The sequence below is a fragment of the Paenibacillus sp. sgz302115 genome (assembly GCF_056120445.1).
Genome location: NZ_JBVYOK010000006.1, coordinates 115343 through 339532, shown reverse-complemented (window position 1 = coordinate 339532; position 224190 = coordinate 115343). Strand labels below are relative to the sequence as shown.

At 50.7% G+C, this 224190-nt stretch carries 207 protein-coding genes, 1 pseudogene and 2 riboswitches (1 of these 210 running past the window's edge); of the genes and pseudogenes, 62 read left to right on the top strand and 146 right to left on the bottom strand.

Annotated elements, in window-relative coordinates; translation table 11 throughout:
• On the bottom strand, positions 1-4982 hold a 4982-nt coding region (locus AC0LWN_RS15110; protein ID WP_474666617.1), incomplete at its 3' end, for a hypothetical protein.
• Positions 4983-5328: 346 nt separating this feature from the next.
• Between AC0LWN_RS15110 and AC0LWN_RS15105 the strand changes: the two genes are divergently transcribed.
• Both AC0LWN_RS15105 and asd read left to right on the top strand, forming a co-directional pair.
• Positions 5329-6423 (top strand): YheC/YheD family endospore coat-associated protein, encoded by a 1095-nt coding sequence (locus AC0LWN_RS15105; RefSeq protein ID WP_474666615.1) that lies wholly within the window; start codon positions 5329-5331, stop codon positions 6421-6423.
• Between the two features lie 90 nt (positions 6424-6513).
• Positions 6514-7305 carry an archaetidylserine decarboxylase gene (gene asd, locus AC0LWN_RS15100; RefSeq protein WP_458967879.1) on the top strand — a complete coding sequence of 264 codons (792 nt, stop codon included), beginning with the start codon at positions 6514-6516 and terminating at the stop codon, positions 7303-7305.
• Between the two features lie 100 nt (positions 7306-7405).
• Here the strand turns inward: asd and AC0LWN_RS15095 are convergent, their stop codons facing one another.
• The 4 genes from AC0LWN_RS15095 to pdxR form a co-directional block, all read right to left on the bottom strand.
• Positions 7406-7912, bottom strand: coding sequence for a DUF2569 domain-containing protein (locus AC0LWN_RS15095; protein ID WP_474666613.1), 507 nt, complete (start codon positions 7910-7912; stop codon positions 7406-7408).
• A 114-nt stretch (positions 7913-8026) separates the two neighbouring features.
• Positions 8027-8776, bottom strand: coding sequence for a 2,3-diphosphoglycerate-dependent phosphoglycerate mutase (gene gpmA / locus AC0LWN_RS15090; RefSeq protein ID WP_474666611.1), 750 nt, complete (start codon positions 8774-8776; stop codon positions 8027-8029).
• 67 nt (positions 8777-8843) lie between these two features.
• Positions 8844-9629, bottom strand: a complete 786-nt coding sequence (locus tag AC0LWN_RS15085; RefSeq protein WP_474666609.1) for a helix-turn-helix domain-containing protein — start codon at positions 9627-9629, stop codon at positions 8844-8846.
• Between the two features lie 512 nt (positions 9630-10141).
• On the bottom strand, positions 10142-11695 hold the full coding sequence (gene pdxR / locus AC0LWN_RS15080) for a MocR-like pyridoxine biosynthesis transcription factor PdxR (RefSeq protein ID WP_474666607.1): 1554 nt from the start codon (positions 11693-11695) through the stop codon (positions 10142-10144).
• Positions 11696-11841: 146 nt separating this feature from the next.
• On the opposite strand from pdxR, the gene AC0LWN_RS15075 reads away from it, so the two are divergent.
• The 4 genes from AC0LWN_RS15075 to AC0LWN_RS15060 all read left to right on the top strand — a co-directional run bounded on the left by AC0LWN_RS15075 (position 11842) and on the right by AC0LWN_RS15060 (position 14739).
• Positions 11842-12465, top strand: a complete 624-nt coding sequence (locus AC0LWN_RS15075; RefSeq protein ID WP_474666604.1) for a pyridoxamine 5'-phosphate oxidase family protein — start codon at positions 11842-11844, stop codon at positions 12463-12465.
• A 74-nt stretch (positions 12466-12539) separates the two neighbouring features.
• Positions 12540-13064, top strand: a complete 525-nt coding sequence (locus tag AC0LWN_RS15070) for a hypothetical protein (RefSeq protein WP_474666602.1) — start codon at positions 12540-12542, stop codon at positions 13062-13064.
• Between the two features lie 108 nt (positions 13065-13172).
• The gene (locus tag AC0LWN_RS15065) at positions 13173-14474 is read left to right on the top strand and encodes an aminotransferase class I/II-fold pyridoxal phosphate-dependent enzyme (protein ID WP_474666600.1); all 1302 of its coding nucleotides are present in this window, start codon (positions 13173-13175) and stop codon (positions 14472-14474) included.
• 154 nt (positions 14475-14628) lie between these two features.
• Positions 14629-14739, top strand: coding sequence for a YjcZ family sporulation protein (locus AC0LWN_RS15060; protein ID WP_474666598.1), 111 nt, complete (start codon positions 14629-14631; stop codon positions 14737-14739).
• Positions 14740-14906: 167 nt separating this feature from the next.
• Here AC0LWN_RS15060 and AC0LWN_RS15055 read toward each other — a convergent pair whose 3' ends face one another.
• From AC0LWN_RS15055 to AC0LWN_RS15035, 5 genes are all read right to left on the bottom strand, one after another.
• Complete coding sequence (locus AC0LWN_RS15055; protein WP_474666596.1) at positions 14907-16124, bottom strand: ABC transporter permease; 1218 nt, start codon at positions 16122-16124, stop codon at positions 14907-14909.
• A 1-nt stretch (position 16125) separates the two neighbouring features.
• A complete protein-coding gene (locus AC0LWN_RS15050; protein WP_474666594.1) occupies positions 16126-16872 on the bottom strand; it encodes an ABC transporter ATP-binding protein in 747 nt (248 codons plus the stop codon).
• Positions 16869-18335: a DEAD/DEAH box helicase gene (locus AC0LWN_RS15045; RefSeq protein WP_474666592.1), complete on the bottom strand. Its 1467-nt coding sequence runs from the start codon at positions 18333-18335 to the stop codon at positions 16869-16871. Before AC0LWN_RS15045 ends, AC0LWN_RS15050 begins: the two co-directional genes overlap by 4 nt.
• Positions 18336-18433: 98 nt before the next feature.
• Positions 18434-19210 (bottom strand): SDR family NAD(P)-dependent oxidoreductase, encoded by a 777-nt coding sequence (locus tag AC0LWN_RS15040; protein WP_474666590.1) that lies wholly within the window; start codon positions 19208-19210, stop codon positions 18434-18436.
• Positions 19211-19238: 28 nt separating this feature from the next.
• The gene (locus AC0LWN_RS15035; RefSeq protein WP_019908737.1) at positions 19239-19694 is read right to left on the bottom strand and encodes a chemotaxis protein CheX; all 456 of its coding nucleotides are present in this window, start codon (positions 19692-19694) and stop codon (positions 19239-19241) included.
• A 404-nt stretch (positions 19695-20098) separates the two neighbouring features.
• Here AC0LWN_RS15035 and AC0LWN_RS15030 point away from each other — a divergent pair, with 404 nt between their 5' ends.
• From AC0LWN_RS15030 to AC0LWN_RS15020, 3 genes are all read left to right on the top strand, one after another.
• Entirely contained in the window at positions 20099-21001 is a 903-nt protein-coding gene (locus AC0LWN_RS15030; protein ID WP_458967890.1) for a LysR family transcriptional regulator, read from the top strand.
• Positions 21002-21065: 64 nt separating this feature from the next.
• Complete coding sequence (locus AC0LWN_RS15025) at positions 21066-21875, top strand: histidinol-phosphatase (protein WP_474666588.1); 810 nt, start codon at positions 21066-21068, stop codon at positions 21873-21875.
• A gap of 68 nt (positions 21876-21943) precedes the next feature.
• Positions 21944-22204 (top strand): DUF2651 family protein, encoded by a 261-nt coding sequence (locus AC0LWN_RS15020; RefSeq protein WP_474666586.1) that lies wholly within the window; start codon positions 21944-21946, stop codon positions 22202-22204.
• Positions 22205-22284: 80 nt separating this feature from the next.
• On the opposite strand, the gene AC0LWN_RS15015 is transcribed toward AC0LWN_RS15020, so the two are convergent.
• From AC0LWN_RS15015 to AC0LWN_RS14985, 7 genes are all read right to left on the bottom strand, one after another.
• Complete coding sequence (locus tag AC0LWN_RS15015; protein ID WP_474666584.1) at positions 22285-23031, bottom strand: NADPH-dependent oxidoreductase; 747 nt, start codon at positions 23029-23031, stop codon at positions 22285-22287.
• Between the two features lie 266 nt (positions 23032-23297).
• The gene (locus tag AC0LWN_RS15010; protein WP_474666582.1) at positions 23298-23840 is read right to left on the bottom strand and encodes a GNAT family N-acetyltransferase; all 543 of its coding nucleotides are present in this window, start codon (positions 23838-23840) and stop codon (positions 23298-23300) included.
• A 91-nt stretch (positions 23841-23931) separates the two neighbouring features.
• Complete coding sequence (locus AC0LWN_RS15005) at positions 23932-24867, bottom strand: metallophosphoesterase (RefSeq protein ID WP_474666580.1); 936 nt, start codon at positions 24865-24867, stop codon at positions 23932-23934.
• Positions 24868-25159: 292 nt separating this feature from the next.
• Positions 25160-25945 (bottom strand): DUF3891 family protein, encoded by a 786-nt coding sequence (locus tag AC0LWN_RS15000; RefSeq protein ID WP_474666578.1) that lies wholly within the window; start codon positions 25943-25945, stop codon positions 25160-25162.
• Positions 25946-26493: 548 nt separating this feature from the next.
• Complete coding sequence (gene sdhB, locus AC0LWN_RS14995) at positions 26494-27258, bottom strand: succinate dehydrogenase iron-sulfur subunit (RefSeq protein WP_458967896.1); 765 nt, start codon at positions 27256-27258, stop codon at positions 26494-26496.
• Positions 27259-27914: 656 nt separating this feature from the next.
• Entirely contained in the window at positions 27915-29657 is a 1743-nt protein-coding gene (gene sdhA, locus AC0LWN_RS14990) for a succinate dehydrogenase flavoprotein subunit (RefSeq protein ID WP_474666576.1), read from the bottom strand.
• Positions 29658-29722: 65 nt separating this feature from the next.
• Positions 29723-30388 (bottom strand): succinate dehydrogenase cytochrome b558 subunit, encoded by a 666-nt coding sequence (locus tag AC0LWN_RS14985; RefSeq protein WP_474666574.1) that lies wholly within the window; start codon positions 30386-30388, stop codon positions 29723-29725.
• A gap of 432 nt (positions 30389-30820) precedes the next feature.
• Between AC0LWN_RS14985 and AC0LWN_RS14980 the strand changes: the two genes are divergently transcribed.
• Positions 30821-31720, top strand: a complete 900-nt coding sequence (locus tag AC0LWN_RS14980; protein ID WP_474666572.1) for a LysR family transcriptional regulator — start codon at positions 30821-30823, stop codon at positions 31718-31720.
• A gap of 48 nt (positions 31721-31768) precedes the next feature.
• Entirely contained in the window at positions 31769-32296 is a 528-nt protein-coding gene (locus AC0LWN_RS14975) for a hypothetical protein (RefSeq protein WP_474666570.1), read from the top strand.
• A 72-nt stretch (positions 32297-32368) separates the two neighbouring features.
• On the opposite strand, the gene AC0LWN_RS14970 is transcribed toward AC0LWN_RS14975, so the two are convergent.
• Entirely contained in the window at positions 32369-33037 is a 669-nt protein-coding gene (locus AC0LWN_RS14970) for a potassium channel family protein (protein WP_458967900.1), read from the bottom strand.
• A gap of 15 nt (positions 33038-33052) precedes the next feature.
• Positions 33053-34420, bottom strand: a complete 1368-nt coding sequence (locus AC0LWN_RS14965; RefSeq protein ID WP_474666568.1) for a TrkH family potassium uptake protein — start codon at positions 34418-34420, stop codon at positions 33053-33055.
• 177 nt (positions 34421-34597) lie between these two features.
• Between AC0LWN_RS14965 and AC0LWN_RS14960 the strand changes: the two genes are divergently transcribed.
• Entirely contained in the window at positions 34598-36289 is a 1692-nt protein-coding gene (locus AC0LWN_RS14960; protein ID WP_474666566.1) for a CPBP family intramembrane glutamic endopeptidase, read from the top strand.
• A 445-nt stretch (positions 36290-36734) separates the two neighbouring features.
• On the opposite strand, the gene uvrC is transcribed toward AC0LWN_RS14960, so the two are convergent.
• Both uvrC and trxA read right to left on the bottom strand, forming a co-directional pair.
• Positions 36735-38732, bottom strand: a complete 1998-nt coding sequence (gene uvrC, locus AC0LWN_RS14955) for an excinuclease ABC subunit UvrC (RefSeq protein WP_474666564.1) — start codon at positions 38730-38732, stop codon at positions 36735-36737.
• 171 nt (positions 38733-38903) lie between these two features.
• Positions 38904-39221: a thioredoxin gene (gene trxA / locus AC0LWN_RS14950; RefSeq protein ID WP_458966628.1), complete on the bottom strand. Its 318-nt coding sequence runs from the start codon at positions 39219-39221 to the stop codon at positions 38904-38906.
• 351 nt (positions 39222-39572) lie between these two features.
• Between trxA and AC0LWN_RS14945 the strand changes: the two genes are divergently transcribed.
• On the top strand, positions 39573-39728 hold the full coding sequence (locus AC0LWN_RS14945; protein ID WP_474666562.1) for a YqzM family protein: 156 nt from the start codon (positions 39573-39575) through the stop codon (positions 39726-39728).
• A 75-nt stretch (positions 39729-39803) separates the two neighbouring features.
• Here AC0LWN_RS14945 and dnaI read toward each other — a convergent pair whose 3' ends face one another.
• The 3 genes from dnaI to AC0LWN_RS14930 all read right to left on the bottom strand — a co-directional run bounded on the left by dnaI (position 39804) and on the right by AC0LWN_RS14930 (position 42800).
• Complete coding sequence (gene dnaI, locus AC0LWN_RS14940) at positions 39804-40760, bottom strand: primosomal protein DnaI (RefSeq protein WP_458966626.1); 957 nt, start codon at positions 40758-40760, stop codon at positions 39804-39806.
• Positions 40761-40778: 18 nt separating this feature from the next.
• The gene (locus AC0LWN_RS14935) at positions 40779-42323 is read right to left on the bottom strand and encodes a replication initiation and membrane attachment family protein (protein WP_474666560.1); all 1545 of its coding nucleotides are present in this window, start codon (positions 42321-42323) and stop codon (positions 40779-40781) included.
• A gap of 180 nt (positions 42324-42503) precedes the next feature.
• Positions 42504-42800, bottom strand: a complete 297-nt coding sequence (locus AC0LWN_RS14930) for a YuiB family protein (RefSeq protein ID WP_458966624.1) — start codon at positions 42798-42800, stop codon at positions 42504-42506.
• Between the two features lie 206 nt (positions 42801-43006).
• Here AC0LWN_RS14930 and hemQ point away from each other — a divergent pair, with 206 nt between their 5' ends.
• A complete protein-coding gene (hemQ, locus tag AC0LWN_RS14925) occupies positions 43007-43762 on the top strand; it encodes a hydrogen peroxide-dependent heme synthase (protein WP_474666558.1) in 756 nt (251 codons plus the stop codon).
• 111 nt (positions 43763-43873) lie between these two features.
• Here the strand turns inward: hemQ and AC0LWN_RS14920 are convergent, their stop codons facing one another.
• Together AC0LWN_RS14920 and AC0LWN_RS14915 are read right to left on the bottom strand one after the other, a co-directional pair.
• Entirely contained in the window at positions 43874-44137 is a 264-nt protein-coding gene (locus tag AC0LWN_RS14920) for a hypothetical protein (RefSeq protein ID WP_474666556.1), read from the bottom strand.
• Position 44138: 1 nt separating this feature from the next.
• Positions 44139-45332 carry an NAD(P)/FAD-dependent oxidoreductase gene (locus AC0LWN_RS14915; protein WP_458966621.1) on the bottom strand — a complete coding sequence of 398 codons (1194 nt, stop codon included), beginning with the start codon at positions 45330-45332 and terminating at the stop codon, positions 44139-44141.
• Positions 45333-45656: 324 nt separating this feature from the next.
• Here AC0LWN_RS14915 and AC0LWN_RS14910 point away from each other — a divergent pair, with 324 nt between their 5' ends.
• On the top strand, positions 45657-46631 hold the full coding sequence (locus AC0LWN_RS14910) for an NAD(P)/FAD-dependent oxidoreductase (RefSeq protein WP_474666633.1): 975 nt from the start codon (positions 45657-45659) through the stop codon (positions 46629-46631).
• A gap of 134 nt (positions 46632-46765) precedes the next feature.
• Here the strand turns inward: AC0LWN_RS14910 and sda are convergent, their stop codons facing one another.
• From sda to AC0LWN_RS14865, 9 genes are all read right to left on the bottom strand, one after another.
• Positions 46766-46909 (bottom strand): sporulation histidine kinase inhibitor Sda, encoded by a 144-nt coding sequence (gene sda, locus AC0LWN_RS14905; RefSeq protein ID WP_042217282.1) that lies wholly within the window; start codon positions 46907-46909, stop codon positions 46766-46768.
• Positions 46910-47236: 327 nt separating this feature from the next.
• Positions 47237-47899: a YheC/YheD family protein gene (locus AC0LWN_RS14900; RefSeq protein WP_474666554.1), complete on the bottom strand. Its 663-nt coding sequence runs from the start codon at positions 47897-47899 to the stop codon at positions 47237-47239.
• 384 nt (positions 47900-48283) lie between these two features.
• Positions 48284-48820, bottom strand: a complete 537-nt coding sequence (locus AC0LWN_RS14895; RefSeq protein WP_474666552.1) for a GNAT family N-acetyltransferase — start codon at positions 48818-48820, stop codon at positions 48284-48286.
• A 16-nt stretch (positions 48821-48836) separates the two neighbouring features.
• The gene (locus tag AC0LWN_RS14890) at positions 48837-49625 is read right to left on the bottom strand and encodes a Cof-type HAD-IIB family hydrolase (RefSeq protein WP_474666550.1); all 789 of its coding nucleotides are present in this window, start codon (positions 49623-49625) and stop codon (positions 48837-48839) included.
• Positions 49626-49709: 84 nt separating this feature from the next.
• Entirely contained in the window at positions 49710-50003 is a 294-nt protein-coding gene (locus tag AC0LWN_RS14885) for a macro domain-containing protein (protein WP_474666548.1), read from the bottom strand.
• Between the two features lie 33 nt (positions 50004-50036).
• Complete coding sequence (locus tag AC0LWN_RS14880; RefSeq protein ID WP_474666546.1) at positions 50037-50579, bottom strand: DMP19 family protein; 543 nt, start codon at positions 50577-50579, stop codon at positions 50037-50039.
• An 83-nt stretch (positions 50580-50662) separates the two neighbouring features.
• Positions 50663-51286 (bottom strand): hypothetical protein, encoded by a 624-nt coding sequence (locus AC0LWN_RS14875; RefSeq protein ID WP_474666544.1) that lies wholly within the window; start codon positions 51284-51286, stop codon positions 50663-50665.
• 69 nt (positions 51287-51355) lie between these two features.
• Positions 51356-51811, bottom strand: coding sequence for a GNAT family N-acetyltransferase (locus AC0LWN_RS14870; protein ID WP_474666542.1), 456 nt, complete (start codon positions 51809-51811; stop codon positions 51356-51358).
• A gap of 483 nt (positions 51812-52294) precedes the next feature.
• Positions 52295-52654, bottom strand: coding sequence for a HesB/IscA family protein (locus AC0LWN_RS14865; RefSeq protein ID WP_474666540.1), 360 nt, complete (start codon positions 52652-52654; stop codon positions 52295-52297).
• Between the two features lie 406 nt (positions 52655-53060).
• Between AC0LWN_RS14865 and mqnE the strand changes: the two genes are divergently transcribed.
• Positions 53061-54167, top strand: a complete 1107-nt coding sequence (mqnE, locus tag AC0LWN_RS14860; protein WP_474666538.1) for an aminofutalosine synthase MqnE — start codon at positions 53061-53063, stop codon at positions 54165-54167.
• Between the two features lie 67 nt (positions 54168-54234).
• Positions 54235-55296 carry an NAD(P)/FAD-dependent oxidoreductase gene (locus AC0LWN_RS14855; RefSeq protein ID WP_474666536.1) on the top strand — a complete coding sequence of 354 codons (1062 nt, stop codon included), beginning with the start codon at positions 54235-54237 and terminating at the stop codon, positions 55294-55296.
• A gap of 15 nt (positions 55297-55311) precedes the next feature.
• Here the strand turns inward: AC0LWN_RS14855 and AC0LWN_RS14850 are convergent, their stop codons facing one another.
• Positions 55312-55566, bottom strand: coding sequence for a YuzB family protein (locus tag AC0LWN_RS14850; RefSeq protein ID WP_474666534.1), 255 nt, complete (start codon positions 55564-55566; stop codon positions 55312-55314).
• Positions 55567-55648: 82 nt separating this feature from the next.
• On the opposite strand from AC0LWN_RS14850, the gene AC0LWN_RS14845 reads away from it, so the two are divergent.
• Positions 55649-55897: a NifU family protein gene (locus AC0LWN_RS14845; RefSeq protein ID WP_458966609.1), complete on the top strand. Its 249-nt coding sequence runs from the start codon at positions 55649-55651 to the stop codon at positions 55895-55897.
• Positions 55898-56096: 199 nt separating this feature from the next.
• On the opposite strand, the gene AC0LWN_RS14840 is transcribed toward AC0LWN_RS14845, so the two are convergent.
• From AC0LWN_RS14840 to AC0LWN_RS14775, 14 genes are all read right to left on the bottom strand, one after another.
• Positions 56097-56972, bottom strand: a complete 876-nt coding sequence (locus tag AC0LWN_RS14840; RefSeq protein WP_474666532.1) for a MetQ/NlpA family ABC transporter substrate-binding protein — start codon at positions 56970-56972, stop codon at positions 56097-56099.
• Positions 56973-57029: 57 nt separating this feature from the next.
• Complete coding sequence (locus AC0LWN_RS14835; protein ID WP_474666530.1) at positions 57030-57698, bottom strand: methionine ABC transporter permease; 669 nt, start codon at positions 57696-57698, stop codon at positions 57030-57032.
• Entirely contained in the window at positions 57698-58714 is a 1017-nt protein-coding gene (locus AC0LWN_RS14830) for a methionine ABC transporter ATP-binding protein (RefSeq protein ID WP_474666528.1), read from the bottom strand. The genes AC0LWN_RS14835 and AC0LWN_RS14830 overlap by 1 nt, the downstream gene beginning before the upstream one ends.
• A gap of 99 nt (positions 58715-58813) precedes the next feature.
• A riboswitch (SAM riboswitch) is annotated at positions 58814-58955 on the bottom strand.
• A 111-nt stretch (positions 58956-59066) separates the two neighbouring features.
• Entirely contained in the window at positions 59067-59786 is a 720-nt protein-coding gene (locus AC0LWN_RS14825) for a Cthe_2314 family HEPN domain-containing protein (RefSeq protein WP_474666526.1), read from the bottom strand.
• Between the two features lie 12 nt (positions 59787-59798).
• Positions 59799-61520, bottom strand: a complete 1722-nt coding sequence (locus AC0LWN_RS14820; RefSeq protein ID WP_474666524.1) for a UbiD family decarboxylase — start codon at positions 61518-61520, stop codon at positions 59799-59801.
• A 60-nt stretch (positions 61521-61580) separates the two neighbouring features.
• Positions 61581-62504: a COX15/CtaA family protein gene (locus AC0LWN_RS14815; RefSeq protein WP_474666522.1), complete on the bottom strand. Its 924-nt coding sequence runs from the start codon at positions 62502-62504 to the stop codon at positions 61581-61583.
• Positions 62505-62600: 96 nt separating this feature from the next.
• Positions 62601-62945, bottom strand: coding sequence for a thioredoxin family protein (locus AC0LWN_RS14810; RefSeq protein ID WP_474666520.1), 345 nt, complete (start codon positions 62943-62945; stop codon positions 62601-62603).
• 117 nt (positions 62946-63062) lie between these two features.
• On the bottom strand, positions 63063-64691 hold the full coding sequence (locus AC0LWN_RS14805; RefSeq protein WP_474666518.1) for a putative polysaccharide biosynthesis protein: 1629 nt from the start codon (positions 64689-64691) through the stop codon (positions 63063-63065).
• Positions 64692-64717: 26 nt separating this feature from the next.
• Positions 64718-65203, bottom strand: a complete 486-nt coding sequence (locus AC0LWN_RS14800) for a DUF456 domain-containing protein (RefSeq protein WP_474666516.1) — start codon at positions 65201-65203, stop codon at positions 64718-64720.
• A 12-nt stretch (positions 65204-65215) separates the two neighbouring features.
• Positions 65216-65995 carry a Cof-type HAD-IIB family hydrolase gene (locus AC0LWN_RS14795; RefSeq protein ID WP_474666514.1) on the bottom strand — a complete coding sequence of 260 codons (780 nt, stop codon included), beginning with the start codon at positions 65993-65995 and terminating at the stop codon, positions 65216-65218.
• 30 nt (positions 65996-66025) lie between these two features.
• On the bottom strand, positions 66026-68140 hold the full coding sequence (locus AC0LWN_RS14790) for a peptidoglycan D,D-transpeptidase FtsI family protein (protein ID WP_474666512.1): 2115 nt from the start codon (positions 68138-68140) through the stop codon (positions 66026-66028).
• Between the two features lie 38 nt (positions 68141-68178).
• Positions 68179-70248, bottom strand: a complete 2070-nt coding sequence (locus tag AC0LWN_RS14785; RefSeq protein WP_474666510.1) for a peptidoglycan D,D-transpeptidase FtsI family protein — start codon at positions 70246-70248, stop codon at positions 68179-68181.
• Between the two features lie 129 nt (positions 70249-70377).
• A complete protein-coding gene (locus AC0LWN_RS14780; protein WP_474666508.1) occupies positions 70378-71523 on the bottom strand; it encodes a transglutaminase domain-containing protein in 1146 nt (381 codons plus the stop codon).
• 33 nt (positions 71524-71556) lie between these two features.
• Positions 71557-71994 carry a hypothetical protein gene (locus AC0LWN_RS14775; protein ID WP_474666631.1) on the bottom strand — a complete coding sequence of 146 codons (438 nt, stop codon included), beginning with the start codon at positions 71992-71994 and terminating at the stop codon, positions 71557-71559.
• Between the two features lie 277 nt (positions 71995-72271).
• Here AC0LWN_RS14775 and AC0LWN_RS14770 point away from each other — a divergent pair, with 277 nt between their 5' ends.
• Complete coding sequence (locus AC0LWN_RS14770) at positions 72272-73444, top strand: MFS transporter (protein WP_474666506.1); 1173 nt, start codon at positions 72272-72274, stop codon at positions 73442-73444.
• Positions 73445-73884: 440 nt separating this feature from the next.
• Positions 73885-74241, top strand: coding sequence for a DNA primase (locus AC0LWN_RS14765; protein WP_458966595.1), 357 nt, complete (start codon positions 73885-73887; stop codon positions 74239-74241).
• A gap of 93 nt (positions 74242-74334) precedes the next feature.
• Here the strand turns inward: AC0LWN_RS14765 and AC0LWN_RS14760 are convergent, their stop codons facing one another.
• On the bottom strand, positions 74335-74952 hold the full coding sequence (locus AC0LWN_RS14760) for an SCO family protein (protein ID WP_474666504.1): 618 nt from the start codon (positions 74950-74952) through the stop codon (positions 74335-74337).
• Between the two features lie 16 nt (positions 74953-74968).
• Complete coding sequence (gene cyoE, locus AC0LWN_RS14755) at positions 74969-75901, bottom strand: heme o synthase (RefSeq protein ID WP_474666502.1); 933 nt, start codon at positions 75899-75901, stop codon at positions 74969-74971.
• 229 nt (positions 75902-76130) lie between these two features.
• On the opposite strand from cyoE, the gene AC0LWN_RS14750 reads away from it, so the two are divergent.
• Together AC0LWN_RS14750 and AC0LWN_RS14745 are read left to right on the top strand one after the other, a co-directional pair.
• The gene (locus AC0LWN_RS14750; protein WP_474666500.1) at positions 76131-77135 is read left to right on the top strand and encodes a metal-dependent hydrolase; all 1005 of its coding nucleotides are present in this window, start codon (positions 76131-76133) and stop codon (positions 77133-77135) included.
• A gap of 176 nt (positions 77136-77311) precedes the next feature.
• Positions 77312-77506, top strand: coding sequence for a hypothetical protein (locus AC0LWN_RS14745; RefSeq protein ID WP_474666498.1), 195 nt, complete (start codon positions 77312-77314; stop codon positions 77504-77506).
• On the opposite strand, the gene trpS is transcribed toward AC0LWN_RS14745, so the two are convergent.
• Entirely contained in the window at positions 77503-78492 is a 990-nt protein-coding gene (gene trpS, locus AC0LWN_RS14740) for a tryptophan--tRNA ligase (protein WP_474666497.1), read from the bottom strand. The genes AC0LWN_RS14745 and trpS overlap by 4 nt on opposite strands.
• A 440-nt stretch (positions 78493-78932) precedes the next feature.
• On the opposite strand from trpS, the gene AC0LWN_RS14735 reads away from it, so the two are divergent.
• Positions 78933-79907 (top strand): aldose 1-epimerase, encoded by a 975-nt coding sequence (locus AC0LWN_RS14735; RefSeq protein WP_474666495.1) that lies wholly within the window; start codon positions 78933-78935, stop codon positions 79905-79907.
• 101 nt (positions 79908-80008) lie between these two features.
• A complete protein-coding gene (locus AC0LWN_RS14730; protein ID WP_458966588.1) occupies positions 80009-80242 on the top strand; it encodes an alpha/beta-type small acid-soluble spore protein in 234 nt (77 codons plus the stop codon).
• A gap of 122 nt (positions 80243-80364) precedes the next feature.
• Here AC0LWN_RS14730 and AC0LWN_RS14725 read toward each other — a convergent pair whose 3' ends face one another.
• The gene (locus AC0LWN_RS14725; protein WP_474666493.1) at positions 80365-80775 is read right to left on the bottom strand and encodes an O-methyltransferase; all 411 of its coding nucleotides are present in this window, start codon (positions 80773-80775) and stop codon (positions 80365-80367) included.
• Positions 80776-81155: 380 nt separating this feature from the next.
• Complete coding sequence (locus tag AC0LWN_RS14720; protein WP_474666491.1) at positions 81156-82955, bottom strand: M3 family oligoendopeptidase; 1800 nt, start codon at positions 82953-82955, stop codon at positions 81156-81158.
• Positions 82956-83107: 152 nt separating this feature from the next.
• Between AC0LWN_RS14720 and AC0LWN_RS14715 the strand changes: the two genes are divergently transcribed.
• Positions 83108-83299 (top strand): YycC family protein, encoded by a 192-nt coding sequence (locus AC0LWN_RS14715; RefSeq protein WP_474666489.1) that lies wholly within the window; start codon positions 83108-83110, stop codon positions 83297-83299.
• A complete protein-coding gene (locus AC0LWN_RS14710; RefSeq protein WP_458966584.1) occupies positions 83296-83526 on the top strand; it encodes a hypothetical protein in 231 nt (76 codons plus the stop codon). The genes AC0LWN_RS14715 and AC0LWN_RS14710 overlap by 4 nt, the downstream gene beginning before the upstream one ends.
• A 130-nt stretch (positions 83527-83656) precedes the next feature.
• Here AC0LWN_RS14710 and AC0LWN_RS14705 read toward each other — a convergent pair whose 3' ends face one another.
• Positions 83657-84361 carry a DUF2225 domain-containing protein gene (locus AC0LWN_RS14705; protein ID WP_474666487.1) on the bottom strand — a complete coding sequence of 235 codons (705 nt, stop codon included), beginning with the start codon at positions 84359-84361 and terminating at the stop codon, positions 83657-83659.
• A 32-nt stretch (positions 84362-84393) separates the two neighbouring features.
• Positions 84394-84777: a globin domain-containing protein gene (locus AC0LWN_RS14700; RefSeq protein WP_458966582.1), complete on the bottom strand. Its 384-nt coding sequence runs from the start codon at positions 84775-84777 to the stop codon at positions 84394-84396.
• A gap of 406 nt (positions 84778-85183) precedes the next feature.
• Between AC0LWN_RS14700 and ylbJ the strand changes: the two genes are divergently transcribed.
• From ylbJ to AC0LWN_RS14680, 4 genes are all read left to right on the top strand, one after another.
• Positions 85184-86434: a sporulation integral membrane protein YlbJ gene (ylbJ, locus tag AC0LWN_RS14695; protein WP_474666484.1), complete on the top strand. Its 1251-nt coding sequence runs from the start codon at positions 85184-85186 to the stop codon at positions 86432-86434.
• Positions 86435-86520: 86 nt separating this feature from the next.
• Positions 86521-87324, top strand: a complete 804-nt coding sequence (locus AC0LWN_RS14690) for an NAD kinase (RefSeq protein ID WP_474666482.1) — start codon at positions 86521-86523, stop codon at positions 87322-87324.
• Between the two features lie 174 nt (positions 87325-87498).
• Positions 87499-88671 carry a stalk domain-containing protein gene (locus AC0LWN_RS14685; protein ID WP_474666480.1) on the top strand — a complete coding sequence of 391 codons (1173 nt, stop codon included), beginning with the start codon at positions 87499-87501 and terminating at the stop codon, positions 88669-88671.
• A gap of 53 nt (positions 88672-88724) precedes the next feature.
• A complete protein-coding gene (locus AC0LWN_RS14680; RefSeq protein WP_474666478.1) occupies positions 88725-90188 on the top strand; it encodes a S41 family peptidase in 1464 nt (487 codons plus the stop codon).
• Between the two features lie 138 nt (positions 90189-90326).
• On the opposite strand, the gene AC0LWN_RS14675 is transcribed toward AC0LWN_RS14680, so the two are convergent.
• Positions 90327-90938, bottom strand: a complete 612-nt coding sequence (locus AC0LWN_RS14675) for a YutD family protein (protein ID WP_474666476.1) — start codon at positions 90936-90938, stop codon at positions 90327-90329.
• 614 nt (positions 90939-91552) lie between these two features.
• Entirely contained in the window at positions 91553-92455 is a 903-nt protein-coding gene (gene lipA / locus AC0LWN_RS14670; RefSeq protein ID WP_458966576.1) for a lipoyl synthase, read from the bottom strand.
• A gap of 306 nt (positions 92456-92761) precedes the next feature.
• On the opposite strand from lipA, the gene AC0LWN_RS14665 reads away from it, so the two are divergent.
• Positions 92762-93847, top strand: a complete 1086-nt coding sequence (locus tag AC0LWN_RS14665) for a M23 family metallopeptidase (protein ID WP_474666474.1) — start codon at positions 92762-92764, stop codon at positions 93845-93847.
• 12 nt (positions 93848-93859) lie between these two features.
• On the opposite strand, the gene AC0LWN_RS14660 is transcribed toward AC0LWN_RS14665, so the two are convergent.
• The 5 genes from AC0LWN_RS14660 to AC0LWN_RS14640 form a co-directional block, all read right to left on the bottom strand.
• On the bottom strand, positions 93860-95560 hold the full coding sequence (locus tag AC0LWN_RS14660) for an alpha amylase N-terminal ig-like domain-containing protein (RefSeq protein WP_474666472.1): 1701 nt from the start codon (positions 95558-95560) through the stop codon (positions 93860-93862).
• A 210-nt stretch (positions 95561-95770) separates the two neighbouring features.
• On the bottom strand, positions 95771-96442 hold the full coding sequence (locus tag AC0LWN_RS14655; protein ID WP_474666470.1) for an alpha/beta hydrolase: 672 nt from the start codon (positions 96440-96442) through the stop codon (positions 95771-95773).
• A 116-nt stretch (positions 96443-96558) separates the two neighbouring features.
• Positions 96559-97704: a sporulation protein YunB gene (gene yunB, locus AC0LWN_RS14650; protein ID WP_474666468.1), complete on the bottom strand. Its 1146-nt coding sequence runs from the start codon at positions 97702-97704 to the stop codon at positions 96559-96561.
• Positions 97705-98112: 408 nt separating this feature from the next.
• A complete protein-coding gene (locus tag AC0LWN_RS14645) occupies positions 98113-98733 on the bottom strand; it encodes a TVP38/TMEM64 family protein (RefSeq protein ID WP_458966571.1) in 621 nt (206 codons plus the stop codon).
• Between the two features lie 1049 nt (positions 98734-99782).
• Positions 99783-100793, bottom strand: coding sequence for a ketoacyl-ACP synthase III (locus AC0LWN_RS14640; RefSeq protein ID WP_474666466.1), 1011 nt, complete (start codon positions 100791-100793; stop codon positions 99783-99785).
• A 259-nt stretch (positions 100794-101052) separates the two neighbouring features.
• Between AC0LWN_RS14640 and AC0LWN_RS14635 the strand changes: the two genes are divergently transcribed.
• From AC0LWN_RS14635 to AC0LWN_RS14620, 4 genes are all read left to right on the top strand, one after another.
• Complete coding sequence (locus tag AC0LWN_RS14635; RefSeq protein WP_474666464.1) at positions 101053-102702, top strand: helix-turn-helix domain-containing protein; 1650 nt, start codon at positions 101053-101055, stop codon at positions 102700-102702.
• A gap of 163 nt (positions 102703-102865) precedes the next feature.
• On the top strand, positions 102866-103810 hold the full coding sequence (locus tag AC0LWN_RS14630) for an iron-hydroxamate ABC transporter substrate-binding protein (RefSeq protein ID WP_474666462.1): 945 nt from the start codon (positions 102866-102868) through the stop codon (positions 103808-103810).
• 5 nt (positions 103811-103815) lie between these two features.
• On the top strand, positions 103816-104826 hold the full coding sequence (locus tag AC0LWN_RS14625) for a FecCD family ABC transporter permease (RefSeq protein WP_474666460.1): 1011 nt from the start codon (positions 103816-103818) through the stop codon (positions 104824-104826).
• Entirely contained in the window at positions 104823-105830 is a 1008-nt protein-coding gene (locus tag AC0LWN_RS14620; protein WP_474666458.1) for a FecCD family ABC transporter permease, read from the top strand. Before AC0LWN_RS14625 ends, AC0LWN_RS14620 begins: the two co-directional genes overlap by 4 nt.
• A 112-nt stretch (positions 105831-105942) precedes the next feature.
• Here AC0LWN_RS14620 and AC0LWN_RS14615 read toward each other — a convergent pair whose 3' ends face one another.
• From AC0LWN_RS14615 to AC0LWN_RS14590, 6 genes are all read right to left on the bottom strand, one after another.
• A complete protein-coding gene (locus AC0LWN_RS14615; protein WP_474666456.1) occupies positions 105943-107283 on the bottom strand; it encodes a glycoside hydrolase family 28 protein in 1341 nt (446 codons plus the stop codon).
• Positions 107240-107533 (bottom strand): hypothetical protein, encoded by a 294-nt coding sequence (locus AC0LWN_RS14610; RefSeq protein ID WP_474666454.1) that lies wholly within the window; start codon positions 107531-107533, stop codon positions 107240-107242. The genes AC0LWN_RS14615 and AC0LWN_RS14610 overlap by 44 nt, the downstream gene beginning before the upstream one ends.
• Before the next feature lie 147 nt (positions 107534-107680).
• Positions 107681-108793, bottom strand: coding sequence for a glycoside hydrolase family 88/105 protein (locus tag AC0LWN_RS14605; protein ID WP_474666629.1), 1113 nt, complete (start codon positions 108791-108793; stop codon positions 107681-107683).
• A gap of 36 nt (positions 108794-108829) precedes the next feature.
• A complete protein-coding gene (locus AC0LWN_RS14600) occupies positions 108830-109705 on the bottom strand; it encodes a carbohydrate ABC transporter permease (RefSeq protein WP_474666452.1) in 876 nt (291 codons plus the stop codon).
• 21 nt (positions 109706-109726) lie between these two features.
• Positions 109727-110695 (bottom strand): ABC transporter permease, encoded by a 969-nt coding sequence (locus tag AC0LWN_RS14595; protein ID WP_474666451.1) that lies wholly within the window; start codon positions 110693-110695, stop codon positions 109727-109729.
• 135 nt (positions 110696-110830) lie between these two features.
• Complete coding sequence (locus AC0LWN_RS14590; protein WP_474666449.1) at positions 110831-112384, bottom strand: extracellular solute-binding protein; 1554 nt, start codon at positions 112382-112384, stop codon at positions 110831-110833.
• A 1252-nt stretch (positions 112385-113636) separates the two neighbouring features.
• Here AC0LWN_RS14590 and AC0LWN_RS14585 point away from each other — a divergent pair.
• From AC0LWN_RS14585 to AC0LWN_RS14575, 3 genes are all read left to right on the top strand, one after another.
• Positions 113637-113885, top strand: a complete 249-nt coding sequence (locus tag AC0LWN_RS14585) for a hypothetical protein (protein WP_474666447.1) — start codon at positions 113637-113639, stop codon at positions 113883-113885.
• 168 nt (positions 113886-114053) lie between these two features.
• The gene (locus AC0LWN_RS14580; RefSeq protein ID WP_474666445.1) at positions 114054-114233 is read left to right on the top strand and encodes a ribbon-helix-helix protein, CopG family; all 180 of its coding nucleotides are present in this window, start codon (positions 114054-114056) and stop codon (positions 114231-114233) included.
• 138 nt (positions 114234-114371) lie between these two features.
• A complete protein-coding gene (locus AC0LWN_RS14575) occupies positions 114372-114638 on the top strand; it encodes a DUF6809 family protein (RefSeq protein ID WP_474666443.1) in 267 nt (88 codons plus the stop codon).
• A gap of 355 nt (positions 114639-114993) precedes the next feature.
• Here AC0LWN_RS14575 and AC0LWN_RS14570 read toward each other — a convergent pair whose 3' ends face one another.
• Entirely contained in the window at positions 114994-116505 is a 1512-nt protein-coding gene (locus AC0LWN_RS14570; RefSeq protein ID WP_474666441.1) for an extracellular solute-binding protein, read from the bottom strand.
• A gap of 183 nt (positions 116506-116688) precedes the next feature.
• Between AC0LWN_RS14570 and AC0LWN_RS14565 the strand changes: the two genes are divergently transcribed.
• Complete coding sequence (locus AC0LWN_RS14565) at positions 116689-119028, top strand: helix-turn-helix domain-containing protein (protein ID WP_474666439.1); 2340 nt, start codon at positions 116689-116691, stop codon at positions 119026-119028.
• A 325-nt stretch (positions 119029-119353) separates the two neighbouring features.
• Here AC0LWN_RS14565 and AC0LWN_RS14560 read toward each other — a convergent pair whose 3' ends face one another.
• Positions 119354-120061, bottom strand: coding sequence for a hypothetical protein (locus tag AC0LWN_RS14560; RefSeq protein WP_474666437.1), 708 nt, complete (start codon positions 120059-120061; stop codon positions 119354-119356).
• An 80-nt stretch (positions 120062-120141) separates the two neighbouring features.
• Here AC0LWN_RS14560 and AC0LWN_RS14555 point away from each other — a divergent pair, with 80 nt between their 5' ends.
• Positions 120142-120441, top strand: a complete 300-nt coding sequence (locus tag AC0LWN_RS14555) for a hypothetical protein (RefSeq protein WP_474666435.1) — start codon at positions 120142-120144, stop codon at positions 120439-120441.
• Between the two features lie 302 nt (positions 120442-120743).
• Here AC0LWN_RS14555 and AC0LWN_RS14550 read toward each other — a convergent pair whose 3' ends face one another.
• The 4 genes from AC0LWN_RS14550 to AC0LWN_RS14535 form a co-directional block, all read right to left on the bottom strand.
• A complete protein-coding gene (locus AC0LWN_RS14550) occupies positions 120744-122000 on the bottom strand; it encodes an aminotransferase class III-fold pyridoxal phosphate-dependent enzyme (RefSeq protein ID WP_474666433.1) in 1257 nt (418 codons plus the stop codon).
• Positions 122001-122032: 32 nt separating this feature from the next.
• Positions 122033-122812 carry a hypothetical protein gene (locus AC0LWN_RS14545; protein ID WP_474666431.1) on the bottom strand — a complete coding sequence of 260 codons (780 nt, stop codon included), beginning with the start codon at positions 122810-122812 and terminating at the stop codon, positions 122033-122035.
• A gap of 24 nt (positions 122813-122836) precedes the next feature.
• On the bottom strand, positions 122837-124189 hold the full coding sequence (locus AC0LWN_RS14540; protein ID WP_474666429.1) for an APC family permease: 1353 nt from the start codon (positions 124187-124189) through the stop codon (positions 122837-122839).
• A 222-nt stretch (positions 124190-124411) separates the two neighbouring features.
• Positions 124412-126241, bottom strand: a complete 1830-nt coding sequence (locus tag AC0LWN_RS14535) for an APC family permease (RefSeq protein WP_474666427.1) — start codon at positions 126239-126241, stop codon at positions 124412-124414.
• Positions 126242-126492: 251 nt separating this feature from the next.
• Between AC0LWN_RS14535 and AC0LWN_RS14530 the strand changes: the two genes are divergently transcribed.
• The 3 genes from AC0LWN_RS14530 to AC0LWN_RS14520 are packed head-to-tail and all read left to right on the top strand — an operon-like array spanning position 126493 to position 130072.
• Positions 126493-127962 carry an FG-GAP repeat domain-containing protein gene (locus tag AC0LWN_RS14530; RefSeq protein WP_474666425.1) on the top strand — a complete coding sequence of 490 codons (1470 nt, stop codon included), beginning with the start codon at positions 126493-126495 and terminating at the stop codon, positions 127960-127962.
• Positions 127963-127976: 14 nt separating this feature from the next.
• Entirely contained in the window at positions 127977-128672 is a 696-nt protein-coding gene (locus AC0LWN_RS14525) for a response regulator transcription factor (protein ID WP_474666423.1), read from the top strand.
• On the top strand, positions 128666-130072 hold the full coding sequence (locus AC0LWN_RS14520; protein ID WP_474666421.1) for a sensor histidine kinase: 1407 nt from the start codon (positions 128666-128668) through the stop codon (positions 130070-130072). The genes AC0LWN_RS14525 and AC0LWN_RS14520 overlap by 7 nt, the downstream gene beginning before the upstream one ends.
• Before the next feature lie 16 nt (positions 130073-130088).
• On the opposite strand, the gene AC0LWN_RS14515 is transcribed toward AC0LWN_RS14520, so the two are convergent.
• Together AC0LWN_RS14515 and AC0LWN_RS14510 are read right to left on the bottom strand one after the other, a co-directional pair.
• Positions 130089-131213 (bottom strand): NADase-type glycan-binding domain-containing protein, encoded by a 1125-nt coding sequence (locus tag AC0LWN_RS14515; RefSeq protein WP_474666418.1) that lies wholly within the window; start codon positions 131211-131213, stop codon positions 130089-130091.
• A 20-nt stretch (positions 131214-131233) separates the two neighbouring features.
• Complete coding sequence (locus AC0LWN_RS14510) at positions 131234-132157, bottom strand: helix-turn-helix transcriptional regulator (RefSeq protein WP_474666416.1); 924 nt, start codon at positions 132155-132157, stop codon at positions 131234-131236.
• Between the two features lie 120 nt (positions 132158-132277).
• Here AC0LWN_RS14510 and AC0LWN_RS14505 point away from each other — a divergent pair, with 120 nt between their 5' ends.
• Complete coding sequence (locus tag AC0LWN_RS14505; RefSeq protein WP_474666414.1) at positions 132278-132697, top strand: pyridoxamine 5'-phosphate oxidase family protein; 420 nt, start codon at positions 132278-132280, stop codon at positions 132695-132697.
• 58 nt (positions 132698-132755) lie between these two features.
• Here AC0LWN_RS14505 and AC0LWN_RS14500 read toward each other — a convergent pair whose 3' ends face one another.
• The 8 genes from AC0LWN_RS14500 to AC0LWN_RS14465 form a co-directional block, all read right to left on the bottom strand.
• Positions 132756-134813, bottom strand: coding sequence for an iron ABC transporter permease (locus AC0LWN_RS14500; protein ID WP_474666412.1), 2058 nt, complete (start codon positions 134811-134813; stop codon positions 132756-132758).
• Positions 134814-134821: 8 nt separating this feature from the next.
• The gene (locus tag AC0LWN_RS14495; protein ID WP_474666410.1) at positions 134822-135859 is read right to left on the bottom strand and encodes an ABC transporter substrate-binding protein; all 1038 of its coding nucleotides are present in this window, start codon (positions 135857-135859) and stop codon (positions 134822-134824) included.
• A gap of 229 nt (positions 135860-136088) precedes the next feature.
• Entirely contained in the window at positions 136089-136850 is a 762-nt protein-coding gene (locus tag AC0LWN_RS14490) for an SDR family oxidoreductase (protein ID WP_474666408.1), read from the bottom strand.
• A 142-nt stretch (positions 136851-136992) separates the two neighbouring features.
• Entirely contained in the window at positions 136993-137892 is a 900-nt protein-coding gene (locus tag AC0LWN_RS14485) for an ROK family protein (protein ID WP_474666406.1), read from the bottom strand.
• Between the two features lie 14 nt (positions 137893-137906).
• Positions 137907-139385 (bottom strand): glycoside hydrolase family 32 protein, encoded by a 1479-nt coding sequence (locus AC0LWN_RS14480; protein WP_474666404.1) that lies wholly within the window; start codon positions 139383-139385, stop codon positions 137907-137909.
• 52 nt (positions 139386-139437) lie between these two features.
• A complete protein-coding gene (locus tag AC0LWN_RS14475) occupies positions 139438-141054 on the bottom strand; it encodes an ABC transporter substrate-binding protein (protein ID WP_474666402.1) in 1617 nt (538 codons plus the stop codon).
• Between the two features lie 77 nt (positions 141055-141131).
• The gene (locus AC0LWN_RS14470; protein WP_474666400.1) at positions 141132-142013 is read right to left on the bottom strand and encodes a carbohydrate ABC transporter permease; all 882 of its coding nucleotides are present in this window, start codon (positions 142011-142013) and stop codon (positions 141132-141134) included.
• Positions 142014-142030: 17 nt separating this feature from the next.
• Complete coding sequence (locus AC0LWN_RS14465) at positions 142031-142948, bottom strand: ABC transporter permease (protein ID WP_474666627.1); 918 nt, start codon at positions 142946-142948, stop codon at positions 142031-142033.
• Between the two features lie 509 nt (positions 142949-143457).
• On the opposite strand from AC0LWN_RS14465, the gene AC0LWN_RS14460 reads away from it, so the two are divergent.
• From AC0LWN_RS14460 to AC0LWN_RS14450, 3 genes are all read left to right on the top strand, one after another.
• Positions 143458-144498: a LacI family DNA-binding transcriptional regulator gene (locus AC0LWN_RS14460; protein ID WP_474666398.1), complete on the top strand. Its 1041-nt coding sequence runs from the start codon at positions 143458-143460 to the stop codon at positions 144496-144498.
• A 330-nt stretch (positions 144499-144828) separates the two neighbouring features.
• Positions 144829-146352 (top strand): multicopper oxidase family protein, encoded by a 1524-nt coding sequence (locus AC0LWN_RS14455; protein ID WP_474666625.1) that lies wholly within the window; start codon positions 144829-144831, stop codon positions 146350-146352.
• An 80-nt stretch (positions 146353-146432) separates the two neighbouring features.
• On the top strand, positions 146433-146804 hold the full coding sequence (locus AC0LWN_RS14450) for a hypothetical protein (protein WP_474666396.1): 372 nt from the start codon (positions 146433-146435) through the stop codon (positions 146802-146804).
• Between the two features lie 65 nt (positions 146805-146869).
• On the opposite strand, the gene AC0LWN_RS14445 is transcribed toward AC0LWN_RS14450, so the two are convergent.
• From AC0LWN_RS14445 to AC0LWN_RS14415, 7 genes are all read right to left on the bottom strand, one after another.
• Positions 146870-147130: a DUF2933 domain-containing protein gene (locus AC0LWN_RS14445; protein ID WP_474666394.1), complete on the bottom strand. Its 261-nt coding sequence runs from the start codon at positions 147128-147130 to the stop codon at positions 146870-146872.
• A gap of 19 nt (positions 147131-147149) precedes the next feature.
• Positions 147150-147353, bottom strand: coding sequence for a hypothetical protein (locus tag AC0LWN_RS14440; RefSeq protein ID WP_474666392.1), 204 nt, complete (start codon positions 147351-147353; stop codon positions 147150-147152).
• A 107-nt stretch (positions 147354-147460) separates the two neighbouring features.
• Entirely contained in the window at positions 147461-147658 is a 198-nt protein-coding gene (locus tag AC0LWN_RS14435) for a hypothetical protein (protein ID WP_474666390.1), read from the bottom strand.
• Positions 147659-147903: 245 nt separating this feature from the next.
• Positions 147904-148374 (bottom strand): C40 family peptidase, encoded by a 471-nt coding sequence (locus AC0LWN_RS14430; RefSeq protein ID WP_474666623.1) that lies wholly within the window; start codon positions 148372-148374, stop codon positions 147904-147906.
• 4 nt (positions 148375-148378) lie between these two features.
• Positions 148379-148512, bottom strand: a riboswitch (cyclic di-AMP (ydaO/yuaA leader).
• Between the two features lie 100 nt (positions 148513-148612).
• Positions 148613-149131, bottom strand: a complete 519-nt coding sequence (paiA, locus tag AC0LWN_RS14425) for a spermidine/spermine N(1)-acetyltransferase (RefSeq protein WP_474666388.1) — start codon at positions 149129-149131, stop codon at positions 148613-148615.
• Positions 149132-149154: 23 nt separating this feature from the next.
• A complete protein-coding gene (locus AC0LWN_RS14420) occupies positions 149155-149607 on the bottom strand; it encodes a MarR family winged helix-turn-helix transcriptional regulator (RefSeq protein WP_474666386.1) in 453 nt (150 codons plus the stop codon).
• 168 nt (positions 149608-149775) lie between these two features.
• Positions 149776-151284 (bottom strand): MFS transporter, encoded by a 1509-nt coding sequence (locus AC0LWN_RS14415; RefSeq protein ID WP_474666384.1) that lies wholly within the window; start codon positions 151282-151284, stop codon positions 149776-149778.
• Between the two features lie 138 nt (positions 151285-151422).
• Between AC0LWN_RS14415 and AC0LWN_RS14410 the strand changes: the two genes are divergently transcribed.
• Complete coding sequence (locus AC0LWN_RS14410) at positions 151423-152241, top strand: MerR family transcriptional regulator (protein ID WP_474666382.1); 819 nt, start codon at positions 151423-151425, stop codon at positions 152239-152241.
• Positions 152242-152249: 8 nt separating this feature from the next.
• Here the strand turns inward: AC0LWN_RS14410 and AC0LWN_RS14405 are convergent, their stop codons facing one another.
• Together AC0LWN_RS14405 and AC0LWN_RS14400 are read right to left on the bottom strand one after the other, a co-directional pair.
• On the bottom strand, positions 152250-153194 hold the full coding sequence (locus AC0LWN_RS14405) for a DUF4432 family protein (RefSeq protein WP_474666380.1): 945 nt from the start codon (positions 153192-153194) through the stop codon (positions 152250-152252).
• 57 nt (positions 153195-153251) lie between these two features.
• On the bottom strand, positions 153252-156581 hold the full coding sequence (locus AC0LWN_RS14400; protein ID WP_474666378.1) for a DUF5107 domain-containing protein: 3330 nt from the start codon (positions 156579-156581) through the stop codon (positions 153252-153254).
• Positions 156582-156841: 260 nt separating this feature from the next.
• Here AC0LWN_RS14400 and AC0LWN_RS14395 point away from each other — a divergent pair.
• Positions 156842-156928: pseudogene (locus AC0LWN_RS14395) on the top strand (AraC family transcriptional regulator); the annotation flags it as partial.
• Here the strand turns inward: AC0LWN_RS14395 and AC0LWN_RS14390 are convergent.
• Together AC0LWN_RS14390 and AC0LWN_RS14385 are read right to left on the bottom strand one after the other, a co-directional pair.
• Positions 156907-157290, bottom strand: a complete 384-nt coding sequence (locus AC0LWN_RS14390; protein ID WP_474666376.1) for a hypothetical protein — start codon at positions 157288-157290, stop codon at positions 156907-156909. The pseudogene AC0LWN_RS14395 and the gene AC0LWN_RS14390 sit on opposite strands and share 22 nt — an antisense overlap.
• 18 nt (positions 157291-157308) lie before the next feature.
• Positions 157309-158181: a helix-turn-helix domain-containing protein gene (locus tag AC0LWN_RS14385; protein ID WP_474666374.1), complete on the bottom strand. Its 873-nt coding sequence runs from the start codon at positions 158179-158181 to the stop codon at positions 157309-157311.
• Between the two features lie 185 nt (positions 158182-158366).
• Here AC0LWN_RS14385 and AC0LWN_RS14380 point away from each other — a divergent pair, with 185 nt between their 5' ends.
• A complete protein-coding gene (locus AC0LWN_RS14380; RefSeq protein ID WP_474666372.1) occupies positions 158367-160685 on the top strand; it encodes a beta-galactosidase in 2319 nt (772 codons plus the stop codon).
• Between the two features lie 107 nt (positions 160686-160792).
• Here the strand turns inward: AC0LWN_RS14380 and AC0LWN_RS14375 are convergent, their stop codons facing one another.
• The 4 genes from AC0LWN_RS14375 to AC0LWN_RS14360 all read right to left on the bottom strand — a co-directional run bounded on the left by AC0LWN_RS14375 (position 160793) and on the right by AC0LWN_RS14360 (position 163634).
• Complete coding sequence (locus tag AC0LWN_RS14375; protein ID WP_474666370.1) at positions 160793-161566, bottom strand: alpha/beta fold hydrolase; 774 nt, start codon at positions 161564-161566, stop codon at positions 160793-160795.
• A 29-nt stretch (positions 161567-161595) separates the two neighbouring features.
• On the bottom strand, positions 161596-162258 hold the full coding sequence (locus AC0LWN_RS14370; protein ID WP_474666368.1) for a TetR/AcrR family transcriptional regulator: 663 nt from the start codon (positions 162256-162258) through the stop codon (positions 161596-161598).
• Positions 162259-162414: 156 nt separating this feature from the next.
• Positions 162415-162855, bottom strand: coding sequence for a nuclear transport factor 2 family protein (locus AC0LWN_RS14365; protein WP_474666366.1), 441 nt, complete (start codon positions 162853-162855; stop codon positions 162415-162417).
• Between the two features lie 89 nt (positions 162856-162944).
• Positions 162945-163634 (bottom strand): SDR family NAD(P)-dependent oxidoreductase, encoded by a 690-nt coding sequence (locus tag AC0LWN_RS14360; protein ID WP_474666364.1) that lies wholly within the window; start codon positions 163632-163634, stop codon positions 162945-162947.
• Between the two features lie 155 nt (positions 163635-163789).
• Between AC0LWN_RS14360 and AC0LWN_RS14355 the strand changes: the two genes are divergently transcribed.
• Complete coding sequence (locus tag AC0LWN_RS14355; protein ID WP_474666362.1) at positions 163790-164371, top strand: TetR/AcrR family transcriptional regulator; 582 nt, start codon at positions 163790-163792, stop codon at positions 164369-164371.
• Positions 164372-164444: 73 nt separating this feature from the next.
• On the opposite strand, the gene AC0LWN_RS14350 is transcribed toward AC0LWN_RS14355, so the two are convergent.
• Genes AC0LWN_RS14350 through AC0LWN_RS14340 form a run of 3 tightly spaced genes read right to left on the bottom strand, consistent with a single transcriptional unit; the run spans position 164445 to position 167970 of the window.
• Positions 164445-166073 (bottom strand): extracellular solute-binding protein, encoded by a 1629-nt coding sequence (locus tag AC0LWN_RS14350; protein ID WP_474666360.1) that lies wholly within the window; start codon positions 166071-166073, stop codon positions 164445-164447.
• A 32-nt stretch (positions 166074-166105) separates the two neighbouring features.
• Entirely contained in the window at positions 166106-166987 is an 882-nt protein-coding gene (locus AC0LWN_RS14345; protein WP_474666358.1) for a carbohydrate ABC transporter permease, read from the bottom strand.
• Positions 166988-167013: 26 nt separating this feature from the next.
• Complete coding sequence (locus AC0LWN_RS14340) at positions 167014-167970, bottom strand: ABC transporter permease (protein ID WP_474666356.1); 957 nt, start codon at positions 167968-167970, stop codon at positions 167014-167016.
• 252 nt (positions 167971-168222) lie between these two features.
• On the opposite strand from AC0LWN_RS14340, the gene AC0LWN_RS14335 reads away from it, so the two are divergent.
• The gene (locus AC0LWN_RS14335) at positions 168223-169791 is read left to right on the top strand and encodes a response regulator transcription factor (RefSeq protein ID WP_474666353.1); all 1569 of its coding nucleotides are present in this window, start codon (positions 168223-168225) and stop codon (positions 169789-169791) included.
• Positions 169792-169805: 14 nt separating this feature from the next.
• Entirely contained in the window at positions 169806-171590 is a 1785-nt protein-coding gene (locus AC0LWN_RS14330; protein ID WP_474666351.1) for a cache domain-containing sensor histidine kinase, read from the top strand.
• A gap of 10 nt (positions 171591-171600) precedes the next feature.
• Here the strand turns inward: AC0LWN_RS14330 and AC0LWN_RS14325 are convergent, their stop codons facing one another.
• The 15 genes from AC0LWN_RS14325 to AC0LWN_RS14255 form a co-directional block, all read right to left on the bottom strand.
• A complete protein-coding gene (locus AC0LWN_RS14325) occupies positions 171601-172239 on the bottom strand; it encodes a sugar O-acetyltransferase (RefSeq protein WP_474666349.1) in 639 nt (212 codons plus the stop codon).
• Between the two features lie 110 nt (positions 172240-172349).
• Positions 172350-172961, bottom strand: a complete 612-nt coding sequence (locus tag AC0LWN_RS14320) for a sugar O-acetyltransferase (RefSeq protein WP_474666347.1) — start codon at positions 172959-172961, stop codon at positions 172350-172352.
• 104 nt (positions 172962-173065) lie between these two features.
• Positions 173066-173350: a hypothetical protein gene (locus AC0LWN_RS14315; RefSeq protein ID WP_474666621.1), complete on the bottom strand. Its 285-nt coding sequence runs from the start codon at positions 173348-173350 to the stop codon at positions 173066-173068.
• Positions 173351-173430: 80 nt separating this feature from the next.
• A complete protein-coding gene (locus AC0LWN_RS14310; protein ID WP_474666345.1) occupies positions 173431-174462 on the bottom strand; it encodes an ROK family protein in 1032 nt (343 codons plus the stop codon).
• Positions 174463-174633: 171 nt separating this feature from the next.
• Complete coding sequence (locus AC0LWN_RS14305) at positions 174634-177417, bottom strand: alpha-mannosidase (protein WP_474666343.1); 2784 nt, start codon at positions 177415-177417, stop codon at positions 174634-174636.
• 16 nt (positions 177418-177433) lie between these two features.
• On the bottom strand, positions 177434-178255 hold the full coding sequence (locus AC0LWN_RS14300) for a carbohydrate ABC transporter permease (protein WP_458966525.1): 822 nt from the start codon (positions 178253-178255) through the stop codon (positions 177434-177436).
• A gap of 21 nt (positions 178256-178276) precedes the next feature.
• Positions 178277-179143, bottom strand: coding sequence for a carbohydrate ABC transporter permease (locus AC0LWN_RS14295; RefSeq protein ID WP_458966524.1), 867 nt, complete (start codon positions 179141-179143; stop codon positions 178277-178279).
• A gap of 67 nt (positions 179144-179210) precedes the next feature.
• Positions 179211-180590, bottom strand: a complete 1380-nt coding sequence (locus AC0LWN_RS14290) for an extracellular solute-binding protein (protein ID WP_474666341.1) — start codon at positions 180588-180590, stop codon at positions 179211-179213.
• 98 nt (positions 180591-180688) lie between these two features.
• The gene (locus AC0LWN_RS14285; RefSeq protein ID WP_474666339.1) at positions 180689-181981 is read right to left on the bottom strand and encodes a glycoside hydrolase family 125 protein; all 1293 of its coding nucleotides are present in this window, start codon (positions 181979-181981) and stop codon (positions 180689-180691) included.
• A gap of 229 nt (positions 181982-182210) precedes the next feature.
• The gene (locus tag AC0LWN_RS14280; protein WP_474666337.1) at positions 182211-183359 is read right to left on the bottom strand and encodes a GntR family transcriptional regulator; all 1149 of its coding nucleotides are present in this window, start codon (positions 183357-183359) and stop codon (positions 182211-182213) included.
• Between the two features lie 61 nt (positions 183360-183420).
• Positions 183421-183558, bottom strand: a complete 138-nt coding sequence (locus tag AC0LWN_RS14275) for a helix-turn-helix domain-containing protein (protein WP_474666335.1) — start codon at positions 183556-183558, stop codon at positions 183421-183423.
• 66 nt (positions 183559-183624) lie between these two features.
• Entirely contained in the window at positions 183625-184221 is a 597-nt protein-coding gene (locus AC0LWN_RS14270; RefSeq protein WP_474666333.1) for a hypothetical protein, read from the bottom strand.
• A gap of 609 nt (positions 184222-184830) precedes the next feature.
• On the bottom strand, positions 184831-185211 hold the full coding sequence (locus AC0LWN_RS14265) for a hypothetical protein (protein WP_474666331.1): 381 nt from the start codon (positions 185209-185211) through the stop codon (positions 184831-184833).
• A gap of 534 nt (positions 185212-185745) precedes the next feature.
• Positions 185746-186540 carry a TrmH family RNA methyltransferase gene (locus AC0LWN_RS14260; RefSeq protein WP_474666329.1) on the bottom strand — a complete coding sequence of 265 codons (795 nt, stop codon included), beginning with the start codon at positions 186538-186540 and terminating at the stop codon, positions 185746-185748.
• A gap of 26 nt (positions 186541-186566) precedes the next feature.
• On the bottom strand, positions 186567-187229 hold the full coding sequence (locus AC0LWN_RS14255; protein WP_474666327.1) for a potassium channel family protein: 663 nt from the start codon (positions 187227-187229) through the stop codon (positions 186567-186569).
• 137 nt (positions 187230-187366) lie between these two features.
• On the opposite strand from AC0LWN_RS14255, the gene AC0LWN_RS14250 reads away from it, so the two are divergent.
• Positions 187367-187603: a small acid-soluble spore protein SspI gene (locus AC0LWN_RS14250; protein ID WP_458966518.1), complete on the top strand. Its 237-nt coding sequence runs from the start codon at positions 187367-187369 to the stop codon at positions 187601-187603.
• A gap of 167 nt (positions 187604-187770) precedes the next feature.
• Here AC0LWN_RS14250 and AC0LWN_RS14245 read toward each other — a convergent pair whose 3' ends face one another.
• The 16 genes from AC0LWN_RS14245 to AC0LWN_RS14170 all read right to left on the bottom strand — a co-directional run bounded on the left by AC0LWN_RS14245 (position 187771) and on the right by AC0LWN_RS14170 (position 204176).
• Entirely contained in the window at positions 187771-189357 is a 1587-nt protein-coding gene (locus tag AC0LWN_RS14245) for a peptide chain release factor 3 (RefSeq protein WP_474666325.1), read from the bottom strand.
• 532 nt (positions 189358-189889) lie between these two features.
• Positions 189890-190183 carry a DUF6809 family protein gene (locus AC0LWN_RS14240; protein WP_474666323.1) on the bottom strand — a complete coding sequence of 98 codons (294 nt, stop codon included), beginning with the start codon at positions 190181-190183 and terminating at the stop codon, positions 189890-189892.
• A gap of 145 nt (positions 190184-190328) precedes the next feature.
• On the bottom strand, positions 190329-190511 hold the full coding sequence (locus AC0LWN_RS14235) for a CopG family transcriptional regulator (protein ID WP_474666321.1): 183 nt from the start codon (positions 190509-190511) through the stop codon (positions 190329-190331).
• 864 nt (positions 190512-191375) lie between these two features.
• Positions 191376-192926 carry a glucose-6-phosphate dehydrogenase gene (zwf, locus tag AC0LWN_RS14230; RefSeq protein WP_474666319.1) on the bottom strand — a complete coding sequence of 517 codons (1551 nt, stop codon included), beginning with the start codon at positions 192924-192926 and terminating at the stop codon, positions 191376-191378.
• A gap of 299 nt (positions 192927-193225) precedes the next feature.
• The gene (locus AC0LWN_RS14225) at positions 193226-194104 is read right to left on the bottom strand and encodes a YwmB family TATA-box binding protein (protein ID WP_474666317.1); all 879 of its coding nucleotides are present in this window, start codon (positions 194102-194104) and stop codon (positions 193226-193228) included.
• Between the two features lie 75 nt (positions 194105-194179).
• Positions 194180-194833, bottom strand: coding sequence for a response regulator (locus tag AC0LWN_RS14220; RefSeq protein ID WP_458966513.1), 654 nt, complete (start codon positions 194831-194833; stop codon positions 194180-194182).
• A gap of 15 nt (positions 194834-194848) precedes the next feature.
• The gene (locus AC0LWN_RS14215) at positions 194849-195883 is read right to left on the bottom strand and encodes a sensor histidine kinase (RefSeq protein WP_458966512.1); all 1035 of its coding nucleotides are present in this window, start codon (positions 195881-195883) and stop codon (positions 194849-194851) included.
• A gap of 36 nt (positions 195884-195919) precedes the next feature.
• On the bottom strand, positions 195920-196567 hold the full coding sequence (liaF, locus tag AC0LWN_RS14210; protein ID WP_458966511.1) for a cell wall-active antibiotics response protein LiaF: 648 nt from the start codon (positions 196565-196567) through the stop codon (positions 195920-195922).
• A 206-nt stretch (positions 196568-196773) separates the two neighbouring features.
• Entirely contained in the window at positions 196774-197472 is a 699-nt protein-coding gene (locus tag AC0LWN_RS14205; RefSeq protein ID WP_458966510.1) for a PspA/IM30 family protein, read from the bottom strand.
• Positions 197473-197475: 3 nt separating this feature from the next.
• Positions 197476-197961, bottom strand: a complete 486-nt coding sequence (locus AC0LWN_RS14200) for a PspC domain-containing protein (RefSeq protein WP_474666315.1) — start codon at positions 197959-197961, stop codon at positions 197476-197478.
• A gap of 4 nt (positions 197962-197965) precedes the next feature.
• The gene (locus AC0LWN_RS14195) at positions 197966-198643 is read right to left on the bottom strand and encodes a PspA/IM30 family protein (protein ID WP_019908538.1); all 678 of its coding nucleotides are present in this window, start codon (positions 198641-198643) and stop codon (positions 197966-197968) included.
• A 45-nt stretch (positions 198644-198688) separates the two neighbouring features.
• A complete protein-coding gene (locus AC0LWN_RS14190; RefSeq protein ID WP_458966507.1) occupies positions 198689-198991 on the bottom strand; it encodes a hypothetical protein in 303 nt (100 codons plus the stop codon).
• Between the two features lie 178 nt (positions 198992-199169).
• Complete coding sequence (locus AC0LWN_RS14185; protein ID WP_474666312.1) at positions 199170-200231, bottom strand: sensor histidine kinase; 1062 nt, start codon at positions 200229-200231, stop codon at positions 199170-199172.
• A 2-nt stretch (positions 200232-200233) separates the two neighbouring features.
• Positions 200234-200911: a response regulator transcription factor gene (locus AC0LWN_RS14180; RefSeq protein ID WP_474666310.1), complete on the bottom strand. Its 678-nt coding sequence runs from the start codon at positions 200909-200911 to the stop codon at positions 200234-200236.
• Positions 200912-200997: 86 nt separating this feature from the next.
• A complete protein-coding gene (locus AC0LWN_RS14175; protein ID WP_474666308.1) occupies positions 200998-203502 on the bottom strand; it encodes an ABC transporter permease in 2505 nt (834 codons plus the stop codon).
• Positions 203499-204176: an ABC transporter ATP-binding protein gene (locus AC0LWN_RS14170; protein ID WP_474666306.1), complete on the bottom strand. Its 678-nt coding sequence runs from the start codon at positions 204174-204176 to the stop codon at positions 203499-203501. Before AC0LWN_RS14170 ends, AC0LWN_RS14175 begins: the two co-directional genes overlap by 4 nt.
• Before the next feature lie 217 nt (positions 204177-204393).
• Here AC0LWN_RS14170 and AC0LWN_RS14165 point away from each other — a divergent pair, with 217 nt between their 5' ends.
• Positions 204394-206586, top strand: a complete 2193-nt coding sequence (locus tag AC0LWN_RS14165) for an alpha-galactosidase (RefSeq protein ID WP_474666304.1) — start codon at positions 204394-204396, stop codon at positions 206584-206586.
• A 624-nt stretch (positions 206587-207210) separates the two neighbouring features.
• Here AC0LWN_RS14165 and AC0LWN_RS14160 read toward each other — a convergent pair.
• From AC0LWN_RS14160 to AC0LWN_RS14145, 4 genes are all read right to left on the bottom strand, one after another.
• A complete protein-coding gene (locus tag AC0LWN_RS14160; RefSeq protein ID WP_474666302.1) occupies positions 207211-208074 on the bottom strand; it encodes a helix-turn-helix domain-containing protein in 864 nt (287 codons plus the stop codon).
• Between the two features lie 28 nt (positions 208075-208102).
• Complete coding sequence (locus tag AC0LWN_RS14155; protein ID WP_474666300.1) at positions 208103-209071, bottom strand: EamA family transporter; 969 nt, start codon at positions 209069-209071, stop codon at positions 208103-208105.
• Between the two features lie 53 nt (positions 209072-209124).
• Positions 209125-209577: an Lrp/AsnC family transcriptional regulator gene (locus AC0LWN_RS14150; protein ID WP_458966499.1), complete on the bottom strand. Its 453-nt coding sequence runs from the start codon at positions 209575-209577 to the stop codon at positions 209125-209127.
• A 465-nt stretch (positions 209578-210042) separates the two neighbouring features.
• On the bottom strand, positions 210043-210603 hold the full coding sequence (locus AC0LWN_RS14145) for a GbsR/MarR family transcriptional regulator (RefSeq protein WP_474666298.1): 561 nt from the start codon (positions 210601-210603) through the stop codon (positions 210043-210045).
• 220 nt (positions 210604-210823) lie between these two features.
• Here AC0LWN_RS14145 and AC0LWN_RS14140 point away from each other — a divergent pair, with 220 nt between their 5' ends.
• The 7 genes from AC0LWN_RS14140 (at position 210824) to AC0LWN_RS14110 (ending at position 217260) form a co-directional block, all read left to right on the top strand.
• On the top strand, positions 210824-211705 hold the full coding sequence (locus AC0LWN_RS14140; protein ID WP_474666296.1) for a carbohydrate ABC transporter permease: 882 nt from the start codon (positions 210824-210826) through the stop codon (positions 211703-211705).
• A 33-nt stretch (positions 211706-211738) separates the two neighbouring features.
• Positions 211739-212581: a carbohydrate ABC transporter permease gene (locus AC0LWN_RS14135; protein WP_474666294.1), complete on the top strand. Its 843-nt coding sequence runs from the start codon at positions 211739-211741 to the stop codon at positions 212579-212581.
• Between the two features lie 33 nt (positions 212582-212614).
• Entirely contained in the window at positions 212615-213961 is a 1347-nt protein-coding gene (locus tag AC0LWN_RS14130; RefSeq protein WP_474666292.1) for an ABC transporter substrate-binding protein, read from the top strand.
• A gap of 107 nt (positions 213962-214068) precedes the next feature.
• The gene (locus tag AC0LWN_RS14125) at positions 214069-215049 is read left to right on the top strand and encodes an HAD family hydrolase (RefSeq protein WP_474666290.1); all 981 of its coding nucleotides are present in this window, start codon (positions 214069-214071) and stop codon (positions 215047-215049) included.
• Positions 215046-215387: a DMT family transporter gene (locus AC0LWN_RS14120; RefSeq protein WP_474666288.1), complete on the top strand. Its 342-nt coding sequence runs from the start codon at positions 215046-215048 to the stop codon at positions 215385-215387. The genes AC0LWN_RS14125 and AC0LWN_RS14120 overlap by 4 nt, the downstream gene beginning before the upstream one ends.
• A 434-nt stretch (positions 215388-215821) precedes the next feature.
• Complete coding sequence (locus AC0LWN_RS14115; protein WP_474666286.1) at positions 215822-216721, top strand: metallophosphoesterase family protein; 900 nt, start codon at positions 215822-215824, stop codon at positions 216719-216721.
• Positions 216722-216798: 77 nt separating this feature from the next.
• Complete coding sequence (locus tag AC0LWN_RS14110; RefSeq protein ID WP_474666284.1) at positions 216799-217260, top strand: hypothetical protein; 462 nt, start codon at positions 216799-216801, stop codon at positions 217258-217260.
• Here AC0LWN_RS14110 and AC0LWN_RS14105 read toward each other — a convergent pair.
• The 7 genes from AC0LWN_RS14105 to AC0LWN_RS14075 all read right to left on the bottom strand — a co-directional run.
• The gene (locus AC0LWN_RS14105) at positions 217257-218087 is read right to left on the bottom strand and encodes a MetQ/NlpA family ABC transporter substrate-binding protein (protein WP_474666282.1); all 831 of its coding nucleotides are present in this window, start codon (positions 218085-218087) and stop codon (positions 217257-217259) included. The two genes, AC0LWN_RS14110 and AC0LWN_RS14105, sit on opposite strands and share 4 nt — an antisense overlap.
• A 56-nt stretch (positions 218088-218143) precedes the next feature.
• The gene (locus tag AC0LWN_RS14100) at positions 218144-218806 is read right to left on the bottom strand and encodes a methionine ABC transporter permease (RefSeq protein WP_474666280.1); all 663 of its coding nucleotides are present in this window, start codon (positions 218804-218806) and stop codon (positions 218144-218146) included.
• Entirely contained in the window at positions 218799-219560 is a 762-nt protein-coding gene (locus AC0LWN_RS14095) for a methionine ABC transporter ATP-binding protein (protein ID WP_474666619.1), read from the bottom strand. Before AC0LWN_RS14095 ends, AC0LWN_RS14100 begins: the two co-directional genes overlap by 8 nt.
• Before the next feature lie 216 nt (positions 219561-219776).
• Positions 219777-220790 (bottom strand): endo-1,4-beta-xylanase, encoded by a 1014-nt coding sequence (locus AC0LWN_RS14090; protein WP_474666278.1) that lies wholly within the window; start codon positions 220788-220790, stop codon positions 219777-219779.
• A gap of 25 nt (positions 220791-220815) precedes the next feature.
• A complete protein-coding gene (locus AC0LWN_RS14085; RefSeq protein WP_474666276.1) occupies positions 220816-222393 on the bottom strand; it encodes a glycoside hydrolase family 43 protein in 1578 nt (525 codons plus the stop codon).
• 40 nt (positions 222394-222433) lie between these two features.
• On the bottom strand, positions 222434-223393 hold the full coding sequence (locus tag AC0LWN_RS14080) for a carbohydrate ABC transporter permease (protein ID WP_474666274.1): 960 nt from the start codon (positions 223391-223393) through the stop codon (positions 222434-222436).
• Position 223394: 1 nt separating this feature from the next.
• Positions 223395-224190: the 3' portion of an ABC transporter permease gene (locus AC0LWN_RS14075; RefSeq protein WP_458967293.1), read on the bottom strand. Its footprint extends 173 nt past the window's final position; the window shows 796 of its 969 coding nt (coding positions 174-969); its start codon lies off the right edge, out of view; its stop codon occupies positions 223395-223397.

Sequence of the window (224190 nt, the reverse complement as noted above, 5' to 3'; positions counted from 1 at the left end):
GGGCTCAAATGACGCTCCGTAAGCACTCCGTCCGCGAGATGTTCGCCGAAGATGCTCATCTGCTGCAGATGCACCGAACTTACTGAACCTCCCGCCAGCTTATCGCTGCCGATACTGCCATCCGGCAGTAAATCCGCAGTGCAAGTCTCATCCGCCAAATGTTCCAGCTTGATTATGCCGGGGCTCAAATGACGCTCCGTAAGGACACCGTCCACGAGATGTTCGCCGTAGATGCTCATCTGCTGCAGATGCACCGAACTTACTGAGCCTTCCGCCAGTTTATCGCTGCCGATACTGCCATCCGGCAGCAGCTCCCCGCTGCGGACCTCATCCGCCAGATGCTCCAGCTTGATTATACCAGGGCTCAAATGACGCTCCGTAAGCACACCGTCCGCGAGATGTTCGCCGTAGATGCTCATCTGCTGCAAGTGCACCGAACTTACTGAGCCTTCCGCCAGCTTCTCGCTGCCGATACTGCCATCCGGCAGAAGTTCAGAAGTCAACGTATCCTCGGCCAGATGCTCCAGATGGATGCTGCCCGGGCGAATATGGCGACTGTCCACCGCTGCCGGAGTCAAATGGCCTCCATATATGCTGCCCGTAGCCAGATGATAGGAGCCCACTGAGCCCGATGCCAGCTTAATGCCGCCAATACTGCCGTTCGGCAGCAGCTCCGCGCTGCGGACCTCATCCGAGAGATGCTCAAGCTTGATCATACTGGAGCTCAGATGCCGCTCTTTAAGCGCTCCATCCGCAAGATGCTCGCCTTGTATGCTCATCTGCTGCAAGTGCGCCGAACTTACCGAGCCTTCCGCCAGCTTTTCACTGCCAATACTGCCGTCCGGCAGCAGTTCCCCGCTGCGGACCTCATCCGCCAGATGTGCGAGCTTGATCACACCGGGGTTCAAATGCCGCTCCTCTAGCACACTATCCGCCAGATGCTCGCCTTGTATGCTCATCTGCTGCAAGTGCGCCGAACTTACCGAGCCTTCTGCCAGCTTATCGCTGCCAATGCTGCCGTTCGGCAGCAGCTCCGCGCTATGAACCTCATCCGCCAGATGTTCAAGCTTGATCACACCGGGGTTCAAATGCCGCTCCTCTAGCACACTATCCGTCAGATGGTCACCGTATATGCTCTGCCATTGCAAATGTGCCGAGCTCACCGAGCCTACACCAAGTTTGCCGCTGCCAATGCTACCGTCCGGCAACAGTTCCGCGCTGCGGACCTCATTTGCCAGATGCTCAAGTTTGATCACACCGGGGTTCAAATGCCGCTCCTCCAGCACACCATCCGTCAGATGCTCGCTCTGTATGCTCTGCCATTGCAAATGTACCGAGTTCACAGAGCCTACACCAAGTTTGCCGCTGCCAATACTGCCGTCCGGCAACAGCTCCGCGCTGCGGACCTCATTCGCCAGATGTTCAAGCTTGATCATGCCGGGGTTCAAATGCCGCTCCTCTAGCGCTCCATCCGCCAGATGCTCACCTTGGATGCTATGCTGCTGCAGATGGGCCGAGCTTACTGAGCCTTCCGCCAGCTTATCGCTGCCAATACTGCCGTCCGGCAACAGCTCCGCGCTGCGGACCTCATCCGCCAGATGTTCAAGCTTGATCATGCCGGGGTTCAAATGCCGCTCCTCTAGCGCTCCATCCGCAAGATGCTCACCTTGGATGCTCTGTAGCTGCAGATGGGCCGAGCTTACCGAGCCTTCCGCCAGCTTATCACTGCCGATACTACCATCAGGCAACAGCTCCGCGCTGCGGACCTCATCCGCCAGATGTTCAAGCTTGATCATGCCGGAGTTCAAATGCCGCTCCTCTAGCGCTCCATCTGCAAGATGCTCGCCTTGTATACTCTGCCACTGCAAGTGTGCCGAGCTCACCGAGCCTACCGCCAGCTTATCGCTGCCAATGCTGCCATCCGGCAGCAGCTCCGCGCTGCGGACCTCATCCGCCAGATGTGCGAGCTTGATCAAGCCGGAATTCAAATGCCGCTCCTCAAGCACACCATCTGCAAGATGCTCGCCTTGGATGCTCTGCTGCTGCAGATGGGTCGAGTTCACCGAGCCTACCGCAAGTTTGCCGCTGCCAATGCTGCCATCCGGCAGCAGCTCCGCGCTGCGGACCTCATCTGCCAGATGTGCGAGCTTGATCAAGCCTGGCCGCAAGTGCCGCTCCTGCAGTATTCCGTCTATAAGATGCTCCCCGTAAATGCTCTCCTGCTGCACATGCAGCGAATTTATCGCCCCTGCTGCCAGCTTCCCGCTGTCGATGCTGCCATCCGGCAGCAGCTCAGAGGTCAGCGTCTCCTTAGCCAGATGCGCAAGCGTGATGCTGCCGGAAATGATATGGCGGCTCTCTACTGCACCCTCAGCCAAGTGGTTTCCATTTACGCTGCCCTGTATCAGGTGGGATGTGCCCACCGCTCCTTCCGCCAGCTTGCTTCCACCGATGCTGCCATCCGGCAGCAGCTCTGCACTGCGGACCTCATCCGCCAAATGCTCAAGCTTGATTTCGCCTGTACGGATATGATGGCCCAGGACCGCTTCCTCCGCCAAGTGTTCTGTGTGTATACTTCCTTGAGCGATATGGAAGGATTGAATCGACCCATCCAGCAGCTTTTCCCCACCGATACTGCTGTCCGGCAATATTTCACTACTGCGTACCTCTTCGGCCAGATGGGCCAGCGTCACTTCGCCTTGCCCGATATGCCGGCTTTCAACCGAAGCCTCCGCTAAATGCTTGCTCTCAACGCTTCCAGGCGAGAGATGGCGGGAAGCGACAGCCCCCTCTGTCAGCTTCGAGCCAGTGATACTGGCATCCTGTATTTGTATCGACGAGATAGAGCTCGGATTAATGTGTCCATTTCCGATAGACATTGGCCGAATATGCGTCCCGCTGACACTTCCCGGGGCGAGATGTCTGCCCTGCACCGCTGAGTCGCTGATCGAGCCCGGGCCGACCGCACCTGCTGACAAGTGCTCTGCCTGAACCGCCGCCCCCGCGAGCTTAGCGGCTTCTACGCTGTTGTCAGCCAGCTTGACAGCTGTAACCGATAAATCCCCCAGCTTATCGGTCGAAACACTTTCCGGCGACAGCTTCAGCGCAGTAACCGCATAATCAGCCAGATGATGCGGCTGCACCACACCGGCAGAGAGATGGATTTCCTTAACAGCACCGGTGGCCAGCTTCTCTCCAGATACCGCCCCATGCTGGAGCGCAGAAGAAGTTACACTGTTCTCGCTAAGATGTCTGCGCTCTACCGCCCCCGGTGCCAAATGCTCGGCATCCACCACTGCGCCCTGCAGCACCCGCCCGCTGACACTGGCATCGGCCAGATGCTTCTCCTCGACCGCACAATAAGCAACATGCTCTCCGCTAACCGCTTCCCTGGCCAGAGCAGCTCCATTAACCGAGCCCTGAGCCAGCTTGGCGGCGGTGATACTGCCATCTGCCAGCTTGGCGGAGGTCACGCTTTGCGGACGGAGATGCTCTGCCGCCACGGACTCAGACGCCAGTTGTTCTCCCGTAACCGCGCCGCTCGCCATATGGCTGGTAAGCACAGCCTCCTCCTGAAGCTGCACGGACCCAACCGATTCCGCCGCCAGATGGGAATGCTCCACAGACTCACGCTGCAAGTGGGCTGAGGCAATCGCCTGCATGGCGATCTGCGGGCCGCGCACAGCTGACTTGGCGATATGCCGTGTTGCCACCGATTCATCCGCCAGCTTATGTCCCAGAATACTCTGATCGGCGATTTTGGAGGAGGTGACCGCTTGCTCCACAAGCTGCGCCGTACCTACAGCGCCTTCCGCCAGCTTCACAAAAGAAATGCTCCGGTCCGCCAAATGACGGCTGCTGATTTCACCGTCGCCAATATGACTGCCGTTCACGCTTTCCGGACTCAGATGCTGTCCCCGAATGGCTTCCTTGCCGATCTGGCGCGAGCCCACAGCTCCTTCAGCGATATGGCCGCTTTCAATGACGCCGCTCTGAAGCTGTTCCTTGCCAATGAGCCGGCTGGCTAACTGCTCCGGACCTATCGCCCCCTGGGCCAGATGCTTCGCTGTGATTGCGCCGTCACTTACATGGCGGCTCTCGATAACTGCATCGCCCAGCTTGGCACTGCTAATTTCACCGTCGGCAATTTTGTCACCGGACACTGCACCATCAGCCAGCTTGGAATGGTCAATGCTTCCGTTTGCGAGATGGCGGCTGACTATGCTGCTGCTCATGATTTTCTCGCCGGTTACCGCCCCGTCCTCCAGCAGCTCCGAGGTGATGATACAATCGCTAAGATGGCGGCTGGTAATCGCCTGGTCGGCTATTTGCCCCCCTCCAATGATCCGGTCAGCCAGCTTTTCAGGGCCAATGCTGCCATTCTTCAGCTTCTCGCCGCCAATCGAATGATCCAGCAGCTTGCCGCCGCTGACGCTTCCCTCCGCCAAATGCTCACCCGAAACCGACTCAGGGGCCAGCTTAGAAGACGTTATTGCCTTGTCCGCGATGTTGATGCTTTGTACCGCATAATCCTGCAGCCAAGGTGTGCCGATAATGCCAAATTTCAGCTTAGATCCGTCAATAGTCCGTGGAGCAATCTTCCGGCCCGTAACCGCAGCGTCGGATAAATCATCGGTATACACCGGATGCAGGCGTTCTTTTTCCAGTAAGGCTGGAGCTTCCTCCACGAGCAAAGGTGCTGCAGCCACCTCATGCTGGCCCGATATTTCTACTGCCGGTTCCTGAGGCACCTCCTGATCAGGCAAATCTGGCTGAGCCAAATCCTCGGCTTCGAGCATATCTACCCCGCTTACCTGCAATAAATCAATGTCTGTATCCAGTACTTCAGAGTCGGCAATGTCCGAAAACTCCTGCACCCTGGGACTGCTATTCAGCATACTGAGTTCTCTCTTATTGGGATTATCCACAAAATATAGCCGTTTCTTCGAACTGCGGTGCTGATTTCTTCTGGAGCCCTTCACAAGCAGTCTCCTCCTTCCATCTGTCTTTTCTCCTAGGCATAATATGCAGCATGATGGGCGAATGACACCCATTGCCTGCAAGTCTGACAAATGTGCCTTAGCTTTGCTGGACCCCCGGACAACAGATTCATCAAGTGGAAACGGCTACGCCGTCCTTAAAAGGACGGTATCCGTTTCAGCGAGAAATAGAAGGATAAGTTATAGCGTAAAACATATAAATTTTTATATTTTGAAAAAAGGGCTTCCGCCGCCGCGCATTCGTCCATCCTAAAGGGCGGGTAACCACATACAATGACAGGAGGAAAGGGGATAGCCGAAAACACAGAAGATAACGGGAGGAACAAACATGGGGCAAAAGCTCGTTGGAATACTGCTAAATGCCGCTATGCACCGGGGCGTTCCCCGGTTAAAAACGGGACAGGAGTCGCTGGAGAGCTACGAGGAAGCCGCCGCCGCATACGGATTGATCCCTTGCTTTCTGAAGTTGTCGGACATTGATACGGAATCCGGCTATAGCATCGCCTATATTAAGGGTCCTCAGGGCTACCGGAGAACTGTCATTCCAACGCCGGGCGTGATTCACAACCGGGCCATCTACGACCCGGGCTACCGGGGAGTTGACAGGCTGCTTCGCAGCGGTGTCCTGGTGTACAATACATGCAACCGCTACGGCAAAGATCAAATTCATGGACTGCTTCAGCAAAATGCCGGGCTGAGCGGGCTGCTGCCGGATACTTCAGCCGGATTTTCCGGACTGAAGGAGATGATGGGCAGCTATCCGGATCTCATCCTCAAGCCATGCCGCGGGAGTATCGGCAAAGGCATCATGCGCCTGTCCCGGAGCAGCGCAAGCCGCTGGATCTTGAGTTATCTTCCGGACGGTGCAAGCCGCTGGGCCAGCGCAGAGGTGAATCCGGAGGCTCTGCCAAGAGCGCTTCGGGCGCGTTTTGCCGCGATACCGTATCTTGTGCAGGAGCGCATCCCGCTGGTCGAGATTGACCGGCGGCCGTTTGATCTGCGGGTTACCGTCCAGCGCGGCTGGGGCGGAGATTGGCAGGTAACCGGACTGTTCGCCAAACGGGCCGGCCCCGGCGGCTTCGTGTCCAACATCGCCCGGGGAGGCGAAGCGATGAATGCTTCGTATGCGCTGGAGCAGGTATTCTCCAGCGAGATGGCGGCAGGAATCCGCATGTCCGTCCTGACGATCAGCCTCAGCATCGCCCGTGAGCTGGAGCGAAGCCTGCCCGGACTTGCCGACATCGGCCTGGATATCGGCATCACCGCAAATGGCCGGATCTATTTCATTGAATGCAACGGTCGCGACCAGCGCTACGGCTTCCGCAGAGCCGGGCTGACTGAAACCTGGAAGGACAGCTACCGGAAGCCAATGGAGTATGCGCGTTTCCTGCTTGACAATCCTTCGCGATATAACAGTTATTGATTTGTCTCCTATTCTATGTCAATATAATGCAGAGCGGAAACGGTCCCGGTCCCCGGGTCCGTACCGCTGCATGATGGAAGGGAGATGGGCATGGTAAAACAATTGCTGCGGCTGATGACCGAGCTGTCCTCACACAGATGGCTTTCCCGGTTAATGGGGACCTTTTCCCATAGCAGACTCAGCCGTTTTTTGATCCCGGCATTTATTCGGACTTATCATATTCCCGCAGCCGAAGCGGAGAAGCATTCCGGCGAGTACCGGACGCTGAATGAATTTTTCAGCCGCCGCCTGAAATCCGGCATGCGGCCTGTCACCGGCAGTGAGAACGCTGTAGCCAGCCCGGTGGATGCCCTGATTACAGCCATGGGCGAGATTCATTCCGGAACGATTATGAATGTTAAAGGACAGGATTATGAGCTGGAAGAGCTGCTGAACCACTCTCCGCATCTGGAGCTGTACAAAAAAGGATTTTTCTTCGTATTGTATCTGAGCCCTACCGATTACCACCGGATTCACTCGCCGATTACCGGACGCAAGGTGGAGAGCGAGCATATCCGCGGACGGGCCTACCCTGTCAATGAGTTTGGCATGAGACATATGAAGGGTGTGCTGAGCCGCAACGAAAGGCTCATTACTTATATCGCCGGAGCAAGCGGTGAAGCCGCTGTGGTGAAGGTTGGTGCGATGAACGTCAGCAGCATCCGTTATTCCAATGAAGAGGCTGACCATTGGCAGATTGGCGACGATCTGGCCTATTTCGAATTCGGCTCAACTGTAGTGCTGCTCCTGGAGAACGGCAGCTTTACGCCGCGCCCCGGACTCGTAAGCGAGACCAAGGTGAAGATGGGCGAGCTGCTGGGCACATTGCACCGTCCTACTTAAAAGCTTGACCCTGATAGACAAAGAAGAGATGCCTCAACAATCAAAGCCCCGTCCAAAGGCACGTAAGCGATGCCTTGACGGGGCTTTGATTTTTTTACGTTTACCGCACAAAGGTATTGCTTACCCGCTCCGATTTCAGAAAATAAGTGACCCATATAGCGCAGGTAAAGACCGATCTTATAAGATTACGGATGCCGCTTCCTTCGTTAGTCTCTCTTGAAAGCGGTATATTCAACAATAAAATATAATCAATAAGACTTATAAGCAGGTTGCTGCAAAAGAGCAGAATGATCACTCGGGGTAATAAAGCCTTTTTTTGATAGAACAACACCAAAGAAAAGATACAGAGCAGCAGCAACAGCACATTCGCAGCGGCCTCAAATACAATCAGCGGAGCCCAAAGCGGATGGTATAGCTCTCCCTGTACGGATGTAAGCATATCCCAGTACTCCGGGCTGAAGCTTGGAAGGTTGTAGTTCAATAGCTGTAACGCCACCATAAACAACGTTGCAATCAACCCAATCTGTACAAGCACCAGCCAGCCCCCGAGACCTGAAGGACCAAATGGAGTATATTTTTTGGATTCCTGCTGAGCTTCGATTTTCAATTATTTCTTCCTCCTTGAGCCTTTTCAACATATTCAATTGAAGCCAGTCACACTAACGTCAAAAAGCTCTGCAGAGCTGATATCATTGCAGCTTCGGTTACTATAACAGCCGGACTATTCCGTCACCTTGCTCTGATTCGCCACCTCACGGGCTTTGGCCTGAACCTCTTCCGGCTCTCCGAGATAGAAGCGGTTAATTGGCTTCACATCATCGTCCAGCTTGTAGACCAGAGGAACCCCGGTCGGGATATTCAGATCCAGTAGCGTCGGCTCATCGAGATCCTCCATGAATTTGATCAGCGCCCGCAGCGTATTGCCATGCGCCGAGATCAGCACCCGCTCCTTCTTGCGGATCAGCGGCACAATGCGGTTGCCCCAGAAATCGCCGACACGGTGCACCGTATCCTCCAGGCTCTCGCCGCGCGGAATATCACCGGAGCGGACCTCCTTGTAGCGGATGTCGTTTCGCGCATAACGCGGATCATCCGGGTCCAGCAAAGGCGGACGGACAGACAGGCTGCGCCGCCAGATATGGAGCTGCTCTTCGCCGTATTTTACCGCGGTTTCACTCTTGCTCAGCCCCTGCAGCGCACCGTAATGCCGCTCGTTCAGCTTCCAGGATTTCTGTACGGGAATCCACAGCAGATCCATCTCATCCAGCACATAGTTCAGCGTCTTAATCGAACGCTTCAGCACAGAAGCAAAGGCAAGATCGAACGTATAGCCCGCCTCCTTCAGCAGCTTGCCCGCCGCTTTGGCCTCCTCCACACCTTTTTCGGTCAAATCGGGGTCGCTCCAGCCTGTGAACAGATTCTGGCGGTTATACTCGCTTTCTCCATGACGTATCAATACGACTTCATACATAATTTCTCCTCCTGCCTATAGTTGGATCGTGACTGCCGCTTACGGCTTATATGATTTCCAGCTGAGTTCAGCGGATTTCCGACGGGCTTTTTCCGGTGTGCTGCTTGAATTGCCGGCTGAAAAAGAAAATGTCGCGGTAACCCAGCGCATCCGCCACCTCAGTTACATTCATTCCGGCATATAGCAGCAAATGCTGGGCCCGCTCGATTCGGGCGCGGATGACGTAAGACTGGACGGAAGAGCCGGTAATCTCCTTGAACTTGATCGAAAAATAACGCGGCGACAGCCCCGCCCGGGCTGCCAGATCCTCTACCCGGTGTGAGGCCCCGGGATGCTGGCTTACATAGTTGGCTACCTCGTGGATGACCTCTGCCAGCTGGTTGCTGATATGCCGCTCCACAGGCATCACCTGATCTTCACGCAGCAGATGGATCATCAGTTGCTTCAAGATAAGCTGCCCCTCCTCCTCGGCGGCGAAGGTTTTCACCAGGAACAGGCGGACATACCTGGCAAGCAGATGCTCAAATTCCACCGTTTCCGTCATCTCGCGATAAGAGTCTGGAATCTCTTTTACCGCTTCGGTGATATCAAAGTGAATGTATGTAAGCACAAGCGGTTTTTGCGGATTATGGGTAGCGCTTGTATGATCTCCCGGACGGAACAGAAAGCAGCTTCCTTTGCCCACCTGAAACGGCACACCATTCTGCACAACTGTGCCTTCTCCGCTCCAGACATAAAATAAATCGTAATTTTGCAGCGGCTTCTCTCTTTTTTGCCACTTCCAGCCCGGCTCGCAGACGATTTTCGCCAAGGCCGGCAGGATGACAAAAGAGGTCGGCGATGCATGCAGCATAATGTTCCCTCCTAAAAGTTTGTGAGCGTTACTTCCTGTGCATACTTCGTACAAACTCGCTTCGGAAGCATCATCTTAAGTTTTGCGGAAATTTTGCTTCTTCGATATTACTTTGCAGCAAAACTCTTTGCTCATCTATTTGCAGACTATCCTTGCGCAAGCTTCTACTGCACTTTGTACAATAGACAGCCATGCCGCTCTTTCGCGGCACTTCAGACGATGAAATTTCATAGAAGGCCCTCAATTTGGCTTCGCCAAATTCGAGGCTTCCATAACAATGTCCTCTGTTCGGACATCGTTATTTCAGGATAGAATAGCGGAATGAGCGCAGAGTTTTCAATTCTGCTGCACTTTGTACAACCAAAAAGCTCAAATCCGCCGATTCTCTGCAGGCAAGCGCAAATCTGTTGCACAGAATGCAGCAGAATTCATTTTCGGAGCACGATCAGGCAATTTGGCTGTATCAAATACAACAGAAATTGTTTTAACATTCATTCAGCATACGTCCCTAATCATCCCTTACTTCTCATAATACCTTGTCCCGCTCCATTTTGCACATCGCTCCAGGCCAGCAGCAGGCGGTTGACCCCTTCCTCCAGCCCGGCAGCATCTAAATGGGAAAAAGAAAAGCAGGCCGCCGGCTCGCCAGGCACGACCCTGTACAACGCCGCGTCCCGGAAGTCCGTGCCGCGCCGGACCGCCGCCGCACGGAAGGCGGCAAATTCCGCTGCGCCGCGCAGCCAGCGCGCATAAATATGCAAGCCCGCATCGCCGGGCAGCGGCTCAAAAAGCATCCCAAGCCGCTCCGCCAGCAGCGAGCGGAACAAGCGGGCACGTTCGCCATAGATGCGCGTCATCCGCCGCAGATGCCGGCTGTAGGCGCCGGTCTGCATGAAGCGGGCCAACGCCCGCTGCTCCAGCCGGCCTCCCGGAAGCGGCTCATACAGCGCTTTGGCGGCGGTCACCGGCTGTACCAGCGAGGGAGGAAGCACCGCATAGCCCAGCCGCAGCCCGGAGAACATGCTGTTCGTGAAGGAGCCGACATACACGACCCGCTCCTCACGGTCGAGCGCTTTCAGCGGCTCTATGGGCCGGCCGGCCCAGCGGAACTCGCTGTCGTAATCATCCTCCACAATGACCGCCGCCTGCCGCCGCGCCCATTCCAGCAAATGCCGCCTCCGGTCAAGCGGCAGTACCGCACCGGTCGGAAATTGGCGGCTTGGCGTAACGAACAGTAGCCGGGCCGCCCACTCCTGCGGCACAAGTCCGCTTCCATCCACCTTGCCAGGCAGCAGCCGTCCGCCGCAAATTTCCACGGCCCTACGGACACCGTGAAATCCGGGGTCCTCCACAACGGCGGGGCTGCCGGGCGTAAGCAGCAGCTGTGTCAGAATGACAATGCCCTGCATGGAGCCGCTGAACAGCACGATATGCTCCGCTTCCGCCCGGATTCCACGGGTCACCCGCAGATGAGAAGCGATGGCCCGGCGCAGGCTTTCTTCCCCTTGGGGCGGGCAGTAGCCTTCCAGCCGCCCGCCGCTTTTGCCTCCGGCATAATTCAGCGCACTCCTCCATTCGGCGTAAGGGAAATGCTCCATCAGCATCCCCTGGCTGCGGAAGCTGATGACCCCCTCCCTCACCTGCTCATAGATGGATACGTGATGCTCCATGAGCCGCTCCCCCCAACTGGAGAGCGGGATCGCAGCGGACGCGCCGGATATTGCTTCGGCTGATGCAGCCCCCGCCTGTACATCGGCTGCTGGGCTTGCAGCGGCAGCATCACCTTCAGCCCTCCCCGCGGGAAGGCCAGCGAAGCTCCCATCCGCAACAAAAGTGCCCCGGCCCGTCTCAGCCTTAATATAACCGTCGGCCAGCAGCATGTCATAGACCTGCGCCGCCGAGCCGCGCGACACCTGGTACAGCTCCGCCAGCTTCCGGGTTGACGGCAGCCTCGTCCCTCCCGGCAGCGTACCATCGAGAATGGCTGCGCGGAGCGCGTGGTACAGGGCCAAATATTTATAGCGATGAATAGCCAAATACTGGTCATAAGGCAATGTGAAATTCATCTTTCCATCCTCCCTGCTCCAAAGTGGACTATTAAAATTAATGTAAATCGGTCCTTTTTTATTGTCAATTCTTCCTCTATGCTAATTAAACCGATTGACCCTGGAGCGTGAGGCTCCGCCACTAATTCAGAAGAGGAAGTGCAACAATGCGCAGAAAAGAATTTCAAGTAGAGCAGGAAGAGGAACTAACCGAATTTCTGAACGGGATGAGCTTTGGTTTTCTCGGCACCAGTGATGGGGAGGGGCAACCGAGAGTAACGCCGGTGAATTTTGTGTACAGCGAAGGCAACATCTATTTCCACGGCAGCCATGCCGGAGGCAAAATGAAAAGCATCCTCCAGAATCCGCAGGTCTGCTTCACCGTTGCCGACGAATATGCGCTGATTCCTTCGTATTTCAGTGATTCCGAGCTTGCATGCCCCGCCACCGCTTTTTTTAAAAGCGTAACCGCCTATGGACAGGCCGAGCTGGTAGAGAGCATTGCTGAAAAAGCAGCCGTACTCACCCTTTTTATGCAAAAGCTCCAGCCGGAGGGCGGCTATGCTCCAATAGATGCTGAAGACCCCAGATACCGTCCAGCACTCAAAGGTGTCGCAGTCGTGCGTATCGTTCCCCGGGAGCTGACTGCCAAGTTCAAATTCGGCCAAAATCTGAAGGAGGAGGCGCGGGCTTCAGTCACCGGGGGCCTTACGGACAGAAACGGGCCGCGCGATGCCGAAACCATAGCGATGATGGAAAAATACTGCCCTTATCACAACAACAACAATTGAAGCTGAACAGGACACAATTCTCATAGAAGTGCTACAATATAGCCTATAAAAGCTATAGATCGGCGGGACGTGCGATGGAATATTTATACCACTACTATGATGAATCCACCGGGCCTTTTCAGAATTTATCCGATTTGCCGCCCGAGGAAGCGGAGAGTGTTCTTGAGGGCATACGCCAGCAGAGCAAGGGATTTGCCAGCAAGCGTTCAGCGGATTATCTTGGCATTCGCCGCGGACTGGAGCAGAAAGCCCGGAATGCTTTTATCTCCAAAGGAGGCCGTCCGGTCCGCCAGCACCCCCATTATATGACCTTCGGAAGCTGTCCTTGGCTGCTGGAATGGTATCCGCGCGGCGCTGAACTGCGGATTCCGGTTGCAGACTTTTCCCCCAAATGCATCAGCTTTACGTATGGCGATTTGTTCCCGGCGATGAGGGTTATGGACGGCAAGATTTACCGGGGGCAGGTGTATACACTGGAGGAGATTCGGGAGGTCATTTCGCAATTCGGCTGGCCGCAAGAATGGAACCCGAGGGGCGATCAAGGCCCGGAGCGCTACATTGAAGTGCAGGTCTGGGAGAACCCTCCGCTAATAATCTAAAAGTATTTTAAAAATACGTCTTTCGCCAGTGACGGCTGGGAATCGCGGTGATATAATGTTAGGCAATGTTAACGTATATCCCAGATGAATACCGGAAGGATGAAACTGATGAATCCACTGGCTGGACAATTGAATGACAGCATCAAATCAGGCAATGAACATGTGTACGAGATGCTCTCCGATCTTGGCAAGGCGATCTATTTTCCAAAAGAGGGTATTCTGAGCCAATCCGCTGAAGCAACCGCTCACGCTAAAAAATACAATGCGACCATCGGGATTGCCACTGAAAAAGGCATGCCTATGCACCTTGGCGTTATTCAGGATAAGCTCTCCGCCTACAGTCCCAAGGATTTGTACGGCTATGCTCCGCCAGCAGGCAAACCGGAGCTGCGCACCGTATGGCGGGAAAAGATGCTGCGCGAGAATCCGTCGCTTGAAGGCAAGTCCTTCGGCAACCCTATCGCTACAAATGCCCTGACTCATGGGATCAGCATCGTTGCCGACCTGTTCGCAGATCCAGGCGACGCCATCATCTATCCGGACAAAAACTGGGAGAATTACGAGCTGACCTTCGGCATCCGCCGTCTCAGCAACATCGTTAACTTTCCGCTGTTTACTGAAGACATGGGCTTTAACAGCGAAGGACTGCTGGCCGCTCTGCTAGCCCAGAAAGAACGCGGCAAAGCGATTGTGCTGCTCAACTTCCCAAACAACCCTACGGGCTACACGCCGGGTCTTAAGGAAGGTGAAGCCATCGTAGCCGCTATTCTGCGTGCCGCAGAGGAAGGCATCAATGTCGTAGTGGTCAGCGACGACGCTTATTTCGGGCTCTTTTTCGAGGATTCGCTTAAGGAATCACTGTTCGGCCGTCTGGCCAATCTGCATCCGCGTGTACTCGCCGTGAAGGTGGACGGAGCGACCAAAGAGGAGTTCGTCTGGGGCTTCCGTGTCGGCTTCATCACCTACGCTTCCGAGAGTAAGGAACTGCTGAATGCTCTGGAGCAAAAGACAATGGGCATTATCCGGGCCACCATCTCCAGCGGATCGCATCCGTCGCAGACCTTTGTGCTGGACGCGCTCAAGTCGCCGGAATTCCCCGCCCAGAAGGAAGAGAAGTTCCAGATCATGAAGGGCCGTGCCAACAAAGTGAAGACACTACTGGACAGCGGCAAATACGGCAATGACGTATGGACCTATTACCCGTTCAATTCCGGTTACTTCATGTGCCTGAAGCTGCACACCGTTTCGGCTGAAGAGCTGCGGGTTCATCTGATCCATAACTACGGCCTGGGCACGATTGCCCTGGGCGAGACCGATCTGCGCATTGCTTTCTCATGTATTGAGGAAGAGCAGCTTGAGGATCTGTTCGACCTGGTCTACGCGGGGATCCGCGATTTGGAAAAAGCCTGATTTTCTCGGACTCTCAATAGATGTGTCAGCCCCGGCCCAGCCGGGGCTGTTTTTTTGCCGCCTATTATGGCATTGGCCTATACAAGTTCTTCCCTCCGCACATACAATACGATGTACTCAAGTACAATATTTCAGACGCGAAAGGGGAATGAACATGAGCGAAGAAGTTAGAGGCGGATATGGACACCCTATGTTTACAAGCACCGGTGCAATTCTGGTTCTCTTTATCCTGCTGGTTATCATCAGCCGTTCACTCTTTATCTAACCGGGAATGATCATCCCGGGAGGGGGCCCCGGCTCTCTCCCACCTTGCCCGCGTTTTTTATCATTCCTCGTTCCAAGCTGAAGCTATGACGGACCTAACATATCCAGCCGCATATATCTAAAAAAAACGCCTTGATCGGAGCGCAGCTCCATCAAGGCGTTTAATTGTTAGATATCCTCTTCCCGGCGCGCTTCCTTGCGGATGGAAGAGCGCTGGAACAGATAGGCCACGAGGCCTCCGGCCAGGAAGGTGCCGATTACAGGCAAAGGCCGGTCAGGGACCGTCGCCAGGAAAGGCAGGCCGGTCAGCACAGCCAGCAGCAGATGCGTGCGGAAGATGAACTGGATAGTGCTGCTTCCCTTGCTGCCCTCAGGCAACGGGTAGACTGTCAGCCAGAATGACTCGCTGTGCAGCTTACGCAGCGCAGACAACTGCACGCCCATAATCAGAAGGAAGAACAGATAAATACCGCTGCCGATGTAACTGCCCCGGTTCCACCAGACCAGGAACAGCGCCAGAATCGCTATCCTGCTAACAATCCCGAAGATATCTCCCCGGGCGAAGCTTTTGGTTAGCAGAAAGCGGTAAGCAGTATTCCGCCGCCAGGCGAGGCCGCTCCCCCACTTGGACAAGTAGCGCCGGACATAGACACGCTGTTCCCGTCCCGGCACATCCACGAACCAGCCGAGAATCATCAGCGCTATCGCTCCCTGATTCTTCTCGATGGCTATAAGCCTTTCCCAGGGAACAGAATGGCGTCCGGGAACGCTCAGCGCTGCCACATAGGCTGCCGCCAGAATTACCATGAAGAGAAGTGCCCGGAGAGAAGGCTGCCAGAGCCATGCGGCAATCATCAAGCCGCCCGCTGACCAGCGCAGCAGAGCGTAGCTAAACGCAGCCGGACGCGACAGCATGGCGATCTCCCGCCATAGGCCAAAGCTTGCCAGCAGCTTCACCAGAATCAGCACGATAAGTGTTGCAAACAGCATTTTATGTGAATCATCCGTCCGTATGTACAGAGGCCAGAGAGTTATCAATACGAAAGCCAGACGGACAATCTTCCACACATTCCCGGACACCCAGGCCGGGGCAAAATATTCCTTCATCCGGTGGCCCTGTGGCAGCAGAAAAATCGTATCCGGGCTCTGCAGATACGTCCGGAAGCTGCTGTGCACCGCTGCTGGAAGCAGCACTGCAAGCATAATCCAGCGGATCGGAATGCCTTCCGGGATATTGCGGAGCAGCGAAGTGTACCAGGCCGAGAAGAGGATCAGCACCAGTAGTAACAGCATAGCCACACCGCTCTGAATGATATAACCCACATATGGAATCATGCTTCGCGCGAACCGGCTGCGCCGCTGCCGGCGCAGCTCCTTCAAATCCATATCATTTCCCTCCCTGAACCAGCTCGTAGAACAGCTGCTCCAAATTCAGGCCCTGCAACCCGGCGGCTGCGGTCATTTCAGCAAGCGTGCCTTCCGCAATGACCTTGCCGCGATGCAGCACAATGAACCGGTCGCAGTAATTCTCAATAGTCGAGAGAATGTGGGAGCTTAACAGAATCGAAGCTCCGGTTTTCTTCAAATCGAGCATAAAATCGAGTAAAGAGCGAATACCCAGCGGGTCAAGCCCCAAAAAAGGCTCGTCGATAACATACAGAGCCGGACGCGCCACAAAAGCGCACATGATCATGACCTTCTGCTTCATGCCCTTGGATAAATGCGAGGACAGAGTATCCATCTTGTCCTCCATATTAAAAAGTGCGGCCAGCTCGCGGCTGCGGGCTTCATAATCACTGCGCTCCACACCGTAAGCTCTGGCGGTAAATTCCACATGCTCGCGTACCGTCATTTCCTCATAGAGCAGCGGGGATTCCGGCACAAATGACAATGCGCTGTGATATGCTTCCGGGTCGCTGCTCCGCGTCTTGCCCTGGACGGCAATCTCGCCTTTATGCGGTGACATCAGGCCCAGAATATGCTTCATTGTCGTGCTTTTGCCTGCTCCGTTTAGTCCGATCAGCCCAACCATTTCTCCGGGCTTCACCTGAAGGCCTATATCGTGAAGCACCGGCTTGTTCAGGCTGTAACCTCCGCTTAAGCCCGTAATTTGCAATACGGGGGCAGTATTCATTGACCGTCACCTCTCGTGGTTTTGTCTTTCAACCATCTTGGCGCTCCCTTGTTCTTGCGGTTCTTCTCGCGTTCCGCACTGCTGCGCCCCTTGCCCGCGGGAGCCGCTCCGCCGCGTGTCCCTGCGGCGGGACCCGGACTGCGGCGCTGCTGCCCGCGCCGCTCTTCTGCAGCCGCTCCCGGCGGGTGCGGCGCAAAAGTATCAGCGGCGCCTGAGCCTGCCGCCGCCGAAGTCCGCACCTGCGGCTTGCCGCTGCGTGGCGCAGAGCCGCCCGCGCGTGGGCCGCTGCTTTCGCGGCGGCCCGAACCGGAACTGCTGCGGGCTTCACCCTCAGCCAGTACCTTGCCGCCCGCCATTTCCCGCTCTGTCAGCTGGATATCCAGCTCCTTGGCAAATTTGCGCATGATGAACGTCTGCTGCTCCGTAACGATGGTCACGGACAAGCCGCGCCGTCCCATGCGGCCCGTGCGTCCGGCCCGGTGGACGTAGTGCTCGGAATCGAATGCGGGATCGTAGCTTACGACCAGCGTCAGATTCTCAATGTCAAGGCCCCGGGCCGCCACATCGCTGGCTACCAGCACACGGAACTTGCCATCGCGGAAGCGGGCAAGCACATTGCTGCGCGTGACCTTGTCGGCGTCGCCGTACAGTGCCGCTGCCGTGAGCCCCAGATAGTTCAGCTTGGCCGTTACTTCGGCGATATCCTCAGTCGCATTAACAAATACGATGGCCCGCTCCGGGTTGTAATGGCGGATGACCCGGCGGAGCATATCCATCTTGTTCCGCTCCTCTGACACCACATAATAGTGTTCCAAGGTCTGGGCCGTCATTACACCCGGCTCGATGCCAACTTCAGCCGGGTTCTTCATCTCCCGTGCGGCAAGCGCCTTCGTCTCCGGTCCGATGGTCGCCGACAGCATGACCAATTGCCGTGTACGCAGGGCGCTGCTGACGACCTTGGTTACCTCGCCTGCGCCGCTGAGCTGGAACATCTGGTCAGCCTCGTCAATGACTATCGTGCTGACCTCATGCATCTTCAGCTTGCGCAGCCCGATCAGCTCCCGGATGCGTCCGGGAGTACCAACAACAAGCTGCGGATGCTCGCGCAGCTTATCAATCTGGCGCTTAATGGCCGCGCCGCCGATCAGTCCCATCACCTTGATGCCGCGGTGAGCTCCGTAACGCTCTGCCTCGCGGAGAATCTGCATCGCCAGCTCCTGGGTAGGTGCCAGCACGAGCTTCTGCACCACCCGCTGCTCCGGGTTGATTCCTTGAAGCAGCGGCAGCAGGTATGCCAGCGTTTTGCCGGTGCCTGTCTGGGATGCGGCAAGCACGTCCCTTCCCGCAAGCAGCAGCGGAATCGTCTGCTCCTGTACGGGAGACGGGGCCTGAATGCCGAATTCCGACAATCGGGTAACGAGGTCCTCCTGGATGCCGATGGCCGCAAAAGAAGCTTTATTCATAGTAGGTATTCATCCTTTTCGCTTGAGATAATATGTTCATTATATGCCAAAAAGGCCTCTCCACCAAATGGGAGGCCGCTTAATCCATTCGAAAAAGTCTATTTCCGGTTCAGCATGTTATAGGTGATCCTGTCTGCAAGCCGGGGGAACAGACCATAGAACCGCATGCCAACCGCCGCGAAGCCGGGAAGATCAATTTCCTCCTTGCCCTTCTCTATCAGCTTAACGATCTTCATGGACACATGCTCCGGCGTCATCATAATCCGGGCGACGCTTTTCTCATAGTTGCCTGAAGGATCGGCTGTTTGGAAGAACTCAGTGGCAATCGGCCCCGGATTCACCGCCGAGACGATAATCCCGCTCTTGCGCAGCTCCTGGCGGAGCGCATTCGTGAAGCCCAGAACAGCATGTTTGGTTGCCGTATAGGCAACGGACCGTGCCGTGCCGATTTTGCCAGCGATGGAGGCCACATTGACAATCTGCCCGCTGCCCCGTTCCAGCATATGTGGAACTACTATCTTCGTGCACCGGACAATCCCCATATAGTTTACATTCATCATATCATCGAATTCCTGGGGCTCCATCTCGGTAAAAGCAGCAAATTTGCCGTATCCTGCGTTATTAAGCAATACATCAATTTTTCCATATGTAGCGAGTATTTCTGCAAAGGTCCGCTCGACTTCCGCCTCATTTGTAACGTCACAGGTGTACAATCCAAAAACGCCCGGTATACCGGCCGCCGTTTCCTTGAGCTTGCTTTCCGAACGGGCCAACAGAATGGGAATCGCCCCACGCTTGCTGAGCATCTGCGCCGTAATTTTTCCGATCCCGCTCGAAGCTCCGGTTATTACAACCACTTTATCCTGTAGTCTCATGGAATAAGTATCAGCTCCCGATTATCGACTAAGAGATCATTACCTGTATATCAAGCTCTCCGATCCCATCCATCAAAAGCGGAATACTCAGCGCTTTGCGCGGCAATACCGACATGGTCTCCGTCTTCATAAGCTTCGGCGGGGTGATATCCACGGTTACTCCCTGATTGGAGAGAATGGTGCTTGCGTTGCCGCTGATCATATTGCCCAGCTCCGAAATCGCGCTCTGACCCATCTCGTCCATCTCCGTAATTGCATAGCCGCCCATCATGGCCGACACAATCTTCAGCGCTACCTGCTCCGCGATTCCAAAAATAATATCTCCGCTCAATTGACCAGTCATCCCCACTTGAATCCATATATGATTATCAATCAGCTCAATATCCTTTACCCCGAGATTACCGGTGGATGGCGAGACTTGTACCACCTGCTCAATTACAATTCGTGCAGACTCTAAGAATGGATTGATTACTTCCGCTTTCATAAAAGTGCTGTCCCCCCTCTACCAGGCTTTAGTCATATACCAAAAGTCCCAAGCAATGATGATTTATTATACTTCATATATCGGTATTATTCACCAAAAATTAATGGTCTCTTCGAAGGAATTCTTAAGATAGTTTTGGCACAACATTGCCCTGCCGGGTGTTATCTCCTATAATCTAATCAAATGCCAACATCCGGCGTAAGATATATACATCAGAAACGGCTTTGCCATCCATAACCAAAGACAGTATCGTCCCGGCGGGAAAATAAAGCTGTCAGCCCACAAAGTTCGCCTTACCTCCGATGCCCATTCCAGATACTTTGCGGAACCAGAGACACACATACAACCTTGATTATCAGACATAAATGGCGGCGGCATTCAGCAAGCTAAAAGGGGGTACGTCCATGAACATCAGCCAGCTTGAGACGCTGATTACAATCTCCAAAACCATGAGCTTTCGCAAGGCGGGCGAGCTGCTCAACCTGACTCAGCCGGCTGTGTCGGCACAGATCAAAAGTCTGGAGGAAGAGTTCAAAACCCAGCTCGTTGACCGGAACCAGCCGGTTACACTAACGGACAGAGGTAAAGTATTTCTGACGCATGCTGAGCAAATTGTGGGTATCGTCGATGAGCTTAAGCAGCGTCTTGCGGATCTCGAGGAGAATCCGCAGGGGCATATTATACTTGGCACGACCACCTCCATTGCGATTCAGATTTTGCCGCGTGTCCTTTCGTATTTCCAGAACCAGTTCCCGCATATCAAAACTTCGATTTCCTCGATGTCCTCGTCACAGATTTATCAGCATGTCGAAAACGGTCTGGTCGATGTCGGCATCGGCTATTTAATCGGGCGCAGCCCGGGCATGACGACCTCCGTGCTGTATTATGACACCTTCGAGCTGGTGGTTTCGCCCCGCCATCCCCTCGCGCAGGTCAAAGCCGCAGGAATCGAAGCGCTCGCCACAATCCCGCTCATCCTGCTCTCGCCGGATACCGTCGGCCGCAGATTCGCCGATGAGGTATTCGCCAAGCATGGCATACAGCCGCAGGTGATTATGGAGCTGACCAGCAGCGAGGAGGTCAAGCGGATGGTGGAGCTGGATCTCGGCGCAGCGGTGATCTCCAAGCAGTCGGTGGCCTCCGAAGTGAGGAGCGGAACGCTCCGAATCGTCCCGATTATCGAGCTTGAGGTCACCCATCCTGTAGGCGTCATCACCAAGTCAGGCAAATATGTCAACTCGGCCATGCGGCAGTTTCTGAGCGATCTCAAGGGCATGCCCGAGACCCAATTCATCGGCTCCGAGTAACATGAATACTTTGCGGATACCCCGGGAACATTGTGAAAAACTGGCCTAAGGAGATGTTCTACCCATGAAATTCGACCTGCACACCCACCATTTCCGCTGCGGCCACGCTGACGGAACGATCAGGGATTATATCGAAGCCGGCATCGCCGCCGGCCTGGATGCGATCGGTATCTCCGATCATTCGCCTTACTTCGGAAGTCCTTCCGAGCAGGCTTTTCCCCATATTGCCATGGCCAAATCCGAGCTTGCCCGCTATGTCGATGAAGTGCTCTCCCTGCAAAAAGAATACGCCGGTAAAATTGACGTCCTGCTCGGCATCGAATCAGACTACTTCCCCGAGCATGCGGAGCTGTACCGCAAAACGTTGTCGGCCTATCCTTTTGACTACATCATCGGCTCAGTGCATAGCGTGGGTGGTGTCAGCATCTTCAATAAAAGACGCTGGAAGGGGCTTGGTCCCCAAGAGAAGCTCGCCAGCAAAGTCGAATACTACCGGCTGATCACCGAATCTGCCCGCAGCGGCATGTTTCAGTTCCTCGGCCACATTGATGCCATGAAGGGGAATTACCCGCAGTTCTCGGAAATTTCTGCCCCGGCGGAAATTGATGAGTGTCTGCGCGTCATCGCCGAATGCGGCGTAGCCATCGAGATTAACACCTCCGGCAGCACCAAGCTGAGCGGCGGCTGGTATCCTTCAGATGATATTTTGGAGCGGGCGCTGCATTACGGCGTAGAGGTCACCTTCGGCTCCGATGCCCATCTCACTTCACGGGTCGCCGATCAGCATGAGGCTGTGGTAGCCAGGCTTAAGGAAATCGGGTTCACGCAGTGGGTGTATTTCAAGCAAAAAGAGAAAAAAACAGTAAAGCTATAGTTCAACATTACAAAAAACCTCAATCTGCAGTTTAGGGACTGTGGATTGAGGTTTCTGCTGCTTTCGGGATGCTGTTTTCGGAATATAGATCTGGAAAGACGGTGATGAAAATTCTTTTAGTATTTGTTATCTGTCCTCTTATCGTCATTGCAGCTTCAATTATCGGAATCTTGTTGTTTAAGAAGTGGTTTGTAGTTCCACTATTAACATTTGTTACATTCACTATTTTAACTTTTACTGTTTTCAATGAATCTTTCTTTATTTGGGTAGTGGTCTACACAGTATTATCAATAATTATCGGTTTGTTTACGAAAACAAGCCGTCAATAGACGGTAGACTTTCAAAAAGGACCTTATGGTAACGGTCTGCTCCCTGAAAATGTTCCCGTTAACCACTTCGGTGCTTTTTGCTATTTCGGCAGATTATCGCAAGTGAAGCCCTGCTGCTTCAAGGTAATCTGCGCATCTCCATATTGCGGGTTGATCGAATAGAAGTGGGCTATCGTGCTGCTCCAATCTCTTTCCGTCAGGCCTTGAGCCTTCAGATATTCACGAAAGGCCGCATTGTATTCTTTAATCCAGCCCTCCACCTCGGGATTGTACTGCTCCTCATGAAGAACCGCCTGCACCGGAAGCCTTGGCTTCTTCGGCAGCTCCTCGGCAGGATATCCGACGCACAGCCCCACAACCGGGAAAACATATTCCGGCAATTGCAGCAGCTCGATGACCTTTGCCGTATTGCGGCGTACTCCCCCTATCGGAATGATACCCAGCCCCAGCGACTCAGCGGCAGCTACGGCATTCGACAAGGCGATTCCCACATCTGTAGCACCAACCAGCAGCGCGTCCACATCCTTCGCCGCCTCGAAAGGCTGATCTTCCAGTTCACTTGCGGCTTTGGCACGGTAAAAATCCATACAAAATACCAAAAACACAGGTGCGGCAGCCACATGCTTCTGGTTCCCGCAGAGGACCGAAAGCTGCTGTCTGCGTTCTTCACTCCGTACGGCGATGATGGACACCTGCTGTCCGTTTACCCATGACGGCGCTGCCTGGGCGGCTTCGATTATCGTCCGCAGCTTCTCCGGCTCCACGGGCTGCTCCAGATACTGCCGGTAGGAGCGGTGATTGGTTAATGTTCTGACTACTTCATTCAAAGGGTGATGACCTCCTCGCTTTTTGCGGCTATGTATTGTTCTGTATTACAACCATCATATCCCACTCACCAGGGAAACCGCCAGTCTTGGAAAGTACTTGGTCTTCTCGCCCGGAAGCATAAGCTCAGTCAGGTGCTTTAGATATCCCCCGCAGCAGCAAAAAAAATGGACCCGAAGCATCGGGTCCCAGCAGCAGTTATATTTTCAAAAGGGGGTCATGTACTTAGTTTAACCGGACACTGTTAGAGTTTCATAACGGGTTTATTTCATTTGTGTAACAATGTGAAGACTTTCATTACATCGCCCGAGCTGCCCGGCATAGGCTGGATGCGCTCCAGGGTCAGCCCGTTCTTCAGCATAACGCGCTCGGACCTGAGATTGTCGCCGCGGCAGCGGCCCTCAACCTTCCTAAGTCCCAGCTCCAAAAGTCCGTAATCCAGCAGCAGTCCTACGGCTTCGGTTGCCAACCCCTGCCCCCACCATAACGGATTCAGCAAATATCCAAGCACAGCTTTTCCCTCATGGCGGTTCCAGTTCTGCAGCGAGGCGGTCCCAATCAGTTCATGCTGCCCTCTAAGATAAATTCCCGCATGCAATGCGCAAGGATCGGAGGTGTGCAGCATCCGGGGCACCATTTTATCCAAATAGCCATGCAGTGATCCGGTTCCCTGACGCAGCAGTATATGCGGCTGCACTTCCGGATGGGAGAGCAGCGCTTTCAGCGCCATGGACTCCCCGGAATGCATCGTCCTCAGCTCAACCGCCGCTCCTTGCCGCTTCATGCATAATACCGTATCGTACGTGCGCATACGCTTCTCCTTTTCCCTTGCGACCTGGTTTGGAAACTGTAGACGCTATCCGTTAGCTGTTCAGCTACTTGCTGTAGATTAACGCCGTTCGTTATGCCCGGCGCAGGGTCATGATCGTAAGCTCCGGTCTGCATAAGAAGCGGAAAGGCATAACGGTCTCGCCAAATCCTCTGTTGACGTACACCGGCATCGCCTTTTTCGCTGTGTAGTACAAGCCGCTTATGTACTTTTCCGAACCGTATGGGGTGTACGCCGCACCTACAAAAGGCAGACGGATTTGTCCGCCGTGGCTGTGGCCAGACAATTGAAGATGGAAGGGATAGGCTTCCGCGATGTCGGCATAATCCGGCTCATGCATCATGAGCAGCGTGAATGTACCCTCAGGGACGCCTTGGAGCGCCGCCTGCGGATCAGGCTTCCCGTGCAGCAGGTCGTCAAGTCCAGCTACCGCGAGGGTTGCGCCCCCTTGCTTGATTAAATAAGACTGATTGCGCAGCACGCGAAAGCCGGCGGAAGTCAGCAGGCGGGTGAGCAGCTCCGTGTTCTTGTAATCGTGGTTGCCAAGTATCGCATATTTGCCAAGCGGCGCACTCAGCTCCGCTAATATGGCTACGGAGTCCTCCAGATCCTCGGCATAGCTGTCCACAATATCTCCGGTGAAGCAGATGATGTCCGGCTTGGCCTCCTTGATATGGGCCACCAGACGCGAGAGATCCTTGGCATCCTTGTTAAAGCCGAGATGCACATCGCTGAAGTGGACCAACCGGCTGCCGGCAAATGCAGAGGGCAGTTCCTTAAGCGCGAGCTCCATCCGGGTAATATCCAGCCAGTTCGGCTCTCCCTGCCAGGCGTAGCCGCTTGTAAGCAGACCTGCGCTAAATACGGCAGCAGCTCCCCGGGTCAGGAATTGGCGGCGGGTGAGCTTGCGGCCGCCGCCATTAGTCTCAGGCGGGACGCTGGGTCCGCCGCCGTTCTCTGCCCTAGCTAACGCGGTTTCGGGAGAAGCCCCGGAGGATTTTTTATTCATAGGGAGATTCTCCTTCCTTGCTTAGCTATATAAGCTGAATTTTGATTTACCGAATCAGCTTTGGTCGTAACTCCGGGGAATGTTTGGACTTCCGGCCGCTGTTGTTCACAGATTTCTTGATTTGAGACCGCTGATCGCGGTTGAAATCTGTGAACAAAGGCGGACGCTATCGCTCCGTAAGTATCCAAACTTCCCCTCCGCCACTTCTGCCTTTCGTAATTCTTTATTTCAGCTTGTATAGATTGCTTATTATTTTACTTTATTCATAGATCGCCTTTATGTACACAGCTTATTACGGCCGGCTGGACAAGGTAATCCGGCATTCTTCCTCAGGGGTCTCGCGGTATGCGCGGACGATGCCTTTGCGTTCTGCTTCGGCTTTTGGGAACCGGCGTTGCTTGAATGCCACCTCGACGTTCCGGGTGAACGGAAAAGGGTCGAGCAGCAAGATAGATTTATCCTGCCATTCCGCCGTAATCACGCGCCCGGAGGTGAAGCTGAAATCCCCGCTTCCCGAGAACCCTTGGCGAAACCAGGGATGCTCTTCCGATTTGGGGGTTCCCGGCTCACTTAGCGCAAGATACAGCGAGAGATCATCGCAGAATTGCAGCAGTCGGGCATCATGATGCAGCTCGCCCTCAGCGAGCGGCTGGCTTGCCTCCAGTTGGCGAAGTATACGGAACCGGCGCTCCTCTTCAGCCTTCAGATAGGCAGTCAGCTCCGCACACGCCTCTCCCGATATCTTGATCAGCCGTTCAAAATGCAAACTGCACAGCAGCGCACCATACGGAGTTTCCGCTTCAATCTCATCCAATCCGCGTCTATAGAACGTAAGCTTCGGCACTAGCGGAAAATCAATAAAGGTGTATGGCGAACCCGCCGCATCATTCCAGAAAGGCGTCTCGTCAAGATCAATCCAGCCCCGATCATGATTGCTAACCGCCCACAGCACCCCCGTCCGGCGTCCTTCCCCCGGCATATGCTCATCCTTAAAATGCTCAGCAAAGCTGCCGGCCAGCAGCCCGTGCTCATGCTGCTTAACCATTACCAAATCCCCGTCCTGTTCACGACAAATCAATGTCATTCCTCCCCTGACTATCCCCTGTCTGAATGTTGCATCGACTATGGAGATTATAACATAACCACCTATATTTGTTTGAGTTCAGACGGCTATGACCCTTTCAAGCTATCTGACCATTATATACTAGATCAGCATCAGTTCTAAATCTGCGGTTTAGGACGGAGCCTTTGTGGTTCGGGGAGAGAGGGATTCGTATATCAATACTCCTGATCCTTACGGACCGTGAAGCCCTTATTTTCCCGAAAAGGATACATTTAGCCGGGCTATCGGACCGTAGAGCGCTTATTGCCTCTTCGGCAGGTATATTTGGGGCGAATGTCGGCCCATAAAGGCCCTGGAGTCCGTTCACTTGCGGAAAAATGACTTCCAGTAGAAATAAGAGCTGCGCAGTCAGTTACAAACGGGCAGACTCTTCCGATCAGGAAATGCGTGGCCCTGGAACTGGGCAAAAAGCTGATAGACAAGCCTGAAAAAAAGGGAGTGTCCAGACAGCCTTTCGGCTTCCGTGACACTCCCTTCTGATGATGTGAGATAAAGGCAGCCGGCTACACGCCCAGCCAGCGCTTGAACATATGCTTGGTGGTCTGCTTGTTAATCTCAGCGATGGAGGTGGTGAGCGGAATGCCTTTCGGGCAGGCGCGCACACAGTTCTGTGAGTTGCCGCAGCCCTCGATACCCCCATCCTGCATCAGCGCCTCCAGGCGCTCATCAGCGTTCATCTCGCCTGTAGGATGCGCATTGAACAGACGCACCTGCGAAATCGCTGCAGGACCGATGAAGTCGGTCTTCTCATTGACATTCGGGCAGGCCTCCAGACAAACGCCACAGGTCATGCACTTGGAGAGCTCATACGCCCATTGGCGTTTCTTCTCCGCCATCCGCGGTCCCGGACCTAGATCATAGGTGCCGTCAATTGGAATCCACGCTTTGACGCGCTTGAGGGCATTGAACATCCGGCTGCGGTCGATCACCAGGTCGCGCACCACAGGGAACGTCTTCATCGGCTCAATGCGCACCGGCTGCTCCAGGTTATCAATCAACGCTGCACAGGCCTGGCGCGGCTTCCCGTTGATCACCATCGAGCAGGCGCCGCACACTTCCTCCAGACAGTTGGATTCCCAGCAGACCGGGACCGTACTGTCGCCCTTGGCGTTGACCGGGTTGCGCTGAATTTCCATCAAAGCGCTGATCACGTTCATCCCCGGACGGTACGCAAGCTCGAACTCCTCCGTATAAGGAGCCGTTTCCGGCTCGTCCTGGCGGGTAATGATAAACTTTACGTTTTTGGGAGCTGCAGCAGTTTCCGCCATATCAGTTACCTCCTATAAGTTTTGTGAGCATCGCTTCCTGAATCCGCTTCGTACCAAACCCGCTTCGGAAGCATCTGCTTAAGTTTGTGGAAAATGTTAATCCGCCTTGTACGTTCGCATGGTGGCGACGTTTTCTATATAAGTTGAACTATAGATTTTCATATTGGGTCTGGTCGTAACTGCGGAGAATGTTTGGACTTCCGGCCGCTGTTGTCTACAGATTTCTTAATTTATACCGCTTGGGCGGATGAAATCCGTAGACAAAGGCGGACGCTACCGCTCCTCCAGTTCCAAACTTCTCCTCCGTCACTTCTGCCCTTTTTATGTTTCTTTAGTTCAACTTATATAGCATATTTATCAGCTTTCTTATCAGCTTATCAGGCAGTTAGTTGCACTTTGTACAGCTAAAATAGCCGATTTCAACTCATTTCAGCATATAATTGCAGTTTCTGCAGTTATACTTCAGGGAAAGCCCGCCAAGCGGGCTATTCCTCAAAAAATAATTGCACAAAATACAGCTAAACCGCCTTAAGCGCGTTTAGAGACCCGTTTAATTGTATGAAATACAATTAACACCAAACATCGGCAGCCCGCTTAATGAGCCAAGTATCAAGGGTGGCTCATCAGTGGCTTATCTAACGCTACGCCCCATGCAATCAATCCTTCGAGTAATCCCGTACCCGTGGAGGAATCAGCGAAACATCCACCGCTTCGTAGGAGATTTGCGGGCCGTCCGGTGTCCAGCTTGCCTTGGTAGTCTTCAGGAACTCCTCGTCGTTGCGGTGCGGGAATTCCGGCTTATAGTGCGCGCCCCGGCTCTCATTGCGCAGCAGCGCTCCAAGGGTCATCGCCTCGGACAGCTCCAGCATGTTCCAAAGCTGGCGGGTAAAGGCCACACCCTGGTTGTTCCAGCGTGAAGTATCGTTCATGTTGATGCTGCGGTAACGCTCCTTGAGCTCTTTGATTTTGCCGATGGTGGCTGTAAGCTTGCCGTTGTCGCGCACCACCGTCATATTAGCGGTCATCCATTCGCCCAGCTCCTTATGGATGGCATAGGCGTTCTCCGTACCGGACATAGCCAGCAAAGACTCATATTTATCCGTCTGTGTCTTGTGGAAGCTGTCAAACACGGTGGAGGAAATGTCCTGTACCGATTTCTTCAGCCCTTTAATATATTCAACAGCCTTCGGTCCCGAGACCATGCCGCCGTAGATCGCCGAGACAAGTGAGTTCGCGCCGAGCCGGTTCGCCCCGTGATATTGGTATTCACACTCCCCTGCTGCGAACAGCCCGGGAATATTGGTCATTTGGTTATAATCGACCCACATGCCGCCCATAGAGTAATGCACCGCCGGGAAGATTTTCATCGGGATTTTGCGGGGATCATCGCCCATGAACTTTTCATAGATTTCGATGATGCCGCCCAGCTTGACGTCCAGCTCCTTCGGGTCCTTATGGGACAGATCCAGGTACACCATGTTCTCGCCATTAATGCCCAGCCCCTGATCCACACACACACTAAAAATCTCCCGGGTAGCAATATCGCGCGGCACCAGGTTTCCGTAAGAAGGATATTTCTCCTCCAGGAAGTACCAAGGCTTGCCGTCCTTGTAGGTCCAGATGCGCCCGCCTTCGCCGCGCGCCGATTCCGACATCAGCCGCAGCTTGTCGTCGCCGGGAATGGCAGTCGGATGAATCTGAATAAATTCCCCGTTGGCATAATGCACACCCTGCTGGTATACGGCGCTTGCGGCCGTTCCGGTGTTGATGACCGAGTTCGTTGTTTTGCCGAAAATAATCCCCGGACCGCCGCTCGCCAGAATCACCGCGTCCGCCGGAAAGGTCTGAATCTCCATCGTCTTGAGATTCTGGGCGCTGATGCCGCGGCATACACGCTCGTCGTCAAGGATCACCGAGAGGAACTCCCAGTTCTCGCTTTTGGTGACCATGCCTTCGGACTCCCAGCGGCGGACCTGCTCATCCAGCGCATACAGCAGCTGCTGGCCGGTTGTCGCCCCGGCAAAAGCCGTCCGGTGGCGCTTCGTCCCGCCGAACCGGCGGAAATCAAGCAGCCCCTCCGGGGTGCGGTTGAACATCACGCCCATCCGGTCCATCAGATGGATGATACCCGGCGCAGCTTCGCACATCGCCTTGACCGGAGGCTGGTTGGCGAGGAAGTCGCCCCCGTATACCGTGTCGTCAAAATGCTCCCAGGGCGAGTCGCCCTCGCCTTTGGTGTTCACTGCGCCGTTAATGCCGCCTTGCGCGCAGACCGAATGCGATCTTTTGACAGGAACAAGGGAGAATAAATGCACATGCGCGCCGGATTCCGCCGCCTTGATGGTAGCCATCAGGCCGGCCAGCCCCCCGCCCACGATAATGATATCGGCTGCTGCCATGATTGTTCCCTCCTAGACTTTTTTAATATAGATTAGCCCGAACTTGGACACGCTTTCTCAAATTCTTAGATGAAGCTCCGCAAGGACTGCACAGCCGCAGATGTTGCCTGGAATTCATTGTCGCGGAAGGTGACCAGTGAGAGCAGGAACATGAAGCTGACAATAACAAAAAGACCCAGACAGAGCACGGAGGACACTCTTTGCGAACGCGGGCCTACAGTTACGCCCCAACTGATCAGGAACGACCAGAGACCGTTCGAGAAGTGGAAGCAGGCCGCCAGAATGCCGATTACATATACTGTCAGCAAAAGCGGCTGAGTCACGATGTTATGCATAACACCGCCCAGCTCTTCATGCTTCACATTACCGACCGCCACCTGGAACCGGGTTTCGTACAGATGCCAGATGATGAAGATAAAGGTGATAATTCCGCTGATCCGCTGCAGCGTATACCGCCAGTTTCTTTCCACATTGAAGCGGTTCAGGTTTGGCTTAGACTGATAGGCGATGTATAGCCCATAGACCCCGTGATACAGCAGCGGTAGCCATATGCCGAACAATTCCAGGAAGAAGACGAGCGGCAGGCTGTTCAGCCACAGCACACTGTCATTGAAACCGGAAGCGCCACCCTCCACTGCCGAGAAATTCGTCAGCATATGCTCCAGGAAGAAGAACCCGAGCGGGATAACGCCGAGCAAGGAATGAATCTTTCTGGAATAAAATCCTCTCATGCAAAGTGTCCCCTTTCCGATTAAAACAGCGTTTTCATTAATGAGTGCCACTGCCGGGAATACTGCTAAAACAGAAGAGCGGGAGCTCCTTCAGACCGCTAAAGGTCTACTTTGACCGCTATTCATTGTTTGCCCGGACTATGCTCTAATATTCACAATATGTGAATATCTTGTGTCACTTTTCATGTTACTCTTTTTTCTCTTATAAGGGAATTGCAATCTAATTATTAATAGTTATACAATAAACGCATAAGAATATTTTCAATGTGATAATCATTCTCATTTAGAAGGCAATAATTATATATGTTGTACTGAATCCCTTATTAACAAAGGGTATATCATATTAGCCGCTATGCCATTTGTCACTTTCATTATGACCTACTCGAAATGGGAATACTGTGAACATAGATTGAATAAAAGGAGAATGGCCCTATGTTTGATGACTTGGACATTTTTGCCGCCGTTGTGGAGCACTCCAGCCTGAACCGGGCCTCGCGCCAGCTCAACCTCTCCCAGCCCGCCCTCTCCCGCAAAATCTCCAAGCTGGAGGAACGGCTTGGCGTTCCCCTGTTCAACCGCTTCGGCAAGCGGCTGGAGCTGACGGAGGTCGGACGCCTGACCTACACCTATGCGCTGGAGCAGCGGCAGCAGCGTTCTAAATTCCTGGAAGCGTTGTCCAAGTTCAAGGAAGGCGAGCCGCAGCTTGTCACCCTGGGAGCCAGCCTCACCACACTGCAGACAACCCTGCCGCCGCTCGTTAACGCCTACATGGAGAAGTATCCGGCTGCCGAGCTGAAGCTGACCACCGGGAAGACGCATGAGATTGTCTCCTCGGTCAGCGAAGGCAAATCCGATGTCGGCATCATCGCCTCCGCCACCCAGGAGCCGGGCCTGCGCTGCATTCCGCTGTTCGAGGATCAGCTCCGGCTGGTCGTCTCCGAGCAGCATCCGCTGGCCCTGTCAGCGAAGCTGAGCATGAGCGATCTCTCCCGGCTGCCCATGATCCTCTTCTCCAAGGGCACCTGGTACCGCCGCATGACCGACGAGCTGTTCCAGCGCAGCGGCATTGATCCCGATGTGCGGATGGAGATCGACTCCTTCGAGGCCATCGTCCGGCTGCTGCCGACCATCAAAGCCGCCGCGCTGCTGCCGAAGTCCTACCTGCGCCCCGAACTGCTGAACGGCGGCGGGCTGGTCTCGCTGCATATCAAGGAGCTGGAGCAGACCCAGCGGACCACCTGCCTGATCTATCAGAGCAGCGGCGGGCTAAGCACAGCGGCACGCTGCCTGGTGCAGGTGACGGAGGAGGTGTTCCTGCCGGGGAGGGAATAGACCCCTTCCACAAGAACTGCAGGTATTAAGGTAAAAGGAGCTGCTGCAATGGCAAGGAACAACTTTTTATTAATGCTGCTTATTCTTGTGTCCACAACCCTGGCAGGCTGCGCTCCGCAAACGGTGGACACACCTCTTTACGAAGGGAGGCGCCTTGACATAGGGATCATAGGCGATGTTCCGAAAATACGGGAGAAGAATATCAGGTTTACGGAAATGACTTTGGACAACTTAAAAATAGGCAACAGCCTTTCCGCTGCTGTGGATGCCGTTTTTATTCAGAAGGAATATTTGTCCGAAGCGGCAGACAGTGAATATGCTGAGGTGTATCAAAAAGCAGGCATTCCCTTTTTCTTCATCGAGTCAAAGAAATCATATGTACCTTTTGTTCATGAGGACCTTTCCTATGAGGAAGTGCCTGATATGTCTGCAGACACGTATGCCACAGGCTATTATCAGTCTGGCGGTAAAGGGCAGTATTGGGGGTACGGACTGTACAATGACCAAGTAAATCCATCCAACATTAAAGATGCCTATTCACGGATATTTAAAACTATTGCCTCGCTTCCAAAATAGCAGCAACGCCCGGATAATCATCCGGGCGTTGTTCAATCCGTTTATTTTTTAAGCCGATGGGCCTAATAGCACCTACTCCACATTCAACGCCTTACTCTCAAACTCCACAATGCTCTCATTTGAGCCGATGACAACCATAATGTCCCCCTGACGCACATAGTCATGCGCCGTTGGGGCAACAATAATACCCTCTTCACGGTTCAGGGCAATAATGCTGCAGCCGTATTTGGCCCGCGTGTTCAGCTCGGAGAGGCTTTTGCCGTCCATGCAGGAGGGCACGGTCAGCTCAACCACCATGTAATCCTTGGAGAGCTCGATATAATCCAGCAGGTTAGGTGTGGTCAGCTGATGAGCTACACGAATGCCCATATCCCGTTCCGGAAAAATCACCCGGTCCACCCCCAGCTTAGAGAGCGCCCGCCCGTGAAGGATCGAAAGCGCCTTGGCTACCACCTGCTTAACTCCCAGCTCCTTCAGGAGAATGGCTGCCAGAATGCTTCGCTCCATGTTATCGCCAATCGCCACAATGCCGCAATCGAAATTGCGTACGCCCAGCGAACGCATAATGCTCTCATCCGTAGCATCCGCCATCACCGCATGTGTAAGCTGGCTGCTCATTTCTTCTACCCGTTCCTCAATGTGGTCAATGCCAAGCACCTCATAGCCCATAGCCATCAGTTCCAGCGCAAGGCTTGACCCGAAGCGGCCGAGACCGATTACGACAAATTGCTGATCTTTCATATAATTCGCAGCTCCTTACCCTATTATCATTTTGCCCTCAGGGAACCTGTACAATTGCTTGCCCTTCTTCGGACCAATCGCATACGCCAGCGTCAGCAGTCCAAGCCTGCCTGCGAACATCGTCAGACAGATCAGGATTTTGCCGACCGGGGTCAGCTCCGGTGTCAGCCCCATGCTTAAGCCAACGGTGGCAAAGGCGGAGGTAGTCTCGAACAGAATCATCAGAAAAGGACGGTCTTCTGTCGTGGACAGAATCATCGACACCGAAACAACGAGCAGCAGCGCCAGCAGAGTAATCGTCAGTGCCTTGAACACGCGCTCCTGTGCCAGCCGATAGCGGAACAGCACAATATCCTCGCGGCCGCGCAGCATGGAAATCACCGCACCGACCATCAGGGTGAAGGTGGTTGTCTTGATCCCTCCGCCGGTAGACCCGGGAGAAGCACCGATAAACATTAGAATGACAATAAAAAATTGCGTGGCCTGCCGAAGCCCGGCAATATCCACTGTATTCGCCCCGGCGGTACGCGGCGAGACCGATTGAAAGAATGCAGCCCATGCTTTTCCGCCAAAGCTGAGCGGACTCAGCGTCCGGGAATTGCTGAATTCAAAGATAAAAATGACCAAGGCTCCAAGTAAAATAAGCACAGCAGTCATCGACAGGACCACCTTGCTGTGCAGCGACAGCCTGCGTGTGCGGCGGTATTCCACAAGGTCCGACATAACAACGAACCCGATGCCGCCGGAAACGATGAGGAACATAACCACGATATTTACCACGGGATCACTGGCATAACCGGTCAGGCTGCGGTATTCGCCAAAGATATCAAACCCGGCATTGTTGAACATAGACACCGCATGGAAAATTCCGAAGTAGAGCGCACGGCTAAAGGGCATATCAAACGCCCAGCGAATCGCAAGCACCGCAGCCGAGGCCGCTTCTATGACGAGCGAATAAATCAGGACCTTGCGGATCAGGCGCACAATCCCTTCCATCGAGCCTTGATTCATCGCTTCCTGAAGGATCAGCCGGTCGCGGAGCGAAATTTTGCGTTTGAAGACAAGTGCGAATAAGGTAGCCATCGTCATAAAGCCCAGGCCGCCAACTTGAATAAGCAGGATAATAACAACTTGTCCGAACGTGCTGAAATACGTTCCTGTGTCCACCACAACAAGGCCGGTTACACAGGTCGCTGAGGTTGCCGTGAACAGCGCATCAATAAATCTTAGCGAATGTCCCGATGCACTCGATACGGGAAGCATCAGCAGAAGGGTTCCGGTCAGAATGACGGCGGCAAAGCCGAGAACCAGAATCTGCGGTGGAGCCAGCTTCAGAAATTGAAATCTAGTACTCTTGGGAATTGGTGAAGCCAAACCTCTCATCCTCTCGCATGCTGCAATATAAACATACAGATTATAATCGTTATTACCCGAACAAAACAAGCATAAGCCCGGCCCGATTGACGTAAAAGGATAATACGGAAATTTTTTGTATCTGCAAGGCCAGTAATACTATAATGGAAAATAACAGGTTTATTTCATCACACAAGGAGGCGTTTCATGAATTCCGTCGGCCAGCCCCTACAGCAGCGGCCCCTTTCCACCAGGCTCATTCTTGCAGGCATTATCGGCCTTATTGTGTTCATCATGTTCCAAATCGCTCCCCAGCTTCTCTCAGATGGAGACACTGCAGCCATCAGCAAGAGCGAGGCCCGTGAGAAAGCCGCCGCATTCGCAGATCAGCAGCTTGGCCATCAAGAGACCTCTCAGGAGGAGTGGTCCGTTAGTTACCGGTCGGATTCCTCTTTCTATGGCTATATGTCCCGAGAGAAGCTTCTGGATCAATACTCCAAGAAAAAGCTGGATCAGCGTTATCCGTTCGATGTCTTTCATGCCGTGCTTTATACTTCCGGAGAAGCGATCCCTATCCTGTCGGTTGATCTAAATATGTACACCGGCAAGGTCGTGGGCTTTGGACGCGGAGTAGACTCAAGCTTCAGTGCAGAAGCTAAGAAGAACACTGCCAGTCTTTCCCCTGTATCCGGTACCGCCAGCACAGCGAGCGAGCCCGGGCTGTCGCTGGAGCAGAAGGAGAACCTCGCCCGTCCGTGGCTGCAATTATGGGGAGCGAATCCTGCCAAGCTGCAAATCCAGGCGGACACCGGGGATTACGGACTGGTCTATACCGATAGTTCGGTCAAGGTTGGAGAATCGCTGCTGCAATATCATTTCAAATTTCAACAGGATGATGTCTCGTATTTCCGGGCGGGCTTCACCGCCCCGGCCTGGCATGTCAGCTATGTTGAAGATCAGACCTCGCTGGCCACATGGCTGACCGGACTCGGCTATGGTCTGCCAACGCTGGCGCTTGGTATCTTGGCGCTGATCTATAGTATTTTGCGCAGAGGACATACCTCCTTTAAGCGGGGGATCTTTCTCAGCTCAGTACACTTTGTAATCATGATGGTCAGCTCCTACAATGTGATTTCGGAAACCGGCGGAGACAGCCTGGAGAGCCGCATAACCAGCATGGTAATGCTCATCTTCTACTTCATCTATAGTCTGCTGATGTCTTCAATGCTCTACTTCTCGCTGGTTGGAGGCAACGGCCTCTGGCGCAAGGAGGAAGGGCTTAACCCTTGGCCGCGTGCCAAGGAACCGGGATACGGCAAATATGTTATGGACAGCATGCGTGCCGGCTATATCTGGGCCTTTATTCTGCTTGGCGTGCAGACGCTCATGTTCATCATTCTGTCCTATACGCTGCACAACTGGTCTACCACGGACGCAAGCCAATCTCCCTATAACATGAGATATGCCTGGCTGCTGCCTATTGTCGCCTGGCTTGCCGGCTTGTCCGAGGAGGCCATTTACCGCCTGTTCGGTATCCGTATGGTCAAAAAAATGGTGCGCAGCACCTTCCTGGCTTCCTTGATCACCACACTGATCTGGGCCTTCGGCCATACACTGTATCCGATCTACCCGATCAGTTCGCGTCCGATTGAACTGACAGTGATCGGCCTCTTGTTCAGTTATATTTTCCTGCGCTACGGCTTTATTGCCGCCATGTTCAGCCACGTCGTATTTGACAGCATCCTGATGGGCGCTACGCTGATCTTCATGAAGGAGCCAATCAATATCGGTGCTGGTATCGTGACCATCGTCCTGCCGTTTGTGGTTGGCTATATCGTGTACCTGTTCAATCCTCCGCGCAAGCCGGAGCCAGCAGAACCAGTCAGTCCCATAATCTAATCTGCAATGTAAAAAACGGCTGAGCCTCCCTACTCAGGGAAAGCTCAGCCGTTTCTGTGTTGGGTATATCCGTCTATTCACTTCAGCTACTTCCTGCACAGGGAAAATGAATATCAACGCTTAATAACCGGAATTTCTCCACCTGATTGTCGGCATATCGCCCTTGTTCAAAATTCAAGTGGAATGTATGCGCTTAATTTATTCAATTATCCCGAAACAGGCCCAAATCCAGACCCTTCACAATTATTAGGTTGACTTTTTCCACTTATTCCTTGTTTTATTGCTCAAAAAGCTAAATTAGCGGGATAAATTCCAGTTAGCCGACTCAGCCGCTCTAATTCTTAATATGAACTCAGGCTATGCGAATGATCGTCACTCTCCAAACAGCATTTAGTACAGAAAAAAGCCGGCCGTAGGCCAGCTTTTACTTCCGGTAATCATTCGCTTATGATGACGGTTCTTCGTCCTTCAGAGCCTCAAGAATCTGACCCGCCAGCTTCTCGCCAATTGACAGCGTACGGAAATCCTCGATGGAGGCTTCTTTGATTTTCTTCAGCGATCCAAAATGCTTCAGCAGCAGCTTCCGGCGCTTCTCCCCAATGCCCGGAATGGAGTCCAGCTTCGAGGTCACCATAGATTTGCCGCGCTGCTCGCGGTGGAACGTAATCGCAAAACGGTGAACCTCATCCTGAATGCGCTGCAGCAGATAGAATTCCTGGCTGTCCCGCGCAAGCGACACCGGTTCGGCTGAATCACCGACCAGGAGCTGGGCGGTTCTGTGCTTGTCATCCTTGACCAGACCGCAAACCGGAATGTACAGTCCCAGCTCATTCTGCAAAATATCAATGGCCGAGGAGATTTGTCCCTTCCCGCCATCGACTACAATCAGATCGGGCTGCGGCAGATTTTCCTTCAGCACCCGTTCATAACGCCGCCGGATAACCTCGCGCATCGTCTCATAATCATCCGGCCCCTGCACAGTGCGGACCTTGTATTTGCGGTATTCCTTGCGTGCGGGTTTGCCGTCTATGAAGACAACCATCGCGGATACCGGGTTGGCCCCCTGAATGTTCGAGTTGTCAAAAGCCTCGATCCGGCTGAGCGAAGGGAGCCCCAGGCTCTGGCCGAGGCTGCTTGCTGCGCCGGAGGTGCGTTCCTCATCGCGTTCGATGAGCCGGAACTTCTCATCCAGCGCAACCCGGCCGTTCTGGCAGGCCATACCGACCATCTGCTTCTTCAGCCCGCGCTGCGGCACAAGCACCTTGATGCCCAGCCATTCCTGCAGGGCAGCCGCGCCTCCGGCCGCATCAACAGTTCCTTCTGCGGCTGGCTCAGCCACCGAAGCTTCGCCTGCCTCTCCTGCCAGCTCGGCAGCATCCCCTGCCACCGCAGCCAGATCCACAGCTTCACCCGCCTCCCCAGCTAGTTCCGCCGCAGTGCCGTCCGCCTCTTCAGCGCCGCCCACTGCCATTTGCGGCTTGCCTGATTTATCGGTTCCTTCAAGCACCGTATCCGGCAGCAGAATCTCCTGCGGCAGTGCCGGATTGTCGCTATAGTACTGCGTCACGTAAGAGATGAAGTCGCTGTAGGCCTCTCCGTAGAAAGGGAACACAGAGGAGTGCCGCTGGATCATTTTCCCCTGCCGCATGTACAAAATCTGCACACACATCCAGCCCTTGTCCACGGCATAGCCGAACACGTCGCGGTCTCTGGTGTCGGTAGTATTGATCTTCTGCTTCTCCATCAGGGCGTCAATATGCATAATCTGGTCGCGCAGCTCCTTGGCCCGCTCGAAATACAGCTCCTCTGCCGCCTCCTGCATCTTTTGCTGGAGGTCCTTTTTAACCGCCTCATGGCCGCCGCTCAGGAAGGAGGTGATATTGCCGATAATCTCGTCATAGGCAGATTGCGGCACTTCCTTTTCACAGGGCGCAAGACACTGGCCGATATGGTAATAGAGGCAGACCTCCTTCGGCATCACGCCGCATTTGCGCAGCGGATACATCCGGTCCAGCAGCTTTTTGGTCTGCTGGGCCGAATAGCCGCTCGGGTATGGCCCGAAATATTTCGCTTTATCTTTAAGCACCCGGCGGGTAATTTCAAGCCGCGGGTGCGCTTCGTTCGTGATTTTAATATATGGAAACGTCTTGTCGTCCTTCAAAAGCACGTTGTAGCGCGGCATATGCTTCTTGATCAGGTTGCACTCCAGAATGAGCGCTTCCATGTTGCTGGACGTAACGATATATTCAAAATCGGCAATGCTCGCGACAAGCCGCTGGGTTTTACCATTATGACTGCCTGTAAAATAAGAGCGGACCCGGTTCTTCAGCACCTTGGCCTTGCCCACGTAAATAATGGTGCCCTCTTCGTTCTTCATCAGATAACACCCGGGCAGGTCGGGCAGCAGCGCCAGCTTGTTGCGGATATTCTCCATATGATCCATGATTTCTCCCCCACCTACTACACCTTGATAAGCTAAGTTTATAAGAAAAGGTTCAACAGGTTCAACTCCTAAATCCTCCTGCGATCCTCCTGTCCGACGCACAAAGCGCCTCCGGCTAATCCGAAGGCGCTTTGGCGGCGGGGCTGATGCCCCGGGTACGACAACAGCATTTTATTGGTGTTTTGCTACGATATTCTTCAAGGAATCCTTGGAATTCAGTCCCACAACTTTATCAACCGGCTGTCCGTCTTTGAAGAAGATCAGCGTAGGAATGCTCATTACGCCAAAACGGGAAGCTGTTTCCGGATTCTCATCCACATTCAATTTAGCAATTTTCACGCCGTCACCCAGCTCGGTGGACAATTCCTCCAGAATAGGGGCAAGCATTTTGCAAGGGCCGCACCAAGGTGCCCAGAAGTCTACTACTACAGTCCCTTGACCTTCCACTTCGCTGCCGAAGGATTGGTCAGACACGTTCACGATAGCCATGATATTGTTCCTCCTTTAGGTTGTACGAAGCCATATCCGCTTCTATAACAATTAAGCTTAGTGTGGCGAATTCGCTCCGAAATTATATTGGAATAAATTGTTTCATGTAATATGATAACCAGATTATCATTTACCGACACATCCACAGTATAACATATTAATCTTGATAATGGGTGAAGTTTCATAAAATTTAATTGTATAAAATCTAATATTTCGGCAGTACTCTCTTCTTTACAACGTTTCATGGACTTCGTATACTTAAAGAAAGCGCATTAATTGTCAATGACTTCTCTCACACATCTAACTGTAACCCACTATTTGCAGTCATGCAACTGCAAGGAGGAAAAAAAGATGGATGCCAACGCGCAAGCACGGGACCCCAGAGAGCATGTCAATGAGGAGCCCCGCAATGATCTGGGCGATTTATTGACCGGTTTTTTCGGAATGATGGGATTTATGACAGTGGTTTTTTTCGGGATGGTTATTATTAAATTTCTAATGGAGTAAAAATATCTTCCAACACAAAATCCGGCGTTTCCGAAAGGAAGACGCCGGATTTTGCTGTTTCTCAGTCCCGCTAAGCTATCTGCCCGTTCCCCGCTGATTCTCCCCATGCAGAGGAATGACATCCACAAACGGAGCTATCCGGTCCATCAGCCGCTTCCCCTTGTAGACCTCTTCGCCGTCCTTGCTGGTGAAGCTGAGATGCTTCTCCAGACCGTCCAGCGGATAGTTGGAGGTGTAGAAGGTTGGCTTGCGGTTCATGCGGTAGTTGAGGATCGCTCCCAGCACGTGGTCGCGGGCCCACGGATTCAGATTCTCCGCACCGATATCGTCAAAAATCAGCAAATCACAGTTTTTCAGCGTATCGACGGTTTCCTTCAGCTTCTGGGCGTCCATCATGATCGACTTAAGATCCTCAATGAAGTCCGGCATGTACACAATTACGCCGCTGTGTCCGGCTACCGCTAGCTCGTGGAGCAGATAGCACATCAGGAAGGTCTTTCCTGTTCCAAAGCTGCCATGAAGATAGATCCCCCGTGCAGTCAGACCCTCTTCCTTGGCTTCGGCAATATAATCAAATATTTGGTTCACGGCAGACACCCGTCGCGGGTCCTTGCCCATAATATCTATCTCGTCATAACCGCCGTTCAGCACGCGTTCATCCACATAGAAGCTGCGGATGCGCTTGCGGATGCTGTCCTGATTATCTTGAGCAACCTTAAGCTTGCAGGCGGTCTTGCGTTCATACAGATCCACCGTACCGTTCACCGTCTCTACAGTAAGCTTGCTGTAATGCCCCGGGAAGTCATTCGGGCAATTCTCAAGACCCGGACAGCTCGCGCAGTGGCGGCTCTCTTCCACATATTGATACAGACGGCTTAAGTGCAGCTTCAGCCGCGACTCGTCCAGCTCGGGATGCTCCGCCTGAAGCTGCTTCACCAAAGGATGGTTCAGCAGGTTCTGCTCAAGATCGCGGGAACGCTGGCGCAGCGCGGAATTGTTCATCGAACGCAGCACTTCACCCATAGACTCCATAGCCGCACCTCGCTTTCTTTACGGCGTCTTGGATACGCCCTTTTTCTTGCTGGCCTTGATTTCAGCCGCTTTCTTCATTGCCGCCGCGAACTCCTCATCCGATACGGTTCCGGCGCTGCCGTCATCCAGCACAATCGGAATCTCCGGCTTGACGGACCGGCCTCCGCCCTTGGTGTAGGTACGCTGACGGGTCCCGGTCGAACCGGCAGCCCCCGCTGCTGTCCCCTTTCCCTTGACCTTGGTCTGGTCACGGATATAACGCACAGCTTTCTCGTAAGTATTCACCTGCTTCACCAGCATATTGCTGGCGATAGCCTCAACGAAATTACGGTTCATCCGTTGATCTCCGCCCGAAGCCACCATAGTCATCACATAATGGATCAGCACGTTGATAACCTCTCCACTCAGCTTGTAATTGAGGTCAATCTTCTCGAAGGTATCCATCAATTGGGTTGGTACTGAACCAGGAAAGAATGTCTGCAGCAGCCGTGTATAAGGCTCGTTGCGCAGCATCATATTATATTGGTGTATGTCACATTTGGATAAAAATTGCGGAGGAACCTCCACATAATACTCCATCTCGACCGATTGCTCCGGCGGAGCAATCGAATCATCGCCTTCCTCAGCGGATGCCGAGCGCAGGGAGATTACCTTGGCTGCAGCGATTTCCCGCTTCTCCTGTCGCTTCAGATCCTGGCGGAAATGCTGGCTCGCCTTGTACTGCAACGCATCCAGGATCACCTCCCCGTCCGGCGTGAACACCCCGTCCTCATCCAGCAGGCGGGACAGATCCTGGGGACTAAGCTCGTATTTGTGGGCCACGTAATTGATCAGCCCCATCTGGGTATGGTCAAAGCGCAGCTTCTCGACATGAACCCGGTTAACGGACTCGCGCGGGAAACGCAAAATGATGTCGCTATAGCCGATGGCTGGTTCACCGGTTTCACGCATGCCGGGCTGCCGGACCGAAGCAACCTCGGCCAGCGCCTGCTCCAGCTCATAATCTATCACATGCGTATTGAGTTGAAAAATATCGTAAAAGGGCAGGGAAATATTCTCTTTGCCGATGGACCGGCGGCTCCATTCCTCCGGTTCCCGGTTCCAGAACTGCTCGCGCAGCGACAACACGGCGAATTTGCCGATCTTGTCCCGCAGCAGCAGCGTCAAATGCTGGGTTGCAAAAAAATCAGCCGGCGACAGCGGCGGCAGCAGCTCATATTCGTACATATAATCATCGGTTTCCGCGACATAGATACGGCAGGTCTGCAGAAGCCCCACCGCTTCCAGCCGGGAAGCCTGGTCCACCAAATATTTGCGGCCTTTCTCATTCGGCTCTACGCCCAGTGTCATGAACAGCCGGCGCTGCTGCTCCACCGGGGAGTAGCCGATAGCTTCAGCCGGAATATGCTCGAACAGGAGCCGGTACAGGCTGACGGCAAAAGCGCCGACCATCGGCTGATACACCGAGCTCAGCATACGTCCATCCACACTGCTTAGACCGAATTCGCGGGAAACGCAGTACCGATGATGTTCGGTGAAATGATGCAGGTGACTCATGCGCATCTGCGGATTACCTCCCTCTTTTTCTACACGAATCCGTATAGATTTCTATTCTATCACAAAACACCCGGCCGGAAATGTAAAAAAAAGTCCAAATATATCCTATCAAAATGTAGAAAAACGGCCTCGCCAGCCTGTAACAAGGGCAGCAGCCGTTTGTGGGTGTGTATTGCAACGCTTCATTTAGAACATTTTGTAGCCGCCCAGCCGCAGCTTCTGAATCGTCCAGCCGCTGAGCACCGCGCCGGCAAGTCCGGCAATTCCGGTGAGATAGTCCACCACATGAAATGTTGACAGATGCTGCCAGAGAGTCATTGTGCTCTGATCCCAGATGGAATATACGACCACAGGCAGAATCACGATCACGAACAGATAGGCGGGGAACCAGGTGGTCTTCATTAACATGTTAAGAATAAAGCCAATGCCAAACATCATAACAAAGAACAAAACGGCCAGTACAAACACAGGAATAAATCCCATCTTACCGCCATCCCCTCTCTCTATAAAGAACCGCACAGCGAACCTTATGTAATTGTAAGTTTACTAGAAAAAATGTAACGAAGCAATGAACATTATCGTCCTGCAAAAGCCAACTGCTGCAAAATAAAGCGTCAGAGTTTGCTCTTGGCCTCCCGCATGCGCTACAATGCAAATAGATCATTTGGAACTTTACGAGGAGTGAGAACATGAACGAAGCCGCGTTGACGCTGGAAGGCTGGTATGCCCTGCATGACTTCCGCTCTCTGAACTGGACGGCCTGGACGGCCGCCGATGATGAAGAACGCGCCGTTGCCCTGGAAGAGCTGCATGCCTTTATGGAGGAATGGGGACCGGTGGAGGAGGCCAAGGAAGGAAGCTCCACAGTGTATTCCATTGTCGGCCAGAAGGCTGATTTCGTGATGATGTTTCTGCGGGAAAGCCTCGAAGCGCTGAATGCGCTTGAGACTGCCTTCAACAAAATCGCCTTTGCCCAATATACCACCAAGTCCTTCTCTTACGTCAGTATTGTTGAGCTCAGCAACTATGCCGCAGGAGGAAATACCGATGGCAGCGATCCTATGCTGAATCCGCATGTCGCCGCCCGGCTCAAGCCAGTTCTGCCGCAAGCGAAGCATATTTGCTTCTACCCGATGAACAAGAAACGCGAGCTTGCCGACAACTGGTACATGCTGGATATGGAGAAACGCCGCGAGCTGATGCATTCGCACGGGTTAATCGGACGCGGGTATGCCGGAAAAGTGAAACAAATCATCACCGGCTCCGTCGGCTTCGATGATTGGGAATGGGGCGTAACCCTGTTCGCCGAAGATGCGCTGCAGTTCAAGAAGCTCGTATACGAAATGCGTTTTGACGAAGTAAGCGCCCGCTACGGCGAATTTGGCCCATTCTATGTCGGCAATTTGCTGACTCCCGAAACGTTTGAGGAAATGCTGAAGCTGTAAGATTGCCTCAAATAATTGCATAATGTCCAGCTTGCAAAAAGGGTGTGTCTCCTCCACAGAGACACACCCTTTGATTATGAAAAGCCGAAATGACGGAGTAAGTCCACCGTCTTATTCGTCGTCCTCTTCGCTGTCTGCATCCTCATCCCGCAAACTCTCCAGATATTCCGCCGTCGCCCGGTCACGGGCCCGGCTCTTATCCTTCAGGCGTTCAATCGCCGGGAGAATGAGAATGTCGATTTCCTTCTGCACATTGTAAGCGAGGTCGTAGCGGCTCTGATCCTCCAGATAAGACCCCACCTCAATCAAGCCATTATACCTATCCAGCTCTTCACGCGTCAGCAGTCCGCGTACTTGCACGCTGCAGTGGCGCATCTTAGAGGAATCTTCCTTTTTTGAGCACCAGCGGAATGCCGCCGATAATGAACAAATAACGCATGTCCACGACCTTCTTCAGTTGCGCCGCTGTCCAGCCCTTGTATTTCTTATCGCCGACCACGGCGATGCCCTGACCTTTGCCAAGCGAAGCCACAGTCCCCTTGTTGCTGAAGGCGAACTTCTTCGGCTGCTGGCTGCGGATGGCTGCCACAAGATTATGCGCACAGCACTCGCCCTGCTGCATGGCAATTTGCGCTGTCGGCGGATAAGGGCGGCCTTCGGGATTAATCATCAGGGAGCCGTCGCCGATAATAAAGATATTCTCATGTCCCGGCGCACGCAGGTACTCGTCCACCTTCACGCGTCCGCGCATCGCTTCAAAACCAGCGGCTTCGATCAGACGGTTACCGCGGATTCCGCCAGTCCAGACGATGGTCGAGGCTTTAATCTCTTCGCCAGTTGCGAGGATAACACCGCCAGGCAGACATTCCTTGATCGCTACGCCGATCTTGAAGGTTACACCCTTCTTCGTGAGCACAGTCATCGCATGCTCCACCAGCTCCGGGGCAAATCCCGGCAGCGCTGTAGGTGCGGCCTCCACATTGTAGACATTAACCATGCTTGGATCAACATCATATTCTTTGCACAGAGCCGGGATGCGGTCGGCCAGCTCGGCCACAAATTCAATGCCGCTGAAGCCTGCGCCACCCACAACGAAATTGATATGCTCTTGTGCATTATTCTCATTCTTGTATTTGGCAAATTGATATTCAATATGCTCACGGATCAGGCGCACAGAATTTATGCTGCGGATCGTCAGCGCATATTTGTCGAGTCCCGGAATTCCAAACGTTTCCGGCTCGCCGCCAAGGGCGATTACGAGATAGTCATAGGAAAGCGTGCCATCTTCCAGAATGACTTTTTTCTGCTGGGTGCGAATTTCCTGTACGGAAGATTTTACGAGATCAATTTTGAATTCATCAATTAATTTAGAAATAGATACGCGCGAATGCTCAATGCTGTCCGTTCCCGCAGCAGGCATATGAAGATGGGTTGTAAAATAGTGATACTCATGGCGGTTTACGAGTGTCACATCCGCTTCATTATAGTTCAAAGCTTTCTGCAGCCGCTGCGCGGTCAAAATACCTCCATATCCCGCGCCTAGAATAACGATTTTGGGAATACTGCTCATGTTCCGGCTCCTTCCAACAGGTGAATCTGTCTATGTGTTATTTTTTGTCAAAAATTTCAGGTTCTTTTGTGAATTTATACACTTAAATTCAGAAGAATTTCCAATAAAACTTAAAGGATTTCTAAAATAACCATATCCATTGTAAACCTTAGTATCGTTTTAATCAAATATAATCATACAACAAAAAGTCATAACTTTCGGGGCAAATCAAGCCTTTGCAGGTCGGTCCCACAATGTTTATAATGAGGAAGTAAACTAGTATGGCAATTTGAAACTATCAACTCGGAGGTGTAATATTACGTGACACTAGAGCAATCCGTTCCTATGAGCGATCTTCTAATCATAGGCGGGGGCCCAGCCGGTATGTTTGCCGCTTTTTACGGCGGGATGCGCCAGGCATCGGTAACCCTTATTGAAAGTATGCCCCAATTGGGAGGGCAGCTTGCTGCTCTTTATCCTGAAAAATATATTTACGACGTGGCCGGTTTTCCAAAAGTGACCGCTCAAGAGCTGGTAAATAACCTTTCCCGGCAGATGGAAATGTTTCAGTCCGACATCCGGCTGGAAGAGAAGGTCGTCTCGCTTACCAAGCGGGACGAACGCCATTTCATCGTCACCACCGATAAGGCGGAATATCACAGCAGAGCGGTGATCATTACCGCAGGCGTAGGCGCCTTTGAACCGCGCCGTCTGGAGCTTCCGGAAGCAGCGCGTTTTGAGAAAGCGAACCTGCATTATTTTGTAAGTGATTTGAACGCATTCAAAGGCAAAAAGGTGCTGATCAGCGGCGGCGGCGACTCCGCAGTTGACTGGGCGCTAATGCTGGAGCCAATCGCCGAGCAGGTAACTCTGATTCACCGCCGCGATAAATTCCGGGCACATGAGCACAGCGTAGAGAATCTGATGGCCTCCAAGGTAAATGTAATTACCCCTTCGGAGATCACCGAGCTGCATGGCGAAGAGTTCATCACCAAGGTCACCCTATCCAATATCAAAACCAAAGAGACGCAAGAGATTGAAGTAGACAGCGTAATTGTCAATTTTGGTTTCGTGTCCTCCCTTGGGCCGATTGCCGAATGGGGTATTGATATCGAGAGCAACTCGATCGTGGTTGACTCCCGTATGGAGACAAGCATTCCAGGAATCTTCGCTGCCGGGGATATTACAACCTATCCGGGCAAGCTGAAGCTAATCGCCGTTGGATTCGGAGAAGCTCCTACCGCTGTGAATAATGCCAAGGTATACATTGATCCTGAGGCAAAGCTGTCCCCGGGACATAGCAGCAACCTCAAGCTCTAGGCTTTTTTTCACCCATACTTGTGTACAATAAAAGGGTATCCTTTCAGGCTGATTGCACTCAACTTGAAAAGATACCCTATTTTGTGCCGCGTGCGGTTTGAATGATTGTGCTGCTGAAAGGTATGCTCTGAGCTTTAATGAAGAACCGCATGTACTGGAGAGTGTAAGTTCCGTTTGCGAATTTCAGCGAGCAGCAGAGCGATGAAATCATGCTCTAATTGCAGCTCTATTGCTCTATGGTAAGAGTCCAAGAGCATCTCATCCGACAATTCAACCATAACGTTCACCTACCTTTCCTTTATTTGGATCTGAATCTATCATAGCAAACTATCATTTTTCGAACAAGCGTTCTCATTATCCACAGCCAACTGTGGAGATCCTGTGCATAATATGTTAGTAAAGCCTCTGGGGTCATTAACTGCACAGTGGAATATGGGGATAACAGTTATGCACAGGAGCCAGGCCCTATCATTTGCGGCGATATTTTTTTAAAAATGTTCATAATTACGTGGAATTCCTTCCATACATTCCCTTACAATTCACACACACTAATCGCAATTCTATCTCATTACTATATTTATCGTCAATTCTTAAAAATTATTTAATTACTTTGGTCTCGTATTCACTTCTAAAATCCATATTTTTCCCCTATGATCTACAGCGTAATCAAAGCCAAGCTCTCCAACTCCCGGAAAATGCCGCTCCATCACTCCTATGCAGATCAAGGTCAGCCGCCGCATCTCTGCCTTTTTAGCTGACGTACTCACCTTCGGCAATGATTTTCTCAGCCCTTCCCGGCAGCTCAGCATCGTCCCTCCCTTGCACAGGTTGGTGACGAACAGCCCCGGTCTTGCCAGCCTTCCCACCATCGCACGGAATACCCAGTGATCCCCGTTCTTCGCCACTTTGACCCGGTAATCCAGCGGGCGCCCGGAAATCCGGGCCAGAGAAATACCCTGTTGGATTAAATATTTCCGTTTGACCTTGAATCTGTCCAAAGCATGTCTCATGGATGAGAAATCACGAAAAACCCGTGTGCTGTGCATATACGTGAAGCCATACCCGCGCTTATCCCGGAATACTTTGATTACCCCGTAGCCGCCGCCGCCCACAACAGGCTTGATTACTACATTACTGTATCTCCCCAGCATCGTTAATAATCCAGCAGCACTATATTCCATCGTTCTTGGAATGTAACCGGCAACCCGTGGATCACTAAGCAGCGCCTGAGTTTTCAGCCACTTGCTGGCCAGTTGTCTTCCTGCCATCTTTCTCCCTCTCCTTTCTCATTCCCAGCCTACCCTATACATTACTCAGAAAAGGTCACGCCCTCCTGTATGATTGTCCGTGTAAGCGGGAGCGAACGGCAAAAAAGGGCATATGGCAGCAGAGCCTTATGTCCTGGTACATCGTATATGGGAGACACGGGGTTGCCGCAGAATCTGACAAGCCCACTTTACGGCAATCGACAGCAACCGCCAGGGCAAGGACAAGTGCGGATGATGTCGGATTCTCTGAACAGTACTAATATAATCTATGAAAAATCGCGCCGATGGCTTGTGCAGATGGACAGCTTGATCCGCTGATATTCTTTCATATATATATATCAGTAAAATATGGCATCCGGTCAGAGTGTTCCAGTATATAGCTCTTCATGTCTCCCTTTTATATTCCTGCTTCAAAATCGAATACTGGTAGGAGTCATGCCACTTCCCCTTATGCCACATATGCTCCCGCAAATGTCCCTCGTAAGCCATACCAAGCTTCTGCATGACTTTAGCGGAGCCAATATTCTCCGGCCGGCAGGTCGCATATATCCGATGAAGATCCAACTCTTGAAATCCGAAATCAAGCACAGCGGCAGCGGCCTCAGAAGTATATCCCTGTCTCCAAAACAGCGGGTTGAAGCAATAGCCGATCTCCCCTTGCCTCGGTTCGCTAACGTGAATGCCGCATCCGCCAATTAGCTGATGGGTCTGTTTCAAAACGACGGCAAATTCGAAATCCCGCCGGGGACTTTGCCGTTGCATTTGTAAGGTCAGGTTGATATAGCCCCTCGTGTCCTCTACCGAGTTCGGTCCCCAAATCATATATTTCGCCACCAGGGGGTCCGAGGCATATACATGCACAGCTTCCATATCCTCAACGGTAAATTCACGGATGATTAGCCGTTCTGTTGCTATTTGCAAGGTTCTCCCCTCTTTCTTACCCATTCTGCCTTATTATCCTTTCCAATCCTACAGTCACACCGTCATTATCGTTCGTTTCCGTCACCTCGCTGGCGATGGTCTTTAATTCCTGTATAGCGTTCCCCATAGCAAAAGACCAGCCGCAAACGTTGAACAGCCCGATATCATTATGATCATCTCCAAAAACCACTGTTTCCTCTTTGGAAATTCCCAACTTAGCAAGCAGACTCAATACTGCCAATTCTTTGGAAGCCTTGCTCGACATGATCTGTATGAGCTGCCCGTTGTCCGTAACCAGGATATTGAGCTCAGAAGAGAATTTTTTGCGAAGCGCTTCTACATCCATGCTTCCAGTGATCAGAATTTTTGTGGCATCATATGCCTTAAGCTCTTCCAGAGATTTCACAACCGGTGTCCCTTTCACATTCATAACAGTGGTATAATCAACTTCCTTCAGACTGAACCATTCGTCCTGAACTTCAATCCCAAGCTCAAGATCCGGATGATCGCTGATGCAATGCTCAAGTACTGCTGCCGCAATGCTTCTATGGATAGGCTCATGAACGTTAATCCCCAGATGATTGCATACGATCATAGCCCCGTTGTAATACACAAAGGAACCTAACGTTAATAATTCCTTAGACAGAAAAGCGTTCACGGCTCTGGGCGGACGTGCAGTGGCAAAGATAATATGGATTCCTTCTTCATGACAGGCGATAACGCTTTTGTAATTCCGTTCTGAAATCTTTTTATCTGAGTTAAGCAGCGTTCCATCCAAATCCAGCACAACTGCAGCGAACCTCATTGCGAATCCCTCCCCCAGGATAGCTATAGTCTGCAGACAACAATGCTCACATCGGTATCGTTAAACTCTGCGGTAATGATCTCTCTAACCTTTCCCCACTGCAGTTTGTCTAAGCCGCAACCACGTCAACGTCTCGTAAGTAGGCTTTTGCCAATATTTCGGTTTGGTAATCAAGTTGAGCACACGGCCGACCTTATAACATTTTCCTACAACCAGCTCATTCCTGCTTGCTGCATCCTGAAGTGAGGACAGCTTGAATTTTTTCCGGAACTGCACGGCAATCCCCGCCCCCATTTTGGCATCGGCCGAAATACAGTGAGCCAGCATGTACTCTTCCGGCATTGAGAACAAGTCTTTTTTTATTTCTTGCATTTCCATAGATGCTCACTCCATCTTCTGCATTTTTGCTGATTATTTGCTATATTGCCCAAGCTCTTCATCCAGTAGATGCCTATTCTGCGAAAGATAATGGACCAGATTATCAAAAATATTGCGGTCAGGTGTGTTCAAATACAGCCCATCCGCCTCTCTCAGTATCCCATCCAGCACTTCTGCATTCAGTATGTAACGGTCTTGAAAACTACTGATTTCATGAAGGGCAGGGGTCTTTTGCCGCTGAGGACGGTTTGCTTCAAGCTGCTGCTTGATATGCTCCAGTATTCCGGCATCTTCGGCTGCGCCTATATGCTTCAAGGCCTCTATCGTTTCCGCCAAATATCTCCCGGATGAATTCTCAAGAAAACCCAGAATGCCATTCATCGTTAATTCGGTGTCCAAATCTATCAGCAGCAAAATATCCCGCAGAAATCCCGGCGATTCCAGCACAGCCTCTCTAGCAGCCACATTATCTGGCTCATAAATATTACTGCATATCGAATCAACGATCTCTTCAGCAGAGAGGTCTTTGTAGTCACTTGGTAGACATTTTAACAAATTTGCTTTTTGGTTATTCATCGTGTTCCTCCTGATAGAATTCTCCCGCAGCCTTTCTGATCAAAGGTGCGATATTCCTGATATAATCCTCTTCCTCTTCCTCATCAATGTCCAAACAAAGTAATCTCGGGAAAATGCTCATTCCAATATTCTTTAATCGTTATAAGCACCCCGTTTTTCTCCGCCTCAGTCAATCCTGCCAAGCTGAAATCCGCCCCGCACCAGCAGGGATAATTCACGTAAATATGCTGCCAGTGCTCCTTAATCTCAGCATAGAAGTCCATAGCATTGAATTCAAGGATGTTTTTCCAAATTAAGAATTGTTCCATTATATCAAGGCCTTCAAAAACAGGCGCCTCCGGGGTTAGCCCTACATAACCGGTACCATAGTAAACATCAACAACTCGTATGGGGCCGACCAGATGATGATTGAATTCATCCATTTCCTCTGCGGGTATCCACAATTCCCTGTGATGGCTGGCGCCTACTACTTGTTCAGCAAATTGATCTATGTAAGGACTAGAAACATCAAATTCCGTCACAAATCCAACATAACCGGAAAATGGATCCTTGGTGTTCCACTCTCTCGCGATTTGATCCGCATACGGTTTATTCAGCACCGGGTAAAAGATGGGCTGCTCCGGTAATCTTGGCGGAAAGCCGCCGAGCTTCAGATCAAGCATCAGCTTCATTTCCGCAAGACCGACAGGCCGGTATAGAGTTTTCATGGGTTCCTCCTTTTAGCTTCTGATCAAATCCTTCATTATGAGTCCACGGCTACTTTATTCGGGTTAGTTCTACTCACTTGGATTTTCGGAATGTTTGTCCAGTTTTTTCGACAACACCATTTCCTCATCTCTGCTATAGCCATTCTTCTCATAGGTTTGGATAGCAGGATCATTCCTTGATCCGGTCAGTATTTTAACGTTCAGAACACCCCTGGCCCGCAGCTCCGCCTCCAGAAAAGCTACTAATAAAGTTGCGCCCCCGCGTCTTCGCGCTTTCTCTCGCACATACATTTCAGTAATTTCGCCATACCCGTCGCCATAACAAAATGATTTGAAATACTGTGCGCAAGCAAAACCTACCGGGAACCCTCCCCTTACTCCTAATGCAACAAGCTCTGTAGATGAAGCCAAGCTTTCTTTTACCTCATCGGTTCTCATCAGAACTCCGTTGAACTCATAATTCAGATTGGCCAGAGCTTCGGCATCCGCTTCAGTCGCCAATCTTACTTGAATTTCATCATTCACTTTATTCACCTCTTAGGGACTTCAATTCAACCTTGCCCACTTCATATCAGTATATCAGCCTCACTAAATACTGGAAACCAGCAGAAGAAAAAAGGATCCTTCAGGGTATACCTGAAAGATCCTTATCTATCGCCCTATATAATAGGAAAGAATTAGATGCTATTAATAGATGGAATTTCTCCACTTAATAAGCCAAAATCTACTGCCGGAGCAGGAATTAGTGGGATTTTCTCCACTTATCCTGTGAAGCTTTGCTGCATATCGGCTATTCGGGCCAGATTAGATGGACTTTTTCCACCTAACAATAAGCCAACAGTCGATAACCTTAGATTAGTGGGAGAAATTCCACTTAACTCCAGCATCCAAAGTCCCCTCATCAGCCGAAGCTCCTCCAAATACCAGTGTGTGCGGGATAGCGCATCAGCATCTATCGACGTTGCTCCCCCTCACATCAGCAGTGTATAAACATTGATACAATCGTAATTAGCAAGGCTCAGCCGCAGGTTTGCCGGCATCGTCCTTCGTACGGAATGACGATCCACAACCACACGTAGCAGTGGCGTTCGGATTGTTGATGGTGAAGCCGCCGGTCATACCGGACTCCTCGAAGTCGATTTCGAGGCCGCCCAGGTAACGGATATCGTCTTTGCTAACGACTACCTTCATGCCCTGAACTTCCATGTATACGTCCTGATCGCTTTCGTTGTCGTCGAAGCCCATAGCGTAGGAGAAGCCGCTGCAGCCGCCCTCCGTTACTCCAAGGCGAAGGAACATGTTCGGTACCTCCTGCTCAGCCAGCATAGCCTTGAGTTGATCTGCCGCTGTTTCACTGATTGATATCATGGTCTTTTGCCTCCTAAAAAAGAATATTCTGTATCATATGACCATCCGGCCAAAAAGTAATTTTTTTAAAATATAAGAATTATATGTTTCACCCTATAAATTATCCTTATATTTCTCGCTGAAACGGATACTGTCCTTATCAAGGACGGCGTAGCCGTTTCCACTTGTATAAAATTAAGTATACTCCACTATTCACCTGCTCTCAAGTCCAAACTATGCTGGTGCAAAGCATGAATCTCCTGCTTATTCCATCTCTTTTCAGCGGTTGCTCCCCCCTTGTGAGAGGTTTATAATAGGAACAGCGATAAGCGCAAAATTCGGAAAATTGTCACGCGGGTAGCTGTCATCGCAGCATTTTGTAATGGACGGCGGCTCTTTGAGTTTATTCCAGAAATGAGGAAATCATATGTCTACCCTTATAACACCCCACACAGACGCCAGAATGGCGAACATTATTGAGAAGGTTCGCGGCGGCGAACGATTGAATTTGGAAGATGGCGTTTATTTATATGAAAGCAACGATTTGCTGACAATCGGCCAGCTCGCGAACGAGGTCAATCAGCGTAAGAACGGGAATAAGGTATATTTTATCGAAAATATGAGCCTATATTTCACCAATGTTTGCGAATCCCGCTGCGCATTCTGCAATTTCCGCAAGGATGACGGAGAAGAGGGCGCATATACACTTTCCGGTCAGGAAATGGTGCAATATGTCGAGCAGCATATCCATCCCGGGGTACGTGAATTCCATATCGTCGGCGGCCATAATGATAAGGTTCCCTTCCAATACTACGTTGATTCACTAAAAGCCTTGAACGAAGCGTTCCCGCAGGTTACCTTGAAGGCTTACACTGCGGCTGAAATCGACTTTTTCACCCGCATCAGCGGACTAAGCATCCGTGAAGTGCTGGAGGAGCTGCGGGCAGCAGGCCTGCAGACACTTACCGGCGGCGGAGCAGAGATTCTATCTGATCAATACCGCAAAAAAATGCGCGTGGACAAAGCCAATGTCGAAGAGTATCTGGAGGTCCACCGGACAGCGCACAAGCTAGGAATGAAAACACATACCACTATGCTGTACGGCTCTATCGAGTCCCGTGAGGACCGTGTGCGCCATATGCTGCAAATCCGCGATCTGCAGGATGAAACGAACGGCTTCATGGTATTTATCCCGCTGTCGATGCAGCCGAAGAATAAAAATGCCGGAATCATGCGCCGCAACTCTGCATATGAGGATCTCAAGACGATTGCGGTAAGCCGGCTAATGCTGGACAACTTCGACCATATTAAGGCTTACTTCATTAATATTGGCGCACAATTGACCCAGGTTGCCCTCAGCTTCGGAGCCTCCGATGTGCATGGAACGATTCTGAAGGAACGCATCAGCCATGCTGCCGGAGCGTTAACTCCAGAAGGATTGACACGCGAGGAGCTGATCTGGCTCGTGAAGGGCGCAGGACGGATTCCGGTTGAACGGGATACTTTTTATAACGAAATCAAAGTATACGAATAACTGTAAGCCGGAGTCCATCCGGTAACTGCTGCAATGCCATTACCCGTATATTCGAAAGGAAAATGACATGCGAACATTACTCGTTCTGGGCGGCGGCTACGGCGGACTTGCCCTCATTCAGGAATTGCTGGGCAGTCATCTCCCCCATGATGTAGAGATTGTTTTAATTGACCGTATGCCTTACCAGGGGATAAAGACGGAATATTATGCGCTTGCGGCAGGTACGGTTACCGATTATCATCTGCGCATCCAGTTCCCGGTTCATCCCCGGTTAACGGTGCGTTACGGTGAAGTAGGCTCCATTGATTTGGAGAGCCGGCTGGTATTCCTGGAGACCGGGGAGCTGGTATCCTATGATATCCTGGCGATTGCCCTGGGCTGCACGGATAACTATCACAATATTCCGGGCGCAGAGGAGTATACCTGCAGCATCCAGAGCTTCTCGGGAACACGTGAAACGTACCGCCGGCTGAACGATGTGAAGCCTTACGGAAGTGTCAATATTGTAGGCGGCGGATTAAGCGGAGTAGAAATTGCCGCAGAGCTGCGGGAAAGCCGGCCGGATCTGAATATCTCCATTCTGGACCGGGGGGAGCGTGTGCTGTCCTCTTTTCCGGCGAAGCTGTCTCAATATGTGGAAGACTGGTTCAAAATGCACCATGTTGAGACTCTGGGACAAATCTCCGTATCCCACGTCGAAAAGGATGCCATCTTCAATGGCACCCAGGCTATCCCTGCGGATGTAACGGTATGGACCGGAGGCATTCAGCCGGTAAAGGTGGTGCAGCAGCTTGAGCTGCCGAAGGACCGGGGCGGACGAATTATTGTAGGCTCCTATTACAATGTGGCGGACTATCCGGAGGTTTATGTCATTGGCGACTGCGCCAGCCTGCCTTTTGCGCCAAGCGCACAGGCTGCAGGGGCGCAGGGTGAACAGGTGGCGAATATTATTCAAGCGTTGTGGCGCAACGAGACACCCAGGCTGCACAAAATCAAGCTGAAAGGAACTCTCGGCTCCCTCGGCAAACATGCCGGCTTTGGCCTGATGGGCCGCCGGTCTGTTATGGGGCGGGTTCCCCGGCTGCTGAAGAGCGGCGTGCTCTGGATGTCGAAGCGCCATTTCGGCTAGGGTTAGCGCGGGAGGCTAGTCAATCTCCAGATTGTCCCAGGCCTCCTGCTCCTTAATTGCAGCCTCAATGGCCGCTTCAAGCTCTTCAGGAGTTTCGGCCTCAATGATCTCGCCGTCAAGCATAGCGAACGGCTGCAGGTAGCATTGGCCGCAATTATTCAGACATCCGTATTCGATCACGTCGTATTCGGGATTTTGTTCAAGTTTGATTTTGAGTTGCTCTGTGCCAGACCCAAGATTGCTGGCACAAAATTCAATAAGTGGTCTCATGTTGTTCTCCTTATTCTGTACGAACCATTTTATTTTTTAAATTTTTGTACTATAATAAGCATACGAAAGGAGTGATTGAGAAATGAGTGAGAATGCACAAAGCACCGTCATGTATGATGAAGTACTGGAAGTGCTTGATAAGCTTCGTCCGTTCCTGCAACGCGATGGCGGCGACGTGGAACTGGTCGATGTGGAAGACGGCATTGTTAAGTTGAAGCTTATGGGTGCCTGCGGCAGTTGCCCAAGCTCCACGATCACGCTTAAAGCCGGGATCGAACGCGCCCTCTTTGAAGAAGTTGAAGGCGTAGAAGAAGTTGTTCAAGTATTCTAATCCCGTTTTATAACGATCCTGTTCTCTTCTTCTGAAGAGAGCGGGATTTTTTTAAATTATATACATATATGAACTTCACGCAATAATTATAGCGAACTTCACAACTAGGGACAACCCGGCTCCACATACAAAACCCCGCAAGCCTAAGGCTATGCGGGGTTTGCTGTGTCGCTATCATGAATCAGGCTGGATCAGCAGTTTAGAATGCCGGGATGATCGAGCCTTGGTATTCTTTTTCAATGAAGGCTTTGGCTTCCGGGGAAGTCAGGGCAGCAGCCAGCTTCTTGATGGCGTCGGAGTCCTTGTTATCAGGACGCGCCACCAGCAGGTTGGCATACGGAGAATCTCCACCTTCGATGAACAAAGCATCCTTGGTTGGAACAAGTCCAGCTTCCAGCGCATAGTTGGTGTTGATCAGCGCAAGATCCACTTCATCCAATTGGCGCGGCAGCATAGCGGCTTCCAGCTCAATAATTTTCAAATTCTTTTTGTTTTCGGTAATATCAGCGGTAGTCGAAGTGATATTGGTATCATCCTTCAGCTTGATCAGGCCGTTCTTGGCCAGCAGGATCAGTGCACGTCCACCGTTGGTAGGATCGTTCGGAATGGCTACCTTTGCACCGTCAGCCAGCTCGTCGATGGATTTGATTTTTTTGGAATAAGCTCCGAATGGTTCTACGTGAACTGCAGCTACGGATACCAGGTCTGTACCGTTCTTTTGATTCTGGTCATCCAGGTAAGGCTTGTGCTGGAAGAAGTTAGCGTCAAGCGACTTCTCGGCAAGCTGGGTGTTCGGCAGGATGTAATCTGTGAATTCCTTGATTTCCAGCTTAATGCCTTGCTTTTCCAGCAGCGGAGCAATGGCCTTCAGAATTTCGGCATGCGGCTTAGGAGATGCGCCAACTACCAGGGTTACCGGCTCAGCAGACGGTTCGGTTGTCGGCTCTGCAGAAGCATCTGCAGCCGGGGCATTCGTGGCAGCGGAGTTAGCCGCATTCTTGGTATTGTTATTACCGCAAGCAGCCAGCACCAATATCAAGGTCAAGCTGAACAATGTAAGCAGTACTTTTTTCATCTGTAAATCTCCCCCTCTAATCATTGTTTTGTATGAATAAGGCTATATGGTTGTACCTTATTTCCGGGTAAAATGCTGAACCAGCCTGTCGCCGGCCATTTGCAGAAGCTGCACCAGGATGACCATCAGCACCACAGAGATAATCATGACTTCCTTCTCGTAGCGGTAATAACCGTAGCGGATCGCCAGGTCTCCCAGACCTCCACCACCAATCATTCCCGACATTGCTGTGTAAGAAACCAGTGTAACAATAGTAATGGTCACTCCGGCAAGCAAACCCGGACGGGCTTCAGGCAGAAGCACACGCCACACGATCTGGTTCGTGGAAGCTCCCATCCCTTGCGCCGCTTCGATTACCCCCCGGTCAACCTCGCGCAGCGCCGTCTCTATCAATCTGGCTAATAACGGAGCCGCGCCGATCACCAGCGCCGGAATAGTTCCCAGTACGCCAATCGAGGTCCCCATAATTGATTTGCTTAAAGGAATTAAGGCGACCATCAGGATGATGAAAGGCACAGAACGCAGGATGTTCACGATGAATGATAATACCGAGTAAACTACCCTGATAAAGCTGCTATTTGATCTTCCCCATAAATATAACACAATTCCGAGTGGTAAACCAAGAATAATTGTGAAAATTCCGGAATATGCTATCATTCGAAGAGTGGCGATAGTTTCGTCCAGCATTTCTTGCCAGTTGATACTGCTAAAATTCAAGCTCCCCATTATACAAGCACCTCCACATCAAGTCCTTGCGCCGCAAGCTCGGTAAGTGTCGCTTCTACGGCTTGTGAGGAACCCTCAAAGCGGACAATGAGCTGGCCGTAAGGCACATCCTTAAGCGTCGAGATGGTTCCATGCAGGATGGCGAAGTTAACTCCAGTGCCGCGGGCCACTTGGGATAAGGTGGACCCGTAGGTTTTTTGGCCGAGAAAAGTGATTTTAACCGCCTGAGTGTATTCTCCCTGCACCGCGTTAAGCGCGGCCCGAAGCGGACCGTCCTGCTGGGTTTCGCTGCCGATGAACTCCTTCGTCACTTCATGCTGCGGCTTCAGGAATACCTGTGCCACATTTCCCTGTTCCACAATCCCTCCGCCGTGAATAACGGCAACCCGGTCACAAATAGTCTGAATGACATGCATTTCATGAGTGATCAGCACGATGGTCAGATGAAACTTCCGGTTAATGTCGAGCAGCAGGCGCAGAATGGAATCCGTCGTCTGCGGATCAAGCGCTGAAGTCGCTTCATCGCAGAGCAGCACATCGGGGTCAGAAGCCAAGGCCCGGGCTACGCCTACCCGCTGCTTTTGACCGCCGGATAGCTGGGCAGGATATTTGTTGCGGTGCTCTTCGAGTCCCACCAAGGTCAACAGATCCTTAACTTTGTTCTCAATCTCTGCTTTGGGAGTACCGGTCAGCCGCAGCGGAAAAGCTATGTTGTCGTACACTGTCGCGGAAGACAGCAGATTAAAATGCTGGAATATCATTCCGATCTTGCGCCGCTGCTCCTGTAGCTGTCTCTGGGAAAGTGCCGTTAACTCCACTCCGTCCACCCAAACCTCGCCTTGCGTCGGACGTTCAAGCAGGTTGATGCAGCGGATCAGCGTGCTTTTGCCAGCCCCGGAGTGGCCGATCACGCCAAAAATCTCACCTTTTTTAATCGACAGGTTGAGCCCGGAGAGCGCCGTCACTGCTTTACTGCCTTTGCCGTACATTTTGGTCAAACCTTTCAGCTCTATCAAGCTTATTGCCCTCCTTCATTGTCTTGCTCGCAGATGCTAAAAAACCTCTTAACGATCATTGCAGATCGCAAGAGGCCTTGAGTTTATATTAACCATGCCTTCTCATCTGCCAACGACCGCAAACCACGCGGCATTGTAGGAATTAGCACCATGACATTTGAATAGAATTCAATTTCCGCATTCCATGCAAATCGGTTGCCGGGCTTCATCGGGCCTATCCCTCCGCCGCTCTCGATAAGATTATGATATGAAATTAGTTGCCGCAGCATGTAATATGCTAATGCTTGCCTAAGTATAGTAAGTTTCAGGTTTTTTGTCAAAGGGAACTTTTAACTGCTTAAGAGGCTCTGACTTATGATTTATAGGTGAGCTTATGCCACTGCTTAATGCTGTACCTGAAGGATGCCCCCAAGGTGATACAGACCATTTCCAGGCACTGCTTCAGATCCTCCAGATGGCTGTCCAGATCCTCCAGATGAATTTTGTCGTGCAAGCCCTGATGGCGCTGCCACAGATCATCCTGCATTTCAGCATTCATATAGTGGATTTCGGCATTGCGGCGCTTGCGCAGATTCTCCAGCGGCTCCCGGTAAGAGTTCTTGATCCTCTCCAGTTCGTCAGCGAGCGCCGCATGCTCCTCGTGCAGCCGAAACTGGCGCAGTACGGTGAAGTAAGAGAAATGAACCTTTACTTTGCTGGTATCCAGATCATACAGACTGTTCAGCACTGTGCCCAGCTTGTCCAGAAGCGAGAAGACACGGATGAAGCCATTTTTATAAAAATAGACGTAACGCGAATATTCGCCCTGCTCCTTGGGCGACATATCATCCATATAACCGGCTACAACCGATTTCCGGAAAAAAGCGGCCGCGAACCAGCTCTGCTCCAGCTCATCAAGCGATGAGATCAGCCCTCGCGTCCATATCTCCAGCTTGCGGTATTCATGGTCGCGGTCCTCATGCGAATTCATTTCCTTGCGCAGCATGGACGCGAACTTCGCCATATGATCTATGGCCTCGGCCAGCACCCCGCTATTCTCGCGGGGCGGTTCTCCCAGTAAAATCCGCAGCATACTGCATCCTCCTCATTGTGGGAAATACATCTTCCAGTTGCGGTCAACTTGCTTGACAATATCCTCGCAAGGAACCAGCTCATGCGGATACCCCGGCTTCATCCGGGCATCTATAACGATAGGCAGCTTGTAGCTGATCTGATGCTGTCTGACCTCAGACTCGGCATAAATATCGCTGGCCGGATCAAGCCTTGTGAACACCGTCCACAGGAAGGAAGTCTGTGTGAGCACCGCAGCCTTGGCGTTATCCGTCAAAATGACAAGCGGCCAGGCTGTTTCCCGCTCCCGCAGTGCAGCAACCAGACGGGAAGGCAGCTCCGGATCTTCTTCATAGGATGCACCGGAAACGGCCAGGCATCCTCCGCAGTAAGGAATTGCCTCACTGATTCCGGGAATCAGCCCTTCTGTGTAGGAATACGGGAGGTCACGCAGCGGGTGGCCAATCCCAAGCATAACGCCTCTGCTGCCGCCGAACACATGCAGATCAACCGCAGGATTGAAACGTTCCAGCACGGTTTCCAGCAGCTTCGGGAAATCCGTAAGCTCAACCGGCTCATCCGTCAGCAGCAAAAATTTACTCAAGGAGAGCTGGCCTTCCCCAAGAATACGGAAAGCTGAAACCATCCCTTCCCTTGGGTAGCTTTCACGCACAACAGCAGCTGCCAATGAATGCGGGCCGCATTCCGAATACTCCCACAGCGCTTTGACCGAAGGCATCAGCAGCGGGTAGACGGGAGACAGCAGCCTCTGTATGTATTCCCTGAGATAATAATCCTCCTGGCGCAGCTTCCCGGTAACGGTTGCCGGATAGATCGCATCCTTACGGTGCCAAATGCGCTGCACATGCATGACCGGAAAATCACTCTGCCTGGAATAATAGCCATAGTGTTCGCCAAATGGGCCTTCCGGACGCCGTTCCTGCGGGGCAACCCGTCCGCGGATGGCAAATTCGGCTTCGGCAGGAATACGATGCCCGCCCATCGGGTCTTTGACCATCGGCAGCCGCCCGCCCAAGATGAGCGAGGCCAGCAGCAGCTCCGGCATACGCTCCGGCATCGGAGCTGCTGCCGCAGCAATCAAGGCGGGAGGACCGCCGAGAAACACCGAAACCGGCAGCGTCTCGCCGAGAAGCTCCGCCTCCCGGTAATGAAAGCTGCCGCCCTTATGATTTTGCCAATGTATCCCTGTCGTGCTGTCATCATAAACCTGGATACGGTACATTCCGAGGTTATGGTCTTTGGGATGAGTGATACTCTCCGTATAGACAAGCGGCAGGGTGATGTATGGACCTCCGTCCTCCTGCCAGCTAGTAATGCGCGGTAATTCTTTAAGAGAATCAGTACTGCGGCAGACTCCGAGCACAGGCGCTTCGCCCTGCGGTACATTCCGGGTTCCGACCTTCAGCAGATCAAAAATCAGCCCTTTTTCCTTCCATATTCCGGAGGTTGTAGGCGGCAGCAGCGATTCTGCTGCATCCAACATCGTTTTCATTAGCTGCTCCGGACGGGTCCCGAACGCCTCATTGGCTCTGCGGACCGTACCGAACAGATTTGTGGCCACCGGAAAGGGGGTTCCTTTTACATTTGTGAAGAGCAGGGCCGGCCCTTCCTCCTGTACAATGCGCCGATGAATCTCTGCCAGCTCCAGATAAGGGTCCACCGGTGTTTCAATAACAGCCAGGTCCTTGTCCTTGCGAAGCTGCTCAATCCACCCGCGCAAATTTGCGTATCCCACTTTATCGTTCCTCCTCAAACAAGGCTCTATCCCTCATGGTCTGCTGAGCGTTTATTATTATTATTTCTCTCTTCGAAGCTGCCATACGAGCACACTCATGTAGCATAACACGCCGAACAATCCCGCAATCAGCAGAATATGAGCAATGGCCGCAAATATGTACAGCCGTTCATTACCCAGCGTATAGACTACAGCCGCACCGCTGACCACCTGAAGCAGACACAGTGTAACTGCGGCAACGCCCAGAGCTCTCAGCTCCGGCAGGTCCTTATACTTCCAGAACGCCAGGTGCCCCAGCCATGCCGTCAGGAGCAACAGAAGCGCCGCCGCAACCCTGTGCATGAAAATAATCCATACGCCGCTAGACAGCTCCGGAATCCACTGGCCGTTACAGAGAGGCCATCCTGAACAGCCGCCCTGAGAGCCTGTATGACTGACATAAGCTCCAAGATAAACCACCATATAAGAATATAACGCCGTAAACCATGTTAAGTTGCGGAACCCCCGTCCAACTCGCTGCTTCTCCGGCAGAAGTTCATACCCGTATGTATGCTGCCGTTTCGCTCCGAGTGCGAGCATCAGTGAGCTGGCAAAGGCAATTAAAGAAAAGCCCATATGCAGGGCCATCACCGCTGCAGACTGCGGTTTGATCACCGCAAGCGCTCCCATTCCTCCTTGTACAATAACAAATAAAAGCGTCAGCAGGGCATACGCAAGCAAATCCCGATACATCCGCGCATAACGCCAAAAAGCAATCATTGAGGCGAGCGACAACAGACCCGCAAGGCCGCTGAACAGACGATGGGTGTATTCAATCATTGAACCTATCGTATAGGCCGGGATCAGCTTTCCGTGGCAGAGCGGCCAGTCATTTCCACACTCCAGTCCCGAGCCGGTTTTGGTAACCACTGTGCCGCCGAACAGGGCAAGAAACATGATAAGGCAAGTAATGTAGCTGAGCCATTTCAATTGATTCATCGTCAATGGAATCACCCGCATTTTTTAGGATAAGTACGTACCCAATCATACTTAGAAAAAACACCGCTTCTGCTCTGGTAGGGCGAAAGCGGTGTTGTCTTATTACTTGTGTATGCTCTGGTAAACTTCAAGCGCCGTGTTCAGAAAGTTCTCAATTTCCTCACGGGATTTGCGCAGCTTGTTAACGAACCTCACCAGCTCGCGGCCATCTGCGTAAGCTACAAAGCTGGGAATGCCAAGGATATTCTGCTCCTGGCTGACATCGCCCACATCATCCACATCCACTTCCACCAGCGTGAGGCGGTCCGTATATTTCTGTTCTACATCCGGCATGAACGGATCAATAAATTTGCAGTCGGAGCACCAATCGGCTTTGAATACTGCCACTGTCAGACGGGGCGATTGAATCGCTGCCTGAAACTCCTCAGGAGAATTGATTTTATTCATAAACTGACCAGTCCCTTCTTATTCGTTGAGAGTGAGCGTTGTTGATTTTCTTCTAGTGAAGCAAATTGTACTGAATAAGTCAAATTAAAAATCCAGAATAAGACAATTGTCATAGCACTATTCGTTCCCGCGTACACGTGCAGGCTGAAGCTTCATCAGCGGGTTCAGCAGCTTCTGCAGGACGCGTGGATAACCGGCAATTTCCTGGCGGCTCAGCACACCCAGAACAATCAGCAGCACCAGATACACAATGACTACTGCAGCACCTACAACGAGACAGGTAATCAGAAAAGCCAACCGTGCAGGCATCATATCTGTAAGCAGTATTCCCGCTTCATTTAGACCGTAGCCGATCCCGCCGGAAGCCAGTACCGCAATAGCGAAGCCGCCCCAGCGTTTGCCGAGAATCTCGAACGGAATGATGGTCTTGAGTGTTCTCAGGTTAAGCAGTGTAATGACAATGAAGCACAGCGCTGTGGCTGCAATAATGCCGTATATCCCGAACAAACGGCTGAGCAGGAAGTTGGAGCCAAACTTAACGAGCAGTCCCGCGAGCACAAAATACATCGAAATCCGCGCTTTGCCCATCCCAAGCAGAATGGAGTTCGTCGTCATCATCGTAATCTGGAAAATCGTCCCCAGTGTCAGCATAGCCACGATACCGCTGCCGTCCAGGCTGCTGAACAGCAGTCCATTCACGGAATACGCCGCTACCACCAGCGAGAGCACAATCGGTGTTCCTGTCAAAATCGAAATCCGCAGCGCCAGCGTCATCTGGCGCTTCAAATGCACCTCATCGCGTCTTGCATAGGCTGCCGAAATAATCGGAATCAGCGAAGTGCTGAGCGCAATGGACAGCACCGGCGGAATACCGGCCACACTCTGCGCCCGGCTGCCAAAGATCCCCAAGGCCTGGGTCGCTGCGTCCATTCCAATTTGCCCGCTGAGCAGGGGAACAATGAACGATGTATCAATAAAATTCACTACCGGAACGGTAACGGATGAGAGCACAATCGGGATAGACAGCTTAAAGATATCCCCGTAGATTTTCAGCAGCGGGATACGGGCGGCACTTGAATCATACAGAGATTTCTGTTCCTCGCTGCGGCGCATTTTCCTCGCATAATACAGCATTACGGCGAAAGCGCCGATGCTGCCGAGCACGCTGCCGAAGGAAGCACCCGCCGCCATCCAGGTATTGCTGTAGCCCTGGCGCAGCAGAATAAAGGCCAGCAGAATTGCGGTGGACACCCGGGCAATCTGCTCAATAATCTGCGAGATCCCCCCGGCCATCATATTGTTACGTCCCTGGAAATAACCGCGCATCATCGCGATGGAGGGGAAGAGCAGCAGTGCCGGGGCAATTGCCCGGATCGCCAGTGTACTCTCGGGAACCTTGGTATACTCCGCATAGTATGGAGCGGCTATATACAATATTACACTCATCAGCACACCGACAACCGCGGCAAAAATAAGCGCCGCACGGTACACCTGCTGCGCCTCATCCGGGCGGTTCAATGCATAACGCTCGGAGACCATTTTGCTGAGAGTGCTTGGAATGCCGGCCGTCGCCAGCGGAAGCAGCATCAGGTACACGTTGTTCGCCTGTGTAAATGACGCATTACCCACATCATTGAATAAATGCTCCAGCGGCACCCGCTGGGCCAGACCAAGCACGCGGGCCACGAGCGCCGCCGCGGCCAGAATAAGCGTGCCTTTGACAAAAGACTCTTTCTTGGTGGACAAACCGTTTCGCCTTCTTCGCTGTTAAATTAATACCGGCCAATCCAGATAAAGAAGAGGACGACCATGGCAATTTGCAGCACAATTTTGACGACCGTGCTGCTAAGCAAGCCAAGCAATGAACCGAAGCTGACCTTCAGGGCCTTGTCAGGCTTCGAGCCGGCGATCAATTCACCGGCAAATGCACCGACAAATGGCCCGATAATGAGGCCAAACGCCGGAATGAGGAACGGGCCAACGATAATGCCGATTGTGCTGCCGATGACCGAGGCGCGGGAGCCGCCGAATTTTTTGACGCCCCAGGCCCCGACCACATAATCAGCGACAAACAGCACCACAACGATCAATGTCTGGGTAATCCAGAACCACGCGCCGAACGGATCGAAGGAGAAGAACCAGCCGTATACGAAAAAGGCCAGATAAATCGCCAGCGCCCCCGGCAGGATCGGATATACCGCCCCGGCCAGACCCACGGCGAACAAAGCAATAATCAAAACCCACCCCAGAATCGCCAAATCCTTCAACTCCTAAAGTTTTGATGATGATCTTGTGGCTGAAGCCTCGACCTCTGTCAAAATATACTTTTGAATCACTTCCGCGATACCGTCATTATTATTCGTGGCTACCACAGCATCCGCTTCCTGCTTCACAACCTCCTGCGCGTTGCCCATAGCTACACCGAAACCGGCCTGCTGTATAGCAGCCAGATCGTTCAGACTGTCACCGACAGCGACAACCTGCGACATCTCAAGGCCCAGCAGCTTGCAAACCTCGCGGATGCCGGAAGCCTTGTTCACACCCAGCGGGTTAATTTCCAGATTGTACGGTGTGGAGTTGGTAATTTCGAGACCACCCAGATCCTGAAGCTGCATCAGCACCTTGTGGCGGATTTCGTCATCCTCTGTGGAATATCCGAATTTGAGCCACTCTCTGCCCTCGATATCGCCATCCCAGGTATCCTTGTTGTAGACCTCATCCACCGAATAAGCCCAGAACCAAATGCCATGCTCCTCGGCAATCTTATGCATCTTCTTGACCAGCATCATGTCCATCAGCGAACGGCGGTATAGTTCATACGGCGCACGCCACACTTCACTGCCGTTGACCATGATCATCGGAGTCTTAAGCCCAAGCTGCTCTGCGTAAGGCATAGCACTGCGGGAAGAGCGTCCTGTGGACAGGCAGACATGAACGCTCGCATCCATCGCTTTTCGAATCCATTCCACTGTCTTCGGGGTAATTTGTTGCTCATCATTCAGCAGGGTTCCATCCATATCCAATGCCAGCAGGCGGTATTTGGCAGTCATTTGCCACCCCTCCATTCTTGTATGTGTGTATCAGTTGCCCGTTGTATTTCCGGCAGGTGTGTTGGTTGCACCACCGTTTGCGGGATCAGCCGTTTTCAAGCTTTTCTTAGGAACGCCATCAAGCCCATATTCCCAATCATAAGCGTCAAAAATTTTGCGGGCCACCGGCGCGGCGCTGTTTGAGCCAAATCCGCCCTCAGGAATAACTACCGCTACAGCCAGCTTGGGATTCTCGCGCGGAGCAAAGGCAATGAAGACCCCATTATCGCGCAATTCACCTTTGGCCTGCTGCTGTGAGGTTCCTGTCTTGCGGGCAAAATCATACGGGAAATCAGAAAATGCGGACACATCACTGTTCATCCCTTTTTTGATTTCCCTCCAGAAGGACTTGTCGAACGTGGTAACCTTATCCAGCTCTTCACGGCCGAAGGTCTTAACCACTTTGCCATTTGGATCGGTAATTTTGCTGACCAGCTGCGGCTTGATTCGAATGCCTTCATTGGCAAGGGTAGACGCATACTGTGCGAGCTGCAGCGCTGTATAGCTTCCTTGTTGACCGAAAGAAGCATAGACCAATGCCGCCTGGGCACTGCCTGCCGCCTTCGTATTGGTATAGTTGATCTGTCCAAGGAATTCGTTCGGCAGGCCGCTCTGTGTGGATACGCCAAGGCCAAACTCCTTCATATACTTATCCCAGATCTCAACACCCTTGTTGCCATATTTGTCATACAGCTTCTTGCCCACCATATCAACCATAAATACGTTGGACGATTTCTCAATCGCTCTCGACGGGTCCATAGATCCGTATACGTGGCCGGAAGCATTTCTGACCTTGGTTTCATGTCCTGCCTTACCGAAAGAAGTGCTTCCTGTGTCGTTGTAAACAGTGGAGGTGCTAAAGAATCCCTCATTCAGACCTATCAGCACGCTTAACGGCTTAATCGTTGAACCCATGAGAAGTACCGAGCGGAGGCCATTGCCCGAGATCCCCGATGAGATCGGGTTGATGGTTCCGTTCTGATAATTATTGATAATTTTGTTCCATACATCAGTCGGCAGTGAGCCTGATGTCCACACATTGGTATCATAGTCCGGCATGCTGGCCATGGCAACGACATTTCCTGTATCCACTTCCATCGCTACGGCATAGCCGGTCAGGGCATTAGGATGAGTTTTGCCTTGCACGGCATGCGAGTGCAGCCAACTGATCTGATCGGTGATAGCCTGCTCGGTCTTCATCTGGATGTTCTTATTGATCGTCATCCAAAGATCATTCCCTTTAACGGGAGGCACGACCTTCTCAACCTTCTCGGCCATATTCTGCGGATTGACCGAAATCACCTGATAGCCGTTTTTGCCGCGCAGCTCCCGCTGGTATTGCAGCTCCAGGCCGTCGAATCCGACAAATTCATCATCCTTATAAGCCAGTCCCGGGTCTGCGTCGATTTTCTTCATCGCATTCTGGACATTCTTATAAATGTTCAAGCTGCTGGAGGATTTAAAAGGCTTAATATAACCAACCGTCTGTACAGCGACCGAGTCCTTATCATAATGGCGGTTGCTTTCCTCCACCACCTCAAGCCCTGGAAATTCATCTTTGTGCTCCATGAAATAGGCGACCTCCTTCGAGGTAAGCCCCGCCTTGATCCGCCGCGCCATATAGCCGGAATATTTCTTGAAATTCAAATCCATTGAACTGATTACATTGTTAACCGTTAGCTTCTCTCCGTTAGGATCGCCCAATTTGTTAAATTGTTCCACAAGCTTAGTAGCAAGCGAGAACGCATTGGCTCTGGCCTCCGGAGTAAGCGAGGTTACATGTGTAGCCTTATCCGTGACTTTAGCCGTATATTCTTTGGTGAGCGTAATGTAAAGGGACTGAACCGAAGTCGAATAAGCGATCTCTTCACCGGCAGCGGCATGGATAACCCCCCGTAGTGCTGCGAGCGGAACATTTTTAGTATCACGGCTGGTCTCTACCTCTGTTAAAGTGGGGCCTTCCACAAACTGAACAACGGCAAGACGGACGATGATAACGCAAAAGATAATGAACGTGCTAAAGAAAAACACGTTGAGCCGCAGGCCAAGCGAGCTCTTGCTGTCTGACTCATCCTGAGGTGAGGCCTGCTTTCGGAAAACACTCACAGTTTTTCACTCCTCTACATCTTAAAATAAACCATTAATTATTGCGTTGACTCCTGAACCGGGGCAAGGCTCTTCTTTGGCGTACCGCTCAGCCCGTATTCCCAGTCGTAGGCGTCGAATATTTTACGTGCTACCGGGGCGGCGCTGTTCGAGCCAAAACCGCCTTCAGGGATAACTACAGCAACAGCCAGCTTGGGATTCTCACGGGGCGCGTATGCAATAAACACGCCGTTGTCACGAACCTGTCTGTAGGCTTCCATTTCTGAGGTGCCTGTCTTGCGGGCAAAATCATACGGAAATCCGTCAAACGCCTTGACGGTCGTATTCATTCCCCGTTTGATTTCTTTCCAATAAGAAGGATCAAATGAAATCTTGTTCAGCACTTCACGGTGAAACTCCCTGACGGTTTTACCATCGGCATCGGTAATCTTGCTGACGAGCTGCGGTTTGATCCGCTCTCCCTCATTGGCAAGGGTTGCCGTATACTGGGCCAACTGTAGCGCCGTATATTTCCCCTTCTGCCCGAAGGACGCATGGACCAGGGCAGCCTGGACGCTGCCGGCCTGCTCGGTATTCTTATATTCAGCGACTCCAGCTTTTTCTCCCGGCAGGCCGCTTTCTGTAGAAACACCAAGTCCGAAGGCCTTCATATATTTGTCCCAGACCTCAATTCCCTTGCCCGGGTATTTCTTGTACAGCGGATCGCCAACCATATCGACCATAAAGGCATTTGACGATTCTTGAATCGCCTTCGCCGGGTCCAGTGGTCCCAATACATGGCCTGAGGAATTCTTTACTGAAGAATTGTCATCTTTACCGAAATAAGCAATTCCTGTGTCGTTGTAAGTGTCCGTGGTGGAGAAAAGCCCTTCATTCAAACCAATTAACACACTTAACGGTTTAATGGTCGAGCCCAGATAAATTATTGACTTCAGGCCATTGCCGGAAATTCCGGAAGTGGTATCGGTAATTGTGCCGTTCAGGTAGTTATTCTTAATTTTGTCATACACCGCAGGGGCCAGTTTATCGGCTGTCCATACATTGGTGTCATAATCGGGCATGCTGGCCATCGCCACTATATTGCCGGTGTCCACTTCCATCGCGACAGCGTAGCCGGTCAGGGCATCGGGGTGGAGTTTCCCCTGTACCGGATTGGTGTGCAGCCAGCGGATCTGATCCATAATCGCCTGTTCTGTCTTTTGCTGTATATTCTTGTTGATCGTCATCCAGATGTTGTTCCCCTTGACTGGCGGCACGGATGCGATGACTTCCTCCGCCATATTCTGCGGGTTTACGGATATAGTCTGATAGCCATTTTTCCCTCTGAGCTCACGCTGGTACTGTTGTTCCAATCCATAGAAGCCAACAAATTCATCCTCTTTATAGGCTAAGCCGGGATCGGCTTTATTTTCCTTCATCGCATTGCGGATGTTCTCGTACATTGGCAGAATGTTTGAGGATTTAAAAGGCTTGATATAGCCAACCGTCTGCACAGCGACCAGATCCTTGTCATAATGGCGGGAGGCTTCCTCCACAATCGACAGTCCAGGGTACTGATCCTTGTGCTCCAGGAAATGGGCGACTTCCTTCGTTGTCAGACCTGACTTGATTTTACGCGGATAATAGCCCAGTGCTTTTTTGAAATCGAGATCAAGCAGTGTAGTAATATCATCCTGCGTTAGTTTTTTACCGGCCAGATCGCCATATTGCTTGAAGACTGCCTCTAATCTCGCTGCCAGAGAAGCCGTGTTCGCTTTGGCTTTTTCCGAAAATTCAAATTCCTTGGTATCTTTATTCTTGATTTTTTCCGTATAGTCTTTGGTTAATGTGATATAGAGCGACTGGGTAGAAGTATTATACGCGATGTTCTCCCCGCCGGCGGCAAAAATATTCCCCCGAATCGCAGAGAGCGGAACATTCTTCGTTTCCTGGTTCGTTTCCACTTCGGTCAATGCTTCGGCTTCGACGAACTGCAGTGTGGCAAGACGGACAATAACTACACAAAAAATGAAAAAAGTGCCGAAGAAAAATAGATTTATGCGCAGTCCAGGTGTGCTTCGGCCATGATCTCCATCCGGGTGTTTACCCGGCAGGCGAAACCATTTCACGGCGAATTCTCTCCTTATCTTAGTGAACTTTAAGCGCTGACCGCGTGCACCCCAGATATTACCTGATCGACACGGCTATCTGGCATGCCCTGTTATTGTACCATAGATCCCAAGCCTTCCGCTTCCTTCTCACAGCACGTTTTCTTTGATATGGGTTTTGTCAAAATCCCTGGGATTGAACCAGTCTCCGCTGCGCGCCCAGGTGGAATCCAGCGGAATCCAAGCCTTTCGGTCAGCGAGATAGACCTCATTCCAGGCATGCGACCCGTATCCGCCCTGGCCATCGTACCCCTGACCCGTGACAACACGAACCTGAAGCCCCTGCGAGCGGGCCATCACAGCATAAAGGCGGGCATAATCAATACATACCCCAAGCCGGGTATCAAAAGTATCCTGCGGCGTCTGCTCATGCCAGATGCGGTTCTGCTCGTAGTTCTCCGCCTTCCCGTAATCATAGGCAATCCGCGAGCCTACCCAGTCATACAGCAGCTTGGCCTTGGCCTCTTCTCCCTTGGCTTGTCCTGCGATATCTGCGGCAGCCCCTTCGATGTCAGGCGAAATTTCATGGTCAATCACTTCATATTTCCGCCGCAGAATATCGTTCATCTCTGCCGTAACCGCCTTAGTAAGCACCGGCAGCTTGCTCCGCACATCCTCCCCGGCAAGCGGCTCGAACACCGCAGCCGCACTCTGGCTGTAGATAGGTGAGGATTCCACATACCGGCTGAAGCCGCTGTCCGGGTTCAGACCCACGGCAATGTAAAGAATGAGAACAAGGATGAGGCCGCGCGCTAGCCCGATCACACCGCCGATGAGTGCACCGCTGAGACGGCTGGCTCCCGTAATCCTCCGGTCTGTCCCCCTTGAATGCAGGCGGGGCAGCCGGAAAGGCAGCAGCATGAACAGCAGTCCGAGCATCAGCCGAATCAGGCTGTAGGATACTAACAGAAGCAATAGAAAGCGCACAAGCGGTGATCCTGCCAGGACAGAGACGGCTGTGTAATACAATTGCTGCCATCCGCTAAGCTTAGTGTCCGGCAGCACGATATCCGCAGCCCAGGCTCCTGCCAGGGGCGACAGATACATCACCGCAGGGATGGCCATTGCCAGTGCAAGAGCAGCAAGCAGCCCATTCCCGAGCAGGCCGAATAATCCTCCGGCCGCTCTTGCGAAGCCCCGGCTCCAGCCCTGCAGCAGCGAAAAAAGGACAACCAGCAGAAGGAGGATCGAAATCATGTTGGCATCGCTAAGGCTGTTTATCCATCCGTTAAGCATGTTTGTCCCACCTTTCCATTCGCTCAAGATTCATTACTGATTTTTCTTGGCTTCATCAATAAATGACTTCGTAGTATCCGTAATACTCCACTTGCCCAGGCTGACGCCGCGGAATACAACTTCCACTTTGTCTTCGCCAGCCGCACCCTTCACCTCAAGATTTGGCGTTGTAATCGTAAAAGTGCCGTCACCGCCAGAGGTATATTTGGCTTCTTTCGCTTCCTTCAGCATAACATCCTGCGCTTCGCTCTTCAGCGTGCTTATCGTCTCGTCGGCCACCTTATTCACAGCGTTTCCAATTTGATCCATCGTAACCCCGCTGTAAATGAATAGACCTGCGACGATAGCAATAACAATCCCCCACTTCAGAACTGTTTTAATCAGATTAATTACCGCGAATAGCAGAACAAGCGCAATAACGATAACAAGCCAATTCTCTCTGATGAACTGTGACCACACTGCCGGATCCATCAATTTCACAACACCCCTATCGCCAAAATTCGTCACTGCAGGGAGCCTGTCCCCGGGACATTTCAATAATAATGATTATTATACATGAATGCTTCTTATAATTCATTGTAGTACGGCCTAGGATAAGCAACGCTTCAATAAAATGGTATAAGCCCCCCTGGACTCACGTAGAGTACAAGTAGGTCATTCTTAGCAAATACGTGCCTGCCTTATTTTCGAAAAAGCGCCTGCCTGCGCCCCTCCGGTGCAGAGACTGGCCCTGTGGAGGTGTTTTCCCGTGAAAACCGCGCTGTGGCTGTACTTGTTCCTCTTTCTGGCCTTCTTCGACCTGCATGCCCAGTACCCTATTCTGACGCCCTTTGCCCTATCGCTGGGCGCAGGACCGGCCTTTATCGGCTGGATGATGGGCATGTATTCGCTGACTCATCTTCCCGGCAACCTGCTGGCCGGTGTGCTGGTCGACCGCAACGGCAGCCGCCGCTATATTGTCTTTGCGCTCACGGCAGCCGGAGCCCTTCTGCTGATGCAGGCCCATGTGCAGCTTCCCTGGCATCTGCTGCTGCTGCGCGCAGCCAGCGGCTTCGTTCTGGCCTTCCTGTCTCCGGCCTGTATGACACTGCTGGCCTCGCTCTCCTCCGATCCCGCGACCCAAGGTAAATACATGTCCGGCCACGGAATCGTCCATACGCTTGCTTCGGTCGTTTCTCCGGCCGCCGGCGCGTATATTGTGGCGAAGGCCGGATACTCCGGCACCTTCAGCACGCTCGGCTGGCTGCTGATCGCCACCGGCGTCATGGCCTACTTCAGCGTGCCGAAGCATTCGCGGATCATGCCCGCTGCCAAGCCGGCCATGCCATTAGAAGCGCCTTCCCTCAAAGATGAGCTGCAGCCCGTCCCGGTTACAAAGCGTTACTACCTGCTGCCCTTTTTCGTCTCCTGCTCGCAAGGCGTGCTGTTCTTCGAGCTTCCTTTGTCGCAGGGAAGCAAGGGATTGCTGTCGACCGGAATCCTGCTGTCCCTCCTTAGCTTGGGAGCGCTTGTGACGCTTAGCCTCTTATTCCTCAACCGGCTTGCACCGGGGAAAAGAATCACCGCTGCTCTGCTGGGAATGGCGCTATGCTTCTTTTCGCTGGCTGCATTCCGCAGCATCCCTGCGGGTGTAATTCTCTTCCTGCTTGGAGCAGCCAAAGGCGTGCTCTTTCCGGCTATGGCCTCGCTCTTCATTAGCCTGAGCGGCGAGGGGCGGATGGGCCGCACCTTCTCATTCCAGTCGATTGCCATGTCACTCGGCGCTTTTGCCGGTCCGGTTGCTGCTGGACAACTTCGGGGCTTCGTCTCTCCTTACTTCATTGCCTTTGTGCTGCTGATGACTGCCATTCTGCTGCTCCCGCCCAGAGGCTCCGGCAAGCTTCAGGAATACCGCGCGGAATGGAATAATCCCGCGGCTTGATGCCACACGAAGCCGCGTGTGGCGGAGGTCTGCATCACGCCAATACGCCAGTAGGCGGTCGTACAAACATCTCAAATACATTGACATATTATACAATGTAAGCAAACAGCCACATCCGAAAGCGTGGTGAATATCCGATGAGTGATTATTGCGCTCCGAACCCGGAACCTGTAGCTCCCGTATCCTGGACTTCTACAACTACTATTCTGGTTCTGTTTATCCTGCTGGTAATCATCCTGAGTGCCGGAATATTCTAGTTTGTCTGTATTTGCCGAATCACTAAGCGCAATCACCCGGCCAGCAGCCTCCGCCGGGTGATTGTTTCTTTTTACGACATTTCCCGGGGAATGAATCCATAATGCTCTTCTACTGTTAAAAAGTACGGCTCTTAGGTAAAATATCATCATAGACACATCACCACCGGGGGAGGCTGACAGAAGATGCCCATCACCATCATTGTCGAAGGTAAAAATGACCGCAGCAGATTACGGCGGCTGCTGGCACCGGAAGTCGACATTCAGTGCACCTACGGCACACTGAATACACTTAAGCTTGAAACACTGCGTCGCAATATAGGAGACAGGGAAGTATACCTGTATATGGACAATGACAGCTCGGGCAAAAAAATACGCGGCGTCTTGGGCGATGCCTTCCCCGATGCCGTTCACATTTATACCAGAAGAGGTTATGCCGGAGTGGAGGGCACCCCCGATGAATACAGCATTACCCAGCTTGAAAAAGCCGGGCTTGAAGAGTTCATCATCTATCCCCCGCCTTCGCCTTACCTGGAGCCATAGCCTCATATGAATGAGGGCAAAAAAAACGCCTTGTTCCGCTTCTTGCGCAGGACGCAGGAAACCGGACAAGGCGTTTTTCTGTCTCATATTGTATTATTCACGTACTAATTTTTTCAAGGCATCAGCCAAAAATTGCGGTGTCACTTGCTCCGTATCCCCGGCATCATATAACCCCCGCAGCCTATTGTCCCGATCCACAAGACCAATCAGGTTGGCGTGGGCAAAATTATCCTTGTTGTCGCCATAAATCAAGATTTTGAAGGAGTCGGCAGCCAGGCTGCGCACCTCCTCCTGATCGCCGCGCAGAAAATACCAGCCGTTATAATCGGCGTGGAACCGGTCGGCGAACGCTCTGATCGCCTCCCGCGTGTCCTTTTTCGGATCAAAGGAAATAGAGACAAACTCCACATCCTTGCCGAAGCTGCCGTCCTTGACCAGCAAATCCTGGGTCTGCGATAGCATGTAAGTGGTAACAGGACACACATCGGGGCATTCAGTAAAGAAGAAATAGACCAGTCTTGGTTTGCCCTGCGTATCGGCCAAAGTGACCTGCTTCCCATCTACATTCTCAAGTGAGAAGTCCTGTACTTTCCCAATGATCGGCAGCTTCCCTGGACCATTGCTCAAAGAATTAACTGCCAGATAAACGGCCATGCCTACTGCCAGCAGCAGAAGAAGCCAAGTCCATTTGTAACGTTTCAAGGTCTGCACAGGACACTCTCCTCTCTTAACCGTGAATCGTGTTCAGCACAAGCGCAATCAGACTGACCGTCAGGTAATTGATGGAGAAGAGGAAATTTTGTTTGGCCCAGGCTTCATCATCCTTTGCCGTTAAACCCTTCAGGGTTAAGTACAGCCAGCCGAGTGATAAGCCCGCAGAGATAACAAGGTAAAAGATGCCCGCATAATCATATGCATACATCAGCACCGGTACCGGCAGCAGGAGCGCCACATAAGGGATCATCTGCAGCTTGGTGCGCCGTGTTCCCTTAACGACGGGGAGGAGCGGGAATCCCGCCGCTCTGTATTCCTCCTTGCGGCGGATGCCGAGCGCCCAGAAATGAGGCGGCTGCCAGAGAAACAGCATAGCGAACAGCAGCCATGCACCCAAATCAACATTTCCGGTAACTGCCACATATCCTATAACTGGTGGCATAGCGCCGGAGATAGCCCCTACCGATGTGCTCCATGTAGATGTTCTTTTCAGCCAAAGGGTGTACACTACTACGTAAACGAACATACCGACAATGCCGAACAATCCGGCCAATACGCCCGAGAAGGCAAACAGTACTGCCAGTCCGGCTATCCCAAGCCCGATGGCGTAGAGCAGCACGGTATTCGGCTTGAGTCTTCCCGTTGGAAGACCGCGCTCACGCGTTCTTTCCATCTTCATATCCAGATCACGGTCGAAATAGTTATTAAATACACAGGCCGAAGCCATAACCAGCATTGTGCCGAGCAGAGTCAGAATTAACCGGCCATATTGCACATCCCAGCCAGAAGCTACCCAGTAGCCTGCAAAAGCAGCGATCAAATTGGAACGGATAATGCCGGGTTTCGTCACTGTAATGAAATCGCGCCAGCTTGCGCCTTCCTTGGGCGATTTGGCGGACAGAGCCGCGGAATCGGACGAAGCCTGATATCTCAAATGATTGTCCACGTTTGGTGTTCCTCCTTCTTTGGGACTTCTAACGTTCTGTGTTGAGAATGTTATTCGTTTCGCTGTTAACTTTATCATAACAAACCGTAAAATACTTTGACAATCATTGACTTTAATGTTCATCAATTTGACAATTACGTGACAAAATTTATTTAACCCCCTTTAAATAACTGGACATGAAATTGGGTAGTAATTAATAGAGAACCTACGTACAAAGGAGATCTGACCAATGGATACCGCTACACACTTTGTTATGGGCCTCGGACTCGCCGGACTTTCCTTCGTCGATCCCGTTGTCGCCTCCCACCCGACGCTGGCCGGAGCCGTCATGGTCGCTACTGTACTTGCTTCTCAGGCACCCGATGCCGATACTGCGCTTCGCCTGAAGGGTAATGCGATGTATATCCGCAACCACCGGGGAATCACGCATTCCTTGCCATTTTTACTGCTGTGGCCCGCTTTGATCACGTTGGTCATCGGACCGGTATTCGGATTCACCAATTTTCATTTTCTAAGCCATATCGCGCTGTGGAGCTTCATCGGTGTGGCCGTTCACGTATTCTCTGATCTGTTCAACACCTACGGCACCCAGGCTGCGCGTCCCTTCACTGAGAAATGGATTGCCTGGAATATTATCCACATCTTCGATCCGTTTATTTTCGGCAGCCACTCGGCGGCAATTATTCTCTGGATCAGCGGGATCATTCCTCCGGCCCCCTTATTCATCACCTTGTACAGCTGCACTGCGCTTTATTATATTTGGCGGACTCTGGTCCATTCGCGGCTAACAAGGAATATCCAGAATAAAGATACACATCACCACGCCGGTGACCGCTATATTGTGATTCCCACCGTATCCCCGACGCGCTGGAATGTAGTGAAGGCTAAGCCGGACGGGAGCTACAATGTCGGCCAGCTAAACGGAAGAAAGCTCGAATGGTTCAAGCATGCGGTATGCTCCACTCATCCGGCAGTTGAGTATTCCAAAGCCCATCCCGACATTCAGTCCTTTCTGTACTTTACCTCCTATGCGGTAGCCGAGGTCGAAGTGCTGCCCTCAGGTTATATTGTACGCTGGGGGGATGTGCGTTATTTACACCGCAAGCAATTTCCGTTCGTCGCAGTGCTTGTGATGGATAAGCGATATCATCCGCTCAACACCTATGTGGGCTGGCTCAGCAGTGAAAAACTGGATGAACGGTTCGCCATTGATCCGGGGTCGATGAAGCTATAGCTTTGCTGAAAGGCGTCCGTGCTGCGGGCGCTTTTTTTCAGCTTGACGCCTGCTGCCGTATAGGGCACAATCACCATAAAGCGTTTTCACTTATGCAAAAATCAAAATCCCGCAGCGCATACAACGCTCCGGGATTCGCTTACTTACTATTCTGATAAAGAAAGAAGGCTGCGTTTATGGGTAAAGGCCTGTCGCTCTGGTTCGCATGCTCCTCCATTCTTATTCTTACCGCAGCTTCCATCTCCATCAGCTATAATATCTGGCTGGCTCTGCTGCTTGGCGTCTTATGCATATTCAACATTGGCTGGGGATTTATCGTTAAGGCGAGACTGAGACGCAAGGCTGAAGCCACAGCACAGCGGTCCTCTTAACGCAGCGGCAGGAATCCCATCCGCTCTTTAACACCTGCAAGTGTCTGGGCGGCAACTCCGCGCGCCCGCTCCGCGCCTTCGGCGAGAATATCGCTCAGGGCGCCGGAGCTGCGGATTTCCTTATATTTCTGCTGGAGGGGCTCAAGTGTCGCCACGAGAACTTCTCCCAGATCCTTTTTGAAGCCCCCGTACATTTGCCCTTCATACCGGTCGGCAATCTGCTGCAGAGTCATTCCCGAGCATTCGGCGTAAATGCTCATCAGGTTGCTGATCTCCGGCTTGTTCGCCGGATCAAATATAACTTCACGCCCCGAGTCGGTTGTCGCCCGGCTGATTTTTTTGCGGATAACATCCGGCGGGTCCAGCAGTGCAATATAGCTGCCTGGATTCGGGTTGCTCTTACTCATTTTTTTGGTGCCGTCATCCAGTGACATAATGCGCGCGCCCACTTCCGGAATATACGGATCAGGCACAGTGAAAAATTCGCCGAACCGGTGATTGAAGCGTCCCGCCAAATCGCGTGTCAGCTCCAGATGCTGCTTCTGGTCTTCTCCTACAGGAACCAAGTCTGCATTATAGATCAGAATGTCCGCAGCCATCAGCGATGGATACACGAACAACCCCGCACCTACAGAGTCTTTACCGGAGGATTTGTCCTTGAATTGTGTCATCCGTTCCAGCTCGCCCATTGCAGTGAGCGTCGTCACAATCCAGCCCAGCTCCGCATGCTGCGGTACATGGGACTGCATATAGACATTCGAAATTTTCGGATCAATACCTGCGGCAAGATAAAGCGCAGCCACAGATTCCGAATTTTCACGCAGTGCGGCCGGGTCCTGGGAGACCGTAATCGCATGCAAATCCACTACCATGAAGTAGCATTCATGCTCCTCCTGCAGCTTGACGAAGTTCTTGATCGCTCCGATGTAGTTGCCCAAGGTGAGTGAACCGCTGGGCTGAATGCCGGACAATACTTTTTTAGCCATAAAATTCCCTCCGTTTGATGTTATCTGATTCAGGAAGCACGCAAAAAAGCCCCACATCCGCAAGGGACGTGAGACCGTGGTGCCACCCTTATTCGCCGCTTGCACACCCCTTAGAGAGGCATAAGCAAGCTGCCTTGGCTTCCTTTAACGGGGAAGATCCGGCCGGTCTACTAAGGCTTCTGAAGGCCTGTTCAATCGCGGCGCTCATGGGTCCATTCGGACGGCAGCATCCCGCCGGTTCGCATCAACCACCGGCTTTCTGAAGGTACACTTGCCGCTTACTTGTCCCTGTCATCACATTGTCATTTTCATGAATGCATTCATCATAGTGCGATACAGAGAAGTTGTCAAATGACTTAACCACGGGAACATAAATCTGGTATGATAAGGTTATTCGTGTTTGAATCAGATCACAGTTATTTCAAAGGAGCATATATCTCATGAAACAGGTGACCAAAGGGCAGTGGGGCGGTTATGATACGTATATTCTGCATAGCCGCGAGCTGGAAGTCACGCTTTTGCCGCGACTGGGCAACAACGTTATTTCGTTGTGGGACCGTAAGGAGAACCGGGAAATTCTGCGCCGGCCCGATGAAAGCGACCTGGAATATTATATGCAGAAGCCATATCATTTCGGTATTCCGCTCCTGGTTCCCCCCGGACGAATCCGTCAGGGAAGATTTCAGTTTGAAGGCACAAACTATCAGTTCGAACAGAATACGGCGGAAGGCAACCATATTCATGGGCTTCACCGGATACAGTCGTGGTGCGTCAGCGATATTGAAGAGGATGAAGACGGCTGCGCGGTAACCACGGAGTTCACTACCACTGATGATGCACATTGGATGGAGCAATTCCCCGCTCCGCTCAAATTCGAAATGACGTTCCACCTTCAGGATAACCGGCTCCGGCAGACTCTGAAGGTCACGCATTTAGGAGACAAACGTATTCCTTTTGGCATCGGATATCACACCTGGTTCATGCTTGATGGCGAGCCTGGCCGCTGGAAGCTGGAGCTTCCGGCTGAAGCTGTCTATGAGCTGAACGATGAGCTGCTGACGAGCGGCAATCTGCTGCCTCTAGGCGATTTGGAGGCACTACAACAAGGCATGAACCTGAAGAACACTGACCTTGACACCGTACTGCGGATGGGAGAGCAACAGCCTGCAGAGGCTGTGCTGATGCGTGATGACGGCTATGGACTCCGCTATACCGCAGACAAAGACTTCTTCCGTCACTGGGTGATATATACGAAAGGGCAAGCCGAACAATTTCTGTGCATAGAGCCTTATACCTGGCTCCCGGATGCACCGAATTTGCCCAAGGATGCTTCTTTTACAGGCATGATCATCCTGGAGCCGGGCCAGACCCTGGCTCTGACAAGTGCTCTTGAAATGATCTATCCCGGGCTCTAAATTTCATATAATTACCACCCTTCAAACCTTTCGAACCCGTGCATGAATTCTTCTCCTAGCGCTCATACTATCTTCACAACGGGCGAAGGAGGTGAACAAACATGGGTCAAGCAGGTCAACAAGGTCGCGGTAGCCGTTCCAACAACCTGGTCGTTCCACAAGCAACTGCAGCTCTTCAACAATTGAAATATGAAGCAGCACAGGAGCTTGGTGTAACAATCCCAGCTGACGGTTATTACGGGAACTACACTTCCCGCGAAACCGGTTCTTTGGGAGGTTACATCACCAAACGTCTGGTGCAGCTGGCAGAACAACAACTGTCCGGTCGTGCATAGTAACTAGCCTTATCATAAGTATCCCGCCAGGCCAAATGCCTGAAGCGGACTAGCTTCTCAGCCCTCCCGCGCTTCTCGCCGAAACGCAGGAGGGCTTTTGCTTGTACATATCTATGTATAACTTAACCGAAGGATTGATCAGCATTGCCCGTTTGGGCATTGCGGGGGTAACGGATCATCAGGTTCGCCATATTGTAATTGGACTCCAGCGTGGCATCGACTACCACCATTCCCTTGCGGACCGCGAATTCGTAGCTGATTTCTCCATGTGTCCAGCGCCGCTTGAATTTCAGGCTCTCCAAGGCCATAAGCCGGAAGGAGGATTGCTGGCTTGCGCTTAATCCCTCCTGCTCTTCCTCAAACGTGCCGCTTCGTCCGTTAAGCGGATTGTGGCGGATGCCGAATTTACCAATGGCGTTATTCCTGATTTGCACGAAAACCGTACCGGAAGACAATCCTGACAATTCCTCCTGCAGCTCCTTAAATACCAAATCAATCTGTCGTGCCAGTGATAGTTGTTCCGTTCTTAACATGTGTATCCCCCTAAAAGTTTTGTGAGCATAACTACCTGGCTGTTCTTCGTACAAAACTTGTTTCGCAAGCATTTTCTTAAGTTTTGTGCGCTTAACTTACCTGTTAGCACGCCTTATATAAGGCTTTAGGCTCATTATAGGCCACTACCAAGGGGGGTTCAACATTATTCAACATAATTGGGCATTAATCCCTATAAATGCGCAAATTACATTATTTTATTATACATATCCTTCTACCAATCGTCTTAATTCGACAAATTTTCGAGCAATAAAATCAACAAAAAAGACCCCAAAAAGGGGTCTTTGCGTGTTCATACAGGGCTCATAAGCATTGATTTCAGACTGCAAAAATATGAAATGCCTTAGTTCAGACAAATTTCTTAGGCCAAATGCTCCGTCATTCTCAAAAATTCGTTAATATCCGCCGTGATCAACTCCACCGCTCCCTGCCAGAAATCCGGCTGGGTCAAGTCAACACCAAGGTGCTTAGATACCAGATCTTCCAGCGTCATGATCCCCGTATCCCGCAGCAAGCTGTCGTATTTGTCGGCAAAAGAAGCCCCTTCCTGCAGCGCAAGCCGGTATAACCCCGTACTAAACATATACCCAACGGTATACGGGAAATTATAGAAAGGAACGTCGGTAGCATAGAAATGCAGCTTAGCAGCCCAGAAATGCGGATGATATTCAGACAGCACACCACAGTAAGCTTCCTTCTGGGCTTCTACCATGAGCGCCGATAATTCTTCGGCATTCACAAGGCCCTCCTTGCGTTTCTCATAAAAACGGGTCTCGAACAGGAATCGGGCATGAATATTCATGAAAAAGGCCACACTGTTCTGGATCTTCGTTTCCAGCAGGGCCAGCTTCTCTTCATCACTGGCCGCCGCCTTCACCTGCGCATCAGCCACAATGACCTCGGCGAAGGTTGAAGCCGTCTCCGCTACGTTCATGGCATAATTCTGGTTGAAGTAAGGGAGATCATCCAGCAGGAAGGAATGATAGGCATGTCCAAGCTCATGCGCCAATGTCGAAACACTGGACGGCGTGCCGCCATATGTCATAAAGATGCGGGATTCCTTGCTTTCCGGGAAAGAAACGCAGAAGCCCCCGGGACGTTTGCCTGGACGGTCCTCAGCCTCAATCCAGTTGCTGTCGAAAGCGCGCTCGGCAAAATCCGCCATCTTCGGACTGAATTTGCGGAATTGTGCAACAATGTCTTTTGCTGCCTCATCATAAGGAATTTTGCCGGAAGATTTGCCTACAGGCGCATCCACATCCACCCAAGCCAGGGATTCCAGCCCCAGAACCTTGGCTTTGCGTTTGAGGTAAGAGACGAGTGCCGGCTTGCTCTCCGTGATGACATCCCACATCATATCCAGTGATTCACGCGACATGCGGTTGATGCCAAGCGGTTCCTTGAGCACATCCTCCCAGCCCCGGCCATTATAAAGATTCAGGCGGAATCCGGCCAAATGATTGAGCGTATCAGCGCAGTAATCCGCAGCGCCTCCCCAAGCCTCTTCCCATTTGCGGAACATCGTCTTGCGCACATTCGGATCGGCATCATCCAGCTTGTTGAATGCCTGTCCAACTGACAGCAGCTTGGTTCCTTCTTCATCTTCATAGGGGATCTGTATTGCACCGACAATCGTTTCATAATGCTCGCCCCAGCCATGATAGCCGTCGACAGCCAAGGAAAGCGCAAGGCCTTCCAGCTCCGGACTCATCTTCTCACGGGCCAGATTACGGCTTTCGCTAAGCACAAATTCCAGCGGGGCAACCTCTGGACGGGCCATCCATTGGCTCCATACTTCATCCGATGTTTGACGCAGCACATTGTCAAATTGTGAGCTGAATCCTTCAAATCCGGCCCGCATTCCTGTTACTTTAGAGGAGAGCCGCACAGCTCCTTTGTCCTGTTGATCCTGGGCGCCAAGACAGCCGGTGAATTCCGCAGCCTGAAGCAGACGGCCGGAGCAGCTCTGCAGAAGCGCTATCACACTATCCAGCTTCTTCGTTGATTCAGCATCGGTTGGAGGCACAGAAGCCGCTACCTGCTGCCCCAATGCTTCAATATCAGTCTCCAGCTTCTTCAAGTAGCTCTCAAATTGCGGTGAAGCCGACCCTCCGGGAAAAAGGGAATCGAGCTCCCAAGTCAATGACAGAGGATGTTTCATGTAGTCTCACCATTCCTTCTATTCGCATTTGGTTTTCTTTGTGTTTGGCCTTAAGCCATGGTAAAGTGAAGTACGATACAGCACATGCCGTCAAGATCAACTACCGCTTGCGGCAAAGTATCGCTAACAATAATATTTAGGAGGGCATTCACATGGCGCCACTGAAAATCTCACCTGAGACGGCCATTACGTTATCCAAACAACTTGGCGTTCCGCTGGAACACTTGATGCATATGCCTCAACATATTTTGCTGCAAAGGATCGCGGAATTATCCAAGAAGCAAGACAGCGGCGAACCGCAAGACAAAACGGAAACCCTGCCCCCTGAGAAGGAAAAGCAATGATTCCATTCAGCCACACCTGGCCTTATGACATTCTATTGGGCGACCTGTACGTGCAGTACTGCCCGTTCTGCAGTAAGGAGAACGTCCTGCTGCCCATGAAGCCGAAGGAACTGCAGACGGTCCGCGACGGCAAAAAAAAGCTGCTGGTCTTTCCCTGCTGCAACACCAGCCTGACGGTCATCGACAATGATAGCGACTACCTGCTGTTTGATCAGGCTGTACGCTGATCCTGTGTGTACAGATTAGCCCTGGCACACCCATAAGACGCACTAGGACAAGCATCCTTGTGCGTTTTTTGGACTGATGTTTCAGAAGACACCCTTCAGCAAGCGCTGATGGGTATCTTCCTGAAGCGCTCTATGTAGCTGAAGGCAGTCCATCCGGACTTACCCCGTCCCCGTGCATTTGTTCGCGAAGAATGGCCCACTGCTCACGGGCTGCCCGGATCATCGCGGCATCCGTAATTTTCTGATCATTGATCAAGCGGGAAAACCACTTCACGGCATTTCCGAATTCGCCGATGCGGCGGTACAGCTCACCGATCAGGTACATCAGGCGGGCATCATTCCCGACAATGCCGTCATTTTCAAACACCTTAACATACATATCAAGCGAATACCGCAAGAAACGCTGCTCCTGCGCTGTATCGCCCTTGTAGCGGTACATCCAGGCGATATGATGCAGCAGGCTGGCGATAATCCGGTCCTTGTCCTTGATGCTCTGGGCACAGATAAGCGCAAGCTTGTACGTCTCAAGCGCAGCTTCCCAGTCGCGCTTCTCTCCGAAATCCCGGCTAATCCAGCGTTTGCCCACTTGATCACTGAATGACTTGCGCTGCCAGTCAGCCAGCTTGTCCGCCGAATTCTCCGTAGAAGCAAAGCCGCAGCTTGGACAGACACGCACGACATAATAATCAGGATTCTCATTCTTGTAATAGGAGCAGAAATCCGCGTCCCGTCGAATAGCCTTTTTGAGGCTTGGACGCACTCTTGAGGTCGAAAACTCATGTTCACAGTTGCAGCAGATAACTTTAATAGAATAAAGAGGTATTAATTCTGGCAAATGCCCTCATCCTTTCACGATCATCTACGCGTTTACTCCTGGGGCATGTTGACAAAATGATGCGCAGGTCCCGCGAGCCGGCTCATTACAAACGAACGCAGGGGTTCCGCCACCCCCGTCTCCTCCAGCGCCTCTTTCATGCATTCCAGCCAATCCTCCGCGCGCGCCGGCGTAATAGGAATATGCATATGCCTTGCTCTCATCATCGGATGGCCATGCTGATCTGAATACAGCGTTGGACCGCCGAAAAACTGACTCAGGAATTGATACTGCTTCTCCATAACCGGAGTGATGTCTGCAGGGAATAATGGTCCCAGTTGCGGATGAAGCTGTACCTTGGCATAGAATACCTCCACCAGACGGTGAAGACCTTCAGCGCCCCCCAGGCTGTCGTAAATGCTGTCATTTGGATTCATCGGAGGTTACCAGCTTTCTTCCATATTATTATAACGCCATTAGTATTATACCAAAATTTACGCCGCACGGTTATCCGCCTTTAAGTATACTTATTTGTTCCTTACAATCAGAAAAAAAGCGCCAAACAATTTGTTCAGCGCCTTGAGTATTTTAATAGGTCCGAAATTCCTCATCACCAGGAGGGACGAGAGAGACCCGGATGACATATACAAAAGCACAAACAAGAACTCCGGCAACTACACTCATCACCATCACTCCATCCCTTATAAGGTGTGCATTAATTAATTTTATAATACCATAATTTCAGCGAAAAAGCACAATATACTGTAACCGCTTACCTATATTTTTTGTGCTGTTTGTCCTAATTTTCGCATACATCTAACCATATACCGGGAGGCGTTGATAATGATTCTGAAAAAAACCTACGGCCCCCTGATGGGCGGTATTCTGGCTGGGTGTATGCTGCTGATGCTGATCCATCCGGCAAGCTCTCTGGAGGCTGCGCTGCGCGGACTGGCTGTCTGGTGGGATGTGCTGTTCCCCTCGCTGTTTCCATTCTTCGTGATATCCGAGATCATGCTGGGCTTCGGCGTTGTTCATCTTTTTGGCGCGCTGCTTGACCCGCTTATGCGTCCGCTCTTCAACATACCTGGCAGCGGCGGCTTTGTGGCGGCTATGGGATATGTATCAGGATACCCTGTTGGCGCCAGATTAACCGCCAAGCTGCGCGAGCAGGAGCTGATTAGCCGCGTGGAGGGCGAGCGGCTGGTGGCCTTCACCACCTCCTCCGACCCGATCTTCCTGCTGGGCGCTGTCTCCGTCGGGTTCTTCCACGATGCTTCATTAGGGCTGATCCTGGCTCTCGCTCATTACGGGGGCGGCTTAATTGTCGGACTGCTCATGTCGTTTCACGGACGGCGGGAACCTCTATCCAGCGGGCCGGTTGTGCCGGATGGGTACAAAGGCACTCCAGCTGCTTCCAGCTCCGGAAGAGTTGCCTTGGCGTTACGATCCATGGCCGAAGCCCGGCGGAAGGACGGCCGGAGCCTGGGCGAACTCCTGAAGGGTGCGATTGGGTCCTCATTACAGCTTATTATTGTCGTAGGGGGGCTGGTTGTATTCTTTAATGTGCTGATGGAGCTGCTGGCCCGCGCAGGAATCATGTCCGTACTCTTTGCCGGTACAGCAAATCTGCTGAATCTGGCGGGTTTTCCTTTGGAGCTGTCCAAAGCTCTGGTCAGCGGCCTCTTCGAGGTGACACTGGGCGCCCGTTCAGCCGGAGCGGCAGCATCGGCAGTCCCGCTCCAATTCAAAGCCGCCGCAGCCGCCTTTATCCTCTCCTGGGGCGGGCTGTCTGTGCATGCTCAGGTAGCCAGTATCCTGAACGGCACCGGGCTGCGTTACCTGCCCTTTATGGCTGCCCGGCTGATACATGCTTTCCTGTCAGCGGGACTGCTCCTGCTGCTCTGGAAGCCCGTAGTAGGCTCGGGGCTCTCCAGGGATTTTGGCTCGACGCCAGCCGCCGCAGGCTTTGTCTCTCCGGGTTCCGGCCTTGCCGGAAGTCTAAGCCTGCTGGGCATTCTGCTCGGCTCGCTGCTGCTATTCTCGCTGCTGGCTTGGCTGCTCCGCAGGATACCGCGCTTGCGCCGCCGCTGACTTTTCGCTGCAACAAATATTGTGTTCCGGGTCAAGATTGATTATGATCGGTGTATGACTGAATCAGACAAAGGAGCCTATACACCTTGAGATATTATGTTCTGGACCGCGGAGATGAACTGTCCATCGAACTTGCAGAGCAATTTCACAAGCTGGCAGCAGAGCGGAACCTGGAGCTGGATGCCAAATCTCCTGAAATTGTTGTTTCGATTGGCGGGGACGGCACCATGCTGCATGCTTTTCATACCTTTATCAATCAGATTCCTAATCTGGCCTTTGTAGGTGTTCACACCGGACACTTAGGCTTCTATGCAGACTGGAAGGCGGATGAGCTGCCTACCCTGGTTGATTATATGTGTGGAATTGGCGATTCCGGGCCCCATAAGCCCCGGATCGTCCAGTATCCGCTGCTCGAACTCGAGATCCACCAGAAATCCGGCACTACCTCGCATATTGCCCTTAACGAGTTCACGCTGAAAGGGGTGGACGGCACTGTTGTTATCCAGGTTGACATTAATGATGTTACCTTTGAAATGTTCCGGGGCGATGGCCTGTGCATCTCCACCCCGTCAGGCAGTACTGCCTATAACAAAAGCCTCGGCGGCGCCATGGTGCATCCGACCATTGATGCGCTGCAGATTGCCGAGATTGCGTCGATCAACAACCGGGTCTTCCGGACAATGGGCTCGCCTCTGCTGCTGCCCAAGCATCATCACTGCGATATTTTTTCGCGCAAGGACCAGCGCCTGCTGCTGACGGTTGACCACAACAACATTCCGGTGGATGATCTGATCTCCGTCCGTTGCCAGGTGTCCAGCCAGAAAATCAGCTTTGCCAGGTACCGGCCGTTTCCGTTCTGGGAACGGGTCCGCGAAGCGTTCCTGATTTAATTTAGCAAACAGAAAGCCGGAGATGCGGGAGCATTTCCGGTTTTCTTATGGGCTTTAACCCGTTTACATTCCTCTTAAAATAAGCTTACATGTTTGGATAGACAGCAGGAAAAAACGGATGGTATAATGAACCTATTTTACAAAGAGCTGTTATTTTAAAGGAGAGAGAGATTATTGAAGAGATTATTATCCCTGCTTGGCATGAGCTTGCTGGCCCTGGTGCTAGCGGTTCCCGCTTTTGCCGCAGAAAAACCGATTAAGGTCTATATTAACGGAAGCAATGTTGCTTTTACCGCCGGCTCTCCTTATCTGCACAACAATACGGTGCTGGTCCCTTTCCGTGTAGTATTTGAGAAGCTGGGGCTCAAGGTGCTCTGGGATGCCAAGACGGGAACAGTCACCGGAACCGGCCCGAATCTGGCAATCCGGCTTAAAGTCGGCAGCAACCGGGCAACCGTCAACGGGCTTGTCAAGAAATTGACTACAGCACCTGTCGCAACTAGCGGCACGACATACATACCCTTGCGTTTCATCGCTGAGGCTACCGGCGGCGCAGCCGTCTGGGATTCAGCCAGCAGAACGGTTAAGATCACCACCGCTGTATCCGCTGCAGCAGACGAGCAGGCGATTACGTCACTTATCCAATCATCTGCCAAATACTATAATGAAAAGGATGCAAAAGGCTTCTATTCCCTTTTCATTTCAGAGCCGGGCCAGACGGAAGCTATTGACAGCATGAACGATTATTTCAAGAGCTATGATGTGAAAAACACCATTGATAGCCTTAAAATCCTGAGCCTCCAGAGCAATGAAGCCACTGTATATACCGAGGAAAGCTCCGCTCGGACAGGCGGCCGCTATCTTCCTGACGAGAAGCTTGAATATTTGTACAGTCTGGTCCGCAAAAACGGGGTGTGGAAGATCTCCGGCACGGAGGTACAGAATCGTTCAATTCTGCTGACGCGGGAGCAAGGAATGGCCGCTGCGGCGGTTCCGCAGACCGACGCTTCTGTTATTAAAGACAATCTGAACAAATATTTACAAGCCATGAGCGCTAAGAATGTGGACGGCGTCCATGCGCTAATGACCTCATACGGAGCAGAATATGATGCCGCGAGCAAGGAGGATACAGCAGACTTCTTCAAAAAGTACAACATCAGCTACACATTGAATGATGCGAATATCTTCTATTATGGCGGGGATGAAGCTGCCGTGTATGCGGAAACCTCGGTTAAAGACGCCGATTCGGAAGAGAGCTACAAGCAGTCCTTAATTTTTATATTCTCCAAGTCAGACAGCGGCGCATGGACCATTGACGACAACTACCATGTTGCCTACTCTGAATAACAAGCTTAAGGACCATGTCATTATAAATCATATAAAAAAGGGTGTATCCAATCATGAAATCAGGAAAGTTAATGACCACAGTTCTTAGCGGCTGTCTGGCTGTATCCCTTGTTCTTGCGCCGGCTGCACTGGCAGCGGACAGCACTCAGACTACTGACGCTGCTGACAGCACCAAGGCGGCTTCGAGCACCGATCTTATTAATGAAATTATGGAGTATTTGGAGAAATACAACGTTGAAGGAGTGGACAAGGATACGCTCGTCCGCGGAGCCATTGACGGTATGGTGGACACGCTTGATGATCCTTACAGCCAGTACTTTGACGCTGATGAGGCGGCTGAATTTAGCCATCAGGTCGATCTCGAATATGTGGGTATCGGTGTCAGAATGATGTACAGCTCGAATGATCTGTACATTGAAGAGGTAATGCCTGGTTCTCCTGCAGAAAAAGCCGGCCTGAAGCGCGGAGATACCATTCTGAAAATCAATGGTGTGAAAATCGAAGATACGCAAGGCGACGAGCTTGGCGGCAAAGCCGGCACGAAAGTCACACTGCTCGTAAAACGAAACGGTGCTCTTAAAACTTACAGTGTCGTGCGCAGCGATATTGAATCGGTATCTGTGACCAGCAAAATTCTCGGACAGAAGGTTGCCTACATTTCCATCAGCGGCTTCACTCAAAACGCTGACGAGGAATTCTCCGCCGCACTGGACAAGATGCGTGCCGCCGGGATGAAATCCCTTGTGCTTGATCTGCGTGACAACACAGGCGGATACATGGATTCCGCCTATAATATCGCCACAAAATTCATGGACAAAGGGATTATGATGTACACCTCCGATGTAAGCGGAGCCTTGACCCCTGTTGCCATTACCGACGGCAGTAAAATCGGGGTGCCGGTTGTGGTGCTGACCAATGAATACACCGCCAGTGCTTCCGAAGCGCTGACCGGCGCTTTGCGCGACAACAAGCTAGCCACGGTTGTCGGCACACGTTCCTTCGGTAAAGCCCGGATTCAGAGCCTCATTCCTGTCTCCGGCGGAGCACAGCTCAAGCTGACGACACAGAAATATTTGACACCTAACAAAGAGGATTTCAACCACATCGGGCTGTCGCCTGACATTGAAGTCAAGGGCAAAACCGCCCAATTGATTACCGCCCTGCAGCTTGCCGGAATGACCAGCATCACTGCCTCCGGTGACAATCATATTCTCGATGTTAACGGAATTCCTTTTGTAGGAAATGTTGGACTTTTGAAGCAGGGAGACAAGATTTACGCTTCAGCCAAGGTGCTTGCTGCCCTTACTGAAAGTGAACTCGCTTGGGACTCCAAGAACAAGAAGGTAGTTATCACTACCGGTGCCGGCACCGTTTACGGATTCGCCCAGGCTACCAAAGAGGGAATCATCAATAACAACGAGACCTATATTGAATTAAACGCCTTTACAAAGAAATTCCCGGCACTAACGTGGAGCTATAACAGCTCCCAGAACCAATTAAAGCTATCTGTAAAATAACAAGCGTTGATCTCCATATCAAGGGTGTCTTGAAGCCACGAATAACCGGCTGCCAAGGCATCCTTCTTTTATTTCAAAAAAAAGAGTGCCTCATGCTGCCGTTATCGTATCGGCAACAAAGACACTCTTGCTGTTTGATTAGTTCGAAGGATTCTGCGGCTGACCCGAAGACTGGCTTTGCGGCGGTCTGCCTTGGGTATCCTTATAATTTTTCTTGTTCTGGGCGTCCTTATTCCGGTGATTCCGGCTCTGATGCTCCCGCACGGGTCTGTCCTTGGCCGCATTCTCCTTAACCTGGGCGGTCAAGCCCTTGTCGCGGGCTGCAGGAGCCTGATTTGAAGACGGCCTGGATGGCCTTCCTTGCTCTTCTTTTTCCAATGCAGCCGATTCAAGGGAATCCTGCTCCCTCTCTTCGTCTGCGCCGGCTACCGAAGGCTCTTTGATCAGAATATCCTTGAACACGCCGTCTTTAGGCAGCTCCTTCAGCTTGTGCAGCACAAAATAGGCGCAGCCAAAATTGCAGTATTCATTAATGTAATCTACCATGCCCGAAATCGCCGTGTCCCGGGTAACCTTGGGATGGTTGTCCCGGTAAAAGCCCTTCAACCGCAATTGGCTGTAGCCCCAGTCACCGATAATGTAATCGTAACGGTCCAGCACCTCGCTGTATCTTCCACGAAATGCCTCGGGATTCCAGCCGTCCTTATGATCCAACATGAGCTCGTAGCCTTTTCCACCAATAACGATCAAGCGTTTGTCGCCTGCCTTTCAGATGTAAGTAGGGAGGCGTTGATGAAGCCGTCATTCCGCGGGATTTTGGATTTCCGGTCGCTGTTGTTGTCTGATTTCCTCAATTGAACCGGCTAGGCGGTTGAAATCAGACAACAAAGGCGAACGCTGCCGCTCCTCCAATTCCAAAATCCCTCTCCATGACTCCCTCAACGCGGGAGGGGAGAGCAAACAACCAAAAGCAGGTTGATTGCTCGCGCTCCAACCTAAAACCTTAAACCTTAAAACCTTAAACCATAAACCTATAAACATAACAAACAATACAAAGCGGCCAAAGGCCGGAGGTTAAGTGGAATTAGTATCACTAATTTGCTCAAATCGGTGGTGTCGCGGCATTTAGTTGGATTTTGTCCACCTAATCGGAGGATAAACAGGCTATATCGCTCTATTCGTTCAGATTAGTTGTACTTTTTCCCACTAATGTTAGTTTGGGCTCATGATGATTCTAATTAGTTGTACCTTTTCCACTTAACTATTTAATTCAATGGGTGCAGAGAGCAGAGTCCTTCTACAGAACTTCCACAGACAGGAACTTGTTCCCTTTCCGACAGCAAGGCGGGCAAGCCAATCACAGCTTACAAAGAAACAGAACGCTCCTCACGAGCAGCGGTAGCGGACTTAACCTGCTCATGTGCATGGTAGGAGCTGCGGACCAGCGGGCCGGACTCCACATGGCTGAAGCCGCGCTTCATTCCTTCGTCCTTGAGCTTTAGGAATTCTTCCGGTGTGTAGTATTTCTCCACATTCAGATGCTTAGGGGTAGGCTGCAGGTATTGGCCTATTGTCAATATATCACAATCCACCGCCCGCAGATCATCCATCGCCTGCAGAATTTCATCCCATTCCTCGCCGACGCCAAGCATAATACTTGATTTGGTAGGGATATCCGGTTTGATCTCCTTCGCTCTGCGCAGCAGCTCCAGGGACCGGCGGTATTTGGCTCTGGCCCGCACGCGGTCGCTCATCCGCTCCACTGTCTCGATATTGTGATTCAGAATATCCGGGCGGCTGTTCATTACAATCTCAAGGCTGTCCCGGTCTCCGAGAAAATCCGGAATCAGCACTTCCACACTGCACAGCGGAAGACGCTTGCGGATCGCGGCTACTGTCTCGGCAAAAATCGCCGCACCGCCATCCTTCAGATCATCGCGGGCTACACTCGTAACCACACAATGCTTCAGCATCATGTTCTCTGCCGCCTCGGCAACACGCTCCGGCTCCAGCAGATCAAGCTCGGTCGGCATGCCTGTGTTCACGGCGCAGAACCGGCAGGCCCGGGTACAGATGTCCCCCAGAATCATAAATGTAGCTGTACGGTTCGCCCAGCATTCATAAATATTCGGGCAGCGCGCTTCCTCACATACGGTATGTAAGGTTTTGGAGCGCATCATGCCTTTGATTTCCTGATAGTTATCACCAGTAGTTAACTTGATCTTGATCCAGTCTGGCTTGGGTTGTTTGGCTGTTCGATTAGACAAGTGGTTGAACCCCGCTTTCGCCTGAATATTTGCTTCATCATGGTTAAAAGTTGCTGCCTCATATTATAGCATGTGCAAGGGGCAAATGCCTGTTTTTGTGAACACTTTTAGGCAAGAACGGATAAAAATTACCTTTTTGCTTCAATCTAAAAGAAAAGCACCCTATCCGGGTGCCGTTCGATGACAAGTAGAAACGGCTACGCCGTCCTCTGGCAGAGGCGGCATCCGTTTCAGCGAGAAATAGAAGGATGATTTATAGCGTGAAACATATAAATCCTTATATTTGGACAAATGGAGGTTGTTATCATGCTTACCCTGTTCAAGAACTGCACCAAGCGGAGAACGCTGCTCTGTCTGTCTGCCGCTTCCCTGCTGCTCAGCGGAAATCAATTTGCCGCGGCAAGTGCCGCTAGGCATGACTACCAGCTGCCCACAGCCGCATCCAGCGAAGGTGCAGTCCACAGCAAGGAGAACAGCGCCGCCGCCCGCAAGGAGCTCTACGAGCAAATGAGCGCGGCCACAGGGATTTCCTGGTTCAGATTCGCCGCCATCGACCAATACGAGCGGACGATGATCAAGAAGAAAAGCAGTGACGAGGTTCAAGATCACCCGCGCCTTACCGGAATCAATATACCGGCACCGGTATGGTCCGGTCCGCTTAATCCGGATCAGGAGGACCGGTCGCCGAAATCAATCAGTTTTTTTGGAGGTTTTGGCCGTGACGGCTCAGGAGATGGGATAGCCGATCCTGAAAATGACGCCGACGTGCTCTATAGCATGGCGAACCATCTGCTGAAGTACGGGGATTCCCCCAGCGACTTCAGCATCGGTGTCTGGGAATATTACCATAACGGCCGCGCCGCACAGCGGGTTGCGCAATTCTCCAAGCTGTATGAGCATTTCGGGCGGCTTGACTTGTCGGGCAGCGCTTTTCCCCTGCCGGTCGGAACAACCTATTCCTACAACAGCACCTGGGGGACCGGCAGAAGCTGGGGCGGAGCACGCATCCATGAAGGGACAGATCTGTTCACCCCGCATGGCATGACCGTGCGCAGCACCTGCTTCGGCATAGTCGAGACCAAGGGCTGGAACCGTTTTGGCGGCTGGAGAATCGGCATCCGCGATATCGAGAACCGCTACCACTATTACGCGCATTTGGCCGGATATGAAAAATCCATCTCCCGGGGAGATATTGTAGTGCCGGGACAGACAATAGGCTGGGTAGGCAGCTCGGGCTACGGCAAACCCGGGACACAGGGCAAATTCCCTCCGCATCTGCATTATGGAATCTACCGCGACCGGGGAATCACAGAATGGGCCTTTGATCCTTATCCGCTGCTGAAGCAATGGGAGAACCAGGAGTTCAGAGCATTGAAAAAACACAAAAAATAACGGTGCCAGTTACTATTGCAGCATTAGACAGCCAAAGGGCGCTACTTCCACCAGGACACGGTTCCCGCTGCGGATGGACACTCCGGTCAACAGGTCGGTCAGCTCATCTGTGTCTGAGCGGAAGGGACTTAACTCCAGTTGATAGCTGTTCGGAGAATTATTGATGATCAGTCCCATTTTGTTCTGCCCGCTGCTGCGCACATATCCCAGGACATTGCGGGCTTCATCCGTAAACCAAGGACGGAAAGAGCCTTGCCGCAGCACCTCATGTTCCTTTCTCAGCGCTATCAGCTTGGTGTACCAGCTATACAGTGCGGTATTCTGTTCTTCCTCCTGCCACAGCATCGGCTTACGGCAATGCGGGTCGGTCGCCCCCTCCATGCCAACTTCATCCCCATAGTAAATCATAGGCATACCGATATAGGTCATCTGGAAAAATACAGCCAGCTGCATCCGCTGCAGCGCCGTGTTCTCCCGGTCCCAGCCGCGTCCCCCCAGCTTGCAGGCCGTTAGAAAACGCAGTGTGTCATGGCTGCCGAGCAACTGGAACATGGCGCTATTGGCCTGATCGTTGCAGAGTGCTTCCAGATGAAGCAGCTGTTCACTAAAACGCACCGGCCCGATGGATTGCTCCGCAAAAAATTCGAGCACCGCATCGCGCAGGACATAATTCATCCCGCCGTCGAACTGGTCGCCCCGAAGCCACGGTCCTGAGTCATGCATTACCTCGCCGATCAGCAGCAGCTCAGGGAATTCTGCCTTCAGTTCCCGGCGGAACCGCGTCCAGAATAACGGAGACACCTCGTTGGCCACATCCAGACGCCAGCCGTCGATTCCCGCCTCACGAACCCAATGCTTGGCTACACCCATCATATAATCGGCCACCTCGGGGTGCTCCATATTCAGCTTGGGCATATGCGCCTCTGCTTTGGCAAAGGTCTCATAATTCGGCGAGGGAGATTGCGTTACCGGGAATGAGCGGATAAAAAACCAATCCTTATATTTCGAGGCCTCCCCTTTCTCCAAGACATCCTTGAAGGCAAAAAAGGTATCGCCAGCATGGTTGAACACGGCATCCAGCAGCACCCTGATCCCATGGCGGTGCGCCTGGTCCACCAGAGCCTTAAGACCCTCAGTATCGCCAAAGGCGGGATCAACCCTATAGTAATCCGAGGTGTTGTATTTATGCTCGGAAGGGGACTCGAAGATAGGTGTCATATACATAACGGTAACACCCAACTGCTGCAGATAGGGAATTTTGTCGAAAATTCCTTTCAGAGTTCCCCCGTTATAGCTGCTGGGATAAATCTGATAGACAACCGCATCCGACGTCCAGGAAGGCAGCTTAAGCGCCTCCGGGCGATGCATATAAGCATATTGAAAAGAGCCTGCACGCTCCCGGCTCTCCGCCGTTCCCCGCTCCCCGTACCACAAATACTCACCGGCGGAATTCTGCACATGGAACATATATCTGCATTTGCCCGTTACCGTATAGAGGATTGCCTCATAAATCTCATAGGCGCCGGCAGAGCCTACCCGCTCCATCAGCAGCGGAATTTCACAGCCTGGTGAATCGTAACGGTCAGAATGAATCACAGTACAGGTCAGCTGCTGGCCATTTTGCACAAATAGCCGCAGCTTCAGCGCACCGGGACCCACCGGAAAAGCAAAGGGATCTTCGGCGGTATGATACAAAAACCAGCGGGTTGGCATATTTTACATATCTCCTTTTATTGTAGGATGATGCTGTTTTCACAAAATAAAATCGTTTATCACATCTAGGGAAACCGGTTTCCTAACTAGAAAGTATCATACCCGATTGTGCGTTGTCAATGAACAAGAACGCTTCTTTGGCATGCTAAAAAGCCTCCTCCGCGCTTTCGTGAAGGGGGCTTGGCTATAACTGATATGTAGCGGTGCGCATCAATCGTCGGAGCTTTGAATGAACCTCAATATCTCATTCATCACATATTCGCTGTCATCGCAATAGCAGAGCATGTGTCCACTGTTCTCCACGAGCAGCAATTGCTTGCGGCTGGAGGGTATAGTCTGCTGCAGGTAAGCAGCGCTTTTGGGCTTCACCAGGTGATCTCTTTTGCCTTGTACTATCATCGTCGGCGTCTCAATCTGCGGATAAATCTCAAAGCTCTCGCGGACCAAACGCAGAAATTCTCTGGTAGCCTTCCCGGGAGTGGAGCCGAATTTACTCAGATAATTTCTGATCATCACCGGGCTAACGAGCGTCCTTAGAATCTCTACCGGGTTGAGTGGAAATACCGGAGCAGACAGCAGCGTAAGCGACTTGATCCGGTCCCGGTACTGTACCGAAAGCCCGGAAGCAATAAGTGCTCCGGTGGAAAAGCCGATCAGATGCACCTTCCCGCCCCCATCATGGCGTAGCAGCTCCTGCAGCTCGTCCTCAGCGCTTTGCCGCCAATCATTTCTATCCGATTGAAGCAGATCATACCGGCTGCCTCCGTGTCCTTTTAGCGTAAATGTTCTCACATGGTAATTATGCCCTTCCATAAATTGTGACAATGGTGAGATTTCAAATTCACCCCCGGTAAAACCATGTATGAATAAACAACTGTCCATATACACCCTCTTCTCGCCGTAAATGATCGTACGCCCAGGCGATATGGTTACCCGCCCTCATTTCATCCATATTATGAAAAATAAACCTTGACAGTCAAGCCGCCAAGGTTTGTATCTTATTCTCCTTGCTGTCCGGGGTCCGCCCCGGCATTGCCGGCGTTTGAGGACGGTTCATTAGCCGTTCCACTGCCCGGTGTGCTGTTATTGCCGCCTCCTTCGTCAACCGTGGCATCTTTTTCCGTCTCCCCACTCTTCTCCTCGCTTGCAGGCGGGGCCGGAATGGCAATTCCCGGAGCGCTGCTGCCGTTGGTGCCCACAGGCTGGCCCTGATTGTCGTAGTAATACATCGGCACATCACCGACAACCATCAGATAGGAGACGGGAATTTCCGTATCAACCACCTGAGGTTTCATATCGAACGGAATAACAACCGCCACCTCAGTGACGATGTGAATGTAGACCTCGACGAGAATCATGTTAATTCCCGCATCCTTCTGGCGGGTGTTCAGCTCCACCTTGACCGCGCCCTGCGGCTCAACCTTGATCGGCACATCCGGGCCATAGGAAGCAATGAGGGAACTGCCGAGCGCTTGACCGAGCGGGATATGCTCCGTCTGATTGCGGAGCTGCTGCAGCGTGGACTGGATAACCTCCGCCGCCTGCGAGGTAATGCGCATATGCTCCTTATAGTTGAGCATGAAGCCTGATATTTTGCCGTTTTTATCCGTCTTCCAGTCAATCAGCGCCTCGGCGTTTCCACTGTCGGCTACTTGTGAATTGATCGCCTTGTTGATCGCTTCCGTAGCGATTTGCTTCACACGGATTTGCGCCAGATGAAGTATCGGCGGCTTCAAATGCTGCTCCACGTAACGCAGCCCCTGCAATACGGCCAGAATGAACAGAAGGCTGAAGATGATCCAGAATCTGCCTCGTCGCCGCGGCTTCTGCCCCCGTACTACAGGAATGTTGGCCGCTTCTTTCCGCTCGCTTCTTCCGAACGGCCTGAATGGCATTCTGCTTCTTGGGACCCTATACTGTGCTCCCTGGCCGGACGGGAGAATGCCCGTTTTTGTCGGTTTCGCCTTGAATGCCGGACTGCGCCCCGCCAGCCTGGGAATGCTGTCTCTTGACGGCCGCGCCTTGAACGCCGGACTGCGTCCCGCTGCTCTTGGAATGCCGTCCCAGCTCAGCTTTGGCAGCCGCAGGCGGCCCAGGTTCGGCACCCTTGCTCTTCGGCTCCCCCATTTTCTGATTCTGCCCATGCCCTTCGCCCCTCCCGAGATTCCCGGAGGTCAAGCCGCCTCCACTTACTATAGGCTATTCGGGCAAAACAAAAAATAACCCCAAAAATGGGTCATATCTATATAAGTTGAACTAAAGAAAATATAAAAAGGGCAGAAGTGACGGAGGGGAAGTTTGGATACTTACGGAGTGATAGCGACCGCCTGAGAGCTTTCCGTAGGAAAGCTGGCATCGTAAGCATAAGCTGTCTGCGGATTTCCACCGCAAAAGCGGTATAAATCAAGAAATCTGTAGACAACAGCGGCCGGAAGTCCAAACATTCCCCGCAGTTACGACCAGACCCCAATATGAAATCTATAGTTCAATTTATATAGCAGTAAAAAAGAAGAACACTCCCTGGGTGAGCCCTTGGAAACGTTCTTCTCAACTTATCCTTTTGATTCCAGCCTGCTCCGCTTATCCTCCTGCAGATGCCCCCAGTGGCGGCGAATGAAGATTCCGATCAGAATCACAATAAAAACTCCATACCACGTTAAGTAGCCGTCCCATTCCTCCCGCGGGACGATAAGGGTCGAGCTGATCGTTCCGAACAGCCAGATGTACGAAAGATTGCCAAGCACCGTTCCCCAGATAAAAGCCGAAGCCTTGATCGGTGAAACGGCCGACATGAAATTAATAATATTGCTGGGAATGATCGGCACCGTGCGCAGCAGCACCAGCGTCCAGATCCCGTATCGGTCCAGGTAACGCTGCCACTTGTCATAGCGCTTCAGCTTGGAGCGCCATTTGCGGTCGAACCAGTCAAAGAGGTAGCGCCGGAAGAGGAAGTACATCAGCACCGCACCCAGATTGCTGGCCAGCCAGCTGATCAGCATACCGCCAATTACATCAAATACGGACACATGCAGAACAATCAATGCCGCTAAAGGGAAAAATCCGAACAGGCTTTGCAGCAGCGCCAAAGGAACGGTGACGAACAAAATATACGGCCCGCTGAGCCCAAGCGTCTGCAGCAGCCAATCAATCCAGGTGTTTATAGTCTCTGTCATGGAGCAGCCTCCTTTCTGGATTCCTTGAAGCAGAGCTGAATTTCTTTCTCTTCAAGAAAAACACCCCTTACGGGGTGTTTATTGAACGAGTCTGCTGTATATAACCATGCGTATGAAAAGAACATTTCATTTAGAGTACAAAATGTACAAGTTACAGAATTGTAGCCTTTGGTTTTCTACATCATAGCACACAACATCAGCCGCTGCAAAAACTCAACGTTCATACAGAACTCTTATTTTTGCTGGAAATGCTCCTCTTATTCATCTTAATGCCTCATTATCTCGCAAGGTCTCATTTTTCCTTAGGCTCTAGCATATCCCCCAATATTATTCTCTCTGCTCTACTGCACCAACAGTTGGCTAATTGCACTTTGTACAATAAAAATCGCCAATAATCGACCATTCAGACATTCTACTGCACTTCGTACAATTAAAATACGCCCCGCGCCCTAAAACAGAGGAATTATCGAAATTCTACTGTACAAAAAGCAGCTAAAACGAATTTCATCCGAAAAATGAGCGATTCTACTGCACAAAGTACAATTAAACGAATTAGCGCGCGTCAAGCTTTACTCTGAGTGCTAAACTGTCGCTTCCAACACTAAGTTTTACTCAGGGTGCTCAACTGTCACTCCTGACACTAGCATTACTCAGAGTGCTCAACTGTTGCTTCCAACACTAAGCTCTATTCCGGGTGCTCAACTGTTGCTTCCAACACTAAGCTCTGTTCCGAGTGCTCAACTGTTGCTTCCAACACCTAAGCTCTATTCCGGGTGCTCAACTGTCACTCCCAACACTTAGCTCTATTCCGGGTGCTCAACTGTCACTCCCAACACTTAGCTCTATTCCGGGTGCCAACTGTCACTCCTAACACTTAGCTCTATTTTTGCTACTCAACTGTTGCTCCTAACATCCGCCAAATAAGAGTAACCATCTAAGCACCAATTCCCTCTCAGTTCTCTTCATCGGCTGAGCTACAGCAAACCAACTCTCTCTTACAATACTTACAATACACGTTGCCCGATTCACCTTCATTACTATCCATCCCCTCATAAAGAAGCAGGAGGCGACACCACGGGATCCAGCGCCAGCTTCACCAGCAGACCGGCATGCGTGAGTCCGGCGCCGAAGCCGTACAGCAGAACCTGCTGACCGTTCACCACTTTGCCTTCACGGATACCCAGGTCCAGGGCAAGCGGAATGCTTGCGGCCGAGGTGTTGCCGAAGTACTCAAGGCTGTACAAAGCCTGCTCAAACGGATAATTCATCCGTTCACAGATAGGCTCGATCATCCGCAGATTGGCGCTGTGCGGAATGAACCAATCTACCTGCTCCATGCTGGCGCCCGCGTTATTCAGCACCTGCTGCACACCCTGAGGCACGGTGCGTACCGCCCAGCGGAAAACCTCGCGGCCATTTTGCACCAGCTTACCGGTATCTATAAGATCAACCTCATTTACCTTGTGCGACAGGTTTGTGCGGTACACATGATGCGCCCCGCTGCCATCGCTGCCCATATGGAACCCGGTGAAGCTGTCCTGCTGCGCGTCACTCTCCACCAGCGCCGCCCCCGCTCCGTCGCCAAAAAGGATGCAGGTGCTCCGGTCGGTATAGTCCGTGATTTTGGACAGGGCATCCGCGCCAAGCACCAGCACTTTGCGGTGCAGCCCGGAAGCGACATAGGCATGTGCCGTATGCAGTGCATAGACGAATCCGGCGCAGGCAGCGCTCATATCTATGGCTCCGGCCGTGGACGGAATGCCCAGACGGTTCTGCAGGATAGCCGCAACTGAAGGAAAAGAAAAATCAGGCGTGCTTGTAGCGACGAGAATCATATCGACATCCTGTACGCTTTTGCCATAACGTTTCATCAGATCCAGCACAGCGGCTGCACATAAATCACTGGTATATTCGTCCTCACGGCTGATTCTGCGTTCACGGATTCCGGTCCGCTGGACAATCCACTCATTATCGGTATCCACCATCTGCTCCAGGTCGTGGTTCGTAAGTCTCCGGGCCGGAACATAAGCCCCGATTGCTGTTATTTTGGCACCTTTCAAGAGTATCACCCCATAATTTAGTATCTGATATTAGTACTTGGTACTAAGTATAACCTCCGGCCCTCTATTTTGCAAAAGAAATCAAGAACCAGCTTGGCCGCCTTTTATAACACATATACTCCATATCCCCAAAAAAAGAAGCTCTATATCATGCATTCCCCAGTCCGGGTAAATATATTACGCAGAAGGGCGGCAAACGTTATAATTAGAACACTGAACATGAAGAAGTACGTATCTTTACAGGATTGGAGGTTTTGTCTTGAATAACTTGATCCCGGAATGGGCTGAATCCCATTTTCCCTTATATACCGCTGACAGTATTCAGTCGATCTATGGAACCTCAAATCTCCCGAGAGTTCAAATATACGAGAATAGAGCCGTACTGCTTGCCCTTGCCGCCGGCAGCGGCAGCCTGGAAATCAATAATCAGACTTATGAGCTTACGGAAGGAAGCGTGGTCCTTCTTCCCGCGAATACTCCCGCTTTTGTAACTACAGTTCTCCAGCAGCCGTTCCATGCCTATAAGCTCGCTATTGGCGTTCAAGAACAGACACAGACGCTGCCTGCCCATGCGATGCTGCGGGAAAGCGAATTTGCCTCAGCTAAGCTGCTGCTGCTCCCTTACGAGCCTGCTATTTTATCCCATATGAAGGAGCTGTATCTCCATCGCCTGCCGGATCACGAAAAACGCCATGTGCAGAATCAGATCCTGTTCCATCAGATTATTCTGCTATTGCTGGAGCAGCAGGAAGCCAGACACGCCGTCATTGAGCAGCCATCCATGGAGCGCAGCATCACCTACCTGGAGAATCACTTCAGCGAAAAAATAACACGCGAGCACCTGGCTGCGATGGCGGGGGTAAGCCTCTCCCATTATTCGACGCTTTTCAAGCAGCTTACGGGCTTCTCTCCCAATGAATATTTGTCCCGGCTGCGAATCCATCATGCTATGGGACTGTTGCTTAACGGCTCAGGCACGCTAAGAGATATTGCTCTCAAGGTAGGCTATAAGGATGAATTCTATCTCAGCCGGCGCTTCAAGCAGCAGACGGGCGCATCCCCGTCGGGCTACAGCCGTACAGTCTTCCAGCGGGTAGCGGTCATGCTCACTCCGTATGCCAGCCATTTACTGTTGCTTGGACTGGAACCAGCGGTCACGATTTCGGAGAGCAGTGAATATTTGAACCTTGCTGACCAGGAGCCTCCGCAGTCAATGAAGTTCATTAGTACAAGCAGCTCCGTTGAACAGATGAAATCGGTATTGCTTGAAGCGAACGTTGAATTGATTATTGCAGCCAAGCAGCATATGGAGGAATTCGGATTAAACTCCGCGCAACTGTGGGGTGTAGCGCCTATTGTGGAAATTCCGTGGATGGAGCTGGGCTGGAAGGACCACCTGCGGCTAATCGCCAAGGCGGTTCAGCGGAATGAACGGGCGGAGCAGTGGCTGGCTGAGTTTGAGCAAGAAGAGCTGGAAGCCCGCGCATTGGTGCAGCAAAGTGAAGTGACTAAGGATATCGTGACCATTCTCGTCATCAAACCGGACGGGCTGCTCATTTACGGAGCCAGAAACGCCGGCTATGTGATCTACCAATCGCTTGGGCTGAGAGCGCCAGCCGTGATTGAGGCGGAGATACAGAAGCTGGGCGATCAGTTCCATTCTGTTCCCATTGACGTATCTGAGCTTGCAGAGTATGCGGGCGACCGGTTCCTGATCATTGTATTTCCCGATGCCAAAGGCTCTACTGCGCACTCGGAAGCGGTCTTTAACTCCCCCTATTGGAGCCAGCTTCCAGCCGTACAGCAGAAGAAAATCCATATGCTTGATCTGGATGAGTGGGTTCCTTATAATCCGGCTTCGATTCGTTTGCAGCTCGCACGCGCTGTTGCTTTATTTGGAGCCCAATAATAATCCAAGTCTTTTCCCTAACAAAAAGGCATGGTTAGCCGCAGGAGTGATCCCTATAATGATTACAAATGCGAATGATTCTCATAATCAATCACGAGATGAGCTGATGATTTGAATTGTTCACTGGAACACTGCCATTCGAAAAAGGGGAGAGAGTCATTTTATGAAAAAGATATTTATTCCGCTGGTACTTATTATGGGAATCGCACTCAGCGCCTGCGGTGGAAATGGAGCCAAAGATGCAAGTACTGCAAGCAGCTCGCCTGCGGCAGCATCCTCTGAGCCGGAGAGCGGCACCTTCACTTATGAATCCGAAAACGGACCGGTCGAGGTTCCGAAGAACCCGCAGCGTGTCGTTGTACTTACAAGATTTTTAACTGGTAATGTTATGGCGCTAGGTGTGCCTCTAGTGGGTGTAGACGAAATGTCCAAAACCAATCCGCACTTTGAAGAGAAGCTCAAAGATGTTGAAGCCGTCAGTGATGAAAGCGTGGAGAAGATCATTGAGCTGCAGCCGGATCTGATTATCGGGCTGTCCGACATCAAGAACATTGATAAATTCAAGCAAATCGCACCAACCGTTACTTATACCTATAATAAAGTTGATTATTTGACCCAGCAGCTTGAAGTCGGGAAATTGCTGAATAAAGAGAAGGAAGCCCAGGCTTGGGTCGATGAGTTCAAGGTCCGCACCCAAAAAGCCGGAGAAGAAATCAGAGCAAAAATAGGCGAAAATGCCACCGTCTCGGTCATTGAAACTTTCAATAAGCAACTGTATGTATACGGTTATAACTTTGGCCGCGGTACAGAGCTTCTCTATGGAGATTTCAAGCTCGGCATGCCCGAAAAAGTGAAGGAAGGCACAAAAAAGGACGGTTATGTTGCCCTCTCGACGGAAGTTCTCAAGGATTACATGGGCGATTATATTATTTTCAGCAAAAATGCGGATGAGGATAATTCCTTCCAGAATACAGAAATCTACAAAAGCATTCCTGCCGTCAAAAACAATCGCGTCTTCGAGGCCGATGCCAAGGCATTTTACTTCAACGATCCGCTCAGTCTGGAGTACCAGCTTGAATTCTTCGAGAAAAGCTTCCTTGGCAAGTAATACGTATGATGAACACGAAAAAAGCTTCCTTCTCCTTCTTGTACAAGCTGCTCGGCAGCATGCTGGCGATGGTCCTGTTCTTCCTGGCCGCGATGATTTTCGGTGCCAAGGAAACCACGCTGCATGACCTGTGGCTGGCCATAAGTTCAGGCTCTTCGGCAGACAACGTGCTCATTCTGCGTGAGATCCGTCTGCCGCGCGAGCTGGCCGCAGCTCTGATCGGCGCAGCCTTTGCCGTGTCCGGTGCCATTATGCAGGGGGTTACGCGCAATCCCCTGGCCGATCCGGGACTGCTGGGCTTGACCTCCGGCGCCAATATGGCGCTGGCGCTTACGTTTGTATTTCTGCCGGGGCTGAACTATTTTGGAATCATGATCGCGTGCTTCTTCGGTGCTGCCCTGGGGGCGGCTCTGGTTCTCGCTCTTGGTTCCATGCGCCAAGGCCGGCTGTCCCCCATCCGCATCGTCCTTTCCGGCGCAGCCGTGTCTGCATTCCTGTATGCCATCTCAAGCAGCGTCTCTATTGCCTTCAAAATTTCCAAGGACGTGTCCATGTGGACAGCCGGCGGATTGATCGGCACGACCTGGGGGCAGCTTCAAGCCATCGCGCCGGTCATTCTTCTCGGAATCGTGGCGGCGCTGGCTTTTTCGGGCCAATTGACCATTCTGAGCCTGAGCGATGAGGTAGCTATCAGCCTGGGTCAAAGGCTGGTATTCGTCAAAGCAACGCTGTTCATTCTCATCATCCTTTTGACTGGAGCATCGGTTGCCCTGATTGGGGACATGGCCTTTGTGGGGCTGATGATTCCCCATATTGTCCGCAGAATCGTCGGCACCGACTACCGGTATATCCTGCCGGTCTCGATATTCACCGGTGCGGCCTTCATGCTGCTTGCAGATACAATCGGACGTACGATCAACGCACCATATGAGACACCAACAGCCGCCGTCGTGGCGATGCTGGGGCTGCCTTTCTTCCTGTTCGTTGTGCGTAAAGGAGGCAAAACCCTCTCATGATGTCTTCGTCCTCCGTTCGTAAACAACGTCTGATCCTGCTGATCTGTACCGGACTCATTGTACTGACGGCTATTGGCGGCATGGGGCTTGGGTACTCTTCCTTATCCTTTGACCGGCTGCTTCCCGTATTGTTCGGCCACGGAACCTTCAAGGAGGATTTTGTGCTGTTCTCTGTGCGATTGCCGCGAATTCTGATTACCTTGCTCTCGGGCATGGCCCTGGCATTATCCGGTTCGATTCTGCAAAGCGTTACCCGCAACGACCTGGCGGACCCGGGCATCATCGGCATTAATTCCGGTGCAGGCGTGGCTGTCGCTGTTTTTTTCCTGTACTTCCCGGCCAGCGCCGGAGCATTTATTTATGCGCTGCCGCTGGCCGCTTTTGCAGGTGCGCTGCTTACGGCAGCATGCATCTACCTGTTCTCTTACAGCCGGACCAGAGGGCTTGATCCCATTCGGCTGGTGCTGGTCGGGGTCGGCTTCTCCCTGGCGTTGTCGGGCATTATGATCGTGATTATTTCTTCCGCTGAGCGAGCCAAGGTTGATTTTATCGCAAAATGGATTGCCGGCAATATTTGGGGAACGGATTGGCCTTTCATCTGGGCGCTGCTGCCCTGGCTGCTCCTGCTCATTCCCTTCACGCTGTTCAAAACAAGACAGCTCAATCTGCTCAGTCTGAGCGAAGAATCAGCCATTGGCGTCGGTCTGAATCTGGAGCGTGAACGTATCCTGCTGATCCTGGCCGCTGTCGCCTCTGCCGCAGCCGCAGTATCCGTCACAGGAGGAATCGCCTTCATCGGGCTGATGGCCCCGCATATTGCCAAAAGGCTGGTAGGGCCCCGCAATCAGATGTTCATTCCCGTTGCTGTATTGCTCGGCGGCTGGCTGCTGCTGATCGCGGATACCGCCGGCCGCAACCTCTCTGACCCTGACGGTATCCCAGCAGGCATTATGGTATCGCTTATCGGCGTGCCTTATTTCGCCTATTTACTGCTTAAGAAGTAACTTGGGACGTGAAAATAAAGGGATGACCGAGGGCATTGTAATAGCTGCCTTTTGGTCATCCCTTTGTTATGCGCAGAAGTTTTGTTCTGGTAGTTCCATTACCTTTGACTGTTCACAGGCTCACCGTAACCTGCTCGACCAGCTTTTCCGGCTTGGCGGTGTTTTTGGAGCGGCAGTTGATGAACTCCACCTCCTCCCCATTTTCAATGTAAAAGGCCGGCCCTTCATGGTTCTCAATCGTTACCTGATTGAACTGTACATCTCTTACATTCCCCAGGTAAAAGCCCCGGCTCTTCATCGGCTCCAGGCCTGTCATCATATCAGGAGCCCCTGGCACCGCATGCTTCGCCATCGAAATATCAATATTCGTGAATGTAATCTCCGAGACATGCTGTTCCGCAAGCCCATACAGGAAACCCGCTGAAGCGTGGACATTCCGGGCTGTAATATTGGCATAATGAATCCTTCTAAAACAAGGCGTGTCTGCGGTGACCGGATACGGGTTCTTGTCCCAGACATATTTCTCCTTGCCGCGCGGTCCACAGAAGTAGTACAGGTTCAACGTAAAGGGGCAGATGACATCCTCCATCACTATGTTGCTGATGCGGATATCTTCAATTATTCCGCCGCGCCCGCGTCTCGACTTCATGCGGATGCCACGATCCGTCTGCTTGAATACACAATTGCTGATCGTCACATTGCGGATATCGCCGCTCATCTCGCTGCCGAGCACAACCGCTCCATGCCCGTGAAGCATGGTGCAGTTGGTGATAGTTATATTCTCGCAGGGAATGCGCTCCTGTGTGTCTTCGGTCCCCGCCTTGATGGCGATGCAGTCATCGCCCACGTCGATATTGCAATTACTGATGCGCACCCCCGAGCAGGATTCGGGATTGATGCCGTCCGTATTCGGCGAATCCGCCGGATTCAGAATCGACAGATTGTGAATCGTCACATTGCTGCAGCCGATAGGATTCACCGTCCAGCTAGGCGAATTGATCAGCGTCACATCCTGAATCGTTACCCGCCGGCAATTGCTGAAGCCAATCAGGGTCGGACGCGGATACTCCAGCTGCTCCGGATGCTTCCGGTGCTTATCCCACCACGGTGCACCGTTGCCGTCGATGGTCCCGCTTCCGGTAATGGAGATGTTGACCAGACCGGCACCGTAAATACACGGGCTGTGAACCTGCCGCTTCACGCCCTCCCATCTCGATTCCACCGCCGGATAATCCTGCGGATTGGTGCTGAAGCTCAGGACCGCTCCCGGACTCAGCCGCAATTCAATATTGCTGCGGAGCTGAATGGCTCCGGTAAGAAAAGTGCCCGCCGGAACGTACACGGTTCCTCCACCAGCCTCACTTGCCGCTGCAATGGCCGCAGCAATCGCGTCCGTGGCCGCCGCTGGACTATCCCGCAGTGCTCCATAATCGACTATGTTGTACACGCGCATACTCTCCTTTCTTGGGGATAACGGCATTTCTGCCGTTGTTCCACCCGTTTCCTGCCGGGGGCGCTCCAATAACGGCATTTTTGCCGTTGTTCCACCCGGTTCCCTCCGGGGGCGCTCCAACAACGGCATTTCTGCCGTTGTTCAACCCGATTCCCGCCGGGGCCGCTCCAACAACGGCATTTCTGCCGTTGTTCAACCCGATTCCCGCCGGGGCCGCTCCAACAACGGCATTTTTGCCGTTGTTCCACACGTTTCCCTCCGGGGGCGCTCCAACAACGGCATTTCTGCCGTTGTTTCCAGCCTTCCCGGCCATAAAAGCCGGAGCGGCCAGCAGCTTCGGCTTTTATCGGCTTCAGCCCTCAAGCTTACCCCCCTCACCTCTCAAGCCGCCTCCGTCTCAGTCCGCAGACTCCGCCCCTTCATACAACGCCTGCATCTCCACGCAGGCCATAACCAGTGCGCCGACCCCGTGCAGGTCATTGCTAACCTTCGGGCGGGTGACATAACTCTCGTAGTCACCCGCCGGGGTGCCGATGCAGATGTCGGGCAGAACGAGATTGCCCTGTTCATCCTGCTTCAGCACCCGGATCAAGCCCTCGTAGCCTTTGCGGGCGGCAGCGGCCGCTCCGGGCGGGGCGATGCCCAGCTTCACAGCTTTGGCAATCGCATAGACGAACAGGCAGGAGCCGGAGGTCTCCAGCCAGTTATCCGGCCGGTCGCCTTTATCGACCACCTGATACCACAGCCCGCTCTCTTCGTCCTGATAGCGGATCAGCGCCTCCACGAAGCTGCCCAGCTCGGCGGCAAGCTCTGCCCTGCCCGGATCTTCCGCAGGGAGCAGGTCCAGAAATTGCGAGAGGGCCAGGCCGTACCAGCCCAGCGACCGGCTCCAGAACTCCGGCGAGCAGCCGGTCTGAGGGTCGGCCCAGGGCATCCGCTTGCTCTCATCCCAGGCGTGATACAAAAGGCCGGTTGCTTCGTCCTTCATGTGCTTACGCATCAGGCGCTCCTGATGCAGCACGGTTTCCCGCAGACCCGGCTCGCTGTAGGCATTGGCATATTTCAGCGAAAATACACCGGCCATATACAGCCCATCCAGCCACATTTGATTCGCGTATTTATCCTTATGCCAGTATCCGCCTTCCGAGGTCCGGTTCAACGTCAGCAGAAGATGGCGCAGCTTCTCCGCAGCCGTCCGGTATTTCATCTCGCCGGTCCGCTTATGCAGCGTGAACAGCAGCAGTCCGGCCTGAACGGCATCCAGCTCATCCCGGGCAAAATACAAATTGCCCTGCTCATCCACCAGATCATCAACATACTGCTGGATATATTCAATATACCGGTCCTCCTGGACCGCTTCCCACAATAGCTCCATCCCGCACAGAAACACGCCTTGATGATAATGCCAGCGATGAGCCGGAGGCAACTCGCCCGCTGCATAAGTATCCATTAATGAATCACAGGCTTTTTTGGCCCATTCCACAGGTGTTGCCGACAGACTGCCTATCATCTCCATACCCCTTTTCCTATCATTATTTCTTTACCGTTAACCCTTCATCGACCCCAGCATCGCACCCTTGGCAAAATGCTTCTGCAGGAACGGATAGACCATCAGAATCGGCAAGGTAGCCACTACGATAACCGCCATCTTGATCGTCTGGTCCGGCGGAGGATTGGTCGCATCCAGCGAGGAGCTGTAATCCATGCCGCTGGCGAGCACGACAATTTGCCGCAGCAGCACTTGGATCGGCCATTTGGCGCTGTCATCCAGATACAGAATCGCACTCATGTATGTGTTCCAGTAGGTTACCGCGTAGAACAGCGAGATGGTCGCAATCGCCGGCAAGGACAAGGGCAGCACGATACGGAACAGGATGCCGAAGTCGTTGCAGCCGTCGATTTTAGCCGATTCCTCCAGACCTTCAGGGATATTCTGAAAAAAGTTTTTGAGAATAATCATATTGAACGCACTTATTGCCGACGGCAGAATCAGTGCCGAATACGTGTCGATCAGCCCCAGCTCCTTCACCACGAGAAATGTCGGAATCATCCCGCCGTGGAACAGCATGGTGAATACTACGAGAAAGTTGACCACGTTGCGCCCGTCCAGGTCCCTTCTGGAAAGGCCGTAGGCCATCAGAGCGGTAATTAACATACTGAACAATGTGCCAATGAGCGTAACGCCAATGGATACACCCATAGCTTTAAATATCGTATTGGTCGAGAAAATAAACTTGTACGCCTCAAAGCTCCATACCTTGGGAATTAACACAAATTTGTTGGCCGCAATCTCTGCACTGGTGGTGAACGAGCCGGCAACCACGTGGACAAACGGCAGCACAGTAATAAGTGTAATCAGGGCAAGCAGTATAAAATTCACAGCGGAAAAGATTCTCCCGCCAATTGTGCGATCTTCTACCATTTCAATTCCTCCCGCAGGTTCTCAATAAACGCCTTCTTCGCCCATTTTCTTGGACAATCTGTTGACCGCCATAACCATAATCAGCCCAATCACCGATTTAAAGAATCCGATAGCCGTACTATAGCTGAACTGACCCTGTCTTAAACCAGCCGTGTATACATACGTATCAATAATTTCCGCAACCTCGCGATTCATGGAGTTAAGCATCAGATACACATGTTCAAATCCAAGATCCAGCACGGAACCAATTTTCAAAATAAGCAGGGTAATAATGACGCTGCGAATCGCCGGGAGCGTAATATGCCAGATCTGTCTGAGCCGTCCGGCGCCATCCATGCGTGCTGCTTCATAAAGTCCGGGGTCGATGGCCGCAATTGAAGCGAGATAAATAATCGTCCCCCAGCCCGCTTCCCGCCAAATGACCTGAAGGATATACATCGGCCTGAACCAGCTTGGATTCAGCAGGAAATTGATCTTTTCAAAACCGAAATAGGCCAGCAGCTCGTTAATAATCCCGCCGTCCATCGTAACCATGACAAAGGAAATCGAAACCACAATAACCCAGGACATGAAATGGGGCAAATAGATAAGCGTTTGAAAGGTTCTTTTGAAAAAAGTGCCTCTCAGCTCATTCAGCATCAAAGCCAGAATAATCGGAATCGGAAAATAAAACAGAATGTTCATTCCGAACAATATCAAGGTGTTCCCCAGAATATTGAGGAAATCCGGCTCGGTGAACAGCCGCTGGAAATGCTTCATTCCCACCCAATCACTGCCCGTTATCCCCTGATAAGGCTTGTAATCCTGAAAAGAGATGATTAAACCATACATGGGCAAATATTTGAAAATCACAAAATACAGCACACCCGGTAACAGCATGACGTAGAGCAATTTGTTTCTCCACAGTCGTTTTTTAAGCTCACTGCTGCTCTTATATCTCCCCGGCTTCGGCTCGGGAGCGACACCTGGCTGAGCGGCGACTTCCTGCATAATTCTCTTCCTTTCTCCTTCAAAGTGGATACCTGACTGCCGGCGCGCCGCAAGAATCTGAAAAGACTGCCGGATATACGTTGTTAGCAGTCTTTTCAGCTCTTGGTTGTACTCAGTCACTTCAATGCTGGCTGTCTATTTCTTATACACGGCGTTGTATTCTTCAATGATTTTGGCGCCGCCGCGGTCTTTCCAGGCCTGCACTTCTTTTTCGAATCCGGCTTTGTCGATCTGCCCGTAAATATATTTATAAGTGGCATCCGAAATGATCTGCTGAAGCTCTACGCCCTTGGAAGTATACGTAGCGGAATCCAGCGCCGCCGTAGGATCGGCTACCCCTACCTTAACATTCTCCAGCAGCAATTCTTCGGCATGGATTCTGCCCGGCAGCACATTCAAGCTTTGGTACATGCCATTGGTTTCCGCTTCACCGATCACACTGTCCTTGAAGCCCTTAACCTCGCGCTCAATCAGCTCCTTGTCATCCGAAGGTTTGGCTCTGCCGTCTACAACCGTGTAGTGCTTGCCTTCAATACCCCAATACATCAGATTGGCCACCTCGGGAGTCATCATTTTATCGAAGAAAGCAAGAATCTTCTTCAGCTCGGCTTCATCCTTGACGGCCGATTTCGGGAACAAGACGACATTGTTATAGCCCGGAATCATCCACTGCGCGATTTTTCCGTCCGGCCCGGCAACCATACTGTGCGTATCCAGCACGGCATTCGGGAAGTTTTTGATCAAATCCTTGTTGAGCGTATCAATATCCTGCATGGAGCCCCCGATGTACATCCCTGCTTTGCCGCTGACGAACATGTTGACGGCATCCGTTTTACTGGTCGCTGCGAAGTCCTGGTTCATGTAGCCGGCATCGCGGGCTTTTTTGAAGAAATCCATCGTGTCAAAATACTGCTGGAACGTGAACTCCGGCTCGAGCTTACCATCCTTCTCTCCCCAGCTATTCGGTGTGCCGAACCAGGAGGAGACGGTTTTGAATGCGCCATACACCAGCTCGTTGCGGTCCACAATACCTGTGGTATCTTTTTTACCGTTGCCGTCCGGGTCCTGCTCTGTGAACGCTTTTGCCATAGCGAACAGCTCATCCACAGTTGCCGGCGGCTTGAGGCCCAGCTTATCTGCCCAGTCCTTGCGGTAAATCATACCCTGGCGCGCCAGCGGCCGGCCGATGTACAGGGTGTAGAGCTTGCCGTCCACCTTGGTGTTGTTCAGAATTTCCGGCTTCAGCTTGTTGAGATTCGGGAACTCGCTTAAGAGCGGCCCGATCTCCCAGAACTGCCCGTCCTTGATCGACTCCTTCATCTGCAGGAAGGTCGTCTGATTCTTCAAATAAGTAACCTGCGGCAGGGAGCCGGTGGCGAAGGAGGAGTTCAGCTTTTCTTCATACGTATCTGCCGGGTAGAACTGATAGGTGAGCTTCGTATTAGTTAACTTTTCCACTTCTGTCTTAATCGTATCCGGCGGAGTCTCTGTCGTGTTCAGCGGGAGCATAATCTTGATCTCTGTCGGTTTGTCCTGCTCAGGCGCAGTAGTCGCCGTATCCGCTCCGCCTGTTGTTCCCGCATTGCTCGGGGAAGCTTCGTTATTCTTGCTGTTGCCGCCTGAACACGCTGTCAACATACTGAATGTCAGCAATGCGGACAGGAGCAGGGTGAAGGATTTTTTGTTCATGCCAATTTGACCTCCGTTTAACTTGTAATTGGTTACAAGCCCCACATTACAGCGTCCGGGAGGTTACGAATACAATCATTTCCTCATACAGCGGGCTCGGGAGGGGGTTCTGGGGAAATGATTATCGTGATAACGGGGGGCATTGAACGGAAATCTGGCGCGCGTTTGGGAGGTGGCGGGCGTGGCTGCGGGGAATGTTTGGACTTTCGGCCGCTGTTATGTTTGGATTTCTCTGATTATAGACCGCTGCTAGCGGTAGAAATCCAAACATAGCCTACTAGAGTAAAGGACTGGTTTGTAGCCAGCCCCTCCTCATCAAACCGTACGTGAGGTTTTCCCTCATACGGCTTTCCGATGTTCGTCACTCTTGGGCATGCAGTCTCCTTGACCTTGGCTCCACGAGCTAGTTTCCTCCAACGAGTTGTTGAGTGTTTTCTTGCGTGTCGTTAGCCCCTTGGGCATTCACGGACTCTTACCTCTTGGATAAACTTGAACAAAGCAGAGCCCCTTCCCTCCCGCAAGTTGTGTTGTCTTGCGGTTCTTCAGTACTATGGGCCCCTCGGACTCCCTTCCTGCGGACATCTCACTTCGCCTTCCGGGCTTATAGAGTGCCCTTTTACCTTTTCCTTTCGGTGCAGGGGAGGGTCTCCCCAGTTCACTGCTCCCTCTTTCCAACCATGCCATTCCCCTTACGCCAGAGGGTTCTTCGTTGCCGCTCCAAGTTCTCTGCAACTTCCTTGGCCTTCGTCCATAAGCACGGGACTCGGCTTCCTCTTCTTCCTCTTGCGAGGCGCATTGATGACGCGGCAGGATTCACTTGATGTTACGGCCTGGTCGGTTGCTCGCCCGGTCTCTGACCGGTACTTTTGTCGATACGCTTCTACGCACAGATTTCGCCATACGCAGGTATCCTAGCTACGCGGGGGCTTGGCCCCTCCCGCCACCGGACTTTCACCGGCTAGAGGTTGCGTGCTTATCTGGGCGCGCTGCTTACGATGCCAGCTTTCCTTCGGAAAGCTCTTAGGCGGACGCTATCGCTCCTACAGTTCCAAACTTCCCCTCCGCCACTCCCACCTCCCTTACGGGTGGATTTAAGTTCAAAGGAAAGGGAAAAAGGCAAAAAAAGATCGGGTAGGTCGATAATATGGTTGGCTTATCGTAATATGGGGGAGAGAATTCAGTACCCGGGGCTTGGTACTAAACTGAGACTGCTGTATAATCAGTCAAACCGATAAATGAGGGAGGGTAATTGATGGACTTCAATTTATCTGATTTAGAAAAACACCTTTCGTCGGGAAGAGAGATTGAGTTTACTTACATGGACGAAAAATATTCTATTACTAGAATTGATTGCGGATTTTCTTTTACAAGATTTTATGACCCATCTAGCACCCAAAACTATGTTAGTCACGTAGAATTGTTGGAAAATGCAACAATCGGTGATGAATTGCTGGCCAATGCTTTTAAGGAGAAAAGAGTTAAAGTGGATGTATTATTTTAGTTGCCTAATGGTTAGTAGGCGCATTCCTTGATTGTAATACATTAGTGAATTATAAAATCCAACTAAAAAGTCCCTACATATATGATGTAGGGATCATTAACATACTTAGATTGACTTTTTGTCCTGACAATAATATATTATTGTCAGGACAAGAATCGAGGTGAAGCGATGTCCTCTAAAAAGGTGGGGCGTCCTCCATCTGACAAACCCAAAAGCAGAACGATTGAGATACGTGTCGATGAGGAAATTATGAGCAAGCTTGATGCTTCTGCCGAGAAACTGAATACGACTCGTTCGGATATCGTCCGCAAAGGGATTGAGAAGGTGTATGACGAGCTCCAAAAATAAATAAGGAAGCGGCGCGTCCGGCAAAGAACAGAGCCACTTCCTATCGCGCAACCGCTTAAATAAGCAGACTGCATAAATATCCTACCATGTGCAGGAATCTCATTCAAGCGATGCGATGATCATGATGGGAGGATAAAGATGATAACAATTCTGGAAGCCCTGTACCACGGGCAGCTTCATCCCGATGAGATGATTATGCCGACTCAGCCTGAATATCGTTCTCTATGCCGACAAATGGCAGCACAGACAGAGCAATGGCGGGAGAGATTAGGCGAGGAATCATTTCGTGAACTTGAGGCCTATTTTGATCTGTATGACAGCGTGGATAGTATGCATATGGAAGCAGCCTTTCTGCATGGGTTCAGACTAGGAGCGAACCTGATCATAGAGATCATGAGCAAATAGGAGTAGTCTGTGCCAAATACAGACTTGGGCCTCCACTAAGATGATGATAGCAACATATTTACAGTTGTTGATTCGCATGGGGGAACCTATCGCTATAACTCAGATCATTGCCATTAAAATGATAATGTACTACTATTAAGCATTGTTTTTACGGAGAAGCGAATGGGTCGGAGATAGCTTTCAGTTCATCTAACAGCAAGATGGATAACACTGAAGGCAAAACTGCCATTCGCTTCCCTTTTCTTTTTCCCGGCCGCCAGTTGATGCAGATCGGTCTGCACCTGAAGGAATGCCAGGCCGTCAGAAAATTTGAGTTATCATCATGGAACTTTCATACATTTTAATCAAATCTATCTTATCTCCTTCCCTCAGCCTCCCCATACTCCTGAATAATCAGATCGCCGCCGCTGGCTCTCCACTTCTCTACCTCTGCGCGGAAGCCTTCGGCGGTGAGATTGCCGAGAATATAATTGTAGGTGGCATCCATGATGATGGCGGACAGCTCGGTGTTTTTCTCGTCAAAGGTAGTGGAGCTCAAGCTGACGGTTGGATCGTCTACCAGAAACTGTTCATTGTCTTCGCTAAGCTGGTCGGCTAGGGCAGTTAGCTGCTCTTTTTGCGCAACCTCCATAATATTCTTGTTGCCGATATCGGCAATCATGAGGGAGTAGAGCGGATTCACTTCGTACACACGCAGCTGCGAGGTTTCTTCGGGAAGGATCACTTTTCCCCCTTCAAGCTTATAATGCCGCCCTTCGATTCCGTACATCATCAGATTCGCTACATCTTTATCCATCGTCCGGTCAAAAAAGGCAAGCACCTGCTTCAGCTCCCGCTCCGTCGCAATCGCCTTCTTCGAGAAAAGATACTGCCCGTTGTAGTTGGGGATCGACCATACTTTATAGCCTTGCGGCCCTTTGATGCGGTTGATTAGGGTAAGCTCGACTGCCGGATTGATCGCCTGGGCCTCAATGGAGAGACGCTGCGCATCAGTCATGCTGCCGATGAACATGCCTGCGGTTCCCCGGATAAATTTATCCCGCTGCACCTCCTTGCTGGTTAAGGCAAAATCCTGATTGATAATCTTCTCCTTATATAACTTCCGCATGAAATTCATTGTGTCCATATATTCGGGTGTCTGGAATTCAGGGATGAACTGTCCGTTCTCAAGCTTCCAGTTATTCGGCGTGCCGAAATAGGAGCTAAGTGTTTTGAATACTCCATAGACCAGATCATTGCGGTCAACAAGTCCGAGAGTATCCGCCTTGCCGTTCCCGTCAGGGTCATTGTACGTGAACTGCTTCATAACCTCATACAGCTCATCCAGTGTCTGCGGCTTATTCAGATGAAGGCGGTCCAGCCAATCCTTGCGGATGATGATCCCCTGTCTGGAAGAAGGACGTTCGGTGTAGAGGCCATAGACTTTGCCATCCACAGCAGATTGCTTCAGAATCGAAGCGTCAAGCTGTTTCAAATTCGGGAAATCCTGAAGATAAGGCCCAATCTCCCAAAAAGCCCCGGAGCGGATCGCATTCTTCACCAGATTAGAATCTGTAAATTTAACGAAGGTGACTTTGTCCAAGGAATTAGTGGTCAGCGCCGTGTTCATTTTGTCCGTGTAGACGCCCTCTGGAACCCAGGTGATATCCAGCTTGACCCCGGTTAGCTTTTCAATCTCGGCAACAATGTCCTTGGAGGGGGTCTGCGGGAAATGCAACGGTGCCAGAATCGAGATGGACGGAACCTCCGCGCGGGAACGGGACTGAACGGAATCCTCACTATTGCAAGCGCTTAACAAATTAACAACGAGTAAAACAAGCAAACAGCAGTACCAGGTATCCTTTCTCCCCAACCGTCGTCTGGACATTCCCGCATCCTCCTAGAAAATTAATTATACATTTCGCTCCTAATAGATGAATAAATTGCAATTGATAGTGATAATTAGAGAAAATGATTATTGCGGCACCAGATGATTATTGTTATTATCCTTCGTGATGCATACACTTAAAGCAGGCGATTGCCTCTACCTAATGTAAAGGTGCTGAATCTATTGAAACATTTAAGCTTCCTGAGCAAATTAACGATGTTCGCCTTTGTCCTCAGTACACTGCCTGTGCTGTTCATTGGCTCGTTCTCTTATTTTACATCCTCCAAAGAGATTCAAAAAAATGTTAACGAAAGCAAAAAGGAGCTTATTTTACAAATTAACTCAAATGTAGAGCATAAGCTGAATACTGTCAACCAGACCTTGAATCAGGTAGTCAACTCCTCTGTTTTGAAAAAGGCATTGAATAACCCGCTGAATGTAAGCGATTTCATTTTATATAATGACATACGCACTGAAATTCGCAATATGCAGTCTTTTGACACGAAGCTGGAGGATGTGATTCTGCTCAATCAGCGGCAAAACTGGATGATCAAAAACTCCGGGCTCTACCGCCTGAATGAATATAAGAATTATGAGCAGCTCACCAACCTGATTAATCTGCCGAATGAAACCTCATGGGTGCTGAACCCCTCTTCGCTGTTCTACAGCGAGGAGAGCATTAACGTCACCGGCTGTGAATACAGCATCAGCTTGATTAAAAAGCTGCCGACCACCAAGCTGCAAAAATACGGTCTGGCCCTGGCCAATATTCCCGCCTGCAGTCTGCAGGATTTCATTACCTCCGATGTGCAGCCGCTCGACAGCATTATCATCCTGGACAGCTCCGGCCGCATTCTGCTCCACCCGGACCGCAGCCTGATCGGCCAGTCTGCCGGGGCAAGCGGGTTTACCGAATTCACGCAGATTGCCGGCTCCGCACAAAGCTCAGGACAATTCAAAACGGTGATGGACAAAAAGGATTATTCCGTCACCTACATACGTTCACCGCAGACCGGCTGGATCTACCTCTCCGTAACCTCCATCGAGAGTCTGACGAAGGAATCAAGCAAAATCGGCACTTACACCGTTTATGTATGCACATTGATGCTGCTGTTATCTGTCCTGCTGGCTTGGCTCGGTTCCCGCCGCATGTACACTCCTATTGAAAGGCTGCTCAACCAGATCGGACAGCGCAGACCCGATATCAGAGCCAGACATGCGAATGAATTCCAGATTATCGGCGAGCAGGTGCATCATCTGTTCCAATCCAAATCCCAGCTTGAGAAGGAGGTTGCCCAGCATATCCAGCAGGTGCGCACCTTTTTTCTGATGAAGGCTTTTCAAGGCAATATCAAAAAACGCGAGCTGCTCGAAGAGCTGGAGCAATTCGGCTACCGTGCCCAAACCCTGGAATGGCAGACAATGGCCGTGATCACAGTCAGCATCGACTTCTCCGAGGAGAACAGCTATCAGAAAAAAGACCTCAGCCTGCTGCTATTCGCAGTGCATAATATGATCGAGGAGCTGGTCCCGCCGTGCAACCGGCTGGCTCCGGTCATCATGGACCACGCTGTGGTGACGCTAATTGGCAGCGCGGACGGTGATCCGCAGTCTTTTCACAAAACGCTCTATTCGCTTACTGAATCGCTGCAGCAGAAGATCAATAACTACCTGAAGCTGGAGGTCAGCATCGGGCTCAGCCTGCCCTTCCACGCCTTTGATAAAATATCCATCGCTTACAGAGAAGCTCTGGAGGCGCTCAAATACCGGATTACTCTGGGGAAAGGCATTATTATTCAGTACGAGAATATCAACTCCGGCAACCACTACCTCAACCTGAACTATCCGACCCATAAGGAAAATGATCTACTGGACGCCATTAAGCTGGCCGATACAGAGAATGCGAAGGAGACGCTGCATAAGCTGTTCGCCTGTATTTTTGCGCTGGGACTCTCGCCGCAGGAATACCAGATTCCGCTGACCCGGCTGCTGAATAATATCCTTATCATGATGCAGGAGTCGGGAATCAGCCTGAATCAAATCTATCCGGTGAACGGCTCTTTATTCGAGGAATTAACGGATCTGCACATCGTGGCGGAGATTGAGGATTGGTTCTGGAGCGTGGTCATTCAGCCGATGATCCGCATCTTCAGCAGCAGACAAAATGCCCAGTACCATAATATTTCGGAAAAGCTCATCGACATTGTCCAGCACGATTACGATAAGGACCTTACGCTGGAGGAATGCGCGTCCCGCCTGCACTATAATGCCAACTACATCAGCAGCGTGTTCCGCAAGGAGACCCAGTATTATTTCAGCGAATACCTTGCCATGTACCGGTTCAAAATGGCGAAGAAGTGGCTGGAGGAGACCGACATGCCCATCAAGGATATCGCAGCCCGGCTCCGCTACAACAATTCGCAGAATTTCATCCGCTCGTTCCGCAAGCAGGAAGGGATGACCCCCGGCCAATACCGCGAGCATGCAAGCGCAAGGCAGCGGGCGGTGCCGGATGATTATTGAAGGGCGCCGCCGCCGGTGATGGTGGCATAAGCGCAAAAGCCGTGAATCCAGGAGCAAACTCCTTGGGGATTCACGGCTAAATGGAATTTGTCCACCTAATTCGCTGAATTCTGCGCCGCTGCGGCAATTAGTGGGAATTTGTTCACTTAAATCAGCGATTATCCGGACTTGGCGTTACTTTGGAGCAAATTAAGTATACTTTTTCCCACTTAGAGTACTAGAGAAGCCGAATAGCCCCTTTTAGGTTTACTTTTTCCATTTAAACTGCTGCACGATTAAAAAGATTTCGGCACGCTCAAATGATCCGGCTGCGGGTGTTTGCGGTTCAAGCCTTGGGCTTGCGCAATTTTCTCCTTCTGATGAACAGGGTGACAGCGGCGGCCAAGAGTAGCAGGATACCGCCACCAGCGATGGCGATGTTTCTGACATTCGGCACGTACACAGTTAGACGCATTGGCTCGGAATCGGCCAGGGTAATATGCCAGGTGAGGGTGTTCCCGTCTTGCTCGGCGGCATTGTTGGCCCCGTACAGATTATAGGGAAGCGTTAATTTGAAATCGAGCGACAGGCTCTGCATCATCAGCCGGACCAGCGGCTTCGGCACACTTAGCTTTCCAAGCCCATCCAAGATCTCTTCCGAGTAGGCATTCAGCTTGGGCTGGGCCACTACATCGTATTTGGTGTACAGCCAGTTTTTCCCCGTTGCCACCTCAGTATCCACGATATCAAGACTTCTCGCATTAAGCTGCATATCCTCTATTGAAGCAAAGGATTTGAGAAATTGATATTCTGTAGATTTGCCTGCTTGGATTTTGTGCAGCTCGATGCCGTCTGCTTGCAGCCTGCTCGTGATCAGCTCCTCGATTTTGCCGCCGACCAGCGACTCAGCACGGGAATCCAGCAGCAGACTGAAGGCGATATCCAACCCGCCATTCTTCTTCACGGTCACATGGGCCGTCGCTTTGGCGCAGCCTGTCAACAGGACAAGCATCAACAGTATCAATCCCAAGGTGTGTACTCGTTTTCTTTTCAATGCTGTCCCCCCTGCACAGAAATCTATTTCTATGTAAATATGTAATAATTTATAGTAATATGATGAGGAGTACCTATTTTATGATCTTTATTTCTGCCATTACGGAGGTTAATATGGTTCCTTTAAAGGATAGCGCGAATAAAGCGATGATAAAAGGCCAATATGAACAGCTATGGATTGAATTTCTAAATTCTGATGAGAATAAAGTTGAAAGAATCCTAAAAAGGGCTCAACGCGAATTACTCCCCACAAAAGAAAAATGGCTTCAAAGATCAAAGCCATTTAAAACCCATTTGCTATGGATTGTTCCTCTCAGCGCACTTATCGTGGCTATTTTATTGTACGTGATTTTTATTTGGGTTGCACTATTAGTAGAGTAATTTCCGCCACTTACCAGATAGGCTTCTTATCCCCGATTTGCTCTTTGGGCGGGAACTTCATAACCATATTTGCAAAGGAGGTTACTTCTATCCATAAAGATAAGCATATTATAGAAAATGAAGAATCTACAGGACGGCCATTCACTTTACTTATCCTTTGGAGTTTATTGGATTTTATTAGCTTCGGAAAATCTAATTTCATAAAGAAGAAAGTGGCTTTTTACAAATCCCTAAACTTACAGTCTCAAAATTTGAAATAAGAAGAATGGTTGGAATTAGTATAAAATAGCGTAGCTTGATTATCAAACGCTGCTCAGTTGCAGCTTCTTCACAACCCGGAAAGCCTCGTCTGCCACATCCAGGGTGAAGGCAATGTCCTCCTCCGTCAAGGCCGCATTGATAAAATGGTTATGATGGTTGGTAAAAAAGACTCCGCGCTGAACGCAAGCGGCTATCCACTCCTGGTGCAGCACCTGGCTGGGATCGTTGGCGATTCTCATATACCACATGGGCAGCTCGCCGCTGATCCGAAGATCGAGGCCATGTCCGGCGGCGGCTTCGACCAGGCCGCTCGTCAGCTTGCTGCCGAGCGCCTGTAGGCGCTTCGGAGCCTCGATGGCCTTCAGCTTTTGAAGCGTTGCGATGCCGGCGGCAAAAGGAACTGCCGATAACCAATAGCTGCCCGTGTAGAACACCGACGAGGCTGCGCTTTTCAGCGCATCTATTCCGCACAGTGCAGAGACATTGTAGCCATTGGCCAGCGCCTTGCAGAAGCAGATCAGATCGGCCTCGAAGCCGTAATGATGGTCCGAGCCGGACAAATCCAGCCGGAAGCCGCACCGCACATCGTCAATGATCAGCACGATGCCATGCTTCGTGCAGAGCGAGCGCACCTTCTGCCAATAATCCTGATCCGGCAGCTCATTGTCGACAAAATTTCCCTGGAAATAAGGACTGGCGATAAAGCAGGCAATTTGTCCGGGATAGGCGCTGATCAGCGCTTCAAGCTGCGAGATATTATTCCAATCGACATATAAATTATTTGCGATCTCCTCCGGGGCAATACCGGGATTGCCCGCAAGCTTCGTCCACGGCGCTACCCCGTGATACCCTTTATTAACGAGCACCGCCTTTTTCCTGCCCGTAGCGGCACGCGCAACCATGACAGCAAAGCTGGTAACATCACCGCCATTTTTAGCGAAAAATGCCCAGTCGGCACTATGTACGGTATCCACCAGCAGCTCTGCGAATTCGACCATTTTCACTGAGGGCAGTGTCACGCAATCCCCCAGCTCCCGCTGCTCCCTCGCAGCCCGGTCAACATCCTCGTCATTATAGCCCAGAATGTTGGGGCCGTATGCACACATGTAATCAATGAACCGGTTGCCGTCCACATCCCAGAAATAAGCCCCCTTGGCCTCCCTTGAGAAGAACGGAAAAGCGCTCGGCGGAATCATACTGCCCTCGACAGGCCCCAAATGTCCATAGACACCAGCCGGAATGACCTTCATCGCCCGTTCAAAAAGCAATCTGCTGTTTGTATACTTATAGGCTTCCATATCTCGTCTCCTTTTCTCATCCCTAATCGGATTTACACAAACTGAGGCACTTTAGCCAAAATATCGTTCATGTGCTGAATCATCGGCAGTATCCCTTTGAGCTTCAATCTCTCTGTAACGATCAGCTCATGAACATCGGCCTTCTCGCTCAGCACATCGTTCGCAGACTGTACGGTATCAAATACCATGAAGGCGCCCGGGGCAAAAGAGGTACTCTTCATCGCCTTCAGCCGGCCTTTCACACAGTGCAGGAATACCTGCTGCCCGCTCTCCGCAATGGAGATCGAAATGACGCCGTCCGGGATTCTTGCCGCAATCCGTTGTCCAATGTCATCGTAATTGCCGATACAGGCCACGGCGTAGGCAGCGGTATTCAGCAGCAGCCGGGTATGTATGGCGAAATACTCACTGTCCTTCAACAGCTCATCAGTCGGCTTCAAGTAATATTCCAGCCGCTGGCTCAGCGCCGTGAACTCCTTGGTCAGGAAGCCCAGCCGGGTTAATCCCCGCAGCGGGATCGGGCTTGCCGCCCCTGCAATCATCCGGTTGAAATGCTCCGGTGAGCGGAAATACAGCACGATGGACGCCGCGCCCGCCGGTTCACGGATAGTGCAACTCCCGTCTGCAATAATCAGATCAGCCGAAGGGCCATTCCGGATTTTGAAACGGATCGTATTCTGTTTGTTTTGAATCAGCGAAGCTGAGGTGGGGTCAAGGCGGCATAATTCCTCCAAATTCCCCAAAACCGCATACAGATTCACCGCCGCTTTTGTCTCATGGACTGAGGTGTTTACAGACTCGCTCACTGGCATACGCTAACTCCCTTTCATTCATCGTTATAAAGAAGTGTCAAACAGGCCCCAATCCGGGATTTGTGTGAACACTCTGGTCCTTACCGTTAAATACAGAAGCCCGGCCGCGAACCATATTCCGCCCACCACGAACGCCTGATGACTGAGACTTGAGAGCAGCCAGACATTGCTCAGAATCCCGACAGCGGGCAGGAGCAGATACAGCAGCAGCGCCTTTGGCGAACGAAGCTTGCTTTTGACGAAGTAATGGAGGATTACACACAGATTCACAAAAGCAAAGGCCACAAAGGCACCCAGATTCACAAGCGAAGCCAGCGTAACCAGATCAAACAGCATAGAGGCCGCCACCGTCAAAATACCGATAAAAACAATGCCCCCTACCGGAGTCGAGTACTTGGGATGCGTATAGCAGAACAGCTTCTCCGGAAAAACATGATCCCGCCCCATGACAAACAGCAGCCGTGAAATCCCCGCTTGCTGGGACACAATAAGCGTAAAGACTGAAGCCGCAGTTACGAGCATGAACAGGGTTTCGAAGAGCGGACCGCCCAGAAATTCCACAAGCTCTACAGCCGCTGTATCCGCACTGCTGAAGCTTCGCCCCTGATAGGCAAGCACGCCCAGATAGGCGATCAGGATAAACACCACCCCATTCAGCACCGTCACAAAGATTAATGTCCGGGGAATGGTGCGCTGCGGCTCAACCGATTCCTCGGCGATCGTCGTCACTGCATCAAAGCCAAGAAAGGATTGGCAGACCAGTGCGGTCCCGGCAATGACGCTGAGCAGAGAGAAGTTGGAATTCCAGAAGGGGGCCGAAGAGATCAGCGAATGGCCCGGCGAAGGTGATATGAGGGCATAAATACAGGCTCCGAAGAAAAAAGCGATCAGCACAAACTGCATCCCCACCATGATCCGATTGACCTTAACCGCCATTTGCAGGCCTTTGATATTGATTAAGGTGCTTAATGTGATGAACAGCGCAACCCACACCACAACGGGAATTACGGGGATCATCTCGTGTAAGGCCAGACCGAGGAACAGCACAGACAGCATCGGCACAAAAGCATAATCGAGCAGCAGCATCCAGCCCACCAGGAAACCTGCAAGCGGATGAACAGACTTCTGGACATACCCATAGGCAGAACCGGAGGTCGGGTATACCTTTACCATCCTGCCGTAGCTGTAAGCCGTAATGAGCATCACCAGAAAAGCCAGCAGATATGCTGTAGGCAGCATTCCCTTGGACAGCTCGTTAGCCACGCCGTACGTTCCAAAGATGGCAATCGGCGCCATTAAGGAAATCCCAAATATCATTTGCTTGCCTTGCGTCATTACCCTAACGGGGATACGTGAGACTTCCTCTGCATTTTTCAATCATCCATCCTCCTTTTTATTAAATTCACTTCATATATGTCATTAATAATGACATATAACTAATGATCCGGAGCGTTTCTTGCTGTAATCTTACTTTATATGCAAAAGAGGATATTGTAAATGTTATATAACATTACATTTAAATTTTTTTGACGCACACAAAAAAAGCCCCTGCTATCCACATAAAAATGGACAACAGGGGCTCCCAGATAGACTACAGCATTATTTCTTCAAATGATAAGGCACCGTAGTAATAATCACATTTCTGCGGTACAGCAGATGTGCGCGGAGCAGCAGACTGGACTGGTTATGCAGGATGTTGTGCCAGCCCTTCTTCGGAATGAACTGCGGCACGACCACCGTCACCTGATAGTTGGATTCGCTCGCCTTGCGCTGGACCGTGTCGATGAACTTGGTCAGCGGCTGAGTGATGCTGCGGTAAGGCGAATACAGCGTCACCAGGCGGATTTCGGGATGGAATTTCTTCCACTTTTCTTCAAATACCGCCTCATCCTCCCGCTCGAACGGGACATGCACAGCAATAATCTGCTCGGTACCCAGAGACTTAGCATAACGGAGCGAGTTCTCAACCACATGTGTTATTCCGGCAACAGGCAGGATGATGACGTTCCCTTCAATGGCAAGCGGCGGCTCTTCGCAGGTGGAGATCCGCAGTTGGTCAGCGACGGACTCATAATGCTTGTGAATCCGGTGGAACAGCAGGATAATCAGCGGCAGGAAGACCAGTACCGGCCACACCTGCGTGAACTTGGTCAGGAAGAACATAATCGTGACGATAAAGCTGATCAGCGCGCCCGCAGTGTTGATAATGAATTTACCGACCCAGCCCGGCGGCTTTTGCCGGATCCACTTCACCATCATCCCGCTCTGGGAGAGCGTAAAGGGAATGAACACGCCTACCGCATATAGCGGAATCAAGTGCTCCGTCCGTCCTTCAAAGGCAATGATCAGAATGATGGAGAATATCCCCAACATGAGAATGCCGTTTGAATAACCCAGCCGGTCTCCCCGGACTGTGAACATACGCGGAATAAACTTGTCTTTCGCCAAATTCACCGCCAGCAGCGGGAATGCGGAATATCCGGTATTGGCCGCCAGGACCAGAATCAGCGCGGTAGTTCCCTGGACGAAGTAGTACATGAAATTCCGGCCGAACACTTCTTCGGCAATGATGGACACCACCGTAGCATCTTCCCGTGGCGAAATGCCGTAGTAATAGGCCAGAAACACAATGCCTGTAAATAACACCGCCAAAAGTGTACCCATTGCCGCCAACGTTTTGGCTGCATTGTTCGGGGCAGGCTCTTTGAAGTTAGGGATCGCATTGGAAATGGCCTCTACCCCTGTCAGCGCCGAGCTCCCCGATGAAAAGGCCCTCAGCAGCAGGAACAGGCTGATGCCCGCTACCGGAGTGCCGATAGGGGTGTGCAGGTCGGCTGGCACACTGCCGGTCAGGATTTTGAACAATCCCAGACCGATCATGATAAATAATGCGAGCACAAACAAATAGACCGGATAAGCCAGGAATGACGCCGATTCCGTGACTCCCCGCAGATTCAAGGTTGTAATCAGCAGAACGAAGAAAATGGCAATAGGCACATTATACGGATGCAGGCTTGGAAAAGCCGAGGTAATCGCGTCCGTTCCGGCAGAGACACTCACCGCCACCGTCAATATGTAGTCCACCAGCAGCGAGCCGCCGGCCATCAGCCCGGGATACATCCCCAAGTTCTCTTTGGATACAACATAAGCTCCGCCGCCATGGGGGTAAGCAAAAATAATCTGCCTGTAGGATAAAATCAAAGCCACCAGCAGGACCAGAACTCCTGCCGCAATCGGTATCGAATACCAAAACGCCGCAGCGCTGATTGTAATCAGCACCAGCAAAATTTGCTCAGGACCGTAAGCAACGGATGACAGAGCATCTGAAGAAAGAATGGCCAGCGCCTTGGTTTTGTTCAGTTTCTGTTCGCCAAGCTGCTCTGACTTCAGTGGTCGTCCAATTAGAAATCTTTTCAACGAAGACATCATTAGCCTCACCCATCACTTTTTAATGTTATATTACCCTTGGAAGTAAATAATAATCTCAGTTCTTTATTATACGCTTTTGAAACAAGCGTGGTTGCTATTATTTTCAAATCATAATCCTCCTATAATATATCGTCAAAATTGCATTTTTAGGAAAATAGAACATTCGTTAAGTGTCCTTTACCATTTTGAAACTACTTTGCCGGAGGGTTGGGATATACTAGCCACAGACATAACAAAGGAGATCACACTTTATGAATAAATCAGCTATAAGCGCCTTTATTGTACTAACCCTGCTTGTAACAGGCTGCAGCACGATGAAAACTCCAAGCGATTTGCTCACGGCTCCGTCACAGAGCAACTCCGATGGAACGATTGCAGGCATTGTACAGTCCTTTCTTCCATCGAGTGCCCACCTGACCGTGCCCGTCCATTCTGAATCGAGCAGCGCCATCCAGCTCCAGGACCTTGATAAGGATGGTCAGGATGAAATTCTGGCCTTCTACAAAACAGACAAAACCGACTTTGAAATCAACACACTCGTACTGTCAAAGTCCGGCGGAGAATGGAAAAAGCTGACCAGCTTCACCGGAGTCGGCAGCGAGTTGGATTACGTGAAGTTTGCAGATGTTACTGCCGACGGCGCGGCGGATGTGCTGCTTGGCTTCAGCGGCGGCAAGGATCTCAGCAGGGAGCTGGCCGTCTACAGTCTGAGCGGCGGCAAGTGGTCTGAAATCCTCAAGAAGCCTTATGATCATTTGGTGGTGGGTGATTTGACGAACGAAGGAAAGACGGAGATTGCCTTGCTCCAGGCAAGTGTCAATGCGGATTCACAGCAGGTATCCAATCTCCAATTGCTGCGTCTTCATGGCGGCAAACAGCAAACCTTAGCGGACCAGACCCTTAACGGAGTTGTGATTCAGGCCCTATTCGCTAAAGCTGCCCCTGCCAAAAACGCCCTGATCATTGATTCGGCGATTGGCGCGCATTCTTCCTACACCTCTCTGCTGACTTGGGAAAATGGCAGCTTTACTGATATACTTGCAACAGATGATTATCAGCATACAGCTCTGGCTGACAGCAAGGATCTTGTGCTTAAGCGGCTGGCTTCAGAGTCCGGCGGAATGCTGGGTGAAAGCAGCATCGCAATGAAGGACTATCCGCTGTACAGCGAGGATGTTAACCGAGACGGAATTATTGAAATCGGATTTCTCGTTCCTCCTGCGGGTACAGAGAGCTTCGCTCCGCTGGCTACCCCTTTTATCACTAAATATTATCAATGGGATGGGCAATCGGGTCTGAAGTTTGTTCAAGAACAGTTTGACCGATGGGGCTTCAATTTCCATATTCCTCAGAACTGGACTGGAAAATATATACTGGAGACTCCGGGGGAATCCCCTACTCCGTGGAAGAGCCTAATGTTTAGCTACAAGAGCGCCGATTCCTCTCTAAAAGCACCGCTGCTGGAGCTGCGGCTGCTCACCAAGAAGGAATGGCAGACGGCCGAAGCCAAGCTGCTGGCGGAGAATGCTTCTTATACGCTGCTCTATGAATTACAGAATACGGATGATGACACGGAGCCTACAGTGCTCGTTGCTGTTCTTCCATCCGCTACAGCAGGCAGCAAGCTGACCGGACCCTCTCTACAGGAATATGAACAGCTTAAGCTGACATTGGATGAAGTGCAGCGGCTGGCCGGCACACCGCAGAAGCCTCAGCTTTAATAAGGAGGGGAACTATGAAGGTGCTGGTACTGGAAGACGAGAAGCCTATACGCGATCTTCTGCGGGTGAATCTCAAGCGTGCGGGCTTCGAGGTTGTCGAAGCCGTCACAGGGGAAAAAGCTCTGGCTGTTGCCGGGGATCATAAGGATTTTGACATCGCAATTCTGGATCTGATGCTTCCAGGAATCAGCGGCTTTGAAGTGTGCGGACGACTGCGCAGACAGTTCCCCCGGCTCGGCATTATTATGCTGACTGCCAAAAGCCAGGAGATAGACAAGGTCATGGGACTGGAATCCGGCGCTGACGACTATGTCATTAAGCCGTTCAGTCCGGTGGAGCTGGTTGCACGGGTACGCTCCTTGTACCGGCGGATGTATCCAGGGGAAGCGCCTGTGGCCGGGAACCACATTGAGCTGCCCCCCTTCACACTGATGCTGGATGAACGCAAATTGCTGAAGGATAAGCTCGATATCCCCCTGACACCTACCGAGTTCGCCATTGTGAAACTGCTCATGGAGCAGCCTAACAAGGCGATGAACCGCGATGATATTCTGACCTCCGTATGGGGGCAATATTTTATGGGCGAGCTAAAAATAGTAGACGTCAATATCAGCCGGATCCGGCAAAAAATCGGGCAGGGCCCTTCCGGGCCCCAGTACCTCGAAACGGTGTGGGGATTCGGCTATCTATGGAGGGTCCAACATTGCTGAAGGGAATCAGGTCTCGGCTTATTATCTATATCACCCTTGTTCTCCTTCTGATTGTCCTGCTGCTGGAGGGGGTATTTATTGCGGCTGTCCACTATTATTATCTGGGCAGCGCCATGGAGACGCTGAATTCACGGGCCACAACCTCCGCTACCTTTTTCAATAAATATCTGGAGGGCTACTCCATTAACGAACGGGCCAGATATATACTGGAGAACCTCTCGCCTGAAGAGAGCAGCAAGGTTGAAGTGCTGGACACTGAAGGAAATGTCATTATCAACTCCTTCGGCTTCGCAAGCTCCGAACATGTGAATACCCCCGATGTAAAAGCTGCCCTGACAAACGGCAAGGGTAGCTATCAGGGGCTTACCCCGTTTAATGGTGAACGGATTCTGGCCGTATCCATAGCCCTGAAAGAATCCGGCGCAAATATCGGCGTGCTGCGCTATTCTGTCTCCGCAGAGCCCTTGTACAGTGTGATCTTAAAGATTATCCTGAATGCTTCCTGGGTGGGGCTGCTGGTCATTGCATTCGGTTTCCTGCTGAGTGTGATTATCGCCAAACGGATTGTAGGGCCAATTCGGCAATTAACCGCTGTCGCTGAAGAAATGGCTACTGGCAATTTTGCCGTTAGAGCGGCGAAGCAGCATGACGATGAGATCGGCACCTTGGCCGACACCCTGAATTACATGGCAGAGGAAATGATCAAAAGCGAAAAAATCAAATACGACTTCATCTCCTCCGTCACGCACGAGCTGCGTACCCCCCTTACCTCCATCAAAGGCTGGGGCGAAACGCTGCTTGTGGGTGATTTGTCGGATAAGGAAGAGACTCTGCAGGGGCTTGAGGTCGTAACCGGAGAAACCGACCGCCTGATCGGATTGGTTGAAGACCTGCTGGATTTCTCCAAATTCCAGGCCGGAGAGCTGAAGCTTGTGCTTCAGCCTTATGATCTGCGGGGACTGCTTGAGGATTTGCTGCTGCAATTCCGGTACCGGGGGGCAACCAAGCAGATCCGCCTGTACGCCGATATTCCGGATGAGCCGCTGCCTGTAGACGGGGATTTCAACCGACTGAAGCAGGTTTTTGTCAATCTGCTGGACAATGCCTTCAAGTTCACCCCGGCCCAGGGAGCAATCTCACTTTCAGCAGTCTCCAATGAAACACTAATTATTATTACAGTAGCGGATAATGGTGAAGGCATAGAGGAAGACGACCTGGCGAAGCTCGGCACCAAATTCTTCAAGGGCAAATCCCGCCAGTCCGGCAGCGGCCTGGGCCTTGCTATCTGTAAGGAGATTATCGAGCTGCACGGCGGCCATCTCCGCATCGAAAGCGAGTTCAGCAAAGGAACCACCGTCATTGTGGAGCTGCCGCGTTACCAGGTTCAGCAGGAGAGCTAGGGAGCCAGGCACTCCGTCAGAAAACAGCCAGCTCCGATACACAAGTATCGTTATACTTGGTGCCTGGAGTAACCTCCAATATAGTGAACTTAATGCTGCTCGTCCTTTTGATTTCCGGCAGCTCAAAATAGTATCCCTTCGTGAAATCCAGAACAGTGGATGTTCCATCGGAGAAGGTTATTCTGGCTTTGCGCACACTGTTGTTTTCCAGATAAGCGGAGACGCTTTTGCCATAGCCGGGTAAAATTTTGAGACCTTCAATTTCAATAGGTTTGGTGAACTGAATTGTGAAGCTTTGCCCGATTCCGCTCCCCTTAACCCCTTCGCACCAGCATGTGGCCGAGTCGCCATCCATCACTAGATTGGGGCTGTAGGATGATGTCTTCGATTTAGGCAGAGTAGAGGTTGCTGTAATTTTTGAAGCCTGGATTTTGTTATTGGATTGATAAGCATTCGACCATGAATCCTTGAGATTAGTAGCCGTATTGGTGTGAAGGTTGACCTTGTATTCGGCTATAAAGATATCTCTCACATATACGCTGACATATCTGATCCATTCCTTGTTGCTCTCATTGTCGCCAGCCGGGTAATCGAATTTCACCAGCTTGGATGGCTTGCAGTTGCAGTATTTAGATACGATATCGAAGTCAGCTCCGGGTTTTGGAGCCCGATTCACATAAGGATCACGGATAAAGCTCCGCGGCTTCGTAAAGATCGGGTCGATATCGGATGGAAGCTGTCCCATCTGCAGCACAATCAAGCCTGGCTTGAATTGAATACTCCCCTCGCCGCTTACAGATCTTTCTTCCCCCGAATGGTCATACTCCTTATATTTGTAGGTGAATTTGACGGGCTGTTGCCCATCAATGGTTATGTAATCCTTCGATTGGAAAATGTAGGTTTCTCCTGCATCCCAGACCTCATACTCCAGCTTGGCCTTGCCTGTCTGTTGATTAACCGTAAGATTGAGTGTGCCGTCACTGTCCTCTTCCTCGACCAACGCTTTGTCAACCCACTTGCCTCCGTACGCCGAAGCGGGTGAGCCTGCACTTGAAGGCGCCGCATACGCGCTTAAGCTGTATAGAGAGAACAAAACTACAGCGTTTAGCAAAAGGTAGAGCATACTTTTTCGAATTTTCATCTTAATCTTCATCCTCGTTTCTATTTCTCATATACACTTAATAAGTCCTTTATTCTTCGAATAAGCTCAGCGCGTACATGCGGAGGCTTCAGACATTCACATTTATCCCCCAAACGCAGCAGCATCTGATATCCGAAATCATTCTCCGTGAATGGAAAATGAACCACAAATTTGCTATTTCCGCAGGGCTCCACATTGTCTTCTCCGCATAATTCATGCATCAAATCCAGCAAGGATGAATCAATAAGCAGTTTGATGGTAATCTTATTGTGGCTTGAGGGGGTTAATGGACTAGAGTCAAATTCCCGGGGCGTATAGGTCTCCTCATGAAGCTCAAGGTCCGTCACACGGGATAGCCGAAAAATACGGAAGTCTTCTCTGGACGAGCAATAACCCTGCAAATACCAATTAGAGTCCTTCAGTACCAAACGATACGGCTCAACCTTTCTCCGGGTCTTGTTCCCCTCTTGATCGCTGTATTTAAAAGACAACAATCTTCGCTCATGCAGCGCCGTCCTGATATCCTTCAGATTCAGCTTCAGGTTTTTGCTCCCAAGCCAGGGCGTAGGATCGACGACAATCTGATTTGATTTTAATTCAATTTCTCTGACCTGTTCCTCTGGAATTAACCCCTTCACCTTGGCCATAGCATTCATGATTTCCTCACTGGACATCGTGGCGTGAATGCTTCCCAGACCTGTTAATAAGGCCGTAATATCCGAAACCGTAAACAGCCTTTTCTCAATCTTGTACTCGCCCATAATGCCAATGCCGCCATGAACGCCGGGATAGGTAATGATCGGAATGCCCGCCTGATTGATCGCTTCGATATCTCTGAAGATCGTCCGGCGCGTTACCTCGAACATTTCCGCCAATTGGGAAGCACTGATTTTCTCACGTTCCAGCAGAACCATAATAATGGAGATCAATCTGTCTATTTTCATTGCCATCACCTTTTTTTATTTTATCACAAAAATGATGACATACCGCTGTCATCATTGTATATGCTAGAATCCAATTAACCGCAAAGCCGCGGTTCAATATATACACAAGGGAGAATGAAGATGGAATTTTTACAGGGCTTCAAAGAAATTATGGAGGTCAGTGCGCATCTGGCTATGGCAACTTCCAAGGATAACAAGCCCAACGTCAGAATCATGAGTCACTTCTATGATCAAAACAAAGGCATCGTGTATGTGTCCACTTTTAAGCAATCCGCAAAAACGGCAGAATTCGCAGCCAATTCCTCAGTTGCATTCACTACAATACCTGATGAATCGAGCAGACTGGTAAGAGTTACGGATGCCGCCATTAAAAAAAACGAGCAATCCGTATATGATCTAAAAGACGGGTTCACCAAAAACAATCCAAACTTTGAATATACACTGAAAGAAGTAGGGCACATGTTTGATGTTTATGAAATTCATTTTAAAGAAGCTATTGTGACGTTAGGTCATCTTAAGATGGAGAAAATAACCCTGTAACGAACTAAAAAGGATATGGAACAAGGGCATCCCTTTGATCCATATCCTTTTGCAGTGCTTATTTGCTGACAAGCGAACGGTACATGAGAAGCAGGAAATACGGCGCTCCGATCAGCATAATAATGAGGCCTGACGGAATTTCCGTCGGTGCCATGATGGTTCTTCCGACAGTATCGGCAATGACGAGCATCAATCCCCCCAGCAGCCCGGACAAAATAATGGAGCGTCTCGTGTGATGCCCGATCATCATCCGTACCGCATGCGGCGCCATCAGTCCCAGAAAACCAATCGTTCCTACGTTGGCAACTGCTCCCGAGGCAAGCAATACGCCGATAATCATCGCCCAGAGTCTTGTCCCGCGAACCGGTAATCCAAACCCTGTCGAGCTCTCATCGCCGAAGGCCAGCAAATCAAATCTGCGTCCCAAATAGTAGGCAACCGGTACAAGGACGATGAGAAATACAAAAAGGACACTAAATTGATCCCATCCCCGGCCATAGGTTGAACCCGTTAACCAGATAAATGATGAGCTGCTCCACAGGCTTGCCTTGACGATCATCCCCTGTATCCCCGCAGAGCCGATGGCCGATACCGCGATTCCGAGCAGAATGAGCACAGACGGATTCAAGGCCTTGCGCCAGGCCAGAGTGAACACAAAGGCAGCGGCAACTACCCCGCCTGCAATTGCAGCAATCGGCAATGCGAATATCGTAAGCCCCGGCCATACGACCAGTACAACCAATGCGCCAAACCCGGCTCCCGATGTCACGCCGATAATCGAGGCGTCAGCCAGCGGATTGCGGACAGCGCTTTGAATCAAGACGCCGCTGATGGCAAGCGCAATACCGCCGCAAGCCGCAACGAGTGTGCGTGGAAGCCTTAAATTCAGCAGAACCGAATACGATGACTCCCCCTTGTGGGCAAGGCTGCTCAGCAGCTCGGCAAGCGGAATTCTCGTTCCCCCAAGCGACAAGCTCACCAAGATAATCACGATGAGCAAGACGGCCATTAATGTCGCTGTCGGAATGAAGCGCATGCGCAGCACTGCCCCTCCTATATTCATGGAGGTCTGCCCAGGGCCTGCGCCGGATATATTTTTCATCTTGGAGAGCACCAGCCAAATCAGCCAAGGGCCGCCGATAATCGCCATAACCGCACCGACCGGCATTTCCCCCACATTACTGCGTACCATACGCGCCAGCGTATCTGCCGCTGTAATCAGCAGCGCCCCCCAGATCGCACTCGCGGGAATGAGGAAGCGATGCTTGCGAACCCCGCTAAGACGGACAAGATGGGGAGCGACCAGCCCCACAAAACCAATCGGTCCGACTACACTCACCACAATCGCAGCCATGAGTACCGATAGGCCGAGGCCTATCGCCCGGGTCAATCCTACGCGCTGCCCGAGTGAACGGGCGGTGGACTCGTCCAGCTCAAGCGTGTCGAATTGCCTGCCCGCGAGCACCGAAACCCCAAGCAGCGCAAGGACAAACGGCCAGGCATACTGAACGCCGCTCCAGTCGAGCTGGATCAACGAACCCGAGCCCCATAAGAATAGGTTTTGCGTTTCCGTCTTCTTGAATATATGAATTGCCGATGTAAACGCTCCGAGCACCATCGACACAATCATACCTGATAAAGCCAGGCGTACAGGCGTCGCCTTCCGCCCTCCGCTCAGGATATAGGCCGTAAGCGCCGCCAGCAATCCCCCTGCCGCCGCCAGTATAAACGGATACTGCTGCTGCATAGCCGGAAAAGCAACCATGCCCAGAACCACCATGAAGTAAGCTCCGGCATTGATCCCCAATGTATCTGAGGAAGCGAGCGGATTTTTCGTTATCGTCTGCAGCAAGGCTCCGGCTGCGGCAAGAGCAGCCCCGGCCAGAATGCCGATAACCGTACGCGGCATCCGGATATCCCAGAGCAGGTTATGCTCCATCACATCCTGGCGGTGCAGCAAGCCATCCCATACAGTGGCTGCCGGAATCTTCGCTTCCCCAAAGCCAAGGCTCAGAATAAACAGAACGAAAAGGGCGGCAAAGCCGCCCCCAAAAATTCCAATTAGCCGCCAGGCCATGCCATTATTTGAGGCTGCGGTATTGTTCTTGCTGTTCATTGAAGTGCTCATTTCGTTAATGTTTTTACAACTTCATCTACGATAACCTTGGAGGAGACCGGACCGCCGAACACCCAGGTTGCGCTGTCCAATCCGAAGGTGCGTTTCTCCTTAACAAAGTTAAGGCCGTTCCAGACGGAATTATCCTTCAGTTCCTTTGAGAAAATATCATCGTCCTTCTGAACAATGTAGATCAGATTCGTATCCTGAACCGCAGGCAAAGCTTCAACCGTCGATGTGCTGAATCCGTAAGCCTCGAATTTTTCCGGCTTCCAGTCGTTCTTCAGGCCAATCCGGTCCAAGGTTTGTACAGCGAGGGAGTTATCTGTAAAAAGACGCATTGTCGCTGCATTCTGATAGCTGTATGCCTGGGTCAGCACGTAATTCAAGCCTTCCTTGCCTGCTGCGGCCAGCTTGGTCTTCGCCTCCGCGTAATGGGCGTCCAGATCAGAGAGGACCTTATCGCCTTCCGCTGTTTTGCCAAGCGCTGCTGCAATAGTTTTGAAGGTGTCTTCCATCAGCGTATATTGATCGCCCTGTCCTTCCTCCGGATACAGACTGAACATCAGCGTTGGCGCAATACCCTTCAATTGATCATAGATAGCTTCGTGGCTGCCCGTAATGGCGATAATCAAATCCGGCTTCAGGGAAGCAATCGTCTCCAGATTTGGCTCATCGCGGGTTCCCACATCCGTCACGCTTGCATCAAGCGGCGCTTCAGAGGTTACATACTGACTATAGTTTTTGTTATCCGCATTGCCCACCGGCTGAACCCCAAGCGCAATAACATCTTCCGTGAATGTCCACTCCAGAACTACAACCTTTTGCGCAGGCTTGTCCAGCTTAACCTCGCCTTTGGCATCCTTCAGAACAATAGGGCCGCCCGCAGCTTCGCTTCCGGCAGTTTCAGCAGGCGCAGTTGTAGCCGCCGCATTATTAGCCGCTTTTCCGTTCTTCGCCGAATTATTTGTGTTGCTGGAGCCGCAGCCCGCTGCAATCAGAATGACAACGACAAGCATAATCAGACCCTTTAACCTTTTATACATCTTGCAAGTCCCCCTATAATATAAAAATAAATAACAGCGTTAGATGATAATCATTATCAATAATATGATAATGATTATCATTGTTAACCAATATATGCTATCTTATATGTGATTCCGGTGAAAGTCAAAGCTTAATATGAAAAATTTCTCTCAAAAAGAAAAGTCCTAACAATCAAGAAATTCTTGATCATTAGGACCAACTTTGATTATATGTTACATATCGCCTGTATTAGAAACCCGCCGTCCAGCCTGCATCAGCAGTAATAACAGCACCGTTTACAAAGCTCGATTCATCTGATGCCAGAAACAAAGCGACCGTGGCGATTTCCTCCGGCTGACCCAGACGGGGGATGGCGCCCTGCGTTACTTTTGTGCGCGAAGCTCCAAACTCATTAATATTGTTCATTGAGGCCGCAATGTTCGTCGCCGTAGCGCCGGGTGCAATCGCATTGCAGCGGATGCCTTTTTGGGCATACATAAAACCTGTGTTTTTCGTAATGCCGATCACCGCATGTTTGGAGGCTGTATAGGCGGCGCCTGCATGCGCGCCACAGTATCCCCCTGTCGACGCCGTATTTACAATAACCCCTTGTCCTTTTTCCAGAAAAATCGGGATTGCTTTGCGTATCGCACGCATAACACTTTTCGTGTTGACCTCGAAGATGAAATCCCATTTCTCGTCGGTGACATCGCCGGCCGCTGCCATATTGTCCATAATTCCGGCGTTGTTGACTATGATATCGAGGGTTCCGAAGCGCGATACCGCCAGATCAATCATTTCATCAATATCATTTGCAACCGCAACGTTAGTTTTAACAGCGACCGCTTCTCCACCGTTTGCCGAAATCGCGGCAGCAACCGCTTCTGCTCCTTCAAGGTTCAAATCAGAAACAACCACCTTTGCGCCTTCTTTGGCGTACAGCTCCGCGATTGCTTTTCCCATGCCTGAGGCCGCCCCTGTAACGACTGCTACTTTATTGTCCAAACGCATGTTAACTCCTCCTCATTTTTTTAACAGCTTATCGTTCATGATATTCCAAGCTTATTCTTGGGATGGAAGTATCATATTAAACATTTGTTAAAAAAATGTTTGAGCTTTGGATGCATTTTGGCCAAAATATTCAGCGAATTGTTTATAGCTGTGACGCACCTGGCTGCGACTGTTCATAAGCCCTCAGCCCGAGTGCCAGCGCCCCGCATAATCCGGCCTGCTGCCCAAGACCCGGGGGCACGATATAATTTTCCATACCGCCCGCTGCTACATCAGCGCTTGCATAACCGTTCAAATTGCACAGCACCGCTTCACGGATCATAGGAAACAACTGAGCCTGCTGCATTACGCCTCCTCCGAGAATCACCTTCTGCGGTGAAATCATCAGCACTGCGCCTGCAATAGATTGGGCAATATAATAGGCTTCCATCTCCCATGCAGGATGGTCCGGCGGCAGTTCAAAGCCCTTAAGCCCCCAGCGCGCCTCGATAGCCGGTCCGGCAGCCATTCCTTCCAGGCAGTCTCCATGATAAGGACAGCGGCCGGGGAAACGATCCTCCGGATGCCTTCTCGTTAGCACATGCCCGCCTTCCGGATGGACCAGTCCGTGCACCAGCCGGCCTTCCGCATATACACCTATGCCCACACCGGTACCGATAGTGTAGTACAGACAGCTTCGGAGCCCTTTGGCCGCCCCCCATGTCGCTTCGCCATAAGCCGCCGCGTTAACGTCCGTATCCCAGCCGAAAGGAACATGGAACTCGCGTTTCAAGGTTCCCAAAAAGTTATAATTCCCCCAGCCCGGCTTGGGTGTTGTCGTCACATAGCCATACGTAGGACTTTCAGGATGAAGGCCGATCGGTCCAAAAGAACCGATGCCGATTGCTTCTACCTGGATATCTTCAAAATACCTGATCACTTTGCCGAGCGTAACATCAGGATGTTCTGTCGGAAAGCTTACGGAATCCTCGATAATCCCCCGCTCATTGCCGACACCGCAAATAAATTTGGTGCCCCCGGCTTCAATAGCTCCTATGCGCATCTTCGTGTCCTCTCCTATTCAGGCATGTTTGCCGGCTGCGGATTCAGCTCATAAACGGCCAGCCAGGGGATCATAATCCCTTGATTCACAGGGGAGAATGAAATTCCCGTTGCATCTGCATCCGGATAGATCAGATCCGTTATCACAGCTTGTCCTTCGTTGCCGAACACCTCGATGGAACCCGCATCCACGAAAATCCGCAGCTCCACATGGTCACCCGCTGCCGCCAGCCTGGCGGTATGAAGCCCTGAGAAATGTGCATGGAAGTCATCCTTACCGGACTTGGTGCGGTCAACATAAACCGCCCTGCCGGCAGCATCCACACCAACAGCCGTCTCATTAGACCCACCTGCTCTAACCTTGAAGACAGTCGGGACATTGACTTGAAGCAGAGCATGAAGCTCATAGCTTACCAGTTGCAACTGCCGCAGCGTCCGGTCTGCTTCATCCCCGGTCACATGCTGCAGCGCCAGAACCGGCTTACGGAGTTTCTCCAGCTCGGCTGCCGGTTTTTGAATAAGTGTAATCACTCCGCCTCTCGTTTCCAGCGTTAGCTCCCTTGGAATCGTCATCGCCCCACGGAAGCCCTCGGTAGGTGTCTGGTTAGCATACATCCAATTGCTCATCCAGCCTATGAGCAGGCGTCTTCCATCCTCTTCGGGAATATCCGACCAGGTAACACCGGCATAATTGTCGCGTCCGTAGTCGAGCCATCTGACTTCCGCTGAAGCAGCATCAGGCATAAACGTGACGCCGTCAAAATCCCCGGTAAAATACTGCGTTCTGGACCCTTCCATGAATGCGGGGTCCGCACCAATGCTTACCAGCATGACCCATTTCGTCTTCTCGGCATCGCCATCGACAGCAAGCGGAAAGAGATCCGGACATTCCCATACCCCATCATGTGACCCGATTCCGCTGCCGAATTCGCTGCCGCAGGTCCATGACTTCAGATCAGGGGAATGATAGAGGCAAACCGTCTGTCCGCAGGCAATAATCATGACCCAGCGGTTCGTGTCCTTGTGCCAGAACACCTTGGGATCACGGAAATCTATGAATGACTCATGAGATAAGACAGGATTGCCCGCATATTTCACCCAGCTTCTGCCCTTGTCCTTGCTGTAGGCAAGGCTCTGGCGCTGGATGGGATGGCTGCCTTCCACCTCCAGATGGTGGGTGAAAACAGCAACCAGCCCCGGACCGCCCTCGAAGAATCCTGTTGTATTGTTCCAGTCTACAACGGCGCTGCCGGAGAAAATCATCCCATGCTCGTCAGGAGCCAGCGCGATATCCAGCTCTTCCCAGGAGGTAAGGTCCTTGCTTACGGCATGGCCCCAATGCATAGGTCCCCAAGTGCCGCCCTGTGGATGATGCTGAAAGAACAGATGATATTCCCCCTCATAATAAACCATGCCGTTTGGATCGTTCATCCAATTCACTTGCGGCGATAAATGATATGCACCTCTGTAGTTTTGTTTATCCAATGTAGACATTACGGCTCCTCTCCCATGCTCCTGTTAATATCTGCTCCCTGCAGTGTTATCTCTATCCTTGCGTTGCTCTGTCGTAGCCGCCCTGCTTGATTTTAATCCACTCCTGAAGGCCAAGACGGTCCAGCTCTTTCAGGTAGTCATCCCACTGCTCGTTGATCTTTCCGTTCTGATACCATTCGGTCCGCATTCTGAGCACATAAGCGAACAGATCGGTTTCGATCGTTGTCAGGCGGTCCAGCTCCTCGATAGAGTTGAACACACTAGGCATAACATTTTCGGCCTTCATATGCGGCGCCATAATATTTTTAATAATATCCAATCTTTCCTTGGCATCATCCGGTATGGTCGTATATTTGCCGTAATAGGAATCCAAAATGGCCAAAGGTCCGCCGATACTCGTTTTCTCGCGCAGTTCAACCGGAGCGGTTCCTTTGAGCGGCAGATGCTTCAGCATCCCCGCTGCTTCGTCGTATTCAAAAATATTTTGCTGTGTCTCGTCGCCGTAAGTTCCCCAGTTATCCTGTACGGATTGCGTCGGATCATAGAGCTGATCCACCCATTTCGCAGTGGTCTCCAGGTTCTTGTTCGCGCTTGTCACGACCATCTTGCCGTGGCCGAGGCCAAGACCGTTGGTCCGCGCTACGTTAATCTCCCCGTCAGGTCCAGCCAGCGGAGGCATCACCTCATATGATTCATTCGCGCCGGTAATATTCGCTTTATCCCATGTGAAATAGAGTCCGTATTTCTGATCCTTTCCTTTTGCCAGATAAGTGCTCCAATCCTGCGTATAGGCTTCGATATCAATCAAGCCCTCTTTATACAGCTCGTTAATAAACTGCACGGCCTTCTTGTAGCTTTCTTCTGCCGAAGTGAACACTACTTTACCATCGTTCGATACAACCAGATGGTCGGGATTCTCTCCAAGTCCAAAGGAGGCGAACAGGAAGCTCAGATCCTCCGCACCGGGCTTATTGATAAAGGACAAAGGAATTTCGTCCGCTTGACCATTGCCGTTCGGGTCCTTGGTTTTGAAGGCAATCAGCACCTGCTTCAGTTCTTCCGTTGTAGCCGGCATTTTAAGGCCCAGCTTGTTCAGCCATTCCACGTTAATCCACGGCATGCTGTCTACCGCCTGAATTCGTTCCTTGCCTTTGCCCAGTTCCTCAATCCAAGGAAAAGCATAAATGTTGCCATCGGGGGCGGTAATCATGCTCTTATACTCTGGCGCTTCCTCTATCACCTTCTTGAAGTTAGGCATATATTGTTCGATCAGGTCATTCAAGGGAATAATCGAGCCGTCCTTAGCCAGCTTCAGCAGCTCATAGTCGCTGTAATCGGCATTAAAGATCGCATCAGGCAGGTCACCGCTGGCAACAGCCAGATTTCTTTTCTCTACAAAAACGTCTTTTGTGAAGTTCTTCCAGTTGATATGAACATTCGTCTTTTCTTCGAGCCGTTTGTTAATCAGCTTCTCATTCGGATCGGCAGGAGCAATCGCTGAGCTTTGCGTAATAAAATTGAGTGTGACCTTGCCTTTAGAATCTTGGGCTTCACTGGCTGCTTTTCCCCCACCGCTGTTCCCGCTGCAGGCGGAGAGCAGAAGCAGGGATGCAAGCGCGGAAGTTGCAGCCGTTCTGGCTGCGAATACGGATTTGTTTGTTCTTTTCATAAGCTATGACCTCCGTAACAATAATGGATATAATGATGTCTATCTTTAGCTTGGCCAAGCTATGTAAAGGTCTGCTCCTATTTCAAAGAACCGACCAGCACACCTTTTTCGAAGTATTTCTGGAAAAACGGGTACATAATAATCAGCGGCAAACTGGAGACTACGATGGCTGCATATTTGATGATTTCTGATAACCTCTTTAATTCCGCCGCAGCCAACTGGTCGCTAATCATGCCCGGCTCCACCTGGTTCTGAATCAGGATCGAACGCAGAACAAGCTGAAGCGGATGCAGACTCGGATTATCGAGATAAATCATGGCGTCAAAATAAGAGTTCCACTGTCCCACAAAAGCATAAAGGGCAAGGACGAATACAATCGGCTTCGAGAGCGGCAGAACCACCTGGAAAAACACCCTCATCTCGGATGCGCCGTCAACATTGGCGGCCTCCTTCAGCTCCAAAGGCACTCCCTTAAAGAAGGTTCTGGCCAATATAATGTTCCATACGTTAACGGCTCCCGGCAGAATGATCGCCCAAACTGTGTTAAGCAGCCCCAGATTCTTCACCAGCAGGTAAGTGGGCACCAGACCGCCGCCAAAGAACATAGTGATCAGAAACAGGGTCATGATAAGCCCCCTCCCTCTCAACCGGTTGTCGGACAACGCATAACCAGCGCACACCGAGATACCTACCGTAATAACGGCGAAGGACGCAGAATAGAGGATGGAATTGCCGAAACCTCTGATCATTGCAGGATTGGACAAGATCATTTTGTAGCCTTCCAGGGACCAGTCAGACAGCCTGAAGGACAAGCCGCGGCTTAACAGCACGGATGGGTCCATAAAGGAAGCAACCACAACGTACAGCAGCGGCACGACGACCAGAAGAACAGCACAAACCAGAAAAATACTGTTGAGTATAAGCAAAAAACGGTCGAATCGGGAGTGCTTGATAGCCATTATACGATGCTCCTTCCTTAATAGAGGCCGTCACCCTCGTTCAGCTTCTTCACAATGAAGTTGACCGTAACGAGCATGATAACGTTAATCACAGAATTAAACAGTCCTACAGCAGCAGAATAAGCGTAGTCGCCGGATTGCAGACCAATTTTGTACACATAAGTCGGAATGATTTCAGAGGTCGGCAGATTCATCGCCGTTTGCATCAGATAAGCCTTCTCGAACCCGATCGACATGATTCCCCCGGCAGCCAGAATAAAGACGATAGCCATAATGGGACGTATGGTCGGCAGATCAATATGGCGGATGCGCTGAAGCAGATTCGCCCCATCCAGGTTCGCTGCATTGTGAAGCTCCGGGTCCACGTTAGCCAGAGCGGCGACATATATAATTGAGGCCCACCCTGCCCCAGTCCAAATATCCGACAATATGTAAATTCCCCTGAAGTATTCGGCACGGGACATGAACATGACCGGCTCGCCCGTGATCCAAGTGAACAGCTGGTTGATTGGGCCTGTTGGCGAGAGAAAAATAAACAGCATGCCCACCACTACGACCACCGAAATAAAGTTCGGCGCGTACAGGAACAATTGAATGTTCTTCTTAACCGCAGTTTTCCTGACTTGATTCAGCATGAGTGCGAGCAGAATCGGAACCGGAAAACCTAAAATCAGACCAAAAAAGCTTAATTTAAGCGTATTCATAAAAATAATTTCAAAATTAGGTGAAGACCAAAACTTCTCGAAGTTGTACAGACCCACCCAGGAGCTGCCCCAAATCCCCTTGATCGGACTGAAATCCTTGAAGGCGATCACCGCTCCATACATTGGGCCGTACTTGAAAATAACCGTTAATACAACGGCAGGCGCGAGCAAAATATAAAGAAAGTAATGTTTTTTCAAACCATCAAAAAACGTGCTTCCCGGCTTAACCACCGCTCCTGCCTGTTTGGCTTCCAGCGTGTTATGCAATACTTTTCCCTCCGTTCAATTACAAAAGTATCTTTATCGTGTGCAGTAAGGGTTTTCAATGAGTGGCATCTTCGCTTGCTGCATTAACAATTTACCAAACAGCATGATAAACGTCAATACATTTTGTAAAAATATAATTGTGCATATGATAATATTATTTGCGCTTAATATGTTTGTTTTGTAAATATTTTTGCCAAAATCAGCTATTATTTTGACTAAAGGCTGGGAAAACAAGTAAAATCCAAATATATTTTTGCTTATGTATAGCTTTCATTTGCTGAAAATGCTCAAAATCCGATTACTTTGCACAAAAAATAAAGTGTTTTTGCAAAGTTAATTGTGCATATGTAAAAATGATGTTGCTATTTTCAAAAAACTATTATACATTTGAGTTTGAATTAGCTTTGCCGGCCGGAGAGGCTGCAGGCAGGTAAGCTTCAAGAACAAAGTGAGCAAGAGGTGAGTTTACATATATGGCAAAAGAGAAGGTAACCATTCAAGATATCGCAGATGCACTTGGAATCTCCAGAAACACAGCCTCCAAGGCCTTAAATGGAACCGGCGGCATTCCCGAGGAGACGAAACACAAGGTTATCAAAAAAGCGATCGAGCTAAAATATAAGCAATTCGCTTTTCTCGAAAGCGAGCAGCACTTATCCAAAAATACGGGGAATGTTGCCTTATTGACGGCGCATTTGCCGAATACGTCGCACTTCGGCTCGGCGCTGATTAGCGGCCTGGAAAAGCGGATCAGCGCCGAAAACTACAACCTGTCTTTTCATATTGTCCGCGATGTGGACCAAGCTTCGCTGACACTGCCCAACAATTTGGATGTGGCCGGCGTGGATGGCATTATCTGCATCGAGCTGTTTGACAAGGCTTACAGTGAGCTTATTACGAGCCTCGGCGTCCCTACTATTTTCATTGACTGTGCTTCTACGATCTCCTATCCCGATTTCAAGGCCGACCTGCTGTTGATGGAGAATCTGCATAGCACCTATCAGCTTACCAAGAAGTTAATAGACGGCGGATACAGCAGCTTCGGATTTATCGGGGATTATAATCACTGCCTGAGCTTTAATGAACGGTGGCAAGGGTTTAACCGTGCACTGGCAGAGGCAGGCATTCCACTGGATCTTGACCAATGCATCGTCGATGAGGACCGTCTCTTCTTTTCTGAGCCGGGGTGGTTGGAGCAGCGTCTTGTACAGATTCAGAAGCTCCCTTCCGCCTTCATATGCGCCAATGATTACATTGCCGTCAGCTTTATGAAGGCGCTTAAGAACAGAAATATCTCCATTCCAAAAGACGTTGCCATCTGCGGATTTGATAACGGGCCGGAGTCCGTGATTGTCGAGCCCCATCTGACAACCGTCCACATTTACAGCAACGAAATGGGCGTGAAGGCGGCGGAAATGCTGCTCTCGCGAATCCACGATCCCTCCCAGCCGTATCAAGTCTCGCATATGTTTACCAAGCTGCTGATCAGGGAATCCACTCCCCATATCGGCTAGACTAACAAAGGGCAGTCCCGAAGGTCATCTCAATAATGACCAGCGGAACTGCCCTTTTTGATTTTCTACTTTGCTGATCTGGTAATGCACTCTGCCCATATATTTGCGCTGATCTCCGCGCACATCCGTGTGCCAACTGGTATCCAATCAGAACCAGACCTTTAGGGTGTTCAATCAAATAGGCGGAAACGGGAAGCTTGTTCTGATATTTTTTAGGCAGACTTCACCTTCATACTTTACACACAAATTTGAAATATTCTTTTTTAAAATAAACCTGTCTGGGAGGTCAAGATGAAAAATAAGTATTTGCTTTTCGCAGCCGTTGGATTAATGGTGCTTATTCTCTCCGGCTGTCTGAACAAGGACAAAGAATCGGCGGACAGCACAGAGCAAGGCAGTTCACCCCTCAAGACCGTAAAGGTGTCTACGATCACGCAAACCGAGTTTACGTTAACCGCTCAGGCCAGCAATCTGGAAGTCGAGCCCGGTAAAACAATCCCTGTCTGGACGTTCAACAATTCCGTACCCGGTCCTGAAATTCGGGTAAAGCAGGGAGATAAGGTGAAAATAACCTTAAAAAATCAACTGCCGGAGCCAGTATCTATTCATTGGCATGGTTTTCCGGTCCCAATTGATATGGATGGCGTCCCTGGAGTTACACAGGATGCGGTACAGCCCGGGAAGTCTTATACGTATGAATTTACGGCCACAGTCCCGGGAACGTATTGGTATCACTCCCATCAAGACAGTGTAAATCAACTGGACCGCGGCTTATATGGTTCATTGATTGTCGAAGCTAAGGATGACCCGGCGACTGTGGATTACACACTCATGCTGGATGAATGGATGTCCACAAGCATCGGCAAGAGCGATGTCAACAGTACAAGTATGACTGACATGACCGGGATGGATCACAGCAATATGGAGGGTATGAGCAATTCCAATTCGCAAGCTGAAAGCGGCAGTTCGGGTGAAGGGCATGATATGAGCATGTATGATCTGCTCACGATTAACGGGAAGTCGGGGCCAGGTATTGAAGATCTTGTGGTCAAAGAAGGAGATACAGTCCGCTTACGGTTAATTAATGCCGGATATAAATCGCATTCGCTGCATTTGCACGGCCATGAGTGGAAGGTGACTGCAACCGATGGTCAGCCCGTTAACAACCCTCAGCTCCTGAAGGATTCTCTTTTGACTATTGCGCCTGGAGAAAGGTATGACGTTGAATTTGAAGCCAATAATCCGGGGCAGTGGTATTTGGAGGCACATGGCACAGAGGCCGGTGTTGAGGGCATGAAGATCAAGAATTCCTACGAGGGTTCTACTGAAACCAAAGATCAGCCAAATGCTTCCCTGGTTAACCTTCCGGTCTTTGATTTCACTAAATACGGTCAGGTTGCAGGCTCGGCTTTTACACTTGATCAGCAGTACGACCTCAACTACACCATGAATCTTGGAACTGCTTCGGACAATGGAAGCACGATTTATACGATTAACGGAAAAAAATTCCCTGATACAGACCCAATCAAAGTAAAAACCGACGATAAAGTATTGGTGCGCTTGGTCAACAAGTCAGCAACAGACCAGCATCCGATGCATCTGCACGGCCACTTCTTCCAGGTGCTCAGCAAAAACGGACAACCGCTGAAAGGCTCACCGATTGTAAAGGATACGCTTAATCTCCTTCCAGGTGAGGAGTACGTTGTCGCATTTGAGGCGGATAACCCTGGAGATTGGATGTTCCACTGTCATGATCTGCACCACGCCGTAGCCGGGATGATAACCGATTTGAAGTATACGGATTACAAAAGCGACTATGTCCCAGATCCAGAGGCCGGGAATTTGCCTGAATAAACATCGTCTATCCTAATTCTATGACAGGAGTCGGAAGAGAAGAAATCTCCTTCGGCTCCTTTATAAGGAAGTGTTTCCCCTTGAAAAAAGAAAAAGCTGTGCTCAAATCAATCACCTCTGTTCTTTTCGCGCTTTTTGCATCTGCCCATCATTGGCTTCATACTCTGTTAATTGCCTTAGGCTTAACCTCCTTAGGTGCTGGGATATTCTCCATGCCTCCAACTGTCAAACTCATTTTCCTGGTCGTTTCTCTGTTCTTATCCATTTGGTTTATCGTTGTGGCGAAGCGGAAGTGGCAAAAAAACCGCCCTGCAGCATGGGTATATCTCATTTCATCCATCCTATCTATAGTTCTGGTTATTACAGCGGTGCCTCAGACCGTTTCGGGTCTCTTAGCTAAGCCGGTACAACAAAACATTCTACAAGAGGACCATGCCAAGCATCACCAATAAAAAAAGGAAGCCAGATAAGCTGCGATAGCTTTCTGCTTCCTTTTTTCCTTTATACCTGTATGCAATTAGCTATGTTGATCTTTCTTCTTCATGAAGAGAGGCATGATCATATGAGATAAAGGACAGAGAAGAATGAGCAGCAAAGGCAAAGCAGTAGCCCCCGTTCCCTTAGCTCCATTAAATAAAATCAGCGCGGCAAACAATACAATTGGCAAAATGCAGCAAATCATCATTATCCAGCGATGAGAATGTTGCTTCCCGTGATGCTGATGCTCTTGCTTCTCTGAATCCTGGCTTCCATGATTGTGGTTTCCGCAGCAGCCCATGTGTATTCCTTCTTTCGATTTAATTATTTTGCGAGGTTAGGTCTTGCATTTGTTTTTTCAACCGTTCATTCAGTACTTTCATCTCAAAGTAATCGGAGTGGATATTCCAATCGGATTCATCTTGCTTAGAATAAGAGTTACGGATAGCTCCCCCTTGTCTGCCAAACACCATGGAACCTATACTTAACGGAACAACCAGTACCTTCAACGCTGACCAAGCCATTATGTTTCCTCCTTTTTCATATGCTTTCTTTGAATTATCTTCAGTATAGAAAAAAGTTATGTGGATACAGTGTTGAAACTATGCGCTTTTAATGAAGTTTGAACATTTTATTTTTTATGTTTTTTAATCAAAAAATAAACGAACCCCGATACCAGAACTGCGCTAATCAGCAGCACCCCAATTCTCGCACCCCAGCGCAAATAATAGGTAATGGTTTCGCCACGAAACGATGTCGCAGATACAAACAGACACATCATCCCCATAGACATTATAAAAATTACGATCAGCCATTCCGCCTTTTTCATTTACACTCCTCCTGGAGCTCGTGCTTCAGACGAATCCCCCGTACTCTCCACTATCGCCTGTCCGAGTATGGATGTTCAGAAAAGAACGCAGACACTCCATGCTCTTTATACTTTGAGTGTAAAAGGGGTTTGTGTAGAAAGAATGTGACTGCTGGTGGTAGAGCTAAGCCTCTACGCAAAAAGACTTCCCACAGTAAAATACACTGCGGGAAGTCTTTGACTTACAAAGGATTATTTCAAGCTCATTATTCACTAATCATCTTGCGGTAGCTGGTTTCGCTCGCTACGCGGCGGGCTGTGACATAACGATCACGGTAATATGAGTCAGAGAGACTGCTTATTCTTACGCCCTTGCTGCTTGAGGAATGGGCAAACTGATTATCACCGATATAAATGCCTGCATGGGAGATTCCCGAACCAAAAGTGTTGAAAAATACTAAATCTCCTACGCGCAGATCATCTTTAGCCACCGGCGTGCCAACCTTGGCTTGAGATTGTGATGTACGCGGCAGATCGCCAGCGTTGAATTTACCCATAATATATAAGATGAACCCGGTACAATCGAAACCAGCCGCCGTAGTTCCTCCCCATTGATAAGGAGCTCCCAATACCTCGTTCACTTCATTCTCAATACTTATTTCACTTGCGTAGGTGCTGGCAGGAACAGCGGTAAACAATACTGCAGCTCCTACTAAAGATAAAATAAACTTCTTCAGAACCTTCTTCTCCCTTCGATGCCTACGGAGTTAGCTGAGGGTTCGGTTAAAGGTTCCCTATATTCCCTTGCTTTCAAGAATAATTCACCCAAGATTGGTTCCCCCGTTTTCAGATACGAAATTCGGCAGTAATTAATTTTTTGTAACTATTACTATAGTATTGTATTTATACTGATGCTGTCAATCCAATATATTCTAAATAATAGATAGAATAAGAAGTAACATTATTGTTACTATCTCATATGAGAGTTTTGGTCATTATAAAATCTACTTGTTCTTCATCACCCATAAAAAAAGAGTGGGCTCCTGTTTGAACAAACTCCATTTTTTTATAAAAGGCAATGGCGCTCTCATTTTTCTCCCAAACTCCCAGCCAAATTTTCTCTTTATCCCCTTCTGTCGCTATTTCTATAGCTTTATTTATTAGATATTTTCCAAGCCCCTGATTTTGAAATTGTTTCCTGATATAAATCCTCTCGATTTCAAGCGAATAATTGCCCATGATTTCAGATTGAGCATTATTGGTGTTCACCTTTAAATAGCCGGCAATTTCCTCATCAGAGTAAATAAAATAGAATTCCGAATAGATATTTGATAATTCTTTTTCTAGTTGCTCTATGTTGAATGCTTTTTCTAAGTAGACTCTCATAGTTTCAGGTGAATTTTGATTCGCGAATGTGTCATTAAATGTTTCAATACTAATTTCTTGAAGCAGAACTACATTTTCCAACGTGCACTTTTTGATGTTTATAGTCAACGATTGTCACCCTTTCCAGAAAATTAATAACTTCTCTTGTTTCCCTTTTTAACAAATTCCCAGTCTTTTTCGACATTTTTTCTGACCTTTTGCAGCAGGGTAAACATGGTTTCTACCTCACTATTGGAGAATCCGGATAATGCAACCCTGTTGGAATAATCGTTTTCTCTTTTAATAAAAGGGTAAACCGACTTCCCCTGCTCTGTAGGAAATAGTCTATTGATTTTTTTGTTATATGGATCATCTTTCTTTTCAATAAATCCATTCATCTCCAGCTTCTTTATCGCACGGGCTGCAGTTGTCCGGTCTACCTTAATCATTTCAGCTAACTTTTCCTGAATAATTCCCGGGTTTTCACATATTCGGACAAGGTACAAATACTGCCCTTTTGTAAGGTCATATTCTTTAAATTCTATATTGCTTATGGAATCTAATGCCCTGGCAATCATTCCGATTTCACGAAGAATTTCCTTCATATATGCACCTCCAACACTTTTTCAACTGATATGCTCAATAAAGATTACAATAATTTTGTTGCATTTGCAATAAAAAATATAGACCTTTTGTAAAGAAAAACCCCCAGTTCGACTGAGGGTTCTGTAAAGCTTATTGCTTCATCCTGTATTACTATTAATCGAATCGGCTCAGCGGCTTAATGCGTTCCTTCTCGAATCCTTCTTTGTTCTAAGCCCGATCCAACCGATGATTAATGAAGCGACTACCAAGAACGCCGTTAACCCTATAAGAGTATTAATAAAGGAGGTATCGAAAGCAAAACGGCCAGCCTCTTTTAAGGCTTCTGCCGCCTGTACAGGCATACCTTCCGCAGCCAGCAATGCTTCATCCAGGCTATCTTTCACCTGTGCAGGCACCTGCAAACCACCAGGAATCTTCATGGACATCGTATACAAAAGACCAGATATACTTCCGATGATCGCGATTCCGGTTGCCCCTCCTAATTCATATGCTACCTCCTCAATCGAAGCTGCCATTCCTGCTTTTTCAGGTGGAGCGTAGCTCATAATCGAGTGAGATGCTGCAGTCATCCCCGCCCCCAAGCCTGCCCCGAATATCGCCAGTCCAACAATTTGTCCAATAACGCCCGAGTCAAACTGGAGGAGATAAATCACCAGCCCAATAGCTGCAATCAGAAGCGTCAGGCTTTTAATACGTATCACATCATAGCGATACATTATCTTTCCTGTCAGCGGCCCCGCCAGCAGAGCCGCAACCGGCACACTTAACGTAACCAATCCGGCTTGCAGCGGACCAAGCCCTGCTACCAATTGAAGCCGCTGAGTTACAATATACTGAACACCCAACTGTCCGAATAAACCGACCAGAGCCGTAATAAATCCAGTGGTGAAGGGAGATATTTTAAATAGTGACAGATCGAGCAGCGGGCTCTGACTTCTGAGTTGACGACGAATAAAGATGATCAATGCTATGATTCCGATAAAGGCACCCATTGCTGCAAATACCAGCGAGCCCTCGCGTCGGGCAAACTCTTTGATAGCGTAGATAAGTGCCACCATGGCAATCATTATCTGTAGGGAGCCGGTAAGATCCCACTTGGTTGCCTTATTACCCTCATGCTTTGGAACATATAACATGGTCAGTCCAAATGCAATGATTGCTATAGGAACATTGATCAAAAAAGCAGCCCCCCACCAGAAGTGTTCCACAAGCAGTCCGCCTACGATAGGACCGAGGCCAGCTCCTCCAGAGGCTATAGAGCCCCAAACTCCAATCGCTAACCCAAGCTCGCGCGGATCGGTGAATGTCACCCGTATAATTGACAATGTAGCCGGCATCATCATAGATGCTCCAACGGCAAGAAATACTCTTCCAGCCACCAGTAATAATGGTGTCGCAGCAAAAGCTGCTATAAGTGAAGCAGCTATAAATAATAGCAATCCAAGAGCGAACATTCTTCTGTGCCCGAAGCGATCACCTAATGTTCCCATCGCAGGAAGTAATCCGGCCATGACAAGAGAATAACCATTGATAATCCATAATTTTTGTGATGCGGTCGCCCCCAGATCATGAGTTAAACTCGGCAAAGCCCTGTAAAGAATCGTCGCATCCATCACAATAAGCATTAGTGCACTTGATACAACCACCAGAATTATCCAACGTTTTGAATGATTCATATTATTCGTTGCTCCTCCAAATCTCTAAATTCGAATTCTTTGAATACTAAAAAAACTCTAAACTATAGGGTAACCCTATAGTCAAGAGCGAGATCCTAAGATACAATTTAGCTATTAAATTACTTGGAGGGAAGACTCATGTCGAACGTTTCAAATCAATACTTTACAACCAGCGAACTGGCCAACATGTGCGGAGTGACTAAACATACCCTCTTTCATTACGATGATATCGGACTATTGAAGCCTGAATTTGTAAATTCAAAAGGTTACCGTTATTATTCTTTTCGGCAAACCTACTTGTTAGACATCATTAATGTACTTAAGAAGGCGGGGAGTTCCTTGCAGGAAATCAAAGATTTTCTTCAAAATCAGAATACTCCTCAGCTTATAAATCTTCTTAAACAAAAGCAGCTTGAACTGGATGCGGAATTACTTCGAATCAAACGGATGCAGGGTCTATTAGAAAGCGCTATTCATATGACGGAGACATCAATAGACACACTACGCAACGTTCCATTCATCGAAGAATCTGAGGCGGAATATTTCATTGCAACACCACTGGAGCAAGGAGATGACAAGGATTTCACCATTAAGCTAAGTGAACATCGGGACTATTGTGAAAAACATTCTATCAATCATGAATATCCAATCTGGACGATTACGGGCAAGAACGCTTTTGAGCAGGATAAGATAGCTTGGGAATTTATAGCCAATCGGCTGAATGAGCCGCTTACGGGAGAAAAAGTAATGACCAAATCTAAAGGTTTGTATGCCGGAATGGACCATAGGGGCTCTTACGATACTATATCCGAGACTTGCTCCATCCTGAAAGAGTACATTGTGCGTAATGGAATGAAGATATGCGGAAATGCTTACTCAATGGACCTGCTTAATTATTTCTCAGAAAAAAATCCGGACAGCTACATTATTCGGATCTTGGTTGCAGTATCGGCTTAGGAAACTAATTAATTCTTGCTTAGCTGAACCTCCAGCCGCCAGCGGTCAGTTGATTTACCCGCTACCCGCTTCACTTTGCCCCTGTTGTACGCTTCCTGCACGCTGTCCAGGTAACCGGTCGCCGGTTCAATTGCAAAGGTGTAGTTCCCGAAAGCGCCGTAATGTGCCCAAATCGCCAGATAAGGAATCTCTTCAGGTACAAAGCTGAAGAAAATCGCCGCTCCCGAGGACGGGTCACAGATACCGGCATAACCCGCTTCCAGCGGATTGGTAAAATAATATTTCTCTGCATGTCCACCGGAAGCAGCCTCAAGCGTAGAAAGGTCTGTAATCCCTCCATCTTTTGTTGCCGCTAGAGGATAGCTGGTGATATCAAAAAGTCCGCCGAGCCGTTCCCGATGCGAGTAGGTAAGCTGAATACTTGCTTGGGCCGGCGTAATCAGCTTCATTCCCGGCTGGACCTGAAGCAGCGGATGAGCCGCCCAAAGATAGGAAAACGATTCCGATGCCCGGTTCTCCAGTTCGTAATTGATGTTCAGCCTGTTTCCTTGAAGTGAGATAGTTTTGCTCAGCGTGTACGGAAACTGAACGCCGTCAATTTCCATTCGCAGCTTATCCCCGTCCAGATCATACCGCCAAGGGCGGCTCCATACTTCTCCATGATCAGGGAAGAAAACGTGCTCCCAAGCCTCGTCAGGACAAGGCGAAGGTGTAATTGTCGGGAACATTTCATCCCAGCCTCCCCGGTCACCTTCGTTCCAGTCCATCCCGAGATTCAGCGGCTCCCAGGACCGTTCAGTCCGGTAAATCCATTCCCTGCCGTTTATTTTGTCAAATAATGAAACGATTTTGCTCCCGCGTTGCGGTACAACTGTCACCAATAAGCAGTCATTCTCACCTTTTACACATGTATAGCCTTGATGTGCAAATTCAATCCACACTACGTTCTCCATTTCCATACCTCCAGATCATATAAGAAATCCGGGACAGTCGGCCCCGGATACAATTTGTTATTTGCTCAACTGCAAATGCAGATTTGCGCCGATATGATTGCAGTCCATACGAAGCGCTTCTTTGAATTCAGACTCAGCTGCGCTTTTTTTGCCCAGACCGAGCAAGCCCAAACCTCTCATGAATCGGCAGTGAATTTCATTTTTCTTATTCAAATCCTCATCAAACACCAGGAAGTCCGGAAGCGATACGGCGAAATAGTCGATTTTCACATCATCAAACAGATGCTTTTCCGCGTAATCAACCAGTTTGTTAAATCGGCGTTTAGCCTCATGCGTATCATTTAACTTCAACCAGGCAAGACCCTGGTAGAAGATCATTTCAGGCGGCTGATCGTTATAGAACATCGCGCTGGTCGGTTCCTCCAGACCGTTTGAGGCCATGCGGAACGAAGCTTCTGCTTCTTCCTGCCGTCCCAGTCCCTCGAATGCACAGCCAAGGTAATAATAGATATTGTTTTCCTGAGCGCCGGCCAATTTGCCTTCCCCAAGATTCAGCGGATATACAAGTGCCGTTTGAAGCAGAACCACAGCCTTTTCGAAGCTGCCTTCATAAATATGCTGCTTTGCCAGTTCCACATGTGCCAGTACATATTGCCCAGTTGCTTTACCTTCGCCGCCTTCCCACGGATGAAAATTCCGTGATCCCAGCAGTTGAATCGCTTCGTTATGTTTGCCAAGAAGGTTATGCAGTGTAACATATTCCAGATACAGATCATCGCGGGCACCTACGAGTCCGGTACGGCTCTCCAGAAACTCCAGGCGTTCTCCCGCCGAAAGTCCGATCTTTTTATAGAGCTGATCCAGTTCGAACAGCACCCGGGCATCGCTCGGGTCGCATGCCAGCGCCTTCTCCAGTGAAGTGCGCGCAGCCTCAGCATTACTCTGTTTGTTGTAATACGCCAAAGCCAGATTCCGGTGCACAACCGAATAACTGTCATCGAAGGAACGGGACTGCTCCCAATAGCTTATAGCTTCCTGGTGGCGTTTCTTGTCATACAGAAGATTGCCGAGATAATAGCAGGCTTTGGCATCTTCAGCGTTAACAGAAATCACATATTCAAGTACCTGAAGCTCGAACAAAGTGTTCGGGAAGCAGTAATCCGCTTTAGCTTTTCCTCCGTCAGCAATATAGTTCCGTGCGGTTTCTTCCTGATCTAATTTACCGTACAGATAACCTAGTGTGTAGTTCACCATCGGATTCCGGGAGCTGTTCAGCAAGAGCAGAACATTGGCCGCTTCTTCATATAGTCCGGCATTCGCATAGTCGGAGGAGAGCTCAAGATAGTTATTCGGTTCACCGCGCAGCAGCTTCTGAAGCTGGCTGAGCATCACTGTGAAATCTTCACTTCTTCCCAACGCTTCCCGGATAAGAGCCAGCTCATAATGCGCTCCAAAGTCGGCGACATCCAGTTTCAGCGTTTCTTCCGCAAAGGCTTCGGCTTCGCTGAATCTTCCCAGCTTACGCAGCATCGCTGTTTTAATATTTCTGGATTTGTAGTTCCGCGCGTTGCGAATCAGTGAACGTTCCGCAAGGTCCAGCGCTTCTGCATTATTTCCCTTTTCAGCAGCAATTTGTGCCAGTGAGAAATATCCGCCGTCTTGCCATGCTGCACTCCAGACTGCTTTATAGAAAACGGTGAATGCTTCATCCAGACGTCCTCGCAGCTTTAGGCTAAGTCCGAGCTGGTAATAGGCTTCGCCGTCATATGGATTTGGATTGCGCCAGGTCACCCGCTTAACCGCTTTGCGGAAATGCTGTTCACTCTCGGCAAACAACCCTCTGCGCAACAGCAAGGTACCGTAGGCAATATTAATGCGGCTGTCGTTTTCGTCCCGTTTGAGACCTTCCAGATAATAAGGCTCCGGTTCAAAAGTCGCATGACGGTACTGCTCCAGATGAAGTCCGGCCAAGTACAACTCCTCGTTGGTAGCCAGATCCTGCGGTTCAGGCAGTGGCTTGGCGGCATCCGGCACTTGTTCGATGTCCTTGGGCTGCGGCGCATAAGATACAAGCAGGTTGCCCGCAGCATTTTTAACCGTAAGTGTGAGTTCATGGTCCTGAACACCTGGTGCAAGCTTGACTTCCGCAGAGTAGGTATCCGCCGGGGTGAGTGTAAGCTGTTTGGACAACAAAATACCCTCCGGTCCAGCCAGCTCCACCAATGCATCTTCATAGCGGGCAGTGGTGTACACAAATACGGCTGCAATTCCTTCCTCCTCGTCTACTTCGAGGTTAACCGCCGCTTCGATCGTTGCATTTTTTACAACCCCGATATTTTTGTAAGGCATAAAGAATTGTGTAAAGGTCTTCTCCTCATAAGGCTGCAACCATGTGAAATCCGGCTGATTGTCCGTGAATACTCCTGTCATCAACTCGATGTATGGGCCATCTTCATCCGTTAAGTTGCGGTCCCATGCCTGGCCAAATTCGCCATTCCCCCAGGTCCACTGCTTTTTGCCCGGTGAAATATGATGGTTCGCTACATGCAGAAGTCCGGCCTGTACGGAGTGATCGTATCCGCCCACAAAGTTGTAGTCCGATTTGTAAGCCATGTATGAGGTCGGCACGGGGATATTTTTGTAACGGGAAATATCTACGCCGGAAGAATAGTCCATTTTATAATAGGTTCCTGTTGCTATAGGGAAGCGCGACACGTCTCGTTTACCATGGTCAAAAACTGCGGTCACATCCGGAGGAAATACCGACTGGGTATGATCATTTACAGCAACGGCCGGATTCGCCCACCAGAGGAAGGTTTGCGGCTCCGATGTACGGTTGTACAATTGTGCCGAAATTTCCAGGTACGCTCTGTCCGGGTGAAGCGTAAAGCCTGCCGTCACCTTTGTTCCATACATCCGGTCAATTTCGCTAACCCATACGGTCGCGCTGCCGTCCGCTTTCTCTTCCAGCCGGTATTCTACAGGACCATACGTGTTAGGCCGATGATGCTGCGGCCAGTTGAATTCGATACCGCCGGAAATCCACGGTCCGGCAAGTCCGACAAGCGCCGGCTTGATGACCTGATTGTAATAGACAAAATCATAATTATTCGTGCGATCCACTGCCCGGTAAATGCGCCCGCCCAGTTCAGGCATAATTTCAATATGCAGATACTCATTCTCTAAGACGACGATCTGATAAGGGGCAGGTTTCTTCTCGTCTTCAATTTTTTCAATGACAGGATGCGGGTAAACTCTACCGGAACTTCCCTGATACACTCGTTTTTCCAGAAACATTGGATTTTTATTTGGCTCTCCAACACCGTATGTCGGAATATGAACGGTTTCTTCCCATATTTTTGTTTTGGAGATGGGCTTTGTCAACATAATCACTCCTGTGTGTAAAGTTAACTTAATAACTCAACAATACAGGAATACTATAGTGGTCACAATTCAGGAAGTTCGGAATAAGATGGACAATTTTCTTTTTTTCACTCTATACTGTGTCTGAACAAAACAAAGACAGCGAATTGCCTTTATGAAAATAACGAAGAGTCATACTGGACAAAAATCTCATCACCATGGACTATATACTGGTTTCATTTCAAAGGCGAACAGTCTAAAAGCTACTGTAAACTGCTGTACCCGGCTTCAAAGATCCGTATTATTTCTCACGGCTGTTTCAGAAAATTATCGGTCTCTCTCCTACCGCTTACCGGAGTAAACTTAAAGGCTGGTATCCCGTGCAATTTGTGATAAAAGCCGAAATTGTATTCCTCATCTCCTCTTCAGTCGTGTTCGGATGAATAGCGCAAATTCTTAGTACGGTTCTTCCATTAATCTCTGTCGTGAGCACCGAGGCATACCCGCTTTGTGACATGCCTTGAGAAATCTGCTTGTTGAGAGAATCCAGTTGTCTGTCAGATAATCCAGGTGGTGCATATCGAAAATTTATAATTGCCAGCTGTGCCGGCGATGTGATCTCCCAATGATTATGTTGTTTTATTTCATCTTCAGCCCATTCGGCAAGCCGGAAACCATGGTCAATGGCATCACCGACAGCATCGGTCCCCAACACCTGCATTGTTAGCCACAATTGATAATCCTCGTTATTTCATGGACTACCTTCTTGTCCGCTGTAACTCTGCAGCTCCTCCCGCTTCCGTTTCCGATATTTGGAGGGTGTTTCACCAAAGGTGTCGTGGAACTTGCGCGTAAAATGAATAGTGCAGTCAAACCCAACGTCTGCAGCGATCTCCGCAACCTGCCGCTGTGTGCCGACAAGAAGCTGAGCAGCTCTCTCCAGTCTAAATTTGGTGAGCGTACTCAAAATGGTGTCACCAACTTGCTCCTTAAAGAGATGGGACAGGCGGGAAACCGATAAGCAGCTTTTCTTGGCAAGCTCAGGCAAGCTAATCTTCTGAGCCGGATTTAGCTGCAAATCCCGCAAAATATCGGAGATTCTGGGGTCCATCGAAATGCTATTGTCTTGGTTTCCGTTTAATTGCACATGAACGAGCGCTTCCTCCAGCCCAAGCTCAGACAGCCGGCGGTGAAGGATCGAAGTAACTCCCGGAGGCTCATAACGGGCCATCCGCATCAGGGCTTCCTGAATGGAGCGGCGCGATTCTGCAGACGAGATACGATGAAAAATAAACTTCTGTCCTGATTCCGGCAGCCTCAACCAGGTGCTCCATTGTGGATTCGGGATAAAGTGTGCCCAAATCATCTCCCACTCCGCCCCTTTGGTGCTGTAATGATGGGGCATTCCGGGCAGCAGGATGGCCATATCTCCGGCGGCACAGGAAACGGTCTCCTGACCGAGCTGAATTTGCCCTTCTCCGGAGATTGTGTACATTAACAGCCAGTCTCTGCTTCCCGACGGACGATGTATCGCGTAATCTGCTGCTACGCTATAACGTCCCGCAATCAGAATGCCATAAGAGCGCTCACCATGAATAGCATAATCCATCACTTTTTTAGCCATATTCTATCTACCTCTTTTTATTAACATTGCTTAAACTACTAGAGAAATCAGATTTATCCTTAAAATCCGGCAAGAGAATTAATCGCAAGCAACATATCATAAGAAAGGTAAGGATGCAAGAGTACTGCTTCTCTTTATTTGAAAATCAGGAGAAGCTCAATCTATTATGAGGAGGGCTATACGTAATGACTGCAGTAACTAGACTTGATTTGACTGATACACCTCAGTTCGAAATTTATGAAGGAAAGCTGGGGAGAAATGGTGGCGCAAATCCAAAAGGTGAGACCTTTGGTTTTACGAACTATTACATGACCCGCAACGGCAAGCCTTTTATTCCGGTCGTCGGTGAGTTTCATTTCTCCCGCTTCAGTTATCTCGAGTGGGAGGAAGAGCTGCTAAAAATGAAAGCAGGCGGCGTCCATGTTGTGGCGACATATATCTTCTGGAATTATCATGAGGAAGAAGAAGGCATATTTGATTGGAGCGGCAGCCGCAATTTGCGGCACTTTATTGATCTTTGTGCAAAGCTCGAATACCCGCTGATTCTGCGTATTGGTCCTTTCTGCCACGGAGAGGTCAGAAACGGCGGTATACCAGATTGGGTATTTGCCAAGCCGCTCGAAATTCGCTCAAACGATCCGGCCTATTTAGAACTGTCAAGAAAGCTATACCGTGAAATTTCCAAACAAATTAAAGGAACAATGTATCAGGAGGGCGGCCCTGTTATTGCTGTCCAATTGGAAAATGAATATATGCATTGCAGCGCTCCTAATGAGGCTTGGGGCTATACATCCGGCAAGTTTATGACTTCCGGTACAGAAGGTACGGCGCATCTGGCTGAACTTCGCCGGATTGCTGAAGAAGCCGGAATTCATCCATTGTTCTTTACGGTTACAGCCTGGGGTGGAGCAGCCATTCCAAAAGACGATTTCCTGCCGATGCTTGCCGGCTATGCCTACACCTCCTGGCTTCCGGATCAGCCGGCAAGCCGCGAATATCTATACCGTGATTTACATGCTGTCCCTATGGAGCCGGTGGATTTCGATACCCGCGAATATCCTGTCGCTTATTGTGAAATGGCTGGAGGTATGCAGGTTAGTTACAAAGCCCGTCCGTTTGTTCCTGCCGAGAGCGTCGAGGCTATGACTCTGGTCAAACTCGCCAGCGGCAGCAATATGCTTGGCTACTATATGTACCATGGCGGCTCCAATCCAATCGGAAAGAAAACATACATGAACGAGCAATTTCTTCCGAAAATCACATATGACTACCAGGCGCCGCTCGGAGAATTTGGCCGCATCGGAGAATCTTATGATCGTATCCGCTCTCTTTCACTATTTATGGAGACATTTGGGGACATTCTCGCCCCAATGTCCACTGTATTACCTGAAGGGCAAGCAGAGCTTGATGTCCTGGATACCGAGACGCTGCGCTGGTGCGTCAGACAACAAGGCGGAAGCGGATTTGTATTCCTGAACAATTTTCAGGACAGTGTGGATATGCCGGATCGCAGCTTCCGGATTGAGCTGGACACCGCCCGCGGAAAGGTTTCTTTCCCTCATGAAGGAGAGGCTGTTTTGACCAGCGGCACAGGTGCCGTGCTTCCATTCCAGCTTAATCTTCACGGTGTATCGCTGGTCAGCGCCACGGCTCAACTGCTGACGGAGGTCTCGACAGATGAGGAGCATGTTGTCTTCTTCTATGCTCATGACGGTCTTACTCCGGAATATGTTGTGGCGAAATCTTCTATCACCGGTATGACAACAGTCGACGGCCAGATTCAAGACAACGATCAGGTGTATGTCATTCATCCTGCTGCGGGCAAAAATAACGGTGTTATATTCCGTACAGCTGAGGGCAAGCAAATCCGCTTCGTTACGCTGACCCGTCAACAAGCGCTGCAAACATACCGGTTTGACCTGTGGGGCCGGCAGATTATAGCGGTCAGCGATTGTCCATTGACCATCCAGAACGATCAACTGGTATGCACTTCTCTGGGAATCCGTTCATTCAGCGTCTCCCTCTTCCCCGCTCCAGTACAGGAGCTGCGCTCTACTTCTGGTCAGCTAGAGCCTGCTCAGCAGGAAGGTGTGTTTAGCACGTATTCCTTGCAGCTTCCGGAATATACACCGGAAATTAACGTAGTGAAGCCTGCAGACAAAACGGCTGTCATTGATATTTCCGCCGCTTGGCCGTCCCACGTAGACGATGTATGGCTAGAAATTGATTATGACGGCGATGTTGCTGAAGCTTTTCTGGGAGACAAGCTACTGACGGATAATATCCATTTCGGCCAAACCTGGAGTATCGGACTGAAATCCTCCTACAATCAGTTGGAAAAAGATAAGCTTCATATTTCCATCACTCCGCTGCGCAAGGGCACCGTCCATACGTATATCAATCAGGCGCAAATTGAAGTGTTTGAAGGCGTTGAAATCGCTGTGTTCCACCGTATAGAAGCAATTCCTCAATACCGCGTGGCGCTATCGGCTTGGAAGAAATAATAGTGCCTCTTTAATTAAGTGCCCCAGAACCGGTTCATACCACCGCTAGGCCAAAATAAAGGCTGTCTCATTCGTAGAAAACTCTACTTGCCCTTTTTCGTGGTAAATCATTGAGTCATCGTTTTTAACATATTCATGATCTCTTCAATTACAATTTCCGGTTCATCGTGATGAATGTAATGTCCGCTGCCGCCTGCAATTCTCAGCTTGCTAGAGGTTGATAAACGCCGGAACTCTGATTGCAGCTTTTGTTCAATTTTCAAAATTCCCCATCCAGGCCACTCCCCCTCATCTCCATCCGGCAGACCTCTAGTTATGATGGAAAGAGGAATGTCGGTTTGACGGGAATGATCGACTATTTGCCTATAGCTCATTACCTTATCTATCTTTTCAAGATTCAACATAGGATTTAGATAATATTCTCTATTCTCCTCAGCGAGCTTAGCCGGCAATATCCTATCATACGCGAGCTCCTTATATTCTGGAGCAGCATCAACCAGAACTATTCCGGAAATGAATTGTGAATAAAGACTTGAATACAACCTGGCGACTAATCCGCCAAATGAATGCCCCACCAAAATATAGGGCAGCTCTATCTTAAGCGCCTGTATAAGTTCAAAAAGCTCCTCAACCAGATCCTTGCAGGTCCTCGGAACAGATGTTTTTTCGCTCCTCCCCACGCCAGCCCTGTCATATGAAACGGTTGACGTTACCAACGAGACCCGGTCCTGAACCGCACTCCATGTTTCACAACTATCGCCTAATCCAGCAATGAAGATTACGCTCGGAGTACCTTTCTTCGAATATTTGCTATATACTCTGCAGTTGTTTCGAATGTAGAAGCTCTCCTGGTAATCCACTTCGAATCCAGAATCACTCATCCTCTTCCCATCCCCTACAGTTGTCTAAACTAAGTATCTTTGTTTTCAATGGAATGCTCCAAGCAATACATTAATTGATATAGGGAAGCAAGATAAGTTTTTTTGAAATCAGGAGGAGCATATATAGAGCCTGATAACTTAATGGCTTCTATTTGCAGTTCACTTAATATAGTCATAGGATATAAGCCGAAAGCCAGTGTAAAAGCAGCATACATAAAGTTCGTAATACTGTCAGCGCTTGCTTTTGGGAAAAGCTGGCTTACCAGGTGTATTATCGTGGAATTAATCTCTATGGAGCTTTTCTCAAATTCAGCCAGTGCTTCCACGGAAACGTTTTTTTCAATTGTTGTATAAAGAATAGCATGCAATTTAATTAGACGTTCATGCTCAATTAATGTATCCGTCCAAATTTCTCCGATCTCATGAATGGAATACAGCTTGTTAATCTGAAAAGAGTTACTTAGCCTTGAGATCCAGGACCTCAGATCCTTATTCAAAATGAGCAGAAGAATTTCTTCTTTAGTCTTGAAATACTTGTAAATATTAGGTCTCGTAAATTTTGTATACTCTGAAATTTTGCTGAAATTTAATCCTTCATACCCTTCAGAGTCGTAAATCATGGAAGCTGCTTTAACGATTTCTTGAATTCTGTCTTGAATCTGGTCTTCAGATCTTGCCCGTTGAAAATTCATATTCAAACCCCTCGATCAGAGATTTACAAAAAATTATCACTCCCCCTAATTATAGACGATCAACATTTAGTTTTCACTCTGAATGAATTATATTCCATGAAAAAATGACGGGATCGTTTAACGATCCCGTCATTTTTTCACATTATGATTGCTGCTTTAGCCTTGCAATGGTCTTGTGTCGATAATGATAAAGTTTGCAGTACGCTCCTTAAATAACCATGTATTATCTTGACGTACATACACATCATCAAATCTGACACTATAGTCAGAGATCACTTCTTTGCCGTCTTCATCTCTCACCATTTTAAGCTGGGAGAACGCAACACCTGTTGCTGTATCGCCATCTACTTTTACAACATGTTGTCCGTTAAGGGAAAAATAACGTTTGACAAGAGAAGCGTGACCATTGAACTCCTCTTCCAGTATTTTTCTATCCGCAATATCGGACACCAGCTGGTCGCCAAAGTAAACCTTATACCGGCCATCAGGCGTGAACAAATGCACTTGCTCTGAGATTTTTTTCTCATCCGTCAGGTTTGAAAAAGCATCCACCAATTCCCTTAATTCTTGTTTAGCCTGTAAAAGTTCCGATGACATAAATTTATCCTCCTTTAAAATAATTAACTTGATGTAACTTATTATATTTAATAAATTACATATTGTCAATTATATTCGGATTAAATTTTTTAGAACACTACAGTTTCAGGAGTAACACCTTTTGGATACTCTTCTTCCCATACCTTTTTGTCTACATAAGCTTGGTACCACATGTCCGCAATCACATCCGGATCATCGAATGTACCGGTACCTCGCTCCTTAATAAATAAACCTAAAGACCGGTGGCCAACGAAAATGCCTTTGGCAGAAAGCTCAGCATGAAGATTAACAATATAATTGCGCAAACCAGATAATGCGATACCTATATTCCCCATCATTGGAACAGGATAAATTGCAGATAAGCCTGTGGTAAACAGCAAGGAACCCTCCTTCTTAGCTAGCATATCCGGCAGAACGGTATTGACAACATGGATGGCGCTGACGACATAGGCTTCGAATAAGTCCCTTGCATTCTCCACCGTTAAATCCAAAACAGAAGTTGGAGGGAAATTTCCAGGCGTAGGACTGAATTCCAGCACATCAATCCGGCCATACTTTTCTTTGATTCCTTCAATTGCTTTCTCAATTTGTTCTTTACTGTAAATATCAGTTGCAAAGTAAGCTGCCTCTATACCGAGATCCTTTAGCTCGTCTACCATTTCTTGAAGCTTTCCTGCATTTCGTGCAACTAAAGCGACTTGGAAGTCTTCTTTGCCAAAACGTTTGGCCAGGGACAATCCCAAGCCTTTCCCTGCTCCAATTATTACTAAGGTTTTCATAGGTTTTTCTCCTTATTTGAAATTTTATTGCGCTTGACGGTTCTAATTGTAGAATTTAGACTTAAACCATACAATGGTCGATAATAATCAATGTGGTGATTAATTATCAAATACGTTAATTGTGATTATTATTTTTACAGATAAGGAGGGTCTAATTGGGAAAGGATAAATTAGATTTGCGTGTTCTAAAAACCAGGAAAGCTATTAAAGAAGCCTTCTTGAGATTAGTTCAAACTAAAGGCTATGAACGGATAACCGTACAAGACATTGCCGACGAAGCAATGATTAACCGGAACACTTTTTATTTACATTATGTAGATAAGCCTGATCTGATGGAGAAGTTATGTCAGGAAAGTGTTGAGAGGCTAAATGTTTGCTTAGACCTGGAAGTTAAACAAATTCATGAAATGGATAAAAAGATGTTTAGCTCTATATTAAGAAACATGTTTGATGTTATCGAAGCCGACATTATTTTCTTTAGAACAATGCTTAACGGTCAACCCAACTTCTCTATCCAATTAAAAGAAGCCTTAAGAAATATCATTCTTTCCGGTGTTAGCGGGGATCAGCGTTACAATCGCAAGATAAAAATTGGTATTGAGTATATAGTTTCAGGATTAGCAGGCGTGATTTGCCTCTGGGTTGTTGATCCTGAACATAATTTCGTTGATGAGGTCATCGAACAATTAAGCGAAATTCATTTTAAAAACGTGCTGGACTTATTAACAAATATCTAGCAATTAGATAAAAAGAACGACACCAAAGCGGTGACGTTCTTTTCCTCAAAAACATATTTTTCTATTGTTTAGCTTATTTCCACAATTTCATGCGTGCCTGATACTTCTCGTTGATGATGGATTCCAGCTTGGGCATACCGATGGTGTCCATTTCCTTAATCATATTGTCGTACAGGGAGACGGATTCGTTTTCCGTTTTGGCCATAATGATTTTGGCAATGCTGCTTTTCTTAATATCCTCATATTTCTGGGCAATCAGCGCTTCCGGTGTGCCGGCATCCGGTCCCAGGTTCTCGTATTCGGATGTATCCCAGACACTGTCCGCAAGAGCTGCTGAAGCATGCAGATTTCTGACATCGCGTTTATATTTGGAGGCCATATCAAATGGCGTTCCGTCACTGCCGCTGCCGTTGTTAATGAACCAGGTGTATCTTCTGATCCCTGTAGCTTCTACAGTCTTGTCCCACTCACTTTGGAATTTCTCTACAATATCACCAATAGGTGTGTGTTTACCATCTTTCAGTTCCCAATCCTTGCCCTCCACGCCCCACATCAGCAGATATTGCCCTTCTTCACTCGCCAGATAGTCGAAGAACTTAATCGTCCGCACGGGGTCAGGATTGCTTTTGGTAATCCCAATGGCATCCCAGCCGAGCGAGCTTCTTCCTCCGTAAGTGGTCTTATCCGCGTCTACACCCGGTGCAACCACTTTGTAGGCGAATAGTTGGCGGTCCTCATTATCTGTGCCGTCGCTGTTTTTGCGCAAGATAGAGTTCGGTGTATCCAGCTCCCAATAGGAGCCTTCCGTCGAGAACACATTGCCGTTGGACACCTTCTGCTTCCAGGTCTCTTTCTTGTTGACCACAAATTCAGGATCTACCAGCCCTTCACGGTACAGCTTGTTCATGTAGGCCAGCATTGCCTTGAACTGCGGATCACGAACATCTTCCTTCAAAGTACCGTTGTCATCATAATAGGTCTTCATCCCGAACATACCTTTGAATGTGGACAGCAGAGTGTTGTAATTGCTGTAATCCCATGTGGCTCCAAAAGTGGCCTTGCTGTCGATGCTTGGATACTTCTCTTTGAATTTTTTCAAAAGGGTAAAGTATTCCTCCGAAGTGAACGGGGCAGCCGGATTCTCGGCCCGTTCATTCTCACCCAGCTCAATTAGCAGATCCTTGCGGATTTGAATGCCGGTCACCGGCTCTTTCTCCAGCGAGTACCAGTTGTTCAGATAATAGGTTTTGCCGTCCGCACTTCTTGATTTGTTGATGGTGTCCCCGTACATCTTCTTAATATTCGGGCCATACTTCTCAATCAGGTCATCCAGAGGAATCAGCGCCTCGGCGGCAATATATTTATTGATAAGGTCGTCGGTCCGCGAGATCAGCACAATGTCGGGAAAATCGTTGCTGGCCAGCATCAGGTTCAGCTTCTCTTCAGCGTTGCCGGTGGTCGGCACCATTTCGATGGTGACACCTGTCTTCTTGGTGATCTCCTGCGCTACCGGCGTAGTGAACGCCTGATCGAAGTTTTTGTCAAAAAACTTCAAGGTGATCGGAGTTGAACTGCTGCTCTCGGCATTGGCATTCACATCTGTGGTTGCCGCCGAATTGTTCCCGCCCCCGCAGCCTGCCAGCAGTGTGGCCGCAACGCTCAATGTCAGACCCAGCACAACCGGTTTGCTCACTTGCTTCATGATTAATTCCCCCATTTGTTTGAATTCTATGGTTACATTTTAACGGAACCCAATGTCATGCCTTCGGCAAAAAAGCGCTGCACCAAAGGATATATCAGCAAGATCGGCAAGGTGGCAATAATCGTAATCGCCATGCGGATGCTTTGTGGTGAGATCGCCTGACGGATCGAAGCATTCGCTCCGCTGGTCATCTGGCTCGTATCCGCCTGATTGAGAATCTGCACCAGCTTCGCCTGCAGCGTCTTCAGGTCAATACTGCTGGTAAAGGCATAGGAATCGAACCATGCGTTCCATTGGTCAATCGCCAGGAACATCCCCACGGTAGCCAGCACCGGCAGACAGAGCGGCAGATATACTTTGAAGAAGATTTGCAGGTCGTTCGCCCCGTCAATCTTCGCCGATTCTTCCAGCTCCTGAGGTAGCTCGCTGATAAACGTGCGGACAATAATCATATAGAATACATTGACCAGGTTGGGAAGAATAAATACCCAGAACGTATCCAGCAGGCCCAGCGATTTCAGTACCATGTAATAAGGAATCAGGCCGCCTGAGAAATACATGGTGAACAGGAAGATGAAGGTCAGCGTTTTGCCGCCAAGGATATCCTTCCGGGACAGGACATAAGCCAGCATTGTAATGGTAAATAAAGAGAGTGGTACACCAACTATTGTTCGAGTAATGGTTATGCGAAGGGCACTCCATATCTGTGAATCGCCAAGCACTGTCCTGTAGCTCTCCAGGCTGAATTGTCTCGGCCAGAAGGAGATGCCCCCCCGCACGGAATCCGTCGCATCATTCAGCGAAATCGCCAGAATGTTCAGGAACGGCAGAAAGGTAACACAGAATACGGCCAATAATATACAGTACACAATTCCTTTAAAAATCAAATCATCCCTATAGGACGCTCGTCTCAAGCTGCTCACTCCTTTTCACATACGTTCTAGAATAACGCCCTCTTAAAGACCTTGTTGATCGTGGTCAGCAGCAGAATGGAAACTACCGATTTGAACAACCCCACTGCTGCTGCATAGGAGAACATCCCTTGGCTCAGCCCGTAACGGTACGTGTAGGTATCGATAACATCGGCAGTGGCCATAATGGATTCGTTCTGCATCAGATAATATTGGTCAAATCCGGTATTCATTACGTTGGCAACGGCCAGAATAAGCAGAATAATGGCCGTTGGCTTCAGGCTGGGCAGGGTGATATGCAGCATTTGCTTCCATTTCGTCGCCCCGTCCACCGTGGAGGCCTCATACTGCTCAGGGTTAATCCCGGCGATGGCGGCCAGATAGATGATGGAATTATAGCCCATGGACTTCCACGTGTTAGCGCTTGCGACAATGCTCCAGAAATAATTTTTCTCCTGAAAAAATAGAATGCTCTGGTCAATCAGCCCCAGGCTTTTCAGCATGCCGTTGACCATGCCGTCCGAGGACAGCAGCGTAATGAAGATATTAGCGGCTATGACCCAGGAGACGAAGTAAGGCAGATAGGCTACAGATTGCACCGTCTTCTTCACAAACCTGTTCTTCACTTCATTCAGTGCCAATGCGATAATGATCGGGGCCGGAAAGCTGATCAGGATCGTCATCACGCTGGAGAGCAGCGTATTGCGCAGCAGACGGAAGAAATCACCGCTGTTGTAGAAATACTCGAACCAGTCAAACCCTACAAATTTACTGGTGAAAAATTGTGTCCAGAATTCTCCGCCCGGCTGATAATTAACAAAAGCCATATAAAGCCCGAACATGGGCGCATAGGCAAATGCGATGACCCAGAACAGGGCCGGGATCAGCATCAGGTATAAATATTTTGCCGATTTCAGACGGCGCCAAGTCTCTCCTTTGGCCCGCTTATTCTTGGTGATTGGTGATGAAGCCAGCTCCATTCCCATGTGTTCAACCCTTCCTTTCCCGCTTATCATGCTCTAATCTTTGCCGTACACCGGCTACAGTAAAATTATAAAAGCGCTATCACCGGACGATCTATACAATAATCGAATGATTGATACCGCAAAACACCTCAGTTCCCGGCTCGCCGTTTCAATATTCACCGAAACATAACATGATCCGCCGAATCTGCTTCGCCCTTGATTGTTCAATTCCGGGATAGGGCCTAAAATAGAAAGACGCAAGGGGGGTATCCTATGTATTCACTTCTGCTCGTAGAAGATGAACGAATTGAAATGGATCTGCTGGAGCATTATGTGCAGTGGGAGGAAATGAATATCCGTGTGGTGGGCACGGCCAAGAACGGGAAAGAAGCTCTAATGAAGCTGGAATCCCTGATGCCCGATATTGTACTGACCGATGTCCGGATGCCGATTATGGACGGGCTGGAATTTGCACGCCAGGCGAGGCAATGGATCAAGGACATCAAGATTGTGTTCCTGAGCGGACATAATGAATTTCAATATATTAAAGAGGCGTTGTCCGTAGAAGCTGCGGGCTATCTGCTGAAGCCTGTAGATATGGAAGAGCTGCGCGGTGTGATAGAGACGGTCAAGAAGAAGTGCGACGAAGATGATATGATCCGCCGCAATCTGGATACCGCCAAGGAACGGCTTATGGCCAAATGGCTGATGGAAAATGATGAAAACATGCGGAGGCATTGGGCGGACCAGCTGAGTAGGCTGTCCCTCCCTCTTCCGCCCCGTGCTGCTTATACAGTGGTGTACCTCACCCTTGATCCGGTGTATGGAAGTGAAGGCGAGCTGCGTTACCCAAGAGCTCCGCTGATTGCAGCTCTGCATTCCATGGTGGCCGGGGATTTCGGCTACACCATGGGGGCTGAGCTGGAAGAAGGCGCCATTGGACTGGTACTGATGTCACAAGAATCGACTTCTGCAGGGGCAGACAAGATTTACTGGGAGCAGGTGCTGCGCAGCTTGACCAGTTCCTACGAGGGCTGTCATCTGACGTTGGCGTTATCGGACGAAGGCAGTGGCGCAGATGAATTGCCCGGGCTCTACAAGCAGGCCAGAGCACGCAATGAATGGAAGTTCCATCTGGGAACGGGCAGGGTAATTACCGCTGAGGATGCTTATGAGAGTAAGGATTCGGAGCTGAAGCCCGAGGGTTATGCCGCAGAGCTGTGCCGGGCACTGACGCTGGCCGACGAGACCACGGTAACGACGGTCGTTGCCGAGTGTCTGGACAGGCTAAGACAAGAACGGGTCCGTAAAAGCGGAGTCATCTCCCACCTGCTTGGTTTACTGGGTGAGGTAGAGCATGAGTTCTCGGCGCTGCTCGTGAATACATCCGGCAGCATGCTGGTTATGAATCACTGGGAACGGCTGTCCCGGCTTCCTTCTATCGCTGATCTGGAGCAGTATGTGCTGGAGGTATGCCGCCAGATTCTTGCGGTCCTAATGAGCAGAACAGACACACCGGCCCAGAAGCTGCTGCACACGATTAACGAATTGATCCAGCAGCGCTATACTACCGTACTGACCGTAGAAGAGATCGCCCGGGAAGTCTACCTGTCGCCCAACTATGTGCGCACGCTCTATAAAGAAGCCACCGGAGAGACGATTCTGGAAGCGATTACCCGCGTCCGGATGCAGCGGGCTACAGAGCTGCTGGCTGACAAGGGCCTGAAGATTCATGAGATTTCACGTTCGGTGGGCTACGAGAATGTATCCTACTTCTGCTCTGTGTTTCTGAAGCATAAGGGCTGCACGCCAAATGAGTACCGCAAAAAAATGCTATGGTAAAGCTGGTGAACCGTGTGTCCACAGTACGAAGATGGATCGGCGCTGCTTTTATAAATATGAATCTGCGGAGGAAGCTGTTTGCCGTCTTTTTTGTGGCCTCCATTCTGCCGCTGTCCCTGCTGATTTATTTCTCATATACCTCAATCCGCAATGAGCTTAGGGATCAGTCTTATGCGGCGATGATCTCCACCACTGCGCAGATCAACGCCAATCTTCAGAACAAGCTGGACTATTATGTGAAGATATCCAACACCCTGTTTCTGGACGGAACCTTGCGCGGCTATCTGACCCGCACTTACAGCGACAACCGGTTGTATTTGGAAGCCTACACTTATTTCGATAATCTGTTAGGCTCTGTCAGAATCAGCAACCCGGGTATTTCCGGCATTACCATCTACACAGCCAATACCTCGCTGCCCAAAGACAATGTGCTGATTAAAGCGCTGGATACGGATACGGGCAAGGACGGCCTGTTCGAAGCCCTGGATGGCACTTATGGAAATGCCGTATTCATAACGAAGTCCCTGGAGAACGGACAAGCACCAACCCTAATGCTGGCCCGTCTCTTGAATAATTACAGCCTGAATTTTCCTTATGGTATATTGTCTATGAACATTAATGAATCGGATATTTATTCGCTGATTGCCAAGGAAGATGAGAACAAAAGTATTTATATCGTGGATAGTGAAGGGAATATTCTCTCCGGCAAGGACAAAAAGGTGCTCGGACGGCCGCTCCGGCAGTTATTGCCCGAACCTTTTCCTGAGGAAGCCTCAGGGAGATTTGACAGTACCTATAACGGGGAACGCGTGCTAGTTGTGTATGACACGCTGAATTCCGGCTGGAAGACAGTAACTATTGTACCTTACAACAATTTTGCCAGTCTGGCCAAAGCCGCCGCCGCCCGCCTTATGCCTGTGGCCCTGGTCTGCCTGCTGCTTGCGGTCCTGCTCATTTATATGACGGCCAGGCTGTTTACACGCAGAGTCATTGATCTGCTCAGAATGATCCGCCGGGCAGAACGGACCGAATTCAACGGCCCTCCGCCCAAGATGGGGAATGATGAAATCGGCCAGCTGGGCCAGGCTTTCCACAATATGTCCGGGCGAATTAACAGTCTGATCAATGAGGTGTACAAGAAGGAGATTGCCAAGCAGAAAATTGAGATGAATGTGCTGCAAGCCCAGATCAATCCGCATTTTCTCTATAATACGCTGGCCTCCATTTCTTCGCTGGCCATTAAATATGAGGATGCCCGTATCCATAAGATGGTCACCGATCTGGCGAAATTTTATCGGATTTCCCTGAACAAAGGCAAGCAGATTATCTCCATCAACGAAGAGATCACCTTGACCAAGCATTATCTCGCCATTCAACAGACCCGTTTCAGCGGGCTGCTGAATATCCATTATCAGATTGACGATAGTCTGCTGCCCAAGCAGATCGTGAAGCTCACTCTGCAGCCGTTCGTGGAGAATTGCATCAATCATGCGATTTGGGATGACGAAGCGCGGCTGAATATTATTATCCGCGGTTATCCGAACGGGGAAGATATTGTGCTGGAGGTGATCGACGACGGCATGGGGATGCCTGCGGAGACAGCCGCCCGCCTTCCGGAACAGAGCCAAGGTGACGGCACTGGTGAATATTCCTCCGGTTACGGGATCGCCAACGTCAACCGCCGTCTGGCACTCCTGTTCGGTGAAGGCTATGGCGTGCAGATTTTCAGTGCTCCCGGCATCGGCACACAGGTCAGCATCCGGATCCCGGCAGCCGGAATCCCTGCCTGCTCTCCCTAATACATGATTTCTATTCGATAATGCGACAATCCGCCAATATTTCCGGTCTAAAACGCATACTATCCGAATCTGTAATTCGACGAATTACTCTACAGGGTACACCTGCAGCAAAGGAGTCTTCCGGGATATCCTGGGTCACAACGCTACCCGCACCTATCACGCATCGGTCTCCGATAGTAACACCTCCACACACAGTTACATTTGCTGAGAGCCAAACATCGTTTCCGATGCTAACGGGTTTGGCATAACACAGTGACTTCACATCACCGTGTTGATCAAGCATTTGTCGACGCTCAGATGCCACAAACGGATGAAAAGGTGTAACAATCGTTACGTTAGGCCCAAAACTGACATAATTACCTATCGTCACTCTTGCATCATCCTGCACAGTTAAGTTGTAATTTGCAAAAAAGTGACTGCCAATTTCAGTATGAATACCGTAATGAAAAAAAACAGGTCCTTGGATGAAGCAATGTTCTCCCTTACTGTCAAGTAACTGTGTCAGTATCGCTTCACGTTCCTCCGTCTGCTCCTCGTAAGTGCGGCTATATTGGTTGCTTAGATTATGAGCATGAAGTTTTATCGCTCTTAATTCGGTATTACTTGGACTAAACAATATCCCCTTAAAAATCCGTTCTTCTTCAGTCATTTACTCATCTCCTTAACTAGCACTCCATGAATTCCTTTCAAGAGTTGTCGCCGTTCTTCTTTTTGTTCTTCATTGGTCTGATTATATAATCCACACCTCTTATATCCATATTAAACATAATCCGACACGTCAAACTCTTTGTCTTTATAATAATATTTCCGATCCTCCTCCGTGATTTCACGGATAATCTTACATGGACTTCCTACCGCGATAACATTATCTGGTATGTCTTTGGTTACCACACTGCCTGCTCCAATCACCACATTGTTTCCGATAGTCACGCCGGGATTAATAACAACGTTGCCTCCGATCCACACATTATTTCCGATTGTAATCGCAATACCATACTCATACCCTGAGTTTCTGGAGTCCGGATGAATGGGATGACCCGCCGTATAGATAGACACATTCGGAGCAAACATGACATTCTCTCCAATAACAACCTTGCCGACATCTAGAATGGTGCAATTGAAATTGGCATAGAAGTTTTCGCCTACTGAGATATTCGAGCCGTAGTCGCAATGGAAGGGGGCTTCGATGTACACATTTTTGCCTGTATTGCCAAGGATGCTGCGGATCAATTCATCCCTTTTCCCAGTTTCGTCGGGGCGCAGTAGATTATATTCATGAATTTTCAGCTTGTTAGCGACCCTCTCTTCACTTAATCCATCCAGCCAAGCTTTGTACGGGAGTCCTGCAAGCATTCTTTCTTTTTGATTCATTTTCTGTTCCTACCTTTCTAGTGAGAGAAAAGACGACGCCCCCCAATACAGACGCAACACCTTGAATAAAGCCAATAAACGCTGTTCCTTTAGCAATCAGTTGTTCACCGCTTCAGTAAGTCGCCGATCTGTAAATCCTTCAATATATTTTGAGGAACATATTGTGCTTCAGAGACTTTTCGCTGGTTATAATCAGGCATAAAGAACCAAATCAAAGCTAACCCGGCTACAAATAGCGGGCACAACGCAAATAGTGATACGCGCCAGTTCCAGTATTCAGTTAGCATGCCACAGATAATTGGGCCAATGATTAGCACGCTAAAGTTGACAGTCTGTAATGTAGCGAGGCGAACCGGATACTCTATTTCAGGAACCACATCATTAAGAATCGAGAAGACAGAGTATTCATCGTTTTTCGGTTTTCATTCCTCACCCCTTTCATTAAATTTATATAAAGGCAAGTTTTATCTCAGCTTCTCTTCTCCACCAGATGGTATGAATAGGATAGGCTTTCTAGCGTCATTCTGATTAGACCATGCATGTAGTCCTCTTCCGGATGCTTGAGCAACGTAAGCTGTGGCATATGCATCTCCGGTATATCCTTTAGACACTCCTGACGAATCAGATCAATATCTGCAGGCTGCACCAGACTTCCTGTCAAAGCAATCATTTCCGGATTCATGACGGCGATTAGACTGCTTACTGCACGAGCGGCCGTAGAATGAAAGGTGTTTCGGTCATGCAACCGCTGAAATTGCTCTGCACGGGACATCCCATAGGGCAGGAAAGATATCTCTCCGGCAAAGCAAGTACTCCCTCTATGAATATGCCCGTTCACCATCATGCCTGATCCAGGGAAGCAGCCTTCGATAAAAGTCGCAACAGCAACAGACTTCTCTTCTTCATCTTCTTGTTTGTGGTAAAAGCCATACACAGTTAAATTCATATCATTCTCTAAAATAACCTCAACGCCATATTTCTCACGGATTAACGTCTCAATTTCAACATCTATCAATTCTTCAATATCACTGATATTCATAATTCCTTGATTAACTGCTCCGGGAACACCAAATCCTATAGCCTGAATCTTTGGATAGCGGGCGACAAGACGACCAGTTATTTGATCTATAGCGGCAAAATCCAGCAGCATATATTCCTCATGCCCCTGCTCCACTGCTTCCCCAGCCAAATTAGTTACCATAAATTCAATAGAATGCTTTTTCAATCCAGCTTTGATGATAATACTAGCAATATAAGCAAAATCCATATTGTATTGATATACTTTGGCTGGCCGCCCACCGCTAGATTCTTCTGTTGCATTCTCCAACACTTCACCTGTTGCTAAAAGTTCATTCAGAATGCTCCCGCATGTGCCTATGCTTAAACCTGTTGATTTTGCCACTGCAGCTTTTGTAGCCTTCCTATTTGCTTTGAGTGTCTGCCGGACAAGCTCCTGATTCATTTTCTTAACGCGCATCGTATTATTTGTAATTGGATTCATCATCATCCCCCTTATGTCAACACTTATTGCAACACTTGCAATAAGTAAAAACATAAACCATTATTTTTATTTTGTCTACTCTTTTCCATAAAAATGTACGCTTAAAACACCTCCAAGGTCATTATTTATGAATCGAGACCATCTCTTGGAGGTGTTTTGAAATAAGCCTTTTTATTTCTTCACTAACTGGTAAACCTGAGTAATTATTTTGTACCCATCCACTTTCCGTTCTTCTGTGTCAAGTTTGGAGATGCGGCGTTCCAGAACATTACTCTCATATATCGCTTCTGTTCCAAACGAAGGATGAACCTTAAGTTCTGCCGCTTCTGCATTAAGATTGTACCAGCGTGCAACGAGATCCCCCGTCTCCTCGGCGAACTTCAAAGTAGAGAACGCAAGCGGCGAAGCCTCTGAGTTCCAGCTTAGCCACTGCCCGGATACCGGCAATGTAACTCTATCAGAGTTCTGTCCGTTACTGGACACTGCAGCAACTCTGCTGGCAGGACCTTGTGTCTGGACAACTGTCCACGGAATCTGATACTGATATGCCTGTGCGTATGCACCGGATACTGCCCCATCACCTGTATAAGGAATGATCGCATATTCTACAGCCTGCGCACCCAAGCACTGTGCCTCCGGGGTTTCGAACACGCCCCAGTCTCCCAATTCGGAGGATGAGCGCAACAGCGTAACTGCTATCGTGTTCTTCCCGTCCAGCAGCACTTCATATTCATTCAAGCCCTTATTCGCAACCGCAAGCCCGTTCACTCCGTCAGCAACGCTGGCGAATACCTGCTGATGCTGGGCATTGCTCGGATTCACCCATTCCGCTGCAGGCTTGTTGCTTCGTCTGGCCACTTCAAAGACGGAATCTGCATAATGATGATCTGCGGCAAGGCCCGTAGGGAACAACGCTCTCAGCCTATGGTCTTTGGCAAGATTGTTGAAGCTTGTTCTCACCTGAAGCATTCCACTGCCGGCTTCGAGCGTATAACGCGTAGTCAGTACAAGCGGAACCATCTGCGCAGCACGCTTGGCCTGGCGTTCTGTAAATGGAACCATTTCACGTTTCTCCGTGAGGAAGGTTTCATCGGCGCTGGCCGGAATCTCCCAGCGCAGGACTGTCTCAACCACAGCACGGAATGGGGATTGCTCAACCCATGTAATTTCAGCCTGCAAGCCTTCAGTAGTGAGCGCGGCTTCGCCTTCCGGCTGGCGGTATACATATTCATTGCCGATATCACCTGTATTCTCATAAGCATTAAGTCCAGCGTATACAGCACCTGACGCCTTGTCTGTGACAGTGACCGTACCATTGTCAGCAACAGTAATACTCAGCTTGGCGTTCTCCATAGTGTTGCCCTGAACCTTTACGGCATCAAGTACGGCACTTGCCGTATCCGCTGCGCCGGCAACCAGTGCATACGTACGGTATCCCAGAGCGGCAATCTCCCCAGCAGGGAATGTAACCCGGACTTTCCGGGCCATATATGGCTGCCGGAAACGGTCCTTGGGAAGCTCGTATCCGAAATGGACACCCAGATCCTCAAGCTTAGCCGGATATACTGTGCCCTCTTCATCCATAACCTGGAAGGAATCCAGAGGCTCCTGGCCCAGTTCTCTCGCCAGGGACTGCGGAGTTGGCCCTTCAGGGAAATATTTCTTCGCCGTAATCAGCTCCACAGTAATGGTTCCGGTTCTTGGCCAGCCGCTCGTATTAAACACTGTAAACGGAACAGGGGCTTCTCCCCATGCTGCTACCCCGGCTACATCAATGGCTTCAGCCAATGCACCGGCACTCTGTGCTGCGATTGCTTCCGCCATCTGGCTGCTCTTGGCGAAGCGGGTCACCATTTCACGGTGCACTTCATCCACGCTGCAGCCACAGATACTGTCATGCGGATGATTTTGCATCAGCGTCTTCCACGCATAAGTCAGAAGATGATGCGGATAGGCCTGCAATCCTGCCAGTCCGGCAAACGCAGCGAGCGGTTCTGCAACTTTTTCGAGCAGAGTCTGGCCTGCCTGATTAAGCTGCTTCAGATACACCCGGGAAGATGCCGTATTGACCAGCGTCCCCCAGCCATCCGTATGCTGGCTGCGCAGCTCGCCTTCAACAGTCACCAGGTCTCCAGGAAGATTGTCTTTCAGCGCCTTCAGGTACAGGTCGAAATTCGAATGCACGAATTCAACGTCAGGATAGAGGATTGATGCTGTCTGAATAGCCTGTGACAGGTCGGTTTGAATAGGCTGATGATCACATCCGTTCATAAACAGCAGATGCGTGGTAGAAGCAAACTTCTCAGCGTCAGCGAGATTTTTATCCCAGTAAGCTTTCGCAAGGGCAGGATCGGCAGGAACCTCCATCCCGTTGCAGTACCAGTTGGCAAACAGCACACCAAGCACTTCCGAGCCATCCGGAGAACGCCAGATCATTTCAGAGTAAGGCGACTCATAGCTATCCATTTCACCGACTGTATTATTGAAGCCCGTTGGCTTAACACCACGCCCGAAGATTGCATTCGTAATTCCTGCCTGCTGCAGAATTTGTGGCGCCTGCCCCATATTCCCAAAGGAATCCGGGAAATACCCCGTTTTGGAGATGATCCCGAAAGGCTTGGCGTCCATGTGCCCGATCAGCAGGTTGCGGAGATTAGCTTCACCGCTGGTAAGGAACTCATCCTGCAGCACATACCATGGTCCGAAATGGATGCGTCCTTCACGGATATAATGATCCAGCCGCTCTCTCTGCTCCGGCCGGACCTGCAGATAATCCTCGCGGATAATCGTCTGTCCGTCCAAGTGGAAATAACGGTATTCCGGATCTTGATCGAGTGTATCCAAAAGCTTGTCCATCAATTCGATTAGCAGCATATGATGATGCTCGTAAGGCATATACCACTCACGATCCCAGTGTGTATGCGAGATGATATGCGCCGTTTTTTTATTGGTCATTTACGTATGCCTCCAATTATCCTTTAGTCGCTCCGCCCATACTGAACCCTTTGGACATATACCGCTGGGAGAACATGTACAGCACTACGGAAGGCATGGTATAGAGCAATGAGAAAGCAGCAAGTCTTCCGTATTCGACCATGCCATGACTGCCGAAGAATTGATAGATGGTAACGGATGCCGGCAGCTTCTCAGGTGTCTGCAGGAGAATATATGGCACGAAGAAATTGCCCCAGCTGCCCGAGAATGTGAAGATCGCAATGGTTGCAATACCCGGAAGCATCAGCGGAGCTACAATTCTTCTTAGTCCGCCCCATACGGATGAGCCGTCAATCCAGGCTGCTTCTTCCAGATCAATAGGTACGGAATCCATGAAGCTCTTCATCATCCAGATCCCGTACGGCAGGGAGGATGAAGTGAGAAAGAGCATAGTGGCAAAGATTGAGTTCTGTAATTTGAAGTAAAGAAACATCTGAAATACAGGAACCATAACCGCCGTAATCGGCAGAGCAGTCATAAACAGGATACTTAGCAGAAAGCTCTTTTTGAATCTCATCTCATATCGGGACAAAGGATACGCAGCCAGAACCGATGCGATTACGACCAGTGTTGCCTGCCCGCCAGAGAGAATTATACCTACACCGAACGAACGCAGATTACCGCTGTCTCCGAGCACCGCAGAGAAGTTATCCAGCGTGAAATTGGGCAGTCGTATGCCCTGTTGGGCATTTGTATCAAACGAAGCGAGCAGAATCCAGAGCAGCGGGAGCAGGAAACACAGTCCCAGAACAACCAGGATTCCATATTGGATATTACGTTGAAGCCTATGCTTGACCACAGTGATGCACCTCCTTCAGGGTTAGACCTTGACTTTCATTGATCTCATGTAGAACAAACTTGCAACAATTCCAATCAGCAGCAGCACCAGTGAGATGGCTGTACCATATCCGAATTGATAATTGACAAATGCCTGATTGTACATAAATACCGGCAGAGTTTGAGTAGCCGTTCCCGGCCCTCCTCCGGTCATCGTATAGATGAGCGTGAACACACCCAGTGTCTGCAGCGTGACCAGCATCATGTTAGTGACAATTGAACTTTTCACCATAGGAATCGTGATGTAACGCAGAATTTTGAAATTACCTGCTCCATCAATCGTAGCTGCTTCCTCTATATCTTTAGGAATTTCATCCAGTGCAGATTGATAGACCATCATTGAAAAGGCTGTACCATGCCAAATATTTGCGATAATTACACTAACCATCGGAAAGCTGAATAACCAGGATACCGGGCTAATTCCAAACCAGCCTATGATCTGATTCAAAGATCCGTTATCACTGAAGAAAGCAACCATACAGAACGCCACTACGATCTCTGGTGTTACCCAGCCCGCAATAACAATGATGCCGATGATCCGGCGGAAGGTTACATTCTTTTCCTTCATTAATAAGGCCAGAATGAATCCCAGGACAACCTGGCCGATTACTGCCGAGAAAATCAGGAATACTAATGTTCTCCAGACACTGATCCGGAAATCAGGATCTTGAAACATGTTGGTGAAATTCTGAAAACCGATAAACTGCAGATTTTGGGCTGCGCTCCCGGTCAGGGCCATATTGGTAAATGCAAAGCAAATGGTCAGAATTATCGGAACAATGAAGAATATCAGCAGCAGCAAGACAGAAGGCGTCAGAAATAGAAATGCGCCCCGCGACTTCCTTTTCATAGGTCACTCCCCCTCCAAATCCGAAAGAGGAGAATTTCTTCTCCCCTTTATACAGATTTTCAAATCTCTATTTAACTTCTACTTTGTCTCCACCAAGCGAGCGGGTTACATTATCCTGCAGCTGTTTTACTGCATCTTCCGGAGTTAGCTTGCCTGATGCAATGCTCTCTACAATACTCTGCAGTTGTGCTGATACGGTAGCATACTGATCATTAGCCGGACGGAACTTCGCCACATCCAACAAGGCTTGAGCCTCAGCAGTAAATGTACGATCCGTGTATCCTGCTACATCCACAGAATCATTACGCGGGCTCAGGTTACCTTCGGCCACTACACGGGCAGTAGCATTCTCCTTATTCATCAGGAACTCGACAAATTTCCATGCTGCTTCTTTGTTCTTCGACTGTGCCGGAATCGACCAGGCCCATCCGCCGGACATGGTGATTGCTCCAGGCTCTTGACCATTCTGCGTCGGGAATGGAGCGAAGCCCATTTTGTCTGCTACATTTTCGATAGGAGCCGCCCCATTCTCAAACCAGGTCGATCCTGCCCAGCTTCCATCAACCGCCATGGCCAATTTGCCTTGCGGGAAGAGCTGCTGGAAGGCAATGCTGCCAGCTTGCCCATTAAGGGCAACCTGCATGGTTGGTCCTGTTTTATCTACATTGAATACTTGATTGATAAATTTGAAAGAATCCAAAAGACCGGTACTGCTTACAACCCATTTCTTGGTTTCATTATCATAGAGCGTATCGTTCGTTCCATACAGCAGCATTTCCAGTGTCTGCATCGTCACACCTTCACCGCTCGATTTACCCACGATCAAATTCAGCGGAGTTACGCCCGGCAGCTTATCTTTGATGGTACGTGCAGCTTCAAGTACCTCTTCCCAGCTAGCCGGCTGGAAGGGAACAGCGATTCCCGCCTTTGCAAGCAGCTCTTTATTGTACCAGATGCCACGTGTATCTGAAGTAGCAGGGACACCATAAATTTTGCCGTCTTCCCCGGTTACACCGGATTTAAGGTTCTCAATGAACTTGCCCTTCCAGTCACTCCACTCGGCTACCTGCGTATCCAGCGGTTCAAGATATCCCGCTGCAGCATCCGATTTAATAATGGATGTATCTTCTGCCACAATATCCGGCGCTGTGTCAGGGGATTTCATCTGAAGAACGATCTTAGAAGTATAGTCGCCTTCACTGGCCAATACCGGAGCTATGTTGATTTTAATGTCCGGATTCTCTGTCTCAAATTTCTCAATAAGCCCGGATTTAAAGTATTTGGTCAGCGTATCTTCTGAACCCGACGAACGGAAAGTAATCGTAACCTCTTTCTTGCCACCCTCTGCTGCTCCTGAATTTGAGTTGCTACTAGAACATGCTGTTGTCAAGAGAAGAAGTGAAGCCATGGCTGCAGTGATTGTCACTTTCAATTTGTTTGTCTTCATTTGTCTTTGCCCCTTTTTATTTAATTTCATAACGCTTTCATAACAGGTCCGAAAATAACGGCTAGGCCGTTATCTTCACTGATAGGACAGTAATAGAGCTATTTCAATACCCGGAATCCGCAATAATCCATAATCAGTTCACTGAACAGCATGTTCGACCAGGAAAACCATGGACGGGTAAACTCCCGGGGATCATCTGCGGAAAATCCTTCATGAGTGAAGCCTGTATCCGCATCCGTATCCTGAATTAATTGCAGCAAACGTGCTTTTTCACTACGTTCTGAAGAAGTCAAACCCTGCATAGACAACGCAATATGCCAAATATATCCTTCCGGGGTGTGCGGGCTTCCAATACCTTCAGCAGCTTTTCCCTTATAGTAATAAGGATTATCTTCACTCAGGATAAACCTCCGGGTATTTCTGTATACCTCATCGTTCTCGTCAGTATAGCCCAGATAAGGCAACGCCAGCAGACTTGGAACGTTGGCATCATCCATAAGATTATAGTGGCCTTTGCCATCTGTCTCATAAGCATAGATTCTTCCATATACAGGGTGCGTGAAGATACCATGATCCTGAATGCCCCGGTTAATTTCATCTCCCAGTTTTTGTGCGGCGGTCGCCAGCTCAAGATCTGCATAAATCTCATTTGCGATTTCTTCCAGGTATCGGAGCACAACTACTGCGAACATATTGGATGGAATCAGGTAGCCATACTCACAGTTATCATCGCTCGGGCGGAAGCCGGACCAGGTCATCCCCGTATATGCTGTTTCACTACCTTTTCCCTCTCTAATCAGCGTATCCGTAAGCGGTGCATCCAAACGCTGGAACAGATAGGCCGATTGTGTCTCATGATGCTGCTCCACTCTCCATAACTTAATTATTTCAAGTGCAGCCCGATGGAAGCTCTCATCAAATTGGGTAACACAGCCGCTATTCTTCCACAGCAGATAACTCAGCTGAATGGGATAGGCCAGAGAATCAATTTCATATTTGCGCTCCCATATCCATGGACTCATCTCGGTAAGATCCGATTGATGTCCGTTGCCGTTTGGCTGTTCGTTGAAGGCATTCGCATACGGATCAAGCAGGATATATTTCATCTGCCGTCTAACCAGACCGGCAATCATCTCTTCCATCCCCGGATCTTCTGCCGCAAGCAGCAGATAAGGACGAACTTGAGCGGCTGAATCACGCAGCCACATAGCTGGTATATCACCTGTTATAACAAATGTTGTTCCATCTGGTTTTCGTGAAATTGTCGTTCCAATCGTATTAATAATGCAGTCCTCAAACATTTTTGCGAGTTTTGGTGAGTCAGTTAGCTCTCTTTTCACCTTTTCAATCAGACCATATACTGACTTTGGGATTTCATTCTGCAGTTTCAAGGTTGAAAGTGGCACCTCCAGATTGTTAATATATCAATTTCAAGCGCTTTCATCATAGTAAACAAATAATATTAATATGTCAATATATTTATTGGTATATTTATAATAGAATATGTCTTATTGATATATTGGTACTAAAATCAATGTAATATATTAAATCATATAACAAAAAAAGCCTTCTTTTTGAAGGCTTTGATTTCGTTCCCGATATAAAGCAATGCGCTCCCGGTCAGTCCTTTTTGACAGACGATACCGACTTTCCTTTGATTAATGCCGCCGGCAAAAGAATCCGGGTAATTGGCTGCTCATTCCCTTGCATATTAAGGACAATTTCGAACGCCTGCTTGCCGATTCCGAACTGGTTCTGCCGCATATGCGTAATCCGGCAACCCTCATGAGACTCAGGGCTGTCAAAACAAATGACGGACAAGTCCTCAGGTATGCGTAATCCCAGCTTGCCTGCCGCCTCTTCCACCAGCAGAGCAATATTATATTCCGCAGCAAACAGCACAGTAATATTGGGGAATTTCTCTAGATGCTCCACCAGCTTGTTTACATCATCTACGCGGGCTTGCGGATCAAATACATTCGGCATCGTAGAAGTAATCGTTTCCATCCATATTTCGCGATCCACCAGCAGGTTGTGCTCCACATGGGCTTCAATGATACCATCGATCCGTTCCTCTATTGTCGTTGTATTCGCCGGCGGCGGTGCGAGAAACCCGATATGCCGGTGTCCCAGTTCGAAGAGATAACGTGTCGCCTCTTTGGCCGCCTGAACATTATCAGTACTGACTGAGGAGGCTGGTATCCCCTTCAAATACCGGTCGATCATAACAAACGGAAACTTCTGGATCACCAGCTTCAATATTTCGGCACTGAAGTATTCTCCTTGTGCAGGGAAGATGATCAGACCGTCTACCCCAAGTCCCAACAGCTGTTGGATCGCCTTTTCCTCTAATTCCGGGATCCCGAAGGACCGCCGTACAACAAGGAAGCAGTCATTCTCCCGCGAAGCTTCTTCCATCCCGTATATAAGCTCTGTACCGTACATATCACTGAAGTTCGTAATTACCAGCCCGATAATTCTTTTCTTGCCGGCTGTCCGGACGGTCTGCTGGTTGTCATATGGTTTCAGCAATGCAGAATTCGAATCCGCTACAAATGAGCCTCTGCCCGGCTGACGGATGATCAATTGCTCATCGGCCAGCATTTTCAGCGCTTTTTTTGAGGTAATCCGGCTGACCCCAAACTCACTGCAGAGCTCTTTCTCAGACGGGACCCGGTCTCCGATCTTATATTCATTCCTTGTTATCCGCTCCCGAAGCGTTTGAAAAATCATTTCGTACATCGGCTTCGAACCTGAGTCATTGGCCATAATCAAGTACCTCCATTGCAACTCTCTCTCTTAATGACATAACCTAATATACCATGTTATATTAGGAATGTGAAGAATGGTTTGTTCCAATAGTTGTTAAAATCCATTCATATGAACAACCAAATACAGAGCAGATTGAGATAACAGTCTCTATCGCCGGCTTACTTTTACCAGACTCCAGATCGCTTAGTCTGCGCATCCAGACGGAACGCCCTTTGGTCCAGAGGAATCATCAGACATAATAAAAGAGCCCCTATAAGAGAACTCATAGTTCATCACCCAGAAAATAGCGATCTCCACCTGCGTTTTTATAGGCTCTAATAACATTCAACATTGCCTGCTTTTGTCGCTTACTTAATTCAATATCCGTGCTGTACAAACCGGTTCCAGTTAAACGAATTATTGTCTTCTCTGCATTCGCCATTGCTCTAATCATTTTTAAGTCATTACGGAAAACTGTACTTGAATAAACTTCTTGTACATCATAAAGTGACATACTTCCTCTAACATAATCATTGATATTATTTATGCTAAATAACTGGTCATCAGCTCTGATTTCGATCCAATTAGTGCCTATTTGATGGGTCCCTACATACTGCACTACAAATTCCAAATTCGACACTTTTCCATTGTCATTGGAAAAGTAAAGATAAAAATCGCTCTTACCCTTGTATTGCTCGGTTGTTTGAGCATAGTAGAACGAAACATCTTGTACCTCGTCCCTTTCTTCAACCAATCCGGATACCGCTTTTGCAATTTCCTCCGGTGATTTTGTAGGTTGCGGTTGATTGCCTTGCTCATTTGAACTACAAGCAGATAAAGATATGACGATAAGAACACAGAATATTAGTTTTTTAATCACCTTAGTTTCATAGCCCCCTCAATTGCAGTACCACTAGCAAAACTAATTCTCCACTAAAAAGCAGGAATTTTTCTAGACTATCTAATCATGCATTTCTATATATCAAGCCTCCCAAGAAATATCAACTTACCAATTATATTCAACAGATAGGTTTTGGAATAGGCTAGGAGCATCTTAGTGCCTAAACACGATCCAAAAAACCTGTAATAGGGATATGTATTGAGCAGCAGCCAGCGTTGTTCTCTTTGCACCAAAGTTTCGTACCTGGGCATAACACGACATACAGTTACCTACAAGAATTAAGTTCTAAACTTAGAAATTGAAACAGCGACAGCCAAGGACAGGAAAAAAAGTTCTAGGCTGTCGCTATTATATCAAACTAACGTATCCCGATAGCGCAGATGACTTGGAAAAGCCCATTTGAGTAACGTTCCCACCTTCACGAACCTTCACGGGGCTTTAGTCTTCTCTTTCTCGATTAATCCACAATTACTAAGTTTTCATAATGTGAGCCATCGCCGATGTTATCAGCGGACAGCCATTCAAAATATCTTAATCCTAGTTTATTTGCGATAAAATAAGCTGGAGGCTCTTCACCAACATATTTCACTAAATCAAATGCTTTTCCAAGTCTTCAATTGAATTACCTTGCTCAATAATTAATTCTCTAAGTAGAACTATATCAAGCTCATCTTTCTCAATAATTAGTTCATCAGTCCAATCGCACTTATATGTAGATATGATTTCATCCTTCTCAAAAATTGATAGTTCCCATCCGTGATCTTCCATATATGAATAATGAACTAATAAGCCTGGATTTAGTGATACAATCGATTTACGGATACCAAATCCCGGTCCCTTAACAATAAAAGTCACCCAACCATTAGACTCAGGGAAAACAAATCCTTTATTGTTTGAAGCTCTAATTAATTCAACGACTTTTTGCTGATCGCTTGTCTGTAAATGATAACTTGCACTAAATTCGCTCATCATTCAGCTCCTAGTGAGTTTTTTATACCGTACCACCACGTTCACTTTTCTTCGTTATTATTTAAGAACATTGGAAATAGCTCAATATGTAGAGTATTCGCGAAATCATTAAGCTATCCTGCCCGTTCGCTTAATCAAACGACGCCAGTCTAATACTTTCTTCATCAGTTCGATTACTTTGATTTCTTTGGATAGATAGTTAATAGGTTGTTTTAGATATCCCTCATAATCTGAGGAAGTTTCATGGCCTCAACCAAATGGTTTTATGTTTGTTCCTATATTTGCAATATAAGCGGCCTTCAAGCTACGTTTTATGCCACACATCATTACATGAGTTTTTGGCCCTAAAATCAATACCTGCTATAAAATAAACAGTATAAATTACTGGGAAACTATATAAAAAGTCCTGATAAATCAAAGGTTTCTTGATTATCAGGACTGACTTTGTTATGCCAGAACGAAGTTACTAATCAGTGCCAAACTACGTTACAAACGGTGTCAAAGTGAATTACAACTCACAAGAATTATCCAGTTCTACACAGCCGCACCCCGCTGCCGCATCCCCTCGAACAGCAGGATCGTTGCCGCCATCGCTGCATTCAGCGATTCGGCGCGGCCGGCCATCGGGATGATGATACTCTTATCGACGAGGGCGGCGGTTTGCGGCGAGATGCCCTGGCCTTCGCTGCCGATCAGCAGCCACTGGCTACCGCGAAAATCATGGGTGTAGCAGGAATCCACTCCCGTCAGTGAAGTACTTACCAGCAGGGCGCCATTCTTCCGTGCCTGAGGTAAAATGACACTCAAGTCTCCCTCCACTACCGGGAGATGGAACATCGAGCCCATCGTGGAACGGATGGTCTTGGGATTGTACAGATCGGCGCAGCCCAGGCCGAGGATGACTCCGTCCGCGCCTGCGGCATCTGCGCTGCGGATGATTGTCCCCACGTTGCCAGGGTCCTGAACCCCGTCCAGCACGATGACCCAGCTATCCTGCTTGTCCAGGATGACCTCCAATCCCTGCTGCTCCTTGCGCACAATGGCAAACACCGGCTGCGGCGACCCTGTACTGCTGCATTTGGCGATGACCGCCGCCGAGACACCGATTACTTCCATGCCCTGCACCGCCTGAAGATGAGGCTTCAGCTCAGCAGGCATGCCTTTGTCAAGATCATAAGCCAGGCATTCCACATCGGCTTCGGCCAGCAGCGCCTCCTGCACCAGGTGGATGCCCTCCACAATATATTTACGGGCTTTGTCACGGTGTTTTTTCTCCTGAAGCCCGGCCCATTCCTTTACCCGCGTATTTTGCGGAGACATAATTTCCATGTGGTCCTACCTTTCTATTGTCACGCTTATTGATACGCCATCTCCAGCTTCGCCAAATTATCCTTCCGGCCAACGATAACGAGTACGTCGCCTTCAGCGAGACGGTCCTCCGCTCTGGGGGAAATGTTCATTTCCTCACCCTGGCGGATCGCCATGACATTGCAGCCGAATTTGGCGCGGATGTTGAGCTCCAGCAGGTTTTTGCCCAGCATGGCTCCGGAGACCTTCATATCGAGGATGCTGTAATCCGGCGACAGCTCGATGTAGTCAAGAATGTTAGGCGAGGCCAAATGATGCGCCACCCGCAAGCCCATGTCCCGTTCTGGATAAATCACCTTATCCGCGCCGATCTTACTGAGCACCTTGCCGTGCAGCTCGCTTTTGGCTTTGACCAGAATCGCCGGTACGCCCAGATCCTTCAGAATCAGTGTCGTCAAAATGCTGGCCTGAATATCCTCGCCAATCGCCACGACCACCACATCAAAGTTGCGGATGCCCAGTGCGCGCAGCGCCTCTTCATCCGTGGAATCCGCAGATACGGCATGGGTTACAATTCCCGAAATTTCCTGTGTGCGCTGCTCATCGGCATCAATGGCCAGCACATCATATCCCATGCCGCTGAGCGCCTTAGCAACACTTGAGCCGAACCGCCCCATGCCGATAATGGCATATTGTTTTTTCGCAGCCATACCCTTTCCTCCCGCTCACAATTTGCATCTCACACAGTATAGCATAAGCATACCCAAACTTGAATTTTCATCGCGGCCGCAGGGCATATTAGAACAAGCGATTCAGCGAAGCCAAACAACTTTGAGGAGGAACACTTATGCCGGTTACCATTGATTTACGCCAGGCGATTATCCATAAAGTACACGGACAGTCTGAAGCCGATTTGCGGCAGATGATTGAAGGCTCTGTAGACGGACCGGAAGCGGCGCTTCCCGGGCTTGGCGCTGTTTTTGAAATGATGTGGAAGGATCTCGATCACGCGAAGCAGGATGCGCTGGTCTCAATGCTGCACAAGCATCTGGAGACAATCACACCGGGGTCCATCACCTCCTAGGGAAAGCCAATGAGCCAAAAACCTCCGCCATCCACGCTGCAGCTGCACACGTGAAAGCGGAGGTTTTTTAGCAGAAAGATAGCTTTTTTATTTAAGGACGAACCGCGCTACTTAATCAGCAGCTTATTCAGCTCACACAACCTGCTCTCTTTCTACATTCTCTTTACTCAAGGAGCAGTTTCCAGGAATTTGGCTGTAGGATTCTTCTCCATAGCGGTACGCATCGCATACTCATTCTCGAACAGCACGACATAGTTGCCCTTCTTGTCTGTGACGAGCGTGGAGTTGATGCGGAACTTGCTTGGGTCTGGTTTGTCTTCGTCCACAATCCAGCGCGCAAACTGGTAGCTCATCCGTTGTAGCTGGACATCCACGCCATATTCACCCTTCATGCGGTACTCGAATACCTCGAACTGCAGCTGTCCGACTACGCCCAGCAGAATATCGTCGAAGTTGACCGTGCGGAACACCTGAATCATGCCTTCCTCGGTTAACTGGTCGATCCCTTTCTGGAACTGCTTCGATTTCAGCGCGTTCTTAATGCTTACTTTGGAGAAAATCTCCGGCGAGAACGTCGGCAGCTCATCGAACTCGATATCCCCGGCTTGACTCAGCGTATCCCCAATCCGGAAAATCCCCGGATCGAACAGCCCGATAATATCCCCCGGAAAAGCCTCCTCGACAATGTCGCGGTCCTGGGCCAGGAATTGCTGCGGCTGGGACAGCTTGATCTCTTTGCCCGCACGTACATGCTTCACGCTCATCCCGCGCTCGAACTTGCCGGATACAATTCGCAGAAAGGCAATCCGGTCACGGTGGGCCGGGTTCATATTCGCCTGGATTTTGAACACATAGCCGGTAAACTTCTCGTTAGTCGGCTCTACAGAGCCTTCGGTACTGCGGCGCGGCTCCGGCTTCGGTGCCAGGTCCAGGAAGTTGTCCAGGAAGGTCTGCACGCCGAAATTATTGATCGCACTGCCGAAGAACACCGGTGTCAGCTCTCCGCGCAGCACTTTTTCATAGTCAAAAGCATCCCCTGCCACATCGAGCAGCTCCAGATCCTGACATAGTTGGTCATGCAGGTATTCCCCGGCCATCTCGCGGATAATCGGGTCACGGTAGCTCTCTACCTTTTGCACCTTAATTACGGAGTGATCGTCGCCCTGGAACAGCTCTACCTGATTCTTCATCCGGTCGTACACACCGCACAGCTCCCGTCCGCTGCCGATTGGCCAGTTCATCGGTACGGAGCGGATGCCCAGCACATTCTCCAGCTCTTCCATCAGCTCGAACGGGCTGCGGCCCTCGCGGTCCAGCTTGTTGATGAATGTAAAGATCGGAATTCCGCGTTTGGCGCAGACCTGAAACAGCTTTATCGTCTGTGCTTCCACACCTTTGGCTACGTCAATCAGCATGACTGCGCTGTCCGCAGCCGTTAAGGTACGGTAGGTGTCTTCACTGAAGTCCTGGTGACCTGGAGTATCCAGAATGTTCACCCGATGATCCATGTAGTCGAACTGCATGACGGAGGAAGTTACGGAGATCCCGCGCTGCTTCTCAATTTCCATCCAGTCACTTGTCGCATGCTTGCTTGCTTTACGGGCCTTAACCGAACCCGCCAGCCGGATCGCGCCGCCGAACAGCAGCAGCTTCTCCGTGAGTGTTGTTTTACCCGCATCCGGGTGGGAAATGATCGCAAACGTTCTGCGTTTGTCCACTTCCTGTTGCAGCTTCTGATCCGGTGCCTTATTCATTGCACATATCCCTTCATATATAAATTCATGCTTCTGCCTCAATTACCGGGTATCCATCAAATCGGTGCTCTGCTCATTCGTACAAACCCCTTCATTGGTGAATTTGTAGTTCCATAGTGCCTCTTGAGTTACAATTCCGCTTCTTAGTGAAAGCATCCTTCTCAGTATAACAAAATCGGGCAAGGATTATCTACATAAAAGGCGGTGGAAGCAGGGCAATCGCTTACGGATTTTTTAAACCCTAGCCTTCAAAATTTCAGGATTAAATAATTTAGGTGGAAATTCTCTACTTCATTCCGCTGAGTAGCCTTCTCCCGGAGGGTTAGCGGGAAAAACTCCACTTATTTCCTTCTAAAATCACTGAATGGATGGAAATGGAGAGAATTAAGTCTACTTTTTCCATCTAATCACCAAAAAATCAGTGAAATTTGCAAATTAGGTTTCCTTTTTCCATTTCATCCAATCTCGCGGTTCATTTCGTAAGCGATTGCCCTGGCGGCGGAAGCAACTTAAAAATTGTAACCCAGATGCTTTAGCTTTTACGCCGAACAAGCTCCTCTTTTCCAGTCATAACTTCAATTAGAATTGCTGAACCAAGCTTGAATCCGTGCAGAAATGCTGCTCTGGTTTGCATGGAATCTGCTTGGGCACACAGATAAAGCAATTCTTCCAGGTCTTCGAAATCCTGCTCCGAAAGCCTATTTTTCCAGTTCTCGACTGCTTCAGATATCTTTCGATTTAATGGGCGATACTCAGGATCTGTGGAGCTAACAGTTTCATCTGGAGAGATATTACCATAGTAGAGTTCTTCTAGAACGGATTTCATGCTGGTTGTTCATCCTTTCCATATGGATTCGCAACTCCTTGAAAGGAGAACCTGCACATGTTAGGATATTTATGCAGTCTGCCTTTCAGGTGTGATTGCGTAGGGGAAGTGGCGTCGTTCTTTTGTCGGGATGCGCCACTTCTTTTTATTTTTCTTTGGACAAAAGCAGCTTCACCCCATGTCTTATCGCCTCAGTTCGAGAAATGTTGTGCTTGGCACAATAAGCGCTCAAGGCTTCGTTCATCTCTTCATCAAAGCGCACTTTAATACTAAAATTCTTAGGGTTGTCTGCCTTTGGCCGTCCGGTTCGTGGGCTCAGCTTGATCACCTCACTTTTTGCACTCCACAAAATAATAATATATTTTGCACTCCAAAAAGTCAATTTTGTTTTTGTGAGTACCTAGAGAATCAGTGCTTGTGAGCAACTGTGATGCAATTCAACCCTCCCCCGGGCCCTCTAAGGAACAAAACGGCTTCTCCGTCCTTCATGGACAACGTAACCGCTTTAGATTTCAGTAGCGTTGCCTGGAGGACCCTTTATGAGTCCTTCGGTAATTCCAAGTGGAAAAAGGATCACTAATTTGCTCAAGTACCCTATTCTCCGCAGGTAAAGTGGAAAAAGGTTAACTAATTCAGCTCATTTTGTTCTTGACGAAAGAATATGACCCAATTAAGTTTCCTTTTTCCACCTAAAACTCACAATGGTTGATTTTGGGGAGAAATAAGTTCCCTTTTTCCAACTATATCACTTGAACTTAAAAAAGCAGGTAGCTTCGAACTCGCATTCTATTGCATTCTCTACAGCAGATGACCCATAAATCCTTCGAAAAATTCAATCTACTGCACTCTGTACATTAGAATCCCTTGGAAAAGCTGTTTTTAACTCTATATCCGAAAATCTACTGCACGAAATACAGCAGAAGGCGATTCGACGCAAAATAATACGTATTTCTATTGCAAGAATTGCAGTCACGCAAAAAATCCACTATGGTTATCCAACATGAAGACGATAGAATCCGACTGATTTCCACTCATTTGTGTGAATTCGCTGAATTCACATCTACTTATCCCCAACTTTATGCATATCTTATCTACAAGAAAGAGAAATCATAATTTCCTAAACAGCAAAAAATCCCCCTGCAGCCGTCTGCAGGGGGATTCACTTCACACCATATATCATTTACAGGCTTAACTAAGCGTTAACCTGCCATACCACATTGTCTTCATCCTGTCCGTTAACAGGCCACCAGTGGAAACCTTCCTTGGCCAGAAGCTCATCGGCTTCTACAGGACCCCAGGAACCGGCAGGATAAGAGGCCAGATCGCCCGGGCCTTCTTTCCAGGCATTGGCGATACGGTCCACGAAGGACCAGGCCGACGAAACTTCATCCCAGCGGGTGAAGTAGGTCGAATCACCGCGTGCCGCATCATGCAGCAGGCGCTCATAAGCTTCCGGTGAGTTGATGCCGACCAGACAGCTCTGGCAGAAATCCATTGCAAGCGGCTGAATCTCCGACTCCGAGCCTGGCTTCTTGGCATTGATCTTCACATAGATGCCTTCCATCGGATTGACGCGGATTACGAGGAGGTTCGGCTCCAGCTTATGCTTTTGGCCCAAATAAACATTGGTTGGCATACCCTTGAACTCCACAACCACTTCCGTCGTCTTCACGGGGAGGCGTTTGCCGGTACGGATATAGAACGGTACACCCGCCCAGCGGAAATTATCCACAAATACACGCGCCGCAAAGTATGTTTCGGTATTCGATTCAGGATCAACCTTGTCCTCCTGGCGGTAAGCCGGGAGCGTCTTGCCTCTGTGCAGGCCTTGGGTATATTGTCCGCGCACCACATTCTCACGGACCTCCTCGGAGGAAGCGTAAGGACGCAGCGAGCGCAGCACCTTCACCTTCTCGTCACGGATATCTTCAGCCAGCAGACGGCTTGGCGGTTCCATAGCGATCATCGTCAGCAGCTGTAAAATATGGTTCTGCCCCATATCGCGCAGCGCTCCGGCGTGATCATAATACCCGCCGCGCTCTTCCACACCGACGGTCTCGCCGAGGGTAATCTGAATGTTGGCAATATGCTTGTTGTTCCAGAGCGGCTCAAAGAACGCATTTGCAAAACGGATGACTTCAATGTTCTGCACCATTTCCTTGCCCAGGTAATGGTCAATCCGGTAGATTTCTTCTTCCTTGAACACCTGGCGAATCTGCTCGTTCAGTTGCTCAGCAGACTCCAGATTATAGCCGAACGGCTTCTCGATAACGAGACGGTTCCAGCCTCGGCTCTGCAGCATGCCGCCAGCCTTAAGGTTGAACGAGACACTGCCGAACAGCTCAGGTGCCAAGGCGAGGTAGAACATCCGGTTGCCCGGAATATGGAACTTCTCCTCCAGCGCCTCCGTCTGTGCGTTCAGCTCACGGAAGCCCTCAATATTGTTAATGTCCAAAGATTTGTATTCAAAATGCTGTACGAACTCATTCCATTCCGCATCATCGCCCGCCTGGTAACGGCAAAATTCATGAATGGACTCCTTCACGTCTTCGCGGAATTCATCTTGGGTACGGGGACGCCGAGCCACGCCAATTACCGCAAAATCACGGGTCAGCTTGCCTTCACGGTACAAACTGTAAATCGCCGGAAATAGCTTACGCCGGGCTAGATCGCCGGTTGCCCCAAAGATAAAAAATACAGCTCCGGGTGTATGCAGTGCATCAAGGGTTTGATTTTCAGCCATGGCTCCTCATCTCTCTGTATGTAATATAGTTGACAATCATTCTCAACGTCAGTCAGTTAATAAAATACGTACGACGACGTGATGTCATTTTATCATATCCGCGATAAGGATGCCATCACATTCCTGACAGTTTTTCTCGGGATTTCGCAAATTTCCATTACATTTTCTTATCCTTTTGTGCGCTTCCGCTTATATAACGATAAAATTGCTGCTCACAGCATATTATACCCTTAAGAAAAAAGCTCCGCAACGCGGAGCCATAATGCTGAGATATGCCCATTATCGGCTTGCCAATCTCATTAGTACTCGATAGTAATCAAAGGAAATCCGAGCGTCACCCGATTCGTATTATTGTTGCCGTTCTTATGAACAGCCACCTGGAGAGCAAGCTTATGGCTGCCGCTGCTTACGGTGCGTTCAAGGCCAGGAACACTGTAGGAGCGGCTGTATGTAGACTCATCTTCATAGCTTTCTGCCGCATTCATGCCGTGAAGCCGGGTGTTAATGGATTGCTCTATCGAAAAAAGTGCGTCCTGCGGCTCACCTTGATCCTTCGCGGTGCCCTGCAGGGAGGCATTCCACTCGGCGGCAATACCCGCCTGCGCCAGTTCTCTTCCTGCCTTCTCCGCAGCGGCCGGAAGCTCCGGCGACTTGAGCAGGTCCGTCGTCTCCAGGGTTAAGATCACATAGCTGCGTCCTTCCCCCAGCTCGCTCCAGAACAGCGAGACATGCGCACCGGCGAGAGTGGCGGCGGCACGCGAGGTCATATGGCCGTTCTCGTCAGCACGGCTGACAGCTCCAAGCCCGAGCTGTGCCGCAAGGCTCTGCACGGTATCCGCAGCGGATACCGTGCCGCTATATTCGCCCTGCCATTTAAATACGAGGCGAAGCGGGGAACCAGGTAAGGCGGCTTCTCTGCCGAGTGTGGTTAAAAGTGCGAGGGAGCTTGCAGGCCCGGCAGTGCCGGATGCCTCTTTCGGGTTGAACTCCTGTGAGGAGGCTTGCGCTGAAGCGGGAAGAGCAGCTTGACCGGCGGATGAAGCAACTGTTGAAGCCACTCCCATCAGCGAATCCTGTGTTCCGGCAGCGCCTACGCTGCGGAATCCGGCCAGCAGAATTGCCGCCGTACATAATCCAATCAGCAGCAGCGTTCCCTTGCTTGTCCCTCTGTTCTTCATTGACAATCTCCCTCTCTATCCGGTCTAGTAATCTACTAAACAGGATATCCAAGAAGAGAGATTATATACCTGCGGCTATTCCGCCAGTCCGTTCTTATATGCGTAAATTGCCGCCTGGGTCCGGTCTTCTACACCCAGCTTGGCGAGAATATTCGTAACATGAAATTTCACAGTCTTAATGCCAATAATAAGCTGATCGGCGATATCCTGATTGGATTTGCCTTGCGCCAGCAGCTTCAGTACCTCCATCTCGCGTTCAGTTAGCTCCTTGTAGGCCGGAGCTTCGCTGCCCTTGGCGCTGGAGCGGAAGCGGTTCATCATTTTGGAGGCCACCTGGGACTCCAGCACCGACTGGCCTCTTGCTGCAGCGCGGATCGCATCCGCCACCTCACTGGCCCGGGCGGTCTTCAGCAAATAGCTGAATGCGCCCGCTTCAATCACCGGGTACATCTTCTCATCATCCAAATAGCTGGTCAGCACAATCACTTTACAATCCGGGTACAGCTTGAGAAGCTGTCTTGTCGTTTCAATGCCATCCATGCCTTCCATAACCAAATCCATCAGTACCACATCAGGATTGTATTCCTGGGCGAGCCGTATCCCTTCTTCTCCGCTTCCGGCCTCGCCCACCACTTCGATTCCATCCTCGGTGCCAAGCACCGCGGCAAGTCCGATCCGGACCATTTCATGATCATCGACAAGCAGTACTTTTATCTCTTCCATTTCCATGGCTGCCCTTGCCTCCTATTCATTGACTAACGGTACGGTAATCTCAATCCGCATGCCCTTGCCGGGAGCAGTGATGAACTGGATTGAGCCCCCGGTCTCATTAATCCGCTCCTGCATGTTGGACAAGCCATAGGATGTCTGCTTGCTCTCATCCATCTCGAAGCCGATCCCGTCATCACGCAGCGTAAGCCGGACAGTATCGCCACGACGGTGCAGCCGGATCTCCATCTTCTCCGCCTTGGCATGGCGCAGTGTATTGGAGATGGCCTCCTGCACAATGCGGAACAAATGGTTCTCAACACCCTTCATCAGCTGCACATCCGGGTCCATCTCGAACACGATATGAATCGGAACCTTGATCTCCAGCTCCTTGATCAGCTCCTGCAGCCCCTGCCGCAGCCCCTTGCCGTCCAAGTAGACCGGCCGCAGATGCAGCAGCAGCGCGCGCATCTCGGACTGGGCAACCGCCGACATTTCCTCGATCAGCGCAATTTGCCGCTGCGCCTTGTCAAAGTCCTTCTCCAGCGTCCGCCCCACCGCCGTTGCCGTCATCGAGATGGCGAACAACTGCTGCGACACGGCATCATGCAGCTCGCGCGCCAGGCGCTGCCGCTCCTCCATTATTGCCGATACGCGGGCTTGCTCGGCAAGCTTGGCGTTATTGGTGGACAGCCGCTGCAGCGTGTTCACCTGATTCTCCCACTTGCCGCTGATCCGGCCAAGCTGCTCGCTGAGCCTGCCGAGCTCATCATTACCCAGCTCCGGCATAGCCGGAGTCAGGTTGCCTTTCTCCCAAGAGACCAGCGTCGACCGCAGCCGCTCCAGCTTGTGTTTGGTGCGGAAGCTCTGGTAGAAGCCGAAGACCGTCCCAAAGACCACCGGCAGCAGGATCAGCGTCACCGCTGTTCTTACGCCGATCTTCCAATCCTCAAAAGGCTGTAAATATCCGTATGTATACATAATGTACAGGATAACCAGCAGCATAACCAAGGAGAAGAGAGCCCCCTCGCCCATGCTGCGCGTCACCATGTTGCTGCTTTTTTTATCCATGCGGGAGCCCTCCTCCTTTGAATAAATGCAGTGCGGTCAGTCCGACCGCACATCCAGGTCACCCATGATATAAGAAATGTTAATCTTCACCTTATGCTCACAGCTATCATAATTGGCAGACTTCCAGTTCAGCCGGTTCAGCATTCCCGTGTCGCGGTGACTGCCGAATTCAATGGAGCCGAACAGCACAAACGCCTCGATCTCCACCCCATAATTCTCGGACAGATGGATATCCATGTCTCCGAAGATCCCCTGGAACACCATCACCGTCTCCCGGTCCTCCGCCATCGCCAGCGACAGATCAACATCCGCCTCTCCCAGCACATGCCAGGCGCTCAGACTGCGCATCACCCACGGCGAAAGATCCCAGTCGAATCTGGAGGAGAAGCTCTGCTTCTGCATAAACCCGCCCCTGCGCTGCATCCTTTTGGATTTGACAAAAAACAATCCCAGAGAAATCAGACATATCGCCAGCACCAGCACCATGTGGTCCAGCAGCAGCAATACGGCGCCAACTCCCAGCAGCCTGTAGCCCTGCTTCACCTTGCCCGACGTCGTCCGGTAAACCCCCAGCAGCAGGAGCAGAAGCGCGACAATGGAGAAAAATCCGAGCCATTTGCCAAATATCATCATACAGCCAATCCCGATCAGTCCGATGGCAAGCATACGGTTCCGTTTATCCATATCGCACCTCCTGTAAGTTTTGCGAAGCAAAACTATCTTCGTAAGCATAAGCTAAGTTTTGCGAAGCAAAGCTGTCTTCGTAAGCAATTTATATTCTGCACCTGTTGCCGCATCCCGCTACAAAAGCCATACCGGTATGGGAATCCATACCGTATGGCTTTACCTTGTACAGCATATCATATCTGCCTGGTGTTTAGGAACAGGCTTTATTCTTCTTTTTTATCCAGGGATGGGGAGGCAGGAGCTGCGTTCAGCTTGCTCTTGAGTGCGGCGAGCTGCTCATCCACTTTCAGTTGCTTTTCGGCATCAACCGGTTTGGCGTATGAAGGACTGTAAGGAGCGCGCAGAACATCTGCTTCCGCTTCAAGCTGCATAATCTTCTCTTCCATGCGGTGGAAGCCGAGCGATGCGCTGCCGCTTTCGATGGCATGAACGCTGCTGATTTGCGACATTTGCTTCTTGGCCTTAGCCATTTGAGCCCGGGATACCAGCTCGTTGCGTTTGTTGCGCAGCTTGTAGAACTCATCCTTCATATCATGCAGCTGCTGTACCAATTCCTTGGCCTGAGCCTCTGCCTGAGCATGAAGCTCGCTGTATTCGGTGAACTTCTGGTCGAAGTAGATCTTTTCTTCCAGCAGCTTGCGGGTAACTTCCTCCTGGCCATTTTTCAGCGCCAGCTCAGCCTGTGCCGCACGTTGTCCGGATACCTTGGCGGCTTCCTCAACACGCTGCTTCATGCGCCGCTCATTAGCCATCTGCTTCGCTACGGTAACCTCAGCTTCGTGAATTTCAGCTTCCATATCGCGCAGATATTGGTTCAGCATTACAATTGGGTCCTCTACCTTATCCAGCAGGTCATTAACCGACGCTTTCGTCATATCCTTAATCCGTTGAAATACTCCCATAATTTACACTTCTCCCTTCTCGTATTTAGCAAGTTTTTGTTTGAGTTCTTCGACTTCTTTTTGCAGGGCCTTCTTCTCAATATCTTTCATCATGGCATCCAGACCGGAGTCCTGTGCCGGATTAGCATTAGCTTTGTCATAACCGGGGTTATAGCCCGGCTGGCCGCCGTAGGGGCCATATCCTCCCTGTCCGTAAGGACCCTGAGGGCCTTGAGGGCCGCGTCCATGCTCAGGTCTGCCTGAGTAGGGTCCGCCATAAGGTCCGCCCGGTGCTCCGGGCCCAGGTCCGAAAGGATTATACTGGGTAGGCTCCTTTGGAATAACAATCGCTGCGATGAAATACACCAGAATTGTTGCTCCGCCGGTAAAAGGAATGCTGACCAGCAGCAGAATCCGGAACAGCGTGGAGTCGATACCGAGCGTCTCGGACAATCCACCAGCCAGCCCTGTCATCACCTTGTCACGGGTTGAACGATACAATCGGGTCATAGTCCTACTCCTTTCCATCGTTGTTCAGCTTCTCCTTCAGCCTGGCCATTTCTCTCTCCAGGATAGTGGCCACCGTTTCTCCAGCCTGCAGTGCATATTCCTGTCCCATACGGCGCAAATCGCGCAGGCTGTTCGCTTCCAGCTCCCAATCCGTCATCCGGTCTTCCAGCCGGCCGAACATCTTGGGAACGTCACCGCCATTGCCGTAAGCAGTGGCTCTTTGGTTCATGCGCTGCTGCAGCCGCAGCGACTCCATCCGTGCTGCATAATACTGGCGTTTGCTGTACACTGTCTGATACTCCAATTTCAGCTCGTTAAGCTGGCCTTCAAGTTCAAACAGTGATTGCTGGCTCTGCTCCAGCAGACCGCTGTACTGCTCCAGCTTTTCCTCGTGAATGATCTTCTCCTGCAGCGCCAGCTTGGCCAGATGATCCTCGCCTGCCTTCAGTGCCAGCAGTGCCTGCTCTTCACGTTTATTTTTCATTGCCGTCGCCTGATTTACCTGCTGCTGCAACTGCTTTGTATGAGCTGCGTATTGCTGGTACAGCCTCTCGGCCTCGGCGATTTCCTCACGGGTTGAATGTAGAAATTGATCAATCAGCTTCACCGGGTCCTGGCTCTGCTCCAGTCGTTCATTCAAGTTAGCTACGGTAATATCCCTCATGCGGCGAAAAACACTCATGATTTCCTGCTCCCTCCCTGCTTCTTAATAAGTAATTTTCGAACATTAATATGTTCTGTTGCTCTTGCCCTTCAGCACCGAGATGCCCCAAACCACCAGCGCGATACCGAGCAGCGGTCCGATGATCCAGGAAAGCTTGGCGATCAGGGACATGACACCGATGAACATTACCACCCAACCGATAATTTTGCGTCCGCTTTTGATTCCGTAGTACCCGAGAACAACCAGCAATACCGGGAACAGCAGTCTGAAAACTCCGTGGATCAAAGGAAGGGCAATCCCCATCAGCATAATCGCTCCAAGCACAATCAGGATAATCGCAAGTCCATTACCTTGTCTTCTTTGCATTTTTTCTCACCGCCTTTCGTTAACCTTGAACCTTATGTCCTTATTCTAGGGTAATCTGCAGACTTTCAAAACAGACCGAGGACGGTTTTATGTACTGGACCTTAGTCGGGGAGGCTCTGCGACTGCAGACTACCGGGTACTGGACCGGGTTCATTTTGGCAGCTGTCTGCCGTTCTTCTTACGGACTGGCGGGCTGGCTGCTACGTGGATAGCCGCTCGGTTGCAGCGGCAGGAAGAAGGAGAACTTGCTCCCTTCCCCCGGCACTGAGCGTACCTTCATATATCCACCCTGCTGAGTTATAATCTCGCGGGCCAGATACAGGCCAATGCCGACACCCTCTGTGTCCCCGGCATTCCTCCCACGGTAAAACCGCTGAAACACCGCATTGATCTCCTCAGCAGGAATCCCTGTGCCATGATCACTAACATCAATTCTCGCAAAAAGATCGTACCTGGACAAAGTAATCGTAATACTTCCCATACCAGCAGTGTACTTAATGGCATTGTCGATAACATTATAGATAGCTTCCGCAGTCCATTTATGATCATGCTGCAGCAGAGTAGCCCCGCTTCCTTCCAGCACAATCTCGATTCCCCGGCTTTGCGCGGCCGGGAACGCCTGTTTGACAGCGGCAAGCACTGCATCTTCCAGTTTGCGCGTTTCCGGCCGCAGCTCGATGATGCCGGATTCCAGCCGCGAGAGCTTGATCAGACTCTCCATCAGCCAGCTCAGTTTCTCAATTTGGCCTTCCATATGGCGGGTGAACTCCCGCCGCTTGTCGTCCGGCAGAGCATCATCCTGCAGCAGCCCGCTGTAAATCGTCAGATTCGCCAGCGGCGTCTTAAGCTGGTGAGAAATGTCGGAGATCAGCGACTTCACCTCCCTGCTCTCTTCACGGTATCGCAGCTTCTGAACGTTCAAGAGACCGGATAACTGCAGCAATTGATTTTGCAGCTTGGAGAGCAGGGTATCTTCATTTTCCGAGAATATACCGGACTTGCCGCCATTGATCAGTCCCTGGATGAGTGTAGACAGGGCAGATAATGTGGACAGCATTTCCCGGCGGACGGCTAACAGAAATCCGCTGAACAGGACAGCCATCACCGCTATGAATACTACGGACAACACTAGAACGTCCCGCTCCGGTTTATACAGTATTAAGATGAAAACAAATCCCCCCGCAGCAACTGCAAAGAGAACAGAACAGGACAGAATGATTTTACTAAAAGCGTTCTTCATCTCTACTCTCCCCAGGTATAGCCGATGCCGAAGACTGTTTTGATGTATTGGCAGTCTTTAGGATCATCTTCGATTTTGGCCCGCAGCCTGCGGATATTCACACTGAGCGTGTTCTCATCGACGAAATTGCCGTCCATGTCCCACAGCTTCTCCAGAATTAAGCTCCGCGTCAGCACCTGTCCGCTGTTCTCCGCGAGAATCGCGAGCAGCCGGTATTCCCCTGCCGTCAGCTTCAGCTCTTGTCCCTGCTTGTACACCTTGCGTTTATCCGGGTGGACGGTAATATCCTTGTACTGGAGCAGCCGCGTGCCGTCCGTTTCCCCGCTCCTGCGCAGTACCGCCTTCACATGCTCGCAAAGCACAGGCATACTGAATGGCTTGGCGATATAGTCGTCTGCACCCAGACCAAAACCTCGCACAATATCCTGCTCTGTATCATTGGCTGTCAGAAAAATAACCGGAACCCCCGACATCTGCCGGATCTCCCGGCATAGCTCCAGACCGCTGCCGTCCGGCAGCCGAATGTCCAGAAGGACCAGGCCTATGGCCTGATCCCGGAAAGCAGTCATTCCCTCATGATAGGAGAATGCCTGGACAATATGATAGTTTTCTCTGGACAGCTTGTAGGCCAGTCCTTCATTCAGCAGCCGGTCATCCTCAACAATCAAAATGGTTGTCATCCGGTCCCCCCCTAATTCTCTTATTGTAACAAGTGGAGGGGCTACGCGCTGTTCATTCTTTGTTTGCCGCCGCAGCATGACCCTATCTATTCTATCTGCCGCAGCCGTTCCACGATGCTCGCTCCCTTAACCTGCCGGTAGGCGATCAGCGGAACGCTTAGACAGACAGCAAAGACAAGCACAATTGAAATCACCAGCGGCACCCAAGGAAACGTGAAGACCGCATAATCTGCTTCCTGAACGAACAGGCTGAAAGCCCCATAGCTCAGCAATGTGCCTACGGTAGACAGCAGCACGGTGGAGATTAACGCATAGGTTGTCCCCTCGAACAAGAGCAGCTTTTTCATCTGCCCGGAAGTCATGCCGATGCTCTCCATTACGGCAAATTCTAGCTTACGGGCCAGCGCCCCGGTATACATCAGATTGATAAAATTCAGGATGCCGATAAAAGCCAGAATAAGCCCGATCCCGCCGCCGAGGATATACATGGTCCCTTTAATGGATCTCATCTGGACCTGCAAATCTGCCCTGGACTCCAGCTTCAACTCATTGCTGCCGGCGGCAAGCGCCTTGATCTCATCTGAAACCTGAGGCACACTCTGCTTGCTGGCATTGATATACAGTGTTTTGATCAGCGGGTCAGCCTGCAGCTTCTCTATTCCCGCTCGGCTTAAATACACATTGGGTGCTAGCCTGTGAGACGATTCCAGTGAGTTAAAACCTACAATCCCACCGATTTCAAATGTTGCCCTGACGCTGCTATCTATCTGAGAGAGTTCAAAGGATTGCCCTGTGCCCAGACCCTCAATACCCATACTATCCAGCAGGGCGATTTCCCCTTTTTCAAAGCGTTCCACATCCACCTTCATGCCTGATTTCTTCATCAGCTCCCGAAGCTGCGCGGTCTCCAATCCACTTACATAGGAACCGGAGAACATTCCATCCTTCTGTTCAAGCTGCTCTTCGCTGGGCTTCTCGATATTGTAGCCGGCTGCGAAATTGTCCACGTACTTGCTAAATACAGCAGCATCATATTGTATCGTTCCAAACAGGCTATAGAGGGGATAAGCCGAAGTGACCCCTTTCATCTCCCGGATATCGGCAGCCATCTTCTCGGTAATGACCTGCTTCCTTCCCTGCCCCTCATACCCCAAGGACATCGTCTGATTATGCAGCACAAAGTCATTCTCCATACTCTGGGCCACCAGATTATCAGTGTCCATACTCATCACGATGGTGGTAACGATCAAGAAGGTGGCAAGTCCCATGAACAAGGATAGAAAGACTACGATCGCACGTTTTTTTATTCGGAAAATATTGCGGAGTGCCAGCCGGTGCAGCTTGGAGCCGCCAGTTCCCCTTTTGGACTTTGCTTTGACCGCCGCTCCCGTGTATCTCACGGCTTCAACAGGCGATACCTTGCTGGCAATCGAAGCAGGCTTGATGCAGCCGGCCAAGGTTGTAAGCCAGGCAAACAATGCAGTGCCGATAAAAATCACCGGATGAAAGGAAAGCTCAATCCCCGTCTCCAAATTCGTCATTCTCAGCGCCATCGGTACAATTCCGAATGCAGTAACCGCTCCCGCCAGTAGTCCGAGTGGAATCGCAATCAGTGCGAGCCGCATAGCCTGTCCTCTGACCATTTTTTTAATTTGCCGATGTGTCGTTCCAATGGTCTTGAGCAAGCCATAATACCGCGTGTCCTTGGATACGGAAATATACAGCACGTTGTAGATCAGTAAATATCCGCTCAGCATGACAAAAAAGATAATGCCGCTATATCCGGCCAAGGTCGCCATTCTGTCTGAGCTGTTTGTTTTCATGGAAGAGGATTCGGCGAGTGTCTGATTCTTCTGGAGTGTAATATCTCCGGCCAGACGTGCAGTCAGCTCATCCACAGTCTCTTTTCCCTGGAACGCTATCGAGACCCTTCCCGGATGCTGCTTATCGAGGCCATAGCTCTGTGCAAAAGCTTCGGATACCAGTATTTCTCCGCTGCCGGAGTTGCGGATGTGGGTGTAATCGTTAAACCACCCGCTGAGCACAAAGCTGCCGTCATGCTGCGATTGCTTACCATCCTGCACCACGGAATAGGATAGCGGCAGGCTCATACCCACCTTTGGGTTCTCGATTCCCATCGTTTCCAGAATCCAAGAAGGCACGGCAATTTCGTTCTTGGCTTGAGGATATCCGCCCTTCAGTCCATCAATGGCCGGCTTCCGCAGCATGTTCCATTCGGTAGAGTCATACCAGAGCAAACTCAGACTGAGATCGCCCATTTCCGGAGTATTGATTACGTTCCCTATCTTAGACTGGAGGCCAATTTCCTTGATATATGACAGCTCCTTAAGCTTCGTGAGCTGCTGTTCTGTCGGGGAATTCAAGGCCGTCTGCGCCATTGTGCCTCCCAGCTTGTAGCTCTGCTGCTCAATGGTTTTCAAATAGCTGAACCCGATGCTGAAAAAGGAAGTGATCAGCCAGGTTGTCAGCAGGATCGCCAGAATGACAAAGCGGTTGCGCATCCGGTTGGCCTTCAGGCTCCGCTTGGTCATTCTGGTAATCACGGCCGTATTGCTGTTCGGGAACATCATAGGATTCCGCCCCCGCTGATTCTTCCGTCCTCAATGTGGATCGTCCGGTCCGCGAGCTGGGCAATCTCCTCATTGTGTGTAATCATCAGAATCGTCTGATGGAATTGGCGGCTCGTTACCTTGAGAAGCCCGACCACCTCCTGGCTGGTGCTGCTGTCGAGATTGCCGGTCGGCTCATCGGCCAGAATGATGGACGGTTTGGAGGCAAGAGCACGGGCAATGGCTACCCGCTGCTGCTGGCCGCCGGAGAGCTGGCCGGGGAGGCTTGCTTTTTTATGCGACAGCCCCAGGGTCTCGATGATATGCTCCACAAACTCTTTGTCGATCTTATTTCCATCCAGCTCAATCGGCAGCACAATGTTCTCATACACATTCAGAATCGGCACCAGATTGTAGTTCTGAAAGATAAAGCCAATCTTTCTTCTCCTAAATACGGTCAATGCATCATCCTTCATACTGAAAATTTCTTTACCGTCGATGATAACTTGTCCGCCCGTTGCTCTATCCAGTCCGCCCAGCATGTGCAGAAGTGTGGATTTACCGCTTCCCGAGGTGCCGACAATAGCGACAAATTCCCCATTCCCCACTTCGAGATTCACCCCGTCGAGTGCCCGGACCAGATTCTGGCCTTTACCATAATGCTTGCTGAGATTTACTGCGCTAAGTATACTCATCCTCTTCTTCCTCTCTAATCGCAGCTTTATTTTACAGCACATTATATAGGGCACTTCTTACATTCCTGTGACAAGGATTGAAAAAGCTGCCGCCAAAGATACTACATTCGTCCATATGGACTCTGCTTTTCTCCATACGCTTGGCTGCGGAACGGACTTATAATGAGGCTGTCTCTCCATATTACGCTTACATTGCATATTCCAGGAGGTTGTTACCTTGTCCATTATGTACGATGCCAAGCATCAAATCTTTCATCTGCAAACCGCAAATACCAGCTATGTATTCGGCCTTGTGCGCGGCGCTTACCCTGTACATCTGCATTGGGGTCAAAAAATCCGCAGCTCCGCTGTTTCCGACCTGTTCGGTCCCGGGGCGATGGGCTTCAGCAGCACCGTTGATCCCAAGGAGCCTGCGTTCTCTCTGGACACGCTGCCCCAGGAATATCCGGGATATGGCTCGGGCGACTTCCGGGAGCCTGCTTATGAAGCGGAGCTGGCGAACGGCACTACGGTAACAGAGCTAACCTATGTATCTCATAGCATTTCCAAAGGTAAACCGGCGCTTGAAGGACTGCCCGCCGTGTATGCCGAAAGCGATGAAGAAGCGGAAACGCTGCTGCTGCTGCTGGAGGATGCTGCCGCAGGCCTGCGCGCCGAGCTGTCCTACACGGTAATGCACGGCTTCGACGCCATTATCCGCTCCGCGCGGCTGACCAATACCGGAAGCGGCGCGCTTAAGCTGAACCGTGCCTTGTCGGCAGCGCTCGACTTCCCGCATGACAACTACGAGCTGATTCAGTTGTCCGGGTCCTGGGGCCGGGAGCGCCATCTGGTCCGCGCCCCTCTGCACAGCGGTCGGCAGGGCATTGACAGCAAGCGCGGCGCAAGCAGCCATCAGCAGAATCCGTTCCTCGCCCTGCTCGCTCCGCAGACCGGAGAAGAGAGCGGCGAGGCTTACGGCTTCAGCCTGGTCTACAGCGGCAGCTTCAGTGCGCATGCCGACGTGGATCAGTACGGCACTACCCGGGTGACTATGGGCATCAATCCGTTCGGCTTCCGCTGGCTGCTTGCTCAAGGCGAGAGCTTCCAGACGCCGGAAGCGGTGCTGGTCTACTCGAACCAGGGCATCGGCGGCATGTCCCGGACGTATCACCGGCTGTACCGGACCCGTCTGGCGAGAGGATTGTTCCGCGACGAGCCGCGTCCGGTGCTGATCAACAACTGGGAAGCCACCTACTTCGGCTTCGATGCGGATAAAATCGAAGATATCGCCCGTGCTGGCGGAGAGCTCGGCATCGAGCTATTCGTGCTCGACGACGGCTGGTTCGGCCGCCGCGACGACGATACCACTTCGCTGGGCGACTGGTTCGTGGATAAGCGCAAGCTGCCGCAGGGCTTGCCTGATCTGGTGGAGCGGGTCCGGCGGCTAGGCATGCAGTTCGGCCTATGGTTCGAGCCGGAGATGATTTCCCCGGACAGCGAGCTGTACCGTGCCCATCCCGACTGGTGCCTGCACGTGCCGGACCGCAGACGCAGCCAGGCCCGCAACCAGCTCATTCTCGACCTCTCGCGCCAGGAGGTCTGCGACTATATTATTCAAGCGGTCAGCAGCGTACTGGCTTCGGCTCCGATCACCTATGTCAAATGGGATATGAACCGCCATATGACCGAGATCGGCTCTGCGGCTCTTCCGCCCGAGCGCCAGGGAGAAACAGCCCACCGCTATATGCTTGGGCTGTACCGGGTGATGGAGGAAATCACCTCCAAATTCCCGCATGTGCTGTTCGAAAGCTGCTCCGGCGGCGGCGGCCGGTTCGATCCGGGTATTCTCCATTACATGCCGCAGACCTGGACCAGCGATAACACGGATGCCGTCGAGCGCCTAAAGATTCAGTACGGCACCAGCATCGTCTATCCTGCCAGCAGCATGGGCTCGCATGTCTCTGCTGTGCCAAACCATCAGGTTCACCGCATCACTCCGCTCTCCATGCGCGGCGATGTGGCGATGTCCGGCAACTTCGGCTACGAGTTGGACCTGACCCGCTTCACGTCTGAGGAGCAGGCGGAAGCCGCTGCACAGGTCGCCTTCTACAAGGAAATCCGCTCCCTTGTCCAGCAGGGCGACATGTACCGGCTGCTCTCACCGTTCGAGGGCAACGAAACGGCCTGGATGTTCGTGGCGGCAGACCGCTCTGAGGCTCTGGCCGGCTACTTCCGCGTCCTGGCCGGACCGAATACCAGCCGCCCGCGTCTGCGCCTTCAAGGGCTGGACCCGGAGAAAGACTATGTACTCAAGGAGACCGGCGATGTATACGGCGGCGACCGTCTGATGTACGCCGGACTGCTCCTGCCGGAGCTGCACGGCGACTTCCAGAGCAGGCTGTTCCACTTCGTCGCTGTGGAAGAATAGCAGCTTCAACGGTAGAAACGGTAATTTATTGTATAAACTTATTTAATATAGCAACCCGGCAACGCCATCCTTAACCAGACAGCTTTGCCGGGTTGTTGGGGTTGGGGTTGGGGTTACTGGAATTACCGCTCGATTGGTGAACCCATACTCCTCCCAGCAACTCCAGGCCATCTTGGAGAGCGGCGGCAAACCCAAGTGGAAAAAGTAAACTTAAATCCCCCCATCCCTCTCCCCCACAAGCACATGTTGGAAAAAGTATACCTAATTCGGCTGATCCGTACGAAAACAGGTGAATTCGCCTCAATTAAGTCTACTAATTCCCACTAATACCTATACGGAGGCGATTTCTAGCACATTTAGGTCTACTAATTCCACTTCACTCCCTTTGAAGCCCCCAGCGACTATCCGCTCAAGGCAGTAAGACTCTACATCTCCCGCTAAACAGATCAACTTCGTCTATCCGGCAATTATCACCACAAGCTGCTTATCCTTAGTCCTTCTGCACTTCTTATCACAATGAAGGAGAAGCACAATCCCCTGTAAAGTTAAAAGCAGGCCCACGTTTATTATGACGTGAGCCTGCTTTTTGGCTGTAGCACATTTGATGAAATCCCCAGACAACGGTCATTTGGCAAACGCCCGGGAGCCCCATTCGCCGAGTATTCCCTCGCTGATAAATGGAGCGAGCGGCAGCAGCGCTTTTGCACCTTCTTTGGCGAGAATCTGCTTGGCGAGTTCATCCAGTGTCTCTTCGCTGATAAACGGGGCCAGCGGCGGCAGCGACTTTGAGCCCTCTTTTGCCAGAATCGCCTTGGCGAGTTCGTCCAGCATCTCTTCGCTGATAAACGGGGCCAGCGGCGGCAGCGACTTTGAGCCCTCTTTTGCCAGAATCTCCTTGGCGAGTTCATCCAGCGTCTCTTCGCTGATAAACGGGGCCAGCGGCGGCAGCGACTTTGAGCCCTCTTTTGCCAGAATCTCCTTGGCGAGCTCATCCAGCATCTCTTCACTGATAAACGGGGCCAGCGGCAGCAGTGCTCCTGCGCCTTCTTTTTCAAAAGCCTGCTTCGCACATTCGTCTAGCAGTTCCTCACTGAGAAAAGGAGCAAGTGCGAGGAGATCGCTGACAGCCGCACTCTCTTTTACATGCTCAAACGCCTCGCCGATCTGCTCCAATTGAAGTAACGGCGCGATCTCCGAAAGCTCTTCGGCGGATACGGCATTCTGCTGGAAATAATCCTCCGTTTTGTTGTCCAGCACACTCCCGATGAATTGGGTTCCCTTCCCTTCACCCAGAATCTCGTCGATACGGGCATTGAAGATTTCCGCCAGCTCCGGGAGCTTGGAGATATCAGGCATGCTTGTGCCTCTCTCCCAATTGCTGACCGCCTGATAGCTGATCCCCAGCTTATCCGCGAGTCCCATTTGCGTGAGCCCTGCGGCCCCTCTTAATCTAACGATATTCCTGCCTACCTTTTGCATATCGAACATTGCTTCCACCCCTTCGGCTGTGATGTCCTCAGTGTATCGACTGCTGCTGATTTTGTATATCAAGCGCTGCTTGAGTTCTTGCCTTCTGCGGCCTGCCGCGGAAAATGGTCACTAAAATTACGGAAGCGATAATGATTACGGCAGCGGCCAACGTGTTCATGGTAAGCTGCTCTCCCGCCAGCAGCCAGCCAAGGAACACAGCCACCACCGGATTGACGAAAGCATAGGTCGAAACCAGTGTAGGATCGGCGTTCTTGAGCAGCCAGATGTAGGCCGTGTACCCAACGATAGAGCCAAAGATGATCAGATAACCCAGAGCAGCGTACGAACGAAGGGAGATGGACGGGACATCCAGCTTAGACCAGTCGCCGGTAAAATAGGAAAAGCCCATTAGCAGCGTGCCGCCTGTCAGCATTTGCGCCGCCGTTGACATGAGCGGAGACGCCGGCATTGCGGCGCTGCGCGAGTACATGGAACCCGCAGCCCAGCTCAGAGAGGCCGCCAGCAGGGTGATAATTCCGATCATGTCGGTAGCGGTGCTGCTCTCCCCCTGTCCCGGCTGGAAGACCAGCACGGCGATGCCCAGCAATCCGAGCACAATCCCGGCGATGATGCCGGTATTTGGACGTTTGCCGCCGCGGCCGAACCAGCCGAACAGCATCATCCAGACGGGAACAGCGGCGACGATCAGGGAAGCAATGGACGAGGATACCCGCTGCTCCGACCAGGCCACCAGCCCATTCCCCCCAAGCAGCAGCAGTGCGCCGACAATTGCCGAAGACCTCCACTCACGTCCAGCCGGGCGTTTGGCACCGCTTAATCTTGAAATCACATACAGAACAACTCCCGCTGTAAAAAAACGCACCCCTGCCATAAGAAACGGCGGCATTGTCTCAATCGCGAGCTTCATGCCGACATAGGTTCCTCCCCAAAATACATAAACGGACAATAACGCAATGCCAACCCCATACATCGCATTAGCATTCTTTTGTCTCATGCTCCACCATTCTCTCATATAAAATATGTAAAACCCTAAGACTTGAGCGTCTGTTAAACTCCCGTTATGCCATCCTCATATATAGTAGATAAAATAAAAGTCGTCGAGGTTTCCTTGATGTCCGGGATTCGGAGAATTTCATCCAGCAGCAGCGTAAGCTGTTCCGGTGAGCTCACTCTGACTTTGAGCAGCATGCACCACTCTCCCGCCAGCCGCTGGCATTCTATTATGGTCACTCCCGGGATTTGAAGTCCGATGATCTTGCCTGCCGTTTCCTTGAAGCTCTGGCTGACCACCTTAACTGAGATCATGACTTTGATTTTCTGGTCCAGCTTGCCCCAGTCCACAATCCCTTTGTAGCCTTTGATGACTCCGTTCTTCTCCAGCTTGCCTACTCTTTGATGCACCGAGGGCCGCGAGATATGCAGCAGCTTGCCGATCTCTTCGTGGGACAATCTCCCGTTCTCTTCCAGCAGCTTTAGAATTTTGATATCCAGTTCATCCATAGGACCGCCTCCTGGGCAAATTATATCACGTTTTATTTCGTTGTTAACTAATCGTTCGATATCGGATATGAATTCGAACGAATCGTATGTTGAAGGGATAATTATTTCCTCAATCGTAATAAACATAACTGAAAGCCATCTTGAAAATAACGAATCGTAGGCTGTTTATTCACACGCAAAAAACCCTCAAGACGGAATCCGTATGAGGGTGGCTTAAACGCTGCTGGCCCGATAAATGTATTTACTACAATTAAAATCCCGTGCAACCGTCTATTTTTAGCTTTAGATGTATTCTGTACAGTTAAAAAAGGACGATATGCTCCTTTTAACAGGATGAGCTTTATATAAGTGTACCAAGTGCAATTTAGCTCCGTTTTGCTGCCGATTTCTTCCCTTTTAGTTGTATAGAATGCAGTTACGATTGGAAGATGGCGAAGAGATAAAGCTGTACTCAGTTGCGGGACTTTACTCCTTGCCGGGAATTCCGCCGAACACCGTTCCTTCCTCCAGACCATCCACGAACCGCTGCAGCCAGACATAATACTCCACCGCGTGCCGCAGCTTGTCCAAATCTCTCTGACAGGCCTGCCGCTCCTCTTCAGAAGTGTCCTCCGTCTCCATCAGTGCCTGGAGCTCAGGCATCGCCGTCCCTATCGCCTCCTGCATTATATCTATCTCCCGCTGCAGCTTAAGAGTGAAAAAGTTCTTGAACGCCTGAAAGAAATCCGTCTCCGCCGCATACAGCTCCTTCCGCTCGCGTTTCTCGTCCAGCTTGGTCACCATCCGGGAAGCGATGAGGGAACGGACTCCGTAGCTCATGTTGCTCTTGCTCATATTCATAACCTGTTTCATTTCCTCCAGCGTCATCGGCTTGTCCTCAAAGAACATAATCCCGTAGAGCTGCCCGAAGGAATAATTCGCTCCATACAAATCCATCGTCTGCGCGATCGCATCAATCATAGGACGCAGGAGCTGCTCACGCTGAGATAAATGCTGGTTGTCCTCGCCAAATGCTGCCTGTTTCATTCGCTGCACCTTCACTCTAATTAGAATCGTTCTCTCTAGATTACACAAAACTGAAGCTTCATGGCACCATTTCTGCAAATTTTACATAAGTTCCGAACGATCTTTACTTCCGCTTGACCACAGCGCCACATCATGAGTGTACAATTTTTTTTGAACGGAGGAACTTACCTCTGCATTATACCGCAAAACAAAGAAGATGGAATGGGGTATCGGAACGAAAATGACACGCTCAAAGCTTATCAGCGGCTTGAAGCCGGTGCTGTTCACCCTGCCGGCCATGGTGCCGTTCGTCGTGTTCTGGCTGGCGCCGCTGCTGTATGTGCTGTATCTCAGCTTCACTGAGTGGGACTTCATGAGCCCGGAGAAAACCTTTGTAGGACTGCAAAATTATACGGATCTCTTCAGCAATCCAGCCTTTTACAAAGCACTGAGAGTGACGTTGCTCTTCTGCGCAGGCAGTGTGCTGCCGATCATTCTGATCGGACTGGGACTTGCGCTGCTGATGAGCCGCAAGCTTAAAGGCTCCTCCCTTTACCAGGTGCTGCTGTTCTCCCCTTGGGTCACGCCGACCGTTGCCGTATCCATCGTCTGGTCCTGGATCTACGAGCCGGAGGTCGGGCTTGCCAACACGGTGCTTGATTTCCTGGGACTGGACAAAATCGGCTGGCTGCAGGACCCCAAATGGGCGCTCATTGGCGTGCTGCTTGTGACCATCTGGAAATCGGTGGGCTGGGCGATGATCTTTTATCTGGTGGCGCTGCGGAATGTTCCTTCCGATCTGCTGGAAGCCGGGGAGCTTGACGGGGCAAGCGCTGTGCAGAAATTCATCCGCATCACGCTGCCGCTGATCTCGCCAACTACCCTGTTTCTGTTCGTGGTGCAGCTCATCCAGGCGCTTCAGGCCTACGATCAGATCAATGTGCTGACGCAGGGCGGTCCTTCCGGTTCCACCCGGACTTTGCTGTATCTGTACTATCAGTCCGCTTTTGAATCCTTCCAGATCGGAGAGGCTTCCACAGTAGCTGTTGTTCTTGTGTTCATTTGCCTGCTGCTGTCGGTATTCTCGCTTGGCATCAGCAAACGAACCACGCATTATCAATAATTCAGGTGTTGTGTAAAAGGAGGTCTTTACCACTTGCGTACGATCACACGGCTGGGCGGGCTGTCCCGCCATCTGTTTTTTGCCGCCCTTGCCCTGCTGATGGCTTTTCCGTTCTACTGGATGGTCACCAGCGCGCTGAAAACCAACGATGAAATCTGGCGTTCCCCGCCTACCCTCTGGCCGGAGGTGCCGCTCTGGGGCAATTTCGCTGCGGCCTGGAATGAGGCGCCGTTCGCAAGGTACATGGGCAACAGTATTCTCGTCGCCACTTCCATTGTCATTCTGCAGACAATCAATTCCGGCATGATGGCATACGCGCTGACACATATGAAATTCCGCTTAAAAGGGCTTTTCTCCGGAGTGATTCTGTTCGGGTATATGGTTCCGGCTACAGCGGTGTACCTGCCCGGTTATCTCGTGTTGTCCGAGCTGCATCTGCTGGATTCTTACGCCGGCCTGATTCTCTCCAACTGCGTGAGTGTCTTCTCAATCTTTCTGACCAGACAAGCGTTCCTGCAGGTGTCGCATGAGCTGGTGGAGGCCGGTGAGGTTGACGGCGCATCCCATATGCGGATTCTCTGGACGGTGCTGGTGCCGGTTACGCGCTCTTCTTTTGCCGTACTTGCGCTGATCACCTTCATTGATCAATACAACAATTATTTCTGGCCGATGCTGATTACCAAGGACCCTGGCCTGCAGCTTGTATCCGCCGGTCTGCGCAGCTTTTTCGTGGAAGGAGGTGCTTACGGGTTACAATGGCCGCTAATTATGGCCGCCAGCGCCTTCACCATCGCCCCGCTGCTGCTTGTCTTCCTGCTGGCGCAAAAAACGATTATGCAAAGTGTCAATATGACCGCAGGCGCAAGTAAAGGCTGAAATCTTATATTTTATCCAAAGAGGAGAATGATGATGAACGTATTAAAAAGGTTGTCCGCAGTATCCATGATTGCCGGTTTCACCGTGCTCACGGCTTGTGGCGGGAATTCCGCTTCTAATAATACTACGGAAGGAAACGGTGCCTCTGCAGCTCCTGCACAAGACGCCGCTCCAGCCCAAAGCGCACCGGTAACTATCGAATTCTGGTATGGACTCGGCGGTAAGCTTGGCGAAAATATGGAATCGCTCATTCAGAAATTCAACGCCTCGCAGCAGGAGGTTATCGTCAAAGGGATTGTGCAGGCTGACTATACCGAAACCGAGCAGAAGCTCCAGGCAGCCATCGCTACCGGAAAAGTACCTGCGGCTGTGCTGTCCTCCAATGTAGACTGGGCGCGCAAGGGATATTTCGCACAGATGGATGATCTGATCGCTAAGCAGGCGGATTTCAATAAAGAGGATTTTGTCCAGACCTTCCTGAACCAGGGGCAAGTTGATGGCAAGCAGTATTTCCTCCCGATGTACGGAACGACACAGGTTATATATTACCGCAAGGATGCTTTTGAGAAAAGCGGGATTGACGCCAGCAAGCTTAAAACCTGGGAGGATCTCGCAGCAGCCGCTGAGAAAATGGCTGTTAAAAGCGGCGGTAAAACAACCTTCTTCGGCTGGGAGCCGATGTGGGGCTCCGGCAACATGGTTGATGCCGTATTGAGCAAGGGCGGCAGCATTCTTAGCGAGGACGGAAAGAAAGTAACCATTGACTCCCCTGAGTGGGTTGAGACCTGGGATCTATTCCGCAAATGGATTCATGAGGATAAAACCATGCGCATTCACTCCGGCGGACAAGGCTGGGAGTACTGGTACAAGACGATTGACGATGTGATGAAAGGCCAGGCGGCAGGCTACACCGGCTCCAGCGGCGACCAGGGCGATCTGGATTTCAGCATTGTCTCGGCAATGGAGCAGCCGGGCTGGGCCGGAGTGGGTGAAGGCAAACCGGTGGCAGAGGCCATTATGGCCGGTATTCCCGCCAAGGCTGGAGATGCCGAGAAGCAGGCAGCTATGAAGTGGCTGACCTATTTCACGAACTCCGAGAACACCGCTTCCTGGTCGATCAACACCGGATATATTTCCGTCCGCCAATCAGCGCTCGAAGATCCGGCATTTGTCTCCTTCAGCAAAAGCAACCCGCAGATCAAAGTTCCATTGATGCAGGCATCCCACGCCTCCGCCCCTTTCCAGGACCCTACCGGGGGTAAAATCAGCGATGCGCTGAAAATCGCTGCCGACAAGGTGCAGATTGAGAACATTCCGGCAGCCGAAGCGCTCAAGGAAGCGCAGGCAACCGCTCAGGCTGCCCTGGATAAAGTGAACTAAGCATAAATAAAAGCTCAATTGAAGGCATATTTTCAAAAAGGGGAGGCTTTGCCGTCTTGTAAAAGACGGCGGCTTCCCTTGAAATATTAACTTAAGGGGGCGGCGATATGCCTAAGCTTAATACTCCGCGAGGAGACACGGCGGTATCTGCCATCCTGTTCGACAAGGATGGCACGCTGCTGGAGTTCGTCTCTCTGTGGGGGAGCTGGAGCGACTGCTTCCTGGAACAGTTCACCCGGCAATTGGAACAACATGGCCTCGAATTCCCGGCATCCTCCCTGCCCTCCCTGCTGGGAACCGTTCACGATGCCGAAGGCAGAATCACAGATTATGACCGCAACGGCCCTCTGGCTATGGGCACAATGAATGATCTCTATGCCATTTTGGCCTGGCAGGCCTATCAGCTCGGCTTGTCATGGGCCGAATCTAAAGAACTGGTGGATCTCTGCCGCCAGGAGGCGGATGCCATACTGGAGCGGAACCGTCCGGTTCTTCCGCTTCCCGGCCTGCTCCGCTTCCTTAACGATTGCGCAGCTTCGGGCATAGCGATGGCCGTCGTGACTGCCGACGAAACGGCAACGGCTGAGGCACATCTCCGCTGGCTGGGCATCCGCGAGTATTTCTCCGCCGTGATCGGCACGGATCAGGTAGAGCGCGGCAAGCCGTTTCCCGACATGGTGCTGCTCGCCTGCACGCGGCTGGGAGTACAGCCTGGCGCTGCCGCCGTGATCGGCGATACGAACGGCGACATGCGGATGGCTAAGGCCGCCGGGGCGGCTGTGGCTATCGGGATTGCCGGCGCGGTTGGCGGAGACGGGGGTACGGTTGGTGGTGCGGCTGGCGTGGTGACAAGTGCGGTTGGCGGTGTGGCTGGCGTGACGGCGGATACGGTTGACGGCGTGGCTGGTATGGCGGCGGATGCGGTTGGCGGTGTGGCTGGCGTGACGGCGGATGCGGTTGACGGCGTGGCCGAGGGTGCGGGAACTAGCGGTGCAGCGGGTACGATGGCTGCGCGGGAGCTTTTGCCGGACGCCGATTGTATCGTACAGTCTTTTGCAGAGCTTAGTATTGAAAGGATTGTACCTTGAGGGCCGAGGGGGCCTGGGCCTGGTTTTTTCTGGCGCTGGCTATTATCTTCGAGCTGTCGGGAACCATCTCTATGAAAATCTCCCATGGCTTCACCCGCTTCTGGCCCTCGGTGCTGATGTTTCTCTTTTACGGGATCAGCTTCACCTCGCTGAATGTTGCGCTGACCTCGATCAAGGTTGGAGTCGCTTATGCGGTATGGTCGGGTGCCGGAATCATTCTGATCTCTGTGGCGGGTGCGGTGTTTTTTGAAGAGCGGATGTCTCTGTCCTCTCTGCTGTGGGTGACCGTCATCGTCGCCGGAATTGTGGGACTGAACATTAGCGCCAAAGGGCATTAGCGGTGTTCGGGTTGGAGTTAAAAATTAATGATTGGCGAGCTTCGGAGCGCGTAGATTTAATTGCTAGCGAACCCAAATGGAAAAAGTACAACTAACCCGAGCTAACTTGCTCCTAGATGGCCCCAAGTGGGAAAAAGTACAACTAATCTGCCCGAATTGTCCCTTTTATGATGAATTTGCTTAATTTAGTTGGAGAAAATCCCACTACTTGCCGCAGGGGCACGAATTTCAGCGAATTAGTTGTACTAATTCCACCTAGCTTCTAGGCTTCCTAACCTCCAAGCCCAAGTCTCCAAGCGCTCGATGAATCTCTGTACGCTGATGGGGATGCTATTTTCTGAATCAGCTTTTTGGGAGTTACTAACTTAGGCTCTGTCTTAGCTGTATTCAAATTAAGTTGATATCCAAGCATTACTGAAGGAGGTTTCCTTGCCATGAGTATAAACGAATCAGGCGGACAACAGCCGCTGCTAAGCTTTCAAATTATAACGGATACCCATGTCACTGCCGATCCCACGCATGAGTACAATCTCAATTTTGAGCGGGCGCTGCATGATCTTGCCGTTCATGCTCAGGGCAGCAGCGGGATCATGCATATTGGGGACATTACGGATCATGGTTTCATGGAGGAATATGAGGAGGTCCACCGCATTCTGGGGCTGTATCAGGCAGAGCTGCCGGAGATCCGGTACACCTTAGGGAATCATGACGTTGGCCTGGGCCACTGGGAATCCCGCCTGGCAATGTATACTTCCCGCATGGGAATGCCCGGCCCGTATCACGACTATTGGATCGGCGGATATCATTTTATTTTTCTTGGAACAGAGGAAGGTCTGCCGACGTTCTGTCATCTGTCGGACGAGCAGCTTCGCTGGCTGGATCTTAAGCTTGGAGAACGGCAGGAGAGCGGTCAGTCGATGGAGGAAGTTTCGATGAGTGAGCGGCCTGTTTTTCTTTTCCTGCATCAGCCGTTGAAGGACACGGTAGCTGGATCGCTGGAATCTCAGGAGTGGTACGGGGTTACTCAAGATCAGGATCTGCGCTCCATACTGTCCAAGCACCCGCAGACTCTTCTATTTACCGGACATACCCACTGGGAGCTTGAGGTAGACAACACAATGTATCCCGGCAACGGGGAGACGGCCACCATGTTCAATGCTGCTTCTGTCGCCTACCTCTGGACCAATGCTGATGAGCATAAGACCGGCAGCCAAGGCTTCTATGTGGAAGTCTATCGCGACAAAGTCCTCGTAAGGGGACGGGATTTCACCACGGGAAGCTGGATTGACTCCGCACAGTATGAGGTTGCTACGTTGGTTAAGGCACACGGCTGATCCTCTGGAGGAGCTTCGCTTGCACAACTAAACATCTGAGTAGCCGGATTTGAAGCAACACAAAGCAGCCGTTCCCCATGAACTGGAGAACGGCTGCTTTGTGTTGGCTGCTGCTGTACAGCTTGCATCAGCAGGCAATGGCTGAAATTGCGCTAATATGTTGGCCAGTGTACGTAGTGGCTGGGCCGGGGATTCGCTCTAACAACGGCACTTTTGCCGTTGTTTCGGCCTGCAAGGCCGGGGATGCTTCTAACAACGGCATTTCTGCCGTTGTTCCCGCCCGCGTAGCCGGGGAGCGCCCCAACAACGGCATTTTTGCCGTTGTTTCGGCCTGCAAGGCCGGGGATGCCTCTAACAACGGCATTTCTGCCGTTGTTTCCTCCCGCGTAGCCGGGGAGCGCCCCCCCGGCCCGCGGCCCGGGGGGCGCTCTATCAACGGCAGTTCTGCCATTGTTCCCCCCCTCTCCGGGCCGCAGTTGCACCACCTGCACCCGCCAACAGCGCCGCCCGCCGGACTGCCAGCGAGCATGCTGCCTTAAAATGCAGGCAGCGCGATATCCGCATAATTGTCTTCAAGGAACTTCTTCACTTCCGGGCCGCTGATGCGTTTCGCCAGCTTTTGGATGGCGTCGGAATCCTTATTGTCCTCCCGCGCTACCAGGGTGATGGTGAATTCAGAATCATCGCCTTCTGTAATCAGCGCATCCTTCTTCGGCGTCAGCCCAAGCGGGCTGGCATATGCCGGGGTCATAGCTACCAGATCGGCATCATCCAGCATGCGGGCGAGCATCAGCAGATCGACCTCCTGGAACTTGAAGTTTTTGGTGTTCTCGGTGATGTCGGCTTGAGTTGCCTTAATGCCCACACCTTCCTTCAGCTTAATCAATCCCGCCTTGGCGAACATTTGCAGCGAGCGCCCGATATTCGACGGATCATTCGCCATCACCAGCGTTGCGCCTTCCGGCAGATCGGCAATGTTCTTGTAACGCTTCGAGTAGCCGCCGTAGATTGCATCATATACAGGCTGAACCGGTACGAGCTTGGAGCCTTTGCTTGCATTGAACTGTTCCATGTAAGGCACATGCTGGAAGAAGTTCGCGTCCACTTCCTTATTCGCCAGCGCCTCATTCGGCTGCACGTTGTCAGACAGGATGACGACCTCCATGTCTACTCCGTCCTCCTTCAGCAGCGGTTTAACGATATCAAGGATATCGGTCATTGGCGGGATGAGCGATGCTACTTTAATTTTGACAGGCTCAGTGCTGGCCTTAGACGGTGTATTTTCGGCTTCCTTGTTGTTCCCACAGCCTGCAGCAATCATAACCAGTACGAGCAGCATCAGCGTAAATTTCATTGTTTTTTTCATTTGTACAGTAACCCCCATTTATTCTTCTATCTGATTCATGAATATTGGACCATCTCTCAGCGTTTATCCAGCAGCCTGGCCAGCGTGCTCCCGGCAAATTGTATGATTTGCACCAGCACGATCATCACTAGGATCGCATAGACCATCACTTCGGTCTCAAAACGCTGATATCCATAACGGATGGCGAAATCGCCAACTCCGCCGCCTCCAACCACACCCATAACGGTCGAAAAGGAGATGAAGCTGATCGTTGCGGCCGTCAGTCCGAGCACCAGACCCGAACGGGCCTCTACATACAAAAATTTGAAAATCAGTCCGAGCTTCGACGCACCCATAGCCAGTGCAGCCTCAATCGTTCCTTTTGGCACCTCCAGCAAAGACTGTTCTACCAGCCGCGAATAATACGCTATAGCGACAATGGACAGCGGCACCGTAGCCGCCATTGTACCGATGGCCGTACCCACCAGAAGGCGGGTGAACGGAATCAGGGCCACCACCAGCAGCAGGAACGGAAACGAACGGACCACATTAACGATGCTGTTCAGCGTAAGCGACAGTGTCCTGTTCTCATAAAGCTGGCCCTTGCGGCAAAAATACAGCAAAGTCCCCAGCGGAAGCCCCAGCAGCACGGCTGCGCCTACCGAAATGCCTACCATCACAAAGGTCTCCCCGATGGACTGCCACATCTGATCCTGGTATTTCAGCATATTCTCAAGCATGAGCTTCCACCGCCTTCCCGGTAATCCGCTCGCGATATGAACCGGAATGTGCATCCGGCGGAAGAAAACCGCCCTCCGCACGGGAAAAGGAATCAACGATTCGTCCCGCTTCCATCACGGATACATCCGTACAGATGCTCCGAACCACATCCAGCTCATGGGTAACAATGACTATGGTTACGCCAAGCGCAGCGTTAATATGCTGAAGCACGCCAAGAATATCCGCCGTTGTCCCAGGGTCCAGCGCAGAGGTCGGCTCATCGCATAGCAGCAGCTTCGGATTGTTCGCCAGCGCGCGGGCGATCGCCACCCGCTGCCGCTGCCCTCCGCTGAGCTGGGCAGGGTACTGCTCCGCCTTGTCCTCAAGGCCGACAAATTGCAGGCATTCCCGCACCCGCTGCATCCGTCCGCTTCGCGGTACTCCGGCCAGCTCCAGCGGAATAGCCACATTCCGGCTGACAGTGGCGTTGCCTACCAGATTGAACTGCTGAAAGATCATGCCGATTGTGTGCCGCTCCTTGCGGAGCAGCTTTTCCGGCATAGCTGTCAACAGCTTGCCGTCTACCGCAACCGTGCCTGTATCGGGACGTTCCAGCAAATTGATCAGCCGCAGCAGGGTGGATTTGCCGGCTCCGCTGGCTCCGATAATGCCGTGAATGGCCCCTGCCCGGACTTCGAGCGATACCTTATCCACCGCCAAGTAGCGGCCTTCCTTCAAGTTGAAGCTTTTGCTAACCCCGTTCAGCGATAGAATATGAAGCCCTCCTTCCAGACCACCCGGACTATAGCCTTTGGGTTTCCAAAAAGTGTACTACTATTATTTGAAAACTGTTTTATTAAAAATCTCTTTAAATAATAAGGTATTTTTTCCGCTGTGTCATCATTTTTTTAGAAATGATATAACCAAATATTTGTGCCGCACACCAAAAACACCGCTGATGCGCAATCAGCGGTGTGCTTAATCTTTATGTCAGCCCCTCATTCCAACCAGCCGGTGAAAGGCAGGCTTGGGCTGATGCCCTTCATCGAACAGAAACGGCCAGTTCTTCCGGCCACGGACCGGAAAATCATTCAGCCAGGTGTAATCATCCGCCGCTCCCCAGAAGGTGACCGATGAGATTACCTCGCGGTATTCCTTGAGCAGCCGGAACATGGCTTCGTAACGCTGCGCCTGCAGCTCCAGCAGCTCCGCCGGAGGTGTCTTGAGATCTGTCCGCCGGTCATCGAAGCGGAATACGGACATATCCAGCTCCGTGAGCTGGAGCTGCAGGCCGAGCGAGGCGTATTTCTCAATCGCCGCACGAACCTCATCGAGTGACGGATCATATACATTCCAATGGGCCTGCAGGCCAACGCCGTGTACCGGAACACCCTGTTCCAGCAGCGACTTCAGCAGGGTATATATTTTATCCCGTTTATGCGGGTGGGACTCATTATAATCGTTGTAGATCAGCAACGCCTGGGGATCAGCGGCATGAGCGAATTCAAATGCTTTGGAGATGAAGCCGGGTCCGGCAATCTCCAGCCACTTCGACGGGCGGAGAAGGTCTTCGCCTTCATCAGCAATGGCCTCATTGACCACATCCCAGGCGCAGATGTCTCCTTTGTAACGTCCCACTACTCTATGGATGTGCGATTCCAGCCGTTCTAGCAGAACTTCTCTGCTAACCGTACCGCCTTTATCGTCTGCAAACAGCCACTCCGAGGTCTGATTATGCCAGACCAGCGTATGCCCACGCATCGCCATCCCATGCTTCCGGGCAAAAGCGACCAGCTGATCGGCCTCTCCAAAACAGTATGCCTCTTCCACAGGATGCAGACGCTCGAACTTCATCTCATTCTCGGCAGTGATACTATTGAAATGGTACGCGAGCAAATGCTCCTGTGAGCGGATGGTATGCGGATTCACTGCTGCGCCAATCTTGAAATCCCCGGCAAAAAGGGTCTTCAGCGCAGGCTCCGTAAAGTCCTTATCCTCTCTCATAATAGTGCCTCCTTGTGTAGCTCAGTTATAATCCACGGTACTCAAGCCAGTCAAAGTACGCCGGCTGCTGCGCTGTCTTCCCGCCGCCCGCAGCATACAAGCCGGCCACAACACCAGTGAAATTGTTGCCCTCTATGGCCTGGGGTGACAAGGCATAGGCATCTCCCGCAGCCAGCTTGCTCCACTCCTGACCATCCAGGGAATACAGCAGAGAATATTCCGCCCGGTCAGCGGCAATTTTCAGGTACACGCCCGGCCCTTCTGCCGGGACCTCGGCGGCAAGCTGTGTTTGTCCTTTTACCGTCAGATATGCTGCAATTACGCTATGTCCGTCTCTATGCTCCAGACAAATCTCGTAATGCGTCTGCTCGTTCATCCGGGCGCACAATCCGGCTGCCGTACCCTCCCCTGGCGCTTCCAGCTCCAGCAGAGTGCTCCATTCGGCTTCCATGTGCTGCTGTCTTCTGCCTACAAAAGCCATCTGGCCGACATCTCCCGGACCTGCGGCCTGTCCGTACAGCGCAAGCCAGCCCGGACGCTCCGTAAGCGACCAGCTTCCCTCCGCCGGATTGCGTACAAAGATCAGGTCATACGGCAGCGCAGCGGCATCAAAGTCATACTTCGATACGGATTCTGTTACTGCCCCCGCCTTATATTCCAGCCCCGGCTCCGATACCGAAACAGGCCCGGCGTTCATCTCCAGCTCCACCGTTCCCTCATTGTTGTCAATCATCGGCCAGCCGTCTTCCGTCCAGTTCACCGGAGCCAGGAACGTCTCCCGTCCAAGCACGCTGAAGCCCTCCTCCCCAGGGCGGACGCCAAGAAATACAGCCCACCACTGACCCCCAGGCCCTTCAATCAGATCGGCATGGCCCAGATATTGAATCGGGTGCGGTATCGCATTATGGGTCAGGATCGGATGCGGCAGTTGTTCAAAGGGTCCGTACGGAGTAGCGCTGCGCCCGATAATCTCACGGTGCTCCGGCCCAGTTCCCCCAGAAGCGGTCATTATATAGTACAGGCCATTAATGGCGTACAAATGCGGGCCTTCCACCCAAGGTCCGCCATCCCCGGTCCAGATGACCACTGGCTCAGACAAGGCCTCTCCGGTGGCGATATCTATTTCGTACTGGATAATGTGTGAGTCATATCCTGCTCCCTGCTGAACCGTGACATATACTTTGCCGTCCGCATCGAACATCAGAGACGGGTCTATGCCTCCAAAAGGAACAGTAATCGGATCTGACCACGGCCCTGCCGGGTCCGCAGCCGTCACATAAAAGTTCCCTATGCCGCTCACATTCGTAGTGATCATATAGAACAGGCCGTCATGATAGCGGAGGGTCGGCGCATAAATACCGCCGGAGCTTGGACAGCTGCGGATATCCAGCTGGCTGATCCGGTCCAGCACATGGCCGATCTGCGTCCAGTGGATCAAATCCCGGCTATGAAAGATCGGCACTCCCGGAAAATACTCAAACGAGCTGCATACCAGGTAATAGTCATCCCCCTTGTGGGTGATGCTGGGATCAGGGTAAAAACCCGGCAGCACCGGGTTTTTATAGGATATTTTTTTGGATGATAATGAAGAACTGTTCATCATGTTTAGCCAACCTTTCAGCTGCCCGTTAATAACGGCGAGCTTATTCTTTTACACTGCCGACATTCAGACCCACGACAAAATATTTTTGCATAAAAGGATATACGAGCAGAATCGGCACGGAGGCCACAATCGTAATCGCCGCCCGGATCGACAGCGGAGTCACCATCGCCTTGGCGGAATCCCTGTCCATCCCCACCCCCGCAGCAACGTTCGGATTACTGTTCGAATTCATCGAGGTGGACAGCAGCTTCATCAGCTCGTATTGCAGCGTGCTTAGACTTTGCTTCGAAGACGTGTAGATAAATGCATCGAACCAGGCATTCCATGCCCCTACCGCCACAAACAGCGCGATGGTTGCCAGTACCGGCTTACATAGAGGGAACACAACACGCATGAAGATTTTGAAGTCTCCTGCACCGTCAATCCGCGCCGATTCCATCAGACTTTCCGGCAGTGTCCCGATATAAGTGCGGATAACTATCATATTAAAGGCACTGATCATCGAAGGGAAGATATATACCCAGAAACTGCCCAACAGGTTAAGATCCTTGATCAGGAAATACCCCGGAATCAGACCGGCGCTGAAATACATCGTAAGCACGAAAATCACGGTGATCGGCTTGCGGAACACATATTCCCTGCGGCTCAAGGTGTACGCAAGCATCGTGGTCAGAAAAATATTCAGGATCGTCGAGAGCACCGTCCGCGCCACCGAAATCCAGAACGCATCATAGATGGTGCCGGAAGCAAAGATGGCCTTGTAATTCTGCGTGGTCCACACTCTCGGCCACAGATAGATGCCGCCGCGGATCGTATCATTTCCTGCATTGAACGAAACGGCAATTGTATTGATGAATGGATATAAAGTAACGATCACCAGACAAATCATGAACACCGTATTGAAGCTATGGAAGAGAACCGGTTCCAGTCCGCTGGATCTCAATCTTTTTCGAACAGATACGCCTGCACCTGTGCCAGGACTAATTTGCTGGTTCGCCATACTATAACAACCTCTCTTCCCCAAGCCGTTTTGCCGTAAAGTTCGCCATTAGCAGCAAGGTGACGCTAACGACCGTCTTGAAGATTCCGCCTGCGGTGGCGAGGGAATAGTTCCCTTGGGCCAGCCCGTATTTGAGTACGAAAATATCAATCGTCTCTGCCCAATCCACGACAAGCCCGTTGCCGAGCAAATACTGCACTTCAAAGCCCGCTTCCAGTACATGTCCTACAGACATGATCAGAAGGATGACAATCGTTGCTTTAATCCCCGGAAGGGTCACGAACCTCATTTTCTTGTAGCGGCTGGCGCCATCAATTTCGGCTGCTTCATAGAGCGCAGGGTCGATGGAGGCAATGGCGGCCAAATAAATAATCGTATTCCAGCCAACCTCTTTCCATACATGCGAGGCCCCGACGATGCCCCAGAAGTATTTGCCTTCACTGAGCCACAGAATAGGCTCCTTGATTAAATGAAGCTTCATCAGGACAATGTTGACGATTCCGTCATTGATGGAGAGCGACGTAGCCACAATCCCTGTTACGATAATCCATGACAGGAAGTGGGGCAAATAGGAGATCGTTTGTACTATTCTCTTCCAGAACACCTTACGAATTTCATTCAGCAGTAGTGCCAGAGCAATCGCGGTGACAAACCCGAGAACGAGGTTAATGACCCCCATTGCCAGCGTATTGCGCAGCACACGAAGAAAATTATCGTCTGTAAACAGGAACTTAAATTGCTTGAAGCCCACCCATTCCTGTTCACTGAAGGAACGACCCGGGCGGTAATTCTGGAAC

Coding starts and splice junctions, on each gene's coding strand:
- AC0LWN_RS15105 (WP_474666615.1), top strand. CDS start 5,329: ATGGGGCAAAAGCTCGTTGGAATACTGCTAAATGCCGCTATGCACCGG.
- asd (WP_458967879.1), top strand. CDS start 6,514: ATGGTAAAACAATTGCTGCGGCTGATGACCGAGCTGTCCTCACACAGA.
- gpmA (WP_474666611.1), bottom strand. CDS start 8,776: ATGTATGAAGTCGTATTGATACGTCATGGAGAAAGCGAGTATAACCGC.
- AC0LWN_RS15085 (WP_474666609.1), bottom strand. CDS start 9,629: ATGCTGCATGCATCGCCGACCTCTTTTGTCATCCTGCCGGCCTTGGCG.
- pdxR (WP_474666607.1), bottom strand. CDS start 11,695: ATGAATTTCACATTGCCTTATGACCAGTATTTGGCTATTCATCGCTAT.
- AC0LWN_RS15075 (WP_474666604.1), top strand. CDS start 11,842: ATGCGCAGAAAAGAATTTCAAGTAGAGCAGGAAGAGGAACTAACCGAA.
- AC0LWN_RS15070 (WP_474666602.1), top strand. CDS start 12,540: ATGGAATATTTATACCACTACTATGATGAATCCACCGGGCCTTTTCAG.
- AC0LWN_RS15065 (WP_474666600.1), top strand. CDS start 13,173: ATGAATCCACTGGCTGGACAATTGAATGACAGCATCAAATCAGGCAAT.
- AC0LWN_RS15060 (WP_474666598.1), top strand. CDS start 14,629: ATGAGCGAAGAAGTTAGAGGCGGATATGGACACCCTATGTTTACAAGC.
- AC0LWN_RS15055 (WP_474666596.1), bottom strand. CDS start 16,124: ATGGATTTGAAGGAGCTGCGCCGGCAGCGGCGCAGCCGGTTCGCGCGA.
- AC0LWN_RS15050 (WP_474666594.1), bottom strand. CDS start 16,872: ATGAATACTGCCCCCGTATTGCAAATTACGGGCTTAAGCGGAGGTTAC.
- AC0LWN_RS15045 (WP_474666592.1), bottom strand. CDS start 18,335: ATGAATAAAGCTTCTTTTGCGGCCATCGGCATCCAGGAGGACCTCGTT.
- AC0LWN_RS15040 (WP_474666590.1), bottom strand. CDS start 19,210: ATGAGACTACAGGATAAAGTGGTTGTAATAACCGGAGCTTCGAGCGGG.
- AC0LWN_RS15035 (WP_019908737.1), bottom strand. CDS start 19,694: ATGAAAGCGGAAGTAATCAATCCATTCTTAGAGTCTGCACGAATTGTA.
- AC0LWN_RS15030 (WP_458967890.1), top strand. CDS start 20,099: ATGAACATCAGCCAGCTTGAGACGCTGATTACAATCTCCAAAACCATG.
- AC0LWN_RS15025 (WP_474666588.1), top strand. CDS start 21,066: ATGAAATTCGACCTGCACACCCACCATTTCCGCTGCGGCCACGCTGAC.
- AC0LWN_RS15020 (WP_474666586.1), top strand. CDS start 21,944: ATGCTGTTTTCGGAATATAGATCTGGAAAGACGGTGATGAAAATTCTT.
- AC0LWN_RS15010 (WP_474666582.1), bottom strand. CDS start 23,840: ATGCGCACGTACGATACGGTATTATGCATGAAGCGGCAAGGAGCGGCG.
- AC0LWN_RS15005 (WP_474666580.1), bottom strand. CDS start 24,867: ATGAATAAAAAATCCTCCGGGGCTTCTCCCGAAACCGCGTTAGCTAGG.
- sdhB (WP_458967896.1), bottom strand. CDS start 27,258: ATGGCGGAAACTGCTGCAGCTCCCAAAAACGTAAAGTTTATCATTACC.
- sdhA (WP_474666576.1), bottom strand. CDS start 29,657: ATGGCAGCAGCCGATATCATTATCGTGGGCGGGGGGCTGGCCGGCCTG.
- AC0LWN_RS14985 (WP_474666574.1), bottom strand. CDS start 30,388: ATGAGAGGATTTTATTCCAGAAAGATTCATTCCTTGCTCGGCGTTATC.
- AC0LWN_RS14980 (WP_474666572.1), top strand. CDS start 30,821: ATGTTTGATGACTTGGACATTTTTGCCGCCGTTGTGGAGCACTCCAGC.
- AC0LWN_RS14975 (WP_474666570.1), top strand. CDS start 31,769: ATGGCAAGGAACAACTTTTTATTAATGCTGCTTATTCTTGTGTCCACA.
- AC0LWN_RS14970 (WP_458967900.1), bottom strand. CDS start 33,037: ATGAAAGATCAGCAATTTGTCGTAATCGGTCTCGGCCGCTTCGGGTCA.
- AC0LWN_RS14965 (WP_474666568.1), bottom strand. CDS start 34,420: ATGAGAGGTTTGGCTTCACCAATTCCCAAGAGTACTAGATTTCAATTT.
- AC0LWN_RS14960 (WP_474666566.1), top strand. CDS start 34,598: ATGAATTCCGTCGGCCAGCCCCTACAGCAGCGGCCCCTTTCCACCAGG.
- uvrC (WP_474666564.1), bottom strand. CDS start 38,732: ATGGATCATATGGAGAATATCCGCAACAAGCTGGCGCTGCTGCCCGAC.
- trxA (WP_458966628.1), bottom strand. CDS start 39,221: ATGGCTATCGTGAACGTGTCTGACCAATCCTTCGGCAGCGAAGTGGAA.
- AC0LWN_RS14945 (WP_474666562.1), top strand. CDS start 39,573: ATGGATGCCAACGCGCAAGCACGGGACCCCAGAGAGCATGTCAATGAG.
- dnaI (WP_458966626.1), bottom strand. CDS start 40,760: ATGGAGTCTATGGGTGAAGTGCTGCGTTCGATGAACAATTCCGCGCTG.
- AC0LWN_RS14935 (WP_474666560.1), bottom strand. CDS start 42,323: ATGCGCATGAGTCACCTGCATCATTTCACCGAACATCATCGGTACTGC.
- AC0LWN_RS14930 (WP_458966624.1), bottom strand. CDS start 42,800: ATGGGATTTATTCCTGTGTTTGTACTGGCCGTTTTGTTCTTTGTTATG.
- hemQ (WP_474666558.1), top strand. CDS start 43,007: ATGAACGAAGCCGCGTTGACGCTGGAAGGCTGGTATGCCCTGCATGAC.
- AC0LWN_RS14920 (WP_474666556.1), bottom strand. CDS start 44,137: ATGCGCCACTGCAGCGTGCAAGTACGCGGACTGCTGACGCGTGAAGAG.
- AC0LWN_RS14915 (WP_458966621.1), bottom strand. CDS start 45,332: ATGAGCAGTATTCCCAAAATCGTTATTCTAGGCGCGGGATATGGAGGT.
- AC0LWN_RS14910 (WP_474666633.1), top strand. CDS start 45,657: ATGAGCGATCTTCTAATCATAGGCGGGGGCCCAGCCGGTATGTTTGCC.
- sda (WP_042217282.1), bottom strand. CDS start 46,909: ATGGTTGAATTGTCGGATGAGATGCTCTTGGACTCTTACCATAGAGCA.
- AC0LWN_RS14900 (WP_474666554.1), bottom strand. CDS start 47,899: ATGGCAGGAAGACAACTGGCCAGCAAGTGGCTGAAAACTCAGGCGCTG.
- AC0LWN_RS14890 (WP_474666550.1), bottom strand. CDS start 49,625: ATGAGGTTCGCTGCAGTTGTGCTGGATTTGGATGGAACGCTGCTTAAC.
- AC0LWN_RS14885 (WP_474666548.1), bottom strand. CDS start 50,003: ATGGAAATGCAAGAAATAAAAAAAGACTTGTTCTCAATGCCGGAAGAG.
- AC0LWN_RS14880 (WP_474666546.1), bottom strand. CDS start 50,579: ATGAATAACCAAAAAGCAAATTTGTTAAAATGTCTACCAAGTGACTAC.
- AC0LWN_RS14875 (WP_474666544.1), bottom strand. CDS start 51,286: ATGAAAACTCTATACCGGCCTGTCGGTCTTGCGGAAATGAAGCTGATG.
- AC0LWN_RS14865 (WP_474666540.1), bottom strand. CDS start 52,654: ATGATATCAATCAGTGAAACAGCGGCAGATCAACTCAAGGCTATGCTG.
- mqnE (WP_474666538.1), top strand. CDS start 53,061: ATGTCTACCCTTATAACACCCCACACAGACGCCAGAATGGCGAACATT.
- AC0LWN_RS14855 (WP_474666536.1), top strand. CDS start 54,235: ATGCGAACATTACTCGTTCTGGGCGGCGGCTACGGCGGACTTGCCCTC.
- AC0LWN_RS14850 (WP_474666534.1), bottom strand. CDS start 55,566: ATGAGACCACTTATTGAATTTTGTGCCAGCAATCTTGGGTCTGGCACA.
- AC0LWN_RS14845 (WP_458966609.1), top strand. CDS start 55,649: ATGAGTGAGAATGCACAAAGCACCGTCATGTATGATGAAGTACTGGAA.
- AC0LWN_RS14840 (WP_474666532.1), bottom strand. CDS start 56,972: ATGAAAAAAGTACTGCTTACATTGTTCAGCTTGACCTTGATATTGGTG.
- AC0LWN_RS14835 (WP_474666530.1), bottom strand. CDS start 57,698: ATGGGGAGCTTGAATTTTAGCAGTATCAACTGGCAAGAAATGCTGGAC.
- AC0LWN_RS14825 (WP_474666526.1), bottom strand. CDS start 59,786: ATGCTGCGGATTTTACTGGGAGAACCGCCCCGCGAGAATAGCGGGGTG.
- AC0LWN_RS14810 (WP_474666520.1), bottom strand. CDS start 62,945: ATGAATAAAATCAATTCTCCTGAGGAGTTTCAGGCAGCGATTCAATCG.
- AC0LWN_RS14795 (WP_474666514.1), bottom strand. CDS start 65,995: ATGACTGCCAAATACCGCCTGCTGGCATTGGATATGGATGGAACCCTG.
- AC0LWN_RS14780 (WP_474666508.1), bottom strand. CDS start 71,523: ATGCTTAACGGATGGATAAACAGCCTTAGCGATGCCAACATGATTTCG.
- AC0LWN_RS14775 (WP_474666631.1), bottom strand. CDS start 71,994: ATGGATCCGGCAGTGTGGTCACAGTTCATCAGAGAGAATTGGCTTGTT.
- AC0LWN_RS14765 (WP_458966595.1), top strand. CDS start 73,885: ATGCCCATCACCATCATTGTCGAAGGTAAAAATGACCGCAGCAGATTA.
- AC0LWN_RS14750 (WP_474666500.1), top strand. CDS start 76,131: ATGGATACCGCTACACACTTTGTTATGGGCCTCGGACTCGCCGGACTT.
- AC0LWN_RS14745 (WP_474666498.1), top strand. CDS start 77,312: ATGGGTAAAGGCCTGTCGCTCTGGTTCGCATGCTCCTCCATTCTTATT.
- trpS (WP_474666497.1), bottom strand. CDS start 78,492: ATGGCTAAAAAAGTATTGTCCGGCATTCAGCCCAGCGGTTCACTCACC.
- AC0LWN_RS14735 (WP_474666495.1), top strand. CDS start 78,933: ATGAAACAGGTGACCAAAGGGCAGTGGGGCGGTTATGATACGTATATT.
- AC0LWN_RS14730 (WP_458966588.1), top strand. CDS start 80,009: ATGGGTCAAGCAGGTCAACAAGGTCGCGGTAGCCGTTCCAACAACCTG.
- AC0LWN_RS14725 (WP_474666493.1), bottom strand. CDS start 80,775: ATGTTAAGAACGGAACAACTATCACTGGCACGACAGATTGATTTGGTA.
- AC0LWN_RS14720 (WP_474666491.1), bottom strand. CDS start 82,955: ATGAAACATCCTCTGTCATTGACTTGGGAGCTCGATTCCCTTTTTCCC.
- AC0LWN_RS14715 (WP_474666489.1), top strand. CDS start 83,108: ATGGCGCCACTGAAAATCTCACCTGAGACGGCCATTACGTTATCCAAA.
- AC0LWN_RS14710 (WP_458966584.1), top strand. CDS start 83,296: ATGATTCCATTCAGCCACACCTGGCCTTATGACATTCTATTGGGCGAC.
- AC0LWN_RS14700 (WP_458966582.1), bottom strand. CDS start 84,777: ATGAATCCAAATGACAGCATTTACGACAGCCTGGGGGGCGCTGAAGGT.
- ylbJ (WP_474666484.1), top strand. CDS start 85,184: ATGATTCTGAAAAAAACCTACGGCCCCCTGATGGGCGGTATTCTGGCT.
- AC0LWN_RS14680 (WP_474666478.1), top strand. CDS start 88,725: ATGAAATCAGGAAAGTTAATGACCACAGTTCTTAGCGGCTGTCTGGCT.
- AC0LWN_RS14665 (WP_474666474.1), top strand. CDS start 92,762: ATGCTTACCCTGTTCAAGAACTGCACCAAGCGGAGAACGCTGCTCTGT.
- AC0LWN_RS14660 (WP_474666472.1), bottom strand. CDS start 95,560: ATGCCAACCCGCTGGTTTTTGTATCATACCGCCGAAGATCCCTTTGCT.
- AC0LWN_RS14655 (WP_474666470.1), bottom strand. CDS start 96,442: ATGGACAGTTGTTTATTCATACATGGTTTTACCGGGGGTGAATTTGAA.
- yunB (WP_474666468.1), bottom strand. CDS start 97,704: ATGGGCAGAATCAGAAAATGGGGGAGCCGAAGAGCAAGGGTGCCGAAC.
- AC0LWN_RS14645 (WP_458966571.1), bottom strand. CDS start 98,733: ATGACAGAGACTATAAACACCTGGATTGATTGGCTGCTGCAGACGCTT.
- AC0LWN_RS14630 (WP_474666462.1), top strand. CDS start 102,866: ATGAAAAAGATATTTATTCCGCTGGTACTTATTATGGGAATCGCACTC.
- AC0LWN_RS14625 (WP_474666460.1), top strand. CDS start 103,816: ATGATGAACACGAAAAAAGCTTCCTTCTCCTTCTTGTACAAGCTGCTC.
- AC0LWN_RS14620 (WP_474666458.1), top strand. CDS start 104,823: ATGATGTCTTCGTCCTCCGTTCGTAAACAACGTCTGATCCTGCTGATC.
- AC0LWN_RS14615 (WP_474666456.1), bottom strand. CDS start 107,283: ATGCGCGTGTACAACATAGTCGATTATGGAGCACTGCGGGATAGTCCA.
- AC0LWN_RS14605 (WP_474666629.1), bottom strand. CDS start 108,793: ATGATAGGCAGTCTGTCGGCAACACCTGTGGAATGGGCCAAAAAAGCC.
- AC0LWN_RS14600 (WP_474666452.1), bottom strand. CDS start 109,705: ATGGTAGAAGATCGCACAATTGGCGGGAGAATCTTTTCCGCTGTGAAT.
- AC0LWN_RS14595 (WP_474666451.1), bottom strand. CDS start 110,695: ATGCAGGAAGTCGCCGCTCAGCCAGGTGTCGCTCCCGAGCCGAAGCCG.
- AC0LWN_RS14590 (WP_474666449.1), bottom strand. CDS start 112,384: ATGAACAAAAAATCCTTCACCCTGCTCCTGTCCGCATTGCTGACATTC.
- AC0LWN_RS14585 (WP_474666447.1), top strand. CDS start 113,637: ATGGACTTCAATTTATCTGATTTAGAAAAACACCTTTCGTCGGGAAGA.
- AC0LWN_RS14580 (WP_474666445.1), top strand. CDS start 114,054: ATGTCCTCTAAAAAGGTGGGGCGTCCTCCATCTGACAAACCCAAAAGC.
- AC0LWN_RS14575 (WP_474666443.1), top strand. CDS start 114,372: ATGATAACAATTCTGGAAGCCCTGTACCACGGGCAGCTTCATCCCGAT.
- AC0LWN_RS14570 (WP_474666441.1), bottom strand. CDS start 116,505: ATGTCCAGACGACGGTTGGGGAGAAAGGATACCTGGTACTGCTGTTTG.
- AC0LWN_RS14555 (WP_474666435.1), top strand. CDS start 120,142: ATGATCTTTATTTCTGCCATTACGGAGGTTAATATGGTTCCTTTAAAG.
- AC0LWN_RS14550 (WP_474666433.1), bottom strand. CDS start 122,000: ATGGAAGCCTATAAGTATACAAACAGCAGATTGCTTTTTGAACGGGCG.
- AC0LWN_RS14545 (WP_474666431.1), bottom strand. CDS start 122,812: ATGCCAGTGAGCGAGTCTGTAAACACCTCAGTCCATGAGACAAAAGCG.
- AC0LWN_RS14535 (WP_474666427.1), bottom strand. CDS start 126,241: ATGATGTCTTCGTTGAAAAGATTTCTAATTGGACGACCACTGAAGTCA.
- AC0LWN_RS14530 (WP_474666425.1), top strand. CDS start 126,493: ATGAATAAATCAGCTATAAGCGCCTTTATTGTACTAACCCTGCTTGTA.
- AC0LWN_RS14525 (WP_474666423.1), top strand. CDS start 127,977: ATGAAGGTGCTGGTACTGGAAGACGAGAAGCCTATACGCGATCTTCTG.
- AC0LWN_RS14515 (WP_474666418.1), bottom strand. CDS start 131,213: ATGAAAATTCGAAAAAGTATGCTCTACCTTTTGCTAAACGCTGTAGTT.
- AC0LWN_RS14510 (WP_474666416.1), bottom strand. CDS start 132,157: ATGAAAATAGACAGATTGATCTCCATTATTATGGTTCTGCTGGAACGT.
- AC0LWN_RS14505 (WP_474666414.1), top strand. CDS start 132,278: ATGGAATTTTTACAGGGCTTCAAAGAAATTATGGAGGTCAGTGCGCAT.
- AC0LWN_RS14500 (WP_474666412.1), bottom strand. CDS start 134,813: ATGAACAGCAAGAACAATACCGCAGCCTCAAATAATGGCATGGCCTGG.
- AC0LWN_RS14495 (WP_474666410.1), bottom strand. CDS start 135,859: ATGTATAAAAGGTTAAAGGGTCTGATTATGCTTGTCGTTGTCATTCTG.
- AC0LWN_RS14490 (WP_474666408.1), bottom strand. CDS start 136,850: ATGCGTTTGGACAATAAAGTAGCAGTCGTTACAGGGGCGGCCTCAGGC.
- AC0LWN_RS14485 (WP_474666406.1), bottom strand. CDS start 137,892: ATGCGCATAGGAGCTATTGAAGCCGGGGGCACCAAATTTATTTGCGGT.
- AC0LWN_RS14480 (WP_474666404.1), bottom strand. CDS start 139,385: ATGTCTACATTGGATAAACAAAACTACAGAGGTGCATATCATTTATCG.
- AC0LWN_RS14475 (WP_474666402.1), bottom strand. CDS start 141,054: ATGAAAAGAACAAACAAATCCGTATTCGCAGCCAGAACGGCTGCAACT.
- AC0LWN_RS14470 (WP_474666400.1), bottom strand. CDS start 142,013: ATGGCTATCAAGCACTCCCGATTCGACCGTTTTTTGCTTATACTCAAC.
- AC0LWN_RS14460 (WP_474666398.1), top strand. CDS start 143,458: ATGGCAAAAGAGAAGGTAACCATTCAAGATATCGCAGATGCACTTGGA.
- AC0LWN_RS14455 (WP_474666625.1), top strand. CDS start 144,829: ATGGTGCTTATTCTCTCCGGCTGTCTGAACAAGGACAAAGAATCGGCG.
- AC0LWN_RS14445 (WP_474666394.1), bottom strand. CDS start 147,130: ATGGGCTGCTGCGGAAACCACAATCATGGAAGCCAGGATTCAGAGAAG.
- AC0LWN_RS14440 (WP_474666392.1), bottom strand. CDS start 147,353: ATGGCTTGGTCAGCGTTGAAGGTACTGGTTGTTCCGTTAAGTATAGGT.
- AC0LWN_RS14435 (WP_474666390.1), bottom strand. CDS start 147,658: ATGAAAAAGGCGGAATGGCTGATCGTAATTTTTATAATGTCTATGGGG.
- AC0LWN_RS14420 (WP_474666386.1), bottom strand. CDS start 149,607: ATGAAGGAAATTCTTCGTGAAATCGGAATGATTGCCAGGGCATTAGAT.
- AC0LWN_RS14415 (WP_474666384.1), bottom strand. CDS start 151,284: ATGAATCATTCAAAACGTTGGATAATTCTGGTGGTTGTATCAAGTGCA.
- AC0LWN_RS14410 (WP_474666382.1), top strand. CDS start 151,423: ATGTCGAACGTTTCAAATCAATACTTTACAACCAGCGAACTGGCCAAC.
- AC0LWN_RS14405 (WP_474666380.1), bottom strand. CDS start 153,194: ATGGAGAACGTAGTGTGGATTGAATTTGCACATCAAGGCTATACATGT.
- AC0LWN_RS14400 (WP_474666378.1), bottom strand. CDS start 156,581: ATGTTGACAAAGCCCATCTCCAAAACAAAAATATGGGAAGAAACCGTT.
- AC0LWN_RS14385 (WP_474666374.1), bottom strand. CDS start 158,181: ATGGCTAAAAAAGTGATGGATTATGCTATTCATGGTGAGCGCTCTTAT.
- AC0LWN_RS14380 (WP_474666372.1), top strand. CDS start 158,367: ATGACTGCAGTAACTAGACTTGATTTGACTGATACACCTCAGTTCGAA.
- AC0LWN_RS14375 (WP_474666370.1), bottom strand. CDS start 161,566: ATGAGTGATTCTGGATTCGAAGTGGATTACCAGGAGAGCTTCTACATT.
- AC0LWN_RS14370 (WP_474666368.1), bottom strand. CDS start 162,258: ATGAATTTTCAACGGGCAAGATCTGAAGACCAGATTCAAGACAGAATT.
- AC0LWN_RS14365 (WP_474666366.1), bottom strand. CDS start 162,855: ATGTCATCGGAACTTTTACAGGCTAAACAAGAATTAAGGGAATTGGTG.
- AC0LWN_RS14360 (WP_474666364.1), bottom strand. CDS start 163,634: ATGAAAACCTTAGTAATAATTGGAGCAGGGAAAGGCTTGGGATTGTCC.
- AC0LWN_RS14350 (WP_474666360.1), bottom strand. CDS start 166,073: ATGAAGCAAGTGAGCAAACCGGTTGTGCTGGGTCTGACATTGAGCGTT.
- AC0LWN_RS14340 (WP_474666356.1), bottom strand. CDS start 167,970: ATGGGAATGGAGCTGGCTTCATCACCAATCACCAAGAATAAGCGGGCC.
- AC0LWN_RS14335 (WP_474666353.1), top strand. CDS start 168,223: ATGTATTCACTTCTGCTCGTAGAAGATGAACGAATTGAAATGGATCTG.
- AC0LWN_RS14325 (WP_474666349.1), bottom strand. CDS start 172,239: ATGACTGAAGAAGAACGGATTTTTAAGGGGATATTGTTTAGTCCAAGT.
- AC0LWN_RS14320 (WP_474666347.1), bottom strand. CDS start 172,961: ATGAATCAAAAAGAAAGAATGCTTGCAGGACTCCCGTACAAAGCTTGG.
- AC0LWN_RS14310 (WP_474666345.1), bottom strand. CDS start 174,462: ATGAATCCAATTACAAATAATACGATGCGCGTTAAGAAAATGAATCAG.
- AC0LWN_RS14305 (WP_474666343.1), bottom strand. CDS start 177,417: ATGACCAATAAAAAAACGGCGCATATCATCTCGCATACACACTGGGAT.
- AC0LWN_RS14295 (WP_458966524.1), bottom strand. CDS start 179,143: ATGAAAAGGAAGTCGCGGGGCGCATTTCTATTTCTGACGCCTTCTGTC.
- AC0LWN_RS14290 (WP_474666341.1), bottom strand. CDS start 180,590: ATGAAGACAAACAAATTGAAAGTGACAATCACTGCAGCCATGGCTTCA.
- AC0LWN_RS14280 (WP_474666337.1), bottom strand. CDS start 183,359: ATGGCCAATGACTCAGGTTCGAAGCCGATGTACGAAATGATTTTTCAA.
- AC0LWN_RS14275 (WP_474666335.1), bottom strand. CDS start 183,558: ATGCGCAGACTAAGCGATCTGGAGTCTGGTAAAAGTAAGCCGGCGATA.
- AC0LWN_RS14265 (WP_474666331.1), bottom strand. CDS start 185,211: ATGAGCGAATTTAGTGCAAGTTATCATTTACAGACAAGCGATCAGCAA.
- AC0LWN_RS14260 (WP_474666329.1), bottom strand. CDS start 186,540: ATGGAAATTATGTCTCCGCAAAATACGCGGGTAAAGGAATGGGCCGGG.
- AC0LWN_RS14255 (WP_474666327.1), bottom strand. CDS start 187,229: ATGGCTGCGAAAAAACAATATGCCATTATCGGCATGGGGCGGTTCGGC.
- AC0LWN_RS14250 (WP_458966518.1), top strand. CDS start 187,367: ATGCCGGTTACCATTGATTTACGCCAGGCGATTATCCATAAAGTACAC.
- AC0LWN_RS14245 (WP_474666325.1), bottom strand. CDS start 189,357: ATGAATAAGGCACCGGATCAGAAGCTGCAACAGGAAGTGGACAAACGC.
- AC0LWN_RS14240 (WP_474666323.1), bottom strand. CDS start 190,183: ATGAAATCCGTTCTAGAAGAACTCTACTATGGTAATATCTCTCCAGAT.
- zwf (WP_474666319.1), bottom strand. CDS start 192,926: ATGGCTGAAAATCAAACCCTTGATGCACTGCATACACCCGGAGCTGTA.
- AC0LWN_RS14225 (WP_474666317.1), bottom strand. CDS start 194,104: ATGAAGAACAGAGGGACAAGCAAGGGAACGCTGCTGCTGATTGGATTA.
- AC0LWN_RS14220 (WP_458966513.1), bottom strand. CDS start 194,833: ATGGAAATGGAAGAGATAAAAGTACTGCTTGTCGATGATCATGAAATG.
- AC0LWN_RS14215 (WP_458966512.1), bottom strand. CDS start 195,883: ATGGATAAAAAAAGCAGCAACATGGTGACGCGCAGCATGGGCGAGGGG.
- liaF (WP_458966511.1), bottom strand. CDS start 196,567: ATGGATAAACGGAACCGTATGCTTGCCATCGGACTGATCGGGATTGGC.
- AC0LWN_RS14205 (WP_458966510.1), bottom strand. CDS start 197,472: ATGGGAGTATTTCAACGGATTAAGGATATGACGAAAGCGTCGGTTAAT.
- AC0LWN_RS14200 (WP_474666315.1), bottom strand. CDS start 197,961: ATGACCCGATTGTATCGTTCAACCCGTGACAAGGTGATGACAGGGCTG.
- AC0LWN_RS14195 (WP_019908538.1), bottom strand. CDS start 198,643: ATGAGTGTTTTTCGCCGCATGAGGGATATTACCGTAGCTAACTTGAAT.
- AC0LWN_RS14190 (WP_458966507.1), bottom strand. CDS start 198,991: ATGCAAAGAAGACAAGGTAATGGACTTGCGATTATCCTGATTGTGCTT.
- AC0LWN_RS14185 (WP_474666312.1), bottom strand. CDS start 200,231: ATGAAGAACGCTTTTAGTAAAATCATTCTGTCCTGTTCTGTTCTCTTT.
- AC0LWN_RS14180 (WP_474666310.1), bottom strand. CDS start 200,911: ATGACAACCATTTTGATTGTTGAGGATGACCGGCTGCTGAATGAAGGA.
- AC0LWN_RS14175 (WP_474666308.1), bottom strand. CDS start 203,502: ATGATGTTCCCGAACAGCAATACGGCCGTGATTACCAGAATGACCAAG.
- AC0LWN_RS14170 (WP_474666306.1), bottom strand. CDS start 204,176: ATGAGTATACTTAGCGCAGTAAATCTCAGCAAGCATTATGGTAAAGGC.
- AC0LWN_RS14160 (WP_474666302.1), bottom strand. CDS start 208,074: ATGTTCGATATGCAAAAGGTAGGCAGGAATATCGTTAGATTAAGAGGG.
- AC0LWN_RS14155 (WP_474666300.1), bottom strand. CDS start 209,071: ATGAGACAAAAGAATGCTAATGCGATGTATGGGGTTGGCATTGCGTTA.
- AC0LWN_RS14150 (WP_458966499.1), bottom strand. CDS start 209,577: ATGGATGAACTGGATATCAAAATTCTAAAGCTGCTGGAAGAGAACGGG.
- AC0LWN_RS14145 (WP_474666298.1), bottom strand. CDS start 210,603: ATGAAACAGGCAGCATTTGGCGAGGACAACCAGCATTTATCTCAGCGT.
- AC0LWN_RS14140 (WP_474666296.1), top strand. CDS start 210,824: ATGACACGCTCAAAGCTTATCAGCGGCTTGAAGCCGGTGCTGTTCACC.
- AC0LWN_RS14130 (WP_474666292.1), top strand. CDS start 212,615: ATGAACGTATTAAAAAGGTTGTCCGCAGTATCCATGATTGCCGGTTTC.
- AC0LWN_RS14125 (WP_474666290.1), top strand. CDS start 214,069: ATGCCTAAGCTTAATACTCCGCGAGGAGACACGGCGGTATCTGCCATC.
- AC0LWN_RS14115 (WP_474666286.1), top strand. CDS start 215,822: ATGAGTATAAACGAATCAGGCGGACAACAGCCGCTGCTAAGCTTTCAA.
- AC0LWN_RS14110 (WP_474666284.1), top strand. CDS start 216,799: ATGAACTGGAGAACGGCTGCTTTGTGTTGGCTGCTGCTGTACAGCTTG.
- AC0LWN_RS14105 (WP_474666282.1), bottom strand. CDS start 218,087: ATGAAAAAAACAATGAAATTTACGCTGATGCTGCTCGTACTGGTTATG.
- AC0LWN_RS14100 (WP_474666280.1), bottom strand. CDS start 218,806: ATGCTTGAGAATATGCTGAAATACCAGGATCAGATGTGGCAGTCCATC.
- AC0LWN_RS14090 (WP_474666278.1), bottom strand. CDS start 220,790: ATGAGAGAGGATAAGGACTTTACGGAGCCTGCGCTGAAGACCCTTTTT.
- AC0LWN_RS14085 (WP_474666276.1), bottom strand. CDS start 222,393: ATGATGAACAGTTCTTCATTATCATCCAAAAAAATATCCTATAAAAAC.
- AC0LWN_RS14080 (WP_474666274.1), bottom strand. CDS start 223,393: ATGGCGAACCAGCAAATTAGTCCTGGCACAGGTGCAGGCGTATCTGTT.